Source organism: Brevibacillus sp. (assembly GCF_003521185.1).
Taxonomy (GTDB): domain Bacteria; phylum Bacillota; class Bacilli; order Brevibacillales; family Brevibacillaceae; genus Brevibacillus; species Brevibacillus parabrevis.
In genome coordinates this window covers 1-174,754 of the sequence record NZ_DOTK01000066.1, presented here as the reverse complement: position 1 = coordinate 174,754, position 174,754 = coordinate 1, and the positions used below count along the sequence as shown (strand labels likewise).

173 protein-coding genes, 4 pseudogenes and 2 riboswitches are annotated in these 174,754 nt (G+C 51.9%); of the genes and pseudogenes, 115 read left to right on the top strand and 62 right to left on the bottom strand.

Features of this window, described 5'->3' with window-relative positions; all coding sequences use genetic code 11:
• The first annotated feature begins 146 nt into the window (after window positions 1–146).
• The 24 genes and pseudogenes from DEP07_RS20660 (at window position 147) to DEP07_RS20545 (ending at window position 28,451) form a co-directional block, all read left to right on the top strand.
• Window positions 147–1,131: pseudogene (locus DEP07_RS20660) on the top strand (ABC transporter substrate-binding protein).
• A gap of 279 nt (window positions 1,132–1,410) precedes the next feature.
• Entirely contained in the window at window positions 1,411–2,178 is a 768-nt protein-coding gene (locus tag DEP07_RS20655; RefSeq protein WP_287102960.1) for an ABC transporter ATP-binding protein, read from the top strand.
• A gap of 12 nt (window positions 2,179–2,190) precedes the next feature.
• Window positions 2,191–4,083 (top strand): ABC transporter permease, encoded by a 1,893-nt coding sequence (locus DEP07_RS20650; RefSeq protein ID WP_287102959.1) that lies wholly within the window; start codon window positions 2,191–2,193, stop codon window positions 4,081–4,083.
• A gap of 766 nt (window positions 4,084–4,849) precedes the next feature.
• On the top strand, window positions 4,850–5,242 hold the full coding sequence (locus DEP07_RS20645) for a hypothetical protein (RefSeq protein ID WP_287102958.1): 393 nt from the start codon (window positions 4,850–4,852) through the stop codon (window positions 5,240–5,242).
• 261 nt (window positions 5,243–5,503) lie between these two features.
• Window positions 5,504–6,538: an ABC transporter substrate-binding protein gene (locus DEP07_RS20640; protein WP_287102957.1), complete on the top strand. Its 1,035-nt coding sequence runs from the start codon at window positions 5,504–5,506 to the stop codon at window positions 6,536–6,538.
• On the top strand, window positions 6,535–8,625 hold the full coding sequence (gene fhuB / locus DEP07_RS20635; protein WP_287102956.1) for a Fe(3+)-hydroxamate ABC transporter permease FhuB: 2,091 nt from the start codon (window positions 6,535–6,537) through the stop codon (window positions 8,623–8,625). Before DEP07_RS20640 ends, fhuB begins: the two co-directional genes overlap by 4 nt.
• 119 nt (window positions 8,626–8,744) lie before the next feature.
• A complete protein-coding gene (locus tag DEP07_RS20630; RefSeq protein WP_429827512.1) occupies window positions 8,745–10,394 on the top strand; it encodes a helix-turn-helix domain-containing protein in 1,650 nt (549 codons plus the stop codon).
• A 104-nt stretch (window positions 10,395–10,498) separates the two neighbouring features.
• Window positions 10,499–11,533, top strand: a complete 1,035-nt coding sequence (locus DEP07_RS20625) for an ABC transporter substrate-binding protein (protein ID WP_173597151.1) — start codon at window positions 10,499–10,501, stop codon at window positions 11,531–11,533.
• 183 nt (window positions 11,534–11,716) lie between these two features.
• Window positions 11,717–12,541, top strand: coding sequence for a hypothetical protein (locus tag DEP07_RS20620; protein ID WP_281869605.1), 825 nt, complete (start codon window positions 11,717–11,719; stop codon window positions 12,539–12,541).
• Between the two features lie 43 nt (window positions 12,542–12,584).
• Window positions 12,585–13,319 (top strand): hypothetical protein, encoded by a 735-nt coding sequence (locus DEP07_RS20615; RefSeq protein ID WP_122966319.1) that lies wholly within the window; start codon window positions 12,585–12,587, stop codon window positions 13,317–13,319.
• A 171-nt stretch (window positions 13,320–13,490) separates the two neighbouring features.
• Entirely contained in the window at window positions 13,491–14,546 is a 1,056-nt protein-coding gene (locus tag DEP07_RS20610) for a fatty acid desaturase (RefSeq protein WP_122966318.1), read from the top strand.
• A 65-nt stretch (window positions 14,547–14,611) separates the two neighbouring features.
• A complete protein-coding gene (locus DEP07_RS20605) occupies window positions 14,612–15,742 on the top strand; it encodes a sensor histidine kinase (RefSeq protein ID WP_122966317.1) in 1,131 nt (376 codons plus the stop codon).
• Window positions 15,743–15,744: 2 nt separating this feature from the next.
• Window positions 15,745–16,344 carry a response regulator transcription factor gene (locus DEP07_RS20600; RefSeq protein ID WP_063230618.1) on the top strand — a complete coding sequence of 200 codons (600 nt, stop codon included), beginning with the start codon at window positions 15,745–15,747 and terminating at the stop codon, window positions 16,342–16,344.
• 207 nt (window positions 16,345–16,551) lie between these two features.
• A complete protein-coding gene (locus DEP07_RS20595) occupies window positions 16,552–17,541 on the top strand; it encodes an ROK family protein (RefSeq protein WP_173598690.1) in 990 nt (329 codons plus the stop codon).
• A gap of 105 nt (window positions 17,542–17,646) precedes the next feature.
• On the top strand, window positions 17,647–18,711 hold the full coding sequence (locus DEP07_RS20590) for a Gfo/Idh/MocA family protein (protein ID WP_287102954.1): 1,065 nt from the start codon (window positions 17,647–17,649) through the stop codon (window positions 18,709–18,711).
• Between the two features lie 85 nt (window positions 18,712–18,796).
• Entirely contained in the window at window positions 18,797–20,383 is a 1,587-nt protein-coding gene (locus DEP07_RS20585; RefSeq protein ID WP_122966314.1) for a glutathione ABC transporter substrate-binding protein, read from the top strand.
• A gap of 145 nt (window positions 20,384–20,528) precedes the next feature.
• Window positions 20,529–21,452, top strand: a complete 924-nt coding sequence (nikB, locus tag DEP07_RS20580; protein ID WP_287102953.1) for a nickel ABC transporter permease — start codon at window positions 20,529–20,531, stop codon at window positions 21,450–21,452.
• Window positions 21,453–21,470: 18 nt separating this feature from the next.
• Window positions 21,471–22,364: an ABC transporter permease subunit gene (locus DEP07_RS20575; RefSeq protein WP_063230612.1), complete on the top strand. Its 894-nt coding sequence runs from the start codon at window positions 21,471–21,473 to the stop codon at window positions 22,362–22,364.
• 18 nt (window positions 22,365–22,382) lie between these two features.
• Window positions 22,383–23,375 carry an ABC transporter ATP-binding protein gene (locus DEP07_RS20570; protein ID WP_281869600.1) on the top strand — a complete coding sequence of 331 codons (993 nt, stop codon included), beginning with the start codon at window positions 22,383–22,385 and terminating at the stop codon, window positions 23,373–23,375.
• A complete protein-coding gene (locus DEP07_RS20565; protein ID WP_287102952.1) occupies window positions 23,368–24,330 on the top strand; it encodes an ABC transporter ATP-binding protein in 963 nt (320 codons plus the stop codon). Before DEP07_RS20570 ends, DEP07_RS20565 begins: the two co-directional genes overlap by 8 nt.
• Window positions 24,331–24,357: 27 nt before the next feature.
• On the top strand, window positions 24,358–25,581 hold the full coding sequence (locus DEP07_RS20560) for an ROK family transcriptional regulator (protein ID WP_287102951.1): 1,224 nt from the start codon (window positions 24,358–24,360) through the stop codon (window positions 25,579–25,581).
• Window positions 25,582–25,610: 29 nt separating this feature from the next.
• Entirely contained in the window at window positions 25,611–26,537 is a 927-nt protein-coding gene (locus DEP07_RS20555; RefSeq protein WP_287102950.1) for a Gfo/Idh/MocA family protein, read from the top strand.
• Window positions 26,534–27,526, top strand: coding sequence for a Gfo/Idh/MocA family protein (locus tag DEP07_RS20550; RefSeq protein WP_287102949.1), 993 nt, complete (start codon window positions 26,534–26,536; stop codon window positions 27,524–27,526). The genes DEP07_RS20555 and DEP07_RS20550 overlap by 4 nt, the downstream gene beginning before the upstream one ends.
• A 52-nt stretch (window positions 27,527–27,578) precedes the next feature.
• Entirely contained in the window at window positions 27,579–28,451 is an 873-nt protein-coding gene (locus DEP07_RS20545; RefSeq protein ID WP_287102948.1) for a sugar phosphate isomerase/epimerase family protein, read from the top strand.
• A 55-nt stretch (window positions 28,452–28,506) separates the two neighbouring features.
• On the opposite strand, the gene DEP07_RS20540 is transcribed toward DEP07_RS20545, so the two are convergent.
• Window positions 28,507–28,866 (bottom strand): DUF805 domain-containing protein, encoded by a 360-nt coding sequence (locus DEP07_RS20540; protein WP_122966369.1) that lies wholly within the window; start codon window positions 28,864–28,866, stop codon window positions 28,507–28,509.
• 257 nt (window positions 28,867–29,123) lie between these two features.
• On the opposite strand from DEP07_RS20540, the gene speD reads away from it, so the two are divergent.
• The 4 genes from speD to DEP07_RS20520 all read left to right on the top strand — a co-directional run bounded on the left by speD (window position 29,124) and on the right by DEP07_RS20520 (window position 33,578).
• Window positions 29,124–29,936, top strand: coding sequence for an adenosylmethionine decarboxylase (gene speD, locus DEP07_RS20535; protein ID WP_122966306.1), 813 nt, complete (start codon window positions 29,124–29,126; stop codon window positions 29,934–29,936).
• A 132-nt stretch (window positions 29,937–30,068) separates the two neighbouring features.
• Entirely contained in the window at window positions 30,069–31,718 is a 1,650-nt protein-coding gene (locus tag DEP07_RS20530) for an AraC family transcriptional regulator (protein WP_287102947.1), read from the top strand.
• A gap of 94 nt (window positions 31,719–31,812) precedes the next feature.
• The gene (locus tag DEP07_RS20525; protein WP_287102946.1) at window positions 31,813–32,760 is read left to right on the top strand and encodes an ABC transporter substrate-binding protein; all 948 of its coding nucleotides are present in this window, start codon (window positions 31,813–31,815) and stop codon (window positions 32,758–32,760) included.
• Entirely contained in the window at window positions 32,757–33,578 is an 822-nt protein-coding gene (locus DEP07_RS20520) for an alpha/beta hydrolase (protein WP_122966303.1), read from the top strand. The genes DEP07_RS20525 and DEP07_RS20520 overlap by 4 nt, the downstream gene beginning before the upstream one ends.
• Window positions 33,579–33,671: 93 nt before the next feature.
• On the opposite strand, the gene DEP07_RS20515 is transcribed toward DEP07_RS20520, so the two are convergent.
• The 5 genes from DEP07_RS20515 to DEP07_RS20495 form a co-directional block, all read right to left on the bottom strand.
• Window positions 33,672–35,420 carry a hypothetical protein gene (locus DEP07_RS20515; protein ID WP_287102945.1) on the bottom strand — a complete coding sequence of 583 codons (1,749 nt, stop codon included), beginning with the start codon at window positions 35,418–35,420 and terminating at the stop codon, window positions 33,672–33,674.
• A 223-nt stretch (window positions 35,421–35,643) separates the two neighbouring features.
• Window positions 35,644–36,360, bottom strand: a complete 717-nt coding sequence (locus tag DEP07_RS20510; RefSeq protein ID WP_429827513.1) for an ankyrin repeat domain-containing protein — start codon at window positions 36,358–36,360, stop codon at window positions 35,644–35,646.
• A gap of 49 nt (window positions 36,361–36,409) precedes the next feature.
• Complete coding sequence (locus DEP07_RS20505; RefSeq protein ID WP_287102944.1) at window positions 36,410–37,891, bottom strand: S-layer homology domain-containing protein; 1,482 nt, start codon at window positions 37,889–37,891, stop codon at window positions 36,410–36,412.
• 146 nt (window positions 37,892–38,037) lie between these two features.
• A complete protein-coding gene (locus DEP07_RS20500) occupies window positions 38,038–38,733 on the bottom strand; it encodes a response regulator transcription factor (RefSeq protein WP_173597144.1) in 696 nt (231 codons plus the stop codon).
• Window positions 38,708–40,210, bottom strand: a complete 1,503-nt coding sequence (locus tag DEP07_RS20495; RefSeq protein ID WP_287102943.1) for a sensor histidine kinase — start codon at window positions 40,208–40,210, stop codon at window positions 38,708–38,710. The genes DEP07_RS20500 and DEP07_RS20495 overlap by 26 nt, the downstream gene beginning before the upstream one ends.
• Window positions 40,211–40,365: 155 nt before the next feature.
• Between DEP07_RS20495 and DEP07_RS20490 the strand changes: the two genes are divergently transcribed.
• The 3 genes from DEP07_RS20490 to DEP07_RS20480 all read left to right on the top strand — a co-directional run bounded on the left by DEP07_RS20490 (window position 40,366) and on the right by DEP07_RS20480 (window position 43,197).
• Window positions 40,366–41,163 carry a carbon-nitrogen hydrolase family protein gene (locus DEP07_RS20490; RefSeq protein WP_217022493.1) on the top strand — a complete coding sequence of 266 codons (798 nt, stop codon included), beginning with the start codon at window positions 40,366–40,368 and terminating at the stop codon, window positions 41,161–41,163.
• Between the two features lie 192 nt (window positions 41,164–41,355).
• Entirely contained in the window at window positions 41,356–41,604 is a 249-nt protein-coding gene (locus DEP07_RS20485) for a hypothetical protein (RefSeq protein ID WP_122966297.1), read from the top strand.
• 201 nt (window positions 41,605–41,805) lie between these two features.
• Window positions 41,806–43,197 (top strand): L-cystine transporter, encoded by a 1,392-nt coding sequence (locus tag DEP07_RS20480; protein ID WP_122966296.1) that lies wholly within the window; start codon window positions 41,806–41,808, stop codon window positions 43,195–43,197.
• A 72-nt stretch (window positions 43,198–43,269) separates the two neighbouring features.
• On the opposite strand, the gene DEP07_RS20475 is transcribed toward DEP07_RS20480, so the two are convergent.
• Window positions 43,270–44,916 (bottom strand): peptide ABC transporter substrate-binding protein, encoded by a 1,647-nt coding sequence (locus DEP07_RS20475; RefSeq protein WP_287102942.1) that lies wholly within the window; start codon window positions 44,914–44,916, stop codon window positions 43,270–43,272.
• A 289-nt stretch (window positions 44,917–45,205) separates the two neighbouring features.
• Between DEP07_RS20475 and DEP07_RS20470 the strand changes: the two genes are divergently transcribed.
• The 6 genes from DEP07_RS20470 (at window position 45,206) to DEP07_RS20445 (ending at window position 53,956) form a co-directional block, all read left to right on the top strand.
• On the top strand, window positions 45,206–46,510 hold the full coding sequence (locus tag DEP07_RS20470; RefSeq protein ID WP_122966293.1) for a hypothetical protein: 1,305 nt from the start codon (window positions 45,206–45,208) through the stop codon (window positions 46,508–46,510).
• Window positions 46,511–46,748: 238 nt separating this feature from the next.
• Window positions 46,749–48,335, top strand: coding sequence for a M4 family metallopeptidase (locus DEP07_RS20465; protein WP_122966292.1), 1,587 nt, complete (start codon window positions 46,749–46,751; stop codon window positions 48,333–48,335).
• A gap of 503 nt (window positions 48,336–48,838) precedes the next feature.
• Entirely contained in the window at window positions 48,839–50,386 is a 1,548-nt protein-coding gene (locus tag DEP07_RS20460) for an AbgT family transporter (RefSeq protein WP_287102941.1), read from the top strand.
• A 32-nt stretch (window positions 50,387–50,418) separates the two neighbouring features.
• Window positions 50,419–51,678 carry an amidohydrolase gene (locus DEP07_RS20455; protein WP_122966290.1) on the top strand — a complete coding sequence of 420 codons (1,260 nt, stop codon included), beginning with the start codon at window positions 50,419–50,421 and terminating at the stop codon, window positions 51,676–51,678.
• Window positions 51,679–51,738: 60 nt separating this feature from the next.
• Window positions 51,739–53,142 carry a M20 family metallopeptidase gene (locus DEP07_RS20450; RefSeq protein ID WP_278189471.1) on the top strand — a complete coding sequence of 468 codons (1,404 nt, stop codon included), beginning with the start codon at window positions 51,739–51,741 and terminating at the stop codon, window positions 53,140–53,142.
• Between the two features lie 400 nt (window positions 53,143–53,542).
• Window positions 53,543–53,956: a hypothetical protein gene (locus DEP07_RS20445; protein WP_287102940.1), complete on the top strand. Its 414-nt coding sequence runs from the start codon at window positions 53,543–53,545 to the stop codon at window positions 53,954–53,956.
• Window positions 53,957–53,997: 41 nt separating this feature from the next.
• Here the strand turns inward: DEP07_RS20445 and DEP07_RS20440 are convergent, their stop codons facing one another.
• Window positions 53,998–54,642, bottom strand: a complete 645-nt coding sequence (locus tag DEP07_RS20440; RefSeq protein WP_122966283.1) for a YczE/YyaS/YitT family protein — start codon at window positions 54,640–54,642, stop codon at window positions 53,998–54,000.
• A gap of 196 nt (window positions 54,643–54,838) precedes the next feature.
• On the opposite strand from DEP07_RS20440, the gene DEP07_RS20435 reads away from it, so the two are divergent.
• The 4 genes from DEP07_RS20435 to DEP07_RS20420 all read left to right on the top strand — a co-directional run bounded on the left by DEP07_RS20435 (window position 54,839) and on the right by DEP07_RS20420 (window position 57,417).
• On the top strand, window positions 54,839–55,816 hold the full coding sequence (locus DEP07_RS20435) for a LacI family DNA-binding transcriptional regulator (RefSeq protein ID WP_173597133.1): 978 nt from the start codon (window positions 54,839–54,841) through the stop codon (window positions 55,814–55,816).
• A 138-nt stretch (window positions 55,817–55,954) separates the two neighbouring features.
• Entirely contained in the window at window positions 55,955–56,461 is a 507-nt protein-coding gene (locus DEP07_RS20430) for a GNAT family N-acetyltransferase (protein WP_122966281.1), read from the top strand.
• 169 nt (window positions 56,462–56,630) lie between these two features.
• Window positions 56,631–57,089, top strand: coding sequence for a DUF6884 domain-containing protein (locus DEP07_RS20425; RefSeq protein WP_287102939.1), 459 nt, complete (start codon window positions 56,631–56,633; stop codon window positions 57,087–57,089).
• A 4-nt stretch (window positions 57,090–57,093) separates the two neighbouring features.
• Window positions 57,094–57,417 (top strand): YciI family protein, encoded by a 324-nt coding sequence (locus DEP07_RS20420; RefSeq protein WP_122966279.1) that lies wholly within the window; start codon window positions 57,094–57,096, stop codon window positions 57,415–57,417.
• A gap of 66 nt (window positions 57,418–57,483) precedes the next feature.
• Here the strand turns inward: DEP07_RS20420 and DEP07_RS20415 are convergent, their stop codons facing one another.
• Window positions 57,484–58,842, bottom strand: coding sequence for a TrkH family potassium uptake protein (locus DEP07_RS20415; RefSeq protein WP_122966278.1), 1,359 nt, complete (start codon window positions 58,840–58,842; stop codon window positions 57,484–57,486).
• Between the two features lie 454 nt (window positions 58,843–59,296).
• Here DEP07_RS20415 and DEP07_RS20410 point away from each other — a divergent pair, with 454 nt between their 5' ends.
• Window positions 59,297–61,048: an ABC transporter ATP-binding protein gene (locus tag DEP07_RS20410; RefSeq protein WP_173598676.1), complete on the top strand. Its 1,752-nt coding sequence runs from the start codon at window positions 59,297–59,299 to the stop codon at window positions 61,046–61,048.
• Between the two features lie 4 nt (window positions 61,049–61,052).
• Window positions 61,053–63,107, top strand: a complete 2,055-nt coding sequence (locus DEP07_RS20405; protein WP_274874886.1) for an ABC transporter ATP-binding protein — start codon at window positions 61,053–61,055, stop codon at window positions 63,105–63,107.
• A gap of 102 nt (window positions 63,108–63,209) precedes the next feature.
• Here the strand turns inward: DEP07_RS20405 and DEP07_RS20400 are convergent, their stop codons facing one another.
• Window positions 63,210–64,040: an undecaprenyl-diphosphate phosphatase gene (locus DEP07_RS20400; protein ID WP_122966275.1), complete on the bottom strand. Its 831-nt coding sequence runs from the start codon at window positions 64,038–64,040 to the stop codon at window positions 63,210–63,212.
• 283 nt (window positions 64,041–64,323) lie between these two features.
• Between DEP07_RS20400 and DEP07_RS20395 the strand changes: the two genes are divergently transcribed.
• The 3 genes from DEP07_RS20395 (at window position 64,324) to DEP07_RS20385 (ending at window position 66,375) form a co-directional block, all read left to right on the top strand.
• The gene (locus tag DEP07_RS20395) at window positions 64,324–64,650 is read left to right on the top strand and encodes a DUF1904 family protein (RefSeq protein ID WP_063230574.1); all 327 of its coding nucleotides are present in this window, start codon (window positions 64,324–64,326) and stop codon (window positions 64,648–64,650) included.
• A 188-nt stretch (window positions 64,651–64,838) separates the two neighbouring features.
• The gene (locus DEP07_RS20390; RefSeq protein WP_287102938.1) at window positions 64,839–65,408 is read left to right on the top strand and encodes an RNA polymerase sigma factor; all 570 of its coding nucleotides are present in this window, start codon (window positions 64,839–64,841) and stop codon (window positions 65,406–65,408) included.
• Window positions 65,389–66,375 (top strand): DUF4367 domain-containing protein, encoded by a 987-nt coding sequence (locus tag DEP07_RS20385; RefSeq protein WP_287102937.1) that lies wholly within the window; start codon window positions 65,389–65,391, stop codon window positions 66,373–66,375. Before DEP07_RS20390 ends, DEP07_RS20385 begins: the two co-directional genes overlap by 20 nt.
• A 26-nt stretch (window positions 66,376–66,401) precedes the next feature.
• On the opposite strand, the gene DEP07_RS20380 is transcribed toward DEP07_RS20385, so the two are convergent.
• Entirely contained in the window at window positions 66,402–67,331 is a 930-nt protein-coding gene (locus tag DEP07_RS20380) for a DMT family transporter (protein ID WP_122966272.1), read from the bottom strand.
• A 113-nt stretch (window positions 67,332–67,444) separates the two neighbouring features.
• On the opposite strand from DEP07_RS20380, the gene DEP07_RS20375 reads away from it, so the two are divergent.
• Entirely contained in the window at window positions 67,445–68,878 is a 1,434-nt protein-coding gene (locus DEP07_RS20375) for an aminotransferase-like domain-containing protein (protein ID WP_281869591.1), read from the top strand.
• Between the two features lie 69 nt (window positions 68,879–68,947).
• Here the strand turns inward: DEP07_RS20375 and rluF are convergent, their stop codons facing one another.
• Both rluF and DEP07_RS20365 read right to left on the bottom strand, forming a co-directional pair.
• A complete protein-coding gene (gene rluF / locus DEP07_RS20370; RefSeq protein WP_122966270.1) occupies window positions 68,948–69,637 on the bottom strand; it encodes a 23S rRNA pseudouridine(2604) synthase RluF in 690 nt (229 codons plus the stop codon).
• Window positions 69,627–70,298 carry an MOSC domain-containing protein gene (locus DEP07_RS20365; RefSeq protein ID WP_122966269.1) on the bottom strand — a complete coding sequence of 224 codons (672 nt, stop codon included), beginning with the start codon at window positions 70,296–70,298 and terminating at the stop codon, window positions 69,627–69,629. The genes rluF and DEP07_RS20365 overlap by 11 nt, the downstream gene beginning before the upstream one ends.
• A gap of 144 nt (window positions 70,299–70,442) precedes the next feature.
• Between DEP07_RS20365 and DEP07_RS20360 the strand changes: the two genes are divergently transcribed.
• From DEP07_RS20360 to DEP07_RS20310, 11 genes are all read left to right on the top strand, one after another.
• Entirely contained in the window at window positions 70,443–71,891 is a 1,449-nt protein-coding gene (locus tag DEP07_RS20360) for a nicotinate phosphoribosyltransferase (RefSeq protein ID WP_122966268.1), read from the top strand.
• 180 nt (window positions 71,892–72,071) lie between these two features.
• Window positions 72,072–73,331, top strand: coding sequence for a Glu/Leu/Phe/Val family dehydrogenase (locus tag DEP07_RS20355; protein ID WP_173597130.1), 1,260 nt, complete (start codon window positions 72,072–72,074; stop codon window positions 73,329–73,331).
• A gap of 302 nt (window positions 73,332–73,633) precedes the next feature.
• A complete protein-coding gene (gene metA, locus DEP07_RS20350) occupies window positions 73,634–74,548 on the top strand; it encodes a homoserine O-acetyltransferase MetA (protein ID WP_063230562.1) in 915 nt (304 codons plus the stop codon).
• 134 nt (window positions 74,549–74,682) lie between these two features.
• Window positions 74,683–75,867: an ROK family transcriptional regulator gene (locus tag DEP07_RS20345; RefSeq protein WP_287102936.1), complete on the top strand. Its 1,185-nt coding sequence runs from the start codon at window positions 74,683–74,685 to the stop codon at window positions 75,865–75,867.
• A gap of 94 nt (window positions 75,868–75,961) precedes the next feature.
• Entirely contained in the window at window positions 75,962–77,098 is a 1,137-nt protein-coding gene (locus DEP07_RS20340; protein WP_233454079.1) for an Ig-like domain-containing protein, read from the top strand.
• Window positions 77,099–77,213: 115 nt separating this feature from the next.
• A complete protein-coding gene (locus DEP07_RS20335; protein ID WP_122966265.1) occupies window positions 77,214–78,098 on the top strand; it encodes a LysR family transcriptional regulator in 885 nt (294 codons plus the stop codon).
• Window positions 78,099–78,196: 98 nt separating this feature from the next.
• Window positions 78,197–78,586, top strand: a complete 390-nt coding sequence (locus tag DEP07_RS20330; protein ID WP_122966264.1) for a CidA/LrgA family protein — start codon at window positions 78,197–78,199, stop codon at window positions 78,584–78,586.
• Window positions 78,564–79,262: an LrgB family protein gene (locus DEP07_RS20325; protein WP_173597129.1), complete on the top strand. Its 699-nt coding sequence runs from the start codon at window positions 78,564–78,566 to the stop codon at window positions 79,260–79,262. The genes DEP07_RS20330 and DEP07_RS20325 overlap by 23 nt, the downstream gene beginning before the upstream one ends.
• Before the next feature lie 101 nt (window positions 79,263–79,363).
• Entirely contained in the window at window positions 79,364–79,804 is a 441-nt protein-coding gene (locus DEP07_RS20320; RefSeq protein WP_122966262.1) for a GNAT family acetyltransferase, read from the top strand.
• Window positions 79,805–79,847: 43 nt separating this feature from the next.
• On the top strand, window positions 79,848–80,759 hold the full coding sequence (locus DEP07_RS20315) for a DMT family transporter (protein ID WP_173597127.1): 912 nt from the start codon (window positions 79,848–79,850) through the stop codon (window positions 80,757–80,759).
• A gap of 61 nt (window positions 80,760–80,820) precedes the next feature.
• Entirely contained in the window at window positions 80,821–81,651 is an 831-nt protein-coding gene (locus DEP07_RS20310) for a protein-glutamine gamma-glutamyltransferase (protein ID WP_122966260.1), read from the top strand.
• Between the two features lie 49 nt (window positions 81,652–81,700).
• Here the strand turns inward: DEP07_RS20310 and solA are convergent, their stop codons facing one another.
• A complete protein-coding gene (gene solA, locus DEP07_RS20305; RefSeq protein ID WP_122966259.1) occupies window positions 81,701–82,837 on the bottom strand; it encodes an N-methyl-L-tryptophan oxidase in 1,137 nt (378 codons plus the stop codon).
• A 238-nt stretch (window positions 82,838–83,075) separates the two neighbouring features.
• Here solA and DEP07_RS20300 point away from each other — a divergent pair, with 238 nt between their 5' ends.
• From DEP07_RS20300 to motB, 5 genes are all read left to right on the top strand, one after another.
• Window positions 83,076–84,803: a methyl-accepting chemotaxis protein gene (locus tag DEP07_RS20300; protein ID WP_274874898.1), complete on the top strand. Its 1,728-nt coding sequence runs from the start codon at window positions 83,076–83,078 to the stop codon at window positions 84,801–84,803.
• 94 nt (window positions 84,804–84,897) lie between these two features.
• Window positions 84,898–85,500 (top strand): flavin reductase family protein, encoded by a 603-nt coding sequence (locus DEP07_RS20295; RefSeq protein ID WP_122966257.1) that lies wholly within the window; start codon window positions 84,898–84,900, stop codon window positions 85,498–85,500.
• 173 nt (window positions 85,501–85,673) lie between these two features.
• A complete protein-coding gene (locus tag DEP07_RS20290; protein WP_063230543.1) occupies window positions 85,674–86,405 on the top strand; it encodes a ZIP family metal transporter in 732 nt (243 codons plus the stop codon).
• 155 nt (window positions 86,406–86,560) lie between these two features.
• Complete coding sequence (motA, locus tag DEP07_RS20285; RefSeq protein WP_122966256.1) at window positions 86,561–87,376, top strand: flagellar motor stator protein MotA; 816 nt, start codon at window positions 86,561–86,563, stop codon at window positions 87,374–87,376.
• Window positions 87,369–88,178 (top strand): flagellar motor protein MotB, encoded by an 810-nt coding sequence (gene motB, locus DEP07_RS20280; protein ID WP_063230540.1) that lies wholly within the window; start codon window positions 87,369–87,371, stop codon window positions 88,176–88,178. Before motA ends, motB begins: the two co-directional genes overlap by 8 nt.
• A 28-nt stretch (window positions 88,179–88,206) precedes the next feature.
• Here the strand turns inward: motB and DEP07_RS20275 are convergent, their stop codons facing one another.
• Window positions 88,207–88,629 carry a winged helix-turn-helix transcriptional regulator gene (locus tag DEP07_RS20275; protein WP_122966255.1) on the bottom strand — a complete coding sequence of 141 codons (423 nt, stop codon included), beginning with the start codon at window positions 88,627–88,629 and terminating at the stop codon, window positions 88,207–88,209.
• A gap of 158 nt (window positions 88,630–88,787) precedes the next feature.
• On the opposite strand from DEP07_RS20275, the gene DEP07_RS20270 reads away from it, so the two are divergent.
• From DEP07_RS20270 to DEP07_RS20260, 3 genes are all read left to right on the top strand, one after another.
• Window positions 88,788–89,342, top strand: a complete 555-nt coding sequence (locus DEP07_RS20270; RefSeq protein ID WP_173598667.1) for a DJ-1/PfpI family protein — start codon at window positions 88,788–88,790, stop codon at window positions 89,340–89,342.
• Between the two features lie 184 nt (window positions 89,343–89,526).
• Window positions 89,527–90,489: a hypothetical protein gene (locus DEP07_RS20265; protein WP_173597126.1), complete on the top strand. Its 963-nt coding sequence runs from the start codon at window positions 89,527–89,529 to the stop codon at window positions 90,487–90,489.
• Window positions 90,490–90,607: 118 nt separating this feature from the next.
• The gene (locus DEP07_RS20260) at window positions 90,608–91,417 is read left to right on the top strand and encodes an alpha/beta hydrolase family protein (protein ID WP_173597125.1); all 810 of its coding nucleotides are present in this window, start codon (window positions 90,608–90,610) and stop codon (window positions 91,415–91,417) included.
• Between the two features lie 116 nt (window positions 91,418–91,533).
• On the opposite strand, the pseudogene DEP07_RS20255 reads toward DEP07_RS20260, so the two are convergent.
• Window positions 91,534–91,859, bottom strand: a pseudogene (locus DEP07_RS20255) (arsenate reductase/protein-tyrosine-phosphatase family protein); the annotation flags it as partial.
• Window positions 91,860–92,058: 199 nt separating this feature from the next.
• A riboswitch (guanidine-I (ykkC/yxkD leader) is annotated at window positions 92,059–92,162 on the top strand.
• A gap of 103 nt (window positions 92,163–92,265) precedes the next feature.
• On the opposite strand from DEP07_RS20255, the gene DEP07_RS20250 reads away from it, so the two are divergent.
• The 3 genes from DEP07_RS20250 to DEP07_RS20240 all read left to right on the top strand — a co-directional run bounded on the left by DEP07_RS20250 (window position 92,266) and on the right by DEP07_RS20240 (window position 94,024).
• Window positions 92,266–92,619 carry a DMT family transporter gene (locus DEP07_RS20250; protein WP_122966250.1) on the top strand — a complete coding sequence of 118 codons (354 nt, stop codon included), beginning with the start codon at window positions 92,266–92,268 and terminating at the stop codon, window positions 92,617–92,619.
• Window positions 92,616–92,930, top strand: coding sequence for a DMT family transporter (locus DEP07_RS20245; protein WP_122966249.1), 315 nt, complete (start codon window positions 92,616–92,618; stop codon window positions 92,928–92,930). The genes DEP07_RS20250 and DEP07_RS20245 overlap by 4 nt, the downstream gene beginning before the upstream one ends.
• A gap of 116 nt (window positions 92,931–93,046) precedes the next feature.
• Entirely contained in the window at window positions 93,047–94,024 is a 978-nt protein-coding gene (locus DEP07_RS20240) for a cation diffusion facilitator family transporter (protein ID WP_122966248.1), read from the top strand.
• 158 nt (window positions 94,025–94,182) lie between these two features.
• Here the strand turns inward: DEP07_RS20240 and DEP07_RS20235 are convergent, their stop codons facing one another.
• From DEP07_RS20235 to DEP07_RS20220, 4 genes are all read right to left on the bottom strand, one after another.
• Window positions 94,183–95,523 carry a hemolysin family protein gene (locus tag DEP07_RS20235; RefSeq protein WP_122966365.1) on the bottom strand — a complete coding sequence of 447 codons (1,341 nt, stop codon included), beginning with the start codon at window positions 95,521–95,523 and terminating at the stop codon, window positions 94,183–94,185.
• Between the two features lie 224 nt (window positions 95,524–95,747).
• Window positions 95,748–96,863 carry a site-2 protease family protein gene (locus DEP07_RS20230; RefSeq protein WP_122966247.1) on the bottom strand — a complete coding sequence of 372 codons (1,116 nt, stop codon included), beginning with the start codon at window positions 96,861–96,863 and terminating at the stop codon, window positions 95,748–95,750.
• A 66-nt stretch (window positions 96,864–96,929) separates the two neighbouring features.
• On the bottom strand, window positions 96,930–97,229 hold the full coding sequence (locus tag DEP07_RS20225; protein WP_063230523.1) for an iron-sulfur cluster biosynthesis family protein: 300 nt from the start codon (window positions 97,227–97,229) through the stop codon (window positions 96,930–96,932).
• Window positions 97,230–97,338: 109 nt separating this feature from the next.
• Window positions 97,339–97,692: a DUF3905 domain-containing protein gene (locus DEP07_RS20220; protein WP_122966246.1), complete on the bottom strand. Its 354-nt coding sequence runs from the start codon at window positions 97,690–97,692 to the stop codon at window positions 97,339–97,341.
• Between the two features lie 230 nt (window positions 97,693–97,922).
• On the opposite strand from DEP07_RS20220, the gene DEP07_RS20215 reads away from it, so the two are divergent.
• Complete coding sequence (locus DEP07_RS20215) at window positions 97,923–98,759, top strand: glycosyltransferase family A protein (RefSeq protein WP_122966245.1); 837 nt, start codon at window positions 97,923–97,925, stop codon at window positions 98,757–98,759.
• Window positions 98,760–98,788: 29 nt separating this feature from the next.
• On the opposite strand, the gene sspK is transcribed toward DEP07_RS20215, so the two are convergent.
• On the bottom strand, window positions 98,789–98,920 hold the full coding sequence (gene sspK / locus DEP07_RS20210) for a small acid-soluble spore protein K (RefSeq protein ID WP_063230518.1): 132 nt from the start codon (window positions 98,918–98,920) through the stop codon (window positions 98,789–98,791).
• 99 nt (window positions 98,921–99,019) lie between these two features.
• On the opposite strand from sspK, the gene DEP07_RS20205 reads away from it, so the two are divergent.
• From DEP07_RS20205 to DEP07_RS20195, 3 genes are read left to right on the top strand one after another with little or no spacing between them, the layout of a single operon-like run.
• The gene (locus DEP07_RS20205; protein ID WP_173597123.1) at window positions 99,020–99,298 is read left to right on the top strand and encodes a DUF3886 domain-containing protein; all 279 of its coding nucleotides are present in this window, start codon (window positions 99,020–99,022) and stop codon (window positions 99,296–99,298) included.
• Window positions 99,298–99,444 carry a hypothetical protein gene (locus DEP07_RS20200; RefSeq protein ID WP_167470376.1) on the top strand — a complete coding sequence of 49 codons (147 nt, stop codon included), beginning with the start codon at window positions 99,298–99,300 and terminating at the stop codon, window positions 99,442–99,444. Before DEP07_RS20205 ends, DEP07_RS20200 begins: the two co-directional genes overlap by 1 nt.
• A gap of 51 nt (window positions 99,445–99,495) precedes the next feature.
• On the top strand, window positions 99,496–99,672 hold the full coding sequence (locus DEP07_RS20195) for a hypothetical protein (protein ID WP_167470375.1): 177 nt from the start codon (window positions 99,496–99,498) through the stop codon (window positions 99,670–99,672).
• Window positions 99,673–99,721: 49 nt separating this feature from the next.
• On the opposite strand, the gene DEP07_RS20190 is transcribed toward DEP07_RS20195, so the two are convergent.
• The 3 genes from DEP07_RS20190 to DEP07_RS20180 are packed head-to-tail and all read right to left on the bottom strand — an operon-like array spanning window position 99,722 to window position 102,946.
• Window positions 99,722–100,912 carry an ABC transporter permease gene (locus tag DEP07_RS20190; protein WP_122966243.1) on the bottom strand — a complete coding sequence of 397 codons (1,191 nt, stop codon included), beginning with the start codon at window positions 100,910–100,912 and terminating at the stop codon, window positions 99,722–99,724.
• On the bottom strand, window positions 100,909–101,628 hold the full coding sequence (locus tag DEP07_RS20185) for an ABC transporter ATP-binding protein (protein WP_122966242.1): 720 nt from the start codon (window positions 101,626–101,628) through the stop codon (window positions 100,909–100,911). Before DEP07_RS20185 ends, DEP07_RS20190 begins: the two co-directional genes overlap by 4 nt.
• A 40-nt stretch (window positions 101,629–101,668) precedes the next feature.
• Window positions 101,669–102,946 carry an efflux RND transporter periplasmic adaptor subunit gene (locus DEP07_RS20180; protein ID WP_122966241.1) on the bottom strand — a complete coding sequence of 426 codons (1,278 nt, stop codon included), beginning with the start codon at window positions 102,944–102,946 and terminating at the stop codon, window positions 101,669–101,671.
• Window positions 102,947–103,147: 201 nt separating this feature from the next.
• Here DEP07_RS20180 and DEP07_RS20175 point away from each other — a divergent pair.
• The 9 genes and pseudogenes from DEP07_RS20175 to DEP07_RS20140 all read left to right on the top strand — a co-directional run.
• Window positions 103,148–104,497, top strand: a pseudogene (locus DEP07_RS20175) (glucose-6-phosphate isomerase); the annotation flags it as partial.
• Window positions 104,498–104,518: 21 nt separating this feature from the next.
• Complete coding sequence (locus DEP07_RS27770) at window positions 104,519–104,737, top strand: excisionase family DNA-binding protein (RefSeq protein ID WP_307723370.1); 219 nt, start codon at window positions 104,519–104,521, stop codon at window positions 104,735–104,737.
• 64 nt (window positions 104,738–104,801) lie between these two features.
• A riboswitch (TPP riboswitch) is annotated at window positions 104,802–104,918 on the top strand.
• Window positions 104,919–105,045: 127 nt separating this feature from the next.
• Window positions 105,046–106,182, top strand: coding sequence for a glycine oxidase ThiO (thiO, locus tag DEP07_RS20170; RefSeq protein WP_122966240.1), 1,137 nt, complete (start codon window positions 105,046–105,048; stop codon window positions 106,180–106,182).
• Between the two features lie 78 nt (window positions 106,183–106,260).
• Window positions 106,261–107,205: a hypothetical protein gene (locus tag DEP07_RS20165; RefSeq protein WP_287102935.1), complete on the top strand. Its 945-nt coding sequence runs from the start codon at window positions 106,261–106,263 to the stop codon at window positions 107,203–107,205.
• A 130-nt stretch (window positions 107,206–107,335) separates the two neighbouring features.
• Window positions 107,336–107,734, top strand: coding sequence for a YugN family protein (locus DEP07_RS20160; protein ID WP_173597119.1), 399 nt, complete (start codon window positions 107,336–107,338; stop codon window positions 107,732–107,734).
• 165 nt (window positions 107,735–107,899) lie between these two features.
• Window positions 107,900–108,349 carry an NUDIX domain-containing protein gene (locus DEP07_RS20155; protein ID WP_287102934.1) on the top strand — a complete coding sequence of 150 codons (450 nt, stop codon included), beginning with the start codon at window positions 107,900–107,902 and terminating at the stop codon, window positions 108,347–108,349.
• Between the two features lie 105 nt (window positions 108,350–108,454).
• The gene (locus DEP07_RS20150; protein WP_173598663.1) at window positions 108,455–109,252 is read left to right on the top strand and encodes an NAD kinase; all 798 of its coding nucleotides are present in this window, start codon (window positions 108,455–108,457) and stop codon (window positions 109,250–109,252) included.
• Window positions 109,253–109,272: 20 nt separating this feature from the next.
• Window positions 109,273–109,995 (top strand): MOSC domain-containing protein, encoded by a 723-nt coding sequence (locus DEP07_RS20145; protein WP_122966236.1) that lies wholly within the window; start codon window positions 109,273–109,275, stop codon window positions 109,993–109,995.
• A 21-nt stretch (window positions 109,996–110,016) separates the two neighbouring features.
• Window positions 110,017–110,505: a YbaK/EbsC family protein gene (locus tag DEP07_RS20140; protein WP_173597118.1), complete on the top strand. Its 489-nt coding sequence runs from the start codon at window positions 110,017–110,019 to the stop codon at window positions 110,503–110,505.
• A 67-nt stretch (window positions 110,506–110,572) separates the two neighbouring features.
• Here DEP07_RS20140 and DEP07_RS20135 read toward each other — a convergent pair whose 3' ends face one another.
• From DEP07_RS20135 to DEP07_RS20110, 6 genes are all read right to left on the bottom strand, one after another.
• The gene (locus DEP07_RS20135; protein WP_242772614.1) at window positions 110,573–111,088 is read right to left on the bottom strand and encodes a GNAT family N-acetyltransferase; all 516 of its coding nucleotides are present in this window, start codon (window positions 111,086–111,088) and stop codon (window positions 110,573–110,575) included.
• Between the two features lie 42 nt (window positions 111,089–111,130).
• A complete protein-coding gene (locus DEP07_RS20130) occupies window positions 111,131–111,865 on the bottom strand; it encodes an exonuclease domain-containing protein (RefSeq protein WP_122966233.1) in 735 nt (244 codons plus the stop codon).
• Window positions 111,866–111,878: 13 nt separating this feature from the next.
• Window positions 111,879–112,862: a DUF294 nucleotidyltransferase-like domain-containing protein gene (locus tag DEP07_RS20125; protein ID WP_173597189.1), complete on the bottom strand. Its 984-nt coding sequence runs from the start codon at window positions 112,860–112,862 to the stop codon at window positions 111,879–111,881.
• A 79-nt stretch (window positions 112,863–112,941) separates the two neighbouring features.
• Window positions 112,942–114,276, bottom strand: a complete 1,335-nt coding sequence (locus tag DEP07_RS20120; protein ID WP_122966231.1) for an ammonium transporter — start codon at window positions 114,274–114,276, stop codon at window positions 112,942–112,944.
• A 119-nt stretch (window positions 114,277–114,395) separates the two neighbouring features.
• Entirely contained in the window at window positions 114,396–115,640 is a 1,245-nt protein-coding gene (locus DEP07_RS20115) for an MFS transporter (protein WP_122966230.1), read from the bottom strand.
• Between the two features lie 141 nt (window positions 115,641–115,781).
• The gene (locus DEP07_RS20110) at window positions 115,782–115,943 is read right to left on the bottom strand and encodes a hypothetical protein (RefSeq protein ID WP_167470374.1); all 162 of its coding nucleotides are present in this window, start codon (window positions 115,941–115,943) and stop codon (window positions 115,782–115,784) included.
• Between the two features lie 157 nt (window positions 115,944–116,100).
• Here DEP07_RS20110 and DEP07_RS20105 point away from each other — a divergent pair, with 157 nt between their 5' ends.
• Together DEP07_RS20105 and DEP07_RS20100 are read left to right on the top strand one after the other, a co-directional pair.
• Window positions 116,101–116,439, top strand: a complete 339-nt coding sequence (locus DEP07_RS20105; RefSeq protein WP_122966229.1) for a toprim domain-containing protein — start codon at window positions 116,101–116,103, stop codon at window positions 116,437–116,439.
• A 69-nt stretch (window positions 116,440–116,508) separates the two neighbouring features.
• Window positions 116,509–116,727 (top strand): hypothetical protein, encoded by a 219-nt coding sequence (locus tag DEP07_RS20100; RefSeq protein ID WP_229049826.1) that lies wholly within the window; start codon window positions 116,509–116,511, stop codon window positions 116,725–116,727.
• Between the two features lie 40 nt (window positions 116,728–116,767).
• Here DEP07_RS20100 and DEP07_RS20095 read toward each other — a convergent pair whose 3' ends face one another.
• Window positions 116,768–117,547 carry an undecaprenyl-diphosphate phosphatase gene (locus tag DEP07_RS20095; RefSeq protein ID WP_063230485.1) on the bottom strand — a complete coding sequence of 260 codons (780 nt, stop codon included), beginning with the start codon at window positions 117,545–117,547 and terminating at the stop codon, window positions 116,768–116,770.
• Between the two features lie 202 nt (window positions 117,548–117,749).
• Between DEP07_RS20095 and DEP07_RS20090 the strand changes: the two genes are divergently transcribed.
• Entirely contained in the window at window positions 117,750–118,664 is a 915-nt protein-coding gene (locus tag DEP07_RS20090; RefSeq protein WP_287102933.1) for a CvfB family protein, read from the top strand.
• Window positions 118,665–119,101: 437 nt separating this feature from the next.
• A complete protein-coding gene (locus DEP07_RS20085) occupies window positions 119,102–120,157 on the top strand; it encodes a tetraprenyl-beta-curcumene synthase family protein (RefSeq protein ID WP_122966226.1) in 1,056 nt (351 codons plus the stop codon).
• A gap of 11 nt (window positions 120,158–120,168) precedes the next feature.
• Here DEP07_RS20085 and DEP07_RS20080 read toward each other — a convergent pair whose 3' ends face one another.
• Window positions 120,169–120,342: a DUF5325 family protein gene (locus DEP07_RS20080; RefSeq protein ID WP_217022472.1), complete on the bottom strand. Its 174-nt coding sequence runs from the start codon at window positions 120,340–120,342 to the stop codon at window positions 120,169–120,171.
• 118 nt (window positions 120,343–120,460) lie between these two features.
• Here DEP07_RS20080 and DEP07_RS20075 point away from each other — a divergent pair, with 118 nt between their 5' ends.
• Window positions 120,461–121,081, top strand: coding sequence for a PilZ domain-containing protein (locus DEP07_RS20075; protein ID WP_063230480.1), 621 nt, complete (start codon window positions 120,461–120,463; stop codon window positions 121,079–121,081).
• 259 nt (window positions 121,082–121,340) lie between these two features.
• Entirely contained in the window at window positions 121,341–121,550 is a 210-nt protein-coding gene (locus DEP07_RS20070) for a hypothetical protein (protein WP_122966225.1), read from the top strand.
• 6 nt (window positions 121,551–121,556) lie between these two features.
• Here DEP07_RS20070 and DEP07_RS20065 read toward each other — a convergent pair whose 3' ends face one another.
• Genes DEP07_RS20065 through DEP07_RS20055 form a run of 3 tightly spaced genes read right to left on the bottom strand, consistent with a single transcriptional unit; the run spans window position 121,557 to window position 125,739 of the window.
• The gene (locus DEP07_RS20065; protein ID WP_173597116.1) at window positions 121,557–122,807 is read right to left on the bottom strand and encodes an MFS transporter; all 1,251 of its coding nucleotides are present in this window, start codon (window positions 122,805–122,807) and stop codon (window positions 121,557–121,559) included.
• Window positions 122,808–122,866: 59 nt separating this feature from the next.
• Window positions 122,867–124,012 carry a winged helix-turn-helix domain-containing protein gene (locus DEP07_RS20060; RefSeq protein WP_287102932.1) on the bottom strand — a complete coding sequence of 382 codons (1,146 nt, stop codon included), beginning with the start codon at window positions 124,010–124,012 and terminating at the stop codon, window positions 122,867–122,869.
• Window positions 124,003–125,739, bottom strand: coding sequence for a sigma-54 interaction domain-containing protein (locus DEP07_RS20055; protein WP_173598658.1), 1,737 nt, complete (start codon window positions 125,737–125,739; stop codon window positions 124,003–124,005). The genes DEP07_RS20060 and DEP07_RS20055 overlap by 10 nt, the downstream gene beginning before the upstream one ends.
• 251 nt (window positions 125,740–125,990) lie before the next feature.
• Here DEP07_RS20055 and DEP07_RS20050 point away from each other — a divergent pair, with 251 nt between their 5' ends.
• Window positions 125,991–126,911 carry a proline dehydrogenase family protein gene (locus tag DEP07_RS20050; RefSeq protein ID WP_063230470.1) on the top strand — a complete coding sequence of 307 codons (921 nt, stop codon included), beginning with the start codon at window positions 125,991–125,993 and terminating at the stop codon, window positions 126,909–126,911.
• A gap of 100 nt (window positions 126,912–127,011) precedes the next feature.
• Window positions 127,012–127,941 (top strand): DNA-3-methyladenine glycosylase family protein, encoded by a 930-nt coding sequence (locus DEP07_RS20045; protein ID WP_287102931.1) that lies wholly within the window; start codon window positions 127,012–127,014, stop codon window positions 127,939–127,941.
• Between the two features lie 372 nt (window positions 127,942–128,313).
• Here DEP07_RS20045 and DEP07_RS20040 read toward each other — a convergent pair whose 3' ends face one another.
• Window positions 128,314–128,955, bottom strand: coding sequence for a hypothetical protein (locus DEP07_RS20040; protein ID WP_287102930.1), 642 nt, complete (start codon window positions 128,953–128,955; stop codon window positions 128,314–128,316).
• Window positions 128,956–129,304: 349 nt separating this feature from the next.
• On the opposite strand from DEP07_RS20040, the gene DEP07_RS27765 reads away from it, so the two are divergent.
• The 6 genes from DEP07_RS27765 (at window position 129,305) to DEP07_RS20015 (ending at window position 135,420) form a co-directional block, all read left to right on the top strand.
• Window positions 129,305–129,577, top strand: a complete 273-nt coding sequence (locus DEP07_RS27765; RefSeq protein ID WP_353772891.1) for a DUF4046 domain-containing protein — start codon at window positions 129,305–129,307, stop codon at window positions 129,575–129,577.
• 117 nt (window positions 129,578–129,694) lie between these two features.
• Window positions 129,695–131,050, top strand: coding sequence for a branched-chain amino acid transport system II carrier protein (brnQ, locus tag DEP07_RS20035; protein ID WP_217022469.1), 1,356 nt, complete (start codon window positions 129,695–129,697; stop codon window positions 131,048–131,050).
• Between the two features lie 221 nt (window positions 131,051–131,271).
• Entirely contained in the window at window positions 131,272–131,967 is a 696-nt protein-coding gene (locus tag DEP07_RS20030) for a response regulator transcription factor (RefSeq protein ID WP_063230467.1), read from the top strand.
• Window positions 131,967–133,427, top strand: coding sequence for a sensor histidine kinase (locus tag DEP07_RS20025; protein ID WP_173597112.1), 1,461 nt, complete (start codon window positions 131,967–131,969; stop codon window positions 133,425–133,427). The genes DEP07_RS20030 and DEP07_RS20025 overlap by 1 nt, the downstream gene beginning before the upstream one ends.
• 145 nt (window positions 133,428–133,572) lie before the next feature.
• On the top strand, window positions 133,573–133,947 hold the full coding sequence (locus DEP07_RS20020) for a hypothetical protein (RefSeq protein ID WP_122966218.1): 375 nt from the start codon (window positions 133,573–133,575) through the stop codon (window positions 133,945–133,947).
• Between the two features lie 456 nt (window positions 133,948–134,403).
• Window positions 134,404–135,420: a S66 family peptidase gene (locus DEP07_RS20015; RefSeq protein WP_173597111.1), complete on the top strand. Its 1,017-nt coding sequence runs from the start codon at window positions 134,404–134,406 to the stop codon at window positions 135,418–135,420.
• Between the two features lie 55 nt (window positions 135,421–135,475).
• Here the strand turns inward: DEP07_RS20015 and DEP07_RS20010 are convergent, their stop codons facing one another.
• The 3 genes from DEP07_RS20010 to DEP07_RS20000 form a co-directional block, all read right to left on the bottom strand.
• On the bottom strand, window positions 135,476–136,402 hold the full coding sequence (locus tag DEP07_RS20010; protein ID WP_217022468.1) for a DMT family transporter: 927 nt from the start codon (window positions 136,400–136,402) through the stop codon (window positions 135,476–135,478).
• 163 nt (window positions 136,403–136,565) lie between these two features.
• On the bottom strand, window positions 136,566–137,078 hold the full coding sequence (locus DEP07_RS20005) for a GNAT family N-acetyltransferase (protein ID WP_173597109.1): 513 nt from the start codon (window positions 137,076–137,078) through the stop codon (window positions 136,566–136,568).
• On the bottom strand, window positions 137,075–137,533 hold the full coding sequence (locus DEP07_RS20000; protein ID WP_217022467.1) for a DinB family protein: 459 nt from the start codon (window positions 137,531–137,533) through the stop codon (window positions 137,075–137,077). The genes DEP07_RS20005 and DEP07_RS20000 overlap by 4 nt, the downstream gene beginning before the upstream one ends.
• Before the next feature lie 165 nt (window positions 137,534–137,698).
• On the opposite strand from DEP07_RS20000, the gene DEP07_RS19995 reads away from it, so the two are divergent.
• Window positions 137,699–138,109: an acyl-CoA thioesterase gene (locus DEP07_RS19995; RefSeq protein ID WP_063230461.1), complete on the top strand. Its 411-nt coding sequence runs from the start codon at window positions 137,699–137,701 to the stop codon at window positions 138,107–138,109.
• 72 nt (window positions 138,110–138,181) lie between these two features.
• On the opposite strand, the gene DEP07_RS19990 is transcribed toward DEP07_RS19995, so the two are convergent.
• Complete coding sequence (locus DEP07_RS19990) at window positions 138,182–138,334, bottom strand: hypothetical protein (RefSeq protein ID WP_229049827.1); 153 nt, start codon at window positions 138,332–138,334, stop codon at window positions 138,182–138,184.
• A gap of 138 nt (window positions 138,335–138,472) precedes the next feature.
• Here DEP07_RS19990 and DEP07_RS19985 point away from each other — a divergent pair, with 138 nt between their 5' ends.
• Window positions 138,473–139,186 (top strand): HAD family hydrolase, encoded by a 714-nt coding sequence (locus DEP07_RS19985; RefSeq protein ID WP_173597108.1) that lies wholly within the window; start codon window positions 138,473–138,475, stop codon window positions 139,184–139,186.
• A 65-nt stretch (window positions 139,187–139,251) separates the two neighbouring features.
• On the opposite strand, the gene DEP07_RS19980 is transcribed toward DEP07_RS19985, so the two are convergent.
• Genes DEP07_RS19980 through DEP07_RS19970 form a run of 3 tightly spaced genes read right to left on the bottom strand, consistent with a single transcriptional unit; the run spans window position 139,252 to window position 141,018 of the window.
• Window positions 139,252–139,422, bottom strand: a complete 171-nt coding sequence (locus tag DEP07_RS19980; RefSeq protein WP_167470373.1) for a hypothetical protein — start codon at window positions 139,420–139,422, stop codon at window positions 139,252–139,254.
• A complete protein-coding gene (locus DEP07_RS19975) occupies window positions 139,415–140,335 on the bottom strand; it encodes an ABC transporter ATP-binding protein (protein ID WP_287102929.1) in 921 nt (306 codons plus the stop codon). Before DEP07_RS19975 ends, DEP07_RS19980 begins: the two co-directional genes overlap by 8 nt.
• Window positions 140,335–141,018, bottom strand: coding sequence for an ABC transporter permease (locus tag DEP07_RS19970; RefSeq protein ID WP_122966211.1), 684 nt, complete (start codon window positions 141,016–141,018; stop codon window positions 140,335–140,337). Before DEP07_RS19970 ends, DEP07_RS19975 begins: the two co-directional genes overlap by 1 nt.
• A 136-nt stretch (window positions 141,019–141,154) precedes the next feature.
• Between DEP07_RS19970 and DEP07_RS19965 the strand changes: the two genes are divergently transcribed.
• A complete protein-coding gene (locus DEP07_RS19965) occupies window positions 141,155–141,871 on the top strand; it encodes a response regulator transcription factor (RefSeq protein WP_122966210.1) in 717 nt (238 codons plus the stop codon).
• On the top strand, window positions 141,868–143,646 hold the full coding sequence (locus DEP07_RS19960) for a sensor histidine kinase (protein WP_287102928.1): 1,779 nt from the start codon (window positions 141,868–141,870) through the stop codon (window positions 143,644–143,646). Before DEP07_RS19965 ends, DEP07_RS19960 begins: the two co-directional genes overlap by 4 nt.
• A 46-nt stretch (window positions 143,647–143,692) precedes the next feature.
• Here DEP07_RS19960 and DEP07_RS19955 read toward each other — a convergent pair whose 3' ends face one another.
• From DEP07_RS19955 to DEP07_RS19935, 5 genes are all read right to left on the bottom strand, one after another.
• Entirely contained in the window at window positions 143,693–144,574 is an 882-nt protein-coding gene (locus DEP07_RS19955; protein WP_122966208.1) for a YitT family protein, read from the bottom strand.
• A 133-nt stretch (window positions 144,575–144,707) separates the two neighbouring features.
• Window positions 144,708–145,496, bottom strand: a complete 789-nt coding sequence (locus DEP07_RS19950; protein ID WP_122966207.1) for an FkbM family methyltransferase — start codon at window positions 145,494–145,496, stop codon at window positions 144,708–144,710.
• 248 nt (window positions 145,497–145,744) lie between these two features.
• Window positions 145,745–147,025 (bottom strand): ethanolamine utilization protein EutH, encoded by a 1,281-nt coding sequence (gene eutH / locus DEP07_RS19945; RefSeq protein WP_063230453.1) that lies wholly within the window; start codon window positions 147,023–147,025, stop codon window positions 145,745–145,747.
• A gap of 396 nt (window positions 147,026–147,421) precedes the next feature.
• Complete coding sequence (locus tag DEP07_RS19940) at window positions 147,422–147,622, bottom strand: cold-shock protein (protein ID WP_063230452.1); 201 nt, start codon at window positions 147,620–147,622, stop codon at window positions 147,422–147,424.
• Between the two features lie 268 nt (window positions 147,623–147,890).
• Complete coding sequence (locus DEP07_RS19935) at window positions 147,891–148,490, bottom strand: nitroreductase family protein (protein ID WP_122966205.1); 600 nt, start codon at window positions 148,488–148,490, stop codon at window positions 147,891–147,893.
• Between the two features lie 312 nt (window positions 148,491–148,802).
• On the opposite strand from DEP07_RS19935, the gene DEP07_RS19930 reads away from it, so the two are divergent.
• A complete protein-coding gene (locus tag DEP07_RS19930) occupies window positions 148,803–149,462 on the top strand; it encodes a futalosine hydrolase (RefSeq protein WP_173598651.1) in 660 nt (219 codons plus the stop codon).
• Window positions 149,463–150,308, top strand: a complete 846-nt coding sequence (locus DEP07_RS19925; RefSeq protein ID WP_122966203.1) for a 1,4-dihydroxy-6-naphthoate synthase — start codon at window positions 149,463–149,465, stop codon at window positions 150,306–150,308.
• 132 nt (window positions 150,309–150,440) lie between these two features.
• Here DEP07_RS19925 and DEP07_RS19920 read toward each other — a convergent pair whose 3' ends face one another.
• Entirely contained in the window at window positions 150,441–150,965 is a 525-nt protein-coding gene (locus tag DEP07_RS19920) for a superoxide dismutase family protein (RefSeq protein WP_122966202.1), read from the bottom strand.
• 159 nt (window positions 150,966–151,124) lie between these two features.
• Here DEP07_RS19920 and DEP07_RS19915 point away from each other — a divergent pair, with 159 nt between their 5' ends.
• The 8 genes from DEP07_RS19915 (at window position 151,125) to DEP07_RS19880 (ending at window position 158,684) form a co-directional block, all read left to right on the top strand.
• Complete coding sequence (locus DEP07_RS19915; RefSeq protein ID WP_122966201.1) at window positions 151,125–151,802, top strand: response regulator transcription factor; 678 nt, start codon at window positions 151,125–151,127, stop codon at window positions 151,800–151,802.
• The gene (locus DEP07_RS19910; RefSeq protein WP_287102927.1) at window positions 151,799–153,226 is read left to right on the top strand and encodes a HAMP domain-containing sensor histidine kinase; all 1,428 of its coding nucleotides are present in this window, start codon (window positions 151,799–151,801) and stop codon (window positions 153,224–153,226) included. Before DEP07_RS19915 ends, DEP07_RS19910 begins: the two co-directional genes overlap by 4 nt.
• Before the next feature lie 121 nt (window positions 153,227–153,347).
• On the top strand, window positions 153,348–154,457 hold the full coding sequence (locus DEP07_RS19905; protein WP_122966199.1) for a Fe(3+) ABC transporter substrate-binding protein: 1,110 nt from the start codon (window positions 153,348–153,350) through the stop codon (window positions 154,455–154,457).
• 3 nt (window positions 154,458–154,460) lie between these two features.
• Entirely contained in the window at window positions 154,461–156,116 is a 1,656-nt protein-coding gene (locus DEP07_RS19900; protein ID WP_173597099.1) for an ABC transporter permease, read from the top strand.
• Complete coding sequence (locus tag DEP07_RS19895) at window positions 156,113–156,754, top strand: ABC transporter ATP-binding protein (RefSeq protein ID WP_122966197.1); 642 nt, start codon at window positions 156,113–156,115, stop codon at window positions 156,752–156,754. Before DEP07_RS19900 ends, DEP07_RS19895 begins: the two co-directional genes overlap by 4 nt.
• A gap of 129 nt (window positions 156,755–156,883) precedes the next feature.
• Window positions 156,884–157,606, top strand: a complete 723-nt coding sequence (locus tag DEP07_RS19890) for a DsbA family oxidoreductase (RefSeq protein ID WP_173597098.1) — start codon at window positions 156,884–156,886, stop codon at window positions 157,604–157,606.
• An 18-nt stretch (window positions 157,607–157,624) separates the two neighbouring features.
• Window positions 157,625–158,110 carry an Rrf2 family transcriptional regulator gene (locus DEP07_RS19885; RefSeq protein WP_122966196.1) on the top strand — a complete coding sequence of 162 codons (486 nt, stop codon included), beginning with the start codon at window positions 157,625–157,627 and terminating at the stop codon, window positions 158,108–158,110.
• Between the two features lie 94 nt (window positions 158,111–158,204).
• Window positions 158,205–158,684 carry an ankyrin repeat domain-containing protein gene (locus tag DEP07_RS19880; RefSeq protein WP_122966195.1) on the top strand — a complete coding sequence of 160 codons (480 nt, stop codon included), beginning with the start codon at window positions 158,205–158,207 and terminating at the stop codon, window positions 158,682–158,684.
• Window positions 158,685–158,763: 79 nt separating this feature from the next.
• On the opposite strand, the gene DEP07_RS19875 is transcribed toward DEP07_RS19880, so the two are convergent.
• From DEP07_RS19875 to DEP07_RS19855, 5 genes and pseudogenes are all read right to left on the bottom strand, one after another.
• Window positions 158,764–159,210 carry an NUDIX domain-containing protein gene (locus DEP07_RS19875; protein ID WP_429827511.1) on the bottom strand — a complete coding sequence of 149 codons (447 nt, stop codon included), beginning with the start codon at window positions 159,208–159,210 and terminating at the stop codon, window positions 158,764–158,766.
• A gap of 79 nt (window positions 159,211–159,289) precedes the next feature.
• On the bottom strand, window positions 159,290–159,871 hold the full coding sequence (locus tag DEP07_RS19870; RefSeq protein ID WP_287102926.1) for a GNAT family N-acetyltransferase: 582 nt from the start codon (window positions 159,869–159,871) through the stop codon (window positions 159,290–159,292).
• 193 nt (window positions 159,872–160,064) lie between these two features.
• Entirely contained in the window at window positions 160,065–160,592 is a 528-nt protein-coding gene (locus tag DEP07_RS19865; RefSeq protein WP_287102925.1) for a DinB family protein, read from the bottom strand.
• Between the two features lie 36 nt (window positions 160,593–160,628).
• Window positions 160,629–161,504: a radical SAM/SPASM domain-containing protein gene (locus DEP07_RS19860; protein ID WP_173597093.1), complete on the bottom strand. Its 876-nt coding sequence runs from the start codon at window positions 161,502–161,504 to the stop codon at window positions 160,629–160,631.
• 276 nt (window positions 161,505–161,780) lie between these two features.
• Window positions 161,781–162,446 (bottom strand): annotated as a pseudogene (locus tag DEP07_RS19855) (ABC transporter substrate-binding protein); the annotation flags it as partial.
• Window positions 162,447–162,498: 52 nt separating this feature from the next.
• On the opposite strand from DEP07_RS19855, the gene DEP07_RS19850 reads away from it, so the two are divergent.
• Together DEP07_RS19850 and DEP07_RS19845 are read left to right on the top strand one after the other, a co-directional pair.
• On the top strand, window positions 162,499–162,735 hold the full coding sequence (locus tag DEP07_RS19850; RefSeq protein WP_229049829.1) for a hypothetical protein: 237 nt from the start codon (window positions 162,499–162,501) through the stop codon (window positions 162,733–162,735).
• 96 nt (window positions 162,736–162,831) lie between these two features.
• The gene (locus DEP07_RS19845; protein WP_122966190.1) at window positions 162,832–163,596 is read left to right on the top strand and encodes a GNAT family N-acetyltransferase; all 765 of its coding nucleotides are present in this window, start codon (window positions 162,832–162,834) and stop codon (window positions 163,594–163,596) included.
• Window positions 163,597–163,725: 129 nt separating this feature from the next.
• On the opposite strand, the gene DEP07_RS19840 is transcribed toward DEP07_RS19845, so the two are convergent.
• Window positions 163,726–164,271, bottom strand: a complete 546-nt coding sequence (locus DEP07_RS19840; protein WP_280649074.1) for a TetR/AcrR family transcriptional regulator — start codon at window positions 164,269–164,271, stop codon at window positions 163,726–163,728.
• A 253-nt stretch (window positions 164,272–164,524) separates the two neighbouring features.
• Between DEP07_RS19840 and DEP07_RS19835 the strand changes: the two genes are divergently transcribed.
• On the top strand, window positions 164,525–165,424 hold the full coding sequence (locus DEP07_RS19835; RefSeq protein ID WP_287102924.1) for an alpha/beta hydrolase: 900 nt from the start codon (window positions 164,525–164,527) through the stop codon (window positions 165,422–165,424).
• 190 nt (window positions 165,425–165,614) lie between these two features.
• A complete protein-coding gene (locus DEP07_RS19830) occupies window positions 165,615–167,564 on the top strand; it encodes an AraC family transcriptional regulator (RefSeq protein ID WP_122966187.1) in 1,950 nt (649 codons plus the stop codon).
• Between the two features lie 167 nt (window positions 167,565–167,731).
• Here DEP07_RS19830 and DEP07_RS19825 read toward each other — a convergent pair whose 3' ends face one another.
• From DEP07_RS19825 to DEP07_RS19815, 3 genes are read right to left on the bottom strand one after another with little or no spacing between them, the layout of a single operon-like run.
• The gene (locus DEP07_RS19825; protein WP_173597090.1) at window positions 167,732–168,154 is read right to left on the bottom strand and encodes a hypothetical protein; all 423 of its coding nucleotides are present in this window, start codon (window positions 168,152–168,154) and stop codon (window positions 167,732–167,734) included.
• 22 nt (window positions 168,155–168,176) lie between these two features.
• Window positions 168,177–170,504 carry an ABC transporter permease gene (locus tag DEP07_RS19820; protein ID WP_429827510.1) on the bottom strand — a complete coding sequence of 776 codons (2,328 nt, stop codon included), beginning with the start codon at window positions 170,502–170,504 and terminating at the stop codon, window positions 168,177–168,179.
• On the bottom strand, window positions 170,504–171,208 hold the full coding sequence (locus DEP07_RS19815; RefSeq protein ID WP_122966186.1) for an ABC transporter ATP-binding protein: 705 nt from the start codon (window positions 171,206–171,208) through the stop codon (window positions 170,504–170,506). The genes DEP07_RS19820 and DEP07_RS19815 overlap by 1 nt, the downstream gene beginning before the upstream one ends.
• A 266-nt stretch (window positions 171,209–171,474) precedes the next feature.
• Here DEP07_RS19815 and DEP07_RS19810 point away from each other — a divergent pair, with 266 nt between their 5' ends.
• Complete coding sequence (locus tag DEP07_RS19810) at window positions 171,475–172,047, top strand: MOSC domain-containing protein (protein WP_122966185.1); 573 nt, start codon at window positions 171,475–171,477, stop codon at window positions 172,045–172,047.
• Window positions 172,048–172,220: 173 nt separating this feature from the next.
• On the opposite strand, the gene DEP07_RS19805 is transcribed toward DEP07_RS19810, so the two are convergent.
• From DEP07_RS19805 to DEP07_RS19790, 4 genes are all read right to left on the bottom strand, one after another.
• Complete coding sequence (locus DEP07_RS19805; RefSeq protein ID WP_353772890.1) at window positions 172,221–172,586, bottom strand: DUF6713 family protein; 366 nt, start codon at window positions 172,584–172,586, stop codon at window positions 172,221–172,223.
• Window positions 172,587–172,832: 246 nt separating this feature from the next.
• Window positions 172,833–173,540 carry a DNA alkylation repair protein gene (locus DEP07_RS19800; protein WP_287102922.1) on the bottom strand — a complete coding sequence of 236 codons (708 nt, stop codon included), beginning with the start codon at window positions 173,538–173,540 and terminating at the stop codon, window positions 172,833–172,835.
• Between the two features lie 271 nt (window positions 173,541–173,811).
• Window positions 173,812–173,949 (bottom strand): hypothetical protein, encoded by a 138-nt coding sequence (locus tag DEP07_RS19795; protein WP_287102921.1) that lies wholly within the window; start codon window positions 173,947–173,949, stop codon window positions 173,812–173,814.
• A 14-nt stretch (window positions 173,950–173,963) separates the two neighbouring features.
• The gene (locus tag DEP07_RS19790) at window positions 173,964–174,716 is read right to left on the bottom strand and encodes a hypothetical protein (RefSeq protein WP_287102920.1); all 753 of its coding nucleotides are present in this window, start codon (window positions 174,714–174,716) and stop codon (window positions 173,964–173,966) included.
• Window positions 174,717–174,754: the final 38 nt, after the last annotated feature.

Genomic DNA, 174,754 nt, shown 5'->3' with positions numbered 1-174,754 from the left:
CGCCCCCTCCTACTCGATTGTTGGGCGTACGCAACGATTGACAGTCAAAGTCACACTTGCTATGATTTTTGGTGATAATGAGAATCATTAACAAAGTGTTGAGCGTACTCTTACATAATGGAGGTTTCATCGTGAGAAAAAACAACATGGTCATTGCTGTCCTCTCCATGGTTTTCATGCTCTCGCTGCTGCTGACAGCATGCGGAGGAGCTGGCAGCTCGAACAACAGCGGGGCTGCCAATCAACCCGCAGGAGAGCAAGCTGCGGACAAAGCGGCAGAGAAAAAAACGCGCAGCTTCGGTACATCCAAAGGAGCTATCCAAATTCCTGAAAAGCCGCAACGAATCGTAACGGACTACTATGCAGGCGAACTGCTGGCAGTAGGCGGAAACGTCATCGGAGCGGAAACGATGGCGTTCAAGAACCCGTTCATCATCGAACAGTTGAAAAGTGCCCAGGATGTAGGCGAGCGGGTCAACCCGGAAAAAGCTTTGGAACTGCAACCTGACCTGATCGTCGTCATGTATGACGACAACTACGAAGGCCCTGTCCAAAATCGCGCCGACCGTTTTTCTCCCTTACGGCACGACGACGAACATTTACGACACAGTGAAGCTGTTTGGCGACCTCGTGGGTGAAAAGGAAAAGGCAGAGGCGTTCATTGCCGACTTTGACAAAAAGGCTGCCGAAGGCCGTGAGAAGATCAAGGGCATCGTGGATGAGAACGCCACTGTCGGTCTGTACGAGCTGACCAACAAAGGCGACTTGTGGGTATTTGGCGACAACGCCGGACGTGGCGGACAAGCGGTCTATAACGCATTGAAGCTGAAAATGCCGCACCCGGACACCACCAAAAACCAGACTCTCCAGTTGTCCATGGAGACACTGCCAGAGTACGCGGCTGATTACATGTTCCTGACTTTCTACGACCCGGAGAAAAATAGCGAGGCGCTGAAAAACTTGCAAAACTCGGCTGTCTGGAAAGCCGTTCCGGCAGCGAAAAACAACCAGATTTTCTACAACGATTTCGATACTTTCTATCGCTACGACCCAATCGCGATCAAGGCGCAAATCGACCTGTTCGTCGACATGATCGTGAAAAGGGAGCAGGAGAACAAAAGCAAGAAATAAGAGCCAAAAAAGCCATTCCACTACGGATGGCTTTTTGTGCTTTCAAGCGTCCAGTGCAGCCGCTCGACAGGCACTCCAAAAGCGGTGGCGTTTTTCCCGCGCCATCTCCCGCGGCATTTTTGTCTGTGCAATCTTTCAGTTGCCTCCCCCCACCTTACAAAAACGAAAGCAAACTGTAAGGTAGTTCAATAGCTCTCAAACTGGAAACTGGTTACAGTTAATAGGGAAGAGCAACACGGAAGACCGCTTGGCGCGGAAAAACGAATGGAGGAACAACGCGTGAGTACAGCTGTATTGGAAGTCAAAGACGTTGAAAAAGTATACGGATCAAAAGGCGAGAGTCAATCGCATGCGCTAAAAGGAGTATCGCTGACGATAGAAAAGGGAGAATTTGTAGGAATCATGGGGCCGTCCGGATCGGGAAAAACGACGCTCTTGAACGTGATCTCCACGCTTGATCGGCCATCGTCAGGTTTTATCCAGATCGCCGGAACCAACATTACACAAATGAAACAAAACCAGCTTGCCGATTTTCGCTCGCAGAAGCTCGGGTTCATTTTTCAGGATTTCAACCTGCTGGAAAATTTGAGTGTATACGAAAATATTGCGTTGCCGCTATCGCTGCAAGGAGTGGCATCCAAAGAAATCCGCGCAAAAGTAGACAAAGTGGCTCAAACGCTGGGTATCAGCGAAATTTTGCAAAAGTACCCAGTACAAATCTCTGGAGGCCAAAAACAGCGTGCTGCGGCTGCCCGCGCGCTCGTGCATGAGCCTGCGATTTTGCTTGCCGATGAGCCGACAGGTGCCCTTGACTCCAAAAACGCCAAAAGCCTGCTGGAGACGATGACCGATCTGAATGAAAAACACCAAGTCTCGATCATGATGGTCACACACGATGCTTTCAGTGCCAGCTACTGCAAACGCATCCTCTTCATCCAGGATGGCAGCTTGTACACCGAGATTCATCGCACAGGGGACCGTCAGCAATTTTTCAAACAAATTTTGGATATACTGGCCGAGCTGGGTGCATCTCATGATGTGCGCTAGGAGGGAACATCCATGTTGTTGAAGTTATCGTTATCCAGTATGCGGAAAATGATGAAAGACTACCTGGTGCTCCTGGTAGGTCTGGTCGTTTCCATCTCGATTTTTTACATGTTTCAGACGCTAGCCATGAACTCCGATTATGTGAAAGCGAACTCGATGATCCGCTCTATCGGCATCGTTTTCAATGTAGGGGCCTTTCTGTTGGCGTTCATTACGATCTTCTACATCTTTTACGCGAACTCGTTTTTGCTTGCGCTAAGGCGTAAAGAACTGGGGATGTACATGGTGCTCGGGGCGAAAAAAGCCAAGATCAGCCAGATGTTGTTTGGGGAAACATTGCTGATGGGCATAGTCTCCCTGCTGATCGGCAGCCTCGTCGGCATCGCGTTGTCCAGCGGAATCGGGCAATTGCTGATGAGCTTGCTCGATATTTCCACAGAAGGGTACTTTCCATTTTACGTACCGTCTTTGCTGATGACATGGGGCTTTTTCCTCGTGCTGTTTCTGCTCACCTCGACGATCAACGCCATTCGGCTGGCGCGGGCGACCGAGCTGGACTTGATTCGCGCCGATCAGCAAAACGACCAGGTCAAGGCAAAAGGCATCGGGACGATTGTAGTTGCGATCCTCGGCATTTTGCTGGTCACTTTCGGCTACTATTTGCTGACGCATCTCAGAGATTATGTCGCTCCAGGCTTCATTGTCGGGGCGGTCGTGACGACGATTGGAACTTATCTCGTCTTCATCTCGTTGCTTCCGGTATTCGTGCAAATTTTGAAAAACAACAAAAAGCTGAACGACCGTCAGCTGAATGCTTTCACGTTTGCCCAACTGCGTTTTCGCGTGAACAATTTGACGAAAATTTTGGGTACGGTCGCCATGCTGATCGCACTCGGGGTCGGAGCGATGGCGGGCGGTATGGCTTTCCAGCAAAACGTAGAGCTGGTTGCCAGCATCGGACGCGGCTACGACGTTACACTGCAAGACCCGGGCCATGAAGATTTTCAGGCGCTTGCTACCATGCAAGTCCTGGAGCAAAACGAGTACCGCTACAAAAAAGACGGAAAAACCATCTATTACCTCAAGGATGATTTGCTGGCGCACCCTCCGCTGATTTCTACCAACACGATGGAGAGCTACTCGCCGGAAAATAGCTTGAAACGGGCAAGTCAGCCTTTGACGGAAAAAGCATATATCATGTACCGCGATGAGGACGACAAGCAACAGCCTAAAGAGCTTCCAGAAGAGTGGAGCCAGGCAATCTCGCGAGAATTTATGAGCAGCTACAAAATGGAAAGGTCGCACGATGTGCAAGTTGTAGACCCTTCGATTTATAACCAAGTCAAGGGCAGCGAGCACAAGGTTGTCTTGGTGAAGCTGGACGAATTTGTCAAGTACAAAGAGCAGCTGAAGGCCATGGATGCCCGGCAAAAGGAACTGCTCAAGCCTGAGTATATGGACAAGGATGCAGACAAGGACGAGGAATTTTCGCTTGAGACTAAATACAGCGTCTATGAGCAAGCGTATGCATTCACAAGCGGAACGCTGTTCATGGGCTTCTTCCTCGGCGTAGCCTTCTTGGCGATGATGGCAAGCTGCTTGATGTTCAAGATTTTGTCCGGGGCGACTCGTGACAAGGACCGCTACAGCATGCTGCGGAAGATCGGCGTTCGCAAGGAAATGCTCGTCGGCTCCATTTACAAAGAGCTGTTCATCGTGTTCATCTTCCCGGCTGTCATCGGTTTGCTGCATGTGCTGATCGGGATGGAGATGTTTTCGATCATTTTGCTTGAACCGTATAAAAACATCTGGATTCCGACATCTATCTTCGTTGTGATCTACGCGTTGTACTATTTGATTACGGTTCGCCTTTACCGGGGAATTGTGTTGCCGAAAGAAGCGTAAAATCCGGAAAAATCCTCCCTCCTTGTTTGGAGACAGTAACAATGGACGTTACTTTTATTGCCTAGATACTTTCGTGATACACCAAAGAAGGTACTGCTCCCCATCTCATTTTGGGTGTCAGTACCTTCTTTGGTTAAATGACTTTTTTAGTGGTCTCAAGTTTAACGAAGCGCTTTATCATAGTCTACCTCTCCCTGACAAGGTAGGATTATTAAAACGCGTATGTAAACAACGTACCTGAGACATTTCCCACAACCCTCAATCGATAAGTATGACCTTGCCCAGCGTCATAATAGGTTTTAGTTGAAGTACCTGATTTGAACGTATTTGTTTCAACTTCGGCCCAACCATCTGCCCACGCCTGTTCTTCTTCAAGAACAATGTCATAGCTAGAGCCTAGACCTCTGGTTTTTGCGGTAGATGCGACCTTAAGTCCATACTTACCTGTGGGAATACTGAAACTTTTTTAAATTTGATAGTGCGTGGTCACAGCGAAATCAGCACTAAATAATAGTTTTTCCTCCATCAGTGGGGTAATCGTTGACTCATGGACTTTAGCATTTCCTGACTCGGGTGTTTTGATAACATCCCCAGGCTTGGCTAAAGCTATAGGAGTTGCAAGTGTAAGTATAGCTAAAGATGTTAAAAGTAAAGTTTTTAGTTTAGGACTAAACTGCATAATATCAAAAACATCGTAATTTTATGAACTCATGCTACAATCTATTTACAACACATTTAAGGGTAAAAATGGAAGGTGGTTTTTGTGTTGAAACAAAACATTCTTAAATATGTAACACTCATTGTTGCAATCATTTTCGCAGCATTTATTTATTTTCAATACTTTGGATGGCATGCTACAGCAGAAGGAACACTTGATAAGTATCTGGAAATGGTTCGAACAGGACAAGCAGAAAGTGCGTATGATTTAATTGATCAAAGCAATCCTGGACAATATCCTGACAGGGAGAAGTTTATCGATTCAGTAAAAAGCGGGGGCTTAATTGACTATCGTATAAAGGAAGTAAATTATAAAAATAAGGATCTAGCAGAAATTCAATTCGTTATGAACTATAAAAATGTTGAGCAAAAGAAAACCATGAAAGTCAAAAAAATTAATGGCGAATGGAAGGTACTTATTAGAAAAGTTGTCGAAGAATAAAAGGTCTTACAAAGTAATCAGGATCAACTTACCTTCATGCAGGCATTAAAAAAGTGTCTTCAATTCTAAGAAAAAGGGCATTTGTCTCTTGACTGAGCAGGTGTCTTTTTTTCATGTAGTAAATGACTCAGGCTATTGATTTATTTGCATATTCTAATATTGACAAGGAAAATGATAATCATTATCATGCATAGTGGAAGACATGACCATCACCAGTAATCACCTTTAGAATGCTTGCAAAGAAAAAGGGGGAGTCATTACATGCGTTTCATGAAATTCCCAATCCTGCTCGTCTTTTTGTCGGCTATGCTCTTGCTGGCAGCGTGCGGGAACGGGGGAACCGCTAACCAAAACACGCAATCCGGTTCCGGACAGGCACAGCCAGCGGCGACGCCACAGCCGGAAGCAGACAAATCTGCCGAGCAAGTGCGCACAGTAAAGCACTTGATGGGAGAAACAACAATCAAAGGTGTTCCTAAACGCGTTGTCGCACTGGAATGGAGCAGTGCTGAGCATGTGCTGGCTCTCGGCGTACAACCTGTAGGGATTGCAGATATTCCGAATATGAAAAAATGGGTGAAACTCCCGGTAGAAATTGCCCCAGAAGTAGTCGATGTCGGCAGCCGCGTCGCACCAAACCTGGAATCGATCATGTTGGCGAAGCCTGACCTGATTATCGGTATGAAGCGAAATGTGGAAGCAAACTACGACGAATTGAGCAAAATCGCCCCGACGATCGCATTTGATTCCAATCCGGCTGAAGGCCAGGGTGATCAGTATACCCGGATGATTGATACTTTTAAGGAAATTGCCGATATTTTGGGCAAAAATGCCGAAGCAGAAAAAGTATTGCAAGACCTCGACAAGACGTATGCCGAAGCAAAAGAGCGCATCGCCAAAGCAGGCATGGACAAAACGCCAATCGTACTGGCAATGGGCTACAGCAACCAGAATGCCGTGGATTTCCGTTTGTCCACAGACAACTCCACTGCGATTCAAATCTTGAACCGCGTCGGGCTGACCAACGCTTACAAGTCTAAGAAATTCGAAATGAACGGAATGACCACCACAGATGTAGAGGCTCTGCCAGCCCTCCAGGATGCGAACTTCCTGCACATCATTCAAGATGATGATAACGTCATCGAGAACCAGCTGAAAAACAATCCCGTCTGGAACGGTCTCAAATTTGTAAAAGAAAACCGCATTTACGCATTGGGCGGAGACATGTGGCCATACGGCGGTCCGTTGTCCGCACAGATCATGGCGAAAAAAGCTGCTGATTTGCTGGCGAAATGAGTCTCGCCAAGCGTGAAAGCTATGCCCAAAGCGGCGTCCATCAAGCCCCTTCTTCTTCAAGAGGAGGCTTGAGGCCGTTATGGATGCTGCTTGGCGGCCTCGTTCTGTTGGTGCTGCTCACGTTTGTCAGCCTGACGCAAGGGCTGGCGGATATTTCGGTGCGCACCGTCATTGAGGCGATCACTGCTCCCAAGGATATTGCGGACCATCAGATGATTCAGGGCGTACGACTGCCCAGAACGGTGATGGGGCTTTTGTCAGGCGCAGCTTTGGCGGTCGCCGGAGCGATGATGCAAACCGTGACGCGAAACCCGCTTGCTTCGGAAACGACTTTGGGCGTCAATGCGGGTGCCTACATGTTTGTCGTTTGCGGACTGGTTTTCTGGCCCGCGATTTTGCACCAGTATCCGTTGCCTTTTGCCATGGCAGGGGGAATACTGGCTGCCGCCGCTGTGTACTACATGGCGGGCGGGCGAAAAGGAACACCGATACGCGTGGCGTTATCCGGGATGATCGTGACTCTCGTGTTTTCATCGTTGACCAGCGCCATCATTTTATTTAATGAAGAAACGACACAAGGCATCTTCATCTGGGGATCAGGCTCCCTGAAGCAAAACGACTGGTCAGGGGTACAGTTCAGTTGGCCGCTGATTATGCTTGGAATTATGTTAAGCTGTCTGATGGCAAGACAACTCGATGTCCTTAGCTTCAACGAAGAAACGGCTCAATCGCTTGGGCAAAAAGTAGGCAAAACGCGTCTTTTTGCCATGCTCATCGCGATCTTGATTACGTGTGTCAGCGTCAGCGTGGTCGGGCCGATCGGCTTTATCGGCCTGGTAGCTCCGCATTTGGTGCGGCTTAGCGGACTGACACGGCACATTTGGCTGTTGCCGATCAGCGCGATTTGGGGGGCCGCGCTTCTCGTTGCTTCCGATACGATCTCGCGTACTTTTATCAACGCCTATGGGGAATTGCCAGCTGGCGCTGTGACGGCAGCGATTGGCGGGCCGTGGCTGATTTGGCTGGCTATGCGAGTATCTCGCAAGCTGAGCGGCAGCACTGGCTCCGGGGCGCAGACATCCATGAGCGTAGGTGGCTGGCAGCGCTCTGTTCCATATCCGCTAATTGTAATTTTGCTCTGTGTGCTGCTTGCTATCGTCTGGATGTCCGGTTTGGCGATCGGCAATCTGTATTTGCCGTGGTCCGAGATTATCGCCGTGTTCATGGGGCAAGGCAACGAGATGTACAGCCAGCTGTTGTTTGAGTTGAGAATGCCGCGGTTATTGACAGCGATGCTTGCGGGCGTAGCCTTGGCGATCAGCGGCAGTCTCATGCAGAGCGCTGTGCGCAACCCGCTGGCAGACCCGCAAATCGTCGGGGTGACGAGCGGTGCGGGCGTAGGGGCGATTTTGCTGCTACTTGTGTTCCCGCAGTTTTCTTCCTGGATGCCGCTTGGAGCCATGCTCGGCGGGATCGCCGCCGCTGCGATTGTGTACGCAGTATCGTGGCGCAGAGGGTTAAACCCGGTTATTCTTACATTGGTAGGTATCGCGGTAGCCGCTGCTGGCGCGGCCTTCATTAATATTTTGATTGTCAAAGCGCAGCTTTTGGCGGCTCCGGCGCTCGCCTGGATGGCAGGCAGTACATACGGCCGCGGCTGGACAGAAATCAGTCGGCTGCTCCCCGCAATCGTCATCCTGACGCCGCTCGCGTGGTGGCTGGGACGACGTGTCGATTTGCTCGCTTTTAACGACGAGAGTTCAGTCGGCTTGGGGCTGAAAGTGCGTCAGACGAGGCTGGCCGTAGCAACGATTGCGGTATTGCTCGCTTCTGCGGCAGTCGCCAGCGTGGGGGCCGTCGGCTTTATCGGCCTGCTCGCCCCTCATGCGGCGCGGCTTTTGGTTGGTGCCCACCATCGCAAAGCCGTCGTCGTTTCCGCATTATTGGGTGCGGTATTGCTGGCTGCGTCCGATCTGTTGGGGAGAGTCGTGATGATCCCCAAAGACATCCCTTCCGGCATCGTCGTTGCGCTGCTGGGAACGCCGTATTTGTTCATCTTGATGTTTCGTGCAGCAAAAATACGCTAATAGAAACCCAACATGATCCAACGGGAAAAAGTAGTACAGGCAAAAGATTTTCAATCATGCTTGTCTACTTTTTTCTTGTATAGGACCGATGTTGAGACGAAAGCAGGGATGTGAGTCTGATGAGGAATGGCCGGAATTGTCATGCATATGTATGGACAGCTTTTCGCAAGCATCGGTTGAAAAAAGGGTTTCGTCTGGAGCAGCTGCGAGTGAGTGATTACGTCCTGTGCTACGTGGCGGAGGGAAGCGGGGAAATTACCGTCAACGCGAAAAAGCATGTGCTGGAAGCAGGCAAGCTCATCATGCTGACTCCTGCGATGCACGTAGACGAGCTGGTTTTCCACGCGGGGCCGGTTCACATGTACCGATTGCAGTACGCACGGACGGGAGCGCTGGGAGCTGTCACGAGCACTGGCAGGGATGAGGAAGTGGCGCTGCACACAGAGCAGCCGCATCCAGCCGAACAGTGGTCAGGAGCGGAAGTATTTCCTGTCTCTTCGGCAGTGTCGTTCGCGGCGAAGCTGGAGGAGCTGTTCCGGCTGGGACAGGAAGCGGAAGAAGATTGCGTCTCGTATTTGCGTGCGCAGGCGCTGTTCTGCGATTTGCTTGCAACCGCCTGCGAGGAGCAAAAAGCTCGCCAGCAGGGAGGCGACACCTCTGTTGCCGCGACGATTGACTATATGAAAAAGCATTTTCGCGAAGCACTGGATCTTGGCGCTTTGCCAAAGCTGGCTGGTCTTACGCCAAGCTCGTACTGCCGCGCGTTCAAGCGGGCGGTGGGAATGACGCCGGGAGAGTATTTGACGCAGCTGAGAATGGACGAGGCGAAAGCGATGCTCTGCGAATCTTCCTCCGCCAATCGGGTCAAAGATGTAGCGCGCAGCGTCGGCTTCTCGGATGAGCTGTATTTCAGCCGCCTGTTCAAAAAGCGCGAAGGCTTGTCGCCGCAAATCTACATGAAGCAGGCAGGACAGCGAGTCGCTGTGGCGAGCAAGCTGTTTTTGCAGGATCATTTTCTGGCGATTGGCATCCAGCCGATTGCGGCTCCTTCTTTTCCAAATTATTTTTCGACGAGAACCGGATTCCCGATTTATTTGCAGCAGCGTCTGCGCGGCACGAAGGCGCTCAATGCGGAGCAGAACATTACGCCGCAAGATATTTTGTCCTTGTCGCCGGATGTGATCGTGCAGATTGACACGGGCGCGGAGAAGGAGCAGCGGCAGTGGTCGAAGCTGGGCGAGGCAGTCATTTTCAACGGCTATTTGAAATGGTACGAGTACCAGCTTCAGCTTGCGACCGTCTTCAACAAGGAGAGCCAGGCCGAACGGGTGATCCACCATGTAGACAAAGTGGAAAAACAGGCAAAAGACGCGCTGCTCCCGGTTACGCGAAAAGGTCATTGGACGATCGTGAGAGTGCTGGAAGACGAGGTGCGGCTGTACGGAACGGAAGGCCATGCGTTGACTGACCTGTTTTACTACAAGCTCGGCTTCCAGCCCGATCCTCGCGTGACGCACGCTTCGTACAAACCCGATGCCCTGCTGACGCTGCTTGAGCTGGACCCGGAGAGAATCATCCTGTTCTGGAGCGAAAAAGAACACGTGGAGCGTCTCTGGCACAATCCGTTGTGGAGAAGCTTGCGCGCCGTGCGCGAGAAACAGGTCTACTATCCGGAAACAAGAGATTGGGACCCGTGGGGACCGCTCGGCAGGGAGTACATGATCCACAATTGCATGTCGTATTTTTTGAAGGCAATCCCGTCCATATAAAACGGACAATGGCGTGCATGGAAAAGCGCGAGCAGTCTCTATATACTATCAATTGATAATTGTTATCAATCAAGTGAACGATAGAAGTGGGGGCATATCTCGTTATGAAAAGACAGACTAGCGCACGTTCCATGCGCCATATTATGACCAGCTTGTTCGCGTTTTGCATGTTGGTTGTTCTGGCAGGTTGCGGAGGCGGAGCCAACCAGGCGCAACAAACGCAAACCCAGCCAGCGGCGGCGACAGAAACAAGCACAGCGCCAGCTCAAACCGCTCCGGCAGCAGATGCCAACGCTGAGCGCGAAGTCAAGCACGCCATGGGTACTACCAAAATCAAAGGGACACCGCAACGCGTTGTCATCCTGACCAACGAAGGTACAGAAGCTTTGCTGGCACTGGGAGTGAAACCAGTTGCTGCTGTGCAATCGTGGGATGGCGAGCCTTGGTACGATCACATCAAGGATGAGATGGCAGGAGTAGAGGCTTTGGGCTTTGAAAATGAACCGAACCTCGAAGCCATCGTCGGACTGAACCCTGATCTGATCATCGGTAACAAAGTTCGTCACGAGAAAGTGTACGATCAACTGTCCAAAATTGCGCCAACCGTGTTCTCCGAAGAGCTGTCCGGCAGATGGAAAACCAACTTCAAGCTGTACGCAGAAGCGTTGAACAAGCAAGCAGAAGGCGAGAAAGTGCTCAAAGAGTTCGACGATCGCGTAGCAGCTGCGAAAGAGAAGCTCGGTTCCAAGATCGGAACGAAAGTATCTGTAGTGAAATACTCGAAAAAAGGCGTGCAAATTTATCAAAAAGATACGTTCAGCGGCGTTTTGCTCGACCAGTTGGGTGTAGCGCGTCCAGACTCGCAAAATGTAGACAACTTCGCGGAATTTGTTTCCGAAGAAGGCATGTCTGTAATGGACGGGGATGTCCTGTTCTACTGGGTATCGGAAGCGAAAGGCGACACAGCGATCACCGAAATGTCGAAAAAATGGATGGACAGCCCGGTATTCAAATCGTTGAACGTGGCGAAAAACAATCAAGTATTCCAAGTAAGCGAAACGATCTGGAACACAGCAGGCGGCGTCAAAGCAGCGAACTTGTTGCTCGACGACATCATGAAGCGCCTCGACGTAAAATAATAGCGGCTTAAAGCCAAAACAAAAACACAAGACCTCATCCGTCAGCTGGATGGGGTCTTGTTGTTATTTGGGGATGGCAGTTCCAGACGATAAATTTTGGAAAATGAGGCTTATAGTCTGATAGTCAGGAACAAATTATGCGCTAAAATATGGAAGGGAAAAAGAAATCGGAGGAAACCTTCTATGGATAAAAAAGCGAAGCAAATTTTGCTGAAGACATTCTGGAGCAGCCAAGGCTGGAAAGACCGTCCTTATGTATACGAGGGGGAAGATTTTGTTTATGCAAAAAGCAAAGGGATGATGTTCGATCCGCTCACGATTCACCACGATGAGGCGGTGCGGCAAATCGTGGGATTGCACGAACAAGTGACGAAGGAGAAGGTGGCGAAAGCCTTTTTGCACAGCTTGTCCACCCGAAAAATTCACTTGCGCAGCGCACTCGCAAGCTGGGTATTGACCCGTCAGTTTGTGCAGCATTCGTTTGAAAGCAATGCAGGCCGCTACACCGCTCCAGCAAACGGGGTTGCCTACGCCATGTACGGAGATTGCTATGTATGCGACAGCTATCATATCGCAGGTCTGGAATCGTACACGGACGAAGATATGAACGTGCTGAATTTTGAAAGACACAAGTGGGGCGGCGTTCGTTTGAATTACCTTCCGTATGTGTTGCAAGATTTGCAGCTCATGAGCAAGGAGCCGGAGTTGGAGCTGGAAGTCACAGTGGCAGACGTGGCGATCTGGCGCCAGGTGCTTGCCGCGATTGAAAGCTGCGAGCCTACAGATGCTGCACGTCAACTGGAGAAGCGGCTTGCCGGGCTTTTTCCGTCCAGCAAAAATGAGCGGGACGCATTCATGGAAATTCTCGCGTCGGCAGGCATTTTGGCGACGACCAAAGACAGGCCGGGCCGCGGCGGAAAAAACGACTTTTTCGCGATAGTCAACTGGCGGGGCGAGGATGGCTATTCCAGGCAGGCAGTACAAGACCTTTTCGGTACGTGGATGTAGATAGAGACAAAAATTGCCAAAGAGAGAAGTGGAGGAGAGAAACATGGAGAAAAATCAGCAGGAACAAAAAGTGATCATGTATCCGAAAGCGAGCGAGGTTTTTGTGGATGAGCGGCTCGCTTGCTATTTCCGGCCGTTGCTCACGTTTTCTCATCTGCACGAGGGAAGTGTCTACCAGCTTCATCTGCTCGGCACAGATGGCCTTTACTGCGAGAAAGAGTACAAACACGCCGAGAACAACTTTTTCGGCTTCCGTTACGTGGCGGGCAAGTACGAATTTCTCGGCAACCTGGACGTCTTCGGCGGAGGAAATGTGGAGGAAGTCCACGCCTATTTGCAGGCTGATTTTGCCCAAAACAAGCAGGAATATTTGAAGGATAAAGTAACGCTCAAGGCGTATAAGGAACGAATCATGGACGGGCTGGCCGAGCTGGCTGATTTTGACGTGGACTATTATGTCGAAGGCTTCTACAGCTATGAGTTTACGAAGTACCATTACGAGCTGACTGGCGAGTTTCGGCACATCACGGAGCTGACGGAGGACTGGGGGCACGACGATTCCGACGTCCTGATCGATCAGGAGACAGCCCGGGAGATGAGCGGAGAGTTTTTCATGAACTTGCAGTGGAATGTCACCCACGATTACGGGATCGAGGAGAGCATGGTATGCGGCGCGACAGAGCGCTTCCGCTTCATGTCGGTCATCGGCGGCGGAACGGTGTTTGCTTTGCTCAAGCCGGAAGAGCAGACGGTTTACTTGTTGGAGTATTTTTCGTGAGTGTTCACATATCCTGAAATTTCCAGTTGATTTGTTCAACCATGACATTTGTCATACCCTCGACTTGACGTTTATGACTACAGCGAACCGAGCGCATTTTCTACAATAAAGATAGAAAATTGCGTCTGGTCATCCAGTCATACGCGCTTCATATCGAGGAGGAACCAATTGATGCATCAATCGAACATCGCCCAGTTGAAAAAGAATGTGGCTCCCTTTGAAAAAACGGATACGAAATCGAGTATTCGCCAAATGATCAACACGATTGTTCCCTTGCTTTTTCTTTGGTACGGTGCCTATCTCAGCCTGTCCGTCTCGTACTGGCTGACGTTGCCGCTGGTCATCATCACAGCAGGTTTTGTCATTCGCACCTTCATCATTTTTCACGATTGCTGCCATCAGTCTTTTTTCAAAAGCCGGCGGGCCAATGACATTCTCGGCACGATTACGGGCGTGATTACTTGCGTGCCGTACGAACAGTGGAAGCAAAGCCATTCGATTCACCACGCCACGAGCAGCAACCTCGACAAGCGCGGTGTCGGCGACATCTGGATTTTGACCGTGGACGAATACCTCGCGGCTCCGCTCTGGCGCAAAATCGCTTACCGCATCTACCGCAATCCGCTCGTCATGTTCGGGATCGGCCCGTTCTTTGTCTTCGCGCTGCAATATCGCTTCAATCGCAAAGGGGCACGCCGCAAAGAGCGGCTGAACACGTACTTGACCAACGTGCTCTTGGTCGGCTTGTATGCGCTTCTCGCTTGGGCGATCGGTTGGCAAGCGTTTTTGCTCATACAGGTTCCTGTCTTTTTTATCTCGGGGTTGCTCGGAATCTGGCTGTTCTATGTGCAGCACCAGTTCGAGGATTCGTATTTTGAAAACGAAGAAGAGTGGAGCTACGTCAAAGCTGCTGTGGAAGGCAGCTCGTACTACAAACTGCCGCGCGTCTTGCAGTGGATCACGGGGAACATCGGCTTTCACCATGTGCATCACTTGAGTCCAAAGGTGCCAAACTACAATTTGGAAAAGGCACATAACGGGACGCCGCCGCTGCAAATGGCGACGACGATTACATTGTCTTCCAGCCTGAAATCGTTGAGCTTCCGCCTGTGGGACGAAGAGAGAAAGCAGTTTGTGAGCTTCAAGGAAATCAAGCAGATTCAAGCTTCGACCGGGGCGATTATGGACGCGTTGCACAGCCAAAAAACGAGTCTGGAAGGAAAATAAGCCTGCCCGAAACTCCTTCATTCCGATACACTGATAAGTAGTGGCGAAGAAAAAGGTGGGCATACATGCAAAAGTGGTATCACATTCTGCAAAAAAACACGGGCCTTAGCCCTTATGTGTGGGTTGTCTTCTACATCCTGCCGTTTTACTTCATTTTCCGCTCGTCGTCTACGTACGAGGTCGCAAGCGGAATCGTGATGATTCTTTTGTTTTTCGTCTGCTACGTCCTGTCGTTTCTCTCCAAAGGGTGGCTGATCTACTTTTGGACCAGTTTGCAGATCGTGATCTCGATCGCGATGACCGTCATGTTCGGCTACGTCTACTTCGCGCTGTTCCTGGCCTTTTTCATCGGGAACATCCAGAACAAGATCGGGTTCATCACGCTGTATACGATCCATCTGATCAGCACCTTTGCGACGATCAACATGGGCTTCCTTTCGAAAAATGCGCAGCTTTTCAACCAGCTTCCGTTTGTGCTCGTCAGCCTGATCGCTGTCATTTTGCTGCCAGTGACCACGTACAACTGGAACAAGCGGGAGAAGCTGCAAGGTGAGCTGAATCACGCCAACAAGCGGATTTCCGAACTGGTCAAGCTGGAGGAACGCCAGCGGATTGCCCGCGACTTGCACGATACGCTGGGACAAAAGCTGTCTTTGATCGGGCTGAAAAGCGATCTCGCCAGCAAGCTGATCTACAAAAATCCGGCTCGGGCACAGACTGAGCTGGAGGAAATCAGGCAGACGGCGCGAATTGCGTTGAAAGAAGTGCGGGAAATGGTTACGCAAATGCGCGGGACGCGGCTGACCGAGGAAATGTTTCGGATCAGGCAAATTCTCAAGGCGGCTGAAATCGAGTTTGCGCTGGAAGGCGACCCGGATTTGAACAATACGTCCTTGATGACGGAAACGGTGCTCAGCATGTGTTTGAAGGAAGCTGTGACAAATGTTATCAAGCACAGCAACGCCAGCCGGTGTTCCATCACCATCGAGCCGTCTCGTACGGATCTGATTGTGCGCGTGGCGGACAACGGCAGCGGAATGGTGGAGCAAGCGGCTTGCCGCGGAAATGGACTGCGCGGGATGCGTGAGCGGCTGGAATTTGTGAACGGCAGCATGGACATTTTATCATCGGAGGCCGGGACACAAGTCGTACTGCGGGTGCCCAACAGCTTCAAACAACCGGAAAAGGAGGCGTGAGCATGATTCGCATCGTCATTGCAGAGGATCAGCGCATGCTGCTTGGTGCTCTGGCTTCTCTGCTCGATCTGGAAGAGGATATGCAGGTCGTCGGCAGGGCGAGCAACGGTGAGGATGCCGTCAAGCTCGTCCACCTGCATAAGCCGGATATTTGCATCATGGATATCGAAATGCCTGTGAAAAGCGGTTTGGACGCTGCTGAGGAGCTGAAGGGCAGCGGCTGCAAAGTGATGATTTTGACGACCTTTGCCCGTCCGGGATACTTCGAGCGCGCCTTGAAGGCCGGAGCGAACGGCTATTTGCTCAAGGACAGCCCCAGCGAAGAGCTGGCAAGCTCGATCCGCAGCGTCATGGCGGGCAGACGAATTTATGCCCCGGAATTGGTCGATGAAGCGTATGGGCAGGAAAACCCGCTGACAGAGCGGGAAAAGGAAGTGCTTTTGCTGATTGCGGACGGCAAAAACACGAAGGAAATCGCCAGCCAGCTGTTCATTACGACGGGAACGGTGCGCAACTACATTTCCGTGATTCTCGACAAGCTCGGCGTGAGCAACCGGATTGAAGCGATCATGCACTTCAAGGAAAAAGGCTGGTTCAAGTAAACAGCAACGAAGGAAGCCCTTTCTGCGGTCTGGCAGGAAGGGGTTTTTTTGCGCACAAAAAATATTTTAAAAAGTGCGAATCCTTTATTTTCTTTTTCGCTTGTGATACAACTAGAGGTGAGTAACTTTATAAAGCCAATGGAGAAAATAATAAAGTGCCAGCAATCATCTTGCAACAGACGCAGCAACAAAAAGGAGTGGACTCGCGTGGAACAGGACGAGTATGCGGTTGGGCTTGATTTGGGCGGGACGAAAATATTGGCGGGCTTGGTGCACAAGAGCGGGCAAATGATCAACAGCACAGTGCTGCCCACTTCCTCGCAAGACGGCGAGCGGGCCGTGATCGACAGAGTGTTGGCGGCGATTGAAGGCGTGCTTGGGACAGCGAATGCTGATCGGCAAAAGGTGCGCGGAGTCGGCATAGCTTCCGCCGGAGTCATCGACAGCAAGGCTGCGGAGGTCATTTTCGCCGGCAATCTCGGTTGGGAGCACGTTCCGATCGGCAAGCTGATCGAAGACAAATTCGCTCTTCCGGCGCAGCTCATCAATGACGCCAATGCCGCGGCAGTAGCGGAGTGGATGTGGGGAGCGGGCCGGGGCGCGCAAAACATGATTTACGTCACAGTCAGCACAGGCGTTGGTGCAGGAATCATCAGTGACGGCCAACTGGTGCAGGGGAAAGACGGCAGCGCCGGGGAGTTCGGACACATCTCGATCGATTGGAACGGTCCGTTGTGCAGTTGCGGCAATCGGGGCTGTCTCGAACTGTATGCCTCCGGTACGGCGCTCGAACATCTGGTCAAACACCAGCTGGAGCAGGAGCAGCGCGAGTGGACAGGCGGTTCGCTTGCGGCGGGCGCTTTTCCGACGGCAAAAGAAATCGGGGAAGCGGCGCTGGCGGGAGATCGCTACAGCGTGGAGATTATCGAGCGTGCCGGGTATTGTCTGGGGATCGGCACGACCAGTCTGATTCATTTGTTCAATCCGGAAGTGGTTGTTTTTGGCGGCGGCGTGATGAACGCTTCGGATATTTTGCTCCGGGAGGTCAAGCGCAGCGTCAGGGAGCGGGGCATCCAGTCCATGGCGCGGCAGGTGCGAATCGAGCGGCAGCAAGTCGGGATTCAGGCTGGAGCAATCGGGGCAGCAGGTCTGTTGTTTGCAGCGAAGCAGTCCGAGGGAAAACTTCCTGCTTACTAGCAGAATATGTATTGCCAAAATTAAGATTATTTCGTATCATTCAATTAATAACTCCACTGAAAAAATAAATTAGCAATTTGCTAACGCAAGGAGGCATACATCCGCATGGAAAAAGTAAAGGTTGCGGTGATCGGGGCAGGCTCCATTTCGGACATGCATTTGCAATCGTATCAGCAAAATGAACGCGTGCAGCTTCACGCGGTTGTCGACTTCAACGAAGCGCGCGCCAAGGAAAAAGCGGAAAAGTACCAGGCAGCGACTTACTACAGCAACATCGAGGCAGCGCTCGCCGATCCGCAAATCGACGCAGTAAGCATCTGCACCTGGAACAACACACACGCAGACCTCGCCATCTCTGCGCTGGACGCTGGCAAGCACGTACTGCTGGAAAAGCCGCTCAGCACCTCGGTAGAATCTGCTTTGCGAATTGAAGAAGCGGTCAAACGAAGCGGCAAGCTGCTCCAGGTGGGCTTCGTCAGAAGATACGATACGAACGCTCAACTGCTCAAACAGTTCATCGATGCAGGAGATTTGGGCGAGATTTATTACGCCAAAGCGTCTTGCCTGCGCCGATTGGGCAATCCCGGCGGCTGGTTCGCGGACAAGGAAAGATCGGGCGGCGGGCCGCTGATTGACCTCGGTGTCCACGTAATTGATCTGTGCTGGTACATGATGGGCTGTCCCAAAGTTGCGACGGTGAGCGGCAATACATACAACAAGCTCGGCAACCGGGCCAACGTCAAGCATTTGTCTTTTTACAAGGCGGCCGACTACGATCCCGGCAAAAACACGGTGGAAGACATGGCGAACGCCTTGATCCGCTTTGAAAACGGCGCGTCCCTGTTCGTCGATGTGAGCTACACGCTGCACGCCAAAAAAGAAGAGCTGTCCGTCAAGCTGTACGGCGACAAGGGCGGAGCAGAGGTGGAGCCGGAGCTGTCCATCATTGCGGAAAAACACAACACCATCCTCAATGTCACTCCGCAAATGGATAAGCTGTCTTTTGACTTCAAGCAAGGCTTTCAAAGTGAAATCGATCATTTTATCGCATACATTTTGGGCGAAAAAGAGACGCTCAGCCCAGTCGCAGACGGCGTAGAGATGATGAAAATTCTCTGCGGCATTTACGAGTCGGCACAGACCGGCCGCGAAGTCGTTTTCACACCGTAAATCGTGAAACCGCATCCATGCTGTACCCAATGACGGACATCCAGATTGCTACCATAAGGAGAACCTTGTAAGGGGGAAAAGGGAAATGAAAAAAGCAGCGTATTTGCGAGCAGCATCTGTCTTACTTTTTTCAGTGGCATTACTTTTTGGATGTTCCAGTTCAGGAGGGGGAGGGACTCCGGCAGCATCGTCGCCCGACTCAGGGGCGAGTACGGGAGCACCGCAGAAAGATCAGATGGTGATCGCCGTAAACGAAAACTTCATCACGATGGACCCGCAAAACACCGGAGACGCTTTGTCCAGCGGTGTGCAGTCGGCCATGTTTGAAGGACTCCTGATTTACGACAAAGACTTGAAGCTTATACCGGGTTTGTCGACTGAATATTCCGTGAACGAAGATTCCACCGAGTATACGTTCAAGCTTCGTCAAAACGTCAAGTTCCATGACGGGACGCCGTTCAATGCGCAAGCTGTCAAAATCAACTTTGACCGCATGAGCAACCAAGACAACAACCTGCGGGCTTACCGCAACTACAAATACATCAAGAGCACAGAAGTGGTGGACGACTACACGGTAAAAGTGACGCTGAACCAGCCATTTTCCGCGATGATCAACAAGTTCACGACAGGGATCATCAGCCCGGCAGCGTTGGAGAAGTACGGCAAGGAAATTTCCAAAAATCCGGTCGGGACCGGCCCTTACAAATTTGTGGAATGGGTGCAGGGCGACCATCTGACCGTCGAACTGAACCAGGATCACTGGAACAAAGGTGCAGCCAAAGTAGGAAAAATCGTCTACAAGCCCGTACCGGAAAACGGCTCGCGCGTAGCGATGCTGAAAACGGGCGAAGCAGACGTCATCTATCCGTTGCCTGAACAGCAAGCGGAGACGCTGGGCGGAGCAGAGGGCGTCAAGGTAGAGCGCACGCCTTCCACGATCACCCGTTACGTTTCGATCAACATGCTGAAAAAGCCGTTCGATGATTTGCGTGTGCGTCAAGCCATCAACTACGCCGTCGACAAGGACGCGTTCATCAAAGTCGTCAAAGCCGGATACGGCACGCAGCTCGAATCGATCATGTCGCCGACGATTGCACATTACGCCAAGCAGGGTGTTTATGAGTACAACATCGAAAAGGCGAAGCAACTGCTCAAGGAAGCAGGCTACGAAAATGGCTTCACCACGGAAATCTGGGGCAACACGAACTCCGATACGATGAAAGGCATGCAATTCATTCAGCAACAGCTGCAAAAAATCGGCGTAACCGTCGAGGTGAAGTCGATGGAGGAAGCGACGCTCTCGGATGAAATCTACGGCATCAAGTCTCCGGAAGAAGCGAAGATGAATATGTGGTACGTAAGCTGGTCTTCCGCTGATCCGGACAACGCGATGCGCTCTCTGTTCAGCAGCGAAAACTTCCCGCCAGCAGGAGCGAACACCGCTTTTTACAAGAGTGACATCGTAGACAAGAGCATCAAGGAAGCGACCCAATCGTCTGACCAGAACAAGCAAAAAGAGCTGTACGGAGCCGTTCAGGAAAATGTATTCAAAGATGCGCCATGGATCTTCCTGGCTGTCGACGAGATTTTGTACGGCAAACGCGCCAACGTAAACGGCGTCTACATCACGCCAAGCGGCGGCATCTATGTGAGGGAAGCGGCATTCCAATAAGGTTTTTCTGGCAGCGTTGGGTCGCTGCTCACAGCCCAACGCTGCTTTCCTATTACGTCCTGGTTGCAAGAAAAGTCTTGGGGAGAAGGAATGCCATGACGCTGCATGCCGCGTGGCTTTCCCATCCATTAGGAGGAACCGCTCAATGTTCCGTTACATCGTAAAAAGGCTCATGGAGATCATCCCGATCATTTTCGTCGTGTCTCTCTTGATTTTCTTCTTCATCCATCTCGTGCCGGGCGACCCTGTGCGTCTGGCGGCTGGAAAAGACGCTACGCTGGAAGAGATCACCCGCGTCCGTCAGGAGCTTGGGCTGGACAAGCCGCTCCTTTCCCAGTACGCCACCTATATGCAGAACTTGCTCACGGGCAACCTGGGCCATTCCTTGAAAACAGGTCTGCCGATCAGCGACATGTTCGCCAACCGCTTTTCCATCACGATGAATTTGACATCTATGAGCCTGGGCTGGGCGCTCGTTCTGGGGCTGCTCATCGGAACCGTCTCCGCAGTCTTTCGCAACAAATGGCCGGACTACGTCGGAATGCTGACCGCGATTTCCGGCATTTCCTTGCCCGGCTTCTGGCTGGGGCTCATTCTCATACAAATTTTTTCCGTCACGCTCGGCTGGTTTCCGACCGGGGGAGTGGATGGCTGGAAAAGCTACGTTCTCCCTTCGCTTACGCTGGGGGCGGGAATCATGTCGATGCTGGCCCGGTTTACCCGCTCGTCTCTCCTTGAAACATTGAAAGAAGATTTTATCCGTACAGGTCGGGCGAAAGGCTTGAAGGAGTCGGTCGTCGTTCGCAAGCATGCGCTGAAAAACTCGATGATTCCCGTCGTGACGATTGCTGGCTTGCAATTCGGATTTTTGTTGGGCGGTTCGGTCGTGGTCGAGACGGTGTTCAGCATTCCGGGCATGGGGCGGCTACTGGTCGATTCCATCGCTTTTCGCGACTATCCGGTTGTGCAGGCTGTCATCTTGCTGTTCTCGCTGGAGTTTATCCTCGTGAACTTGCTGGTAGACATCCTGTACAAGGCGCTCAATCCGAAAATCCGTTATGAAAGCTAAGCGAAGGGAGCGAAGGAAATGGAGGTAGTAAATGAAGTCGGCCAGACGACTGTTGTCACGCTGGACAAGCAAAGCTCCAGGGCGCGCGAGTTTTGGAAAAAGTGGAAAAAGCAAAAGACGGCGTTCTGGGCCGGATTTTTTATCCTGTTTTTAGTGCTGGTCGCGATTTTCGGACCAGTGATCGCTCCTTACGATCCGTACGAGCCAAACTACGATGCAACGCTCCAGACGCCTTCCCTGGCGCACTGGGCGGGAACGGATGAGTACGGGCGCGATATTTTGAGCCGGATTATTGTCGGGGCGGGCCTTTCGCTCGGCGTCAGCTTTACCTCTGTGTTTGTCGGGGCTGTCATCGGGACGATTTTGGGCTTGTGCAGCGGCTACTATGGCGGCTGGATCGATCGGCTGATCATGCGCGGCAGCGATGTCATGTTCGCTTTTCCTGACTTGCTCCTGGCTATTGCCATCGTCGCGATTCTCGGCCCCGGTTTGACAAACGTCGTGGTGGCCGTGGCTGTGTTCAGCATACCGTCTTTTGCCCGGCTGATTCGCGGCAATACGCTGGCAGCCAAAGAAGCCGTCTTTGTGGAAGCGGCGCGCTCCATGGGGGCCAAAAGCAGCCGGATCATTTTTCGCCACATTTTTCCGGAGACGGTATCCAGCATGATCGTCTTCTTTTCGCTCAGGATCGGCACGTCTATCCTGGCAGCTTCCAGTCTCAGTTTTCTCGGTCTGGGCGCAAAGCCGGAAAGTCCCGACTGGGGAGCGATGCTCAGCATGGGCCGCGATTACCTCGCGACTTCTCCCCACGTGGTGATGATTCCCGGTCTGGCGATTTTCCTGTCTGTGCTGGCGTTCAACCTGGTAGGGGATGGCCTGCGTGACATTCTGGACCCGAAAACGAAGAACTAAACGAGGGAGTTGGGGCAGATGAGTGAAAACATCATCGAGGTTAAGCATCTGCAAACACAGTTCACGAGGGATGACCGCAAGACGGTCGTACTCGACAACGTCAGCTTTCATATAAAAAAGGGCGAAGTGCTCGGTCTGGTCGGAGAATCGGGCTGCGGCAAAAGCGTGACTTCGCTTTCGATCATGCGTTTGTTCAAGGATACGACGGGCGAAATCACCCAAGGCGAGATTGTTTATAACGGCACCAACCTGTTGTCCATGTCAGAGAACGACATGCGGCAAATTCGCGGAAAAGAAATCTCGATGATTTTTCAGGAGCCGATGACTTCGCTCAATCCGGTGATGAAAATCGGCGAGCAGCTGGCAGAAGCGATCCGGCTGCACCTCGGCTATTCGGATAAGCTGGCGCGGGAGCACGCAGTCAGCATGCTGACCAAAGTAGGGATTCCCCGCCCCAAAGAAATTTTGGCAGAGTATCCGCACCAGTTGTCAGGGGGGATGCGGCAGCGCATCATGATCGCGATGGCGATGTCCTGCCGTCCCAACCTGCTGATTGCCGACGAGCCGACGACGGCGCTCGACGTGACGATCCAGGCGCAAATTTTGGACGTCATGAAGCAGCTCCAGGCCGATGAGCATATGTCGATGCTGTTGATTACGCACGATCTGGGCGTGGTGGCGGAGATGTGCAATCGCGTCGTCGTCATGTACGCCGGGCGGGTGGTGGAGGAAGCGTCCGTTTACGACCTGTTTGACGAGCCAAAGCATCCATACACAAAAGGGTTGATTGGCTCTGTGCCGAAAATCGGACAAAAGCGCGACAGGCTTGATTCTGTTCCAGGCAATGTACCGACGCCGAACAACATGCCCAAAGGCTGCAAATTTGCCCCGCGCTGCAAGGAGGCCATGTCGATCTGCTGGGAGCAGGAGCCTGCGATTGCCGGCGTGGGCGAGAACCGCTTTTGCCGCTGCTGGCTCTACGACGAGGAAGGGAGGGGGGCGAATGCGTAAGCCACTGGTTGTGGTAGACGGGATCAAAAAGACGTTTCCGATTGACAGCGGCCTGTTCTCCAGCAAGAAAAGCGTGAAGGCGGTCAACCGCGTTTCTTTTGAAATCAAGGAGGGCGAGACGTTCAGTCTCGTCGGCGAAAGCGGCTGCGGCAAGTCGACGACAGGGCGGCTGGTTACGCGGCTGTTGACCCCGGATGAGGGCAAAATCTGGATCAACGGCGAAGAGATTTCGCAAATGAACGAGACGAAGCTGCGCGAGGTGCGCAAGCAAGTGCAGATGGTGTTTCAAGACCCGTACGCGTCACTGAACCCACGGATGAAAATCCGCGATGTCGTGGCGGAGCCGCTGATCATTCATTCGAAGCTGTCTGTCAAGGAACGGGAGCGGACTGTCGCCGAGATGCTGGAAGTCGTCGGTTTGAACAGCTACCACGCGGAAAAGTTCGCCCATGAGTTCAGCGGGGGGCAGCGCCAGCGCATCGGGATTGCCCGCGCCCTCATCCTGAAACCGAAGCTGATCGTGGCGGATGAGCCTGTATCTGCGCTGGATGTGTCCATTCAGTCGCAAATCCTCAATCTGCTGAAAGACTTGCAGGAAGAGTTCCAACTGACGTATTTGTTCATTTCGCACGACCTGAGTGTCGTGGAGCATATTAGCGACAAAATCGGCGTGATGTATTTGGGCAGCCTTGTGGAGTCCGCGCCCAAAGAAACGCTTTTTGCCAACCCGCAGCACCCGTACACGAAAGCGTTGCTGTCTTCCGTGCCGATCCCCGATCCGCGTGCCAAGCGGGAGCGCATCATTTTGCAAGGGGATGTGCCAAGCCCGGTCAATCCGCCGCCCGGCTGCCTGTTTCATACGCGCTGTCCATACGCGATGGAAATTTGCCGGACAACTCCGCCAGATTTGCGAAAGGCGGCCGAAGACGATCATCTGGTCGCGTGCCATCTGTGAGCGGCATGCGCGGCAGGGGAGATAGCGATGAATAAAAGGGATGGAGTCAAGCGAAGGACGGGCGACTTGAAGCTGATCCAGGAGTTGAATCGATCGATTATTTTGGACACCATCCGTCAATACGGCCCCATTTCCCGAAGTGAAATCGCGAAGCGGAACAAGCTAAGCCCGACAACGGTCACTTCGGCTGTCAGCGACCTGATCCGCGACGCTTTGGTGAGCGAGGTTGGAGTCGGTGAATCGAACGGGGGAAGAAAGCCGATTTTGGTTCAGTTTTCGCCGGACAGCCGCTTTTTGATCGGAATCTCGATTTCCGGCTCCAAGCTGACGATTGCCCAGATGAATTTGGAGGCGCGGATCAGGAAAAAGGAAGCTTATCCGATCAAGCTGAATCAAGGCGACAGCGTGCTGGCATTTTTAATGGACGTCATAGAGCGGTTTTTGTCCCGGGCAGGCAGCCTGGACAACTGCATGGGCATCTCGATTGTGACGCAAGGAATTGTGGACTCGGCAAAGGGCGTGATTCGCTACAATCCAAAGCTGCGATTGCGGGACGCTCCTGTGAAGGAAATGGTTGAGCAGCGGTTCGGCGTAGACACGTGGGTGGACAATGATACGAATGCTTATTTGCTCGCGGAAAAGACTCTCGGACATTTCCGGCATTATCAAAACATGCTGTACGTGACGATTGGCGACGGGCTGGGCGCGAGCTTGTTGATGGACGGAGCGATTTATCGCGGCTACAAAGGCGGCGCCGGAGAGTTTGGGCATACGACGATTGATCGGGCAGGCATGCGCTGCGATTGCGGCAACATCGGTTGCCTGGAAAATTACGTGAGCTGGCCCGCGATCTACTCGAAGCTGCTTTCCGCTCTCGCCAAAGGGAAAGCGAGCAGCATCATGGCGCTGGCCCACGATGACCTCAACGAAATCAACGCGAAAATGTTCCGGCAAGCATTGGCTGAAAAAGACGCGCTCGCTGTCAGCATCCTGGAGGAAACCGCATCTTATTTGGCTGCTGGCATGGTGAACCTGATTCATTTGTTCAATCCGGAGGTCATCATTTTGGGCGGCGAGATCGCTTTTGAAAACGGGCTGTTGATCGAAAAGGTGCGCGAATACGTGTGTGAGTACGCCCACGGCATATTGACGGAAGAGTTGGAAATCCGGCCAAATTCGCTTGGAGAGGATGTCGAGGTCGTAGGGGCAGCCGCCATTTTGTTGCAGGATGTGTTCCAATTTTCGCTTTAGCGGATCAGGGGAAAAGGAGGTCTGGCGTCATGGTGAAGGTAGCAGTGGCCGGTGCCGATGACTCTGCGAAAGAGCGGCAGGCAAGCTGGTCGCAAATTTACGGAGTAGAGGTGGCTGGCCATGCGCAAAGCTTGCAGGAGCTGCGTTGTTTATTGGCGGAGGAAAAAGTGGAGCTTGTGGAATTTGCCGGAACAGTGGAAGGAGCATGGGTCACGCATGCCGCTCAGTCAGGCGTAAACATACTCCTGGACGAGCACGCCGGGATGTCCGATCAGCAGCTTGTGGCGGCAGCAGACTTGTGCGAGCAAAATGGCTGCGTGATGTACTTGACGGACTCCTTGCGTTTTTCGCCGGAGTACGCGCAGGCGCGTGAACAGGTTGTAAGCGGGGCAATTGGCAAGCCAGGCGTATTGCGGCTGCGGCGAGGAACCCATGCAAGCGAGGATGGCTGTATCTTTTCCAGTCTGGGCATGCGCGAGTTTGACTGGCTGCGCTGGACGTTCGGCGAGGTGGAGCGCGTGCAGGCAAACAAGGTGGCGCGCGAGGTGGCAACGGGGCAGCTGCTCCAGTATGCGCTAATCATCCTGAGGATGCGTGATGGTGCGATCGCACAGGTGGAGCTGTCTCAGGCTGACTCGTCCGAGCACACGTTTTTCGAGCTGACGGGTGACGCAGGGATGCTGCTGCACGACAGCCGCGACAGTTTGCCGATCCGCTGGAGCAGGGGTGGCACGGACCGACAGGCGGTTGCAGGTCAGACGGAACAAGGAAGTCACGCCGGGATTGATCCTTTACAGAAGCAGCGGGAGCAGCTCGTCCGACACCTTTTAGGCGAAGCGGCTGCTGGCATGACCGTACGCGATTGGTTGCTGGCAAAAGAAATCGCCCAGGCAGCCAGCGAGTCAGCGAAGGCCGGAAAGCCTGTCAGTCTGGCAAAAGGAGAGGTTGCCCAATGAAGGTAGGAATACTGAGCTTTGCTCATATGCACGCGCAAAGCTATGCCGCACACCTGCGAAATCATCCAGATGCGGAGCTGCACGCGATTTGGGACGACGATCCCGTTCGCGGTGAAGCGATGGCCGCTGCTTATGGAGCAAAATATTACCGCGATCTGGCCGCGTTTTTGCAGTCTCCGATCGAAGCAGTCGTAGTCTGCTCGGAAAACGCGAGACACAAAGCGCACGTGCTCGCCTGCGCCAAAGCCAAAAAGCATGTGTTATGCGAGAAGCCGATCGCAACGACCGTCCCGGATGCCGAGGAAATGATCCGGGTGTGCGCAGCGGAAGCGGTGATCCTGCAAGTGGCGTATCCGGTTCGCTTTGCGCCCGCGATCGAGCGTGTAAAAGAGCTGGTGCAATCGGGAGCGCTCGGGGAAATTCTCGCTATCAACAGCACGAATCACGGGCAGATGCCGGGCGGCTGGTTTGTGGAAGAAGAGCAGTCAGGCGGCGGGGCGGCAACCGACCATATCGTCCACCTGATGGATCTCGTACGCTGGATGCTTGCGGATGAGGTGAAAAGCGTCTACGCCGAGCTGGATACGCGGTTCCATCAGTTGGCGGTAGAAGACTGCGGCATGGTTTCACTGGTATTGGAATCCGGTGTGATCGTCGGGATCGATCCAAGCTGGTCGCGTCCCAAAACATTCCCCACGTGGGGCGATGTGACGATGCGGATCGTGGGCACGCAAGGAACGGTCGAAGTAGACGTCTTCCGTCAGCACTTGCTCCACTACAACGACCAGGCAGGAAAGCTGAATCAGCTTCCGTGGGCTGTGGATATGGACGCGCGGCTGATTGCCGATTTTGTACAAGCGGTCAAGGAAAAACGGGCACCGTCCATTTCAGGGCTGGATGGGCTGCGGACTTTGGAAGTGGTCAAAGCCGCTTACGAATCCAACCGATTGCAGCAAACCGTTTTCATCGACCGAGCATTGCTTGCCTAGCTTACTTTTCAAAAATGAGAGCACATACCAAAAATGATGAGGTGGAAAACAAATGAAAATCGGATTGAGCACGTACAGTTTGTTGACTGCGATTCGCGCTGGGGAAATGGATGTGCTGGATGTTGTGCAATGGATTGCCGACAACGGCGGCGAGCATATGGAGATCGTGCCGTACGGATTTACGCTGGTGGACAATTACGAGCTGGCGGATGCCGTACGAGACAAGGCGAAAGCACTGGGGATCGAGCTGTCCAACTATTCGATGCCAGCCAACTTCATTCACGACAGCCAGGAAGCGTTTGAAGCAGAGGTCGCGCGTTTGAAAACGCACGTAGATTTGCTGGATCGCATGGGGATTCGCCACATGCGCCACGATGTCTCCACGTTTACCGTACCTGTTGAGCAGACGACGATTGCCTATTTTGAAAGCCATCTGGACGCGATGGTTGAAGGCAGCCGGCAAATCGCTGATTATGCGGCGCAATTCGGAATTACGACGACGATTGAAAATCACGGGTGGCTCGTACAGGCCAGCGATCGCGTACAACGCGTCGTGCAGGCGGTCAACCGTCCGAATTTCAAGACGACACTCGATGTCGGCAACTTCATGTGCGCCGACGAAGCTTCATTGGTGGGCGTGAAGAAAAATCTTCCGTATGCGTCACTGGTGCATTTCAAAGACTTTTACTCCCGTCCGTACTACCAGGACCCGGGAGCAGGCAAGTGGTTCAAGACGGTCAACGGCAATTTCTTGCGCGGTGCCATCGTCGGTCAAGGGGATATCAACATTCGCGAGGTGGTCAAGCTGGTGAAGCAGTCTGGCTACGACGGTTACATCACAGTGGAGTTCGAGGGCATGGAGGATTGTCGCGAAGGCTCGCGGATTGGCATGGACAATCTGCGGCGGTTCTGGGAAGAAGCGTGATCAGCAGAGGAAAAAAGAAGGGCCTCTCCCGCAAGTTGAGGAGAGGCTTTTTGCATTAAACCAATGCTCTTCCTTCTGCTTTCGGGTTTGGACCGTAATTGTTGTCGGATTCACTGTCTTGGCAGAAGAATACGAGCAAAATAATGGCTCCGATAAGCGGAATCAACCCGAGCAGGAGCCACCAGCCACTTTTGCCAACATCGTGCAGGCGACGAACGCTTACTCCCAAACTAGGGAGCAAAACAGCCAGTGAGTACAGCGAAGACAAAGATTGCGGCAAGCCGACGAGGTATTCGATGAGCATGAGTACCAAAGAAATGATTACACTGAACAAGGTAAACATCCAATACTCTGTGCGTCTTGCGCGCCCACTGAAGCCTACATAATTCTTTAAAACTTTAAGATACCAATCCATGGCCTTTTTCGCCATTTCTTTGAAAATTTTTACACACATCATTATTTTAGCATCATTTTCCAAGCGAAAGATAGGGAGTTAGTCAAAATTTTTCCAATTGGTTCGATGGTATCAGGTGAGGTTAGGCAGAAAGTAACGTTCCTTATTTATGAACAGCATATCGTGCTGCATCCGATGATTTTTATGGGAAGGAATGGGCAAGCTGAAAAAAGGAAATCATGGCGGAAATTCGCTCATCGCAGGGGAGGACACGACACTTGGAACAAACGAACGATCAGCATATTACGCTGCACGGCTTCAACAATTTGACGAAATCGCTCAGCTTCAACATGTACGACATCTGCTATACGAAAACGAAGGCCGAGCGGGAAGCGTATATCGAGTACATAGATGAACAGTACAATGCCGAGCGACTGACCAGCATCTTGAAAAATGTTTCGGAAATCATTGGCGCGCACGTCTTGAATGTGGCGCAGCAAGATTATGTGCCGCAAGGGGCGAGCGTGACGTTTTTGGTTTCCGAAGGCCCTGTGGTGGAGGTGCCGACGGAATCGTACGAGGAATCGCCAGGCCCGTTGCCTGAGAACGTTGTGTTGCAGCTGGATAAAAGCCATATCACCGTCCATACTTATCCGGAATACCATCCAGATGAAGAAATCAGCACATTTCGCGCAGACATCGACGTCTCCACCTGTGGCGAGATTTCACCATTGAAGGCGCTCAATTACTTGATTCGTTCTTTTGATACGGATTTGATGACGATCGATTATCGGGTGCGCGGCTTTACTCGGGACATTCACGGCTACAAGCTGTTCATCGATCACGACATCAGCTCGATTCAAAATTATATTCCCGAGGAAATCAAAGAACTGTTCCACATGATCGATGTCAACGTTTATCAGGACAATATTTTCCATACAAAATGCAAACGCAGGCAGTTCGATCTCAACAACTACTTGTTCGGCTATACGAAAGACAAGCTGACGCCAGCAGAACAGCTGGAAATAACCGAGCGGCTGCAATTGGAGATGGACGAGATTTACTACGGAAAAAATATTATTCGCCACTAAGGCTGTATTTTTTAGCAAGTCTTTTGCAGGAAGCCCTCGCTGAGCAGTGAGGGCTTTTTTCTTGCATTGACGGTGATAATCATTATCAAACATAATGGGAGCATAAGAGCTAAAGGACGGTGGCAGCCAGCTATGCAGAGCAAGCGAAGCAACGGGAACAGCAGGGGCGAGTCATTTCAAGGCTTGTGGATGAAGCTGCGGCATTGTGAAGAGATCAGAATCAAACAGGATGTCCCTCACGCGGGTCAAGAACTGGACAACAAGCACCGACTGATCGTCGTCCTGGACGGCAAAGGCTCGATGGAGACAGACGACGAATGTCAGCCCGTCAAGGAAGGAGACGTGTGGGTGCTTCTCCCGGGGCAGCGGTGTTCTTTCTATATAGAATCTTTCCGGCAGTTAAGCCTGCATGTGTTCGCTTTTGATGCGTATCGCGAGCAGGAGGGCGAAGACGATGAGACGATCACGCTGCGGCGTGCGATCTGGCCGTTGGCTGGTCGCATGGCATGCACAGCTCCGTCATCCATGTTCACCCGCTGTCGTGCGATGGAGGATGCGTGGCAGCAGGCGGACGAGCGGAGTCGCTTTCGGGCGCAGGCGTGGTTTCAGGAGCTTATGTACGAGCTGGCAGTCCGTGCAGACAGCGCACCCGTAGAGGATTCGCTGGAGACATTGGAGCAGACGCGGCTGTATTTGGACAACCACTACCAGGAAAGCTGGACGATTGAGAAATTGGCCGCCATGGCTGGTTTAAGCCCTTACTATTACATGCATCTTTTTAAAAAGACTTACGGAAAAAGCGCGATGGATTACGTGAACCAGTTGCGGATCAACAAGGCAAAGCAGTTGATGGGCGAAGGCAGGGAGCGGGTACGGGAAATCGCCAGACAGGTCGGCTTCAGCGACGAGTATTATTTCAGCCGGAAATTCAAGCAGCAGCAAGGAGTGGCGCCTACTGTCTACATGAAAAGCAGGCGGCACAGAGTCGCGACGTACCATACGGCGATTACCGGACAGCTTTTGGCTTTGCAGACGATTCCCGGCGCCGCGCCGCTTGATCCCAAGTGGTCCGCGTACTATCGGCAAAAGTACGCCATCGATATCCCCGTTCATTTGCGCGATCCGTTTGTGGCAGAAAACTGGGCGGTCAATCGCGAGGCGATTCGCGACTTCAGCCCTGACCTGATCATTACGAGCGATTATCTCGATCAGACTGTGAAGCAAGAGCTGGGACATATGGCGAATGCCCTGTTTATTCCGTGGAAAGAAAAAGACTGGCGCGTGCACTTGCAAATGATCGGCGAGTATCTCGGCAGGGACAAGGAGGCCGAGCAGTGGCTTTTGGCTTACGACAAAAAATCGGCAGCCGCACGGGAGACGCTCCGGCGGGCGATTGGCGACGACTCCCTGCTTATGCTCTACGTGAACCAGCCTACGCTGTATGCATGCGGCAGCCAGCGCACCGGGTCGGTACTGTACAGCGATTTGCAGCTTCGGCCTGTTGCCCAAGTGGAGTCGCTTTTTGCCTACGAGCAAATCACCTTGGATGAATTATGTCACTATCATGCCGACCGCTTGATCGTGATCGTGAAAAAGGATCAGCCATCGCGGGATTTTTGGAGCGAGCTGCAAAAAACAGAGCAATGGTTTTCCTTGAAAGCCGTGCAAAACAGGCACGTATACGAGGTGACGCCTGATCCGTGGCTGGAATATTCCGCGATCGGCCATGAACGGATCATGGAGGAGAGCTTGCGGCTGTTCGCGCAGTATCATCCAAATTAGATGGCAGGATTGTCTATGGTCGGGCGTGGAGCAAACCGTTTATAATCCTCCTAGTGAAAATCATTATCAACGATGAATTGCAGGGAGGATACAAATGAAACGGGCACTTATGCATACAGTTATGCTCATCTTGCTCGCCACGACAGTTGTCGGATGCGGCCAGGCAGCAGCGCCAAAAGAGGAGCCTGCGCAAGCGGAAGCGAGCCAGACCAGAAAAGTCCAGGATGCAAAAGGGGAAGTGGAGATTCCGGCTCATCCCAAACGGATTGCGGACATTTCCGGCGCTTCCGAGGAATTGCTGATTTTGGGGCATACGCCTGTCGCTACTGCCAACACGGATTCATACGACCATGAAAAGCCGTCGCTCTATGTGCGGGACAAGCTGAAAGATTCCAAGATCGTCGGTTTCTACATGATGGACACGATCAATATCGAGGCAGTGATGTCGGCTGAGCCTGATTTGATCATCATGAATGCCAGACAGGAAAAAATTTACGAGCAGTTGAAAAAAATCGCGCCTGTCGTCGTGCTGAAAAACAGCCTGGAGCAGTGGCGGGAGCGGTTTACAGAGGTCGGCACGATTCTCGGACAAGAACAGGACGTCCAAAAATGGCTGGCTGACTACGATGCCAAAGCGAAAAAAATCGGCGAGCAAATCAAGGCGAAATCAGGTAATGAGTCGTTCTCCATCTTCCTGGCGCACAAAAAAGGGCCGTATTTGTTGGGGAGCGAAGGGGCAGGCTCGGTGCTTTACGATGATCTGGGGCTGCCGAAGCCAGCGACGTCGCCTGACACGAAGGAAAAGACGATGGTGCTCCTGACGCTGGAAGGCATCACGACGATCAACCCGGACCGCATCGTGCTCCTGCACCCGGAAGGCGGCGAGCAAGCTTACAAAGATTCCGCTGTATGGCAAGGGATGAAAGCATACAAAAACGGGAAAATTTACTACCTGCCAGCAAATCCGTACTACAACCAGGCTTACATGCCGATCGGCAAGGAGCTTCTGCTCGATACGCTTGAGCAGACGTTGAACCAATGAGTGAGCTGGAGTGGAAAACAGCGGGCATTCCCTGGACGAAGCAGTTGACGATGACAGCGACTGGCAGCGGGCAGGCATATCGCATCTATTTGGCAGTGCCGCCCGGAGAGGCGCCAGAAGCAGGGTTTCCGGTCATGTATGTGCTGGATGCCAATTCGGTGATCGGAACGGTAGTGGAGGCGGTTCGTCTGCAAGGCAGAAGCCGGAATGGCCAAGGCAGTCCAGCCGTCGTCGTAGGGCTCGGTTACGACGAGGAGATTCCTTTTGCCACTGCACGGTTTACCGATTACTCCTTGCCTATGCCGATTGACGAGCTTCCGCCTTTTTCCCGAGGGGGAGAGTGGCCGCGGCAGGGCGGAGCGGACGACTTTTTGCGCTTCGTATTGGAAGAGGTTCGGCCCGTGGTGGAGAGCATGGTCGCAATCAATCGCGAGCGCCAGGCCATATTCGGTCATTCGCTGGGAGGATTGTTCGCCCTGCATACTTTGTACACGCGCCCGGATGCATTTTTCGCCTACATAGCCGGAAGTCCATCGATTGATTGGTACAAGCGGCTGATTTTGGCGGAGGAGCAGGAGTTTGTCTCCCGTTTGCAGCGCGGCGGCCAGCCAAAACAATTGTTCATCGGAGTTGGCGAAGAGGAAGAGACTCACCCGACGCGAATCAACGAGCATGCGCGAGGTGTGGCCGAGCGACTGGGAGTGTTTGGCGATTGCGGGCTGAACGTGTCTTTTGAACAGTTTGCCCGGGAAAACCATATCTCTGTTTTGCCTGTACTGATCAGTCGTGCTGTGCGCTGGTTTTTGCAAAGCGTGTAACAAGCATGGGCAATAAGAAAAGATGAGCGTGACAACAGGTGCTGCACCGCCTGTATGTCTGCTCATCTTTTTTGTTTTGCTGCCCACTCCGTTTCAGGAGGTAGCCAACACTTGCTGGGCTTGCACGTATGCCGTGGAGCTTCGCACATGCTCCAGTTGGAAATGACCGAGATAATGCGCCCGGATCTCGTCCAGCGTCTTCTGGGCGGGCTGGATAAATTCCCGATCCCAGTCTTCGGGAGGGGATTCGAGCGATATGCCTTTTTCGTTGAGGATGTGGAACAAGTCTCTGTCTGCCTGGGTAGGAATCCACCACGTATAGACAGGATTGGTCTGGCCTTTGAGCAACGATTCCAGCATGAACTTCAAATACTCCGCTGTCGAAAGCTGGCCGTAGTTCACATCAAATTCTGGCCCGGGAGCCGGGTATTGCTCTGGATAGCGGAAGGGGCCGTAATGAATGGAGATGCCGAGAAAGCCGACAGGCGGGATGTTGTTCCCGTACCCGGTGAGCGAGAACGGCAAATCGGCTGCGAAATGCAGGCGCACGATGACGGAATTGATGAACTGCTGTTCAAAAAAGTCTTCTTTTTGCCAGATTCCCAAGTCGCGGGCAATCGTATCCCAGTAAATGATCGACGTGTTGTGCGCCAACCAGAACGACGACGACATTTCCTCGAACGTCTTGAAAAATTCTTGATCGTGCTCGCTGAACGGGTCGATCAAGTCGTACCATTTGAAATAGCCGTGCTTTTGTCGCCAGCTTTGGGCAAGCAGCAAGAAGTCGATCAGCCGCTGGATGCGCGGCTCCGAGCTTTGCTGGTTGTTGGAAAAAAGGTGTGTCGCTTCCAGCAGGTCAGCCGTAAAGTTGCCATTGACGAAGTCCCAGTAATTCACGTCTCCGGCCTGGGAGCGGTGCTCGTTGACCCGCTTCGTCTCCGTTTCCCAGTGGGCAAAAGTCGTGACGTCAATCCCGAAGTACAGCTCGAAAGGCAGCAGATCGCCAAGCAAATGGAAGCGGTAAGGGCTGGACTGCTGAAACCAGGTTTTGATGAAAGCGAGCCGGGAGGACGGGGGAACGACGATGGCTCTTTCCAGGTAGCTGGTTTTGGCGATGTCTGCCTGAAACTGCTCGATCGAGGTGGAACGGGCGACAAACGGCGAAGAGGAGGCGAGAAAATCGACGCCGTCTTCATCGTTGTCGTACTGCACAAGAATATGCGTGAAGCTGCTCTTGGCTTGGGAAGACAAGACGAGCTGGCCCCAGTGATGAGCCGTGCCGTTGTCGATGGCTCCGATGATGACGACAGGCGTATCTTTTTGTCCGTTGAACGCGATGGAGCCGTAATCCTCGACGATGATTTTGTGCTGGCAGCGGACATTGATGGAGGCGCCAGCTTCGAAGCTGACGCAGACGCCTGCGGGAATCGTAACGTCTGTCGGACCAATCATGTACGGCCCGCCAGCGGCAGTAAATTCGCGATCATCTTCCATAGTTCCGCACAGGCGGACGTACTTGTCCACGTGAAGCTGGCAGGAATGCTGCGGGTCAGGGTCTGGCCCAATGGTCAGCTTAATGTAATAAAAGCCGTCTTCCGGAGGAAAAAAAGGCAGGATGAGGCTGCCTCCCGGCGTGTAGCGGACTTCGCACAGTTTCGTTCCGTGCATATCGTACACTTCAATACCGGAGGACGGGTGCGTCACATTGCTGATATGGATTTCGATGGCCTCTTTGGAAGTGAGGAAAAGCTTGTACATTTCGATGTGAGGATCGATGTCTGGTGACGCTTTGCGAATGGGCTTGTCTGTTTCCAGCATGGATACGTTTGCGAGAGTATTCATGTTACGCCGACTCCTATTCGAAAGATTCAATCATATGTAGGGAATGCAAGGCCAGGGGCACTTGAATATTGGATATTATTAGTATAAGACGCGCGAGTGGGGAAAAAGTTTTGGGAGAAAGCAAGTCTTTTGGACTAGGGAAGCAGCAAGAAAAAAGGACGGGAGCGCCAGCGTGACTGACGTTCCTGTCCTTTTTGGCTGGATGAAGCGCAGAGGGGGTCGCTTACTTTCCGCCCGCTTTTGCGAGCATGTCGACCATCTCGCGGAAGCCGCGTTTTTTCGCGTGCGACAGAGGGGTGACCCCGTCGGAATCCGCCAGATTCACGTTCGCGCCGTACTCGATCAAAAGCTGGACGATTTCCTGATGCTTTTTGCCGCCATCTCCGAGGATGACTGCTTCCAGCAAGGCCGTCCACCCGAGGTTGTTGACGTGGTCGATGTTGACGTCAGAGGTGGTTAAAAGCTCGCGGACGATTTCTACATGACCGCGATCAGCCGCAGGGATGAGGGCGGTGCCGCCAAAGCGGTTGGTGATCGTCGTATCGGCCCCTGCGGCAATGCTTGCCCGCACGAAGTCCAGCTTGCCTTCTGCCCCGGCGTACAGCAGCGGATTGTCGGAGCGGTCATCGCGAATGTTGATGTTGGCACCATGTTCCACCAGCAGGTTGAATACTTCCAGTTGATCCGTGTGCACGGCGATCATGGCTGAAGTGCGGCCGCGCTCATCTGTTGCATTGATGTCAGCTCCGTCAGCAAGCAGCTTTTGGATCGTTTCCTTGTCTCCTTGCTTGACTGCTGCAAGCAGTGCCTGGTTTCGCTTGTCCATTTCTTCTTTCGCCACCTGGGTCGCTTGCTGCTCGCCGCTCGCAAGCAGGGTGTCCATGTTGGCCGCACAGCCTGACAGGAACAGGGCGATAGTCAAAAAGCTTGCTTGCAGCATGGCGAACCCGCCCCTTTCTTTCGTTTTCATTGCCAGCATATCCAGCGGCTTATTCGACTGTCAGCTTGGCCTGGGATTTGCCAGCCCAATCGCCGACAGGTGTTACCGTATAGGTTGTGTCTGCTTTCAGTTTACCATCTTGCTGAAGGTCAAACACGCCTGTTGCCCCTTTGCGGCTGGAATATTTGTAGGTGGCGAGCAGCTTTTCGCCATCTGCCGAAGTCAGTTCTACACTGCGGCCGGAGAACAGCTCGTCTTTTGGATCGGCAGTCAAGGTAACGGAAATCGATGTGTCACTGAGCGCTTCTGCTTCGCTCAACGCAAGCGGAGCGACTTCCTGGGCGACAAAAGTCGGGTTGGCGACATTGGCCCAGTCAGATGTGACGGTGTACGTGACGCCCGGTTTCAATACTTGACCTTCCGGCAGACGGAATTTTGGCTCCTGGACTCCGTCAGTCGATTGTGTGAATGGCACGTATTTCGCGATAATCGGCTCGCCGCCAGCAGGAGTAATCGTCACTTGTCTTGCCTGCATGGACGAAATGACTTGATACGTTTTGCCGTCTGCGCTGTTGCTGTCGTCAAGCACAAAGGCGTTTGCGCCACGGCCTGCACTGTAAGCGGAGATGATGTATCCGTAGTCGACGACCCCGTTTGCTTTCAGTGCTTCGACTTCAAATGTGTCGTTTGTCACCTGTCTTGCCTGGGTCATGTCAAGCTTCGTTGCGTTGCCAGCAAAAGTTCCTGCCTTGTTCCCTTTGTAGGTCAACGTGTAAACTGTCCCAGGCTTTTGTACGGAAGTCGGCACGATATAGGTTGCGACAGAGCCAGTTTTCAGACGCGGCATGTTGGTCAAGGTCAGACCGTCGTTGAAAGCAAAGTCTTCCTTGGCTTTTGCGAATACTTCATCTTGCGCCGTCAGTGGCGCGTCAAAGGTGACGATCAGGGTGATGGCATTCAGCGCGCGAACGCTGGTCACTTTCGCATTGGCGGAAGGGATCGCTTTGTGAGCGGTTTGCAAAAGGAAGGCAACTTCGCCGCGGGTGACGCTTCCGTTGGCGGAGGAGAGGCGTTCTGCCCAATGTTGAACGGATTTCGTATCGCGTCCGAGCGCCTTGGAGACGATCTGGACCAGTTCGGCGCTTGTCACCGTTCCTTGTGGGTCAAAACGTCCGTCTTTCGCCTGCATGATTTCTTTGCCAACCAGTGCGGCAGCGTAGTTGTAATACCATGCGCCCGGGTTCACATCGGAAAAGCTGACGGTTTGCTCTGCCTTGCCTTGCAAGCCGAATGTGAGTGCGATCATTTTCGCCAGCTCGGCGCGGGTGACTTGCTGGTGGATGCCCATCGAGCGATCTTGATAGCCTTGCATGACGCGAAGCTGGGTCATTTTGCTGACGGCTTGCTGGATTTCCCCGGCGTTGAGCGGAGCGGCTGCTGCCTGTGCATGCAAAGCGGCGAAGGGAAGGGATGTCGCTCCGAGAGTAGTAGCGAGCAGCACAGCTGCCAGTTTATTGGATACCTTTTTCATGTATAGTCCTCCTCGGTTAGATCAGGTTAGGTGTTTCTGTTTGGCTTACCTGTATGATAGACGAGGGGTCTAAACTCCCGAGAAACGCGAGATTAACAGTTTCTAAAAAGGTTCTTAAAAAAAGATAAAAAAACCGCCTGAAATGCTCAGACGGTAAAACGGTACCCGGCACCCCAGACGGTTTCGATATATTGCGGATTGGACGGATCGACCTCGATTTTTTCCCGCAGCTTGCGAATATGCACGGTGACGGTTGCGATATCTCCGCTGGAATCCATCCCCCATATGCGTTCAAACAGCTCGTTTTTGCTGAACACCCGGTTCGGATGCGTAGTCAAAAATTCAAGCAAATTAAACTCTCGTGTAGTAAAAATGACTTCCTCGTTGCGGACGAACACCCGGCGCGAAGCTTTGTCGATGAGCAGCCCGCGGATGTGAATCTCGGACTTGGCTGCAGGCTCCTTGTGGGATGTCAGCCGTTCGTAGCGCGTCAGGTGAGCTTTGGCGCGGGCCACCAGCTCGCTTGGACTGAATGGCTTGGTGATGTAATCGTCGGCTCCGAGGTTGAAAGCGCGGATTTTATCGATTTCTTCTTTTTTGGCAGAGACGATCAAAATCGGCACTTCTTTCGCCTGTCTGATTCGGCTGCACAGCTCGAAGCCGTCCATGCCGGGCAACTGCAAATCGACGATAATCAGGCTGTAGTCATCGTGCAAGGCGAGCTGCAAGCCTTCGTTTCCGGTGTGGCACAAGTCGACCTGAAACCCGTTCAGTTCAAAATAATCGCGTTCCAACTGGGCGATTGTCGTCTCATCTTCAATGATGAGGATGCGCGTCGTCATATGTGTCCGCTCCTCCTTGCTGATTCATTCGCGGCAAGCTGAAAAACAGGCTCGTGCCGCTGCCTTGCTTGCTTTTTACCCAAATCTCGCCGCCGTGTCCTTCGATGATCTGGCGCGCGATGGAAAGACCGAGGCCGCTGCCGCCCGTCGAGGAATTGCGCGATTGCTCGGCTCGGTAAAAGCGCTCGAACAGGTGGGGAATGGCTTCTTCCGGAATGCCGATTCCGTTGTCTTTGATTTCAACGATTGCCCACTTTGGGTCAGCCATTACCGAGACGAGAATGTGTTTATCCGGTTTGTCCATGAACTTCTGGGCGTTTTCGATGATGTTGAGCACGGTTCGCTTGATTTTTTCCAGATCGGCGATAACCGCGACGCTTTCCTGCGGGCGCTGTTCCCATTGCAGGCGAATGCCCTTCTCCTCCAGGTCGTAGTGCAGCTCGTCGATGCAGTCGTCCAGGAAGCTGGTAATATCAACAGGCTCAAACGTAAACGGCACCTGTTTCAGATCGAGCTTGGAGTAGAGGAACAGCTCGTCTACGAGCTTGTCGAGATCGACTGCTTTGGCGTAAATGATGTTGACGTACTTATCCATTTTCTCCGGCGTATCTGCGACGCCGTCCCGAATGCCCTCGATGTAGCCTTTGATGTTTGTAATCGGCGTTCGCAGGTCGTGCGAGATGTTGGAGATCAGCTCTTTGCGGCTCTCCTCATCCTGCAAGCGAAGCTGTACGGACTCTTGCAACCGTCTGCGCATGTTCTCGAACGCTTCGTTCAACTGACCGATTTCGTCCTTGCTGCTCTCCGGGAGGGCGAAGTCGAGATTGCCTTCCTTGATGTTCTCCGCAGAGTGGCGAAGTCTGTCCAGCGGCTTGACGACGCTGCGGGTAATCCAGCGGTACAGCAGCACGTTGGCGACGATGAGCACTCCGAGCAGCAGACAGACGAGAATCGGCAGCAGCCTGCGGGTTACTTCGCTGAACGGACTGCGCTCGCGAATGACGAACACGCTGCCTTTTGCCCCGTCCGAGTAGAGAAAATCGAACTTGGCGTAGGCGTAAAAGCGCTCCCCGATGTTGAACGTGTTGCGAATCTGGCTGTTGTTCAGGTCGTAGGGAGGCAGGCTTTTTTCCAGCTCCGGCTGGTTGAACGTGAGCGATTCGAACACTTGGTTGCTCTCCCTGCGCACATACAGGCCAGCGCGTACCGTTTTGAGCTTGAAGTCGTAGTCTTGCAGCAACGACTTGTCGAGCAGCTTATCCGGCTCGTTTTTGGCGAAGTATTTCAGTTCGAGAAAAATCGACTCCTCTTGTTCGGTGAGCGGGTTGAGCTGATAGTGCACTTTATAAAAATCGCGAAAGCTGTGAATGTCGCCTGTCGCTGCAATCGTAAACAGGCTGGCTGCGAGAAAAAACATGAGCAAACTGATGACCAGCATCCCCGTGTAGGAGAGCAGCAGCTTGACGCGGATGGACATAAGACTCACCTCTCCTGGTGGCTGGGGTGTACAAAAGATGACAAGTCCATTATATACAAGGAAGACAGTCGGTAAAGCATTATTGCTTGGAACTGGGCGAATATCCGTTATACTAGCAGTAGAAGAACGGGATGAGACAGGGGGATACGATACCGATGAAAGTAGCCATAGCACAGCTTACCGCGACGATGGACAAAGCGGCCAATCTGCAAAAAGCACAAGAGTATATCGAGAAGGCCAAAAAGGCGGGGGCTGACTTTGTCATTTTGCCTGAGATGTACAGCGCTCCAGCGACGCCCAAGTCGGGTGTGACGCCAGCCGAGGTGGCGGAGAAGCTGGACGGACCGTTCGTTTCGGGGCTTTCAGCAGCAGCGAGACAGCACGGGATTTACGTCGTGTGCGGTGTGTTCGAATCGATCGAGGGCGACGAAAATCGCGCTTACAACACGACAGTCTTCCTCAATCGCGAGGGCGAGCTGATTCACGCGTATCGCAAGACGCATCTGTACGATGCATTTTCCTATATCGAATCCGATTTTATCGCGCCGGGCGACAATCCGTATCAGGTGGTGGAGACGGAGTTTGGCAAAATCGGGCTGATGGTATGCTACGAGGTGCGCTTTCCGGAGATCGCCCGCCAGTTTGCCTTGCAGGGAGCCGATATTTTGTTTGTGCCGGCTGGCTGGGTAGCGGGTGCGATGAAGGAGGATCATTGGGAGACGCTGGTGCGTGCGCGGGCGATCGAAAACACGATGTTCATATGCGCAGCCGACCAGGTAGGCAACATCTTCGCGGGACGCAGCATGTTCGTCGATCCGATGGGAGTGGTCATCGCCAGCGCCGGAGAAGAAGAAACTTTGTTGATCACAGAATTGGATATGGATCGGATTCAACGCGTGCGAGGAAAGCTGCCGAGTGTAGCAAACCGCCGCGCAGAGCTGTACACCAATTAAATACATGGGATTTCTGTAAAAGAACAGTCAGTCGCACCACAGGGCAACGTGGGGGCTGATTGTTTTTTTGTTTGGGAAAAGAAAAGTGGTCAGGCACATTTTCGTTTTTCCTTCATAGGATTATAGTAGATATTCTTCATTTTTAGAGCCCTTATGCAAGCGTTACCATCATGCGAAAGGAAGTGTGTGCGAATGTTCTGGTTCGTATGGGCTGTCGTCGGTGTCGTTGTCTGGTGGGCAATGAACAGTATCATGACAGGTAAAGCGGCAGGAACAAGCTGGTGGGCTTCGCTCATCGCTGCGCTTCTGGGCAGCTGGCTTGGGGATTTGGTGTTGGGAGATTGGCTGTGGCTGTGGGCTGGCTTCAACGTCATTGCCGGGGTCATCGGGGCGGTCGTCCTCACCTGGCTGTGGAACCTGCTCAGCAAACAGGCGAAGTAGCATAAAAGCAGGAAGGAATCGTCCCTGTGGCGGTTCCTTTTTTTCGTGGGCACAATCAAAATCAGCGGCACGAACGAAAGTGTACATTTGGGCAGTTTTTGCGAAAATCTTACTTGACCAGTAGGGATTGTTGGTAATATAACTATATCTAGGCCGATACTTATGACAGAGAGAGTATTTGATGCAACAGGAGGGGAAAACATGTCAACGATACTTACGATTGTCAACATTGTCCTTATGCTTTTATTCATTGGCGGTTTGTACGCTTTGCAAAAGAAACATATTTCTTTTTCCAAAAGGGTATTTGTCGGTCTGGGGCTCGGGATTGTCTTCGGTCTTGTGCTGCAATTTGCTTACGGAGTCAAATCGGACATTTTGAAAGACTCGATTGACTGGTTCAATATCGTAGGAAAAGGCTACGTGAAGCTGCTGCAAATGATCGTCATGCCGCTGGTGTTCATCTCGATCCTGGCTGCGTTTACGAAAATGAAATTGTCCAACAACATCGGCAAAATCAGCTCGCTGATCATCGGGCTGCTGGTAGGCACTACCGCGATTGCCGCAGCGATCGGGATTGCCTCCACTTTTGCCTTCAATCTGGACGGAGCGCAGTTCCAGCAAGGAGATGCGGAATCCGCCCGCATCGAGCAAGTAGAGCAACGCCTTGGCGACATCCAGAACATGACGTTGCCCGCGAAAATTTTGGAGCTGCTCCCGGCCAATCCGTTTCTGGACTTGACAGGTGACAGAGCGACTTCGACCATTGCCGTCGTTATTTTCGCCGCGATTATCGGCATCGCCTATTTGGGTGTGAAAAAGAAAAATCCGGAGCAGGCCGAACTGTTCTCCAAAATCGTCGATGCGATTCACGCGATCATCATGCGCGTCGTGACGCTGATTTTGCGCCTGACCCCATACGGTGTGCTGGCGATCATGACGCGGGTGACTGCGACGAGCGACTACAATGCCATCTGGCAGCTTGGAAAATTCGTCATCGCTTCGTACGCGGCGCTGATTCTCATGTTTATCGTGCACTTGCTGATGCTGGCGTTCGCCGGGCTGAATCCGGTCACTTACGTGAAAAAAGCGTTCCCTGTCCTGACCTTTGCCTTTACGTCCCGCACGAGTGCAGGGGCATTGCCGCTGAACGTGAAAACGCAAACGCAAGACCTGGGCGTACCTGAAGGAATCGCCAACTTTGCCGGCTCGTTCGGTCTGTCGATCGGGCAAAACGGCTGCGCAGGAACATACCCAGCCATGCTGGCGATCATGGTTGCGCCTATCGCGGGTATCGATCCGCTGACGCCTTCTTTCATCCTGACCTTGATCGTGGTCGTGGCTCTCAGCTCCTTCGGGGTTGCCGGAGTAGGGGGCGGAGCTACTTTTGCCGCACTGCTTGTTCTGTCTACGCTGAACCTGCCTGTAGCGATTGTGGGCTTGCTCATTTCTGTCGAGCCTTTGATCGACATGGGACGCACAGCGCTCAACGTGAGCGGAAGCATGACAGCAGGTCTTTTGACGAGCAGGGCGACCAAAGAGCTGGATACAAAAGTATACAACGGCACAGAGCAACAATCGTCTGTGACCGTCTAAAAGCCAAAGCAAACAGGCTGTGCCATGTCGAAGAGACAGGTACAGCCTGTTTGTTTACGCAAGAGCAATCGGCTAGCGGGTGACGGATGTGTACTTGAAGTACGCCCCGCCGAGCGGGAAGATGATGAAATCTTTCACCTTGTCGTTCTTCACATACGGGCTTCCCCGGAAGTTGAGCGGAGCGAGCGGCATTTCGTCCATCAAAATCGTTTCGGCGTCCAGCAAAATTTGCTTGCGCTTGTCGAGGTCAGGCTCGTTGTAGCTCTTGTCGATCAGCTCCTTGAACTTGGCGTTTTCCCAGTCTGGATGGTTGTTGCCGCCTGTTTTGTCGCGGAACATCTCCAGGAAGTTGATCGGATCGTTGAAATCGGCGCCCCATTGGAAGCGGATCAGGTCGAAGTTGGCTTGCGAGCGCATGTCCCGGTATACTTTCAACTCTGCGTTGTACAGCTTGACGTTTACGCCGAGCACTTTTTTCCACTGGTCTTGCAAAGCTTCTGCCACTTTCTTGTTCGTGTCGGTAGTGTCGTACGTGTAAGTCACGGTCGGGAAGGCTGTCAGGCCAAGCTCTTTCATTCCTTCGGCCAGAAGCTGCTTCGCTTTTTCGTTGTCTTCTTTGAAGTAGCCGTCCGGTTTCAGGCCCATCGAGGTCGGCACCCATCCGTAGGCGGCAGGAACGCCGGTTTGCAGGATGTTGTCGATGATTTCCTGACGGTTGATGGCGTAAGCGAAGGCTTGTCTGATTTTTTTGTTGTTGAAAGGCGGCTTGGTCGTATTGAAGACGACAGACTGTGTGCCAGGGTTGTCAGCGACCATCAGCTTGCCCGCGTCCTTCAGGGAAGGGATCGCGTCTGTCGGCAGCGTGGAAGCAGGATAGCCGCCCCAGTCGATATCGCCATTTTCAAACATGGAGAAAGCTGTATTGTTGTCTTCGATCATGGAGATTTCCAGGCGATCCAGCTTCACGTTTGATTTGTCCCAGTAGTTCGGGTTTTTGGTGAAGACGATTTTGCTTTTGTGTTCCCATGTATCCATGATGAATGGGCCGTTGCCCACGATCGTCTTCGCTTCTGCCGCCCAGTTCGGGCTGCTCTCGACTGTTTTTTGATGGAGCGGGAAGAGCGTCGGGAAGAAGGTCAACTCACGGAAAAATGGAGTAGGCGATTTCAGGTTGAACTCAACGGTGTAATCGTCGATCGCTTTTACACCTACGTCGTCGGCTTTTCCTTTACCCGTATTGTATTCCTCTCCTCCTTTAATGTAGTAAAGCTGATAGGCGTACTCGGATGCCGTCTTGGGATCGAGATTGCGTTTGATCGCGTACACGAAATCGTGGGCAGTGACCGGATCGCCGTTGCTCCATTTGGCGTCCTTGCGAATCTTGAAGGTGTAGTTCATATAGTCCGGTGTATTGGTAAAGCTCTCCGCCGTAGCATTGGTCAGCTGTCCGTTCAGGTCGTAGCTGGTCAAGCCTTCAAAAGCGGCGTAAATCATGTCGAAAGAGTCGGCGTCGACGGCGATGCCAGGGTCCATGGAAGGCGGCTCGCTGTTGATGCTCCACCGCAGCACCATCGGCTCTGTCTTTGTAGCCTCAGTCGGTGTGGCGGAGGGTTGCGAGGTTTGGCCCGCAGGCTGGGAAGGCGTCGAAGAGTTGGAACAGCCTGTGATTACCCCGAAAAGCAAGGTAAGACAGGTTGCAAGCGCAATGCCCTTTTTCATGTAAATCCCCCTTGAAAATGATAGAAACATATATTCAGAATATTTGTTGGCGTTTTTTTTAGCAAAGGTAATTTTTATATTTCCCGGTAAAAAATTTTTTCGTTTAGCTGATTAACAAAGTATTTGCTGTTAATAGTAGAAGACACTCATGTTCGTGCAAGCAATGAGGCAGTTAACTAATTTAGCGGGTAGAATGATGACAGCAGTAGACAAAGCACACGGCAAATGATAAGAATGAGGTAATTAATCATTTTAGCAGCTATCAAACCAGGTAGGAGTAAACGCCCTTATGTATAAAATCGGTGTGGTGGGTCCGCCCCCTTCAGTAGAGCGGATACTGGCTGTTGCCAATGAGTTTGAGCATGAAATCGAGTTTGTTCCTTTTACCTATGAAGATGCGAGAGAAGTGAGCCAGATTGTGCAGGAGCATAATCCGGAGTTTAACGGATGGTTTTTCTCTGGCCCGATTCCTTTTACGATCGCCAAAAATGTGCTGAGCCCGGATGCGAATATCGTCTACTGCCCGCCAACCGGCTCCAATCTGTACCGTTGCTTCATTCAGATGTCGATCGACCATGACGAGGTTGTGAAGCGTGTCTCCGTCGATATGATCGATTCGGAAGGGACGTATTTGCGCGAGGCCATGTCGGAGCTGGATATTCCCGCGGAAGAAATGCACGTCATGACCTACGACGAGCATTACGACCCGGAGGCCATTACGCAGTTCCACCTCTCGCTGTGGCGGGAGGGGAAGACGCAGGGAGCTTTCACGACCTTGTTTTCCGTCGAACGGGCTTTGCGCGATGCAGGCATCCCGGTCTATCGCGTGTTGATGACGAAGATGGAAATTCGCCAGGCGATGAAGATCGTCATCGAAAAAGCGAAAAGTTCGTATTTCAAGCATACCCAAATCGGCGTGGAAATCATTGAGCTGGAGCAGTTTGACAAAATTGCCGAGCGGGCGAAGACGCGGTTCCATCTCCAGCATCTGGAGCTGAAAATCAGGGAAATCTTGCTGTTGCTTTGCGAACGGCTCGATGGCTCCCTGATGGCAAACGGCAACGGGCGCTATCAAATTTTCAGTTCGCGCGGCGCGATTCAGCGGGAAATTGAGATGCTTCGGCATACGGTAGAGCAGCTTTCGCTGGAAGCGGACGTGCCCGTGGCAGTCGGCGTAGGCTTCGGAGACACGGCCTTTTCAGCGGAGAACAATGCGCGAAAAGCGGTCCAGCATGCCAAAGAACGGCCGCAGTTTGGGATTGTGGTCGTGCAGGATAACGGCGTGATGATGGAATCGGTGGGCGAAGCGGAGGAACTGGAGTACGCCTACCGTTCGAACGACCGCGAGCTTTTGGAAAAACTGAACAAGGCCAACGTCAGCGTCAAAACGTATTACAAGCTGAGGGCGCTTGTCCAGCGCATGGGCTGGAAATCATTCACGACAACAGACATCGCGGCGTATTTGTCCATGACGGTGCGAAATGCCCAGCGAATCATGGGCAGTCTGTGCGAAGTGGATCTCGCGGAATACAAAGGCGAGGAGCAACAGGCTATGCGCGGCAGGCCGAAGAAAATATATACGCTGAAAAAGTAGACAACACCCGACATTTCGGGTGTTTTTTTTGTCGATGGGAAGCGACTTTCGTGTCATTTCGTGGCGAGAGTTCGGAGGGCAGCGTTTTTGGCTGCGAGGTTTCGTCAAATCATGTAGAAGCAAGTAAGAAGTTGTCGAGAAAAAAGAAAAGAGAAAAAAAGGGATTTTTTCCAGAAAAAGCAAATAAGATAAAATGTTTCATACATTCATAATATTTTGATTGGGGGAGTTTTTTAGAATGAAAAAGTCTTATGTTGCAACCAGCTTGACTCTTAGTATTGCCGTGGGCGTGTCTGGCTTCGCATCGGTTCCGGCGCTGGCCAAATCCAAAGACATCGACTACAGCAAGGAGTGGGAAACACCGCAGTACATCGGGGAGAAGTGGGAACCGGATGGAGAAAAAGGCGACGATATCGTCTGGTCCTACCTCGAAAATTACAAAGATCAATTCCAGATTCAAGGAGATGTCGCCGATCATTTTCAAATTGTGAATGAGGTTCGCAACAAGGAAACGGACACAAAGCACTACCGTTTGCAGGAGGTCTATAACGGGATTCCGATTTACGGTTTCCAGCAAACCGTTCACATAGACGCTGATGGCTCTGTCACGTCTTACCTGGGGCAGTTCATTCCCAATCTCGATAACAATGATGATCTGACAAAGAAACCGAAGCTTAACGCACAAAAAGCGTTGAAGAAAGCGATCAGTGATGTGGAAGACGAAGTGGGCGAAAAGCCGGACTTCGTAAATGATCCGGAGGCAGAGCTGTATATTTACGTACATGAAAACGAAGCTTACCTGGCGTATGCGGTTGAGCTGAGCTTCCTGGACCCGGAACCAGGTCGTTGGATGTATTTCATCGATGCGCATAGCGGAGACGTGATCAACAAGTACAATACGATCGACCACGCAACAGGAATCGGAACAGGCGTGCTCGGCGACAGCAAGCAGTTCGAGACTTCGCTGCAAAGCGGCAAATATGTGATGAAAGACACGACGCGCGGAAAAGGTATCGAGACGTATACTGCCAAAAACCGCTCCACGCTTCCTGGCACGCTTATGTCAGACAGCGACAACAATTGGACGGACGGAGCGGCAGTCGATGCGCACGCCTATGCGCAGCAAGTGTACGACTACTACAAAGACGTCCACAATCGCAACAGCTATGACAACAAAGGCGCCTTGATCCGCTCTACTGTCCACTACGGCAACAATTACAACAATGCATTCTGGAATGGCTCGCAAATGGTGTATGGAGATGGCGACGGCAGCACATTCATATCGTTGTCCGGAGGTCTGGATGTAGTCGCTCACGAATTGACCCACGCTGTAACCGAAAAGACAGCGGGGCTGGTGTACCAATACGAATCGGGAGCTTTGAACGAGTCCCTCTCCGATATTTTCGGTGCGATGATCGACGACGACGATTGGCTGATGGGAGAAGACATCTACACCCCAGGAACAAATGGAGATGCGCTGCGTTCCCTGGAAGACCCAACAGAGTATGGCGACCCGGATCACTACAGCAACCGCTATACCGGCTCCCAGGATAACGGCGGCGTTCATATCAACAGCGGAATCAACAACAAAGCTGCGTATTTGCTGGCAGAAGGGGGCACGCATCACGGGGTAACCGTGAACGGGATCGGTCGCCAAGACACAGCGAAAATCTACTACCACGCGCTGACTCATTACCTGACGCCGTACTCCAACTTCTCTGCGATGCGCCAAGCTGCTGTTCATTCGGCCACTGACTTGTTCGGTGCAAATTCTCCGCAAGTAGCTGCTGTGAATGCAGCGTATAGCGCGGTAGGCGTGAACTAAACAATAAAGCATGGCAAAGAGGCAACCACTCAACGGGTGGTTGCTTTTTTGTATGTAAAAAAGCAGACGAAATCATTTTCTTATGGCAAAAAACCAGTGGGAAGTGCCGTTGGAAGGAAAAATAACTTAGGTCTAAAGTGCTGGTTTGGTCAGGTCTGGAGTCCTGGATAAATCATGGAAGCTTTTCTATTTTTCAAGAAGTCAAACAACTCTATTGAAAAAAAGTTACTCAGGTTATATAATTCAATTAAACGAAATTGTCTTTTTGTATTCGCATATTGTGAATGGTGACTGAAACAAAGACCAGGAAAGGAGTATCGGCACGACGACAAGCTTTACTGCGTTTTTGGATGAATGGATTGCGTTGAGATTAAAATGAAAGGGCTTTCACTTTAATGCCAGCATCCAGACTGATCACTCATTCAGAACGTCGTTGTTTCGCCAACGAAACAAACGAGAATGATGGTTACCAACAGAAAGAAACGGCCTAGGGGGAATGCTCAATGAGTGCAAACAACGTACAAATCGATCGGAATGAGCGATATTCGCAAGGAATCGGCCTGGTGAAATGGGTAGAGCGAGTGGGAAACAAGCTGCCGAACCCGTTCATGCTGTTCCTTTATTTGATTGCTGCTTTGATGATCATCACTGCTGTTTTGTCTATTTTCCACGTCACAGCAATCGACCCGATCAAAAATGAGCAAGTCCAGGTAAAAAATCTGCTCAGCCAGGAAGGCTTGCAGTGGCTTTTGCCCAACATCATTAAAAACTTCTCCGGGTTCTTGCCGCTCGGTTCGATCTTGACGCTGATGCTTGGCGTAGGGCTGGCAGAGAAGGTCGGTCTGCTGGAAGCAGTCATTCGCAAAATGTCGCTGCGCGTCAGTGCGCGCTATGCCAGCTATCTCGTTGCTTTCATCGCGTTTTTCAGCCACGTGTCTTCTGACGCTGCGTTCGTGATTATGCCGCCGCTTGGCGCGTTGATCTTTTTGGCTGTCGGACGTCATCCGGTGGCAGGGTTGCTCGCCGCGATTGCAGGTGTTGGATCAGGCTTTTCCGCCAATATCCTGATCGTGACGACAGATGTGTTGCTGTCCGGGATCAGCTCGGAAATTTCCAAGTCGGTCGATCCGAACATCACTGTGAGTGTGCTCGACAACTGGTTCTTCATGTCCGCGTCCGTCCTGCTGCTTTCCGCGGCGATTGGTTTTATCACGGACAAATTTGTGGAGCCGCGTCTGGGTGTTTACAAAAGCGAAGGCAAAAACGAAAGAAAACTGGAAGATTTGTCCGATATCCAAAAGAAAGGCTTGCGTGCCGCTGGTATCGCAGCGCTGGCGTTCATTGCCGTCATGGCTGTGCTGGTCGTGCCGGAAAATGCGCTCTTGCGTGATCCGAAGCTGGGAACAGTCGTACCTTCTCCATTCATTTCAGGGATTGTTCCGATCATCTTGCTCTTTTTCTTCACCGTAGCGATTACGTACGGAATCAAAGTCGGAGTGATCAAAAAGCAAAATGACATCCCGGCTCTCTTGACTGACCCGATCAAAGGCATGGCAGGATTCATCATCATGATTTTCCCGCTGTCCCAATTCGTGGCGATGTTCAACTGGAGCAACATGGGCAGCTTCCTGGCGCTCTCGATTACCGATTTGCTGGAGCAAATGAACATGAGCGGAGCACCTGTGTTTATCGGCTTGATGTTTTTGTCCGCGTTTCTCTGCATGTTTATCGCCAGCGGTTCCGCCATCTGGTCGTTGCTTGCCCCGGTGTTTGTACCGATGTTCATGGCGCTTGGCTTCCATCCGGCATTCGCGCAGGTGGCGTTCCGGGTTGCCGACTCTTCGGTCATTCCGTTTGCGATCGTCTCACCGTTTATCCCGCTGTTCCTCGGCTTTTTGCAGGAATATAAAAAGGATGCGAAGCTGGGCACCTATTACGCCTTGATCATGCCGTATCCGATCGCGATCTTTATTTTGTGGACATTGCTCTTAGTTGTTTGGTATTTCTTGGGTCTGCCAATCGGCCCTGGAGTTTATCCGATCATGAAGTAGAGATGACTCCAGAATGAACAGGAGGAATTGATATGTTGGATCTGGTTTCCCTTCGAAGAGATTTTCATATGCATCCGGAAGTGGGCTTCACAGAGTTTCGCACCGCTTCCAAAGTGGTAGAGTTGTTGACTTCCATGGGCTATGACGTCATTTACGGACAAGACGCGATGGATGGCGATTCCCGCAGGGGATTGCCGTCCGAGGAAGTGCTGGAAGCCGCATACGAAAGAGCGTTGCGGGACGGCGCCAACCCGGAGATCGTCGCGAAAATGCGCGGCGGCTACACGGCGGTGATCGGCGTCAAAAAAGGCAGCAAGCCCGGACCTACGGTGGCTTTTCGCTTCGACATGGATGCTTTGCCAGTTTTGGAGAGCACCGATGCAGACCATTTTCCGCAAGCGCACGATTTCCGCTCCCGCTATGAAGGCAACATGCACGCATGTGCCCATGACGGGCATACGACGATTGGGCTTGGCGTAGCATCCGCGCTGGCAGCAGGGGATTTCGCCGGGACGTTGAAGCTGATTTTCCAACCTGCGGAGGAAGGCGTTCGTGGCGCGTACTCTATCGTGCAAAAAGGGATGCTGGATGACGTGGACTACATTTTCTGCCACCATCTGGGGGTTAACGTCCCGCTTGGCGAAGTGCATGGCGGCTCTTACGGGTTTTTGGCTACGACCAAAATGCTCGCTCATTTTTACGGCGTTTCTTCCCATGCGGGCGCATCGCCGGAGCAGGGGAAAAATGCGCTGCTCGGCGCGGCTACAGCTTTGCTCAACATTCATGCGATTCCGCGTTTTAGCACAGGGGCGACTCGCGTGAATGTGGGCGTGCTGGAAGGGGGAACAGCGGCAAATATCATTCCGGCTTACGCGAAGATGATTGTCGAAACCCGTTCGGTGTCTGAGGAGGTCAACGCCGAGGTGGAACAGCGCGTTCGCACGATTATCGCGCACAGTGCAGCTATGCATGAGCTGGAGCACAAAATCGAAGTAGTGGGGGGAGCGATCCCGATCAACTACGACGAGGAAATGGCTGTGTTGGCTTTGGAGGAAGCCAAGCAAGTCGAGGGCTTTACTTCTTTTAAAATGGGCGAGTACAACTCGATGGGCAGCGAGGACGCGAGCTTCATGATCAAGCGCGTTCAGGATCGCGGCGGAAAAGGAACGTACATGGCGATCGGAACCGACATTCCGGCTCCGCACCATCATCCGAAATTCGATATTCAGGAAGAAATTTTGCCGCGCAGCGTCGAGCTGCTGAATCGGATTGCAAGACGGCTTCTTACGTAAAAGAAACCCTCTATCGCTCTCATGCTTTGATCAACTACGACCTGGAGAGGATGTTTCTTGATGGATACCAAACGCATTGCAGAAATGATCGAAAGTAAACGGGATTCTTTTATCAAAGTGAGCGACCGCATCTGGGAGTTCGCGGAGACGCGCTTTCAGGAGTACCAATCGGCTGAGCTGTTGGCGCAAACGCTTGAGTCAGAAGGCTTCCAGGTGGAGCGCGGAGTAGGCGGGATTCAGACGGCCTTCATCGGCAGCTTCGGCAGCGGAACTCCGGTTGTGGCGATCCTGGGCGAGTTTGACGCGCTGTCGGGAATGAGCCAGAAAAAAGGCCAGGCCAAGGAAGAGCCGGAGGTGCCGGGGGCAAACGGACACGGCTGCGGACACAATCTGCTGGGAACCGCTTCGCTTGCGGCCGCAGTAGCCGTGAAGCAGTATATGGAAGAAAACAATTTGCCAGGTACGGTTCGTTACTACGGGTGCCCAGGGGAAGAGGGCGGCTCAGGGAAGTCGTTCATGGCGAGAGCCGGGCTGTTTGACGACGTGGACTTCGCCCTTTGCTGGCATCCGATGGGCTACAACAGCATCATGGCAGTCGAGTCGCTGGCGAACTACCAGGTGTATTTCAAGTTCAAAGGCAAAAGCGCTCACGCGGCAGCGAGTCCGCATCTGGGCCGCAGCGCGCTGGACGCAGTCGAGCTGATGAACGTCGGCGTAAACTACTTGCGCGAACACATCATCACGGATGCGCGTGTGCACTATGCGATCACCAATTCTGGCGGGTTGTCGCCAAACGTCGTGCAGCCATACGCAGAGGTGCTCTACCTCGTTCGTGCGCCAAAAGTCGATCAGGTGCAAGAAATTTACGAGCGCGTGTGCAAAATCGCCAAAGGCGCGGCGATGATGACCGAAACGGAAGTCGAGATCGTGTTTGACAAGGCTTGCTCCAATCTGGTGCAAAACCGGACGCTGGAAGAGGTCATGTACAAAAACTACCAGGAGCTGGGTGTTCCCGTGCATGACGAGGCGGAGTTGCAACTGGCCAAAGCGATGCGTGCCACGCTGTCTGAACAGGAAAAGGCAACAGCGGAGAGACAGTCGCCGGGTACGCCTGACCCGGACATGGTGACATGGCTGAACCCGTACAACGGCGGGACGATTCCGCTGAACGGCTCGACAGACGTTGGCGATGTAAGCTGGATCACTCCGACCGCCCAGTGTACGACTGCTTGCTTTATCAATGGTTCGACTTTGCACTCGTGGCAATGGGTGGCGCTGGGAGCTACTTCGATGGCGCACAAAGGCATGCTGCACGCGGGAAAGGTCATGGCTGCTACGGCGGTGGACATGCTGCAAAACCCTGAGCTGATCGCGAAGGCAAAAGCGGAGCTGAAGGAGCGACTGGGCAGCAAAGAGTATGTGTGCCCGATTCCTGACGGGGTTATGCCTTCGGTGAAAAAGTAAAGGATTGTTATCGCTCCTCATGTGTTGGCTTGTGGGAGGTAATAGGTAAGTTTCATAGGTGCAAGAAAGGTGCAGCTTCTCATTTTATTGTGAGGAGGCTGTGCCTTTTTTGTTGGGGTGGCTAAATTTCGGCAAGCTTGGGGAGAGCAGGCGAGGCGGGGTATAAATCAGTTTGAAAGGTGGATAAAAAGGATTATCTTGATCCTGTTCCAACAAAAAATGACAATGTCAGATTGAACATTGTCATTTGTGACTGCTTTGAGGAGGAAGCTTTGTTTGCGAGAAACTATCATCGCTTTATTAAGTGCAACACATAGCGTATTTATATTGGTCTTCTTCATGTATCCAAACTGAACCATCTTTTTCAATTATATAGCGAAATTTGTGTTGGGATAGTTCATTGATTACAGCTGGATCGTTTGACTCGAAAATTTTCACATACTTTTCTTTCGAAGAAGTATTGATTGAAATGATTAAGATAACTACAAGCAATACAGGAACTAAGAAAAGAATCAGTTTGAACGGGCTTATTGTTTTCATCATGATAGACCCCCGAGCAAAGTTAGATCACAATAACCTAGGTGTCAGCTTCCATCTTATTATGACAGAATTGACGCCGAAAATGGAATTTTATTCAAAATCCGATTCTCGGCCTGTGAAATTGATTGATCCCAAGGGCACCTTTGGGCTGTTCTATCATTGGCTGGCTACTTATTTTTATTCGCATGATGGGACAGTAGGTTGCGTTAAAAAGCAAAACAAACCTGCACATGAACAGCCCTGCGCAGGCGCGAAAAAGCCGTCAGCTGACTGACGGCTTTTTGATGTCATTTTGTCGTTCTCTAGCTGGCTTACTCACTCCATTCCTTGCTGCACTTGCCCTTCTTTCCCGCGATTGACGAAAGACAGAAGCTTGTTTCCGGCATTGATCGCTGCCTGGATGATGTAGCCGGTGGTAAACGACAGCACGATCGTTCCGTAATAAATCGGTCCATCCAGCAAAAAGCTGAGCGTCAAAAACAGGCAGGCGAGCGAGATTTCTGTCCGTCTGAACGTCCACTTCATTCGCTGCGAGACGACGAGCACGAAAGCCTCTTGCGGCGCGGTGCATACTTGTGTGCACACATACAGTCCGATGCCGCTGCCGATGCACAGGTTGCCCAGGATCAAGGTCAGAAGCGGCGGGAGCGAGCGGATGCCGTCCATCAGCGCATCGATCGAGCCGATCATGTCTACGAAGACAGAAATCAAAACCATGACGACGACGGCCCCGATCGTAATATAACGCCGATCCATAAAAAAGACGATGCATACAAACGTAAAGTTGATCACAAACATCCAGAAGCCAATCGACACTCCGAAGTTTTGGAACAGGGCAATAAACAGGGAATCATAAGGGCTGAGACCGAACGAAGTAATGGTCGTCATCATATTGATGCCGAGGGCAAGAATCAGCAAACCTGCGACAAACAGCAGATACTCAAATTTGAAGCGAAACACGAGGGCATGGCTCCTTTCAAGATCGTTGGAAGTAGAATACGGTGTGGAACGCTTTTCAGAGCAAGCAAAAAATTTGCCCGGAAAAGTTGGCTGCACTTTCACAGCGATCCGGCAAGCTTTTCAACTGGTGCAAAGGAGGGGATTCTCGTTATGATGGAGAGAAGAACGGTTCGAATGAACAGAGGGGTAATTGGGAGTGGCTAACATTCGAGAAATAGCAAGGCTGGCGGGAGTATCGGTCTCCACGGTGTCGCGCGTCCTGAACAATCATCCGTACGTCAATGAACAAAAACGCGCGGAAATCATGCGGATTATCGCGGAATTGAATTATGTGCAAAACAGCAATGCCGTCCATTTGTCGACCGGAAAAACGAAAGTGATCGGCGTCACGCTGCCGCTCGTCAACAATCAATACTACAGCTCGATCATCGAAGGCATTGCCGCAGAGGCAGCCCGTCATCAGTACAATCTGATGGTTTGCCAAACAAACAATGTACCTGAACAGGAGCACAACATTTTACGCCTGTTGAAAAACAAGAAAATGGACGGGCTGATCATGTGCTCGCGGTCCACTTCTTGCGAGCTGCTTGACGAGTACGCCGAATACGGGCCGATCATCACGTGTGAAGCCAACCAGACAGCCAGCGTGTCCAGCGTCCATATCGACCACTATTTGACCTTCCAAATTGGCATGGAGTATTTGATCAGCAAAGGGCATCGGAAAATCGGCTATTGCATCGGCAGAAAAAACAGCTTCAACAGCGCTCATCGCAAGCGCGCTTACCACGACATGCTTCGCTCAGTAGGTGTGAGGCCATCGGCTGACTGGGCTTTTGAAGATTGTCTGATCGTGCAGGACGGAAAAGACGTCGCTCGCCATATCCAGCAAATGAAAGAGCCGCCGTCTGCCCTGCTGGTGTCTTGCAACCATATTGCCGCAGGGATTGTAAAAGAGGCTGGCAGTCTTGGGATCAGCATCCCGTCTGACCTCGCCATCGTAGGCTGCGACGACCAGCCTGTCGGCGAGCTGTTGGAAATCACGACGGTTTCCAGTCCGAGTACCTTGATGGGAAACTACGCTTTTGAAATGCTGTACGAAAGAATTTTGCATCCATCGAGCAAAAAAGAGTCAAGAGAGCTGGCACCGATTCTCGTGGAGAGAAGAACGACCTAAAGCCTTCTCCTTTTAAAAACAGCACAGACGATCAACTTACACGAATTTACATTTCATTCACACGCTATCCATCCCTGCTTTATATCCGTTTGCTAGAGTGGAATAGACGAAGGCAACTGGACAGGGGGCGAAGAATGGATGGAAGTACGGATTGAATGCGCCAAAAAAGAAGATTTTGCCGAGATGATTACGCTGGCCGACCTGACATTGCCAGATCGCATGAATTTGCATGAGCTGAAAAAATATATGGAGCTGTTTCCCGAGCTGATCTTCAAAGCGACAAGCGGTGGCGAGCTGATCGGTTTCAGCTGTGCAGGCATCGACATGTACCAGACGACAGGCTGGCTGTTGTTCAGCAATGTCCGCAAAGATTTTCAAGGACAAGGCATCGGCAAACGTCTGATTGAAGCCAGATTGCAAGCATTGCGCCGCTTCCCGACGCTGCGGACGGTGCTGGTTACGGTGAGCGAGACGAACCATTCTTCCGTTCGCGCTTTGTCTGCCCACGGTTTTCGCCTGGCGCGCGCCGAACAAGATTACTATGGTCCGGGCAAGCATCGTCACGTACTGGAACTGCCTGTTTGGCCCATGGCGCATCCGGCAACGGAAAGCCCGCGCTGGGAAGATGACGTTCAAGCCATTTAAAAAAGTCCATAGACAGACGGCTTCGCCAGCATGTTTTGGCAAAGCCTTTTTTTATTTGGATACAATAGCCAACAGCCGCAGCATGGGCGGTTTCTTGCTATACTAAGCAAAGAAAGCACGCTGCACGGCGGACGAGCGCCAGGCGGGAGGAAAGGACAGAACATCAACAGTGAGACGGTTGTGCATCATCGCCTGCGGAGCGAAAAAAATCTGGGATGTGCTGCCCGAGGCGAAAGCGACAGAGGCGCAGCACGTCTACCAAAGCGCGTTTCACAAAGCAAGCCAGGCATACGCCCGGACGTTTTTTCAGGAATGGGCCATCCTGTCGGCCAAGCACGGTTTTTTATTGCCGAGCGATATCGTCCCGGAAAACTACGACCTGGCTTTCGGAACGAAGAGCGAGGAGATCATGACGATTGACGAGCTGATCCGGCAAGCGCAGGACAAGCAGCTAGACGATGTGGACGAGGTCGTCATGCTCGGCGGGAAAAAGTTCACCGGGATTATGCATGCCGTGTTTGGCGAAGAGCGGAGCCATTTTCCGCTTGCGGATTGCAAAGGCATCGGCTTCATGCTGCAAAAGCTGAACAAGGCAGTGGCTGATAAAGAAGAAATAGGAAAGGGATGAGAGGATGGATTCACTGCAACAGTTTTTGTACAAGCTAAAGCTCGTGCCCCGGCTGCTGGAGCCTGCGAACTGGACGGACAGAGAGCATGAAATTGTCGGAGAGCATTTCCGCTATTTGCAACAGTTGCTCGCAGAAAATCGGCTGATCCTCGCCGGGCGCACGCAAAACATGGACGAGACGACATTTGGCATCGCGATTTTTCTGGCTGAATCGGAGGAAGCGGCTGCTTCTGTCATGGCAAACGATCCCGCTGTCAAACAGGAAGTGATGACAGCCGAGCTGTATCCGTATCGGGTTGCCCTGTACAACAGCCAGTGGGAAAAGTAGAAAAAAGCCGAAGAGCCTGTGCGCCAAAAAACGCGCCAGGCTCTTGCTGGTTGAAACGAGATTTGTTTACTGCCCGATGATGATCCGTTCTTTTGGATGGTGATAGCGTGCGATGCGGTCATCGCGCTTTAAGAACAGCAGCAGGTTGATAATGCCGACCCGCCCGATCATCATGATGATAATCAGAATCAGCTTGCCCGGCGCTCCCAGTTGGGTCGTGATTCCGGTAGACAGCCCGGTCGTACCAAACGCCGAGCAGACCTCGAACAAAATGTGCTGGAACGGCAAGTCTTCCAGCCAGACAAGCATGATGACGGCCATAAACACTAGGACGATGGCGATGAAAAAGACGACGAACGACCGCATGATGTCTTCATCGACCAGTTCCCGTCCGAATACTTTCACGTCCTTGTAGCCGCGCATATTTGCGAAAACGGTTGCGATCAGCACGAAAAACGTCGTCGTCCGAATCCCGCCGCCCACGCTGCTCGGCGAGGCACCGATGAACATCATCGCAGACAGCATGATGAGCGTCGGCGTGGAAAACAGGCTGATTTCCGTAGTAGACAAGCCGCCGCTTCGCGAGGAAACCGAGTGGAACAAAGAGTAGAACAACGATTCATCCCACGATTTGTCGGCGAGAAAATGCTGCCGTTCAAAAACGTAGATGAGCACAGCGCCGATGACAATCAAGGAAAAGAAGGTCAGCGTAGTAATTTTCGTAAACAAGGAAAAGGTGAAGCGTGCTTTGGCACGGCGATAAGAAAAATACGTGCGCAGCTCGACGAGTACCGGGAAGCCGATCGCCCCGCAAATAATCAGCAGCATGACGATGGTCTGAACGATGTAGTCGTGCGTAAAGCCGAGCAGGGAATTGCCGTGCAGATCGAAGCCCGCGTTGGTAAAAGCGCTGACGGAGGCAAAGTAGCCGTGGTAAAACGCGTCGTACCAATCGGTGTAATAACCGGCGATCATAAAGTGGCTCCCCAAAAGGATCGTGCCGATCAACTCGATGATCAGTGCCATGACGAGAATGTTGCGCATCAGGTCGACAAGCCCGGACAACGTGGAGCGGTTGTGGTCCGTCGCGATCCAGATACGCTGCTCCAGACCGATTTGCTTGCCCAGCAACATCCAGAAAAACGTGCCCAACGTCATGATCCCGATCCCGCCGACCTGAAACAGCAAGGTCAAAAACAAAATGCCCCACTGGTTGAACACCTCGTGAATCGTGATCACGGTCAACCCGGTCACGCTGATGGCGCTCGCAGCCGTAAACAGCGAATCGATGTACGAGAGCGAGATTCCGGGGTTATGGAAAAACGGCAAGCAGAGCAGCAACGACGAGACCAGAATCAGCGCGACATAGGAAAACACGATGATTTGTACGGAAGTCAAACGGCGTTTTTGATTGGAAGATAACAAAATAAATGGCCTCCTGAATAAACTTCATGAAGGTAATCATACCAAAAAAAGATTGCGAGCAAAAATGCCCGTTGTTGACATTTTCATGATTTTTGCGGAGGAGACGGTTTTATCCATCCAAAAATATTTGTTGACAATTCAGGCAAATCGGTGATAAAGTTCAGAATGTATTAATTGGAAATCGAAAAATGTTAAGAAAGGTGGGTCTGTCATGAAACGCAGTGTAATGAAGCAAATGAACAACTGCATACATGACGTAACCCCTCCTTTGATGCAAGCTATGTAGTTTTTCCCTAACTCCATCAAATGGCGCAGGTTACTGTCTTTGTAGCCTGCGCTTTTTTATTTGATTCTTTTTGGTCGGATAAAAAGGCATGTTGCCCCTTGTGGCGATATGCCTTTTTTCGCCTCCAAAAGGAGAAAACCCGGTTGAGACGAGAGGAGAGAGCGGCAGATGTTTTCGGTTTTAACAAAGCTGGACTGGTTTTTCAAGGAGCATTGGAAACGCTACACAGCAGCGATTCTGCTGCTGATTTTGGGTGGCATCCTGGAAATTATTCCGCCAAAAATTATCGGAGTGGCGATCGACGAAATGCAGCTGGGCACGTTGACGGGGGAGCGGTTGTGGAGCATCCTGCTGTTTTATATCGTTCTTGCTATCGTGACGTACCTCATCAACTTCGTGTGGATTTGCAAGCTGTTCGGCGGGGCTTTTCTGGCCGAGCGAACGCTTCGTTCCAAGCTGATGACCCATTTTTTGCGCATGACCCCGACTTTTTATCAGCGCAATCGCACAGGCGACCTGATGGCACGGGCGACGAACGATCTGAAGGCCGTCTCGATGACGACGGGCTTCGGCATTCTCACCTTGGTTGATTCGGCCAGCTTCACGGGTGTAATTATTTTGACGATGGGCATTTTTATTAGCTGGAAGCTGACGCTGGCTGCCATTTTGCCCTTGCCGATCATGGCGTATGCGATCAATCAGTACGGCAAAAAAATTCACGAGCGCTTTTCCAAGGCGCAAGACTCTTTTGGCGAGCTGAATGACCGGGTGCTGGAATCAGTCGCGGGCGTCAGGGTCGTTCGGGCCTATGTGCAGGAGACGGCGGATCAGGAGCGCTTTTCGAACAAAACGCGGGAAGTGTTTCAAAAAAATATGGAGGTCGCCAAAGTCGACTCGCTGATTGAGCCGACTGTGAAAATACTGGTTGGCATCAGCTACATGATCGGGCTGATCTACGGCGGCTATCTCGTTTTCCGGCAGGAGCTGACACTGGGAGAGCTGGTTTCGTTCAACGTGTACCTGGGGATGTTGATTTGGCCGATGTTTGCGATTGGCGAGCTGATCAACGTCTTGCAGCGGGGGAGCGCCTCGCTGGATCGCGTGAACGAGACATTGGCGTACGAAGCCGATGTGACCGATCACGAACAGCCGGCAAGGCTTGCCAAACCGGAGGCGATTCGTTTTGAGCAAGTGAGCTTTCGCTATCCGGGAACGGTGCAAGATCAGTTGAAGAACATTTCGTTTACTCTGAACCGTTCCCAGACACTCGGCATTGTCGGGCGAACCGGAAGTGGCAAATCGACGCTGCTCCGGCAGCTGCTCCGGGAATTTCCGCTGGGGCAAGGCGCAATCACCATCAACCAAATTCCGCTGGCGCAGATTGAGCTGGACAATATCAAAAGCTGGATCGGCTACGTGCCGCAGGAGCAGATCTTGTTTTCCAGGTCCGTGCGGGAAAATGTGATGTTCGGCAAGCAGGACGCTACCGAAGAGCAACTGCAAGAAGCACTGAAGCTGGCAGCGTTCGCGAAAGACGTTCAGTTTTTGCCGGAGGGACTCGACACGCTGGTAGGCGAAAAAGGCGTGGCACTGTCCGGCGGTCAAAAGCAGCGGGTGTCCATCGCGCGGGCGTTGATGACCGACCCGGAGATTTTGATTCTCGATGATGCGATGTCAGCCGTAGACGGCAAGACAGAAGCCGAGATGATCGCCAACATTCGCCGCGAGAGGGCAGGCAAGACCACCTTGATTGCCACGCATCGCCTGTCCGCTGTTGCCCATGCCGACTGGATTCTCGTCATGGATGAGGGAAAAGTCGTCGAAGAAGGGACGCATGAGCAGCTTTTGGCCTGGGGCGGTTGGTATAAAGAGCAGTTTGAGAAGCAGCAAATCGAAGCGCAGTTGACAGAAGGCGGGTGAACGGATGAGTACGGGAAAAAGGTTGTTGCACTATGCATTGCTGTTTAAAAGGACGATTTTGCTTGCACTTTTGATGCTGTCAGTTGCCGTAGGCGCAGAGCTGACAGGGCCGTTTTTGGCGAAAAAAATGATCGACACGCATATTTTGGGGATCGAGTTTCCTTGGTATGAGACAGAGCAGCGCTCCGATTCCGTTTTGTACCGGGAGAAATGGTATACACGGCAAGATCACCTGGCAGAAGGAGAGCGCACAGGGCAGGAAGTGCGGGTGTTGCAAGTAGGGCGGGACTACTACTTTCTCGAACAGCCACTTGCTTTTGACGGTCAGCGCACGATAGCGGATGGAAAGCTGACGATTCAGAGCGGTTCCCGGCAAGCGGTCTATCCGGTGTTGCCGCTCAGCAATCAGGAGCTGTTCGGATTCTTTCGACCGGAGACGAGCGGTCTGCTCGTTTTGGCTGCTGCTTATCTCGGTTTGCTGGTGGTCGCGGGTCTGTTCCATTACGGGCAAAAAATCTTGCTGCAAAAATCGGCCAATCTGGTCATCCGCAAGCTGCGAGTCGATGTATTTGCCCATATCCAGCGGCTGCCGATTACGTATTTTGACAATTTGCCTGCGGGAAAAATCGTGGCGCGTGTGACGAATGACACGGAAGCGATTCGCGAGCTGTTTGCCAACGTGCTCGCGTCCTTTTTCACCAGCGGCATTTACTTGATCGGAATATTCGTGGCGCTGTTTTTGCTCGATGTCAGGCTCGCCCTCGTCTGTTTGCTGATTTTGCCGATTATGGCCGTATGGATTGTGTATTATCGCAAACGAGCCTCTGCCTTCAACCATGTGATCCGGGCGAGGATCAGCGACATTAACGGCATGATCAACGAAGCGATTCAAGGGATGCCGATCATTCAGGCGTTTCGCAGAGAAAAAAAGACGATGCAAGAATTTGGCGAATTGAACGAAGAGCTGTTTTCGTATCAAAACAAAATGTTGCGCCTCAACGCTACGGCTTCCTTTAACCTGGTGCAACTGGTGCGCAATGCGGCGTTTGTGCTGTTTATCTGGTACTTCGGCGGAGCGTCTCTTGGCGTGGGCACGCTGTTTTCGCTCGGCGTCCTCTACGCATTCGTCGATTACCTCAATCGCCTGTTCCAGCCGATTACTCAAATCGTGAATCAGCTGGCGAACTTCGAGCAATCGCTGGTTGCGGCACAGCGGGTTTTCGAGCTGCTGGATGAGAAAGGGATCGAGGTCGATACAGGCACAATCCCGTGCTATGAGGGCAGCGTCCGGTTCGACGACGTCTCCTTTGCCTACCAGGATGACCAGTACGTGCTGAAAAACATCTCGTTCGAGGCATGGCCGGGCGAAACGGTGGCACTGGTCGGCCACACAGGCTCGGGGAAAAGCTCGATCATCAACTTGCTGTTCCGCTTCTACGATGCCAGCCGCGGAACGATCTCGATCGACGGGCGCAACGTCCTCGATTTGCCCAAGCAGCAAATTCGCCAGCATATGGCGATCGTGTTGCAGGACCCGTTTTTGTTTACCGGGACAATCCGCTCCAACGTAAGTCTCGATGATCCGGACATTACTGCGGAAAAAGTGGAGAAAGCGCTCCGGGACGTCGGAGCAGATCAACTGCTGCGCACATTGCCGCGCGGTTTTGATGAGCCGGTCATTGAAAAAGGGAGCACGCTCTCGCTGGGGCAGCGTCAGCTGATTTCTTTTGCCAGAGCGTTGGCGTTCGACCCGGCGATTCTCGTCCTGGATGAAGCGACGGCGAGCATTGACACGGAGACAGAAGGCATCATTCAAAACGCCCTGGAAGTGCTGAAAAAAGGACGCACGACCTTTATCATCGCGCACCGATTGTCCACGATCAAAAACGCCGATCAGATTCTTGTGCTGGATCGGGGCAGAATTGTCGAGCGGGGCAGGCACGATGAATTGATGGAGAAACGCGGCAAGTATTATCAGATGTATCAATTGCAGCACGGTCAAAAGGAAACGCAGCCGCTGGTTGCCAACGCTGCGCGTTTGGACAGTTCGCCAGCTTGAGGAAAAGAAAAAGCTGCCTTGCCGGAAGCCCCCCCTGTTGTGTCCAGCTTTCAGGGGGCGCTTCAACGGCCAAAGGCAGCTTTTTTATTTGGGGGGCGACCTCTACATAATAAAGAAGTAGATGACAGCAGCCAGTGCGATGCGATACAGGGCAAACGGCACGAGTTTGATCCGGTTGATCAGCTTCAGGAAGAAGCGGATCGCAAGCAAGGCAAACAAGAAGGCGCTGATGAATCCGACGATGAAAAATGGCAAGGAGTCGGCAGTGATGTATTGCCAGTGCTTCAACAGCGACAAAAAGCTGGCGCCAGCCATGACGGGAACCGCCATGATGAAAGTAAAGTCGGATGCGGCTCTGTGGCTGAGACCGAGAAGCACGCCGCCGGAAATCGTCGATCCGGAGCGGGAGAAGCCGGGCCAGAGCGCGATGCATTGAAACAGTCCGATGAAGAACGCTTGCTTGTACGTCATTTGGTCAACAGTGGTTACTTTCGGACGTCCCGGTCTGAACCAGTCGGCTGCGATCATCAAGAGGGCGCCTGCGACAAGCCCGATCAGCACGGTATTGATCGAAAAGAGGTATTCGTCGATATAGTCTTCAAAAATCAGTCCGAGCACAGCTGCCGGCAGCAGCCCCACAATGACTTGCGAGAGACGGAGCTTGTGCCCGGGGCCGTTGCCATCTGGCGACATTTTTTTCAATCCGAGCAAACTGAGAAAACGGTCTTTGAACACGATCACAGCCGCCAAAATCGAGCCGAGCTGGATGACGACTTTAAAGGTATTCGCTACTTCCGAAGAAAACAGTTCTTTGGAGTGAAGCAACGTATCGTCCACAATAATCATATGCCCGGTAGAAGATACAGGAGCAAATTCAGTCAAGCCTTCGACAAGCCCGAGCACGAAGGCTACGAAAATATTCCAAAAATCCATATGTACTGTACTCACCTTTCTGATTGGCGTGCTTTATGTTTATGCTCTTATAGACATGGTCAAGATGCCTATCTTATTGTGGCGATAATGTAACAGCGATGTCAATAGCAACATTCTTTGTGCAAAGAGCCTTGATTAACATTTTGCGACAAATCGTAAACGTTTCATTTCGTTTTTGAAAAGGTTTGTTGCCGCTTTGTAAAAACTCGGGACAGACTACTCATTTTCCTTGCCGAACGGTATGATAGAAGAAATCGCTTTTTGACCAACAGGAGGTTCAAGCATGCCACATCTTATCGTTCGCGGCATACAAGCCGAGCAAATGGCGACGATCAGCGAGCCGCTGACAGAGGAGCTTGCCGCTTTATGCCAATGCGGTACCGACAATTTTACAATCGAATGCTTGCAGACGACAGGCGTTTTTGGCGGGAAAGTAGTAGAGTCTTTTCCGTTTATCGAGATTGGCTGGTTTGAGCGCGGACAAGAAACGCGCGACCAGTTTGCCCGGATTGTGACCCGGCATGTTCTCTCGCTCGGCATTCCGGAAGTCGAGATGGCTTTTGTCCCTTATCAAAAAGAAAGCTACTATGCCAACGGCGAGCATTTTTAGGAAGCTGACAGCCGCTGTCGATTTCCCGGGAAAGAAATGACAGATTCGACAAGAGCAAACACAGTTGCAAAAGGGCGCTTCATCCGAGAGTACGAGACGGATGAAGCGCCCTTTTTTTCTACTCTCAAAAAATTCATGTCACAAACAAGAGATCCCGATTGTTATTCATAGGGAAGGGAGGCAGGAGTGTGGAGAAAGCGCAAATCGAATATTTGCTCCAGGAGATCAAAACGGGTGCGATGGAGCAATTCGAAGTTATTATCGATCATTATCAACAGCCGATCTTTGCCTACTGCTATCACATGCTGGGCCATCGGCAGGATGCGGAAGATGCTGTACAAGAAATTTTGTTTCGCGCCTATGAGCGGCTGGAGCAATACACTTACTCGCTGTCTTTTTCAGCATGGATTTATAAAATCTCATTTAACCATTGCGCCAATGTGCTCAAGCGCAGAAAGCTGGCTCGCGTGCTGCCCTTTTTGTACAGCGGCGAGCAGCAGGGGCGAAATTTTGTCGAGGAAAAAATCGACCACGACTATTTGGGAGAGCCGTTGGAGCGTATTTGGTCGAAGCTGACGGCGGAAGAGCGGACACTTCTGTATTTGCGGGTGCTGGAGGAAAAAGATTACGAGGAAATAGCTGTCTTGCTGGACAAAAAGCCGGCAGCTTTGCGCAAGCAATTCGAACGTCTGCTGAAAAAATGCAAGCGCTATTTTCCGGCGATGGGAGGGGCAAATGATGGGCGACAATCCGTATAAACAACTGCACGAGCTTTTAGCCGCCAAGCCAGTCCCGAAAGTCGATGTGAAACAGAAAGTGATGGCTGCCATCGCAGCGAAAAAAATCGAGGAGGACAAAAAGGTGAAGAAAAAAATCGGGGTGTTGCTGACGATTGGCTTGTTGGCGGGAGCCTCGTCTGTATGGGCGGGCATGGAAGTCATCCAGTTGAAGAACGAAAAAGGCGAAGTCGTGATGGAAATGGATACGGGGAAAGGAACAGAGATTACATCGAAGACAGAAGGACTTCCTGTGGAGATGCAAAATGAATTGGCACAAGCAGAAGCGGATGCCGAGCGCAGGAGCAACATCATCAACGAGATTCTTGACCAGCTCAAGCCGGGAACATCAGCCGCGATTTACTGGCTGCCGAAACAGGAGAAAAAGGACAAAAGCGTAGAAGAGATTTCCTTGCGCGATCCGAACGTAGATGTCTTTTACAAGGCGATCACCTACACATCGCTTGCGGAGCTGGAACAAAAACTCGCGGATAAACGGTTCGCACTCCCGACCGAGCTGAACGGCGCTTTCCGCTTCGAATCAGGGGAAATCGAGTACAAGCCGAGCGACAAGTACGATGTGGCGGCGATGAAGGCAGAAGCGATCAAGAACAAGAAAGAATACGTCGTCAAGGAAATTCCGACCTCTGACAAGTTTGACTATGTGCATGTCGCCTACAGAGGCGCAAAGGGCGGGATCACCGTCGAAGTCCGCCAGGCAGAGCTTGGAGCAAAGACTGGCTCCAATGCGACTGGGGTAGAAAAAGTGATGCTTGGCAAAAACGAAGCTGCTCTGATGACGTACAAAGAGGACAACCAGCCCGATTTTCACTGGATCGTATGGATAAAAAACGGGAGCGATCTGGAGTACAGCGTTCGCGCCAAGGCCACGACGGTTTCCAAGGAAGAGCTGATCAAGCTTGCCAAACAATTGAACGAGCATAAGTAAAAAAAAGCCCAACAAAGGCCGTGAAGCTACTTTGTTGGGCTTTCTGCGTGTTCCAGCGGCGCTTTTTTGCTGACAAGCTGCTTTAGCGCGTTCAAATTAATCATGACGATTCCGGCGATGATCGCCAAGCCTCCAGCCAGGGAAGACAGGTGAAGCGGCTCCTGGTAAAGAACGGCACCAAGCGTCAGTGCAATCAGCGGCGATATATACAGCCAAGTGGATGGGAAGAGCGGATTGGTTTTTGCCACGAGCCAGTAAAAGATCGAATGTCCCATCATCGAGCCGACGAAGATCAGGTAAAGCAGCGAGAACACAGCCTGGGACGAAAACAGAAACTCTGTGTGCACTTGCTCGGTAAAAGCAGAGATCACAAGCAGCAGAACACCTCCGTACATCATCTGGGCGGCATTTAACGTAATGGGCGAGACGTCCTTGAACTGTTGGGAGACGCGCCGGGAGTAGACCGCACCTGCGGAATAAAACAGCTGTCCAACCAGGACGGCGACGCAGCCCGCGATCCAGAGCACGCTGAAAGAAAAAGTCAGACCGGGCAACAGCAGCAGCGTGACCCCTGCCAAGCCTGCCAGACAGCCAGCCCAGGAGATGGCGGACAGCTTTTGACGCGAAAGCCGGGTTTGCAAAAGCATGACCAGCAATGGGGCGGTAGCGGATAAGACTGCCGCGATGCCAGAGCTTATATGCTGTTCTGCCCAGTATAAGGTGGCAAACGTGCCGAAGGTCAGGCACAATCCCGTGAGCAGCATTTCTTTTCGCAACAAAAGGGAGACGCGGGCCTGCTTTTTCCAGACCATGAAGGCAAACAAGATCAGTCCCGCGAGAAAAAAGCGGATGCCTGCCGAGAAAAAGGGTGGCGCTCCGGCATCTACCCCTACTTTGATGGCTAAAAATGTCGTCCCGAAGATCAAGCACATCACGATATAATTGACGAGTACCATATGGTGATTCCTCCTTTTCCCCATCATAAAGGGAGAGGAATAGAACAGATGAAATCGAATAGAACAGTTGAAGAAAAGTGACGTTACAATTGCAGGGGAGGGGGCTGGTCGGGATGAAAAGAGAAGGTTTGTCAAGCGTGCACGCCGACAAGCTGTTTGAACAAGTGTACGATTACGTGCTGGACGGAATCAGACGCAAAGACTGGAAGGAACACGAAAAGCTCCCTTCTGTGCGGGCACTGGCTCTGAAGCTGGATGTGCACCGCCTGACGGTTTTCAAGGCGTATCAGCTGCTCAAGCAAAAAGGCTATGTCTACGTCAAAGATAAATCCGGCTATTTCGTTCAGCCGGGCGGCATGCTGGCGACGGCCTCGCTGCATGACCCGATTGTGTCTGCTTATGTGCAGAAGAGCCACCTTTCGGAAATTCACCAGGTCCAGGCGACCTATCAGTTTTCCAAAGCGCTGATTGACCCGAATCTCCTGCCCAATCTGTACTTCTCGGAATACGTGAAAAAAGTGTTCGACCTGTATCCGAAAGTGCTCGGCACGTATTCCACTACCCAAGGAGACGAGGAACTGCGGGAGGCTTTGTGCCGCTATTACACGGAACGGTTTCGCTTTTACTTGACCCCGCAAGAGCTGATGGTCACGTCCGGGTCGCAGGAAGCGATTGATTTGATTGCGCGTGTGCTGGTCAAGCCAAGAGACGTAGTTTTGCTGGAGCGGCCCACGTACAGTCCGGCCATCGACGTCTTTTTGCGCCAGGGAGCGAACATTCTGGCGGTGGAGATCACTCAGCACGGCTACGATCTGGAGCAGGTCGAACAACTGATGCGGACGCACAAGCCGCGTCTGTTCTATCTCAATCCGACTTTCCACAATCCTACGGGGTTTACGGTTCCACTTGCACAGCGCAAGCGGCTGGTAGAGCTGGCGGAGATGTATCAGTGTCTCTTGATCGAGGATGACCCGTGCCGCGATCTTTACTTTGGGAAAGAGCCGCCTTTGCCGATGTTTGCCTACGACACGGCCGGGTATGTCATCTATTTGCGCAGCTTTAGCAAATATGTCGCTCCTGGACTCGGCATCGGGACGATCGCCTGCCGTCCTTCGCTGATGGCGTATCTGCTCAGCGCCAAAGCGTTGTCGGACAGCGGGACGCCGCTCTTGAACCAAAAAATATTTTTGCACTATTTCTTCTCGGAGCGGATGCAGCAGCATTTGCTGAAGCTGCGCACGGCATTGGCTGTGCGCAAAGACATTATGGAGGAGGAGTTGGCCGCAACAGACTGGGAATGGAGCAGTCCGACAGGCGGCTTCAACTTGTGGATCAGGCTGCCGGATTCCACGCCGATGGAAAAGCTGCTCGGCCAATGCATCGAGCAATCGATTACGTTTGTGCCCGGCATCATTTGCGATCCGCAAAGGGAGCTTGCCTCGTGGATTCGCCTCAGCTTTTCCTATCTGAATGAACAGCAGCTGCGCGAGGGGATCAGGCGGTTTGTCAGCGAGGTTCGTTCTCTGACGGCGCAGGCTGAGGAATAGAGCGTGAAAAAAACAGACCCCTGCAACGGAGTCTGTTTTTGGTTTTTTTCGCCGTTCGGCAAACAGCAATCAGGAAAGATTTTTGTTCAGTTCCTTCAGCTCTTCGCTGGTCAAGTTGCGCCATTGCCCGATCTTCAAATTGCCCAGTCTGATGTTCATGATGCGGACGCGTTGCAGCTGCCGCACCTGATAGCCGAATGCCTGGCACATGCGCCTGATTTGTCGATTCAAGCCTTGGGTGAGAACGATATTGAAGACGCGCTCGTTTACTTTGGTGACTTTGCAAGGCTTGGTTACCGTGCCGAGTATGCGCACGCCGTTTGCCATTCCTTGCAAAAATGTGGCGGTCACAGGCTTGTCGACAGTGACGATGTATTCTTTTTCGTGGTTGTTTTCCGCACGCAAAATTTTGTTGACGATGTCGCCGTCATTGGTAAGCAGGATGAGTCCCTGCGAGTCTTTGTCCAGTCTGCCAATGGGAAAAATGCGCTCCGGGTGGTTGACGAAATCGACGATGTTTCCTTTGACGTGCAGCTCTGTAGTGCACGTGATGCCGACAGGCTTGTTCAGGGCGATGTAGACGTGCTTTTTCTTCGCGCCGAGCGGGTTGCCATCGATGCGCACATCATCGCCAGGCGAGACGGTGCTCCCCAGCTCGGCAACGAGGCCGTTGATTGTCACTCGTTTGGCATCGATCAGCTTGTCGGCCTCCCGCCGCGAACAGATGCCCGTTTCACTGATGAACTTGTTAATTCGCATGGACAGTTCCTTTCGCTAATTGCTGTTGTTTTTCTATGAGCTTCTTTTTCCACGGCAAAGACAGCTCCTCGATTTCTAGCATGGTAGAAATCGTTTCTTCCGAGAGCGACTGGTTGTGGAAGTACAAATGATGAATGGAGGCGACAGTCACTTGCTTGGGATGGGGAGTCAACAGAGTAATGGCTGAGTCCGGTTTGATCGTGCCTTCCTGCAAAACGCGGAAGAAGTAGCCCGTGTAGCCCGTCTCCACGACTGCCTTGAGCAAAAGATTGTTGTTGTTGCGCTTGTTGATGGTGGCACAAGGGTATCTGCCCTGCGACACTTGCAGGATGGTGTCTCCGATTTGATAAATATCTCCGATGCACACCTGTTCTTCTGTCATGTTGGACATAGTCAAATTCTCGCCGAAGGCCGATTGCGTCAAGCGTTGGCCGAATTTCTTTTCCCAATGGGCATAATGTTCAAAAGGATACGCGCACACGACGCGATCAGGCCCGCCGTGATAGGCGTGATTTGCTACGTCGTCTTCGTCGATTTTTGCAAAGCGGACAACCAGCTCGCTGGCTTCGTCTTTCCCGATTCCGGAGAGAAAGTCCTTGCCGTTGTAGCTCAAATTTTTCGGTAGCCCTTTACACAATGAAACGATTTTTTGGTCTGACATGCTCTTTTCCACTCCCGGTCGCACGTTTGGTTCTTTTCATTATTCCATACTATATCATATTTTTTCTAGGCTCCAAGGCAGATGGGCACCATGGGAAGGTTCTGGTATGATGATGGAAAGGAATTGACAGGAGGCTTACGCGATATGCAATCATTTGGTGTGGCATTGCACACAGATAAATATCAGATCAACATGATGTACGCGCACTGGGTAAACGGAACGCACAATCAGAAGGTGGTCTTTGAAGCTTTTTTCCGCAAGCTGCCTTTTGGAAATGGCTACGCTGTTTCCGCTGGTCTGGAGCGAATCGTACACTATATAAAAAACTTGCGCTTTGAAGAAAGCGACCTGGACTATTTGCGTGAACAGGAAGAAAACTACAACCCGGCCTTTTTGGAGGAATTGCGCAATTTGCGTTTCCAAGGCTCGCTGTACTCCGTCAAAGAAGGGACGATGGTTTTCCCGAACGAGCCGCTGATCCGCGTGGAAGGACGCGTCATGGAGGCGCAATTGGTTGAAACCGCCCTGTTGAACTACATGAACTACCAGACACTGATCGCGACGAAAGCTTCCCGGATCAAAAACGTGGCGGGCGACGACGTGCTGATGGAATTTGGTACGAGACGGGCACAGGAAGCAGACGCTGCCCTGTGGGGAACGAGAGCGGCGTATTTGGCCGGATTTGACGCTACCTCCAATATGCTTGCGGGAAAAATGTTCGGCATCCCGACAAAAGGAACACACGCTCACTCCTGGGTGCAAAGCTTCGAGGATGAAGAAGAAGCATTCCAGCGCTTTGCCGACGCTCTGCCGAACCAGGTGACGCTGTTGGTGGATACATACGATACGCTGAAAAGCGGCGTCCCGCACGCGATATCGGTCGGGAAAAAGCTGGCGCAGGAAGGCAAAAAGCTGACAGCCGTGCGTCTGGACAGCGGAGACCTCGCTTACCTGTCCACCAAGACGCGGGAAATGCTGGACAAAGCCGGGCTGACCGATGTGAAAATCGTCGCCTCCAACGATCTGGATGAACATACGATCATGAACCTGAAAGTGCAAGGGGCCAAAGTCGACAGTTGGGGCGTAGGTACACAGCTGATCACGGCGGCAGATCAGCCGACGCTCGGCGGTGTGTACAAGCTGGTGGCGCGCGAGGACGCCAATGGCGTGTTCCAGCCGACGATCAAGATTTCCGGCAATCCGGAGAAAGTGACGACCCCTGGCATCAAGGATATGTACAGACTGATCGATCCCGACACGGGCAAGGCGATTGCCGATTACGTGTGCTTCCCGGAGGAAACGACGATTGCGCAAGGCGCACCTGTCCAGTTGCTGAATCCAAGCCATCCGTATTTGAACAAGCAATTGACCCGTTACCGGGCAGAAGCTTTGCTCATCCCGGTGTTTGTCGCCGGGGAGCTGGTGTATCAACTGCCGACGCTTGCAGAAATCCGCGAGTACCATCGCGAACAGCTCAAGCTGTTCTGGCCGGAATATTTGCGGATGCTCAACCCGGAGCATTACCGTTTGCATATTAGCGAAGACATGTGGGAAACAAAAACGAGGTTGATGAAAGCGTATTTGAAAAAATAGGAGCAGCCGCCCGGTGCAGCAAAACATGCATCGGGCTTTTTTTATTTTTGACGAAAATAACACAATAATGTGAAAACACAAAAAATAAATTGTCTGAATTTGGTCCTTTCGTATATAATGACTCCATTCATCCTTTAGCTCTGTGCCAGGGTGATGCACGATAGGTGGGGAGGATCAAGCATGCAAAAGACAGTAGAAAAAGAGAGTCTGAATCCATACGAGATTGTTCAGAAGCAAATCGATGCAGCCGCGGCGTTGCTTCGTTTGCCGCGCGAAGCCGTCGAAATCTTGAAAAGACCCAAGCGAGTGCTTGCCGTCCATTTTCCCGTCAAAATGGACGATGGCAGCGTCCGCGTTTTTGAAGGGTACCGTTCCCAGCACAACGATGCGGTGGGGCCAACCAAAGGGGGCATCCGTTTTCATCCTGACGTCACGATGGATGAAGTAAAAGCGCTCTCCATGTGGATGTCGTTCAAATGTGGAGTGGTCGGTCTGCCCTATGGAGGCGGAAAAGGCGGCGTTATCTGCGATCCGCACGAACTGAGCCGAGGCGAGCTGGAGAGAGTGAGCCGCGGTTTCATGGAAGCAATCGCAGACATCGTCGGACCGGATACAGATATCCCTGCGCCGGATGTGTATACGACACCGCAAATCATGGGCTGGATGATGGATACATACAGCCGATTGAAGGGCGCTTATTCGCCAGGCGTCATTACGGGCAAGCCGCTTGCAGTGGGCGGGTCAAAAGGCAGAAACGAAGCGACGGCCCGCGGTTGCGTCTTCACGATTTTGGAGGCGTTGAAAGACTCTGGCCGCAAGCCGCAGGAGACGACCGTAGCCATTCAAGGGTACGGAAACGCAGGCAGGATCGCGGCAAGGCTGTTGACTGAGCTTGGCTTCCGAATCGTCGCCGTGAGCGATTCGCGCGGCGGCATCTACCGCGAAAAAGGACTGGACATCCCGAAAGTCGGACAATGCAAAGATGCGTCCACGATTTTGGATTATCCGGGCGCTACCGTGATCAGCAATGAACAGCTGTTGGAGCTGGAAGTGGACATTTTGATTCCTGCCGCCCTGGAAAATGTGATTACAGCGGCAAATGCGAGTCAGATTCGGGCCAAGTGGATTGCAGAAGCGGCCAACGGCCCAACGACCCCTGATGCCGATGCGATTTTGCGCGAAAAAGGAGTCGTGGTCATTCCCGATATTTTGGCGAATGCAGGCGGTGTGACGGTTTCCTACTTCGAGTGGGTGCAAAACTTGATGAATTACTACTGGTCCGAGCAGGAAGTGAACGACAAGCTGCAAACGGCCATGGTCAACGCTTATCGCGCGGTGGCGGAGCTGGCGGACCAGTACAAAGTCGACCTGCGCACAGGAGCGTACATGATCTCGCTTTTGCGCATTACGGAAGCGATGGAGGCACGCGGCTGGATTTGACAAGTGGGCATACGGAACCGAAGCAGCCTCTCGCATGTTTTTTGGCGGGAGGTTTTTTCGTTCCATCCCGTTGCAGAAAAAGACCTGCTATTTTTCCTGGAATAAAGGTATAATGATTTGACGAAAAAGTTGCACAATATTAAAACATATATAAGCTCGTTACATGTGCCGCTTTCCTGTGTTTCCCACGCGCGATTTTTCCATGTCGCTTCTGGTTCAAGCAGGAAGCCAAGTATTTTTGGCGAATTAGTCGGATTATTGTTTTTCTACCTGTTTTGCAAAGAATGGAAAGGGGGATCTTTATGCCAATCAAACTGCCCGACGAGCTTCCAGCGGTGGAAGTGCTGGCCCGCGAAAATATTTTTGTGATGAAGGAGAGCCGTGCGTTTACACAAGACATTCGGCCGCTGCGAATCGTCATCCTGAACCTGATGCCCGTGAAGGAAACAACGGAAACACAGTTGCTTCGCCTCCTGGGGAATACTCCCCTACAGGTGGAAATCGTTCTGCTGCACATGTCCAGCCATACATCCAAAAACACATCGGAAGAGCATCTGTCGATGTTTTATAAAACGTTTGAGGAGATCAAGGACCAATACTTTGACGGCATGGTGATTACAGGCGCGCCTGTCGAGCAGCTCGACTTTACGGAAGTGACGTATTGGGAGGAAATGAAGACCATCCTCGACTGGAAGCTGACGAACGTGACTTCGACCTTGCATATTTGTTGGGGAGCGCAGGCTGGACTTTATCACCACTTTGGCGTACCGAAGCATCCTTTGCCGGAAAAAATGTTCGGGATTTTCCCTCATACATTGAACAAGAAAAATGTGAAGCTGTTCCGCGGCTTTGACAATTACTTTTACATTCCTCATTCGCGTCATACGGAAAACCGCCGGGAGGACATCGAGAAGGTGGCCGAGCTGGAGATTTTGTCCGAGTCCAGGGAAGCGGGAGTGTATGCTGTCGCGACGAAGGACGGCAAACAAATTTTCGTGACGGGTCATTCCGAGTACGATCCTACCACGTTGCAGGACGAGTACCAGCGGGATGTGAACAAGGGGCTGGACATCACTGTTCCGCGCAATTACTATCCCGGAGATGATCCGAGTCAGGAGCCGATCGTCACCTGGCGTGCCCATGCCAATCTGATGTTCTCCAACTGGCTGAACTATTACGTCTATCAGGAGACGCCGTACGACCTGAACAACAAGTGACACACGCACAACCATCCGAGAAATCGGGTGGTTTTTTATCAGTTGACGTAGTAGTGACTGACAGGTAGTGTGAGGGTAATAATCAAGGAAAAGCCAGCGGCATCTCATATACAAGCAAGGTGGGAGTTTCTGTGATGAAAAAAATCGTGAAACAGGACCAGGATGTTATCAAGCAGCACAACAAGCTGATGATTCTCGATATTATCAAAAAGCAGCGGCCGATCTCCCGGGCCGAGATCACGAAAATTACGAGAATGAGCGCGACCTCGATCGGCCGTTTTGTCAGCGAGCTGTGCGAGGAGGGCGTAATTCGGGAGACGGAGCTGACATCGTCCGGCGTCGGCAGGAAGGCGATCATGCTCGACATTGAGCCAGGCGCGATCTATACGATTGGGGTCGACATCGAGAAAAAGCGGATCAGCTTCGGCATGATGGACTTCAGCGAGACGATCATCGCCCATCACCGCGTAGAACACAAGGCGTTGGCAGGGACGCCCGAAGAGACGGCAGCCCTGATTTGCCAGGAAATTCGCGGGATGATTGAGCAGCGGGGCGTACCAGCGGAAAAAGTAATCGGAGTAGGCATCGGCGTGCCTGGCGTGATCAACTACGAGCGGGGAGTCGTCGAGCTTTCCTCTACGTTGGGCTGGAAGGACGTAGCTTTTGCTGGCTTGATCGAAAAAGAGCTGGGCATCAAGACGGTAATTGACAATGACTTGAAGGTCAAAATCCTCGCCGAATATTTGTACGGATCGGCAAAAGGCTCGAACAAGACAGCCCTGATCGGCATCGGGACAGGCATCGGCTCTTCTTTGATCATCAACGGCGAAGTGTTTCGCGGCGGCTCGAACAGTGCGGGCGAACTGGGACATACAACGCTCGATCCGAACGGCAACTTGTGCGAGTGCGGCAAGCGAGGCTGCCTGCAAACGTATATCGATGAAAACGCGCTGATTCTCGAAGCGCGGCGGGTCAAGGAAGTGGCAGACGTCCGTGAGGTATTTGCCGCTGCGAGAGACGGGGAGCGCTGGGCGAAGGAGATCGTTTCCCGCACAGCGCTGTACATCGGGATCACGATCAACAATATCGTCTGCATGTACAATCCCGATACGGTCATTCTCAGCGGCGACCTGGTGGAAAATTACCGCGAGATTGTCGAGCTGGTCGAGGAGCATAGCGACCAAGTCATCTGGGAGCCATTTCGCGGGAAATTCCGGGTGATTCCATCCGAACTGAGAGGAACGGCGATCGTCATGGGAGCAGGTGCTCTGGCGATGCAGCACTTTGCGCCACTCGCAGGAACGTGGGGCGAAGACTAGAGCAACATTGGCCAAAAAACATTTATCAACCCTCTCTAATATGCCGATATAGTAAATAGTGGAAAATAGATATAGAGAAGAAGGAGAGAAAACCGTGGCGAAGAAAAGCACGTACATGCGCGGCTGGCAAAAGGTTTTGCTGACGTTTGCCCTGACAGTCGGAACGATTCTTTCCGGCATCAGTCCTGTAACTGAGATGGCAAAAGCAGAGACAACAGCCAATCAGACCAAGAAACTGTCGAAGCTGACGATCAAGGACAAGACGGTCCGGTTGAAAAAAGACGGTATACAGCAGTTGAGCGTGATCGCGCAGTATGCGGACAAGACGACGGAAGATGTGACGCACAAAGCGGAGTGGTCCACGTCCAATAGCAGCATCGTGGCGGTAGAAGCGGGACTTTTGCGAGCGACAGGCAGCGGAACGGCAAAAGTAAAAGCCAGCTACGGCGGCAAATTCGTAACTGTGACGACAGAAGTAGAAGTGATCACGAAGCTCGTTGCCGACCAGAAAAAGCTTGTGTTAAAATCGGGAGCTGCCAAGCAAATCGCGGCAACCGCTACGTATTCGGACAAGTCGACAGCGAATATAACGACAGGGGCAGAATGGACGAGCGCCGATCCACAGATCGCGACAGTGGCCAACGGACTGGTGACGGCTATCTCCTCCGGCAAAACGAAAATCAAAGTAGTATACGGCGGCAAAAACGTGGTCATTCCGGTAGAGGTAGACATCGTTTCCACGCTGGAAGCCGATCAGAAAAAGCTGTATACACGCCCTGGCTTCTCGCAGGCGGTCAAACTCACGGCTGTAATGAGCAACAAAGAAAAGACAGACGTCACAAGCAAAGCGAAGTGGGCGTCTGACAACGTGAAGGTAGCAACGGTCGAAAACGGCGTGGTCACTGTTACCGGATCAGGCAAAGCCAAAATTACCGCTACTTACGGCGGGAAGACTATCGCGATTCCGGTCGAGGCTGCGGTTATCTCCCGACTGGAGCTAAGCGCAAAGCAGCTTCAACTGAAAGTCAACGAATCCAAGGATGTGCAAGTGGCTGCCATCTACTCGGACAAGACGAAGGCCAATGTGACGGCTGAAGCGGAATGGATGAGCGCAGACAAGCGCGTGGTAACTGTGGCAGGAGGCAAGCTTACAGCTCTTGCAGCAGGCCGCACGACGATTGTCGCTACATACGGCGGCAAGATGCTGACGGTTCAGGTCACTGTAAAATAAAGCAGGCAAAGCAGCCAGGGCGCCAAGCGCGTCCTGGTTTTTTTCATGGATTCGCCACCTGTGGTAAGCTGTACATAAACAAGGATCGAACGAACGGATCGCGTGGAGGCAGCGGATGGATATTCGACAACTGCAATACTTTGTGGAAGTAGCCAAACAAAGAAATTTTACAAAAGCAGCCAATGCCCTTCACGTCTCTCAGCCATCTATCAGCAAGATGATGAAGGCGCTGGAGGAGGAGCTTGGCGTCGTTTTGCTGGATCGCTCGGAGCGGAAAATGGAGCTGACCGAGGCGGGAGAGCTGGTGTACGGCTATGCGACAAAAGTGCTTCAACTGATGGAAGGCATGTCCTCGTCCATAGCCGAGATTCGCAATGTCGAGCGTGGGCGGGTAAAAATGGGCATGATGCCGACGGTAGGCTCCTTTTTGCTGCCAAATGTCATCGCCCTGTTCAAAAAACAATATCCGGGCATCGATATCGAAATGAAGGAGTACAGTGCGAAGCTGCTGGAAGTTCAGGTGGAGCAGGGAAGTGTCGATCTCGGACTGACCGTTTTGCCGACAGATGCGGAGAAATTTGCCGCTGTCCCATTAGTGTCCGAAGACGTCGTCGCGATTGCTCATCAAAAGCATTGGCTGGCGGGGATGGATGAGGTGAATTTGGCGCAGTTGAAAGACGAGGACTTTATTTTGTTCACCGAGGAGTACGCCATTCATGATGTGGTTCGCCAGGCGTGCATGAAGAGCGGCTTTGAACCGAAAGTGGCGTATATGAGTTCCCTGTGGGATTTTGTCGGGGAAATGGTAGCGACACAGCTGGGGATTTCCTTGCTGCCCCGTTCGATTGTGAGACGCCTGAACAATAGCCAGCTGCATACAGTGAACATCGCTTCGCCCGTGATTGATTGGCAATACGCCTTGATCTATCGGAAAGACAGCTATTTGTCCCATGCGACACGGGCTTTTATCGACTTCGTGAAGCAGCATTTATCACCATAACCAAATGGAATAGAAATCATGATATATATGTATTGTACGAATGGAATCGGGACGCTTTAGAATGAAGGTACCAACATGAAGGAACCGGAGTGGTCTCGATGAAAAAATGGTTCTTGCTCTTTGGGCAAGTTTTGCTGTTGTTTGGATTTACCTGGGTGGGAAAAGGAATCGCTTCGTTTTTGCCTATTCCTGTGCCCGGCAGCTTGATCGGGCTTTTGCTTTTGTTCATTTGTCTGCATAATGGCTGGGTGCGTCTGAAGTGGGTCGAGGCGGGAGCCACCCTTTTGTTTTCGCAAATGATCTTGTTTTTCGTTCCTTCGCTCGTCGGCATGATGCAGTATCCTTGGCTGCTCGGAGGAAAAGGATTGCTCGTGTTGATCGTCGTCGTCAGCGGATGCGCGCTGGTGATGGTTTCGACAGGCGTTGTTGCTGAGCGGTTGTTCAAACGTGGTGAGGTGAAGCAGCTTGATCCTGTTGAAAACGTGTAGCGTCCTGCTGACCATCCTGTTCTTTTACGCAGCGAAGCGGCTGAACAAAAAGCGGCCGAGCTTGCTGTTTTCACCAGCCGTGCTCGCTCCGGCGGCGATGATTGTGTTTCTGCTCGTGGCAGGCGTGCCTTACGTCGAGTACAGCCAGGCGACTTCCTGGATTAGCGAGATGATGGGCGTGGTGACAGTCGCTTTCGCAGTGCCGCTCTACCGGAACTGGGCGATTTTGATGGCTCACAGAAGAATGATCTTGCTGAGCTTGGCGACTGGCTCGCTGATCGCGATTCTCGCGGGCGTGTCTACCGCCATGCTGGTCGGATTGGGCCAATCGGCAGCGATCAGCGTCATTCCCCGCTCGATTACGTTGCCGATTGCGCTCAGTGTATCGGAAGCGATTGGCGGCATGCCGGCGATGACAGCCGTGTTCGGGATGCTGACGAGCTTTGCCGGAGTGTTTCTGGCACCGTGGGTCATTAAAAGAATGAAGCTGCGCCATCCCGTCTCGATTGGCTTGATGTACGGCATGGGAGCGCACATGCTGGGGATGGTCAAAGCGTTCGAACGCGGCGACACGGAAGGCAGCAGCGCTACTTTGGCCGTCATAGCCGGGGCGATGATTACCGTCGTGTGGGCATTTACATTGATGCCTTTGATCATGTCGTGGTTCGCGGTATAACGGCATGGAGAGTGAGGAGCTTCTTGGCAAGCTCCTTTTTCACGCGTATAATTGTATAAATATTAATATAAATTTATAAAAATACAAAAAGGTGACGCGCTATGAAACTACAGTCATTTTCCTTGGAGCAGTATGAAGAGGTCGTCGAGCTTTGGCAGCGGGCAGGGCTGGCGCTGTCCCGCTCGGATTCGCTGGAGGGATTGCGGCACAAGCTGGAGCGCGACCCGGAGCTGTTTCTGGTAGCCATCAACGAGGCAGGACAGCTCGCGGGGGCGGTAATGGGCAGCTACGACGGGCGGCGCGGCTGGGTCAATCACCTGGCAGTCGATCCGGCTTATCAGGGCCAGGCACTGGGCAGCCGCCTTATGCAAGAGCTGGAACGGCGGCTGGCGAACGTAGGCTGTGAGAAAATCAACCTGTTGATCGAGCCGGAAAACAGCGGTGTGCAAGCTTTTTACAGACAGCTGGGCTTTACCGCTGACGAGCTGATTTTCATGGAAAAATGGATCGATGCCCCCAAATCTGACGAGAAAGGTGTATGATAGAGGGCGGGTTTAGACAGCTAGGCAGGAGGCAGCATGAATCATGAGACCTTTATACGTCGGATTGTTACTTTGTACCAGCTTCCTTTGGGGAGGCAATTTTGTCGTCGGTAAATTTTTGGTGGGACATGCGTCATCCTTGACCTTGACCAACTTGCGCTGGCTGATCGCCGTAGCCTGTTTGCTGCCAGTGGTCTGGATTCGCGAAAAGCGGATTCTGCCCTCGCGTCAGTCGCTTATCCCCTTGATTTTGATGGGCGTTACGGGTGTAGCTCTGTTCAACTTGTTCATGTTCTGGGCACTGGAGCGGACGGATGCGACCAACGTCGGGCTTTTGTCCACGCTCAATCCGGTTTCGATCGCCATTTTTTCCTTTTTGCTGGTGAAAGAAAAAATTCGTCCGTTGCAAATCGTCGCCATGCTGATTTCTTTCGCGGGGGTGCTCGTCGTCCTGTGCAAAGGCGACTTTGCCCATTTGTCGCAACTGCATTTCAACACAGGCGATTTGTGGATGCTCGCTGCCGTTGCGATGTGGGGGATTTACTCCGTCTGCGGACGCTGGGCGATGAAAACCGTTTCGCCGATGATGTCTACCCTGTATTCGGGGCTATTTGGCGTTATGCTGATGCTGCCCTTTAACGCAACGACATTCACTGTCGAGCGTACGGACTGGACATTTTGGCTGTCGCTGTTTTACGTCGGGGTACTGGCGACAGTCGTCAGCATGGTCATGTGGAATGTCGGGGTGCAAAAAGTCGGGGCGACCTCGGCAGGCATGTTCCTCAACTTTAATCCGGTGTTCACCGCGATCCTCGCTTTTCTGTTGCTGGGCGAGACGATGAGCTTGCTCCAGCTTCTGGGCAGCGTCATTGTCATCGTCGGGTGCTACCTGTTTTCCAAGCTCAAGCATGTCCCGGCCAAAGCGGCAGGAGTGCTGGAGCAGGCAAGAGGCTGACACATGGACATGGGCGACTGCATACACATACGAAGGACAGTGTGTGTAGAGGAGGTTGCCCATGTTAATCATCAGCGGCAGACAGGCCAACCCTGCCGTTTTGGCAGACGAATGGGGATTGAACCGGGTACAGAGAGAAGTCGTGCAGCGGATGGCTGCGAGCGGGGAGGAATTTGTCTACCCGTCGCCGGAATTGCTTCAGTTCGAGCTGAAGATGAGAGATCATTTGGTGCGGTCAGCCATCGCGCTGTACGAGAGCGGAATTGCCTTTTCCACGTTTGAAAATTCACGGGCGAATCCCGTCTACTGGGATCGAACCGAGCTTGGCGGATTCCGGCTGCGGACGGGCGTCCCGCCATCGCAAGGGATTATCAACATTTTTCAGGAAGGGCGAAAATACGCGACAGAGTGCGCGACGGCGATGGTCATCATTTTGTATCACGCCGTGCTCCAGTCGATCCGGCGGGAAGACTTCGAGCGAATGTTTGCAGACATCCTGCTCTATGACTGGCGCTATGACCAGGATTTGGACTTGCGAACGACGAGGACGACCACCTTTTTGCCCGGCGATATTTTGTATTTTGCCAATCCCGATCACAATCCGGATAAGCCGCAGTGGCAGGGAGAAAATGCCGTTGATCTCGGCCGAGGGATGTACTATGGACACGGTGCGGGAATCCGCGACGCGGAATCGATGATCGAGTTTTTGAATGAACAGCGCAGGTATGGCGCTACCAGGTCGGCTTATTTGGTGCCGCAAGCGACGCGCCCGGGCTTTGCCTATTTGTTCCCGTATGACAACAAGCGCCCGCAGGTTCGCTTCGAACAGCAAGCCATGGAGATGAGCAGTCGGATCACAGCTCGCATCGGTTCGCTCTTTTGGGAATGGTGAACGAAAAAGCCTCCGGCCGCTAACATGGCGAGAGGCTTTTTGTTGATCGTCAGGAAGAAAAGCGGCTGAGCGAAAAGATGGACAGATCGAGCGTGGAAGTTCCGTCGAGGAGCAGCTGGCTCGTCGCCTCCCCTACAGCGCTGGCGAATTTGAATCCGTGACCGGAAAAGCCTGCGGCAAAGACGATGCCTGGATGCTCTGGATGACGATCGATGACAAAATGCTCGTCCGGCGTCATCGTGTAGATGCAGACCCTGCCTTGGCGCAGCGCCCCCGCCGCTTGCGGCATGTACGTCTCCAGAAACCCCCGGACATCCCCTTCATCAGACAAAAAGCTGCCGAACGTCCGCTCCAGTGTGTCAGGGTCGATAGCTTGTCCGCCGTCATGGCGGCCAATTTTGACGCCGCTGCCATCGATGCTGGGGAAGCCGTAGTAGATAGAATCACTGAGCTGAAAAACAAAGGCAGGAAAGCGATCGGAGCTGTACAAGCTTTCTTCCGCTCCGAACCAGGCCACGGTTTTGCGCGTGGGCACAAGCGGAACAGACAAGCCGAGCGAGTGCAGCAAGGGTGAGTTCCAGGCTCCGGCGGAAACGAGCAACTTTTTCCCGCGGTAGCTCTGCGAGTCTGTATGCACGATCACGTCTTCTTGATCCGTCTGCAAGCTGGTCACTTTGGTGTGGACAAGCAGTTCGGCGCCGGAAGCTACGGCGAGATCGCGGTAGGCGCGAATGCAATTTTCCGAGTACAAATATCCGGAAGCAGGTTCCAAACAGGCGTAAAAATCGTCAGGCAGGTTGATCCCGGCCCACCGTTCCCGGACTTCCCGGGCAGAGAGCACTTCGAGCGGCAAGGAGTAGCGCTCCGCACTTTCCCGCACTTCCTGTAAAAAAGCGCAGTCTTTCGCGCCAGCACTAAGCACACCTGTCTGGGAAAACAGCTTCATCCCGGAAGCTTCCTCAAGCTCTCTCCAAAGCTCCTGTGCCCGCAAGGCGAAAGGGACATACTGCTTGCCTTCTCCATAAGCGTGGCGAATGATGCGGGTATCTCCATGGTGGCTGCCCATCGTGTGCGGCGGGTCAAAAGCGTCAATCATCAGCGTGCTGACCCCGCGTTTGGCCAAATAGTACCCGGCCGCCATTCCCATTGAGCCAGCTCCGACGATAATCACCTCGTATGTTTGCATAAAGTTCTCCTCCTCTGTGAATCTGACCGACGAGCTTTTGCTTTTCATCCATTATAATATAGAGCTTGTGTTTTCATAGTGGCAATAAAAAGACGATTCAGACAATATTCTTTTCAAAATTTCGCGTTCCGTTTTTGTGTCAGAGCGGGTACAATTTGAACGGACATGTTTACCCCGAAATTCAAACGGGAATAGGGTCATAACGAGATCATACAACGTCAAGAAAAGTGGTGTTTTTATGAGATGGACGATCGGAAAAAAGCTCGGCAGCGCGTTTGCACTAATTCTCATTGTAATCGCATACATGGGAGCGATGAGTACATACAAGACGAGCCAAATGAACAGCAAAGTGGAAGAGATGAAAACGGTCTGGCAGCCGGGCATGGAAGAGATTTTGAAAATCAATTCCACGCTGGAAACGATCTACGGTTTGGATCAGACGATTCTCAACGCGGAGACGATTGCAGAAAAAAACAAATACGCTGGGCAAATTGATGAACACTTCGTATACATCGACGGGCTTTTGACCAGTTACGAAAAAACGATTTACAACGAGGAAGACCGGAAAAATTTCGATGGTTTGAAAGAAACCATGAAGAAGTACGAGATTTTCAACAAGGAATACGTGGAGATCGGAAAGAAGATGGACGTCAAGCGCGGGGCGACGCCGGAGGAGCTGGCCGAGCTGGGCAATGTGCGTAAAAAGGCGAGCGAGCTGTTCGGTGAGCGCAAGAAGTACATCGATGCGATGATCGAGTTCAACAGAATGGGGACGGAGCGCGCGGGAAGAGAAAGCGCCGAACTGTACGAGGCGCTCAAACGGGATAATCTCATTACGCTTGCCATTTCGGTCGCAGGGTGTCTGCTTCTCGCCCTCTGGCTGACGCGAAGCATTCGTGGCCCGATTTTGCGTCTGGTTGCGGAAATGAAGGAGGTAGCAGGAGGAAATCTGCTGGTGAAGCCAATGGTTGTCAAAAGCCGCGACGAAATCCTCGATCTGGCCAATTCCTTCAACGAGATGACCGACAGCCTCAAAGGCGTAATCCGTCAGGTTAGCGTCACATCGGAGCAGGTAGCCGCATCGGCGGAGGAGCTGACGGCAAGCTCTGAGCAAACAAGCCGGGCGACAGAGCAGATTGCAGTGACGGTGCAGGAAGTCGCTGCCGGTACGGATCGCCAGGTGAAAAGCGTGGAGCAGGGAGCGCGGGCGATCGACGATATGTCCCGGGGCATTCGTCATATCGCGGGGAACGCCCAACAGGCATCCAACATGGTTATTCAGGTTGCGACAATGGCGGGAGAAGGAAATCAGTCCATCCAGGCTGCCGTCTTGCAAATGAACGCCATTCACGATTCGATTCGCGAATTGGCAGGTGTAGTCGATGGACTGGGCAGCCATTCGCAAGCCATCGGTCAAATTATCGAAGTGATTACAGGCATCGCGGAGCAAACCAACTTGCTTGCGCTCAATGCTGCTATCGAGGCTGCCAGAGCAGGAGAGCATGGGCGCGGCTTTGCGGTCGTTGCCGATGAAGTGCGGAAGCTGGCAGAGCAGTCGTCCCAATCGGCGCAGCAGATCGCGCAACTGATCAAAACGATCCAGACAGATACAAAGCTGGCAGTAGAATCGATGGAATCAGGAACGAAGGAAGTGCAGCAAGGGATTCTCGTCGTGCACCACGCAGGCGAGACTTTCGGGCAAATCCAGATGTCGATCACGTCTGTAGCGGATCAGATGCAGGATGTGTCCGCAGCAGCGCAGGAAGTATCCGCGCACTCCGAACAAGTCATCAAGGCAATCGAGCTGGTCAGCGAAGTGTCCGAGATTGCGGCAGACGGTACGCAAAACGTCTCGGCGGCTACAGAAGAGCAGCTCGCCGCGATGGAGGAAATTACGTCTTCCGCGACTGCGCTCTCGAACATGGCAGAAGAGTTGCAACATATGATCAGCCGATTCAAAGTATAAGAGACTGGCAAGCATACTTCGAGAACCATCGAAATGTTCTTCTACTAAAATGAATGCATAAAGCGTTTATTTTCGTATGAAGGAGGTTTCGTCGATGACGAGCCATGTTGCGATCCAGCCAAAAATTTTGTACTACGGTACACCTGTTGTTTTGTTAACTACCGAAAACGAGGACGGGACGACGAATATCAGTCCCATCTCCTCCTCGTGGGCGCTCGGCTATCATGTGATTCTCGGGCTTGGATACGGGTCGCAAGGACTGGAAAATTTGCGCCGCACGAAAGAGTGCGTGATCAATTTGCCGGAAGCGTCCATGTGGCGGCAAGTAGAAGCGTTAGCCCCGCTGACGGGCCGCAATCCGGTGCCAGCGTACAAACAGGAGCTGGGCTTTCGCCACGAAGCGGACAAGTTCCAGGCTGCCGACCTGTTCGCTCTGGAATCGGAGCTTGTGCGGCCAAAGCGGGTCGGCAATTGCCCGCTCCAGCTGGAGGCGGTCGTGAAAAACATCCGCATTCCCGACTACGCCGACTTTTTTGCCATCGTGGAAACAGAGGTCAAGCGTGTGCATGCGGACAGACGAATTGTGCTCGGTACGAATCATATCGATCCTGCGGCGTGGAATCCGTTGATCTACAATTTTCGTCATTACTTCGGGCTGGGAGACGAGCTGGGCAAAACGTACCGCTCGGAAACATAAGATTCTTTTTTGAGAAAAACGCCAGTGCTCCTGGCGTTTTTTTGAAGCGACAAAGTGAAATTTTTAACATGTTTCCCCTGATTTTATTATAAGCTAACAAAAGGGATACTCACGCCCCTTCGAAACGTGGACAAGAACAGATGACAAACAAACGACTCGTGGAGGAACCTTGCATGGAGCAGCTTTTAATGGGGAGCTTTCTGTCCGCGATGGCAACGGGAGTCGGGGCTTTGCCGATTCTCTTTTTCCGTACGGTCACACACCGTTGGCGGGATATTCTCCTGGCCTTTACCGCTGGCATCATGGTGGCGGCAGCGACGTTCAGCCTGATTCCCCAGGCGATGTCCAACGCCCCGTTCATTATCGTCTGTCTGGGCGTGCTTACCGGGACGCTTTTTCTGACTGTCCTGGAAAGCGTAATTCCGCATATTGATCTGGAGCATACGAGGGTCAACATTTCGATGGACTCCCAGGCTCTGCTGATTTTGATGGCGATTACTTTGCACAATATACCCGAGGGACTGTCCGTCGGGGTTAGTTATTCCAGCGAGCAGTCGGAGCTTGGCGGCTTGATCGCGTTTGCGATTGGCCTGCAAAACGCGCCCGAAGGCTTTTTGGTGGCGCTGTTTCTCATCAATCAAAAAGTGAGTCGGTTCAAAGCCTTTTTGCTTGCGACGATGACCGGAGCCGTCGAAATCGTTTCCGCGATTTGCGGCCATTATCTCACGGCGGTGGTCAAAGGGCTGGTGCCGTACGGGCTGGCTTTTGCCGCTGGCGCCATGCTGTTTATCGTGTACAAGGAGCTGATTCCGGAAAGCCACGGAGACGGCCATGCCCGTTCCGCGACTTTTTCGTTTATCGTAGGATTGCTGGTCATGATCGGCCTGGTGCAGCACTTCGGTTAAACGGGTCAAAGCCCACATCTACGATCATTTTGTCCTCTCTATTAGTTTCTTGCGAAAAGATGCGGATTTTATGTAACTACCCCTCACAAAAGTGGCGAAAAATACCGAAACCATAATATAGATAAATTTCGATTATGGTAATAGGGAGTGTCACGATGGAAAAGTCTACCTTGATAGGTATAGTCCTAGGTATTGTCGCAGTAGTGGTCGGGATGATCTTGAAGCACGCGAGTCCCTCGGCCCTGCTGAATCCAGCAGCGTTCATGATTATCATCGTAGGTACGATTGCCGCCCTTTTCAATGCATTTCCCATGTCGGAAATCAAAAGGATTCCTGCCCTTTTCAAGGTGATTTTTAGCGAGCAAAAACTCCCTGCCAAAAGGGAACTGATCGGTCAATTCATGAACTGGGCATCTATCGCCCGTCGTGAAGGCTTGCTTGCTCTGGAAAACACGTCTGATGAGATCGAAGACCCGTTCCTGCGCAATGGCATGAAGATGATCATCGACGGTGGCGAGCCGGATTTCGTCCGCGATGTTCTCAACGAGGAAATTCACGCGATTGAAGAACGCCACCAGGCTGGCGCCCTCGTCTTCAGCCAGGCGGGCAGCTACGCTCCGACCCTCGGGGTATTGGGAGCGGTAGTTGGTCTGATTGCGGCACTGGGTAACCTGAGCGATATCGACGCCCTCGGTATATCGATCGCGGCTGCGTTCGTAGCGACTCTGCTCGGTATTTTTACCGGTTACGTGCTGTGGCACCCATTCGCCACCAAGCTGAAAAGAAAATCCAAGCAAGAAATCGAAATCAAGAAAATCATGGTGGAAGGACTTCTGTCCATTCAGGCAGGTGTTTCTCCGGCTGCCATCGAGCAGAAGCTTCTGGTGTACATCCCGTACAACGAGCGCAGCGAGATGAAAGAAGAAATGAAGGAAGAGAAGAGGGAGGAAGGAGCTGCGGTAAATGGCTAAGCGACCAAAGAGACATGCTCAGCACGAAGAGCATATGGACGAGTCTTGGCTGATTCCGTACGCGGACTTGCTCACCCTCCTGCTCGCTTTGTTTATCGTATTGTTTGCCTCCAGCGAAATGGATGCCAAGAAGTTCGACCAGATGGTTCGCTCCTTTAACGTTGCGTTGAACGGCGGCGTGGGCGTTTTGGATCAGCCTAGCCCGATTCCACTCGATCCGAACATGATGCAGCAAACCGTACATAAAGGCGCACAGGAAGCGGAAAAGCAGAAGACGGAAGAAGAGAAAAAGCTGGAAGAAGCAGTCCGCAAAGAAACAGAGGACTTGAAAAAGCTGCAAACGCAGCTGGAAGGCTACATTCAGCAAAACAAACTCCAGGACAAGCTCCAGACGAAGCTGACCGAGGAAGGACTTCTCATCACGATCCTGGACAACGCCTTGTTTGATTCGGGAAGCGCTGTCCTGAAGCCGGAAGCGAGAACGCTTGCTACCGAAATGGCAGCGATGCTCGTTCCTCACCCGAAAAAAGTGACCGTGACCGGACATACGGACAACGTGCCGATTCATCGTGCGGAGTTCCCGTCCAACTGGGATCTATCTGCCAAGCGTTCCGTCAACTTTTTGAAGGTGCTTCTGGAAAACCAAAACCTGAACCCGACGAAATTCAGCGCGACTGGCATGGGCGAATACCATCCGGTAGCTCCGAACACGACGGCGGAAGGCCGGGCAAAAAACAGACGGGTAGAGGTCGCCATTTTGCGAGATTTGGCTTCCCCGCCAAAAAACAGTGTCAATCCGTAAACAAAAAGGATAGCGCCTCAGTCGGGTGCTATCCTTCTTTATTTTGGGGCGATACCGGGCATTCGCAGGCAGGAGTGGTTTGCTCGCCCAATTCCAGTTTCAGCTGCTCCATCCGTTTTTCGCCCCACTCGTACATTAGCTCGATGATCGGCAACAGCGTCATTCCCAGCTCGGTCATGGAATACTCCACCCGTGGCGGAACTTCCGGATAAACCTCGCGATGGACGATCCCGTCCTCGATCAGCTCCTTGAGCTGGCTCGTCAGCATTTTATGCGTAATTTTCGGAAACAGGCGTTGCAGCTCGCTGAAGCGATGCGGGCCTTCTACGCCCAAGTGCCATAAAATGACGACTTTCCACTTCCCGCTGAACATGGACAGCGTCAGTTCCTTGGAGCAAGTGAAATCGCCGTTGCGGATTTTTTCCATCGTTTCTTTTCTCAGATCAAGCATGGTTTTTCTCCCTTTGCTACAGCATTGTCCATAAGTATCCTTTTGGTAACTACCGCACAAAAAAGTGCATTCTTATGTTGGCTGGCGCACGCCTGTATAATAAGCCTTGTTGATACGCAACAACCTCATTGCTTATAAATAAAGGAGTGGAAGCCGCCATGGCTAAAAAAGTATTGATTCTGACAGGCGACGCAGTGGAAGCGCTGGAAGCCTACTATCCGTATTATCGCTGCCTGGAGGAAGGCTTGGAAGTGACCATTGCCTCGCCAACTGATAAGAAGGTGCTTCATACCGTTGTGCACGATTTTGAAGACTGGCAAACTTTCACGGAAAAACGCGGCTACCAGATCGAAGCACATGCGTCGTTCGAAGAGATTGATCCGCAGGAGTACGCTGCCCTGATTATTCCCGGCGGACGCGCCCCTGAGCATATCCGGCTGCACAAAGATTTTGCCCGGATCGCCCGTCATTTCTTCCAACATGATAAACCAATTATGATTTTGTGTCATGCGAGTGTGGCACTTACGGTAATTGCAGACGAAATCAAAGGACGCGAGATGACCGCATATTTTGCCTGCCGTCCAGAGGTTGAAGCGGCTGGAGCGAAGTACATCGAGACGCGCTTCCACGTAGATCGCAACTTGATTTCCGGGCACGCCTGGAACGATCTGCCTGCTTTGATGAAAGAGTTTATCAAACAGGTCAACGCGTAACCATACAGCGAAGAGAAAAGCCGATTCCCGTTAGCTGACGGGTTTCGGCTTTTTCATTTTTAGTGAACACAAATATTTTCCAGGCAATTGCGTTACAAAACGGCAGTTGTTGCGTCCTAATAGGTGCAAGTCAATTTTTCGCCTGTACGATACAGGCATGGGATCAACTGGGAGGCGTTCAGAAATGTTGAAAAAAATCATCGTGTTAGGTTCGGCACTGGCAATCGGGGTTACGGCTTATTCCGTCGTGACGATTGTGCAGCAGCCATCCAGCGCCGCAGCAGTGGAAAAACCGGCAGTTGTTCAAAGTTCAGTGAGCGAGCAATTGAAAATGCTGGAGAGCGGGATTATTCCTACTTCTGCATACGATACGGCCCAGACTTGGGCAAAGGCTGTCAAACTGAGAAACGGTGCGCTGCAATACGCGCTCTTGACAGAGCAGGCGCGTTCTGGGCTGAAAGCTCCTCTGGAGAACGCCCATTGGGTGACAGGCGCATCCAGTCCGTGGGTGGAAGGCTTTACGGTCGCAAGCATAACGGATGATTCTGTTGGCAGCGGGCAAAATCAAAAGCTGAAATACCAGATCGATTTTGACCTGGTGACTTCCACAGGCAAATTCGGCACGGATCGGGCGATTCTCGTCGTGAGCCAGCAGGGTGACCAATGGTTCGTCGAGAGTGTTGCACCTGCATCGGACAAATCGGTAGGCATCTGGAATACGCCTGAGTCGTTGAACGATCAAAACATCGAGAAGACTTTCGAAGCGATGAAGGCTTACGACAGCAAGCTCGGCTACCGGATTTTGTTGCCGGAAAAAGTGATGGGCAAGCTGAAAATCGCGGAAGCGACATTGCCAAATGAAGAAGGCAACCCGTCTAGCGTGCAGTTTTACTACAAGGACACAGTAGCCAAAAAGGACGTTCCGTTGGCGACGGTTGTCCGCTTGACGAAGGAGCAGGCGAAGCTGCCTTATTATCAAGAGCATCCTTTCCTGACGAAAATCGGGGAGAACAAAGAGGGCGTCTTTTACTCGCTCTATCCAAGCGAGCACCAGTATGCTGGCAACGAAGAATCCGAGCAAGGACGGGAATGGATGCAGCTGCTTGAAGTGCTGCAAGCAAGAATCGGCAAATCGCTTCAGCCATAAAAAGAGTCGCCTGTGCCAAAACGCAGGCGACTCTTGACAGTTTCGCCAGGACAGGAGATAATATAGTCAATAACAAAGTAAACTACTCGGAATACTATAAATAAAAGAGGTGAGTTCTTTGGAACGGACATTACATATTCCAAGCGAGACAGTTATGTTGACGGGAACGTTGCATGAGCCAGAGCAGCAAAACGGCAGGACGGTTGCGAAATACCCATTGGTTGTCATCTGCCATGGCTTTATCGGCAGTCGAGTCGGCGTCAACCGCTTGTTTGTAAAAGCCGCCAGAGAGCTTGCCGCTCACGGGTTTGGCGTTTTGCGCTTTGATTATGGCGGATGCGGAGAAAGCGACGGGGATTACGGAGCAGGCGGGCTGGACGTTTTGCTCAAGCAGACACGCGATGTGCTCGATTACGCTGCTGCGCTGGAACGGGTAGACCAGGAACGGATTATTTTGCTCGGGCACAGCCTTGGCGGGGCTGTCTCGGCCTTGACGGCAAGTCAGGACAGACGGATTCATTCCATGGTGCTGTGGGCTGCGGTAGCCCAGCCGTTTGAAGACATCGTGCGGATCGTCGGGGAAAAAGAGTATCAGGAAGCACTCTCTTTGGGGAGCACCGACCATAATGGCTACTTGCTTTCCGGACGCTACTTCCAGTCGTTGAACGGTGCTCAGCCATTGCGCCACGTCAAGCAGTTTGAAGGAGATGTGCTGATCCTGCACGGCAATCGCGATGACGTCATTGCAGTCGATGCGATGTTTCATTACGAGCGGGAGCTGCACTTGCGCAGAAGGGGAACGTGCGAAAAAGAAGTGATTGTCGGCGGCGATCATACATTTTCTTCCGCAGACAGCTACAGCAAGTTGATCGGCAGCACGGTAAGCTGGCTGGGCAGGCTGTGGGAGGAAAAGACCGTAGCTGTGTAAAAAAAGAAGGGATGCCCCCAGACGGAGGGCTATCCCTTTTTGCTTTTGATCTCTGCCAAAAGGCCGCGGCAGCCAGCTTCCACCAGATCGTATACGTAGGAGAAACGCCCGGTGTAGTAAGGGTCTTCCACGTTTTGCTCCTGTACGGAGCTGGCGAAGTCCAGCAGGCGGTGCACATTTTTGCCTGACGGAGCCATTTGGGTGAGCGCCGCCAAATTTTCTTCGTCCATGCAGACGACATAGTCGTACTCGGAAAAATCGTGGTGCTTGATTTGCCGGGCGCGCAACGTGTCGTGAGCGATCCCTTTTTCGTCGAGAACCTGTTGGGTGCCTTTGTGCGGACGCTCTCCGGCATGCCAGCCGCCGATCCCGGCAGAGTGATGCTGATTTCTTTGCTCAGCCCTTCCTGTTCGACAAGATGGCGAAAAACAGCTTCTGCCATCGGGGAGCGGCAAATATTTCCCAGGCACACAAACAATACATTCGTCATCGGCTTATTCTCCTTGCTTGTTTTCGTTTGGGACGAGCTTTTGCTTTACGTAAGTTAGAATAGCACAAGTAGCTGCCCTTGCGAAAATCTTGCAAAAATCGTTTGGCTTTTGCTACAATAGGAGCCAGTTGCCCATGAGTCAAATTGCATATGTTGAGTTTTCTAGGGTTCCGCGAGCCAGACAGTGGCCGGACTGGACCGAGAGAAAACCCACGGCGTTTGCCGTGTACACGGAGGGATAAAAGCCCGGGAGAATATCTGTAACGGTATTCGCCCGTGGCTTTTTTTGCATGTGGGAAAAAGCCCGGGTGAGCCTGCGAGTTGCACTTGGGGAACGATATAAAAAGGAGGGGTTACGATGCAAAAAAACTGGCTGCTGGTCGTGCTTGCCGCCGTGTTTGAGGTGATGTGGGTAGCAGGGCTGAAATACGCGGACCAATTGTGGGAGTGGGCACTGACGGCGATTGCTATTATGATCAGCTTCGCTGTGTTGATCTACTCAGGCAAACGGCTGCCGACGAGCACGGTGTACGCTGTCTTTGTCGGGTTGGGCACGGCGGGCACAGTGATTGTTGAGATGGCTTTTTTCGGGGAGCCGTTCAGTTGGATGAAAGTTGGGCTGATTGCTCTGTTGCTGGCGGGCATCATCGGCTTGAAGGTGGTCACGCATGAACATGGAGGAGATTCGCACAAGGAGGGGGAAGTTGCATGACATGGGTATCGTTGATTTTTGCCGGGTTGTTTGAAGTGGTAGGCGTCATGGGGATTTCGCAGGTGAACCAGCGGCCGTCGCTGCGTTCATGGGCTGTTCTGCTCGGCGGATTTTCGCTCAGCTTCATTTTGTTGTCGATCGCGATGAACGGGATTCCGATGGGTACCGCCTACGCCGTATGGACGGGAATCGGCACGGTAGGAAGCGCCTTGGTCGGAATGCTGTTTTACGGGGAGCCAAAAGATGCGCTGCGGCTTGTTTTCATTGGGCTGGTCATCGTGTCCGTGGCGGGGCTGAAATTGTTGGCGTAAAGGCTGCCAAAGCGGTCGGCGCTGCCTTTTTCCTTTTATTGAAAAAGGAACGACGTGCTTTCACGGGGAATAATAAACGAAGAAACAGGATTTTTCCCGAGGAGGATACGGGCAGGATGAGTTCTTTTTGGACAACGTTAAAAAAGGGAAACACATCTTCAGCGACAGCAGCTTTGGGCAATCTCGGCCTGGCGATTGTCAAGGGCTTTGCCGCAGCCTACAGCGGCAGCGGGGCGATGTTCGCTTCGGCTATGCACTCGATTGCGGACGCGGTCAACCAGGGCTTTGTGTTTTTCGGCAGCGTACTGGCGGAAAAGAAGCCGACGCCGCGCTTTCCGACCGGATTTGGTCGGGTCATCAACCTGTTTTGCATGATCGCAGTCATTGTCGTAACGATCATGGCGTACGAGACGGTCATGGAAGGCATTCATCTGCTCAAAGAGCCTGCGCACGCCAGCCACTTCTGGCTTAATTTTATCATCTTGTTTCTGGCGATTGTCGTAGATGGCTTGGTGTTGGTCAAGGCGATGAAAGAAATCGTGCACGAGACTCGCGTCGAGGCAAAAGGCTGGGGGATTGTGCCTGCTGCGTTTCGCCATGTGGGACGCGCGGCGCCGCCGACACGGCTTGTCTTTTACGAAGATATCGTAGCGACGACGGGAGCGCTCCTGGCTCTGATCGCGGTAGTGGTGACACAGTTTACGACGTTTGCCTTGCTCGACGGTATCGCTACGATCATGATCGGCATTTTGATGGTCGGGGTGGCGTTCAAGGTAGGATACGACAACATGGTCGGCTTGATTGGGGTCGCCGCTCCAAAAGAAGTCGAAGACCGGGTGGCAGCGATTATTTTTGCTGATCCGGATGTGACGGATATCAATCGCCTGCGAATTGTCCAGGAAGGCCGCTTTTACCACGTAGAATGCTATGTCGAGCTGCGAGCGGGTCTGACTCTTGCGGTAGCGGACGACATTAAATACCGCATTCGCGACAGTCTGCTGACCGATCCTGATATTAGTGACGTAACGATGGGCATACTGGAGGACAACGGCGTGCAAGACTGGAAGCAGTCGGATGGCTTGGAAACGACTTGACTCAGCCGAAACCAAAACGGAGATGCACATAACAATACAGCTGTGACCGTTTTGTTGACCGCAAACAGAATCATCCAATATCTAGAAAAACATCGAGGCGTTTTTCACACAAAAAAAGCCACTCACCCTAGTTGCTAAGGGGAGTGGCTTTTCGTTGATCAGGAAACGGTCAAAAGCTCTTCTTGCTGCGGCGATTCGTCGTTTTTAATCGGCGTAATCAACACGCGGGTGACACGGTGATTATCCATTTGCTTGACGGTGAACAAGTAGTTTTCCCACTCGACTGTAGCGCCTACCGCGATATCTTCTTCCAGTTGACTGTACAGCCAGCCGCCAATCGTGTCTACATCCTCGGATTCCAGCTCGAACGGGATATGATCGTTCAAGTCGGCGAGCGTCAGCATGCCGGAAACGGAGAGGCCGTTATCCAGCTTTTCGATCTCCGGTCTTTCCTCGTCGAACTCGTCCTGGATATCTCCGACGATTTCTTCCAGAATGTCCTCCATCGTTACCAGACCAGCTGTACCGCCGTACTCGTCGATGACGATCGCGAGCTGCGAGCGCTTTTTCTGCATCAGGCGCAGGACTGTGCTGATCTCCATGGTTTCCGGAACCGTCAGAACAGGGCGGAGCAACGAATCCAGCTTGACACGTCCGTCTTGCAGGGCCGCCAGGTAAAAATCGGTGGCGTGGACAAAACCGATGATGTTGTCTTTGTCCTCAGCCGCTACAGGGAAACGGGTGTGTCGCTGCGTGCGGATGATCTCCAAGTTTTCTTCAAATGTATTCGTGCTATATAAGCAAACCATGTCAATTCGCGGGATCATCGTTTCCCGGGCCAAGGTTTCGGAAAAGTCGAAAACGTGTTCCACCAGCGACAATTCAGTCTGGTCAATATGACCGCTTTGGTGGCTTTGGTTGACGAGGATGCGGATTTCTTCTTCGGTATGAGCTGCTTCATGTTCCGAGATCGCTTCGAATCCAAGTCGTTTCATCAGGGCGTTGGCGGTTCCGTTCAAAAACCAGATCGCCGGGTAAAGCATTTTATAGAAAAACATCAATGGCGCGGCAACCCACAGCGAAGTTTCTTCTGCTTTTTGAATAGCCAATGATTTCGGAGCCAGTTCACCCAAGACGATGTGCAGGAAGGTAATAATCGCGAACGCTATACCAAAAGATATCGCAGAAATCGCATAGGCAGGCAATCCTGTTGAACCAAGCAGCGGTTCGACGATCATATGGGCGATAGCCGGTTCCCCGACCCAACCCAGTCCGAGCGAGGCGAGAGTAATCCCGACCTGGCAGGCAGACAGATAGCCATCCAGTTTTTGCGTTACTTTTTGAGCGTATACAGCGCGTTTGTTTCCTTCATTCACTAATTGTGTCAAGCGCGTTTGCCGCACTTTGACGAGAGCGAACTCTGCGGCGACGAAGAAGCCGTTCAGAAAAACAAGAAATATCACAAGCAGCAGGTTGAGCACTATCGGGACGTTGTCCAAGTAAAAAGTCATCCTCTCTGGAATTTTATGAAAGTACACTCCTATTTTACTCTGTTTGGCGCCAACTCTCAAAAGCGATAAATCACCATGGCGGGCGTTTCTGACCTCTTGCTGGGGAAGAGCGACTCTCAGGTATGCGTAGCGCACGTTTTTGCGCCCACAGAAGGTCACAGAAGGTCAAACGTCCGGTCCAAACGAACCGGACGGTCGGAGCAAAGCCTGGATTAGCGGTGCAAAAGCTGCTGTCCGTAGACGAAGAACGCCGACAAAACAGCGGCCAGCCCGAGGTAAGCAGCCAGCACTTTCCACTTGGTCGAGGCCGGAGCGACATAATACGTTGTCAGCCGATGCATTTGCTCATCGACTTCCGCCAGCCGCTGGCGAGCTGCCTGCTCGGCTTCTTGCAGTGCCTGGGACGGAGCGGGACGCAGCGGGTCCGACTCGATGAACATGATCGGCTCGCGCTCCCATTGCTTGAACAGTTCCCATTTTCTGTTCATATACACTTTATCCAGCCGCTTCTGGTCGCGTGCCAGCCGCTTTTCGTCATGCAGGAACGGGACGAGGAAGCGTTTGTCCGGCTCAGCCTGATTCAGTGCGCTTACCTCTTCGTTCATGCTGACGCGCATGTCCCATGTCGTTTCCAGTTCAGGCCATTTGGCGATATCGTGCATGAACTTTTCGATTTGTTCCCGTTCGTATTGCAGCACCTGATGCTGGTAGTTTTCACGCAGGCGGTTCCACCAAGTAATCAGACCGAGGATGAAGATGAGTCCCATAATCGGGCCTGGATTGGTAAACAGCATGATCCCCAGACCGATCAGTCCAACGAACCAGATTTTTGTGGAAAGCACAGAGACAATCCGTCCGCCATCCAGCGGGGAGACGGGCAACAGATTGAACAGGTTGAGTACGGCACCGAGGTAGATAACCAATGCCCAGAACGGGTCCTGCGTCCACCAGTAAAGCGGCAGGGCAGGCAAAAAGGCAATCATCCCGGCAAGCGGTCCGCCATAAGCGAGATACGCTTCTGTTTTCGCATCGCGCGGCATGTCTTTCATCGATATAAAAGCACCCGCAAACGGGATGAAGACGGCTGGCGAAGTCGCAATGCCCTTGCGCTTGGCAGCGATGACATGCCCCATCTCATGGACGAAAATCAGGTAGACGATCGCCACGGCAAACTTCCAGCCGTAAATCATGGCGTACGCCCCGAGGCTGACGATCATCGACAAAAGGGTTGCGCCGAATTTGGAGAACTTCAAAATACCGATTAACCATTTGAAATTGGCCAGCAAAAAAGCGCCGACGGCCAAAAGAATCGAACCGCTCTTTTTCATGAAACGCTCCTCCCATACGTCATGGCAGTCTCTCTTTCATACGGATGACGCCCAGAAAAGTTTCTGCTAGTCCGCCAGACGCGGGTTGAAGAAGCGAAAGCCGTATTCGCCGTATGTAGGGTCAAAGTCAAGCTGACCGCCATCGAAGTACCAGAAATCGGCAGGGCGGATGACAAAGCGCAAGCCCTCCACTTCGAAAATGGCGTCGTCAGGCATGGCTTCATCTTTTTCAATCGCGTAGAAAAGCCCGCCCGTTCCAGGACCGCTTGTCCGCACGTACAGGCGAAGCGTGTCACCTGGACGAAATTCGGAATATCGTTGATAGGCGAGCGAAAATGCAGGCGCTATCGCAAGTGTGATGCTCATGGGCCAGCTCCTTTCTGTCTCTTCAAGCCCATTGTAACATACAAACCAAAAACACCCATTCGGTCAGTGTGTCTTTTCCGAATGGGCGATTTTTTTCAAGACAGCTCAATCAATCCTTGCCTTTGCTGACATCTTTCGTCGGATGCATAAAGCGGGCATTGCCTATGGGCTTGTCTTCCAGCAGCTCCTTGTTTTCGTAGGAGTTCCAGCCGATATCGTTGGTGGGATGCACCCATTGGTCGCCCGCCATGATGGAAGGGTCCGTGTCCGTGCTCCAGTTGTTCAACGGGGATTCTTTGGACTCGTACAAGCTGTCTCCGATCACGACGCCAAATTCGTTGACAAAAGGTCGCTGGATGGAGCGGGACGATTTTTTGAAATCAGGGGCGCTGATCTGATGCGGCAAGGTTCCGTCGAGGGAAATATCCTTTGTTTTTTCACGATGCTTCTGGTCGTTGTCCATTCGTTGAACCTCCTTTATCCACTTATCCATACAGCCGAAAGGTTCGCCAAGAGAGGCAGCCATCATTTTTAGCATGCATCACACTTTCGTTGCTTATACGGTGGCGGTCGGGTCGTGAGCCAAGCCCAGCCCAAATGATGGTCTGCCGCATATGCTACAAAACAAAACGGTAACATCCACTTTCATGAAAAGCGGCTTGACGTTTTTCACAGAAAAAGGGGGGAGATTCGATGCTGACAAGTGTCGTCATTCCTGCCAAAGATGCAGACGATCAGCTCTTGTATACCCTGTTCGGCTTCAACCTGCAATTTTGCGCGTTTGAACAGTTTGAGGTGATCGTCCTTGACAACGCTTCAACGGACGAGACGGCGGAAAAACTGTCCCGATTTACCGCCCATTTTTCGTTGAACTATGTGCGGCTTCGCAAACAAAAGCCGCTCGCCTATTTGCTCAATTCGGGGATCAAGCTTGCGCGAGGCGAACTGATTGTGTTTCTGGCCAGCCACATGCTTGTTCCGCGTTCATTCATCGGCGTCCATCAGCAGGCGCATGAGAAAGCCAGTCAGCTCGTCTTGCTCGGACAGGATCGTAAGCGGATATATTCCGTGTATGAGCCAGGGTTTACGGAGATCCAGCACGCGGAGTGCCAGCTTTGGCTGGAGCAATACCCGCACATCAAACGGCCGCATACGCTTGTCAAACCGATCCCGCTGCTGGAAGAAAGCCAGATCGTAAACGAATTGCCTTTTCATATCGGCTTGCCTTGTCCGATGGCGCAGAAGCGGCTGGCAATCCGGGAAAAATACGGGCCGCACCTTACGCGTTATCGCTCGCCATGGGCGCTGTTTGATACCCACCACGTCTCGCTGCGCAAGGAACACTTGCTTCGGGCCGGGTTGTTCAAGGAGCTGCCGCGCATCGCCATGGAGCGGGATTTGGCCAAAAGGCTGGTCAAAAACGGTTGCCGCTTTCAACTGGATGACAAGCTGACCGTCCTGAGGCAAGAGTCGGTGCAAAAAAGAGCCAGTCCGAAGAGCATGTCTCCCAATAAAAACCGCCGGGCGTGACACGCGAGCCCGGCGGTTAAACTTTTGGCCTAACGGTTTTCTTTTAACCTTTCTTGTGGTTCACTATTAATGGAACCGTTGGAACGGATGGCCTCGGATTGAGCTTTCGGGCCGCGGATTTCTGCGGTTTTTCCAAAGTCTTTTGCTTTGTTGCGCACCATGTTTCGTCCTCCTCTCAATGCGAAGCTTACAAGTAGTATGACCCAAAACGGGACGGAGAATGAGGGCGTTAGTTCGATAGGGAAAGGATGGCAGTTCAAATGGCAAAGAAAAAACAAAAACAGCAACCAAACCAGCGTCACACGCAGGAAGCAGCAACAGAAGCGAAGGCTTCGCTTGGCAGCTTGAAGGACATGCTGAACGCAGATGCGGTATCGAAGCTGAAGCAGCTGGAAAAAGACATGAAGTCAGAAAACGAGCGGAAGGCAAAGGAAGCTGAAGAACAAAGACGCCGCGAACAGGAAGAACGCGAGCGCAACAAAAGCTTTGCCGAGCTGCTGGATGACTATGAGAAAAAAGGCGGAGGCAAGTTCAGCTGATGCGCGACGACAAACAACCGGATCGTCCGGATACTTCGAAAAACGGCCTGATGAAAAAGCGACAGCTTGCGCTTAAAGACGAGGCGCTCAAGCAGCGCGGTCGCCAGGTGCTTGGCCGGTTGGGGAAAAAGCAGCCCAAGGAGTGATTTTTTTCCCTCCATCCCCATATAGCTAGGAGAGGGGAAAGGAGGGAGATCATGGGGACAATCCTGCTCCTGATCAGTCTCCTCTGTGTAGCTGTAGGCACCTGGAAGCTGAGCGGTATCTACAAGGCAGACAAGACTGACAGCAAAACGCTCTGGTGGACAGTCGCGAGCGTCGGGATTGCGCTTTTTTTTCTTTTGAAGCTGATGACAGATACGTTTCCAACATAAACATGCACCTGTGGCGAAAGTTGCACAGGTGCATGTTTTTTGCATCGGTCTATTCGTAACGCAGCGCTTCGATCGGGTCGAGCTTGGCAGCTTTGTTGGCTGGATAAAGCCCGAAAAAGATGCCGATAGCGCTGGAGAAGCCAAACGCGATAAATACGCTGTTCCACGATAGCAGCGGTGGAAGGTTGGCAAAATGCGAGATCAAGGCGGCGATGCCAAGTCCGCACAGGACGCCGACCAATCCGCCGATCAGGCAGACGATGATGGATTCAATGAGAAACTGAATCAAAATATCGCTTCGCCGCGCCCCCAGCGCTTTGCGAATCCCGATTTCCCGCGTGCGCTCGGTGACGGAGACGAGCATGATGTTCATGACGCCGACCCCGCCGACTACGAGCGAGATCCCGGCGATGATGCTGAAAATCAAGGTGAGCGTGCCTGTCAGCTGATTGAACTGGTCAACCGATTCTTGCATGCTGCGAACCATGTAATGGTCGTTCTTTTGGTGTTTGCGCGTCAAATATTGCTTGGCCTGCTGCATGGCCGAGTTGACGGAAGCTTTGTCGACAGCCGTACCCATAAACGAATGGATCGACGGTTCTTCCAGCAGGGAGTTGTAATACTGGATGGGAACTACGGCGCCGAATGTTTCCTGGCCCATGTCAAACTTGAATTTTTCCTCTGAGTACGTGCCGATGACGACGAGGGAATTGTTTCCCCAGCGAACGCGCTGACCGATCGGATTCATTTGTCCGAACAGCTTCTCGCCAAGCTTGTCCTCCAGCACGACGACAGCGCGCTGTTCCTTGTCATCGGTATCGCTGAACAGGCGGCCTTTTGTTACTTTCATTCTTTTCTGGATGTTGAAATAATCCGCCGTGGTGGCGGTCAGGTTGGCCCGCTCTTCTTTTTTCGGCCCCTTCAACTCGATTGTCGTTCCGCTGTAAGGGACGATGTACTCGATTGCCGGACTGATTCTGCCCAGGACAGCAGCGTCATCGATAGTCAGGTCGTCGGATTCGATTTTTTCTTTTGTCTCCCAGTTAATGAAGACGTTGAAGGTGTTTTGCCCGAATTTTTCCATCTCGTCGTTGATTGCTTTTTGTCCGCCTTCTCCAAGCGCGGTAACAGCGATGACAGAAGTAATCCCGATGATGATGCCGAGCATGGTCAGGGCCGAGCGCATTTTGTTGGCCCAGATGCCCTCCAGTGCGGTGTAAAAGCTTTCCATAAAATTCACGTGACAATCACCTCGTCATTCGGGGTAGAGAAAACGCGTTCCTCTACCCGCTCATCGCGGATGATGATGCCGTCTTTGAACGTGACGATTCGCTCGGCGTGCTGGGCGATGTCCATCTCGTGCGTGACGAGAATAATCGTGACGCCTTGAGCGTGCAGTTCCTGAAAAATCGACATGATCTCGACACCGGAGCGACTATCGAGGTTTCCTGTCGGTTCGTCTGCCAAAAGGATGGCGGGACGGTTGACCAGCGCTCTGGCGATGGCGACGCGCTGCTTTTGACCCCCGGACAGTTGAGTAGGCTTGTGGTGCATGCGTTCGCCCAGCCCTACTCGTTTCAGCGCTTCTGTAGCCCTGTTGCGCCTTTCCGAACGGCTGACGTTGGCGTACATCATCGGCAACTCTACATTGTGCAGGGAAGTGGAGCGGGCAAGCAGATTGAACGACTGAAACACAAAGCCGATTTTTTGATTGCGTACGTAGGCGAGCTGCTTGTCATTGAGGCTGCTTACCTCAATCCCGTCGAGAATGTAGCTTCCCGTGTCCGGGCGATCCAGACAGCCCAGCATGTTCATGAACGTCGATTTCCCTGATCCTGATGGTCCCATGATGGCGACGAACTCGCCTTGTTCCACCAGCAAGGATACACCTTTCAAAATAGGGAGGGTGCTATCGCCAGTCTTGTATGATTTCGTCAAGCCTTCTACCTGAAGCATTGTCGGCTGACCTCCTTTTTACGTGGAACACATCCAGTCGTTACATGCCCATTGGTGCGGGACCGCCGCTCATCGGCATGACAGGCGCTCCTTCACTCAGCGCTTCAACAGGTCCCAAAATGATTTGCTCGTCTCCGTTCAGACCTTGCTTGATGTGGGAGAACAGTTCATTTTCAGTGCCTGTGGCGACTTTCTGTTTCTTGGCGATTCCGTTCTCGGATATCCAGACGAAAGTGCTGCCGTCCGCTTCCTGCTGGATAGCTTCGATCGGAACTTGCAGAGCGTTATCGATTTTTTCCGCCAAGATGTTGATGTCCACGTGGAAGCCTGGCTTGAGCGCGCTCAAATCTCCTTGCGGCTTGAGGATGACTTTGACGCGGGTCTTCTCACTTTGGCCCGAACTGCTTTGGCTGGTGGTTGCGATCGGGGCGATTCGGGTGATCTGGGCATTCAGCATTTGTTTGCCCAGCGTAATGCCTTCGATGGTCGCCGTCTGTCCGAGCTTCAGCTTGCCGACATCCGATTCGTTGATGTCAGCCTGAATGAGCAAGTTGTCGAGATTAGCCAGTGTCAAAATTTCCGTGCCTTTGTTGACGTATTGGCCGTTGTCCGCCGCGACGCCAATAACGGTTCCGTTCGCAGGTGCGACGACAACGCTCTGGACGCGTTCTTTTTCCAGTTGAGTCCGTTCGACGGCCAGTTTGTTGATTTGTGCCTGCTGAGCGGCGATGTCTTCTTTGCGCGGCCCTTTTTGTTTCAGGGCGGACTGTTGTTTCGCCACATTGAGGGCGGACAGCGCGTTGTCCAAGATAGACTTCGCCTTGTCGACTTCCTGCTGAGTCGAAGCGCCTGAGGAGAACAATTGATTCATCCGGTCGTATTCTCGCTTGGCCGCATCGTACTCGCGCTGTGCCTGCGTGACCCGCTCGCGCTCCTGTGCTACTTCTTCCGGTTCTACGCCGATCTGGGCTTTGGCAAGATTGGCTTTTGCGACTTCCATCTGCGCTTCGAGATCAAGCAGTCTGCTGTCCACATCGGTCGTATCAATTTTGGCGATGATCTGGCCTTTTTTGACCTTGTCGCCTTCTTTGACGACGAACTCGCGCAACGTGCCGTTCACATTCGCATACTGCTTCTGCTTGTCCTCCACGATGACGATTCCGGAGGTCAAGATTTTGCTTTCCAGAGCTGATTTGGTCGGTGTTCCGATGTTGACGGGCATGCCCATGGCTTGCTGAGAACCCATCATGTTGAGTCCAACGAACCCTGCCCCTAACAGGACGACAACGGAACCGATGATCCACCACCGTTTTTTCATTTTCATTTCCCCTTGTTGTTCTAAAAAGAAACCATTATTTCATTGCTCGAAGTAGTTTTACGGAAGGCATGGAAAAAGGTAACACTTTTGCCGAATCGTTCACGATTTGCTCACATTTTGCGATGTTTTGACGGAAAGTAACTTTCTCGCTTTTTGCGTGATAAGATAAGAAAATAGATGACGTTCCTTGGGAGGGGAGCCATGAACCAAGCGATTCGATTTGATTATTCCAATGCACGCGGCTTTGTGAGACAGCATGAATGGGAGCAGCTTGCGCCAGCAATCGGGCAGGCGCATGAAATGTTGCACAAAAGAACGGGTCCAGGCAGAGACTATCTTGGCTGGGTAGATTGGCCGAACAAATACGACCGCGTCGAGTATGAGCGGATTCGCCAGGCGGCGGCACGTATCCAGGCTGACTCAGATGTGCTTTTGGTAATTGGAATCGGAGGTTCATATTTAGGAGCGAAAGCTGTACTGGACGTATTGGGCCACAGCTTTTACAACTTGCTGCCGAAGTCGAAGCGGCGATCGCCGGAAATTTATTTTGTCGGCAACAATATTAGTCCGGTGTATATCTCTCATCTGATGGACGTGTTGGAAGGCAAAGACGTCTCCATCAACGTCATCTCCAAATCGGGCACGACGACAGAGCCTGCTATAGCTTTTCGGCTGTTGCGCAATTGGCTGGAAAACAAGTACGGCCGCGAGCAGGCGAAGAAGCGAATTTACATTACGACGGACAAAGCGCGGGGGGCCTTGAAAAAGCTTGCGGAAGATGAGGGCTACGAGAGCTTTGTCATTCCCGATGACATCGGCGGGCGTTTTTCTGTCCTGACAGCAGTCGGACTATTGCCGATCGCCGTGAGCGGCGCCGATATGGATGCCCTGATGAAAGGAGCGCAAGATGCGAGCGAGCGGTACATGGTCATGGATTTGGCCGAAAATCCGTGCTACCAGTATGCGGCGATTCGCAACGCCCTGTACCGCAAAGGCAAAACGGTGGAGCTTCTGGTCAGCTACGAGCCGCAGTTCCGGTTTTTCGCCGAATGGTGGAAACAGCTTTTCGGGGAGTCGGAAGGCAAGGATGGCAAAGGAATTTTTCCCGCCGCTGCCGAATTTTCCACAGACTTGCATTCCTTGGGGCAGTACATACAGGACGGCATGCGACACTTGTTCGAGACAGTGGTAACCGTAAACAAGCCAGCCATCGATGTCACGGTAGAAGAAGACCCGCTTGATGTGGACGGACTGAACTTTTTGTCCGGCAAGCGGATGGGATTTGTCAATAAAAAGGCTTTCGAAGGGACGGTGCTCGCCCACGTGGATGGCGGCGTGCCGAACCTGCTTGTCGAGATGCCAGAGGCGACGGCGTATCACCTCGGGGCCTTGATCTACTTTTTTGAAAAGGCGTGCGGAATCAGCGGCTATTTATTGGGCGTCAATCCGTTTGACCAGCCCGGGGTGGAGGCGTACAAGGCCAACATGTTCGCTCTTTTGGGCAAACCTGGATTCGAGCAGCAGAAAGCGGAATTGGAGGCAAGATTGCGCGATAACAAGACATATTTGACCGTGGAAGAGACAGCAGCGTACTTGGAGCTTCCGGAAACGTTTATTTTGGAAAAGATTCACCAGGGCAAGATTCGCGCTCTGCACGACGGCTACGAGTACGTCATCAACAAGGAACAGTTCAACCATCATATGGAAGAAATGCGCAAGCTCCGCGAGTTCGAGGAGGCAGCGCGCCATGAGACGGTTCCGGAGAGCTACGATGTAAAAGACGAGGATTGAGCGTATAGCATCTTGTCACTGGCGGCCAGGAGGACTATACTTGGTTGGTGAAATGAATATGTAAAGAAGCAACTTGGGGAGTCCTTCACGCGGGGCTGAGAGGATGGAAGCATACGACCGTCGACCCATTGCACCTGATCCGGATCATGCCGGCGCAGGGATACGGTTGCCGGCGAACAGCGCTTTTTTCTTTGGCTATACGGCGTATGAAGCCCACCTTTTCCTGCTTGGGAACGGGTGGGCTTTTTGTATGTTGCCCTGTTCAACTTGGATCAGGAGAGAGATCACAACAGCGAGGAGAGAAAAACGTGGGCGATTGTCTCATAGTGGGTGGAGGAGTTATCGGTTTAAGTCTGGCGTATGAATTGTCGCGCAGAGGGATGGGCGTCACGTTGGTTGAGCAAGGAGAATGGGGCGGACAGGCGTCCTCGGCAGCAGCGGGCATGCTCGCGCCGTTGAAGGAGTTTACAGCGCCCGGTCCCATGCTCGATTTCGGCATGACGTCGCTGGCTTATTATCCGCAGTGGGCGCAAGAGTTGGAGGAGTTTACCGGGGGCGATGTACAGCTCAGCCTGGAGGGGCTGCTCACAGTCGCGCTCGACGATGGTGAGCAAGCACAGTTGGCAGAGAAATTTCGCTGGCAAAAGGACGCGGGGCATAGCGTGCACTTTTTGACGGAAAGGCAGCAATTGGCGGAGGTGGAGCCGCTGTTGACAGACAAAGCGCAGGCAGCGATTTACTCCCCGTACGAGGGGCACATCAACAATCGCATGTTGCTTCGCGCTTTGGTGACAGCGTGCAAGCTGCAAGGAGTTGTGCTGCATTCCGGCTGTGTCGTGAGCGGCATCGCGGTAAAAGGCGGGAAAGTAGTTGGCGTGGACAGCTCGCTCGGGCCGTTGCGCGCCGCGCATACGGTGATCACTTCGGGAGCGTGGGCAGGTGTCATGCTGGACTTGCTGGGTGTGTCGGTTCCGGTGCGTCCGGTTCGCGGTCAGATTGCCGCTGTTTCCTCTGTCGGCATTCCGCTGCGCACCGTCATTTTTGGCACGACGGGATATGTGACGCCGAAAAAAGACGGCAAAATCGTGCTTGGCGCAACAGAAGACGAGAGCGGCTTTCAGCGCGAAGTGACGATGGCGGGGTTAGCCAGCATCCTGAACGGGGTCATGCCGTACGTTCCGGCCTTGCATTCAGCCGCTTTTCTGGAGGCGTGGGGCGGATTGCGGCCAGCTACGGCGGATGGCAAGCCATTGCTTGGGCCTGTACCTGGATGGGAAGGGCTGTCGATTGCCGGAGGGCACTTCCGCAACGGCATTTTGCTCTCGCCCGCCACAGCGAAGTGGATGGCGGACTATCTGGAAAAAGGAGAGCGGGAGCAGCTCGCCCCGTTTTTGCCTGCGCGCTTCGTAACAGAAGAAAACGTCAGCGCACATAAAATGGGCTAGTCTTGCCTGCAAACCGGAACACCTCCCCATGGGCACATGTATATGGTAATAAAGAGCACCAGAAGGGGAGGAGTTTCCATGCAGGATGAAAAAAACCTGTACCAGGCTGACGTCCAGACGGTCAGTCTGATCAAGGATATGCGCGAAAATGTGCACAACATATGCAAAGAACACGTCGAGAAAAAAGTGCGCATTGAAGCGATAGACGGCCAGATTTTTGAAGGCGTGATCGTGGATTTTGACGATCAGAATGTATACGTTGAAGTGGACGACCCGGATGCGGAAGAAAACGACTATGAATATGAAATCGAAGAGGTAGCCAGCCGGAAATCGCCCGGCGACTGGGGAATGCATCAGGATTGGAATCCTTACGGAGGGTATCTCCCCTACGGCGGCTATCAGCCGTACGGCGATGTCAGTCCGTTTAGCAGCAGCAGCCAGCCAAATCGGCGACCTCCAGGGGGGCAAGTCAGTCCGTACTCCGATGACTGCTATCCTTACGCTCCGATGACTCCGTTTGGCAGTCCAGGTCAACCGTTTGGTCAGGTGAGTCCGTTTGGCAGCCCGGGTCAACCGTACGGTCAAATGGCTCCGTTTGGCAGTCCGGGTCAACCGTTTGGCCAAGTGAGTCCGTTCGGCAGCCCGAGTCAACCGTACGGCCAGATGAGACCATTTGGCAGTCCGAGCCAACCGTACGGCCAAGTGAGTCCGTTTGGCAGTCCGAGTCAGCCGTTTGGTCAAGTCAGCCCGTTCGGCAGCCCGAGTTTTCCGTACGGCCAGATGCAGCCGTTCCCGGACGGCAATCCATTTTTTAGTCCGTACGGCGGATTCAACCCGTACATGAGCCCTTATCCGCCTTTCCCGCCGCAGCCATGGTATCCGTTTCCGCCGCCACCACCGCCACCGCCAGTTCCTCCGGCTGCGGTCGTCGTGCCGAAAAGAAGGCGACGTCGTCCTTGCCGCAGAGGCAAAAGAATCATTCCACTCGCTTTGTTTACATTGCTTACGATCGCCCTGCTCTAAAATTGGGAGCATGCAAGCCTCTTTGCCAGCGGGGCTTGTTGTGCGTTTGAAGAGCACGGCTGTGCGAGTACAACCTGCCCTTTTGTCGCACACTATCCATAAAATGTGACGAAGGCAGGAGGATTACCAGATGAAAAAAATACAGAGCAGTCTCCCCGGAACGAAGGCGACGTTCGGCTACTTTCGCGAGTCGCTTGAGCCGCATTTTACGCTGGCTAACTGGGACTATGAGCAAGGCTTTTTTGACCGGACGCTGGATGATCAAAACATGGTCTACCTTCGCTTGCCTGTAAAAGTTTTGCAAGGGGAGCTGGACAGCCCGGATGCGTGGCTGGAGCTTGGCGAGCCGTTTGTGTTGCGGCACGTGTACAACACAGGAGTAGAAGAAGATATCGGGTACTACGCGCCTGTCGCTTCGGCAGTGATGAACCAGTTTCAGCAGCCGATCGACAAGGATGCCGACATTGACCCGAGATGGATTCGCAAGGCGGAGGCAATCGTGAAAGAGCTGGAAAATCGCCTTGGATGACGGGTGGGCCTTGCATGAGGCCCGCTTTTTCTTTGCTTGGGGCAGCGTCGTGACTGCTTTTGTCTGACTGGCCTGATACATGGCGAGTGGGCAGGGAAGCATTTCCTGTAAACAGAATGATAAGGGAGAAACCGTGACAAAGACGTTCTGACAGGAGGCGATGGCATGGCGTGGTACCATGCAATGGCAAAATGGTATTGGAAGGTACGCAAGCCGTTAACTCTCGGGGTGCGGCTCATCGTAGACGACGAGCAAAAGGGCGTCTTGCTGATTCGGCATACATATGTTTCAGGCTGGTATTTACCAGGCGGCGGAGTGGAAAAAGGCGAGACGTTTTGGAACGCAGCGCGCAGAGAGCTTAGGGAAGAATGCGGCCTGACTGTGACCAAGCTCAAGCTCTGCCACTTGTATTACAGCGAGCGTGAAGGCAAAAGGGACCACATCGCCTTGTTTCATGCCAGCGCCGCACGCTCGGAATCCGGAGGGGCAGATGGGAATGAAGTCAGGGAGATGCGCTACTTTTTATGGGATCAGCTCCCTGCGGATATGACCCCGTCAACGCGCAAGCGACTGGAAGAATTTCGCGCGGGATCGTTCCAGGAAGAACGCTGGTAAAATCCATTTCGGTTTCCATGCATCTCCTTTTTTCATGTGGTATAGTGAGATCAACAAACAAGCGTACTTGACCGCTTCGAAGGATAAAAGTGAGGGCAGACCAGCATGAAGATTGCGACTGTACTGCGAAATGACGATTATACACGGGAAGTAGAGCATTTGCTGAAGGAAAAGCTGAAGGAGGCTGGCAGCTCGTATACTTTTGTGAATGGAACCGATGAAGAGCCGGATATGGTGCTCTCGATTGGCGGAGATGGAACACTGCTGGAAGCCGTTCACCAATACGGGATGGAGCCGGCTTACGTCGGGATTCATACAGGCCACCTCGGATTTTATGCGGACTGGCGGCCGGAGGAGCTGGATGAATTTGTTGACAGATTGTTGCATGCCCAGCCAGCGATTTCTGAATATCCGACCGTTCAATGCCGGATTGAAACCGCTGATGGCAAGCAATACGATAAATGGGCGCTGAATGAAGTTGTCTTGCGCAATGCGTCCTTGTCGACGCTGGTTGCTTGCGTCTACATTAACGGCGATGAGCTGGAGACGTTTCGCGGAGACGGCTTGATCGTCTCTTCGCCGTCAGGCAGCACGGCATACAACAAGGCTGTAGACGGGGCGATTGTGCATCCGTCGATTGAGGCCATTCAGCTTTCGGAGATCGCCTCGATCAACAACCAGGCATACCGGACGATCAACAGCTCGCTTGTTTTGCCCAAGCATCATGAAGTAGAGCTGATTGTCATGAACCCGGAGATCATGATCGGGCTGGATCGCGAGCAAGGCGTGTGGACAGGCGTTCGTTCCATTACTTGCCGCGTGGGCCAGGGCAAAGTGAAATTCGCGCGCTACAAGCGCCTGACCTTTTGGGGCAGGGTACGCAACTCGTTTATCAAAGGCTAGATAGAGAGGGAGAGGGTTGCATGAAAAAGGTAGGAGCATTGCAAAGCATCTATCGCCATCCTGTGAAGGCAATGCGCGGGGAACTACTTACATCAACCGAGATCGATGCTTTTGGGCTGTACGGGGATCGCGTGTATCGCTTTTGGGATGATACACGGCCCGGAAAATTTTTGGGCGCAGACAAAGTTCCAGCTCTTATTGGCTATTCTGCAACCATGGAGGCAAAACAGAGCGAGGAAGAGTATCCGCAGGTGCGAGTCGTAGCGAGCGACGGCAGCGTTCACGAGTGGGGGGAATCGCTTTTTTCCCATGTAGCGGACACCGCCAAACGGCCCGTTACGCCTTTGCGCAGCATTCCTTCGGAGGGCAAGCAGGACTGGGAAGAACATATTTTGCTGGTGACAGACGCTTCCTTGCGCGAGATTGCCCGCCAGATCGGCAGCGAATGGGTTGACCCGAGACGCTTTCGCGGCAATCTGATCGTTGTGCTGGATGACGACGAGCCGTTTGCAGAAGATAAATGGATAGGAAAAAAATTGAAAATCAACGATGTTACGCTGCAAGTAACGATGCATTGCGTGCGTTGTGTGTACGTAAACATTGACCCGGATACGCTGCAGAGGACCCCGGAAGTATTGAAGGCATGCGTGAAGCGCCACGACAATCACTTCGGAGTATACGCTTCCGTGGTGGAGACAGGCACGGTATCCTGCGGTGACGATGTGTACGTGCTGGAAGAGTAGTGTGCAAGGAGGAGAGCAGCTATGCAAGAGACAAGCCCCTTGGAGAGAGTTCGCGCATTTGTCAAACGGTACGATCCGCAGCTGGAGCCGATTGTGTATGAACAGCCTCTTCCTACATCGGAAGCGGCCGCAGCAGCGTTGGGCAGCGAGGTAGGACAAATCGCCAAGTCGATCCTGTTTCGCTCCGGCGACCAGTTTGCGCTTTTTGTCGCGGCAGGCGATGTCAAGATACACCCGAAGCAGGTGAAAGCTGCGCTCGGTTCGGGAAAAGCGAAAATGGCTTCCATGGAGGAAGTCGAAAAGGTGACGGGCTATCGTGTCGGGGCTGTCTGTCCCTTTGCGTTGGAGCAAGAAGTGCCTGTAATCGTGGACACTTCGCTGCGGCGCTTCCCTGTCGTCTATACCGCCGCTGGCATCGCCGAGTCGCTTTTGCCAGTCACGTATGAGGCGTTGCTGGCGATGACCAATGCCGTCGAAGCAGATGTGGCGCAGGCCCCGCAAGCTCCGTAGCCAGTAGCGTAGATAAGCGTGAAAAAAGGAAGCTCTCGCAAGCTTCCTTTTTCTTGTTTCGAGCCTGTTAACGACTGAGCGAGGAATGTTCTTGCCCAAGCAGCAGCTGGTAAAAATAAACGTCGTGCCACTCGCCGAATTTGAAGCCTACTTCTTGAAACCTTCCGGCGAGCGTGAAGCCGAATTTTTCATGCAGTTTGACGCTCGCTTCATTGCCGCCGACAATTCCGCTAATGACGGTATGGTAGCCCAGTTGTTCTGCTCGCTGCAAGATTTCACTCAGCAGGGCCGTTCCGATGCCGCGTCCCCGCTGTTCTGCATCGATGTAGACGGACAGCTCGACCGTTTTGTTGTAAGCGGGTTTTTCGCGAAAAGTGGAAAGGCAGCAGTAGCCGACGACTTCTTGTTCCCATTCGGCGACGATCAAAGGATGGTTTTTGTTGTGCTTGTGAAACCAGACTTCGCGCTGGGCAATGGTCTGTGGCTCCAAGTCGAATGTCGCGACCAGGTGAGTGATCGCATGATTGTAGATGCGCAGCATGGAAGGCAAATCGCCCAAAACAGCGTCTCTGATGTGCAACATGGGAACCGTCTCCTTTGAGATCCAAACGATAAAAGTCACATTCTAGCGCAAAGCTTCATATACCTCCCGGAGACTCGTGTATCCGGCTTTTTGTGCTTTTGTCAAATACGTCGCCCAGAGCGTCCCGCAAGCTACGGCGTCACAATAGGCATGGTGCCTGCGGGAGATCGGGATGTCGTGCAGGGCACAGAGGGCATCCAGCGATCCGTTGCCGATCGGGTTGCTCAACAGGCGAATGAGCAGCATCGTGTCCAGCATCCGGTGTGTCAACGGACGCCGACTCGTTTTCCACAGGGCCGACCGGAAAAATTCGCGTTCGTGGCGAGAGTGATGGGCGACGAGCGGACGATCTCCGACGAAGCGGAAAAACCGCGACAACGCCTCCAGAAGCTCGGGGGCGTCTGCGGTCATTTCGTCGGAGATTCCGGTCAGCGAGCTGACGTGCGGCGGGATCGTCCGCCCGGGATTGACGAGCGTGTAAAACGAATCTCCAAGCAGCAGCTTCTCGCCGCGCATGGCGACCGCGCCAATCGAGATGATCGCGTCTCCGTGGTCCGGGTAAAAGCCCGTCGTTTCCAGATCGACCACCACTACCTCCAAATCGGCAAGCGGTATGTTTTCGCTGGAATCGACACGCCTGGCTTCCTTGGAGATGGAGCGCAAGTACGCTTGATGCTGCTTGTCGTCCTCGCCAAGCCCCCACTTCCAGTCGCCCGGTACGCCTGTCATGCCGCGATTCATGTTCCACAGGCGGCCGATGAAATCCCATTTTGCCAAGCGCGTCTCCCCCCTATCCTTTGAAGCTGGACGGGAGTTTGGCCGTCATTTTTTGCAGGCGGATAGCCAGCTTCATCGCTTCGCGCATCGATACGGCTGAATCGGGGGAAAGCTTGCTCAGCTTGATGTAGCTGTTGCTCGTATACAGACCGTCCTCCCAATGGAGAAAGGCGATCAGGCGCAGTCCCTGGATCAGCCGAAAATGTGCCGCTACTTCGTCGCAAAAACTTTTGCTCCACACGCCTTTTTCCGCCAGTTGGCCCAGCCTCTCCAGCGTCGAGCTGGCGAAGATGCCGTGCGCCAGGGCGAAATGCCGCACGCAGTTGACGATCGGCAAATAGATGCCGTATTTGATGTTGACGGCTCCGCGAAAACGGCCAGTGACTTCAGGCAGGACGCGCCCGAACAGACCAAGCGGCACCCGGTAGTGCAACGTGTTGCTGACCAGCCGATCCAACAAAAACGTATTGCCAGCCAAAAGCTGCCTGAATCGATCCAATACCGGGGTGAAAATAGCGGATTCCCCGTACAGCACGCGCACGTCGCTTGCCAGAAGCAGATAGCGAGCATTTTCCCAGACGGGATGCGAGATCCAGCGGTCCAACTGGTCGACCCATTGAGCGACACTGCCGCGCCATCTGGGGGAAAGGCATGTTACGTTGCCCTGGCAAGGCGGATAGCCCGCTTCCTCCAAACCGGAGACGACAGCGGCTGCCAGCAGTTGAAAATAGCCGTGAACGGCCTCAATCTCTTGTTCGTCGAGGTGATCGGGAAGATCGTAGACAAGCCCGTTGTCCTGATCGCTGATGATGGCTTGCTCGAACCGCCCGCCGCTGCCGAATTGCAAAAAGGCAAACGGCACAGGCGGGGTGCCAAGCCCCCTTTTCGCCAAGGAATCGACAGCGAGCAGAACGCCTTGGCGAATCAGGTTGTCGTGAATCAAATTGACGACAATGGAAAAGGGAGCCATCTCGCCAGCCCGGTTCAAGTCGCGCATAGGAGACGGGTCCAACAATTCCTGCCGAATCAGCGCAAGCTCAGCAAATGAATTAACCTGTCTAATCCGCTCGATTTGCTCAGGTGAGAGTGTGAGAGGTGCTGCTTTGGTGGGATGCTGCCGGGCGCATGCGCTCAGGTTGCAGTAGTTCGGGATAACCGTATCCCCCGTGTTCGCTAAGGTCAAGACCAACCACCTCTTCTTCTTCTGTGACTCGAAGCCCGATTGTCGCTTTCAAAACAGACAAAATCACATAAGCTACCACAAAGACGTAAGCCATGGAACCGGCGAGGCCGAGCGCCTGTACGCCCAATTGGTGCAAGCCTCCGCCGTAAAACAGTCCGGCACCGCCGACGCCGACTTTTTCAGCAAGCTCCGGCGTCGCAAACAAACCAGTGGACAAAGTTCCCCAAATCCCTGCCACACCGTGAACGGAGAAGGCAAAGACCGGATCGTCAACGCCCAGGCGATCAAACCAGATGGATGTATAAAATGTAAGAATACCTGACACAGCTCCGATGACAACAGCAGCCCACGGGTCGACGAAGGCGCAAGAAGCCGTAATGGCGACGAGAGCAGCCAGCACGCCGTTCAGCATGCTCGGGATGTCGGCTTTGCCCATGACGATCCACGAGATGGCAAGCGCGGCTACTGCACCTGCGGCGGTAGCGAGATTGGTAGTGACGGCGATGTAACCGAAAAATCCGGAAGTGCTGCCCAGCGTGGAGCCGGCATTGAAGCCGAACCAGCCGATCCACAGAAACAGGACGCCGAGCACGGAGTAAACCTGGTTATGGCCGGGGATCAGATTGGAGCTGCCGTCGCGATTGTACTTGCCGATGCGCGGCTTCAACAGCACGGTAGCGACGAGCGCGACGATGGCTCCTTGCAGATGGACAACCGTCGAGCCAGCGAAGTCTTGCATCCCGAGCTGTGCGAGCCAGCCTCCGCCCCATACCCAGTGACCGACGACCGGATAGATGAGGACGGTAAACAAGACGCTGAAAATAAAGTAAACGGACAGCTTGGCTCGTTCGGCGAAACCGCCCCAGGCGATTGCCAGCGAAACCGCGGCGAAGGCTAGTTGAAACAGAAAGAGAATGGAAATGGGAACCGAAGCGGCGGAAAAAGCGGAGAAGGCGTCTTTTTGCAAGCCGTCGAAGAAGAAGCCCGTTAGACCGATAAAAGAATTGCCGTCTCCAAAAGTCAGGCCAAAGCCGAATGCCCAAAAAGCAAGGGAGCAAATGCCGAAGGTGAGGACGGTTTTGCCTGCCACATGGCCTGCGTTTTTCATCCGGGTCGAGCCAGCCTCAAGCAGGGCGAAACCTACCTGCATGAGAATGACGAGGATGGCTGAGATCATGACCCATGTGGCATCAATGGCGGACGAGAGTTCAGTGAGAGTCGGTTCCATTCATTCCACTCCTTTTTTGTGTTAGATAATCTAACATCATTTTTATTTATGTCAGATTATATGACGTGAAAATTGGAAATGCAATTGTTTTTTCACAAAGAAAAACACCAATCGCGCATTCATAGCGAAGCGGATTGGTGTTGCTCACGGGATGTTCGTTTGATGATGGCAAAGCCTGCAGCAGACATGACGACGAGGAACAGGCTGCTCGCGAAAAACAGTTGCTCAACGGGCCAGCTGCCAAGCCATATGGCCCCAAGACTGCTGGATAGCATGGAGAAAAAGGTAAAGAAAAGCATGTTGATCGAGAAAATTTTCCCTGTACTCGCTCCGGCCTTGACCTGAATGGCCGTGACGGTCGGGATGCCGATAAACGGTCCGCCGACCCCGGCTACTGCGGCTCCGAGAAAAGCGACCCAGTGCATCGCCCCGCCAGCGGCGAGCAGCATGAACCCGCCAGCTTGCAACGTCCAGCCGATCATGATGACAAGCAGGTACTTCGTGTAGTACGCACGGGACATGTAGAGGCTGCCGAGCAGATTGCCCACCCCGTAAAAGCCCATCAGCATCGCGAGCGTACTGCCGTTGCCTTGTTGCATGCGCTCGGCCAGAAAAGGAAAGCCGACGCTGTAGCAAACTTGCCAGACGAGAAAGCCCATGTTGCTAAACAGCAAAATCAGGAACAACATCCGGCTTTTTTTCAACTCTCGCACGCCTGTGGCAATATCGCGCACATACTGTCCGGGAGTCATTTTGGCAGCCGGACCGTTCCGCGTATCGGTCAAAGAGACGCGAATCGCATACAAGAAAACGACAGACAGCAAGTAGCTCGTAGCGTTGACAAAAAACAGAGCGGAAAGCGGAACGATGGAAGCGATAAGTCCGATTGTCATCGGCGCTGCGATCCGAACGGTGCGAAAAGTCGTGTCCAGGATGGCATTCGCGCGTCCAAGCTGTTCGAGTGACACGACGGTTTTCAGCGCGACAGTGCGGGCTGGTTGAAACAGGCTGGAGAACAAGCCGAGTAAAAATTGCGCGACCAGAAAAAAGGAAAACTGCTCGATGCCCATGGCGGCCATGATGCCAACTCCGATCGCCACAAAAATACGGGCGACGTCGGCCCCGACCATCAGCAGGCGCGGATTGTACCGATCAGCCAGCACGCCGCCGATCAGGTAAAAAAGCAGTCCGGCCACCATTTCCGGTATGGCCAGCAAGCTGAGCGCCGTCCCTGACTTGGTCGCTTGCAGCAAGTACCAGAGCAAAGCAAAACTGTAGCATTGGTCGCCGATGTTCGCAGTCAATTGCGCCAGCCACAGCTTCAAAAAAGACGGATTCTTCCATAATGATGCCGATGGGTCCACAAGTAATCGCTCCGTAATCAGAAAGTTTTGATCTTAGCGTAGCAAGGCGGAGCAGGAAAGTAAAGGAGCCAGCGGGTGTGCTTTTTTTGGCAAACGTGGACGCATGGAAAAACGGCTTCTGTGGAAGAAGCCGTTACACCGTTACCCTTGTGTGGTGTTGTCTTCGCGATTGTGCTGATTGTGTTGCTGGGAAGAGCCTTGGTTGCTTTCGGTATGCGTATCATCCGCCACCGTGCTGCTGGTCAGTCCGCTGACAGCCAATCCTTTTTGGTTCAAGTTTTTCGCGCTTTTGAATTTGGACATCGCGTGTTCCCCCTTTATAACGTGGCTTCTTTATTTACGATGTCTAGCTTGCGGCATAACTACTCGCCCCACATTTTCCCGCAGGGCGACTGTCTTTCCTAAAGGCGCAAGGTATACTATAGAAAGAAAATGCTTGAGTGATAAAGGAGGGGATGGCATGGGGAAGTGTGTCATCATCGTGGAGGGGAAGACAGACAAGGAGCGATTGCTTCGCGTACTGGCCGAGCCTGTGACCATCTTTTGCACGTTTGGCTCCTACAGTCAGGAGAAAGGCGAACAGCTTCTGGCCCAGGCAGAATCGGCGGAAGAAGTGTATTTGTTTACAGATGAAGATGACAGCGGAAAAAAATTGCGGGCGAGCTTATCCGAAGACTTCCCGCACGCCGGACATCTGCACACTCCGAAAATGTACCGGGAAGTGGCAGACACGCCACTTCCTGTTCTGGCGGAAATATTGGAACGGGCCGGATTTGCCGTGATCGTGCCGGCTCCTTGATCTGGTACAGAGATCAGGGGATAAAACCTCCCTCCATCGGCTATAACAGTAGTAAATGGATTGGTGGAGGTGCAAAGACACTTGCGCGGCTTGATGACGTTTTTGAACAGGATGAACATCCTGGTATGGCTTGTGGGTATTTTTATCGCTCATGCGCTGCTTTATCTCGCCTTGGGAACAGCTACGTGGCTGGCAACTTCCCTTTTGGCGACCGCTTTTTACGGGATTATTCTTTTGGTAGGCAAACTGATCGCCAGTCGTTATCCTGACAAGGAAGAGAGCAGATAAAAAGCCGGCTATGGCGCAGCCGGCTTTTTTCCTTTTGGCTTCACCAGCCGAGATATTGCATCGCCAAAATCAGTGCTCCCAGTACCCAGACGTAAACGGCAAAGCCTTTCATCGAGCCTGTGCTGATGATTTTCAGCATCCAGCGAATGGCGACGTACCCGGCTAGTCCGGCGCAGATTGTTCCGACGAGCATCGGGATCAGGAGGGCGGTATGGAGTGGCGCCGCCGCCAGCTTGGCTGTTTGCAGCACACATGCCCCGAGGATGGCTGGCAAGGAAATCAAAAAGGAAAAGCGGGCAGCGTCAGCCCGATCAATCCCGCGCATGAGCGCTCCGGCTATCGTCAGTCCGGAACGGGAGATGGCGGGAAGAATCGCCGCTCCTTGCAGAGTGCCGATGATCAGGGCATCCGCATAGCTGATGTCGTCGAACTTTCGCTGGCCGCGCCGCATGGACTCTACAGCCCAAAGAATCGCCCCTGTCGCGAGAAACTCCCAGCCGATGGTGATTCCGCTGCGGGAAATTTCTTCAAAATAGTCCTCGAACAACAGGCCAATCGCCGCAGTCGGGATCGTTCCGACCACGAGCAGCTTGGTCAGCTTGGACAACGGGTTCAAGACGATATAGCGGATTTGCGGCCAAAACACGATGACGACAGCGATCAGCGTGCCGAAATGGAGCATCGTGTCAAAAAGCAGCCCGACCTCCTGCATGCCAAACAGCTTTCGGAACAAGACGAGGTGGCCTGTGCTGGAGATCGGCAAAAATTCAGTCAAGCCTTGAACAATCCCGAGAAAAATATGTTCAAGAAGTACGAGCATGGATAGCGGTCACTCCTGTCTGTTGGCAAAATGAAACCGGGGTACAAGCCGGGTCTTACTGTCATATGTATGTTCGCGAAGACGAGACTTGCCTTTTTTTAGGCGGAAGCTTTGTTCTCGCGAGAAAAAAGTAGTGGTATTTTCCTGGCCGGGATGGGTATAGTTAGTGTGCATATAGGAAGAGAGTGAGGAAGAAAGAAGCATGTACAAAAAGACAAAACGCGAGCCGCAGAAGGTTGCTGCTGCTACTGGCAATTTGCAGGCGGGCATGACACTGGAAATGAAGGTGGCGCGAAAGACCGAGATCGGCTATTTCCTTCGCGCGGGCGACGACGAAGTTTTCCTGCACGAAAAGGAAGCGCACGAACGGTTGCATTTGGACGATGAGGTGGAAGTGTTTTTGTACCACGACCACGAGAATCGATTGGCCGCGACGATGGATATGCCGTATGTCGGCATGGGCGAGTATGGCTGGCTGGAAGTTGTGGACATTTCCCCGCGCATGGGAGTTTTCCTCGATAACGGGATCAAAAAAGATTTGCTTCTGTTCGTCGACGACCTGCCCAAGCTGAGCGATGAGTGGCCGCGCCCGCGGGATCAGATTCTCGTTACGTTGAAACAGGACAAGCTCGGACGTCTGCTGGCCAAGCCTGTGACAGAAAATGAAGTAACCAAAATTGCCGCCATGGCAGGAGCAGAGATGCTGAACAAGCAGGTGGAAGGCACGGTCTACAAAGTCATAGCGGCAGGCGCGTTTTTGCTGACGGAGGACGAGCATATTTTGTTCATTCACCGCGATGAGATGGTTGGCCGACTCCGTTTGGGCCAGACTGTGACCAGCCGCATCAGTTATGTGCGCGAAGACGGCAGGCTGAACGGTTCCATGAAGGAACGCAAAGAAGTGCAGTACGGCGAAGATGCCGACAAGCTGCTGCGCTATTTGATCAATCGGGACGGAGCCATGCCTTATACAGACAGTACCGAACCGGATATCATCCGCGAAAAGTTCCAGATGAGCAAATCCAGCTTCAAACGTGCGCTTGGCAAGCTCATGAAAGAGCGTCGGGTGGAACAAGTAGACGGGTGGACGAAAATCGTTCGTCACGAGGAAGATTAATAAAGCGAAACCCTCTCAGGTGCGCGCACTGCTTCAAGCCGAAGCCAAGCGCCAGAGAGGGTTTTTTGTTATTGTGGCGAGAGAATGGAAAGAATTGTAACACTTGACTAAAAAAACTGCAAATTCCCATTGAAAAATATAGTAAAATAGGAAAGGCAACGTAGGTGAGTGGAAGAGTAGGCAGGCGGATTGCCTGACGCAATTGTCTATCTATTTAGAAAAAGAGGGTCGCTCAAAGCGCTGTGCTTTTGTGCGTTAAGCTGCTGCATTGTCAGTTCGCGCTGTCATGCTTCCTCCGTTTGCTTTCAGACAAAAAAAGTTCATCCATTCCCTTCATAGAAAAGCAAAAAGAAGACGAGGATATGGCAAGGGTGACTTTTGGAGTGAGGATGCAAATGTGGTAAGATATTTCTATTGTTGTTTGGGGAGGGAAGCATGTGAGCGAACTACGCAATCCATGGCAGTTACTATACCGGGTCTATCGTCACGTTCAACCTGTTCTGGAGCGGGAGTTTGCGGCTTGGTACCGAAAAGCGCAGGCCATTCCGAATCCTGAGCTGGGAAAACAGGCGCAAGACAGCATGAACTCCAAAAAGTTTCACTGTCAGGGTGGATGTGTGTACGCCGCACAGGTCATTCCTTACGTGGAGACGATTGTGCCGTTGATCGTAGCTTATCAGACGATCAGCGACTACTTGGACAATTTGTGTGATCGAAGCACGTCACTAGACCCCGAGGACTTTCGTCAGCTGCATTATTCCATGCAGGATGCATTGACGCCTGGCGCGCCTCTGCGGGACTACTATTTATATCGGGAAGACAAGAATGATGGCGGCTTTTTGGCGGATTTGGTGCAAACCTGTCAACGTTATGCGGCCAAACTGCCTGCTTACAGCAAAATTCAATCCAAGGTACTGACCTTCTCCTGTCTGTACAGCGATTTGCAGGTGCACAAACATATCGCGCAGCATTTGCGTGAGAAAGCGTTGCTCGATTGGTGGGACGATCACAAGGAACGCTTCAGTTATTTGCAATGGCAAGAATTTGCGGCGGTCACTGGCTCGACGATCGGGATTTTCGCTTTGTTTTGCCTGGCGACAGATGAAAAGGTAAACGAGGAAACAATCGAGGCAGTCAGCGAAGCGTATTTTCCTTGGCTCTGCGGATTACATATTTTGCTTGATTACTTGATCGATCTGGAAGAAGACAGACTGGGCGGAGATTTGAATTTTGTCAGCTATTACGAATCCGAGCAGGTAGCGACGGAGCGCTTGCAGTTTTTCATAAAACAAGCAAAGGCAAGCGTTAAACGCTTGCCAAATCCTGCATTTCACCGTATGATCGTGGACGGGTTGGTCGCATTTTATCTGGCAGATCGCAAAGTAAACCGCAGCCAGCCACACATATATACCATCGCTAGACAGCTGCTGAAACAGGCAAAAGGACTGCCTTCTGTCCTGTTTTACGTGAACAGCCTGCTTGTACGGCGATAACGGAGAAGAGGTTAGCGCATATGCTTGCGCTTGTACGAAAAGCCAAATCCCATCAATGAGAAGGCAACAACGATACAACCAAGGATACCGAGGGGGCTTTTTTCCCCGATGGAAATGCCAACTCCGATGAGACAGGCGGTTACGCAAAATGCCAAAGTCAGTGTTACCATTTGATAACGATTCATCGGTTTGTAACCTCCTATCTGTCAATGTTCCCATTATACCTTATTTTCCGCGAAAAGCATCCAGGGAAAGATTCCGGAAAACCTAGTAAATTTTTGTACGAAGTGGTGGAGAACGTAGATGGAAAGCATTATACAAATTAGAAAAGGGAATCAATTGGTGGAAGGCCACGTGACATACGAAGAAGGAGATTTAATCGAAGCGGTCTTCCCCCAACACTTGGATGTGACGGTCGGTGATCAGATTCCATGTCTGTTGACCGCTGATTATGAAACCATCAGCAACTTTGAAGCAGTCGTCGTGGCGCGGGACAAAAATCGGCTGTTTTTGTTCCATTCGCCAACGGCCAGCGAGTTTCGCGAGCAACGCAGGCGCTATCCCCGCTTCGATATGGAAGTGAAGGGCTGGATTCAATATCCGACCCAAGAGCCGGATTCGTTTTTTTCCGTATACAGCCAAATGGTGTATTTGGTGAACCTGAGCCTGGGCGGACTGGCATTTCGGGCGGACAAACCTGTTCCCGTCGAGCAGGCGCTTGTCTTTTCCTTTGAGTTGTACGGGCGCAACAGACCGGATGGGGTCGTAATCTCCGAGTTGCAAATTATTCATGAGCGGATTGAAGCGCCGCATTATTTTTACGGCTGCACGATCAAAGGGATCAACGCGCGACATTTCCACAATTTGCGCAAATACATTTTGCACAGGCAGATTGAGGAGCGCCGAAAAGTGAAAATCGAATAACTCATTTCGTGAATTGGTCAGCGGGACCAATTTTTTTTTTGCAATTGACAACGGCTTCCCATTCGTTACTACCTCATTCCGATCCTGATCTTTCAGTCATTTGTTCACTCGGAAGTGTCAGTGCAATCGCTGGCTGTCATTGTTCTGCATTTTTTCATGACGACGCTGCTCGTATACGGGCTGTTGAGGCTGGTGGCCGGACGACTGGGCTGGCGGGATGACATGCTAAAATGGAATGTGCTCGCTGCTACTTTGGCGAATGTCGGTTACTTCGGTTTGGCTGGTCTTGCCTGTCCTGATCGCCTGGCCGCTCGCCATGTGGATGAGCGAGAATCCAGTAGAGAGAGCGGTGATGATCCTGATGTTCGGGATGCCGACCTCTTTGAACCTGTTGTTGCTGGCAAAGGATCAACGGCAAGATACGAACGGGTTTGCGATGATTATTTTGCTGACGACGGTCAGGGCCTAAACGAAGTTATCCCGCTTGTCGAGAAGAGGCAGGAGAAGAATTTGCTGCCCGATTTCCCCAAATCCAGCGTTGCAGCACAATGGCAATTCCCCCGACAGCTGCGACGAGCAAGCCTATCCATAAAAAGCTTTTCGCCGGACCGAGCCAGGTCATCAAACCGCCGCCCATGAGCGGTGCGACGATAAATGTCACGCTGGAAAGCGAATCAATAATGCCCCGTACGCGTCCGAGTGCGTGTATGGGCGTTTCTTTTTGAATGAGGTAGTTCAGCCCTACGGAAGTCAACCCTGTCCCGATGCCGGCGAGCAACGAAGCCAGCAGCAGCCAGTAGATGGCCGACCCTGGCTGGAAGAGGCCGATCCAGGAAAAGCAGATGCCAATCAGCAGAACGCCGCCGCCAAGCACCCAGCCGTACGAGCGAATCTGGCCCAGCCGATGCAGCCATGTGATCGTCAAAAGCGCACCGAGTCCGATGACACTGACCGAGTAGCCGACGATCTCCGGACGATTCGGCACCTTTTCGCGGAAGATGACAGGAAGCTGCGCGTCTGCCAATTGAATCGCCATCATGGCGAGCAGCGAAAAAAGCGCGCTTACGAGCAAGACCCGATTTTGCAAAAAGACAGCCCAGCCTTCCTGCCAGGCGACGCGAAGCGAAACGGCTTTTTCTCCCGAGTCCGAGGCGGATTTGGGAAGGCGTCTCTCCACATTGCGAATCGTCAGCATGAGCAAAGTAGAGACGACATAGCTCGCGGCGTTGATCATGAGACAAATCGCGGGTGTCAGGATCGCGGCGATCGTCCCGCCGATCAACGGCCCGATCAGCTTGGCGGTTTGATAAATGCCTCCGTTCAAGGAAGCTGCCCGCAGCAGATGTTCAGGAGAAACAATTTGCCGCGTCAATGTCTGGTGGGCAGGATCGTTGAAGACGGAAGCGCAGGAGCGCAGGGCGATGACGAGCAGAAACGACAGCGGGTCAGGCATGGCGAGCAAAAGCAAGGTGAGGCTGGCCTGAACCATGTTGGCCGTCATGATCATCCGGACTTTGTGCACCCGATCAGCCAGCACTCCAGCAAATTGTCCGAGCACAATACCGGGAGCAGCATACGCAATCGGCAAGAGAGCCATCGTCATCGGATCGGCCTCCCAGACGTAGCCCAAAAAAATGGCGACAGCAATAAAATCGAACCAGTCTCCCAGCGTGGAAAGACCGTACGCAGTAAGCAGTGTCCGAAACGCCTTGTTTTTCTGTAACAAAAAAATCCCTCCATCGCATCGTGCTGATTTGATGATAAAAGGGATTTGTCAGAGGATTATCAAAAGCGGACGGACAGTTTGTGGATGATCGACTTTTTCAACTGCTCGAATTGGTATTGCGAGGATAAATCGTCCCACATTTTCTGATAGCGGCTCTCCCATTTGGCATCGCAGGGGAAGCGGCGGAAAAACAGCAGAATGTTGTGTACGGCGTAAATCAGGTGCGGGACAAATTGGGTGGACCGGATGACTTCGACACCTTCATCGACCAGCCGCCTCGCTTGAGCTGTCTCTTGACGGTGATATTGGCAGAAGCCTTGCAGCACTTTGAAGCTGCCCAGTTCCCGTTGCATCGGAACCTTTTGCAAAATGACAGAAGCTCTCGCCAGCTTGCTCTCGGCTATCTCAACTGAATCGGACAAAAGCTCCATCCACGCTTCCTCAGCCAACAAAAAAAGCGTGAAGCTTTCCGAATCCATTTGTTCCACGATTTTTCGCGCGCGGACCGCCTGCTCTCTGGCAAGCTGTTCTTCACCCGCCCGGATGTAGAGGGCGACGGCGTTGATTTGTATTTCGTCGCGAAATATTTCCGGCATCTCCGCTTGTCTTTTCCCTACCTCCTGAAACACATGGATCGTTTTGCGCCCATCCATTTCCGTCATGTGGTAGAGGTGAAACAAATAAAACAGCTTTTCGCTCATCGGTGAATCCGTGTCCTCGATAAACCAGGCAAAATCCCCGACGACAAAGCGGATGTACATGGCGTAAAAAGGGTCCAGCTGAAATCCGAGAATTTCTTGATTGGCTGCGAGAGTCTGTAGGGCTGCGCCCATCCCCATTCCATGGTAGGTGGACAGCATTTGCCGGATGTGATCGGAAAAATTTTCGTTCAAAGCATGGAGCTGGGGCGGCGGCTGATGCTGCTTCCATGTCAGGCGGTAGCCTACCCCTCGCACTGTGTCGATGGTGAATAGATGGGACCATTTTTGCAGCTTTTTGCGCAGCCGATAAATGTGGTCGTCAATCGTCCGGTCTGTCGGATTTTCCAGCGGCCATACGGCGTCGAGCAAATTTTCCCGGCTGAAGGTCCGGTTTTTCCAGCTGTACATGTATTTCAGCAAGGTGTATTCTTTTGGCAAAAGAACAACGCTTTCCCCGCCGTAACGAACTGCAAGCTGGTCATCCTGCCATGAGATCAATTCCATCTGAACGACTCCTCATCAAGACCGTATTTCTTCATCTTATTGTAAAGGGTGCCCCGTGAGATGCCGAGCAGCTCGGCTGCCGCCTTTTTGTTTCCGTACGTGCGTTCCAGAGCCGCGATCACGCGCTCTTTTTCCGTCTGTCCGGGGGGATGATGCATCGCCAACGGATTTGCCGGGACGTGCACAGGACGCGTTGCTGCCGGGGCGCTGTACGTACTGTTTATGGACGCAAAAGCAGCGGGAGGAATCTCTTCATGCTGGGAGCGAATCGCGCTTGGCAAATGCTCCGGGGAGATGACGCCGTTTTCTTGCAGGATCGACAGACGTTCAATGACATTCCGCAACTGCCGAATATTGCCTGGCCAGCTATAGTCGAACAAAGCCTGCATCACCTCTGACGCGATGCGCGGCACGGCTTGCTCATGCACGACAGAATACTCGTGGATGAAGATTTGGACAAGCTCCGGCAAATCTTCGCGTCTGGCGCGCAGCGGGGGAATTTCCAGCGAAAAGACGTTGAGCCGATAATACAAGTCTTCGCGAAAACGGCCGTCTGACACCATCTGTTCCAGTTGGCGGTTGGTTGCTGCTACGATGCGGGTGTTGACGGTGATCGGCTCGGTTCCCCCTACGCGGTAAAATTGCCGCTCTTGCAGGGCGCGGAGCAGCTTGACTTGCAGCTCCAGCGGAAGCTCCCCGATTTCGTCGAGGAAAAGCGTGCCGCCATGGGCCAGCTCCAGCTTGCCTGGCTTGCCTTTTTTCTCCGCTCCGGTAAAAGCGCCCCCCTGGTAGCCGAACAGCTCGCTTTCAAACAGCGCTGCCGGAATCGCTCCGCAGTTGATGGCGACAAAAGGCTTCTCCCGCCGTCTGCTGGCTTGGTGAATCGCTTTGGCAAACAGCTCTTTGCCCACGCCGCTTTCGCCGTAAATCAGCACGGTGGCGTCGGTTTGGGCGACCTTTTTCGCAGAGCTGATGGCGGCCTGAATGGAAGCGGAATGCCCTTTAATCACGTAAAAAGGATCATCCGCCGCCTGAAATCGGCTCATTTCCTGCTGCAAGTTGTGCAGGTGGGCGGTCGTGTGCGCCAGCTCCTCATTCAGCCGGACAAGCTCGGTAATATCCTGTTCAATTGAGATCGCCCCGATGATCTGCCCATCCTGGCGAATCGGTGCGGCATTGATCAGGACGTGGCTGTCCGGGCGAGGAATATGGTACACCCGTTGAACAGACGTGCCCTGGCGCAAGGCGTCCAAAAGGCGGATGGACTCGCTGGCAAAGTGCTCGTCAAGCGAGGTGCCAAGCACTTGATCCCGGTCGATCTCGTAAATGGTTTCAGCGGCCCGGTTCCAATACTGGACGATATTGTTGGAGTCGACGATCGTAATGGCTTCGCTCATCGTGTCCATCAAGGTGCTGAGCAGGACAGACTGGTTTTGCGTCAAATTGACAAAGGCGGCCAGCAATTGATTCGGCAAAACAATGCCTGTTGCCCGTCGTTCCCTATCGACCGTGACCAATGTGGGCGTGGGAGTAGTGGCGAGTGCCAGGCGGATATGTTCCAGACACTGGGCAAGCGTCGCGGTCGCGGGAACACAAATCACCGCTACATCACGCTCGCCGTCGCGCCATACACCCTCCTTTTCGCCTTCGCGTATTTTAATATCAAGAGGATTGACTGGAATTGCCAAGTCCGAGACAACACTATCCAGTGAGAATAGAGGTTTCAAATCGTCACTTCCTATCCACACTAACAGGTAAAAGGGACTGGTCATCTGCTTAGCCCTTACCCGTCAGTAATTGTAACTAATCAGAAGTGTACAAGAATAGACACGAAATGTACATATGTGTTGAAGTGTATGTACAGCAGTCGTGCTCCATCATGATTGGCAAAGTCAAGATATCACGGAACCAGGCTGTGTTGGCACGGTTTATGCTAGTACAAATGATGCAGAGTACGTTGAGGAGGAGACAGTCAACGATGGAACAAGCTATGAAGGATTTTTTCTTATTCTTATCCAAAAATAAAGCGATGAATGCGGCTGCGAAAAAATGGGGTCTGCGCTTCGGGGCCAGCCGTTTTGTATCCGGTGTCACGATTGCAGAAGCAATCGCTGCTGTACGCAAGTTGAACCAGCAAGGTCTTGTTTGCACACTCGACCACTTGGGTGAATTTGTTTTCAGCCTGGAAGAAGCAAACGAGTCAGCTGACTACTGCATCAAAACATTGGAAGCGATTCACCAATCCGGTGTCGATTGCAACCTGTCGCTGAAAATGACTTCGCTCGGTCTGGATATCAGCCGCGAGCTGTGCATGACAAACATGAGACGCATCCTCGATGCAGCGAAGAAAAACGGCAACTTGTTCGTGCGGATCGACATGGAAGATTACGCACACAACCATGTGACGATGGAAATCCTGAATGAGCTGCTGGAAGAATACGACAATGTCGGAACGGTTATTCAAGCTTACCTGTACAAGGCTTCCGATGATATCGACAGCCTGAAAGACAAAAAGGTGAACTTCCGTCTGGTAAAAGGCGCTTACAAAGAGTCCGCGGAAGTCGCTTACCCGAACAAGCCGGATGTAGATGAGAACTACAAAAAAATCATCAAGCAACACCTGCTGAATGGCGGATATGCTGCCGTAGCCACACATGACGACAACATTATCGCTTATGTCAAACAACTGGAAAAAGAATACAACATTCCGCGTACACAGTTTGAGTTCCAAATGCTGTACGGTATCCGCACGCAATCCCAGATCGATCTGGCTCGCGAAGGCTACAAAATGCGCGTATACGTGCCATACGGAAATGACTGGTACGGCTACTTCATGCGTCGTCTGGCAGAAAGCCCGGCAAACGTGAAGTTCGTGCTCAAAGGAATGTTCTCGAAGTAAACCGCATACAACGCGTGAACCACACCCCTGGAGCTTTTCAGGGGTGTTTTGTGTTAGGATGGAGCCAAGAATCTGCCTTTGAGTGAAAGGGGTTATTTTCGTGCACGCATTCCAGATCCCGCTTATGCCTCCGTACTCCTTCGAACGACTTTTTCAACGGCTGCAAACTCATCCTGATCCCCAACTGGAAGTACAAGCAGAAAACAATCTGCTCAGGCGCGTTTTTCGGGTCGGGTCACGCCCGGTTTTGACCAGCTTGCAATTTGTGGGAAGTATCGATCAGCCGGTCTTGCAGGTCGGGACGACTTCGGCTTTGTCAGCAGAGGAACGAGACGAGCTGGTGCGCACGATCCGTCACGTTTTTTGCGCTGACCTCGACCTTTTGCCGATTTATGAACAAATGCAGGAAGAAGCTGAACTGGCTGTTTTGGTCAAACGGTTTCGCGGCCTGCGCTTGATGCACGACTCCGATCTGTTCCAGTCGATGGTCAAAACGATTATCGGTCAACAAATCAATCTGACCTTCGCGGCGAATTTGACGCAACGGTTGCTGGCATTGGCAGGCGATGAGGTCGTGGACGAGCGCGGGGTGAAGTTTCTCGCTTTTCCTACCGCGGAAGCAGTCGCCAGGCTCGCTGTGGAAGATTTGCGTCCCTTGCAGTTCAGCCAGCGCAAAGCGGAGTATATCATCGACTACGCGCGTGCGATTGTCGATGGAACCGTGGAGCTGGAGCGGCTGTGGGCGATGGAAGACGAGGAAGTTGTGGCTCATCTGACTGCCTTGCGCGGAATTGGCCGCTGGACAGTGGAGTGTCTCTTGATGTTCGGAATGGGCCGTCCCAATTTGCTGCCCGCCGCCGATATCGGACTGCGCAATGGGATTTCGCTTGTATATAAACTAGATACAAAGCCGGATGAGAAAGAAATTCGCCGCATGGGAGAACGCTGGGAACCGTGGCGAAGCATATATTCTCTATACATTTGGGAAGCGGTAGGCGCCGTCAAGCGCAAAGAGGCTGTTGACAGGTAGTGGATATTTTAAGTCTATGAGTGATGCGCAATGCATGGAAGAATGGGATTGGCTTTACTCTCGATATACGACATAGAAAGTAACGGACTCCAGGTAGTAGGAAGAGTGAAAGCATATTAAAATAAGTAGCCTTAGTCTTGTTAACAGGACTAAGGCTACTTATTTATTTCTTATGGCTATCTTTACTTTGTGCGTTATTTCTTTTCTTGGAGGTTCTCGTGAAAAAATCCATTAATACAATCAAAACTACTATAAAAATTGACTGCATTAGAGGTTTAACATAGCTGGATTGATCGTATATAAAGTAAGCTAATATCAAGTTGAGTATGAAGGTAATAAAGTATCCAAAGGTTTTAATTATCTCACCTCATCTCAGAACCAAGGGTCTATAATGGTAGATTTTCTCACATCTACTTCAAGATTGCCACCACTATAATTTGAGTTTTTGGTAACCCTTATTTCTTTTTTGATTTCATAGTCTCCAATGAAGTTTCCATTCATATCGAATTTACCTGCTGATAATTCTCTGTAATAGTATTTAATAGAAAAATACAAGTTTTCTGTGTCAGTGGCTACGAAATAGTAGACACCGAATCCACCAACTGCAGCTACACCAACTCTACGTGGATCTGGTAATCCCCCATTTTTTGCCCATTCGACCACGGCTGCTCCCAACGCTGTTTTTACTGCCGCTCTGAATTTCTTCGAAGTATTAATGTCATTTGTTTTCATGTGTACATATGCAGTAGGATACGAAGCAGCGGCTTTCATAAGGCTTGAATTAAACTCTGAAACAAGTAGCTGGTTAACTTTAGAAATAGCTTCAGGCGCTGTGTTCACTAACTTCACATTGCCTTTTTCCACAGTGAAATCAATGTTGTTCTTTTTCAAGATGCTAACAATTCTTTCGTTGACCACAGGGGTTTTTTCATCGACTGCTGCGGCAGCACCGAGAGGAACACTGAAAACTACCAACAGACAAATGCTAAACAATAGAGCATACAACCTTTTCATCATTCAACCCCCTGCTGGTATATTTCTAACAGTATTTATTATAATAGGTAATTTCAGGAAAATAAAGAACTGACAGGAAATAGTTTTCGACAAACCTTTTTAACTGTGATTTAATTTTAATATATAGAATATTTCAAAAATTACACTTATACCATTCAAGCCTGAACGGGTTTTCTTGAACAACAAATAGGAATGGGATGTTTAAGGGTTTCAGACTTTTATTTGCCAATCACAATAACCTTCTCTCTGAAGTTAATGAGAAGTGATAGTAAATCTTTTAAAAAGACATATTATACAAAATGTCGCAAGAAACATAGGGATAGAAATCTATTCGTGATAAAAGGGTGAGTTGAATTTGAATATAATAGACCTATACAATAGAAAGCTAAATAATCCAAATATCAGATTTAAAAAAGGCATTTGGGATCCCGCAGATGGCGGATATGAGAATTTCAAGCGATTGCTAAGATATATTGTCTTAGAAAAGCGACAATGGTCGAGAGATGAATTACTGATAAATGTTTCAGATGAATTTCTGCGCGAAAGCAAATTATATGCTGGAATGGAGAGGATGTTTCAGTATCGAATAGAAGATACCATTATTAGCTCCTGGGAGGAATAGTTGTCACCTTTGACGAAAAATTCTTTACTTTTCAACAAATTACAGTTGATAAATGAAGAAAAATTAAGTTATACTAATAAAAATTTTATAAAAACCAACAATATGGTGGGGAGTAACATGAGAGATTTAACAAAGAGAGAAACCATTACTGTAGGACTTATGCTGTTTGCTTTGTTTTTTGGAGCCGGAAACATGATTTTCCCGCCAGCGCTTGGACAGGCAGCGGGTGAAAATGTATGGATTGCCATGCTCGGCTTTATTGTCACCGGAGTGGGCTTGCCGCTCCTCGGGGTGATCGCCGTAGGATTGGGCGGCGGCAATCTGCAAGCGTTGGCAGGGAGAGTTCATCCTCTGTTTGCAACCGTCTTTACGTTTATTGTGTATTTGTCGATCGGGCCATTCATGGCTATCCCGCGAACAGGTACGGTTACTTACGAAATGGGCGTTCTGCCGTTTTTGTCTGAATCGGCAAAAGGAAGCCCGCTTCCGCTGCTTGTGACCACGATTGTTTATTTTGCGATCACGTTTTGGCTGGCATTGAATCCGAGCAAGCTTGTAGACCGAATTGGGAAAGTTCTGACTCCTGCTTTGCTGATCATTATTGGCATCATGTTTGTCAAATCGCTCCTTCAACCGATGGGCGAGGTAGGAGTGGCGACGGGAGATTACCAGCATACCGCCTTTTTCAAAGGGTTTGTCGAAGGCTATCTTACGCTGGATGCGTTGGCCGCGATGGTATTCGGTATCGTCGTCACTGCTGCGGTAAGGGAAAAGGGCATCACTGACCCGAAAAAGCTGACATGGTCGACGATCAAGGCGGCTGTCATTGCAGCGATCGGCTTGGGGCTTGTCTACCTGGCGCTGGGATACATGGGGGCGACCAGCTATTCATTGGGACAGTCCGATAATGGCGGACAAATTTTGACGGGCGCTGTCCAGCATCTGTTTGGTCCGCTCGGCAATCTGTTGCTCGGTGGCGCGGTATCACTCGCTTGCCTGACGACTTCTGTCGGGCTGGTGACGGCATGCAGCCGCTTTTTCTCCCAGCATATCCCGGGTGTTTCCTACAAGACAATGGCAATCATTTTGAGTGTGTTCAGCGCGGCTGTTGCTAATGTAGGGCTGACGCAGCTGATCGCGATATCCGTTCCGGTACTCATGGCGATTTATCCGCTGGCGATTGTCTTGATGCTCGTATCGTTTTTCCACAAATCATTCAAAGGCTACGCCGCTGTTTACCAGGGGGCGATTATTGCCACAACGGTGGTCAGTTTGTTGGATGGATTTGCGCAGGCTGGCATCAAGATCGCGGCGCTCGCGCCGATTTTGGAGCATTTGCCGCTGCACAAGGAAGGGATCGGCTGGCTGCTTCCTGCCATCGCCGGAGGGCTGATCGGCTATCTATGGGGCAGCTTGCGTCCCGGTCGCAAAGACGGACAAAAAGTGTTGGAGCAAAAACTGGGCAAGGTGTAGGCTTTGCTTTGCCGATCGATCAGATGAAGAAAAGACGACGCGCCGCCTTGCAAAAGGGTCTGGCGCGTTTTTTGTCGCTTGTTCACTTCCTGCTATTCCCGGACAGTTAGGACTTCTATCCGTCCACAACGAGGATGATCTGTGTTACCATGGGAAAAAGCTGTAGCGTCTGCAACGGCACTTTTTTCCTATGCCGTTCAAAGGAAAGGAGGTTGTTAGCCATGGCCCAAATGAAGGTCCTCGTAGCTGATGACGATCCAAATGTACGCGAAATCATTCGCCTTTATTTTGAAAAACAACAGTTCGAGCTTGTCGTCGCCAAGGATGGACGGGAAGCTCTTGCCCTTGTAGAGACGGAACAACCCGATGTTTTGATTCTGGATGTCATGATGCCGCAAATGGACGGTTTTGAGGCGTGTCGGGAAATTCGCAAAAAATGGGATACGCCGATTATTATGCTGACGGCAAAAGATGAGGAATTTGACCGTGTGCTCGGTCTGGAGCTGGGAGCGGACGACTATGTGACCAAGCCGTTCAGTCCGCGCGAACTGGTGGCGCGAATCAGGGCGATCATGCGCCGCCTGCAGCCAAAGCCGAAGGTCGAGGAGGATGCGCCGCGCATTTTCAGCTTTGAGCAGTTGACGATTGACCTGGACAAGCGGGAGGTCATCGTCGCGGGAGAAAAGGTCAGCTTTCGCCCGAAGGAATTTGATTTGCTCGTGCAGCTGGTCAAATCGCCAGGCAGCGTATGGTCGCGCGAGCAACTTCTCGAACAAGTGTGGGGCTTCGATTATTTCGGAGACGTCCGCACCATCGACGTTCATATCAAAAAGATCAGACAACGGCTGGAAAATCTCCCGTATGAGTGCATCCACACAGTCTGGGGGATCGGCTACAAGTTTGGGGTGGAGAGCTGATGCTGGGCACTTCCAAAAGCATTTTCCGCCGTCTGCTGTTCAGCTTTTTGGCTACTGTGCTTGTCGGACTGGGCATTTCCGGCATCCTGCTCTCCTTTTTTGCGAGGGAGTACATTTACAATTCCAAGGAAGAAGAATTGCTGCGGATGGCGAAAAAGGTCAACGTCGCGATTCACGACAGCAATCGGGTGAACAAGGAGTTGCTGGACAAGCTGGCGATGCTCGACGAATCGTTTGACACCCGGATATGGCTGTTCAACAAAGAGGGGAAAATTGTCGCGACTTCGATGAAGGACGAAGTTTTCACCGGAAAGTCGGTCGCTGTCTCCATCGCAGACAACGTGCTGAAAGGCAAAAATGCGGTCACGGAATTGAAAATCGAAGGACTGGAGGACCCGATGCTCTCAGTCTCTGTGCCGTGGGGCGAGGGGGAGCAGGTGTACGGGGGAATCATCCTGCATGCTCCAATCGAAGGGATCGAGAAAACGTTCGGGCAAATGCGCGAGTCGATTTTATGGGCTACGCTGTTCGGCGTTGTGCTGTCTACGGCGATGGTTTCCTACTTGTCCTGGTCGATTTCCCGCCCGTTGCGCACGATTGAGCGGACGGCTGCGGAGATCGGCAGGGGCAATTACGCAGAGCGCGTCCAGGTCGATACGCACGATGAAATCGGCGATTTGGCTCACACGATCAACACGATGGCGGAAAAGCTGGAAAAGGTCGAACAGGAGCGGCACCATCTGGAACAGGTGCGCAACGACTTTCTCGCCAATGTGTCGCATGAGCTGCGCACGCCGCTGACGGCGATGCAAGGATTTTTGGAGGCATTGCAGGACGGACTGGTAGAAGATGAGGAAGCGCGGCAAAAGTATTACGCCGTCATGTACTCGGAGACGATGCAGGTGAATCGTCTGGTCGACGACTTGATGGATTTGATGAAGCTGGAGAACAACGAGGTCAATCTCGCCAAGTTCCCGGTCGATGTGGCAGAGGTCATGAACCGCGTAGCTTTTTCATTCCGGCAAGAGGCGGAAGAAAAAGGGCTTCAACTGGTAGTCGAGGCCGAAGCGGAGCTGCCGCGCATCTACGCGGACAAGGATCGGGTCGCGCAAATTTTGAAGAACCTCGTGAAAAATGCGCTGAAATTCACTACGGCTGGCGAAATCCGGATGACCGCCGGGCTGCAGGAGCAATGGATGCGCATCCAGGTGCAGGATACGGGGATGGGGATTGCTGCGGACGATCTCGACCGGATTTGGGAGCGATTTTTCAAGGTGGATCGCGGTCGCTCCAAAAACAATAAAGGTACAGGGCTTGGACTTGCCATCGTCAAAGAGCTGGTAGAGCTGCACGATGGCGTGTGTCGCGTGGAAAGTGTGCCGGGGGAAGGCAGCACCTTTACTATTTTGTTGCCGATCATGCCGGTATCGCCCGTATCGCTCGTCAAACAGGGACCATGACGCTGCTTGCGGTCATGGTCATACTTTTTTCATAATTAGATCATGGTTTTTTCCTATTCTCCTTACAGAATGGTTATCTTTGCCCGTTACGATGTTCTTGTGACGGCGAGAAGGTCACGAAGCCAAGGATGAAAGGAGAATGAGCATGAATAAAAAATGGATTTCCATTGCAGCTGTCGCATTACTCCTGTCTGGAAGCCTGGTTGCCTGCTCCAGCACAACAGGGACGCCTGAACCAGCGACACAACAAGAAGGCACCAGTCAAACGACACCAGCTACAGGTGATGGACAATCGAGTGACAACTCGGTTTCGGAGGACAAATCGACGTCTGATGCATCGAGCAACAGCTCTGATGCGACAACAGGCGGCTCGGATAGCACAAGCACGTCATCTGACGCACCAGCGGCTGACAGCAACAGCTCAGACAGCAAGTCTGACGCAGGCGCTGCTGGAACGACAGGAACGGAAAACAGCGGATCAGCCGATCAGTCTACATCAACTGATACGAGCAAGCAGTAACGATTCGATTCGCCAACTGGAATCACGTTTGTAATGTTTGTTGAAACTCCTCTACTTCCCTCCCGTTTTATATAAATGGTTGACGGCTCCGTGCTGTCCCGGCTGTCGAGAAAGTCTCGGCAGCTATTTTTTTTGCTGTGGCATCTGATCTGGCTGAACGGGAATCATCCGGCGGAGAAAGAGCGTCCAGCATGGGTCACTATAGCGCACGCGTAAAGGGCTACTCCATCAAAAGTGGAGTAACCCTTTTTTCTGCACAGCCTAGCTGGTTTCGATACACGCATATGTATTGGAGAAAATCCGTTTTTCGAGATCGTTTTTCTTTCACTGGGTGTTGTTCCAACATGGATAGCAGTCGGCTTTTCAAATGGTCAGGGAGCAAAGCGCGTCATCCATATCCATCTGCTTTTTGTCTGATTTTACGATAAAATGGAAAAAAGGCGAGGGGGGAACATTGTGATTACATATCCGGTCTTGAAAAAAGGCAGCACAATCGGCGTAACGGCTCCATCGTCCGGGGTGCCGGCTGAATTGCATGAACTGCTTACACTTGCCTGCAAACGAGCGGAGGAACGGGGCTATTCAACCGTTTGCAAAGACACAGCATGGACGCAGCAAAAAGCAAGGTCGGCTGATGCAGCCATCCGCGCAGCAGAATTTAATGCCATGCTTCGCGACGAAAACATCGATCTGATCATCCCTCCATGGGGTGGCGAACTGTTGATTGAAATTCTCGATCAGCTCGATTTTGAAGCATTTCCGGCCAAATGGGTGCTTGGCTATTCCGATATCAGTCTGTTGTTGCTTGCGATTACATTGAAAACGGGTGTAGCCACGGCTCATGGCACCAATCTGATCGACTTGCGCGGGGAGAGCATGGATGCGACGACAGCCCAATGGGAGGCTGTACTTTCGACCAAAACAGGCGAGCAGGTTGTACAAGAGGCGTCCGAATACTACCAGGCAGAGTGGCAGCACGACAATCCATCACCTTATGTGTTTCACCTTACTGAGCCGACTCGTTGGAAAACGACCGAATCAGAGCCAGTACATGTGACGGGGAGGCTGCTTGGCGGTTGCATAGACACGATCCGGCATGTGATCGGAACACCTTACGGGGATGTAGCGCGGTTTCAACAAGCGATGATTCAAAATGAACAACTGCTGTGGTATTTGGAAAACTGTGAATTGTCGGCTGCCGACTTGCGCAGATCGCTTGTCCAGATGAAGCTGGCAGGCTGGTTCGCTCACTGTGCCGGGATCATGTTTGGACGCAGTGCAGCGAATCACGCTGTTCAGGGCTATACAGCAGAGGACGTGTACCAGGAGCTGGCGGATGAGCTGCGAATCCCGATTTTGTACGATATTGATTGCGGACATATGCCTCCGCAAATGACGTTTGTCAATGGAGCGAGAGCCACGGTCGATATGGCTGAGGGAAGAGCGAAGGTTACGCAACATTTTTGCCCGTAGCGGCATGGAAAAAAGGACAGCGAGCGAGTTGCCAGCTGTCCTTTTTCGCGTTTGTTTATGATCTTTTCGCTAAATCGGCGGCTTCAGTGGCAGTGCGCTTGCGCAGATTGGACAAGGCTACGCCGAGAAAAATGAAGGCAGCTCCAACGAAAAAGCTGGTGCCCAGGTGTTCGTGGAGCAACAGCCAGCCGAGAAAAGCTCCGACAATCGGCTGGACGAAAAAGAAGCCTGCGCCACTGCCAGCTTGCATAAGCTCAAAGCCCTTGTTCCACAAATAAAACGCTCCGGCAGTCGAGATTAGCCCGATATACAGGATGCCCCCCCAAATCTCCCAGCCAAATTGCCACGATATCGGGGTGACAGATAGCTCCCAGAGCATGACAGGACTTGTGAAGACGAGCCCGAACAAAGCGACATACGTTGTGACAAGCAGCGAGGAATAACGCTGCGTCGCTTTTTTGCTAAGGACGGTGTACAGCCCCCAGCTTACAGCTGCGACCAACAGAATCAGGTTTCCCGTCAATGACGATTGGGCATCCGCCTGATCTGGCACACCGATTACGATGATCACGCCAACCGTTGCAAGCACGATTCCGGCGGCTTGCTTGAAGTGAATGCTTTCTTTCAGCAGCCAGACGGCAAAAATCGCAATAAAAGCTGGAGACGCGGAAGTAATCAGGGCGCCCATATGCGCCGTAGAGAGCTTGGTGCCGAGAAATTGGGCTGCAATCGAGATCGTGACCCCGACAAAAGCAATGCCCATGAGCAACGGATAATCTCTTTTCTGAACGACTTCCTTGCGGGCCAAAGCGAATGCTCCCAACACGAGCAAAGCGATGCCGAATCGCAGGATCAACAAAGTAAACGGCGGAATGACTTCCAGTACGACTTTGCTCACGACATACACGCCGCCCCAAATCGCTGCCGCAAGTGTCAGGCAGATGGCGCCAAGCAATGACTGTTTCCATGGTGAATACGACATAACAACAATCCCTCCCGGAATGATCTGATCCGTACAAATAGGCTTGTATAGCCGGGAGGCAGGAAAAAAGACGCTTCCTCACCGACTAGGCGAGGACAGGCACATCACATTCATACAGGTGGCGCTTCATTGTGATTCACCTCCTTGTTAGCGGGATGAGAGTTCAAGCTTCAAGCCATTTGGCGACCAGCAGGACAGGCTGTGTCAACTGCCCGACAGGTGCTTCTACTTGACGATACTGCTCGTAGCCAAGCTTGCCCCAAAAAAGCAGCGCTGGTTCATTGTACGCGATAATACCATGGTGAATGTGTTTGGTGCCGCGCAATAGGCAAAAGTCTTCAAACAGCTTCACCGCTTCTGTTCCCAGCCCTTTTCGTTGCCAGGACGCATGCAGAACGAGCAAACTGACCCAGCTTTTCGCATCGTGCTCGCTGGAGAGGACGACGTGCATCACACCGACGGGAGCTTCCTTTACCGTCAGCAGGAGCCAATAGCCATGGGGGATCGCCAGCGCAGAATGGTACTCCGCTTCCAACTCGGAAAGGCTCATGGTGTCGGTACGGGAGCGCAGCAAGTTGTACTGTGGATTGCTGTTGTACATATCGAGCACGTACGGCAGCTCAGCACGCTGCATCTCGCGGATGACGAGTTGTTTTCCGGAAAAGGACAAGGTCATCTTGCGCCGCCGTATTTGCGAATCAGGCCGATTTGTCCGCCATGATACCCCATATGATAAATCAGGCGACCGAGAGCCTGACGGGGAGTCAGCGTGCCGATGGGAGCTTCGCATGCCACATCCCAGGCAACCTGTGGCAGAGTGGTCAAAGCATCGACGAGATAATCGTAAGACGCCTCGCAAATAGCTAAAAGCCCATTCATATCAGTAAAATTGCCTTCGTCCTTGACTGGACCAATCGTGGCCAGAGAGGAGATATAATCAGGAAGCGGACGCGCAAAAAACATGGTACAGAAGCGAAATTCGACCTCGGCGATATGGCGAATCAAAAAGCCAATGGAGTTTGATTCGGGAGCGAGCTTCAATGGCAGCTCGTCAGCCTTAAGGTTCGAAAGTGTGTTCAAATAGCGGGAACGGGCTGTTTGCAGAGAAGGCAGCAATTCTTGCTCGAACATGGAACCATCCTTTCACGTACCGTAATAGGCGCTTGTCCTTTCTTTTATTATAGGAGAATCAACGGGAAAGAACAGCGTGATCATTCGGAAAATTTTGAATGAATGTTCACTCAGTTGCCGATTTTCGTTATACTAAAGAAAACAACAGCCAAGGAGTGAGAGAAAATGGCCCATCGCTTTGCGTTTACCGTGCAGTCTACGGATATTGATGTAATCGGTCATGTGAATAATGCCAAGTATTTGGAGTATATGGAGTGGGCGCGTTTTGACTGGATCTGGCAGCTCGGATTTACACTCGATGAATTGAAGCGGCGGGCCATTATGCCTGTGGTCGTGAATATCAATATCAACTATCGCAAAGAGCTGCGGATGAGAGAAGAGGTTTATGCGATTACGACAGCGCTGCGGGTGAAAGAAAAAAGCTTCGTGATTCGCCATGAGCTGTTCAACATACATGACGAGCTGGTGGCCGATGCGGATGTCACGATGGTGATGATCGATGCCAACACGAGGCGGTCCATATTGCTGCCGGAGGAATTGAGAGAAGCTCTGGAAAAAGAGTTAGCTGCGAAGTAAATCGTACGGCAATCGGCGATGAAAAAGCCGATCAGCTAGGCTAATCCTGCTTGAGCACAGGGATATCTTGTTTCAACTCCGAAACAGTGCCCTTAGCTCCAGCACTTCCTTTATCAAAGCATCCAGTTTGGCGTTTGTTTTATCCTTTCGATCCAAAAGAGCGCGAGTAACCAAACGAAGCTCATTCATTCCTTCCAGCAGCTGGTCAAGCTTCTCTTCTGACATGTCAATCCTCCTCCTTTTTCGCAAATGATGCCAAAAACGTGATGGCGGCTCTCATAATCCGTTACAATGATCTTAGCAAAAGACAGAGCCTTGCGCAGGTATTATTTAGAGGAAAAATGGAAGAGGAAGTGACCTACATTGTCTCGATTCAGTACGATCCTGTTTGATCTCGACGATACGCTGTTTGACTTTTCCGCTTGCTGGGAGCAGGGGATGCAGCAAACGATTGCCACTCATGCATTAACAGCAGGCATGGATGCTGCCGGACTGCTCTCGGCGCTGCGTCGCCACGGTGACGATCTGTGGATCGACGTCATTGCGAAAAAATACGATTTCACGCAGTATCGCCAACTGCGGATGCAAAGGGCAATGGCTGATTTCAACCGGATCATCGAAGCCCGGGACGTGGACGATTTTCAGCGTGCGTACCAGGCGGCGTGTCTCGATGCCGTACAGCCTGATCCATCCGTGCAACAAATCGTTGCGCAGCTGGCGGAGCAGCACAAGCTTGGCATCGTCACCAACGGCCCGGTTGATATGGCGTTTATCAAACTCGAACGTTTAGGGTTGTCCTCCTATTTTCCGCAAGATCGGGTGATTATTTCCGAGCTTTTGGGCTATCACAAGCCAGACCCGCGCATTTATGCCACGGCACGGGAACGGCTGGAAGCAGCGAGCGGCGAAGTTTTGTTTGTCGGCGATACGTGGGAAGCAGATGTCGCCGGAGCCATCGATGCCGGCTTTAGCGCGATCTGGCTCAACCCGAAAGGAAAGACGGCGACCACAGACCACAAGCCGCTGGCCGTGATCGAACGCCTTGATCAACTGCCGTCTTACTTATCATTCATGTGATCTGTTGCGCCGAAAAAGACAGCTTCGTCCCGGAAAAATGTCGGGATAAAAGCTGTCTTTTTCGTTTACTCGCCTGTACCGCGTTCTGTCCATTTCTTCCGGACGATGATGATCAAGTTCACGGTAATCACTCCGATCAGGAGCCATGTGGAGGGAGTCCACAAGTCGTCATTTTTGAAGATAATCCGATAGACAAAGACAGTGGACAAAATCAGTAAAATCATTTTGCTAGACATAGGTATCAGCATCCTGCATAAAGATTTTTTCCAGAGAGGGAACTTCCACATTCACGCCGTAAATATCCACGCGTTCCTGTACGAGCGCGCGTACCAGGGCGGCGACTTTTTGTTCCTCATCCACTTGAAGCGAAAAGCGACCATCCCCCCAACTGAGGTTGCGACCGAGCGATGCGATAAATGCGTGCAATGCAGGGTGCTCGTCAGTGGCAAAAGCGGAGTGGCGAACTTGTACCTGCCGCCATGTCTGCTGCGCTGCCTGCAACTCGTCGAGGCTGCCGAGCGAAGCGATTTTTCCGCTTTTCATGATGGCGATGCGGGTGCAAATCTTTTCTACCTCATGCAAGTTGTGCGAGGTCATAAAAATCGTTTTGCCCTTCTCGTGCAGACGGCGCAGCAGCTCCTGAATGTGCAGGGCGGATTCGACGTCAACGCCAGAGGTAGGTTCATCGAGGAACAAAATTTCCGGATCGCCGATCATTGCCTGGGCAATTCCGAGTTTCTTTTTCATCCCGAAAGAAAAAGTTTTTGCTTTGCGCGAAGCATGTTCAGCAAGCTCTACCGCTCCGAGGATGCGCATGCACTCCTCATTCGTCAAGGTAACCCCTTTGACACGGGCAAAATAGCGCAGATGATCGGCAGCCGACAGAGAGTCGTAAAAAGTGGAATAGTCCGGCAAGACGCCAATGCGCCGTTTCCATTGTTCATCACGGACGTCCTGGCCAAACATCTCGATTTGTCCGGAAGTCGGGCGAATAATCCCTGTCAGCATGTTGATAAAAGTAGACTTTCCGGCTCCGTTTCGCCCGAGAAACCCGAAGATTTCCCCGCTTTGTACAGACAGGCTTACTTGATCGACGACGGTGCGGTCACCGAAACGTTTGCTCAATTCCAGCGTTTGAAAGACGGCCATTAACAATCCCTCCTTTGGAACAAGTACATGGAAGCGCCGAGAAACAGGACGACATAGCCCCAGATGACTCCGACCCACGCGCCGCCTTTTTCCAGGTAAGTAAACGGAGTCAAGTAAGCGATCCACTGTGCAGCAGGCTGCTCGGAAAACGTGCTCCACAATCCAAGACCCGGGAGCAGCATCGCCACGACAATACCGAGAAACATCGTGTAGCTCGGGCGCGGAACTACGAGAGACAGCAAGAGAGCCAGCGAAATGCAGTAGACGAGCAGCGACAAGCAGTGCAAAAAGGTTTTGGCGTCAAACGTATGCACAGTAGCGAGTACGACGCCAAAAGTAATCACGAGACAGCTCAGCCAGAAGCAGAGGATTCCGAGAAATTTCCCCAGGATGATCTTGTTCCGGGAAGTGCGGGTGACGAGAAAGCGAATCGTCCGGCCTGCCAGCTCACGGTTGATGACGTCATGCGACAGACTAAAGACGAAGAGCGGTCCCAAAAGCATAATCAATACAAAAACGCCCAAGGCGTGTCCCTTCGCCAGTTCTTGTTGGGGGATCAAAGTTGCCGCCTGATTGACCAGATCGGAAACCCAATACGACACGCCGACGATAAAGGCGATCGTAATCAGTGACTTGATACTTTTGAACAAACGAAAATATTCATGCCTGCAAATAGCCCACATAGTGTTATTCGCTCCTTTCTCCTACAGCATAAAGGATGAATCTTTCCTCTACGAAAACGCAACCTTACCATTACCTTATCTTTTATAATGGCTGCCCCCGCTCGTGATATGATGAGGGGGAAAAGGGAGTGAGAATGTGGAACAAGAAGCGAGAATTTTGCTGGTAGATGACGAGGAAGCGATTTTGCACATGCTAAAAACCGTTTTGCAAAAAGAAGGCTTCGTACATATAGATACATGCACAAGAGCCGAACAGGCGCTGCGGATGGTCGAGGAACGCCAATATGACTTGCTGATTCTCGACGTCATGCTGCCGGACAAAAACGGCTTTGAGCTTTGCTCCGCTGTTCGCCAGCGCACGAAAGCGCCGATTTTTTTCCTGACGGCGAAAGGAACCGACTTTGACAAATTGAGCGGCTTTGCTCACGGGGCAGACGATTATATCACCAAGCCTTTTCATCCATTGGAAGTCGTCGCCCGGATGAAGGCGCACTTGCGCCGAACGCTGGGCGGGCCAGCACCTGCGCCGGAAGCGAAAATTTACGACTTCGGCCGTTTTCAGGTCAATGCGGAGGCAGCCGAGTTAACCGTGAACAACGAGCAGGTTGACTGTCCGGCGCAAGTCTTTTCTTTGCTGGTGTTTTTTTGCCAAAATCCGAATCGCGTGTTCACCAAAGAACAAATTTACGATCACGTCTGGAAGGACGAGTATGGGCTGTTCGATGAAAATACGGTGATGGTGCACATCCACAAGCTGCGCCAGCGAATCGAGGAAAATCCGGGACAACCGAAGTATTTGCTTACCGTCAGAGGATTGGGATACAAGCTGGTGACGCCAGGGAGACAGGCATGAATCTGCGCAAAAAGCTGATCATCCAATACGTTCGCCAGTTTTTCGGCTTTTTGCTGGTTTTGCTTCTGTGCCTGATCGGCTCGCTCATCGTTTTGGGCTATCGCCTCATGAACGAGGAGCTGGAAACGGATCTGTCCCGCTTGGTCGCTTCCGATTTGCGCATGCAGCTCGAATGGGAGCAAGACAAGATAAGTGTCAACGACCGAGTGAAAAAAAGCGTCGATAGCCACAACGGCTGGCTGCAGATTATCGATCCGAAAGGGACGCTTTTGTATGCGTATCGCACCCCGGCGACTATCCCGCAAGCGTATGAGCCGGGAGAGTGGATCACGCAGACGCAAAACGACCAGGCTTCGGCTTACTACGTGAAGCATTGGGTGGTAGAACAGGAGCTGTCGGAGCAAAAAGTAATCGTGCTGTACGGGACGCCAGCTCCGGAAAACGCCTTGATGGCGCAGCTTTTGGCAGCAAAACCGACAGCTGGCTCCCCGGTTCCTGCCGAGCTTGCGAACAGCTTCTCCCGGGAAAAGGGCTGGTACGCCATTTATGATCGGCAAGGCAAGCTCGTCGCGGAGTACAACGCAGCAGATGCAGCCAAGCAGCTCGATCTGATCCCGATTTTACAGAACGGCAAAGAAAGTCGAAACGTCCCTGTCATCACCACTAGCCGCTACGACAAGGCGAGCGGTTTTACGTATATCGTGGGTGTTGCCAACCCGTGGTATCGCCCGGGAGCTGCGGCTGAGTCCGTCGACAACATGATTGCCTATTCGTTTTTGCAGGTGGGCGCCGTCCTGATTGTGTCTGTGCTGCTGGCGGGCAGCTGGTATGCGCTGCGGGTCGGGAAACCGCTTTTGCATATGGTGAACTGGCTGGGCAACCTGGCGCAAGGACGCTATGCAGAGCCGATTGGCAAAAACGGTCGGCGCATCGGAACGACGCGAAAAGGCAAGCGGAAAAAGTCGTTCGCCGTCTTTCAGGACATTTTTGACGCGTTGGCGAAGCTGAGCCATACTTTACAGACCAATGAAGAACGGCAAAAAGACATCGAGAAAACGCGCGAAGAATGGATATCCGGGCTTTCCCATGATTTGAAGACGCCGCTCAGCTCGATTTTTGGCTATGCGACCATGCTGGAGTCGGAGCAGTACGAGTGGGGCAGGGCGGAAGTAAACCAGTTTGGCCGAACGATCCGGGAGAAAGCCGATTACATGAATGGCTTGATCGAAGACTTGAATTTGACGTACCGTTTAAAAAATCACGCGCTGCCGCTGATGAAAGAGCCAGTGTCTGTCGTGGAGGCGATCCGCAGAATGACAGCTGACCTGGTAAACGAGCCGAGCGCGTCTGGGCACGAGATCGAGTTTGAGGCTCAAGAGGAAAAAATCGTGGCGCTGCTCGATCCGAAATGGTTTTCGCGGATCGTCATCAACATTTTGACCAATGCGATCCGGCATACGCCAAAAGGGACGCTTGTGCGCGTAGAGGTCAGTCTTGCTGCCCCTGACAGCTTTGCAGTTCGCATCGCGGACAATGGTCCGGGGATGGACGAAAAAACAAAAGCGAGCTTGTTTGAACGCTATTATCGCGGGGGGCACACCAAAGAGGATACGAGCGGAACCGGACTGGGGATGGCTATCGCCAAACAGCTTGTTCTCGCCCACGCCGGGAACATCGAGGTCAAAAGCGAGCCGGGGAAGGGAACAGAGGTAGTGATGATGTTTCCTTGCCAGACGCAGACAGCAAGTCATGGCAGCCTGCCGACAAAGACATAAAAAAGGTGCCGCTGATAGTCAGGCGGCACTTTTTTTGCAGAGCTTCTTAGTGAATGGCGTTTTTCTTGAACTGCCCGCCGCGTACATCGTGGATGTTGCCGACTGCCAGGAAGGCATTCGGATCAAGCTCCTCGACGATCAGCTTCAGCTTGGCTTCTTCCAGACGGGTGATGATGCAGAAAATGACTTTCTTGTCATCTCCGGTATAACCACCCTCCCCTTTCAAGTAGGTGACACCGCGTCCCAAACGGGCAACGATGGCGTCTCCCAACAACTTGTGGTTTTCGCTAATGATCCAAACGGATTTGGATTCCTGGAAGCCTTCGATGGTCAGATCGATCATTTTGAAAGCAATGTAATAGGCAATCAGCGAGTACATCGCGCGATCCCAACCGAATACGAATCCGGCACTGCTCAAAATGAATAGGTTGATAAACATGACGATCTCACCAACGGAGAACGGAGACTTTTTGTTAAACAGTACCGCGATAATTTCCGTACCATCCAGAGAGCCGCCGTAGCGCAGAACAAGTCCCACTCCAATCCCCATGATAATACCGCCGAACACCGCAGCAAGCAGCGGATCATCCGTCAGTCCGGGAACGGGATGCAGCAGAGTGGTTCCGAGGGACATGATACTTACCCCGAAAAGCGTAGAGATTGCAAAGGTCTTTCCGATTTGCTTATAGCCGATTATGAGAAAAGGCAAGTTAAGCAAGAATAGGAAGATGCCAAGAGACAGAGATGTGAGATGCGAGGCAATGATGGAGATACCTACGATTCCTCCGTCGATGATCTTGTTCGGCACCAGAAAAATCTCCAGAGCCACAGATACAAGGGAAGCACCGACGAGAATAAAGAAGATTCTCTTCAGCAACTTTCCAATGGGTAATTTTTGATGAGTCGATTGTGCATTGAGTTGTTCCATCGTTTCTCTCCCCATTGTGAAATTTTGTACCTTTTTATTATAACATTCATTTTTGCTTGACTACTGCTCAATTGCACATTACACAAAAAAAATAAGCAAATTCTGATATGTATAATTGAATTTTGGCCGCAGATCAATCGGTCATAATCAAATAAGGGCACTCTCCGGTCGCCAGCACGATATCGAGGTCGATTTCTACCGTTGAGCCTTCGCTATTGAGGACGAAGAAGCGCTTGGAGAACGTCTGGCGATAGTGGCAAAGCAGTTGGGCGAACGGCTCCCAATCCGCTTGCAGCATGTTGCGGTTCAGCTCAAAGACGACGTTTTTCGCTTGGGTGGAGAGTACCCGTTCCATGCCGAGAAAAGCTTGGTATTCGCCGCCTTCAATATCGACTTTGACGAAATCAATGCTCTGGTCTGGCGGAAGCAGATCGTCGACGGCGACAGCGTCCACTTCGAGCTGGTCAAATTCATCCAGATAGTGCTTGTGGTAAGCTTCATTGTGTTGTTGCAGCGAGCTGTTGCCGAGGAAGCGACGGGAGGCGTAGAACGAAATGCGCGACTTCCGGGAAAAGGCCGCCAGCCGATAGCTCTGTACGCGGTCGTGAAAATAGTTGATAGAGAGATTGTCCAGCAGAAAGGCATGGCAGCGCGGGTGCGGCTCTAGCGCAAACAGCTTTCCGGTCGGTCCGATCAATTGACCGAGCAAAATGGTAAAATAGCCGATGTGGGCACCCAGCTCTACAACGACCTGACGAGGCTTCACCTGCTGGCAAAAATAGCGGGTCAGCGGGCTCTCATGGGTTCCGTTTGCCGCAAGCTCAACGCCCACACTCAAGTCTTCCGAGGGACTAAGCAGCTTTTTGCCATAGCAAGTCGTGAGCAAAAGCCGATTGTTTCCCAAATAGACAGGGGAATGCATCCAGAAATCAGCTCCTTGTCGCATTTTTGCCAATACAGTACAGCGTATGTACAGCAGGACGTTCTGAGACGTGTTGCTTTTTTGCGCAAGGCATGGCGCAAAAAAGCAGCGGATTTGTCCGACTGGCTCGGTGTCATGAGGCTGTCTTGGCGGTGTGAGCATCATTTTGCGGGCGCCGTGACGATGACTTGACATATATACTGCATACAAACAGCAAAAAGGCCGCCCTTGATGGACGGCCTTGCTTTTTATTCTTTCGTAGCAGCTACTTCAGAAGCAGCTTTATTGGATGCATGGTGATCCTTGTATTCATCAGGGCCGATGATGCCAGCTGCGCGATCTTGTTTCTCCAGCTCCAGTGCTTTTGGCACAGACAGCCAGTAAGAGAGCGCGATTGCAATGACACCTGCGCCGAGCTTGCCGAGCATGACAGGCAAGATGATGTTAGGCTGGAAGTTCGCAGAGAAGGACAAGTGGTCACCCAGCAAGAACGCTGCACATACGGCAAACGAGATGTTTACCACTTTGTCTTTTGGCGGCATGGAACGCACGAGACGGAACATCGCCAAAATGTTTGCGACAGTTGCCAGAAGCCCCGCACTGCCTGTTGGGCTAAGACCCAGCTTGTTACCGAGTGCTTCCAGTGGCTTCGCCGCGTATTTACGCAGCAAGTATACCATCGGGAACGCACCGCAGAGCATGATACCGATATAACCGGCTGTTTCCAGGGCGCGGTACTGGTCTTTCGGGTCGGCGATGATCGGATCGAAGCCCCAAGCGCCAAAGAGGGTAGTAAAGATGCCAGTAAAGTATTGCACGATCGAGAACACGAGTACGAGTTTGATACCAGCGTCCATTGTTTTACCGAAGATCATGAATCCGCGAATCATCAGGTCAGGCATGAAGCGCAGACCAGCGGCAATCGCTATTACGAAAATGAGGATAGGAGACAAGTTCAGCAAAACCTGGCCGATTCCGATTGCAAAAGCGTAGGTGGAGTCAGCATTCGTAGAGATTTCAGCACGCACTTGCGCATTGGTCAAAGAGAGAATGGCACTGGTGATAAAAGCGCCGATCGGAACAGTCAAAATCCCGGACATGACGCCAAGCGCCATGTATTTGTGGTCGCGCTTGTCCAGCATGGCAAGTCCCATCGGAATGGAGAATACGATCGTGGCACCAGCCATCAGACCGACTACCATTGCCATTACCCAACCCTCGGTCGAGCTTTTCAAAATGTTCGCCAATTGGTATCCACCCATGTCAGAGGCCAAAATCGCGGTCGCTGCCAGGGCAGGGTCGGCGCCAATTTTGTGGAAAATCGGCGATACGGCTTTTTCTACAAACCAGGAAATATAAGGGAGAGAGGCCATGATACCGGCAGCAGGTACGAAGATGTAACCGGTTGAGTGAATCCCTTCCATGAACTCCTTGCCAAGCCCTTCATCGCTGTTGCGGATTGCTGCGATCGCACCGATGACTGCGCATAGCATGATGATGTAAATAATGACACTTCCAATGTGCTCCATGGACAACCCCACCTTTTTGAAAGATGTAAACAATAAAAGCGCTTAGGAATCCCTGAAAACAGGATGTACCTAAGCGCCTTTGCTTATTTTGTATGGACTTGTTTAAACAGCTTTATGATTGCTAACCATCTGGAACCGCTTTCAAACAAAGTTAGAAAATAAGCGAAGGAATCACTATCATTGCGTAAAATTTTGAAAACTTCATGCTGGAAAGCGCCATTGCTTTTCGCTGCATTATAACGTGATTATATGGGGAGCGTTGACTATTGTCAACAGCTCTTTAGGGACAAAGTCCGAATTTTATAACGCCGATCGACAAAAAACGACTTTTTCCGCCTGAAAAAGGCAGTAAAAAAAGCCGCCCCGCTATGCAGCAAGGGCAGCTTCGTGAGTCAATTACAGTTTTACAACGTTCTCAGCTTGTGGGCCGCGGTTGCCTTCTACTACGTTGAACTCAACGCGTTGGCCTTCTTCAAGAGTTTTGAAGCCGTCGCCAGTGATTGCGCTGAAGTGAACGAATACGTCGTTTCCGCCTTCAACTGCGATGAAACCATAACCTTTTTCAGCGTTGAACCATTTTACTGTACCTGTTTGCATGGGTGTTACCTCCAACAATATTAAAATGAATATGCAACTTTTATTTGTGGATAAAATAAAATTCACACATTGTGAAAGGTTCAAACATAACTGTAAACCCTTTACAATATGTGAACGCTTTTTTGAAACATCTTTTGTTTAAGTTAATACTACCACAGACAAATGCGGAAATCAATCGCTTACTTTAATATCTTCCCGGTAAAATATAGACAAAGACGGCGAAAAGCTGAAATGGCTTCGCGCCGTCTTGTCATGAGCCGTGAAAAAATTAGGCGAAGAACTTCACGCGCTCTTCGATTGGCTGGAACTGTTTCTCGCCAGGCTGCGCGGTTGGCTTGCCGAACGGCATTTGCGCGATCAGCTTCCACTCGCTTGGGAGGTTCCATGTTTGTTGCACTTCTTCATTGATCAGCGGGTTGTAGTGTTGCAGGGATGCACCGAATCCTTCTGTTTCCAGGGCAGTCCACACGACGAATTGCAGCATGCCGGAGGATTGCTCGGACCAAACCGGGAAGTTGTCTTTGTAGGCTGCGAATTTTTCTTGCAGACCTTTCACTACGCTTTGGTCTTCGAAGAACAGAACCGTGCCGTAGCCATTGCCAAATGCGTTCATTTTTTCTTCCGTAGGAGCGAAGTTTTCGGCTGGAACGATTTTGCGCAATGTTTCTTTTGTGAGGTTCCACAGTTTATCGTGTTGTTCGCCCAAAAGCACAACAACGCGGGCGCTTTGCGAGTTAAAGGAAGATGGAGTATGCTTTACGGCTTCTTCAACAAGCTCGCGGATGCGCTCGTCAGAAGCAACGGCTTCCTTGCTGATTCCATAATAAGTTCTTCTGTCTTTAACGGCTGTAAAAAAGTCTTTGCTCATGATCATTTACCTCCAGGAGATTGTGTTTTATTTACATAGTGGATGAAAAAAGTTGAACTTATTCAACATAATTAACTTACGTTTCGTAACCTAATATATTTTATTAGAAGCACATTGTCAATACCTTTCCGGCAAGGAAGGTGCAGTTTCACTATCAGTATTCCCAATCTCAGTGTAAGTAATTTCCTTTCGCTATACAAACAAGTCAAACACTTTACAGCAAAGAAAAGTAGCGATAACGTGGAGGAGGAAAAAGTTTTTTCAAACAGGATGAAAACAAGCAGGGAGAGCGGAAGGAGGGCAGGCGAAAAGATGCTTGATCAGCAAAAAAAGCAGCGCATCCTGATCGTTACATCGGTAGCGGTTGAACGGGATGCGGTCATCGCAGGTATTGGTGAAGATGAGCGGTTCACCTTTTTGATCGGAGGCGTGGGGCCAGCAGCTGCGGCTGCCAGCACAGCACGGGCTTTGACCGAAGCTCGCTACGATCTGGTCGTATGTGCCGGAATATGCGGCGGATTCGTCGGACGCGCAGATGTCGGTTCGCTCGTGGTTGCCAGCGAGATTGTGTGCGCCGATTTGGGGGCCGAGACACCGGATGGTTTTCACAGTGTGGACGAGCTAGGGTTTGGTTCTGCGCGCGTACCAGTCCCGGATGAGCTGGCAGAGCAGGTGGAGCAAGCCATGTTGCAGGCGGGCTTGCCTGCTTATCGCGGGCAAATTTTGACGCTGTCTACGGTGACGGGAACGGCGCAAACGGCGCAGGCACTGGCAGAAAGAATGCCGGGGGCGCTCGCGGAGGCAATGGAAGGCTACGGCGTTGCCATCGCCGCGCAAGCAAGCGGAGTGCCTGTACTGGAGATCAGAACAGTTTCCAATGCGATCGGCCCGCGCGACAAGTCGGCTTGGCGGATCAAAGACGCTCTGGAAGCTTTACAAAAAGGAAGCGCAGTATTGCGGGAGGTGCTGTAGATGAAGATTGCATTTTCACCGTGTCCGAACGATACATTTGTCTTTCACGCCTGGGCGCATGGCTTGATCCCTGGCGCACCGGAACTGGACATCATGTACGCAGATATTGACATTACGAATACGCTTGCGACGCGGGCGGAAGGCCCGGAAGTGATGAAAATTTCTTACGCCGCCTTGCCGTGGGTGCTGGACAAGTATGCGCTGCTTCCGTGCGGAGGGGCTTTGGGCAGAGGGTGCGGCCCGCTTGTCCTGACGCAAGGCGATTCCGGCGCGAGTGCCAACGATCCGGCCCGGCTGTCCGGCAAACGGGTGGCGGTACCGAGCGAGCGTTCCACAGCTTACTTGTTGTTCCGCTTATGGGCAGCGCAAAACGTCCCGGGAGGCGTCGGAGAAATCGTCGTGATGCCGTTCCATGAAATCATGCCAGCTGTACGAGACGGCAAAATCGACGCGGGGCTGGTCATCCACGAAGCGCGCTTTACTTATCAAAACTACGGTCTTTCACTCATGACCGATCTCGGCAACTGGTGGGAGGCGGATACGAATCTGCCTATTCCTTTGGGAGCGATCATCGCGCGCAGATCGATGGATTTGGAGTCGCTGGCGAACTGGACGCGGGCATCGGTGGAGTACGCCTGGGCGAACCCGACAGCATCCGAGGAGTATGTCATGTGCCATGCGCAAGAGCTGTCTGTTGAGGTTGCCAAGGCACATATTGACTTGTACGTAAACGAATTTACCCGAGACTTGGGCGAAGATGGCTATGCGGCGATTACTGCCTTGCTCGGTCGTGCAGCCGAGGAAGGGCTTGTCCCTCGCTTCGATCTGTCGCTGCTGCGCGGATAGACAGGCAAGGAAAAAAGAAAACGAAAAGCACAGGGGCTGCGTCTCTGTGCTTTTTGGCGTCCATGGCAGGAAGGGCGGGGGAGAGATTGCGGAGAAGCGCTGCTTTTGTCATGGAGTTGAGCTGTGATGGGGCTAGGCGGGCATGATGATGCCGCAGGCGAGTCTTTTGCCGCTATTCCCGGATGGCTGTGTCCGGTAGTCGTCGGGATTTTGGTGAATGATCACTGATCTTCCGACGACATCTGCTGCCCTGAACTTGTTGGTAAAAAAGCTCATTCGCGTGTACCCGTCATTGGAAAAGAGTACGGGGAAGTCGCCGGCATGGTTGCCGTGCGGCTGGTTGGTCGGGTTCCAGTGGCTTCCCGCTGCGGTAAAAGGATCGTCGGCATTGCCGACAGTGCACACGCCGTGGTCGTGCAGGTGAAAGCCAAAAGGACCGATCGGCTGTTGATTGCCGGATGCAGGCTTGTAGGGCGGTAAACCGATCGCTTCCACATACACCTCTGTCCCGTACGGAACGTCCGTGAAGACGACATAGCCGTTCAGGTTCGGAGCCAGCGGCCCGCCCTGAATTTGCGCATAGGCTTGTGTCGGCGCAGCCGGGTATGAGGAAGAAATCATTCTCGCGTCGTAAAAATAAGGCGAATACCCGTTCATTTCCACATCCCCCTCATGATGGAATGGTTACGATGATCATCCTATGTAGCAAATGGGCGGATGGTTCATCGACGAACGAGTCGCTTATGTTGACGCTGATAATTATTATCATCTACAATCAGATGGACTTCCCCATGAGGGACAAAAGGTGAGTAAACGATGAAAAGAGTGCTTTTGATTGAAGATGAAAAAAACATGGCAAGATTTATCGAGCTTGAATTGCGCCACGAATCGTTTTCCGTCGTTGTCGCTGATGACGGAAAAACAGGACTGGAGCTTGCGCTAAAGGAAGAGTGGGATCTCGTACTGCTCGACTTGATGCTGCCGGAAATCGATGGGATCGAAGTGTGCCGCGCCATTCGCGAACGCAAAAAAACGCCGATCATCATGCTGACGGCCAGGGACAGTATCGATGATCGCGTCTCGGGTCTGGACAGCGGCGCAGACGACTACATCCCGAAGCCGTTTGCCATTGAGGAGCTGCTTGCGCGAATGCGGGTCGTGTTCCGCAGACAGGAGGAACAGACCGACCTGGCGCGGACGAAGCTTGCTTTTCGCGAGCTTGTCGCAGATTTGGAAGCCCGCACGGTAGCAAAAGCCGGCCAAACCATCGAGCTGACCAAAAGAGAGTATGATCTGCTGGTGGTGTTCATGAAAAACATCAACCGCGTATTGCCCCGCGATGTGCTGCTGGACACGGTATGGGGATACGAGTCGGCGGTGGAAACGAACGTGGTCGACGTGTACGTGCGCTACTTGCGCAACAAAATCGACTCGGCACAGGAAGGCAGCTACATTCAGTCCGTTCGCGGAATCGGATACGTGATGCGCAAATGAAAAAATACACCCCGTCGCGACTGTCCAGACTTCCGATCAAATGGAAGCTGACCCTTTGGTCGTCCGTGCTGCTGTTTTGTGTGTTCATCGTCTACAATACCGTCCAATACTTTTTTGTGGAAAAATGGATGATCCATCAGGAGGAACAAGCCACCGAAAAAACGATGCGCGAGATTCTCAATTTTGCTCTGGAAAGGGAGATTTCCTTTGAGGGGGCCGATCTCGACGAAATGCGCGGCTTCCTGCAAAAAATCAACCAGCAAGACCAGCGAATCCGCATCCTCGACGAACAAGGAAACCCGGTCGCTGCCGTGTCCAATGGCATCGAGGACAGCCTGGCAGCCACAATCACAGGCTCCCCGCACGAACAGTGGCGGAGCATGCACGTCAAAGGCAATCTGCTGTTGATGGAGCGGCCGATCACGATTTTTCAGTTTGACGGCACGGTGGAGATTGTAAAAAACATCAACGAATTTGAGCAGCTGAGCGGAGCGCTGTTTCAATTTATGGCGATCGGCTGTCTCGTTGCGGTTATCATCAGCGGCCTCGGGGGGCGGATGCTGGCTCGCCAGCTGGTGAAGCCGCTGCAGGCGATGAATCAGACGATGAAAAATGTGAAGCAAAAAGGGCTGGCTGAGCGGATCGCCTTTTACGACAACCACGATGAGATTGCTACGACGATGAACATGTTTAACGTCATGATGGACAAGGTCGAACGTTCTTTTCAACAGCAGCGGCAATTCGTCGAGGATGCCTCGCATGAATTGCGGACGCCAATCGCGATCGTCGAAGGGCATTTGGGCATGCTGCATCGCTGGGGCAAGCATGACCCTGCCGTTCTGGAGGAATCTTTGCAAATCTCGATTCAGGAGCTGGCGAGGTTAAAAGCGCTGGTAGAAGAACTGCTGGCACTGACGCGGGCGGAAAACTTGCAAATGGATGAAGCAACGGCTGTGTGCGAGCCGGAGCAAGTCATTTTGCAGACGATCAAAAAAGTGAATGTGCTGCATCCGGCTTTCACCATGGAGCGTGACTTGCGAGAGTTGTCAGGAGTGAGGCTTGCGATATCGGTGGAGCACCTGGAGCAGATTTTGCTGATCCTGCTCGACAACGCCGTCAAGTATTCGCGGGAACGAAAACGGATCGCTGTGCAGGCGACGGTGCAAAAAGAAAGAGTGTGTCTGGCCATCAAGGATGCAGGGATTGGCATTCCGGCAAAAGATTTGCCTTTTGTCACAGATCGCCTGTATCGGGTAGACAAGGCACGAAACCGCAAAAGCGGCAGCGCAGAAGGGAACGGGCTTGGTTTGTCGATCGCGAAGCGGCTGGTCGAGCGGTACAACGGGGCTTTGTCCATCGAGAGCATCGAGCAGGAAGGGACGACTGTAAACGTCTTCTTGCCGATTCGCGCGGGCGTGCAATGAGGACGAAAAATGTTTTTTTGATTTTCTCATCGTTTTCTCATTTTGTTTCGCTAGAATAAGCCTTGTCGATTGGAAATGATATTCATTATCAAAACAACCGGAGTAAAGGGGACGAATCAAGATGAGAAAAACAAGCATGCTCGGTCTCATGCTTTTTACGATGCTGACCGTGCCGTTCATGGCAGGCTGCGGTGCCGGACAAGGGCAAGGCGAAGGCAGCGCGAATCAGCCGCAAGCCAGCACGGAAGCGCCAAAAGCGGACGAGAAGGCAAGCAAGGATCAGGTTGTCAACGTATTTACGGCCAGACACTACGAGATCGACAGCAAGTTGTTCAGCGAGTTTACCAAGCAAACCGGGATCAAGGTCAACGAAGTAAAAGGAACTGCCGAGGAGCTGGTTGAACGCCTGAAGCGCGAAGGGGAAAGCTCGGAAGCGGATTTGTTCATCACCGTGGATGGCGGCGTGCTGAACTATGCCAAACAAAATGGCGTTCTTCAACCAATCACTTCCGCCGAGGTAGATAAAAACGTGCCGAGCAAATGGCGCGATTCCGACAATGAGTGGATCGGCATGGCGACCCGCGCTCGCGTCATCGTGTATGCAAAAGACCGCGTGAAGCCGGAGCAGCTGTCTACTTATGAAGATTTGGCGAGCGACAAATGGAAGGGCAAAGTGCTGGTGCGTTCTTCTTCCAACTTGTACAACCAATCGCTGGTCGCTTCTTTCATTGAGCTGAACGGCGAACAGGCTGCCCAGGACTGGTCAACTGGCCTCGTCAACAACCTGGCTCGCAAGCCAGAGGGCGGCGACCGTGATCAGGCAAAAGCCATCGCTGCCAAGATCGGCGATGTTGCGATCATGAACACCTACTACGTCGGGCAAATGCTGAACTCCAAAGACGCCGAAGAAGTGAAGGTCGCAGAAAATATCGGCGTATTTTTCCCGAACCAAACTACGACTGGCACACATATGAACATCAGCGGCATCGGCCTGACCAAGCACGCCAAAAACAAAGACAATGCCATCAAGCTGGTGGAATACATCACGGGCAAAGAAGGCCAAACGATGTTGACACAAGGCAGCTTTGAATTTCCTGTCAACGCCGAGGCAGAGCAGCCAGCGCTGTTGAAAGAGTGGGGAGAGTTTAAAACACAAGAACTGAACTTTGCCAAGCTCGGCGAGAACAACAAAAAAGCCGTTGAACTGATGAACAAGGCAGGGTGGAAATAAAAGATGACGGGAGCTGCGTTGCGAAGAAGCCTGAAACGAAAGTGGAACGGGTGGGTAGCGCTGAGCGTGACAGGGGCCGTTTTGGCCCTTCTCCCGTCTCTTTATATTTTGCTCGGACTGTTTGCTCGAACAACCGAGAACTGGCAGCATATTCAGGAATACATGCTGCTGGACTACGCGCTGCAATCGCTCTTGCTTGTGCTGGGAACCGTGTCCTGTACGATCGTCGTAGGCGTTTCGCTGGCTTGGCTGGTAGCTGCCTACGACTTTCCGCTGCGGCGTTTTTTTTCGTTCGCTTTCGTACTGCCGCTGGCGATCCCGCCGTATATTGCCGCGTATACGTACGGCAACATGCTGAGCTATACGGGAAGTATTCAAACTTTTTTGCGAAATGAATGGGGATTGGCTCCCGATCAGCGCTATTTTGACATCATGTCCATGAAGGGCGCTATTTTTATTTTCACGCTGTTTTTGTTCCCGTACGTGTATTTGATTGCGAAAACATTCATGGAGAAGCAGAGCGCGGCTTTCATCGAGAACGCCCGCTTGCTGGGGAAAAATTCGTTGCACATCTTTTTGCGCATCGTGCTGCCGCTCTCGCAGGCTGCGATTGCCGGCGGGGCAAGTCTCGTTGCGTTTGAAGTGCTAAACGATTTTGGCGTCACGAAGCATTTTGGCATTCAATCGTTTACGGCTGCCATTTTCAAGACGTGGTTCGGCATGTATGACGTCGATTCTGCAATTCGTCTGGCGGCCTGGCTCATGAGCTTGATTATCGGGATTTTTGTGGTCGAACGGCTGGTGCGCAGACGCAAAAAGTTCAGTTCCCCGACCAACCGCATGACGCCATTGCGCAGGAGAAAGCTGAAGGGACTGTCCAAGTACGCGGTGCTGTGCTTTTGTGTCGCGGTCGCAGCTTTGTCTTTTTTCATTCCGGTCGCGCAATTGGCAGTTTGGGCGACGTGGACGTACAAGGAAGTGCTGAACGACGTATTTGTGCAGCTTTTGACCAATACATTGCTGATTTCCTGTATTTCCATCACGCTCTTGATGATTTTGGCGGTCACAGTGGCAAACGTCATTCGCTATTCGCGAACTTCCGTATTTTCGCTGGTCATGACCAGGCTGATTTCCATGGGCTATTCGATCCCGGGAGCGGTATTGTCCATCGGCGTGCTTGCCGTCGTGATTTCACTCGACAAAGAGCTTGCGCCGCTGTACGCCTGGCTGGGCTTCGCGGAAGGCAAGCTGGTCATCAGCATGTCGCTGTTCATGCTCATTTTCGCGTACATCATCCGCTTTCTCGCGGTCGGCTACAACGCAGTGGAAGCGGGGTTTGAAAAGACGGGAAACCGTTATGCGGAGGCGTCCCGCTTGCTCGGCATGGGGATGACGCGCACTTTTTTCAAAGTGGATTTGCCGTTGATCAAGGGCGCAGTAATTACCGGGTTCATCCTCGTGTTCATGGAGATCGTCAAGGAGCTGCCGCTTACTTTGCTGCTTCGTCCTTACAACTTCGAAACATTGGCGACGAAAGCGTACCAATACGCCAGCGATGAGCAAATTCATCAGGCGTCGATTCCTTCGCTGCTCATCATCGGTGTCGGCATCGTTTCGGTTTACTTTTATCACTGGCTGGGGGAGAGGCAGGCAAAATGAGCTTTTTTCAATTGGAGAACGTCACATTTGGCTATGATACGGGGAGCGGGCCTGTCGTGCGCGATTTTTCGCTGCGCATGGAGCAAGGGGAGATCGTCGGGATACTGGGAAGCAGCGGCTGTGGAAAAAGCACGTTGCTGCGCTTGATCGCCGGGCTGGAAGCTCCTGCGGGAGGGCGGATTTTGATCGCTGGAAAAGTGCTGGTCGATCCGCGGCAGTTTGTCGAGCCTGAGCATCGTGGGGTCGGGATGATTTTTCAAGATTACGCTCTGTTCCCTCATCTGACCGTCGAACAAAATATTTTGTTTGGACTGCATCGGCTGACCAAAAGGGAACGGGAACAACGTCTGGGGGAAATGCTGTCTCTCGTACAGATGGAGGGCTACGGAAAGCGGTATCCGCACGAGTTGAGCGGCGGGCAGCAGCAGCGGGTAGCTTTTGCCCGGGCTTTGGCGCCCCGTCCCGCGATTTTATTGATGGATGAGCCATTCAGCAACCTGGACGCGGATTTGAAAAAGAAAATACGGGAAGATTTGAAGCAGCTGCTTCGCCACGCGCACATCACGACGATATTGGTGACCCATGACAAGGAGGATGCGGAAACGATTTGTGATCGGATCATCCGACTGGCTCGGTGACGGGCAAAGTGTCGCTTTCTCCTCAAAAGTGCAGCATACAGCAAATAGATGGTGTATAATGTGCTTGTAACGATTGCAGTTTACGGTTGGCCCGTTGGCAAGAGCCGTTGAATAAGAGGAGGATGTACGATGAAAGTAGAAGTTTGGTCTGATTTTGCCTGCCCATTTTGCTATATTGGCAAGCGTCAATTGGAAGGAGCTTTGTCGCAGTTCCCGAACAAGGATCAGGTCGAGGTCGTTTACCGCAGCTTCCAGCTCGATCCAACCATGGAGCGCGATACGAACATGGACATGCATCAGGTGCTGGCGTCCAAATACGGCATGTCGCTTGAGCAAGCAAAAGGCATGAATGACCGTGTAGCTCAACAGGCAAAAGGTGTCGGTCTGGACTATTACTTTGACACGATGATTCCGACGAATACGTTTGATGCCCACCGTCTCGCTCACTATGCGGCTACTCACGGCAAAATGACGGAGATGAAGGAAAGACTGCTGAAAGCGTACTTCACGGAATCGCTGCACTTGGGAGATCACGAAGTATTGGCGCAGCTCGCTTCCGAGGTTGGACTGGACAAAGAGGAGACGCTCGCCATGCTGGCCGGTGACGAATACAAAGACAAGGTGCAGGAAGACAAGCAAAGAGGTGCCGATCTTGGCATCAATGGCGTGCCGTTCTTCGTTTTCAACAACAAATACGCGGTATCCGGCGCACAGCCTGGAGAAGTGTTCCTGGGAGCGCTGAACAAAGTATGGGAGGAAGAACAGGCTGCTGCCCCTCTCCAGTTTGTCGGCCAGGATGAAAAAGAAAAGACAGCCGGGGACAATTGCGCGGACGGCTCCTGCAAGCTGTAAACGACAGGTTGTGTGAGCATGAAGCTGAATCGAATTGATCAGATAGCCAAGCCGCGCTTTCGGATTGCTGTTCACGTACTGGTCTGGCTCGCCCAGAGTGGCGGAGTGCTGTCGAGCGCGACGATTGCGGCCCAAGTCAAGACACATGCAACTTTTTTGCGGCGTGTCATGGCCCAGTTGACCCGTGCCGGTATTGTGGAGGCAAAAGAGGGGCGCGTCGGCGGCTACTATATGACGAAGTGCCCGAAAGAGTTGACGCTGGCCGATATTTACCGCTCTCTCCCGGAAGAACGCGAGGAAGACAGCCAGGAAGAGCTGGATTGCGGCGAGGTTGGCGTGCAGCTCGATCGGCATTTGGAGTCATTGATGAATCAGGCTGAGCAGCAGCTAATCTTGTTCCTCGGGCGGTATACGCTGGCAGATGTCATGGACAGCATCGGCTTTGGCCAGGTAGAACCGAGCGAAGAATTGCTGGAAATCAAAAAGGAAGGCCGACTCTTGTAATGGGAGTCGGTTTTTTTGTGGAAAAAACAGGATATTGCATTTTTTTGCCGAAGCGTTTTGCAGAAGAAGTCCAAAGGAAAAGGAAGAGAGCGCAATGGCATATACATTCGAAGATTTGTACGAAGCAACAGAAATAGACGATTTCGATGAGGTCAAACGGATCTTGCAAAAGCAGCCCGATTTGATTCATGGCAAGGACGAGTATGAGTTTTCCATCTTGCATGCGGCGGTGATGACTGAAGACGAAGAGCTGCTTGAATGGTTGATCGCAAAAGGTGCCGATGTTCACGCCAAAAACGATGAGGGCATCACGCCGCTGCACATCGTCTTGTACCCGGAGATTGCCGCCCTGCTGATTCGGCATGGGGCGAATGTCAACGCTGCGGCGCATGACGGAAGTGCCCCGCTGCACACACAAGTGTCTGACGGGGAGGAACGGCTGGATGTCATCGAGGTGCTGCTTGCGCACGGAGCGGATAAAACGCAAAAGGACGATCGTGGTCAGACTCCGCTCGATATTGCCCTTGAACGCGAGGAAAAAGAGATCGCTCAATTGCTTGGACAAGCGGAGTAAGGCTCGGATTGGTTTGGGAAAAGCTGCGCTGATTTACTGGCGCAGCTTTTTGCTTTGCCTTGTTTTACTTGGCAATCGATCATATATGGCTTGGCGCTGCCGCTCTTTTTTGCAGCGCTTCAATGGCAGGCAGCGTAAAGCAAGCGAGATTTGCGGGGAGGTTGTCCAGAGCGAACCATTTGACTGCCCCGATGGCCCCGCCTTCCTCCATGTTGCGAGCGACCCCGTTCTTGACCACGACTTCGTAGATGGCGGACACCCAATGCTCTCCTGCGTCAGCCTGAATCGTTTCCGCCATGCAGAGCAGGCCGACGATTTCCACATCGAGGTCGACTTCTTCTTTTATTTCCCGAATAACACAGGCTTCCAACTGCTCGTACGGATCGATTTTTCCGCCGGGGATGCTCCAGGTGTCCTTTTGCGGATTCCGATTGCGCCATACTAGCAAAATTTCGTTGCGCTCATTGCGGATGACCGCGCCTACTCCCAGTCGGGGCAGGGTTTCATTGGTTGTGTTCATTGTCATAACTGTGCTCCTTTTGTGCGTAAAAATTCAGCGACGGCATCGTGATCTTGCCGGATCACCAAGGAATGGCAGCCGTTTTTTACCGAAGACGGGTTTCCGTCAACGGATAGTGGCTAAGCACATGTTGCTTGAAGGTCGCATAACTGCACTCGTATACATGGGAATCGTGGTCGCTTTCGCACAGAAGAGTCATCCCGAGACGGCGGGCAAACCGATTGCCGGCAGCCGTTAACGTATCAATGATGATCGAATGGATGCGAGTGCCGCTTCGTTCGACCTCATCCAGCACGTCGAGATAATGGTGGAGCATGATAGGCAGGGCGCCACTTTTCCGATAAGCATCGGCGACAACGACGCAGGACAAATAGTAATGGGCTGACTCGCCAGGCAGCTTCGGATCGTCGATATCCGCTGTGGTCATGAGGCTGTCGTTGAAACGCCCCGCTGCGATCTGCTCGTAGATGTGTTTCTTGACTGGAAGCAGATTCATGAAAGCGACAATTTGCCCGTCATCCTCCATCGCGACGATGCTGTCAGGCCGATAGCGATACCAGTTATAGCTTTCCTCGTACGGTGTGATGTACTCGGCGTCATAGTAGGCAAGCTCCAACTGCTCCATCTGCCGAAAATGCTCCAATTGCAGTTGCTCTTGTTTTTTCATGGTTGTGCTCTCCTTGATCAGACTCGATGATGCGTGCATGGTGCAAGGCTGTCTGAAGCCATCGGGTGTTGGAAACTAACTAGCATTTTAACATAGAGCGGAAGCCGTTGTGAAAGAATGGAAAACATTCCGATCAGAGAGTGAGTCATGAAAAAAGAGGGGGAACGGCTCCCCCTCACGAAAAAGTTTTCCGTTATTTGTCCTGCAAAATACCGAGGTACTCTTTCCACGGGCCTACGTCTGTCGTGTATCGTTTTGCCATCACGCGAACGATTTGGGCGATGTGCGTCAAGTCGTGGACGACCCAGGTGGAGATCAGCTCCCGCGCTTTTACCGGACCGAATGCCGGGTGCAAGCCGGTCAGCTCCAGATGCTGGTCGGGATCAATCAGCTCGGTCAGTCTGGCGATATTTTGCAGGCGAATCGTCTTGAAGTCCTGCAATTTTTCTTCCAAAGATGTCTCGGCCTGATTGTTCAGATGGGCAAAACGGTCAAACGGAGGGAACGGCTCGCTCTCGCCCGCGAGCAAAAGATGTTCCAGTCTCGGTATCCAATTCGTTCGTTCCGCTTCGATCAGGTGCTCTAAAACTTGCAGCGGGCTCCACGTATTTTCGCCTTCCGTGCAGTTGAGCCATTCGCTCGAAAGTCCTCCGAGAGTATGCTGCAACGTCTGCGGTGCGCGCTCCAGCATTCGGGTAGCCTCACGCATTGTGAAATTCATCGAATCGCCCCTTCTGATCCGTATCCGGATAAGTGTTTATGCGCCAAAACGCTGGCGATACCCACAGCGTTTGCACAATTCCTCGACAGCTTCCCTCCGTGAAAACCCTTCGACGATGGCATTGGCCCGCTCGCCTTCCACAATATCGGTAAACGTTGTCTGCTGAATGTTGCCCAGCTTGATGACTCCTTCGCCGTCCAGACAGCAAGGAACGACTGTCCCGTCGACAAGAATGGCAGCCTGACTGCGCAGCGCGTGGCAAAAGCCGCGGCCCTCGTCGCTTGGAGCTGTCATGCTTGGCCACTGAAACTCGTGATCCTGATTCAAATATACGCGCTCGGCGATTTTCACGCCGCTGCCGGGCACGACTTTTTCTTCAATCTGGTAGTCCAGGCCAAACTCTTTTTCAATCATCTCCAGCGTCTGGCGGTTTCTGCTCTTTTGAATGTTCGTGATGTTGTCCTGGGTCAAATTCCAGAGGCGAAAGGAAAAGATGACGTTGTGTTCCGCAGCATCGCGGACAAAAGAGAGAATTTCCCGCAAGTAGCCTTCGCGGTCGGTGGAACCGATATGGCCGTCAAAGCTGTGCAGGGAGAAGTTCATTTGCCGCAGGGCAGGCTTCCCCAACAGCTTATGCCGATTTTTCGCGATCAATGTGCCGTTGGTCGTGATGTTGACCTTGAAGCCTTTTTCGTGGCTCACGTCGAGCAACTCGTCAATTTTGGGATGCAGGAGCGGCTCTCCTTTTACATGCAAGTAAATATGCCGGGTATGCGGCTTGATCTCATCCAGCCGTTTTGCGAAGTTTTCCACCGAGATAAACGTAGCCTTGCGCTCGGTCGGCGGACAGAACGTACAGGCGAGATTGCAAATACTCGTGATCTCTATATAAACTTTTTTAAATGTTTTCAAGATCGTGTCTCCATTCCAGTTGTCCTTTGTTAGTAGGCAGGTATACCTCACATAGTAACATAGGAGGGGAAAGAGGGGGAGCGGTGTATTATGGCGGGAAGTGCTGCCACAGGTTGAAAATGCCTGGCTGCCGGGAAGCGGATGTTTCCTCTGCAATGAGAGCGCGGCATTCCATGTGTCTCAAAAAAACAAGAAGTAACCGTCCGCCAAAGTCCAGCGGGTCGGTTACTTCTATATATAAAGATATAAAGAGAAACGATCAGCCTATCGCGCCGTTTATTTTTTCACGCTTTCAATATACTTGGTCAGGTACTCCTTCACTTTTGTCGGATCGGCTTTCAGCTCATTGCCTGTTTTCACGAGCGGGCTGACGGTCGAGAAAGCTTTGAGTTTGTTGTTTTTATAGAACTGTAAGATTTCATCCTGATTGATCGAATAAAGCACAGCTTTTCGCAAATCCTCGCTTTTGGCGACTTCCCGGTTTTTCGTGTTGAACAGCAAATACGTCACGCCGTTGCTTGGCAGAGTTTGCAGCTTCAGCTTGCTTTCGCCTTTGACAATATCGTACTTCGTTTCCGGCACGCCGTAGTACACATGAATTTCGCCGCTGCGCAGGGCGGAAAGCGAGCTGTCTGCATCTTTGATGAAGCGAACGGTAATTTGCGAGACTCGCGGTTCATGCTCGGTGCCCTTCATGTAGCCAGGGTTTTTGTAGAAGACGCCTTCGTAGTCGTTTTTGTAAGCCAAAATATACGGGCCGCTTGCGTACAGCGTGTTGTTGTACTTGTCGCCTTCCGTTACCGTATTTTGATCGCCATACGGGATGTCTTTGTTTTTATCAAAAGTGGCCACGTCGTACGTGTTGATTTTCTCGACTTGCTGCTTGGATACGATGCCTCCCGACTGGTGAGCCAAATAGTTCAATACTTGAGGGAAAGGCTCGACCCTTTGGACGTAATCACGTCGTCATCGGCATGAATATACGAAGACTTTGTTGGCGGTGATTCCGATTCCCGATCCGCAGGTTGAGGCGAAGAAGAAGAGAGTGTTGGTGGAAGAGCAGGCGGGAGTGGACAAGTACAACCTGGAGCATTCTGAGCTTGTCGAAGTATCGAAAGGGCATTGGGGGAATGCGGGCAGATGGTTCCCCTCCAGCATACATGGATGGATTGATTTCGCGGTGCCCCGTGTCTTTGCGCAGCAGATTTCAGATGGCTTCGCTCTATGTTAAAATATCCCTGTATTTCCATATCGCTTTTCGTTCTAGTCTTTCATTTCGTGACTAGCCACTCATGGATGAGGAGCGAAACAAGGGAGGCGGATTACGGTGGAGTTTCTGTCATTGACGAAACATAACATAGAGTCTGAACACATCTGCTGTGCATTGGGTGCCAAACAATACGAGCAGGCAGTTGCGGAAAAAAAGGACTGGCTGACCGCGCGCATGGAAGAAGGGCTCGTTTTTTACCGCCTGAACGAACGGGCGAAGGTTTTTATTGAATACTTGCCTGCGGAAATGGCCTGGGCACCGATTGAAGCGCCCAATTACATGTATATCAACTGTTTGTGGGTTTCAGGCAGGTATAAAGGCAAAGGATACGCCAAGCAGTTGCTGGATCATTGCAGAGCGGATGCCGTCAGCCGAGGGATGGACGGCATCGTGCATGTCGCGGGGCGGAAAAATTACCCGTATTTAAGCGAGAAGCGTTTCTTTACACATATGGGATTCGCGGTCGTCGACGAAGCGGAGCCGTATTTTCAATTGTTGGCTTGGAAGTGGAACGAGCAGGCTGCCGCTCCAGCTTTTGCGAAGCGGGAACCGCTTTTTTTACAGCAGAAAGGCGTGGTCATTTTCTACACGGCGCAATGTCCGTTTGCTGTGGGCGTATTGGATGAGCTTGCGAAAGTGGCGAGCCGAAAAAATGTTCCTTTCCGTGCTGAGCGGATTACCACCAGGGCAGAGGCGCAACAAGCCCCTACGATATGGACGACCTTCGGCTTGTTCTACAACGGAGAGTTTGTTACGCACGAGATATGGAGCGGAAATAAATTTGAGAAATGGCTGGATGAGCTTCACGCCAGCCGCAATTGAGTTTGGCAGAGAAAAAGGGAAAGGCAGGAGGACGGCTTCTGCTTTTCCCTTTTTCTTATAGCTGCAAGGGCAAGAGTGGATACGGGCGACCTGCGCAGGAGCCAGCAGCAACATTTTCAAGTCGCTTCCTCACAAATTCCGCTCCAACAATCTCCCCATTTGTTCAGCCAAAACCTTTTGCGAGACAGGCCGATTATTTGCAAACCACCATTCCACCAGCCCGACCAGGGCGGAAGCTACAAACTGAATGATCACTCCTTGATCAAACCCCTGATTTTTCCCCTCGGTTACATTCACTTCTTTTTTTACTTCATCAATGAGATAGTCCAGAAATCGCGTGCGGAAATAAGGTGCTCCTTTACTGGTGAGCATCAGCGAAAAGAAAGCGTAGTGTTCTTCAAAGTATCTGCTCCAGATTTCGGTGGCTTCGATAAACTCCAGTTCGGAAGAAGATTCACACAGTATCCGGAGCTGTTCGATGTGGGCCTCAATCAGCTTGTCCAGCAAGTCGTACTTGTCCATGTAGTGCAGGTAGATCGTGCCCCGGCTTACGTTGGCTTTGTCGGAAATGTCCTGGATGGTAATGGCGTCGAAACTTTTTTCCGCCATCAGCTCAATGACTGCTTTTTTTACGGCTTCTTGTGTTTTGAGGATGCGTCTATCCACCTTCGCCATGAGTTGTCACCCATCTTTCTATCGATCATGTACAAATGATATCGATTTGTTCATTACTAAACAAACGGCAGGAATCTAACAATTGTAGATTTGCTAGACATATTTATAATAATAGACATATGTTTAATAATATATCAACGTTTATTATCTTTTGCCGCACGAAAGTTACTGACGGAAGGAGGGGCGCTGGAAGAGCTTGACTGTATTCAAACAAAAACCTTCTATAATAGACGAACGATAAGGAGACTTCGATATGAAAAAATCGATTACTTTTAAAAATGGTCTTTTGCATATGGCAGGCGATCTGTACTTGCCAACCGATTTTGACGAAGCGAAAAAGTATGCTGCGGTCGTGACTGTGCACCCAGGTGGAGGCGTCAAGGAACAAACGGCTGGTTTGTATGCACAAAAGCTTGCCGAGCAAGGATATGTTGCGCTGGCATTTGATGCGTCTTATCAAGGGGAAAGCGGTGGCGAGCCGCGCCTGTTGGAAGATCCTTTTGCCAGAGTGGAGGATGTTCGCAGCGCGGTAGATTATTTGACCACGCTCCCGTTTGTCGATGCGGAAAAAATCGGGGCGCTTGGCATCTGCGCAGGCGGCGGTTATGCCGTAGCGGCGGCGCAAACAGAACGCCGGATCAAAGCGGTGGCAACGGTCAGTGCGGTCGATATCGGTGCGATGTTCCGCGGGGAAGACAGTGCCGCGGCATTGCAAACACTCGAAGCAGTAGGAAAACAGCGCACGGCAGAAGCAACAGGCACCGCAGCGATGTTTTTGCACTGGGCGCCGAACTCGCTTGAAGAAAGAGCGCAAGCAACTTCCGTGCTCATGCAGGAAGCTTACGACTACTACCGGACTCCTCGTGCGCAACACCCAAATTCTACAAACCGCTTCCTGTTCAGCAGTCTCGACAAGCTCATGGCGTTCTCGGCAACGACCAATATCGGCACCTTTTTGACGCAGCCGCTCCTGTTGATTGCAGGAAGCGAAGCAGGTACGCGCAGCTACAGCGAGCAATTTTTCGCTTTGTCGAATGGGCCGAAAGAACTCTTTTGGGTAGAAGGCGCAACACATATCGCGATGTACGACATTCCTGAGTATGTCGCGCAAGCGGTAACGAAATTGACGGCGTTCTTTGGTGAAAATCTGTAAGGCTATAAGTATGCATGCAGAAAAAGGCTAAGCCCCCGCTTCCAACGGTGCTTGGCCTTTTCTTTGTGTTGGGCGATGCGAGCAGCCAATCAGCCGCTGTTACAATCAATTGGACAGCGCTGGCTAAGGTCTAGTAGACTAAGAAGCAAAACAGACAGAAACACGAGTGGACTTGAGGGGAGGGGCCTTGGTGGATATAGACGAGCATTTGCGGCTTTGGGATCACGCTACTGTCAAAATACTGGATGTCCGGCAGGTGATGCTGGACCCGCACGAGAAGCGATCTGCCTACAGGCTGCCCGCCAGCTTTTTTCTCCTGGTCACTCGTGGACGCGCCTATGCAGCCGTGGACGGGGTTTTGCAAATGTTTGCACCGTTCAAGGTTGTGCACGGTGGCAAAGGGACACAACTGGAGATCGTCCAGACGCTTGAGGCACTGGAATACTATCTGATTTGCTACAAGGCGACAATGCCGCTCTCCTGCAAAAGCGAGCTGCTTCAGGCATTGGAACAACATCGGCCTTTTCATGCCCCATTTGCCATGGAGCCGCGTTCACCTCTCGCGTTGCTTGATATCGTTCAAAATATGCAGGGACTTGTCGGGCAAGAGGGCCAATGGGAAAAATTGCGGATCAAGTCGTTGTTCTATCAATTTCTGTTGGAAGTATACGGACAACTGCGGGACGATCACAACCGAGTCACGACAACCGATCCCGTCACACAAGCCATGACGTATATGAAAACGCATTTTGCCCAACCGATCACAGTCGAGTTTCTGGCAGACATGTTCGGTTTGAGTCCTGGATACATGGCAAGACGCTTCAAAAGTCGTACAGGAACAAGCGTCATCGAATACGTGATTCAGATTCGCATTCAGCAAGCGAAAACATGGCTTTCGCAAACAGACGCTTCCTTGCAAGAAATTTCCTCGCGCATCGGGTACGAGGATGTGTATTATTTCAGCCGTTTGTTCAAAAAACGCACAGGACTGTCGCCAATCGAATTTAAAATGTCCCAACGTCAGCATAATCCATCTGCAAGGTCAGAATCGTCTATTGTCCCACTTTCGGCTCACTGGTATATTGATGATGTTAATAACGAGAATCATTATCATTATCTTGTGAAAAGAAAGGACCCTTCCTCCATGTACAAAATGACGAGATCTTCCTTGCCTTTAACCGGACTGTTGAGCCTGCTGCTGTTCCTGTCCGCGTGCTCGGGCGGGGCAAGCCTGAATGCCCAGCCTGTCAGCAGTCAAAACGCGAGCAGTGCAGAGGCGCAGACAAAATCGGCAGAGCAGGCGGTGGCGCAAACGAAAACGGTCAGCACGATTTTCGGAGACGTAGTGATTCCCGCCAAGGCGAACCGAATTGTCACGAACAATTTGTTGTCGTCGATTTTAGCTGTGGGAGTAACACCAGTCGGCGCACTAAAGCCTTACATTGACAACCCGTTCATCTCCCAGGATGTGGCTGGTGTCGAAAGCATCGGTGAGGAATGGACGGTATCGCTGGAAAAAGTCGTTGCTTTGTCTCCCGACCTGATTATTATTGATACGAACGACAAGAGCGAATACGAGAAGTACGCGAAAATTGCCCCTACCGTTGCCGTTCCGTTCGGGACGTTCAAAAACGATCATGAGGAAGTCCGCTATTACGGCAAGCTGTTGGGGCGTGAAGCCGAGGCGGAAGCGTGGCTGGCCGAATACGACCGCCGGGCAGAAGCAGCGAAAAAGAAAGTCGAGGGGCTGTTCCCCGCCGGAGAGACTTTTGCGCTCATGCGCTGGGAATCCGACTTCCGCATTCTCGGCAACAGATGGGGCAGGGGTGGACAGGCGATCTACGATATTTTGCAGTTGAACCCGCCACCGATCGTGAAGCAGGAGCTGTGGGGCGACACCCAGCAACTGTCCATCTCCGAGGAAGTGCTGGACAAATACGCTGGCGACCACATTTTTATCGTCAGTGGCAAAGACAACCGCCAGTTTGAATCGAACCCGATGTGGAAGCAGTTGAAAGCGGTCAAAGAAGGCAAGGTCTACTGGTTCGAATCGGAGCGCTACTCCTATTGGGACCCGATCACGACGATTGCCCAAGCCGAAGAAATCGCGGATATGCTGGTGGCGAAGTATCGGAAGTGATGGGGGATCGAGAAGCCCAAGCAGGGGATCATGCTTGGGCTTTTTTCTGTGAGAAATATCTGGTATTTTTCATGAAATTGGATGTGACGGCTTGCGGTCAACCAAAAACGGTTATGACTGTTTGGGAATAGCTTGGTTAAACTCGGACGCTCCCGGCAAAGTATCTTCTAGGACTGTTGCAGGCCAGCCAGCGAAAGATCGCCGTACATATCTACTGTCCAAATATCATTGTGATCCGCCCGCTGTTTTAAGCTGACGCTATATAACCAGCCGTCTTTCGTGATGACTAAAATATGCCGCTGATTTTCGCTTTTGCTTATAGTTTGAAATGACTCCATTTCTTTTTGAAAATACTCAGAGATAAAAGTGCGCAATACTTTTTTGTAGTCTTTGCGATCGGGATCGTTTTCAAGGCTTTTCAGCTTGGTTGTGTCAAATTCTTCGACAGAATTAAAGTCATGAATCAACTGGAACCGCTCGACCAGCTGGTCCCGATCTACAATATGAACAGGCGAGGTGGGGTTCGTATTTTCTTTTGGTTCGCATCCAATCAAGAGTAATAAAATCAGACAATAACTTGCTAATTTCATCTCAACGACCCCCTTTTCTTTTTTACTCCACACTCTTCAACGACCCGATCATATCAATCCTGCCAACCTTCCGTTTCAGCAGCAAGTTAGACAAAAGCGTGAGCAAAAACGCAAGCGCAAAAGAAGCGACTAGCACAAATACATTCAATTGATCAGGAATCTGTTGATGGCTGCTGGACAGTGCCTTCACGATCATCCGATAAACATAGCCGCTGAGCGGCAGAGCGACAATGACCGCAAAGGCGGTCAGGATCATGTTTTCCCAAAAGATCAGCCGGTTGATTTTATGTTTCGGATAGCCCAATACTTTCAAGGTCGCAAGCTCGCGGTTCCGTTCGTAAATGTTGATGGAGGATATGGTGTAAATGGCGCCAAAAGACAGGATGATCGCGCAAACGATAAACAGGATAAAGACAAAACTGTTTTGCTGCAAAATATATTGTGCCGATTTCTTCAGATCGTTTTTATCCGCAATCGCATCTACCCGATGATCCTGCTCAAAAAAGGTGCGAACCGTTGCCAGGTTTGTCGGGCTGGCTCCTTCCACCAAAAGCATGTTCGGGCTGTAGTCTATGCCAAAGCTCTGCAAATAGGCTGGCGTGCTGTAAAACGCCGGATTCGAATACTGTGTTGATACATGTAAAACCTTCATATCTACCCACATAGTTTTCAACTCGGGTGCGGTGAAGTGCACTTGGATGGTATCGCCTTCGGAAATACGGTATTTGTCCGCATACGATTTGGGTACGAGAACGCCGTGATCTTCCAGAGAAATTTTATTCCCTTTTTCGTCGAAGAAATGAAGCAGGCTGTTACTCTTTTCCGTAACAACGAAAGTGGCATTTTCTGTTTCAGTGCCTTTTCTAAATGCAACAGGAAAAGTCGCTAAAAAATAGCCGCTTTTGCTGCCAGGAGGCAACTTTAGCTGTTCTAGAGATGTGCCTTTTGCAAAATCTACGCGCAAATCGTACGTGTAAACCTCTTCGATTTGGCTCGCTACTTGCAGCAAAGCTGTCTGCGTGCCGAAAGCAGCGATCAGTAACACCGTGCTGATCACAACGCCAATCGAGCTTGCCAAAGCCTTTTGCTTGTTTAAAAATATATTACGCAAAATGAGCTTGTAGCTGTAGGACAGCCGATTCCAAACACCCGGGAATCTTTCTATCCACAGTTGTTGCATCGTTTTGGGCGGTTTGGGACGCATGGCTTCCGCTACGCGTTCTTTTAAAATGCTTCTGCCACTCAAATAACAGGACAACATGCCAAAAACACTGGAAAAGAGGAGGGGCGGGAGGACGGAAAAAACAGACATGGAGTAGGTGATACCAGGCAGAGAGTAGGCTCGCGCGCTCGAAGCAGTCACTAAGGGAACGAAAACAATAGCGGCAACGACGCAACCGATGATGGAACCTGCGATAGCGACCAGGACGGGATACCCCATGTAATGAAGCATGATCGTTCTTGTCGGGACACCCAAGGCTTTCATAATGCCAACTTGATTTCTTTGCGAATCAATCAGTCTCGACATGGTCAGAAAAAGAATAATAGCTTCAATCAAAAACAGAACAAAAGGGATAACTTTGCTCATCAAGTTGTTGTTGTGAATCGTCTGATTAACTTTCGAGTAGCTGAAAGTCCGCTCTTTACTGATTTGATCCACATAAGCAAGGTAGCTGGACTGCGCTTCGATAGATTTGCCCAAGCTGTCGATATCGTAGCCATCCTGCGCATCGATCATCACCTCATTGTAAGAAAAGCCGCCTGCGATTTCAGGTATTGTCGCTTCGGCAATATAGCCGATTCCGTACGCTTGGTGATCTTGAATGTCGTTCTTTTTCGCATGCTCGACGTTCTCGCCCAAGCCGCTGATGGTAAAAGCCACACTTTTTTCGTTCGCACGCAAATGGATTTGCTCACCGATCTGCAGCTGATTTTCTTTGGCGTAATGGGAGTCTAGCATGATTTCATTCTTTTTGTCCGGGATACGCCCTGCAATCAAAGTGGGCGTGTTTATTTCATTTCGCACAGGGATGGAGTGAATTTTTAGCGAGGTGTTATGACCTGCAATCACTTGTGTGGCGTCAAAGGTGTAGCGTCCTTCGATTTTCTTGATTCCGGCAATGCTGCTTAAATCGGCCAACTCGTCTTTGGAGATTTGTTTGTACGACACATATAAATCGCTTACATGATGTTCTTTGAAATAGCTGTTCACAAAAGCGCTCAGATTATCGCTGTACGTGGTCAGCCCCGCATAGAAAAAAGCTCCAACCGCTACTACCAAGACCAAGGCGATAAATTGACCGATGGATTGCCTGATATCCCTTGTTAGCTTCCAAAATAATTTCATCATCACCACTCGATCCCTTCAACGCTTTGTTTGCGATGATTAACGGTCACGCTCTCGATCATTCCGCTTTTTACCTTGATGATTTTATCGGCCATCGGCGCGATTGCAGAATTATGCGTGACCAGCACGACGCACTTTTTGGTTTCCTGGTTCAAATTTTGCAGGAGTTTCAGGACGGATTTGCCCGTCTCATAGTCCAAAGCCCCAGTCGGTTCATCGCAGAGCAGCAGCAGCGGGTTTTTCGCAACAGCCCTGGCAATGGCAACTCTTTGCTGTTCGCCGCCAGAGAGCTGCGAAGGGAAGTTTTTGAGCCGATGGCCTAATCCGACCAGTTGCAAAATGTCTTTGGCCTTCAGATGGTTTTTGCATACTTCCGTGGCAAATTCAACGTTTTCCAACGCAGTTAAGTTGGGGATCAGGTTGTAAAATTGAAACACAAAGCCAACTTTTTCAGCCCGGTACTGCGTTAGTTTTGTCTCGTCGAATCTCGTAATTTCTTGGTTGCCGACAAACACCTGGCCAGAAGTAGCGGTATCCATGCCGCCAAGTATGTTCAAAATCGTGCTTTTTCCTGCGCCACTTGCCCCCAGAACCACGACAAATTCGCCTTCCGCGATGGAAAAATCAACTCCGTTTAGCGCCTTGATCGGGACTTCGCCGATTTTGTATTCTTTTGTGACGGCTTTGAATTGGATTAGCTGTTTCATTGAGTGCCCTCCATGAATGATGCATATGAATCCATAATATACCAATTTGTTGGAGGGACATCCTGCACCCGATGTAATTTTGTATCAGTCTTAGGGAGGAGTATCGCTTCACGATTATGCTTTTTCTTCCTAAAAAAGGAGCCATTCATGATACACTGTGAGGAATGGGGCGAAGTAGGGGTTAGCAAGAAGACTGTGGGGGAAATATTCAAACATTTGCGGCAAGCATTCGGAGCATAATCGCCGATCACTGAGAGGAGAATTGTATGAAAACATACGCAGCATCAGTTGAAGCTATACTTATCGCTGACAATCCCGAGACTTTCGTCACACGCCGTATCCCCGAGACAAAACTGGAGTTCGGAGGCATACCGGGTGACCGACATTTTGGCGTGACTTTCGGAGCAGACTCCCGTCAGACGATGTATCCGCGCGGAACCGAAATCTTGAACCGTCGCCAAATCACGGTGGTGTCCCAAGAGGATTGCGCCATCATCGCCGAAAACTTGAAAGTTCCGTTTGTTTTGCCCGAGTGGCTGGGGGCTAATCTTTTGATAAGCGGATTTCCTGATTTGACAAGCCTGACGATGGGCTCGCGAATCCTGCTGCCGAGTGGAGCGGGTCTTATTTGTATGGGAGAAAATCTTCCTTGTGTCCATCCCGGAGAAGAAATTCAAAAAAATTACGATGCAGAGGCACACCCAAAATTGGCCGGACGCTTTGTAAAAGCGGCATTCAAGCGCAGAGGGATTGTTTGTGCCGTCGAATGTCCCGGCACGATCAAGCTGGGGGACCAGGCTCAAATTCTCGTGAATAACCTTGCCAATCCGATGCAATAAATCATGTTGCTGCGCTGGCGAATGTTCATGAAGTAACGAAAAAGGTGGTTAAACCCGAGAAGCTTCAAGAGGTTTAGCCACCTTTCTGTTTTGTATTTTTCACCGCAAACTGACAGACTCTGCAGGTGTTGAGGGCGTATGCGCGACTTGACGTGACGGATGGCGCGGTAAGGTCAAAACAGCATTAACCCGAGCAGATGGAAGATTCCCAATACGCCCATTGGATAAATGAGCAATCTTGAATACGGGTTCGTAAAGTTATTGTTCGGATGCTTCTCAAAGAAATAGTGGATGATCGAGTGAAAAATGAGAAACACATCTATGATGATGAAGGAAACGATTTGTTGACTGATAAACGAATACAATAAGATGGCATACAGGGGAAGATGGAGGATGGTAAATACTTTGAAGGCGCGGCTATCGTCCATATCTTTCAGGATGGCGAACATTTTCCACTCTTTGGCTCTGATTGCATCCATTTCGTGCAAGAGCAGGAGAGAGAAATTGATGGAGAAGATTACGAGCAAGACCGATGACAAAATGGCCACCCTCTTTCATTGCTGATTACCTACATTAAATCATGTTGAAATCTGCCAAACAAATGAAAGAATGGTGAATGTTGTGTTGGAGGAAACTTGGGGTCAGCGTCAAGAACTTGATTCACATGCAAAAGAAAAAGGCTAAACTCCCGTCGAATCAAAGGGGTTTAGCCTTTTAGCTTATTTCAAAGTCTACAACGTCACAGACTCCACATGTATCGTATGACGAGTGCAGCACGCCAGAGTTTAACACCTTACATGCTTGCGCTTGAAACCAAGCTGTCCTTTATCTACTGCTTTTTGAATATTTTCGAAAGCGTGTATGAGCTTGCTTTTGTTTTTGTCCCGTTTGACTTCTACCGGGCCTACTGCCTTGGCAGTCTCGACCGCCTTGCCATGGAGCGGCACATAAGATACAGCCACCGTGTACATAAAGTTGTTCATCGCGTATTTCGCTCGTTCGGGAGCAGCGTGAATCGTGCGTTGCACCAGATCAAGCATACTGGAAATTTTGTCCACGGAGAACTCACGATCCGGACGATTCCCCAACAGCCAGCAGTAGCAGCTCCAACCCGCCGACATTCGCAACTCTTCACCGCTTGCGATCCATTTATCGGCAACCTTTTGGGCAATATCTGATTCCGCTAAAGTTACGGCAACCACATAATCGGACAGCATGTAAAAATAAGCCGCATCCATCCAACGTTCATAATCTGCTTCCGTCATCGCATTGGGGTCTGCAATGATGCCGGCAAAGTACATAGCGTCGTAGTTCCCTGTTGCGTAAAGCTCCTCGGCCAGAGGCTGATTGATCTTTGTTTTCTTGAAGATGGGCTTCATCGCGCCTGTCGCCACGCCAAAAAGCGGTTCATGCGCGCCGTTGGAAATGTACATCTTCTTGAGTCGTTCTTTACCGAGAGCCTCAAGCTCCTGCATCACCATTTCGGCATTCATTGTCTGACACACCCTTTCTGCAGCGGATTTGCCCGGTTTCATTGCATTTTGATTGTCAACAGAGACACCGACTCCACATGTGTAGTGTGGGCAAAATAGACAGACTTCCGATGTGGCAGTATTCGCTAAATAATAAGTGCAATAGAGACACCCCTTCGTACTGAGAACGTAGTTAAAGCTTCCATAGGGTCAAAATAAAAAGTACCCTGATATTTTTTCATCAAGGTACAATAGAAACCCAATTCTCTATAATAATGAATTAGTTATCTAATCAATGTCCGGGGTCAGCAACATTCTGTTTTACTTCAAATATTTTAGGTGTATTATTGTAGGTCACGTCTGTAGGTAGCAAATTCACACACACAGCCATGGACAACGATAATACCATCAATGCCATTACCTTTTTCATCCGGGAAAACCTCCTTATTTTCCAAAAGTACCCACATTTGTATTATACACTTCTTTTAGCTTTTTGATATACGGTAAATCCATCGGCAGTGAATTTTCATCAAAATAAGTTAGCATTTCGTTCAAACATTTATTCATCTCTTCAAATGCACTAATGAAACCATACGCCTTTAAGCTGTTAACGTAGCTTTCCATCCCCTCATCCAAACGTCCTAATTTAGTTAGGAATCTGCCTTTGAGTTGGTAGTAAGCACCAATCGAACGGTGTTTATAAGGTGTCTGAGGATTAGCAGGTAAGATTGCTTTCTCGTTCATCAGCACTTCTTCGATAGCATCCATATTACCTAATTCTAAATAAATTTCGAGTAATTCGTTGACCACATGTACCTTGTTCTCTTTGTGAAGTTCATCCATATAACTTCGGAGCATTGGAATAGCGACTTCGTAATCCTTTTTCCTTGCTTTAGTAGTTGCCCGGTTAATCTTGCTGGATTCTACAACGAAATCATATTTAAACTCTTCAAACACATCTAGATGCTGTTCGACTGCATCGAAATTATCTAAGAAGAAATAAGAGTTAATCATGGCAAGATAGGCTCTAGCCTTTAACTCAGTGTTACTTGTTTCAAGTGCAAGACCTTTCTGGCATAGTTCAATACACTGTGAATATTTTTGGGTGTTATGAGCATGGAGTGTCATTCTGAAATAGTATGTGATTTTTTCCTCAAGAGTAAGGAAGTCTGTGTAATGTAAAAGCTCTTCTCCCATTCGGAATGTTTCTTCATGTGAATGTCAATCAAAAAGTT

What these genes read in the sequence shown, in the direction of transcription:
- DEP07_RS19990 (WP_229049827.1), bottom strand. Translation starts at nt 138,334, where the DNA reads ATGTCAGAAGAGAAGCTTGACCAGCTGCTGGAAGGAATGAATGAGCTT.
- fhuB (WP_287102956.1), top strand. Translation starts at nt 6,535, where the DNA reads ATGAGTCTCGCCAAGCGTGAAAGCTATGCCCAAAGCGGCGTCCATCAA.
- DEP07_RS19905 (WP_122966199.1), top strand. Translation starts at nt 153,348, where the DNA reads ATGAGAAAAACAAGCATGCTCGGTCTCATGCTTTTTACGATGCTGACC.
- DEP07_RS20575 (WP_063230612.1), top strand. Translation starts at nt 21,471, where the DNA reads ATGGAGGTAGTAAATGAAGTCGGCCAGACGACTGTTGTCACGCTGGAC.
- DEP07_RS20020 (WP_122966218.1), top strand. Translation starts at nt 133,573, where the DNA reads ATGAATAAAAAATGGATTTCCATTGCAGCTGTCGCATTACTCCTGTCT.
- motA (WP_122966256.1), top strand. Translation starts at nt 86,561, where the DNA reads ATGGAAAAGTCTACCTTGATAGGTATAGTCCTAGGTATTGTCGCAGTA.
- DEP07_RS20470 (WP_122966293.1), top strand. Translation starts at nt 45,206, where the DNA reads ATGTATAAAATCGGTGTGGTGGGTCCGCCCCCTTCAGTAGAGCGGATA.
- DEP07_RS20375 (WP_281869591.1), top strand. Translation starts at nt 67,445, where the DNA reads ATGAAAAGAGAAGGTTTGTCAAGCGTGCACGCCGACAAGCTGTTTGAA.
- DEP07_RS20010 (WP_217022468.1), bottom strand. Translation starts at nt 136,402, where the DNA reads ATGTCGTATTCACCATGGAAACAGTCATTGCTTGGCGCCATCTGCCTG.
- DEP07_RS19925 (WP_122966203.1), top strand. Translation starts at nt 149,463, where the DNA reads ATGAAGATTGCATTTTCACCGTGTCCGAACGATACATTTGTCTTTCAC.
- DEP07_RS20060 (WP_287102932.1), bottom strand. Translation starts at nt 124,012, where the DNA reads ATGGAATTGATCTCATGGCAGGATGACCAGCTTGCAGTTCGTTACGGC.
- DEP07_RS19840 (WP_280649074.1), bottom strand. Translation starts at nt 164,271, where the DNA reads ATGGCGAAGGTGGATAGACGCATCCTCAAAACACAAGAAGCCGTAAAA.
- DEP07_RS20385 (WP_287102937.1), top strand. Translation starts at nt 65,389, where the DNA reads ATGGGCGACAATCCGTATAAACAACTGCACGAGCTTTTAGCCGCCAAG.
- DEP07_RS19870 (WP_287102926.1), bottom strand. Translation starts at nt 159,871, where the DNA reads ATGAAAAAACAAGAGCAACTGCAATTGGAGCATTTTCGGCAGATGGAG.
- DEP07_RS20565 (WP_287102952.1), top strand. Translation starts at nt 23,368, where the DNA reads ATGCGTAAGCCACTGGTTGTGGTAGACGGGATCAAAAAGACGTTTCCG.
- DEP07_RS19920 (WP_122966202.1), bottom strand. Translation starts at nt 150,965, where the DNA reads ATGAACGGGTATTCGCCTTATTTTTACGACGCGAGAATGATTTCTTCC.
- DEP07_RS20160 (WP_173597119.1), top strand. Translation starts at nt 107,336, where the DNA reads ATGAAAAAAATACAGAGCAGTCTCCCCGGAACGAAGGCGACGTTCGGC.
- DEP07_RS19950 (WP_122966207.1), bottom strand. Translation starts at nt 145,496, where the DNA reads ATGCATTCCCCTGTCTATTTGGGAAACAATCGGCTTTTGCTCACGACT.
- DEP07_RS19875 (WP_429827511.1), bottom strand. Translation starts at nt 159,210, where the DNA reads ATGACAATGAACACAACCAATGAAACCCTGCCCCGACTGGGAGTAGGC.
- DEP07_RS19865 (WP_287102925.1), bottom strand. Translation starts at nt 160,592, where the DNA reads ATGAATTTCACAATGCGTGAGGCTACCCGAATGCTGGAGCGCGCACCG.
- DEP07_RS20330 (WP_122966264.1), top strand. Translation starts at nt 78,197, where the DNA reads ATGAAAAAATGGTTCTTGCTCTTTGGGCAAGTTTTGCTGTTGTTTGGA.
- DEP07_RS20040 (WP_287102930.1), bottom strand. Translation starts at nt 128,955, where the DNA reads ATGAAAAGGTTGTATGCTCTATTGTTTAGCATTTGTCTGTTGGTAGTT.
- DEP07_RS20545 (WP_287102948.1), top strand. Translation starts at nt 27,579, where the DNA reads ATGAAAATCGGATTGAGCACGTACAGTTTGTTGACTGCGATTCGCGCT.
- DEP07_RS20560 (WP_287102951.1), top strand. Translation starts at nt 24,358, where the DNA reads ATGAATAAAAGGGATGGAGTCAAGCGAAGGACGGGCGACTTGAAGCTG.
- DEP07_RS20315 (WP_173597127.1), top strand. Translation starts at nt 79,848, where the DNA reads ATGAGACCTTTATACGTCGGATTGTTACTTTGTACCAGCTTCCTTTGG.
- DEP07_RS20400 (WP_122966275.1), bottom strand. Translation starts at nt 64,040, where the DNA reads ATGGATTTTTGGAATATTTTCGTAGCCTTCGTGCTCGGGCTTGTCGAA.
- DEP07_RS20050 (WP_063230470.1), top strand. Translation starts at nt 125,991, where the DNA reads ATGGAACAAGCTATGAAGGATTTTTTCTTATTCTTATCCAAAAATAAA.
- DEP07_RS20250 (WP_122966250.1), top strand. Translation starts at nt 92,266, where the DNA reads ATGCAAAAAAACTGGCTGCTGGTCGTGCTTGCCGCCGTGTTTGAGGTG.
- DEP07_RS20510 (WP_429827513.1), bottom strand. Translation starts at nt 36,360, where the DNA reads ATGCTGCAAGCAAGCTTTTTGACTATCGCCCTGTTCCTGTCAGGCTGT.
- DEP07_RS19880 (WP_122966195.1), top strand. Translation starts at nt 158,205, where the DNA reads ATGGCATATACATTCGAAGATTTGTACGAAGCAACAGAAATAGACGAT.
- DEP07_RS20000 (WP_217022467.1), bottom strand. Translation starts at nt 137,533, where the DNA reads ATGTTCGAGCAAGAATTGCTGCCTTCTCTGCAAACAGCCCGTTCCCGC.
- DEP07_RS20140 (WP_173597118.1), top strand. Translation starts at nt 110,017, where the DNA reads ATGCAAGAGACAAGCCCCTTGGAGAGAGTTCGCGCATTTGTCAAACGG.
- DEP07_RS20380 (WP_122966272.1), bottom strand. Translation starts at nt 67,331, where the DNA reads ATGGTACTCGTCAATTATATCGTGATGTGCTTGATCTTCGGGACGACA.
- DEP07_RS20150 (WP_173598663.1), top strand. Translation starts at nt 108,455, where the DNA reads ATGAAGATTGCGACTGTACTGCGAAATGACGATTATACACGGGAAGTA.
- DEP07_RS20490 (WP_217022493.1), top strand. Translation starts at nt 40,366, where the DNA reads ATGAAAGTAGCCATAGCACAGCTTACCGCGACGATGGACAAAGCGGCC.
- DEP07_RS20080 (WP_217022472.1), bottom strand. Translation starts at nt 120,342, where the DNA reads ATGAATCGTTATCAAATGGTAACACTGACTTTGGCATTTTGCGTAACC.
- motB (WP_063230540.1), top strand. Translation starts at nt 87,369, where the DNA reads ATGGCTAAGCGACCAAAGAGACATGCTCAGCACGAAGAGCATATGGAC.
- DEP07_RS20105 (WP_122966229.1), top strand. Translation starts at nt 116,101, where the DNA reads ATGGGGAAGTGTGTCATCATCGTGGAGGGGAAGACAGACAAGGAGCGA.
- DEP07_RS19960 (WP_287102928.1), top strand. Translation starts at nt 141,868, where the DNA reads ATGAATCTGCGCAAAAAGCTGATCATCCAATACGTTCGCCAGTTTTTC.
- DEP07_RS19885 (WP_122966196.1), top strand. Translation starts at nt 157,625, where the DNA reads ATGAAGCTGAATCGAATTGATCAGATAGCCAAGCCGCGCTTTCGGATT.
- DEP07_RS20030 (WP_063230467.1), top strand. Translation starts at nt 131,272, where the DNA reads ATGGCCCAAATGAAGGTCCTCGTAGCTGATGACGATCCAAATGTACGC.
- DEP07_RS20200 (WP_167470376.1), top strand. Translation starts at nt 99,298, where the DNA reads ATGCGCGACGACAAACAACCGGATCGTCCGGATACTTCGAAAAACGGC.
- DEP07_RS20420 (WP_122966279.1), top strand. Translation starts at nt 57,094, where the DNA reads ATGGATTCACTGCAACAGTTTTTGTACAAGCTAAAGCTCGTGCCCCGG.
- DEP07_RS20265 (WP_173597126.1), top strand. Translation starts at nt 89,527, where the DNA reads ATGTTGAAAAAAATCATCGTGTTAGGTTCGGCACTGGCAATCGGGGTT.
- DEP07_RS20480 (WP_122966296.1), top strand. Translation starts at nt 41,806, where the DNA reads ATGTCAACGATACTTACGATTGTCAACATTGTCCTTATGCTTTTATTC.
- DEP07_RS20650 (WP_287102959.1), top strand. Translation starts at nt 2,191, where the DNA reads ATGTTGTTGAAGTTATCGTTATCCAGTATGCGGAAAATGATGAAAGAC.
- DEP07_RS19970 (WP_122966211.1), bottom strand. Translation starts at nt 141,018, where the DNA reads ATGTGGGCTATTTGCAGGCATGAATATTTTCGTTTGTTCAAAAGTATC.
- DEP07_RS20610 (WP_122966318.1), top strand. Translation starts at nt 13,491, where the DNA reads ATGCATCAATCGAACATCGCCCAGTTGAAAAAGAATGTGGCTCCCTTT.
- DEP07_RS20365 (WP_122966269.1), bottom strand. Translation starts at nt 70,298, where the DNA reads ATGTCAGACCAAAAAATCGTTTCATTGTGTAAAGGGCTACCGAAAAAT.
- DEP07_RS20195 (WP_167470375.1), top strand. Translation starts at nt 99,496, where the DNA reads ATGGGGACAATCCTGCTCCTGATCAGTCTCCTCTGTGTAGCTGTAGGC.
- DEP07_RS20335 (WP_122966265.1), top strand. Translation starts at nt 77,214, where the DNA reads ATGGATATTCGACAACTGCAATACTTTGTGGAAGTAGCCAAACAAAGA.
- DEP07_RS20460 (WP_287102941.1), top strand. Translation starts at nt 48,839, where the DNA reads ATGAGTGCAAACAACGTACAAATCGATCGGAATGAGCGATATTCGCAA.
- DEP07_RS20605 (WP_122966317.1), top strand. Translation starts at nt 14,612, where the DNA reads ATGCAAAAGTGGTATCACATTCTGCAAAAAAACACGGGCCTTAGCCCT.
- DEP07_RS19900 (WP_173597099.1), top strand. Translation starts at nt 154,461, where the DNA reads ATGACGGGAGCTGCGTTGCGAAGAAGCCTGAAACGAAAGTGGAACGGG.
- DEP07_RS20345 (WP_287102936.1), top strand. Translation starts at nt 74,683, where the DNA reads ATGAAAAAAATCGTGAAACAGGACCAGGATGTTATCAAGCAGCACAAC.
- metA (WP_063230562.1), top strand. Translation starts at nt 73,634, where the DNA reads ATGCCAATCAAACTGCCCGACGAGCTTCCAGCGGTGGAAGTGCTGGCC.
- DEP07_RS20525 (WP_287102946.1), top strand. Translation starts at nt 31,813, where the DNA reads ATGAAACGGGCACTTATGCATACAGTTATGCTCATCTTGCTCGCCACG.
- DEP07_RS20225 (WP_063230523.1), bottom strand. Translation starts at nt 97,229, where the DNA reads ATGAGCATCACACTTGCGATAGCGCCTGCATTTTCGCTCGCCTATCAA.
- DEP07_RS20395 (WP_063230574.1), top strand. Translation starts at nt 64,324, where the DNA reads ATGCCACATCTTATCGTTCGCGGCATACAAGCCGAGCAAATGGCGACG.
- DEP07_RS20625 (WP_173597151.1), top strand. Translation starts at nt 10,499, where the DNA reads ATGAAAAGACAGACTAGCGCACGTTCCATGCGCCATATTATGACCAGC.
- brnQ (WP_217022469.1), top strand. Translation starts at nt 129,695, where the DNA reads ATGAGAGATTTAACAAAGAGAGAAACCATTACTGTAGGACTTATGCTG.
- DEP07_RS20310 (WP_122966260.1), top strand. Translation starts at nt 80,821, where the DNA reads ATGTTAATCATCAGCGGCAGACAGGCCAACCCTGCCGTTTTGGCAGAC.
- DEP07_RS19940 (WP_063230452.1), bottom strand. Translation starts at nt 147,622, where the DNA reads ATGCAAACAGGTACAGTAAAATGGTTCAACGCTGAAAAAGGTTATGGT.
- DEP07_RS19800 (WP_287102922.1), bottom strand. Translation starts at nt 173,540, where the DNA reads ATGAATGCCGAAATGGTGATGCAGGAGCTTGAGGCTCTCGGTAAAGAA.
- DEP07_RS20070 (WP_122966225.1), top strand. Translation starts at nt 121,341, where the DNA reads ATGTCGGTTACTTCGGTTTGGCTGGTCTTGCCTGTCCTGATCGCCTGG.
- DEP07_RS19955 (WP_122966208.1), bottom strand. Translation starts at nt 144,574, where the DNA reads ATGGAACAACTCAATGCACAATCGACTCATCAAAAATTACCCATTGGA.
- DEP07_RS20495 (WP_287102943.1), bottom strand. Translation starts at nt 40,210, where the DNA reads ATGTCCATCCGCGTCAAGCTGCTGCTCTCCTACACGGGGATGCTGGTC.
- DEP07_RS20455 (WP_122966290.1), top strand. Translation starts at nt 50,419, where the DNA reads ATGTTGGATCTGGTTTCCCTTCGAAGAGATTTTCATATGCATCCGGAA.
- DEP07_RS20600 (WP_063230618.1), top strand. Translation starts at nt 15,745, where the DNA reads ATGATTCGCATCGTCATTGCAGAGGATCAGCGCATGCTGCTTGGTGCT.
- DEP07_RS20465 (WP_122966292.1), top strand. Translation starts at nt 46,749, where the DNA reads ATGAAAAAGTCTTATGTTGCAACCAGCTTGACTCTTAGTATTGCCGTG.
- DEP07_RS20475 (WP_287102942.1), bottom strand. Translation starts at nt 44,916, where the DNA reads ATGAAAAAGGGCATTGCGCTTGCAACCTGTCTTACCTTGCTTTTCGGG.
- DEP07_RS20135 (WP_242772614.1), bottom strand. Translation starts at nt 111,088, where the DNA reads ATGTTGCACATCAGAGACGCTGTTTTGGGCGATTTGCCTTCCATGCTG.
- DEP07_RS20485 (WP_122966297.1), top strand. Translation starts at nt 41,356, where the DNA reads ATGTTCTGGTTCGTATGGGCTGTCGTCGGTGTCGTTGTCTGGTGGGCA.
- DEP07_RS20220 (WP_122966246.1), bottom strand. Translation starts at nt 97,692, where the DNA reads ATGGACAACGACCAGAAGCATCGTGAAAAAACAAAGGATATTTCCCTC.
- DEP07_RS19980 (WP_167470373.1), bottom strand. Translation starts at nt 139,422, where the DNA reads ATGTCTAGCAAAATGATTTTACTGATTTTGTCCACTGTCTTTGTCTAT.
- DEP07_RS20110 (WP_167470374.1), bottom strand. Translation starts at nt 115,943, where the DNA reads ATGTCCAAATTCAAAAGCGCGAAAAACTTGAACCAAAAAGGATTGGCT.
- DEP07_RS19815 (WP_122966186.1), bottom strand. Translation starts at nt 171,208, where the DNA reads ATGAAACAGCTAATCCAATTCAAAGCCGTCACAAAAGAATACAAAATC.
- DEP07_RS20540 (WP_122966369.1), bottom strand. Translation starts at nt 28,866, where the DNA reads ATGGATTGGTATCTTAAAGTTTTAAAGAATTATGTAGGCTTCAGTGGG.
- DEP07_RS20550 (WP_287102949.1), top strand. Translation starts at nt 26,534, where the DNA reads ATGAAGGTAGGAATACTGAGCTTTGCTCATATGCACGCGCAAAGCTAT.
- DEP07_RS20640 (WP_287102957.1), top strand. Translation starts at nt 5,504, where the DNA reads ATGCGTTTCATGAAATTCCCAATCCTGCTCGTCTTTTTGTCGGCTATG.
- DEP07_RS20240 (WP_122966248.1), top strand. Translation starts at nt 93,047, where the DNA reads ATGAGTTCTTTTTGGACAACGTTAAAAAAGGGAAACACATCTTCAGCG.
- DEP07_RS20095 (WP_063230485.1), bottom strand. Translation starts at nt 117,547, where the DNA reads ATGCTCGTACTTCTTGAACATATTTTTCTCGGGATTGTTCAAGGCTTG.
- DEP07_RS20615 (WP_122966319.1), top strand. Translation starts at nt 12,585, where the DNA reads ATGGAGAAAAATCAGCAGGAACAAAAAGTGATCATGTATCCGAAAGCG.
- DEP07_RS20630 (WP_429827512.1), top strand. Translation starts at nt 8,745, where the DNA reads ATGAGGAATGGCCGGAATTGTCATGCATATGTATGGACAGCTTTTCGC.
- DEP07_RS20530 (WP_287102947.1), top strand. Translation starts at nt 30,069, where the DNA reads ATGCAGAGCAAGCGAAGCAACGGGAACAGCAGGGGCGAGTCATTTCAA.
- DEP07_RS19810 (WP_122966185.1), top strand. Translation starts at nt 171,475, where the DNA reads ATGAAAACATACGCAGCATCAGTTGAAGCTATACTTATCGCTGACAAT.
- DEP07_RS19820 (WP_429827510.1), bottom strand. Translation starts at nt 170,504, where the DNA reads ATGATGAAATTATTTTGGAAGCTAACAAGGGATATCAGGCAATCCATC.
- DEP07_RS20360 (WP_122966268.1), top strand. Translation starts at nt 70,443, where the DNA reads ATGCAATCATTTGGTGTGGCATTGCACACAGATAAATATCAGATCAAC.
- DEP07_RS20270 (WP_173598667.1), top strand. Translation starts at nt 88,788, where the DNA reads ATGGCTAAAAAAGTATTGATTCTGACAGGCGACGCAGTGGAAGCGCTG.
- DEP07_RS20025 (WP_173597112.1), top strand. Translation starts at nt 131,967, where the DNA reads ATGCTGGGCACTTCCAAAAGCATTTTCCGCCGTCTGCTGTTCAGCTTT.
- DEP07_RS20320 (WP_122966262.1), top strand. Translation starts at nt 79,364, where the DNA reads ATGAAACTACAGTCATTTTCCTTGGAGCAGTATGAAGAGGTCGTCGAG.
- DEP07_RS19835 (WP_287102924.1), top strand. Translation starts at nt 164,525, where the DNA reads ATGAAAAAATCGATTACTTTTAAAAATGGTCTTTTGCATATGGCAGGC.
- DEP07_RS19935 (WP_122966205.1), bottom strand. Translation starts at nt 148,490, where the DNA reads ATGAGCAAAGACTTTTTTACAGCCGTTAAAGACAGAAGAACTTATTAT.
- DEP07_RS19790 (WP_287102920.1), bottom strand. Translation starts at nt 174,716, where the DNA reads ATGGGAGAAGAGCTTTTACATTACACAGACTTCCTTACTCTTGAGGAA.
- DEP07_RS20180 (WP_122966241.1), bottom strand. Translation starts at nt 102,946, where the DNA reads ATGAAAAAACGGTGGTGGATCATCGGTTCCGTTGTCGTCCTGTTAGGG.
- nikB (WP_287102953.1), top strand. Translation starts at nt 20,529, where the DNA reads ATGTTCCGTTACATCGTAAAAAGGCTCATGGAGATCATCCCGATCATT.
- DEP07_RS19890 (WP_173597098.1), top strand. Translation starts at nt 156,884, where the DNA reads ATGAAAGTAGAAGTTTGGTCTGATTTTGCCTGCCCATTTTGCTATATT.
- DEP07_RS20405 (WP_274874886.1), top strand. Translation starts at nt 61,053, where the DNA reads ATGAGTACGGGAAAAAGGTTGTTGCACTATGCATTGCTGTTTAAAAGG.
- DEP07_RS20355 (WP_173597130.1), top strand. Translation starts at nt 72,072, where the DNA reads ATGCAAAAGACAGTAGAAAAAGAGAGTCTGAATCCATACGAGATTGTT.
- DEP07_RS19795 (WP_287102921.1), bottom strand. Translation starts at nt 173,949, where the DNA reads ATGAAAAAGGTAATGGCATTGATGGTATTATCGTTGTCCATGGCTGTG.
- DEP07_RS20300 (WP_274874898.1), top strand. Translation starts at nt 83,076, where the DNA reads ATGAGATGGACGATCGGAAAAAAGCTCGGCAGCGCGTTTGCACTAATT.
- DEP07_RS20450 (WP_278189471.1), top strand. Translation starts at nt 51,739, where the DNA reads ATGGATACCAAACGCATTGCAGAAATGATCGAAAGTAAACGGGATTCT.
- DEP07_RS20215 (WP_122966245.1), top strand. Translation starts at nt 97,923, where the DNA reads ATGCTGACAAGTGTCGTCATTCCTGCCAAAGATGCAGACGATCAGCTC.
- DEP07_RS20290 (WP_063230543.1), top strand. Translation starts at nt 85,674, where the DNA reads ATGGAGCAGCTTTTAATGGGGAGCTTTCTGTCCGCGATGGCAACGGGA.
- DEP07_RS19825 (WP_173597090.1), bottom strand. Translation starts at nt 168,154, where the DNA reads ATGAAATTAGCAAGTTATTGTCTGATTTTATTACTCTTGATTGGATGC.
- DEP07_RS20205 (WP_173597123.1), top strand. Translation starts at nt 99,020, where the DNA reads ATGGCAAAGAAAAAACAAAAACAGCAACCAAACCAGCGTCACACGCAG.
- DEP07_RS20585 (WP_122966314.1), top strand. Translation starts at nt 18,797, where the DNA reads ATGAAAAAAGCAGCGTATTTGCGAGCAGCATCTGTCTTACTTTTTTCA.
- DEP07_RS20120 (WP_122966231.1), bottom strand. Translation starts at nt 114,276, where the DNA reads ATGGAACCGACTCTCACTGAACTCTCGTCCGCCATTGATGCCACATGG.
- DEP07_RS20165 (WP_287102935.1), top strand. Translation starts at nt 106,261, where the DNA reads ATGCAGGATGAAAAAAACCTGTACCAGGCTGACGTCCAGACGGTCAGT.
- DEP07_RS20155 (WP_287102934.1), top strand. Translation starts at nt 107,900, where the DNA reads ATGGCGTGGTACCATGCAATGGCAAAATGGTATTGGAAGGTACGCAAG.
- DEP07_RS19975 (WP_287102929.1), bottom strand. Translation starts at nt 140,335, where the DNA reads ATGGCCGTCTTTCAAACGCTGGAATTGAGCAAACGTTTCGGTGACCGC.
- DEP07_RS20090 (WP_287102933.1), top strand. Translation starts at nt 117,750, where the DNA reads ATGTACAAAAAGACAAAACGCGAGCCGCAGAAGGTTGCTGCTGCTACT.
- DEP07_RS20520 (WP_122966303.1), top strand. Translation starts at nt 32,757, where the DNA reads ATGAGTGAGCTGGAGTGGAAAACAGCGGGCATTCCCTGGACGAAGCAG.
- DEP07_RS20245 (WP_122966249.1), top strand. Translation starts at nt 92,616, where the DNA reads ATGACATGGGTATCGTTGATTTTTGCCGGGTTGTTTGAAGTGGTAGGC.
- solA (WP_122966259.1), bottom strand. Translation starts at nt 82,837, where the DNA reads ATGCAAACATACGAGGTGATTATCGTCGGAGCTGGCTCAATGGGAATG.
- eutH (WP_063230453.1), bottom strand. Translation starts at nt 147,025, where the DNA reads ATGGAGCACATTGGAAGTGTCATTATTTACATCATCATGCTATGCGCA.
- DEP07_RS20005 (WP_173597109.1), bottom strand. Translation starts at nt 137,078, where the DNA reads ATGACCTTGTCCTTTTCCGGAAAACAACTCGTCATCCGCGAGATGCAG.
- DEP07_RS20145 (WP_122966236.1), top strand. Translation starts at nt 109,273, where the DNA reads ATGAAAAAGGTAGGAGCATTGCAAAGCATCTATCGCCATCCTGTGAAG.
- sspK (WP_063230518.1), bottom strand. Translation starts at nt 98,920, where the DNA reads ATGGTGCGCAACAAAGCAAAAGACTTTGGAAAAACCGCAGAAATCCGC.
- DEP07_RS20125 (WP_173597189.1), bottom strand. Translation starts at nt 112,862, where the DNA reads ATGCGCGACTTGAACCGGGCTGGCGAGATGGCTCCCTTTTCCATTGTC.
- DEP07_RS19895 (WP_122966197.1), top strand. Translation starts at nt 156,113, where the DNA reads ATGAGCTTTTTTCAATTGGAGAACGTCACATTTGGCTATGATACGGGG.
- DEP07_RS20555 (WP_287102950.1), top strand. Translation starts at nt 25,611, where the DNA reads ATGGTGAAGGTAGCAGTGGCCGGTGCCGATGACTCTGCGAAAGAGCGG.
- DEP07_RS20590 (WP_287102954.1), top strand. Translation starts at nt 17,647, where the DNA reads ATGGAAAAAGTAAAGGTTGCGGTGATCGGGGCAGGCTCCATTTCGGAC.
- DEP07_RS20410 (WP_173598676.1), top strand. Translation starts at nt 59,297, where the DNA reads ATGTTTTCGGTTTTAACAAAGCTGGACTGGTTTTTCAAGGAGCATTGG.
- DEP07_RS20620 (WP_281869605.1), top strand. Translation starts at nt 11,717, where the DNA reads ATGGATAAAAAAGCGAAGCAAATTTTGCTGAAGACATTCTGGAGCAGC.
- DEP07_RS20275 (WP_122966255.1), bottom strand. Translation starts at nt 88,629, where the DNA reads ATGCTTGATCTGAGAAAAGAAACGATGGAAAAAATCCGCAACGGCGAT.
- DEP07_RS20515 (WP_287102945.1), bottom strand. Translation starts at nt 35,420, where the DNA reads ATGAATACTCTCGCAAACGTATCCATGCTGGAAACAGACAAGCCCATT.
- DEP07_RS19995 (WP_063230461.1), top strand. Translation starts at nt 137,699, where the DNA reads ATGGCCCATCGCTTTGCGTTTACCGTGCAGTCTACGGATATTGATGTA.
- DEP07_RS20430 (WP_122966281.1), top strand. Translation starts at nt 55,955, where the DNA reads ATGGAAGTACGGATTGAATGCGCCAAAAAAGAAGATTTTGCCGAGATG.
- DEP07_RS20570 (WP_281869600.1), top strand. Translation starts at nt 22,383, where the DNA reads ATGAGTGAAAACATCATCGAGGTTAAGCATCTGCAAACACAGTTCACG.
- DEP07_RS20295 (WP_122966257.1), top strand. Translation starts at nt 84,898, where the DNA reads ATGACGAGCCATGTTGCGATCCAGCCAAAAATTTTGTACTACGGTACA.
- rluF (WP_122966270.1), bottom strand. Translation starts at nt 69,637, where the DNA reads ATGCGAATTAACAAGTTCATCAGTGAAACGGGCATCTGTTCGCGGCGG.
- DEP07_RS20500 (WP_173597144.1), bottom strand. Translation starts at nt 38,733, where the DNA reads ATGACGACGCGCATCCTCATCATTGAAGATGAGACGACAATCGCCCAG.
- DEP07_RS20505 (WP_287102944.1), bottom strand. Translation starts at nt 37,891, where the DNA reads ATGAAAAAGGTATCCAATAAACTGGCAGCTGTGCTGCTCGCTACTACT.
- DEP07_RS19910 (WP_287102927.1), top strand. Translation starts at nt 151,799, where the DNA reads ATGAAAAAATACACCCCGTCGCGACTGTCCAGACTTCCGATCAAATGG.
- DEP07_RS20185 (WP_122966242.1), bottom strand. Translation starts at nt 101,628, where the DNA reads ATGCTTCAGGTAGAAGGCTTGACGAAATCATACAAGACTGGCGATAGC.
- DEP07_RS19930 (WP_173598651.1), top strand. Translation starts at nt 148,803, where the DNA reads ATGCTTGATCAGCAAAAAAAGCAGCGCATCCTGATCGTTACATCGGTA.
- DEP07_RS19915 (WP_122966201.1), top strand. Translation starts at nt 151,125, where the DNA reads ATGAAAAGAGTGCTTTTGATTGAAGATGAAAAAAACATGGCAAGATTT.
- DEP07_RS20075 (WP_063230480.1), top strand. Translation starts at nt 120,461, where the DNA reads ATGGAAAGCATTATACAAATTAGAAAAGGGAATCAATTGGTGGAAGGC.
- DEP07_RS20230 (WP_122966247.1), bottom strand. Translation starts at nt 96,863, where the DNA reads ATGAAAAAGAGCGGTTCGATTCTTTTGGCCGTCGGCGCTTTTTTGCTG.